The 227,870-nt window shown below is 62.8% G+C and carries 215 protein-coding genes, 2 tRNA genes, 3 rRNA genes and 1 riboswitch (2 of these 221 only partly in view); of the genes, 119 read left to right on the plus strand and 101 right to left on the minus strand.

All coding sequences use genetic code 11. The features are described from left to right. The 3 genes in view from AADV58_RS13060 to AADV58_RS13070 are tightly spaced (at most 50 nt apart) and all read right to left on the minus strand, a layout consistent with a single transcriptional unit that may run on beyond the window. Positions 1-481, minus strand: the 5' end (the start) of a protein-coding gene (locus tag AADV58_RS13060) for a propionate--CoA ligase (protein WP_341743397.1). Its footprint begins 1,412 nt before the window's first position; 481 of the gene's 1,893 nt are visible here — the first part of the coding sequence; its start codon is at positions 479-481; the stop codon falls past the left edge of the window. Positions 482-531: 50 nt separating this feature from the next. Beyond that, positions 532-1,647, minus strand: a complete 1,116-nt coding sequence (locus AADV58_RS13065) for a GGDEF domain-containing response regulator (protein WP_341743398.1) — start codon at positions 1,645-1,647, stop codon at positions 532-534. Position 1,648: 1 nt separating this feature from the next. Beyond that, positions 1,649-2,644, minus strand: a complete 996-nt coding sequence (locus AADV58_RS13070) for an oxidoreductase (protein WP_028995337.1) — start codon at positions 2,642-2,644, stop codon at positions 1,649-1,651. 138 nt (positions 2,645-2,782) lie between these two features. Here AADV58_RS13070 and AADV58_RS13075 point away from each other — a divergent pair, with 138 nt between their 5' ends. From AADV58_RS13075 to AADV58_RS13085, 3 genes are all read left to right on the plus strand, one after another. Continuing rightward, entirely contained in the window at positions 2,783-3,292 is a 510-nt protein-coding gene (locus tag AADV58_RS13075) for a C40 family peptidase (protein ID WP_341743399.1), read from the plus strand. Positions 3,293-3,420: 128 nt separating this feature from the next. After that, positions 3,421-4,437: a Fe(3+) ABC transporter substrate-binding protein gene (locus tag AADV58_RS13080; RefSeq protein WP_028995339.1), complete on the plus strand. Its 1,017-nt coding sequence runs from the start codon at positions 3,421-3,423 to the stop codon at positions 4,435-4,437. A 74-nt stretch (positions 4,438-4,511) separates the two neighbouring features. Next, complete coding sequence (locus tag AADV58_RS13085) at positions 4,512-5,141, plus strand: ankyrin repeat domain-containing protein (protein WP_341743400.1); 630 nt, start codon at positions 4,512-4,514, stop codon at positions 5,139-5,141. On the opposite strand, the gene AADV58_RS13090 is transcribed toward AADV58_RS13085, so the two are convergent. Beyond that, on the minus strand, positions 5,138-6,781 hold the full coding sequence (locus AADV58_RS13090; RefSeq protein WP_341743401.1) for an iron ABC transporter permease: 1,644 nt from the start codon (positions 6,779-6,781) through the stop codon (positions 5,138-5,140). The two genes, AADV58_RS13085 and AADV58_RS13090, sit on opposite strands and share 4 nt — an antisense overlap. Before the next feature lie 24 nt (positions 6,782-6,805). Here AADV58_RS13090 and AADV58_RS13095 point away from each other — a divergent pair, with 24 nt between their 5' ends. The 7 genes from AADV58_RS13095 to AADV58_RS13125 all read left to right on the plus strand — a co-directional run bounded on the left by AADV58_RS13095 (position 6,806) and on the right by AADV58_RS13125 (position 12,749). Then, positions 6,806-7,951 carry an ABC transporter ATP-binding protein gene (locus AADV58_RS13095; RefSeq protein WP_341743402.1) on the plus strand — a complete coding sequence of 382 codons (1,146 nt, stop codon included), beginning with the start codon at positions 6,806-6,808 and terminating at the stop codon, positions 7,949-7,951. A gap of 10 nt (positions 7,952-7,961) precedes the next feature. Continuing rightward, positions 7,962-8,660 (plus strand): leucyl/phenylalanyl-tRNA--protein transferase, encoded by a 699-nt coding sequence (aat, locus tag AADV58_RS13100; protein ID WP_341743403.1) that lies wholly within the window; start codon positions 7,962-7,964, stop codon positions 8,658-8,660. 5 nt (positions 8,661-8,665) lie between these two features. Further along, entirely contained in the window at positions 8,666-9,412 is a 747-nt protein-coding gene (locus AADV58_RS13105; protein ID WP_341743404.1) for an arginyltransferase, read from the plus strand. 50 nt (positions 9,413-9,462) lie between these two features. After that, positions 9,463-10,758: an EAL and HDOD domain-containing protein gene (locus AADV58_RS13110; protein ID WP_341743405.1), complete on the plus strand. Its 1,296-nt coding sequence runs from the start codon at positions 9,463-9,465 to the stop codon at positions 10,756-10,758. Between the two features lie 73 nt (positions 10,759-10,831). Beyond that, positions 10,832-11,425: a LemA family protein gene (locus AADV58_RS13115; protein ID WP_341743406.1), complete on the plus strand. Its 594-nt coding sequence runs from the start codon at positions 10,832-10,834 to the stop codon at positions 11,423-11,425. 3 nt (positions 11,426-11,428) lie between these two features. Then, entirely contained in the window at positions 11,429-12,247 is an 819-nt protein-coding gene (locus AADV58_RS13120; protein ID WP_341743407.1) for a YgcG family protein, read from the plus strand. A 1-nt stretch (position 12,248) separates the two neighbouring features. Continuing rightward, entirely contained in the window at positions 12,249-12,749 is a 501-nt protein-coding gene (locus tag AADV58_RS13125) for a TPM domain-containing protein (protein WP_028995346.1), read from the plus strand. Here the strand turns inward: AADV58_RS13125 and AADV58_RS13130 are convergent, their stop codons facing one another. From AADV58_RS13130 to AADV58_RS13145, 4 genes are read right to left on the minus strand one after another with little or no spacing between them, the layout of a single operon-like run. Next, on the minus strand, positions 12,750-13,970 hold the full coding sequence (locus AADV58_RS13130) for an ABC transporter permease (RefSeq protein ID WP_028995347.1): 1,221 nt from the start codon (positions 13,968-13,970) through the stop codon (positions 12,750-12,752). It lies immediately after the preceding gene. Beyond that, entirely contained in the window at positions 13,967-14,665 is a 699-nt protein-coding gene (locus AADV58_RS13135) for an ABC transporter ATP-binding protein (protein WP_341743408.1), read from the minus strand. The genes AADV58_RS13130 and AADV58_RS13135 overlap by 4 nt, the downstream gene beginning before the upstream one ends. Then, on the minus strand, positions 14,665-15,861 hold the full coding sequence (locus AADV58_RS13140; protein WP_341743409.1) for an efflux RND transporter periplasmic adaptor subunit: 1,197 nt from the start codon (positions 15,859-15,861) through the stop codon (positions 14,665-14,667). Before AADV58_RS13140 ends, AADV58_RS13135 begins: the two co-directional genes overlap by 1 nt. A gap of 2 nt (positions 15,862-15,863) precedes the next feature. Then, positions 15,864-17,252 carry a TolC family protein gene (locus AADV58_RS13145; RefSeq protein WP_341743410.1) on the minus strand — a complete coding sequence of 463 codons (1,389 nt, stop codon included), beginning with the start codon at positions 17,250-17,252 and terminating at the stop codon, positions 15,864-15,866. 80 nt (positions 17,253-17,332) lie between these two features. On the opposite strand from AADV58_RS13145, the gene AADV58_RS13150 reads away from it, so the two are divergent. From AADV58_RS13150 to AADV58_RS13160, 3 genes are all read left to right on the plus strand, one after another. Then, positions 17,333-18,049 carry an AzlC family ABC transporter permease gene (locus AADV58_RS13150; RefSeq protein WP_341743411.1) on the plus strand — a complete coding sequence of 239 codons (717 nt, stop codon included), beginning with the start codon at positions 17,333-17,335 and terminating at the stop codon, positions 18,047-18,049. After that, a complete protein-coding gene (locus tag AADV58_RS13155; RefSeq protein ID WP_341743412.1) occupies positions 18,046-18,366 on the plus strand; it encodes an AzlD domain-containing protein in 321 nt (106 codons plus the stop codon). Before AADV58_RS13150 ends, AADV58_RS13155 begins: the two co-directional genes overlap by 4 nt. Positions 18,367-18,443: 77 nt before the next feature. Further along, positions 18,444-20,654, plus strand: coding sequence for an OsmC domain/YcaO domain-containing protein (locus tag AADV58_RS13160; protein WP_341743413.1), 2,211 nt, complete (start codon positions 18,444-18,446; stop codon positions 20,652-20,654). Positions 20,655-20,758: 104 nt separating this feature from the next. On the opposite strand, the gene AADV58_RS13165 is transcribed toward AADV58_RS13160, so the two are convergent. Further along, a complete protein-coding gene (locus AADV58_RS13165; protein ID WP_028995354.1) occupies positions 20,759-21,175 on the minus strand; it encodes an ester cyclase in 417 nt (138 codons plus the stop codon). A 64-nt stretch (positions 21,176-21,239) separates the two neighbouring features. Continuing rightward, positions 21,240-22,769, minus strand: coding sequence for a cryptochrome/photolyase family protein (locus tag AADV58_RS13170; RefSeq protein ID WP_341743414.1), 1,530 nt, complete (start codon positions 22,767-22,769; stop codon positions 21,240-21,242). Between the two features lie 190 nt (positions 22,770-22,959). Between AADV58_RS13170 and AADV58_RS13175 the strand changes: the two genes are divergently transcribed. From AADV58_RS13175 to AADV58_RS13220, 10 genes are all read left to right on the plus strand, one after another. Continuing rightward, positions 22,960-23,412, plus strand: a complete 453-nt coding sequence (locus AADV58_RS13175; RefSeq protein WP_281984997.1) for a DUF3429 domain-containing protein — start codon at positions 22,960-22,962, stop codon at positions 23,410-23,412. Positions 23,413-23,446: 34 nt separating this feature from the next. Further along, the gene (locus AADV58_RS13180) at positions 23,447-23,794 is read left to right on the plus strand and encodes a hypothetical protein (protein ID WP_341743415.1); all 348 of its coding nucleotides are present in this window, start codon (positions 23,447-23,449) and stop codon (positions 23,792-23,794) included. Positions 23,795-23,894: 100 nt separating this feature from the next. Next, positions 23,895-24,941: a quinone-dependent dihydroorotate dehydrogenase gene (locus AADV58_RS13185; RefSeq protein WP_341743416.1), complete on the plus strand. Its 1,047-nt coding sequence runs from the start codon at positions 23,895-23,897 to the stop codon at positions 24,939-24,941. A gap of 72 nt (positions 24,942-25,013) precedes the next feature. Further along, entirely contained in the window at positions 25,014-25,598 is a 585-nt protein-coding gene (gene rsxA, locus AADV58_RS13190) for an electron transport complex subunit RsxA (protein WP_028995358.1), read from the plus strand. Further along, on the plus strand, positions 25,598-26,173 hold the full coding sequence (rsxB, locus tag AADV58_RS13195; protein ID WP_424243813.1) for an electron transport complex subunit RsxB: 576 nt from the start codon (positions 25,598-25,600) through the stop codon (positions 26,171-26,173). The genes rsxA and rsxB overlap by 1 nt, the downstream gene beginning before the upstream one ends. Then, positions 26,173-27,900, plus strand: a complete 1,728-nt coding sequence (gene rsxC, locus AADV58_RS13200; protein ID WP_424243852.1) for an electron transport complex subunit RsxC — start codon at positions 26,173-26,175, stop codon at positions 27,898-27,900. The genes rsxB and rsxC overlap by 1 nt, the downstream gene beginning before the upstream one ends. Next, a complete protein-coding gene (locus AADV58_RS13205) occupies positions 27,897-28,919 on the plus strand; it encodes an RnfABCDGE type electron transport complex subunit D (protein WP_281985005.1) in 1,023 nt (340 codons plus the stop codon). The genes rsxC and AADV58_RS13205 overlap by 4 nt, the downstream gene beginning before the upstream one ends. Next, positions 28,916-29,581, plus strand: a complete 666-nt coding sequence (gene rsxG / locus AADV58_RS13210; RefSeq protein ID WP_341743418.1) for an electron transport complex subunit RsxG — start codon at positions 28,916-28,918, stop codon at positions 29,579-29,581. Before AADV58_RS13205 ends, rsxG begins: the two co-directional genes overlap by 4 nt. After that, positions 29,578-30,276, plus strand: coding sequence for an electron transport complex subunit E (locus AADV58_RS13215; protein ID WP_281985009.1), 699 nt, complete (start codon positions 29,578-29,580; stop codon positions 30,274-30,276). Before rsxG ends, AADV58_RS13215 begins: the two co-directional genes overlap by 4 nt. A 9-nt stretch (positions 30,277-30,285) precedes the next feature. After that, a complete protein-coding gene (locus tag AADV58_RS13220) occupies positions 30,286-31,359 on the plus strand; it encodes an RNA methyltransferase (protein ID WP_341743419.1) in 1,074 nt (357 codons plus the stop codon). Here the strand turns inward: AADV58_RS13220 and AADV58_RS13225 are convergent. From AADV58_RS13225 to AADV58_RS13235, 3 genes are read right to left on the minus strand one after another with little or no spacing between them, the layout of a single operon-like run. Next, the gene (locus AADV58_RS13225) at positions 31,324-33,918 is read right to left on the minus strand and encodes an EAL domain-containing protein (RefSeq protein ID WP_341743420.1); all 2,595 of its coding nucleotides are present in this window, start codon (positions 33,916-33,918) and stop codon (positions 31,324-31,326) included. The two genes, AADV58_RS13220 and AADV58_RS13225, sit on opposite strands and share 36 nt — an antisense overlap. Beyond that, positions 33,915-34,928, minus strand: a complete 1,014-nt coding sequence (locus AADV58_RS13230; RefSeq protein ID WP_341743421.1) for a cytochrome-c peroxidase — start codon at positions 34,926-34,928, stop codon at positions 33,915-33,917. The genes AADV58_RS13225 and AADV58_RS13230 overlap by 4 nt, the downstream gene beginning before the upstream one ends. Before the next feature lie 4 nt (positions 34,929-34,932). Then, on the minus strand, positions 34,933-35,901 hold the full coding sequence (locus AADV58_RS13235) for a GGDEF domain-containing protein (protein WP_051295443.1): 969 nt from the start codon (positions 35,899-35,901) through the stop codon (positions 34,933-34,935). A gap of 92 nt (positions 35,902-35,993) precedes the next feature. On the opposite strand from AADV58_RS13235, the gene nth reads away from it, so the two are divergent. Genes nth through AADV58_RS13255 form a run of 4 tightly spaced genes read left to right on the plus strand, consistent with a single transcriptional unit; the run spans position 35,994 to position 38,750 of the window. Then, on the plus strand, positions 35,994-36,626 hold the full coding sequence (nth, locus tag AADV58_RS13240) for an endonuclease III (protein WP_341743422.1): 633 nt from the start codon (positions 35,994-35,996) through the stop codon (positions 36,624-36,626). Then, on the plus strand, positions 36,623-37,645 hold the full coding sequence (locus AADV58_RS13245) for an FIST C-terminal domain-containing protein (protein ID WP_341743423.1): 1,023 nt from the start codon (positions 36,623-36,625) through the stop codon (positions 37,643-37,645). Before nth ends, AADV58_RS13245 begins: the two co-directional genes overlap by 4 nt. Next, a complete protein-coding gene (locus AADV58_RS13250; protein ID WP_028995366.1) occupies positions 37,626-38,057 on the plus strand; it encodes a DUF1841 family protein in 432 nt (143 codons plus the stop codon). The genes AADV58_RS13245 and AADV58_RS13250 overlap by 20 nt, the downstream gene beginning before the upstream one ends. 36 nt (positions 38,058-38,093) lie before the next feature. Next, positions 38,094-38,750, plus strand: a complete 657-nt coding sequence (locus tag AADV58_RS13255) for a hypothetical protein (protein ID WP_341743424.1) — start codon at positions 38,094-38,096, stop codon at positions 38,748-38,750. Here AADV58_RS13255 and AADV58_RS13260 read toward each other — a convergent pair. From AADV58_RS13260 to AADV58_RS13305, 10 genes are all read right to left on the minus strand, one after another. Then, entirely contained in the window at positions 38,744-39,517 is a 774-nt protein-coding gene (locus tag AADV58_RS13260) for an MBL fold metallo-hydrolase (RefSeq protein ID WP_028995368.1), read from the minus strand. The two genes, AADV58_RS13255 and AADV58_RS13260, sit on opposite strands and share 7 nt — an antisense overlap. A gap of 69 nt (positions 39,518-39,586) precedes the next feature. Then, positions 39,587-41,383 (minus strand): GspE/PulE family protein, encoded by a 1,797-nt coding sequence (locus AADV58_RS13265; RefSeq protein WP_341743425.1) that lies wholly within the window; start codon positions 41,381-41,383, stop codon positions 39,587-39,589. Between the two features lie 102 nt (positions 41,384-41,485). Further along, positions 41,486-43,402: a molecular chaperone HtpG gene (gene htpG, locus AADV58_RS13270; protein ID WP_341743426.1), complete on the minus strand. Its 1,917-nt coding sequence runs from the start codon at positions 43,400-43,402 to the stop codon at positions 41,486-41,488. Positions 43,403-43,546: 144 nt separating this feature from the next. Next, a 5S ribosomal RNA gene (gene rrf, locus AADV58_RS13275) occupies positions 43,547-43,659 on the minus strand. Positions 43,660-43,763: 104 nt separating this feature from the next. Beyond that, positions 43,764-46,645, minus strand: a 23S ribosomal RNA gene (locus tag AADV58_RS13280). 208 nt (positions 46,646-46,853) lie between these two features. Continuing rightward, positions 46,854-46,929: transfer RNA gene (locus AADV58_RS13285), tRNA-Ala, on the minus strand. Between the two features lie 10 nt (positions 46,930-46,939). Further along, a tRNA-Ile gene (locus tag AADV58_RS13290) sits at positions 46,940-47,016 on the minus strand. A 59-nt stretch (positions 47,017-47,075) separates the two neighbouring features. Then, a 16S ribosomal RNA gene (locus tag AADV58_RS13295) occupies positions 47,076-48,613 on the minus strand. The 16S, 23S and 5S rRNA genes sit together here with 2 tRNA genes alongside, the layout of an rRNA operon. Before the next feature lie 352 nt (positions 48,614-48,965). Continuing rightward, entirely contained in the window at positions 48,966-49,523 is a 558-nt protein-coding gene (greB, locus tag AADV58_RS13300) for a transcription elongation factor GreB (RefSeq protein WP_341743427.1), read from the minus strand. Further along, positions 49,523-49,831, minus strand: a complete 309-nt coding sequence (locus tag AADV58_RS13305; protein WP_028994757.1) for a hypothetical protein — start codon at positions 49,829-49,831, stop codon at positions 49,523-49,525. The genes greB and AADV58_RS13305 overlap by 1 nt, the downstream gene beginning before the upstream one ends. Before the next feature lie 66 nt (positions 49,832-49,897). Between AADV58_RS13305 and AADV58_RS13310 the strand changes: the two genes are divergently transcribed. From AADV58_RS13310 to AADV58_RS13325, 4 genes are all read left to right on the plus strand, one after another. Next, the gene (locus tag AADV58_RS13310) at positions 49,898-50,119 is read left to right on the plus strand and encodes a YdcH family protein (RefSeq protein ID WP_081700142.1); all 222 of its coding nucleotides are present in this window, start codon (positions 49,898-49,900) and stop codon (positions 50,117-50,119) included. Positions 50,120-50,134: 15 nt separating this feature from the next. Further along, complete coding sequence (locus tag AADV58_RS13315; RefSeq protein ID WP_028994755.1) at positions 50,135-50,458, plus strand: hypothetical protein; 324 nt, start codon at positions 50,135-50,137, stop codon at positions 50,456-50,458. Positions 50,459-50,485: 27 nt separating this feature from the next. Further along, entirely contained in the window at positions 50,486-51,532 is a 1,047-nt protein-coding gene (locus AADV58_RS13320) for an aldo/keto reductase (RefSeq protein ID WP_341743428.1), read from the plus strand. 255 nt (positions 51,533-51,787) lie between these two features. Continuing rightward, positions 51,788-53,605, plus strand: coding sequence for a DEAD/DEAH box helicase (locus AADV58_RS13325; protein WP_341743429.1), 1,818 nt, complete (start codon positions 51,788-51,790; stop codon positions 53,603-53,605). Here the strand turns inward: AADV58_RS13325 and AADV58_RS13330 are convergent. Continuing rightward, the gene (locus AADV58_RS13330; protein ID WP_157272462.1) at positions 53,577-53,768 is read right to left on the minus strand and encodes a hypothetical protein; all 192 of its coding nucleotides are present in this window, start codon (positions 53,766-53,768) and stop codon (positions 53,577-53,579) included. The genes AADV58_RS13325 and AADV58_RS13330 overlap by 29 nt on opposite strands. A gap of 14 nt (positions 53,769-53,782) precedes the next feature. Here AADV58_RS13330 and AADV58_RS13335 point away from each other — a divergent pair, with 14 nt between their 5' ends. The 5 genes from AADV58_RS13335 to AADV58_RS13355 are packed head-to-tail and all read left to right on the plus strand — an operon-like array spanning position 53,783 to position 63,000. Beyond that, a complete protein-coding gene (locus AADV58_RS13335) occupies positions 53,783-56,023 on the plus strand; it encodes a TonB-dependent hemoglobin/transferrin/lactoferrin family receptor (protein WP_028994753.1) in 2,241 nt (746 codons plus the stop codon). Between the two features lie 57 nt (positions 56,024-56,080). Then, positions 56,081-60,007, plus strand: coding sequence for a cobaltochelatase subunit CobN (gene cobN / locus AADV58_RS13340; protein ID WP_341743430.1), 3,927 nt, complete (start codon positions 56,081-56,083; stop codon positions 60,005-60,007). Continuing rightward, positions 60,004-62,127 (plus strand): TonB-dependent receptor, encoded by a 2,124-nt coding sequence (locus AADV58_RS13345; RefSeq protein WP_341743431.1) that lies wholly within the window; start codon positions 60,004-60,006, stop codon positions 62,125-62,127. Before cobN (AADV58_RS13340) ends, AADV58_RS13345 begins: the two co-directional genes overlap by 4 nt. 34 nt (positions 62,128-62,161) lie before the next feature. Beyond that, entirely contained in the window at positions 62,162-62,644 is a 483-nt protein-coding gene (locus AADV58_RS13350) for a MotA/TolQ/ExbB proton channel family protein (protein ID WP_028994750.1), read from the plus strand. Then, the gene (locus tag AADV58_RS13355; protein ID WP_051295330.1) at positions 62,641-63,000 is read left to right on the plus strand and encodes a DUF2149 domain-containing protein; all 360 of its coding nucleotides are present in this window, start codon (positions 62,641-62,643) and stop codon (positions 62,998-63,000) included. Before AADV58_RS13350 ends, AADV58_RS13355 begins: the two co-directional genes overlap by 4 nt. Here AADV58_RS13355 and cobN (AADV58_RS13360) read toward each other — a convergent pair. The 4 genes from cobN (AADV58_RS13360) to AADV58_RS13375 are packed head-to-tail and all read right to left on the minus strand — an operon-like array spanning position 62,978 to position 68,251. After that, a complete protein-coding gene (gene cobN / locus AADV58_RS13360) occupies positions 62,978-66,973 on the minus strand; it encodes a cobaltochelatase subunit CobN (protein WP_341743432.1) in 3,996 nt (1,331 codons plus the stop codon). The two genes, AADV58_RS13355 and cobN (AADV58_RS13360), sit on opposite strands and share 23 nt — an antisense overlap. After that, complete coding sequence (locus AADV58_RS13365) at positions 66,970-67,272, minus strand: DUF2149 domain-containing protein (RefSeq protein WP_341743433.1); 303 nt, start codon at positions 67,270-67,272, stop codon at positions 66,970-66,972. Before AADV58_RS13365 ends, cobN (AADV58_RS13360) begins: the two co-directional genes overlap by 4 nt. Next, the gene (locus tag AADV58_RS13370; RefSeq protein WP_245580519.1) at positions 67,269-67,730 is read right to left on the minus strand and encodes a hypothetical protein; all 462 of its coding nucleotides are present in this window, start codon (positions 67,728-67,730) and stop codon (positions 67,269-67,271) included. The genes AADV58_RS13365 and AADV58_RS13370 overlap by 4 nt, the downstream gene beginning before the upstream one ends. Further along, positions 67,730-68,251: a ZrgA family zinc uptake protein gene (locus tag AADV58_RS13375; RefSeq protein ID WP_081700152.1), complete on the minus strand. Its 522-nt coding sequence runs from the start codon at positions 68,249-68,251 to the stop codon at positions 67,730-67,732. The genes AADV58_RS13370 and AADV58_RS13375 overlap by 1 nt, the downstream gene beginning before the upstream one ends. Positions 68,252-68,319: 68 nt before the next feature. Next, a riboswitch (cobalamin riboswitch) is annotated at positions 68,320-68,550 on the minus strand. 120 nt (positions 68,551-68,670) lie between these two features. On the opposite strand from AADV58_RS13375, the gene AADV58_RS13380 reads away from it, so the two are divergent. The 5 genes from AADV58_RS13380 (at position 68,671) to AADV58_RS13400 (ending at position 70,720) form a co-directional block, all read left to right on the plus strand. Beyond that, positions 68,671-68,937, plus strand: coding sequence for a hypothetical protein (locus AADV58_RS13380; protein WP_245580518.1), 267 nt, complete (start codon positions 68,671-68,673; stop codon positions 68,935-68,937). Positions 68,938-68,966: 29 nt separating this feature from the next. After that, complete coding sequence (gene rpsD, locus AADV58_RS13385) at positions 68,967-69,584, plus strand: 30S ribosomal protein S4 (protein WP_028994745.1); 618 nt, start codon at positions 68,967-68,969, stop codon at positions 69,582-69,584. 18 nt (positions 69,585-69,602) lie between these two features. Further along, entirely contained in the window at positions 69,603-69,833 is a 231-nt protein-coding gene (gene hemP, locus AADV58_RS13390; protein WP_043420982.1) for a hemin uptake protein HemP, read from the plus strand. A 265-nt stretch (positions 69,834-70,098) separates the two neighbouring features. Beyond that, entirely contained in the window at positions 70,099-70,305 is a 207-nt protein-coding gene (locus AADV58_RS13395) for a hypothetical protein (RefSeq protein WP_028994744.1), read from the plus strand. Continuing rightward, on the plus strand, positions 70,289-70,720 hold the full coding sequence (locus AADV58_RS13400; RefSeq protein ID WP_028994743.1) for a hypothetical protein: 432 nt from the start codon (positions 70,289-70,291) through the stop codon (positions 70,718-70,720). The genes AADV58_RS13395 and AADV58_RS13400 overlap by 17 nt, the downstream gene beginning before the upstream one ends. Before the next feature lie 117 nt (positions 70,721-70,837). Here the strand turns inward: AADV58_RS13400 and AADV58_RS13405 are convergent, their stop codons facing one another. The 5 genes from AADV58_RS13405 to AADV58_RS13425 are packed head-to-tail and all read right to left on the minus strand — an operon-like array spanning position 70,838 to position 77,255. Next, positions 70,838-72,178 (minus strand): dihydroorotase, encoded by a 1,341-nt coding sequence (locus tag AADV58_RS13405; protein WP_028994742.1) that lies wholly within the window; start codon positions 72,176-72,178, stop codon positions 70,838-70,840. Between the two features lie 2 nt (positions 72,179-72,180). Then, positions 72,181-72,741 carry a carbonate dehydratase gene (locus AADV58_RS13410; RefSeq protein WP_028994741.1) on the minus strand — a complete coding sequence of 187 codons (561 nt, stop codon included), beginning with the start codon at positions 72,739-72,741 and terminating at the stop codon, positions 72,181-72,183. Beyond that, a complete protein-coding gene (gene thrS / locus AADV58_RS13415; RefSeq protein WP_341743434.1) occupies positions 72,738-74,681 on the minus strand; it encodes a threonine--tRNA ligase in 1,944 nt (647 codons plus the stop codon). Before thrS ends, AADV58_RS13410 begins: the two co-directional genes overlap by 4 nt. Before the next feature lie 37 nt (positions 74,682-74,718). After that, positions 74,719-76,152, minus strand: coding sequence for a cysteine--tRNA ligase (gene cysS, locus AADV58_RS13420; RefSeq protein ID WP_341743435.1), 1,434 nt, complete (start codon positions 76,150-76,152; stop codon positions 74,719-74,721). Further along, positions 76,149-77,255 (minus strand): GTP-binding protein, encoded by a 1,107-nt coding sequence (locus tag AADV58_RS13425; protein WP_341743436.1) that lies wholly within the window; start codon positions 77,253-77,255, stop codon positions 76,149-76,151. The genes cysS and AADV58_RS13425 overlap by 4 nt, the downstream gene beginning before the upstream one ends. Before the next feature lie 252 nt (positions 77,256-77,507). Here AADV58_RS13425 and AADV58_RS13430 point away from each other — a divergent pair, with 252 nt between their 5' ends. The 17 genes from AADV58_RS13430 to AADV58_RS13510 all read left to right on the plus strand — a co-directional run bounded on the left by AADV58_RS13430 (position 77,508) and on the right by AADV58_RS13510 (position 95,760). Then, the gene (locus tag AADV58_RS13430; RefSeq protein WP_341743437.1) at positions 77,508-78,779 is read left to right on the plus strand and encodes a DUF2325 domain-containing protein; all 1,272 of its coding nucleotides are present in this window, start codon (positions 77,508-77,510) and stop codon (positions 78,777-78,779) included. Positions 78,780-78,854: 75 nt separating this feature from the next. Continuing rightward, positions 78,855-79,034 carry a hemin uptake protein HemP gene (gene hemP / locus AADV58_RS13435; protein WP_281984513.1) on the plus strand — a complete coding sequence of 60 codons (180 nt, stop codon included), beginning with the start codon at positions 78,855-78,857 and terminating at the stop codon, positions 79,032-79,034. Positions 79,035-79,137: 103 nt separating this feature from the next. After that, a complete protein-coding gene (locus tag AADV58_RS13440; RefSeq protein ID WP_341743438.1) occupies positions 79,138-79,785 on the plus strand; it encodes a TonB family protein in 648 nt (215 codons plus the stop codon). 2 nt (positions 79,786-79,787) lie between these two features. Continuing rightward, a complete protein-coding gene (locus AADV58_RS13445; RefSeq protein ID WP_028994736.1) occupies positions 79,788-80,534 on the plus strand; it encodes a MotA/TolQ/ExbB proton channel family protein in 747 nt (248 codons plus the stop codon). Position 80,535: 1 nt separating this feature from the next. Then, positions 80,536-80,958 carry an ExbD/TolR family protein gene (locus AADV58_RS13450; RefSeq protein ID WP_028994735.1) on the plus strand — a complete coding sequence of 141 codons (423 nt, stop codon included), beginning with the start codon at positions 80,536-80,538 and terminating at the stop codon, positions 80,956-80,958. 24 nt (positions 80,959-80,982) lie between these two features. After that, on the plus strand, positions 80,983-83,142 hold the full coding sequence (locus AADV58_RS13455) for a TonB-dependent receptor plug domain-containing protein (protein WP_051295328.1): 2,160 nt from the start codon (positions 80,983-80,985) through the stop codon (positions 83,140-83,142). Continuing rightward, positions 83,142-83,639, plus strand: coding sequence for a TlpA family protein disulfide reductase (locus AADV58_RS13460; protein ID WP_051295327.1), 498 nt, complete (start codon positions 83,142-83,144; stop codon positions 83,637-83,639). Before AADV58_RS13455 ends, AADV58_RS13460 begins: the two co-directional genes overlap by 1 nt. Positions 83,640-83,651: 12 nt before the next feature. Further along, positions 83,652-85,592 (plus strand): ferrous iron transport protein B, encoded by a 1,941-nt coding sequence (gene feoB, locus AADV58_RS13465; RefSeq protein ID WP_341743439.1) that lies wholly within the window; start codon positions 83,652-83,654, stop codon positions 85,590-85,592. Between the two features lie 7 nt (positions 85,593-85,599). Next, complete coding sequence (locus AADV58_RS13470) at positions 85,600-85,842, plus strand: ferrous iron transport protein A (protein ID WP_341743440.1); 243 nt, start codon at positions 85,600-85,602, stop codon at positions 85,840-85,842. A 19-nt stretch (positions 85,843-85,861) separates the two neighbouring features. Beyond that, entirely contained in the window at positions 85,862-86,374 is a 513-nt protein-coding gene (locus tag AADV58_RS13475; RefSeq protein ID WP_341743441.1) for a sigma-70 family RNA polymerase sigma factor, read from the plus strand. After that, the gene (locus tag AADV58_RS13480; RefSeq protein ID WP_341743442.1) at positions 86,371-87,366 is read left to right on the plus strand and encodes a FecR family protein; all 996 of its coding nucleotides are present in this window, start codon (positions 86,371-86,373) and stop codon (positions 87,364-87,366) included. Before AADV58_RS13475 ends, AADV58_RS13480 begins: the two co-directional genes overlap by 4 nt. A gap of 158 nt (positions 87,367-87,524) precedes the next feature. Further along, on the plus strand, positions 87,525-90,377 hold the full coding sequence (locus tag AADV58_RS13485; RefSeq protein WP_341743443.1) for a TonB-dependent receptor: 2,853 nt from the start codon (positions 87,525-87,527) through the stop codon (positions 90,375-90,377). Positions 90,378-90,435: 58 nt separating this feature from the next. Then, positions 90,436-91,524 carry a cytochrome-c peroxidase gene (locus tag AADV58_RS13490; protein ID WP_341743444.1) on the plus strand — a complete coding sequence of 363 codons (1,089 nt, stop codon included), beginning with the start codon at positions 90,436-90,438 and terminating at the stop codon, positions 91,522-91,524. Next, on the plus strand, positions 91,524-94,250 hold the full coding sequence (locus AADV58_RS13495) for a M16 family metallopeptidase (RefSeq protein WP_341743445.1): 2,727 nt from the start codon (positions 91,524-91,526) through the stop codon (positions 94,248-94,250). The genes AADV58_RS13490 and AADV58_RS13495 overlap by 1 nt, the downstream gene beginning before the upstream one ends. 129 nt (positions 94,251-94,379) lie before the next feature. Then, positions 94,380-94,865, plus strand: coding sequence for a bacterioferritin (bfr, locus tag AADV58_RS13500; protein WP_281982111.1), 486 nt, complete (start codon positions 94,380-94,382; stop codon positions 94,863-94,865). Positions 94,866-94,875: 10 nt separating this feature from the next. After that, entirely contained in the window at positions 94,876-95,358 is a 483-nt protein-coding gene (gene bfr / locus AADV58_RS13505) for a bacterioferritin (RefSeq protein ID WP_281982113.1), read from the plus strand. Positions 95,359-95,556: 198 nt separating this feature from the next. Next, on the plus strand, positions 95,557-95,760 hold the full coding sequence (locus tag AADV58_RS13510; RefSeq protein WP_028994725.1) for a (2Fe-2S)-binding protein: 204 nt from the start codon (positions 95,557-95,559) through the stop codon (positions 95,758-95,760). A gap of 51 nt (positions 95,761-95,811) precedes the next feature. Here AADV58_RS13510 and AADV58_RS13515 read toward each other — a convergent pair whose 3' ends face one another. The 10 genes from AADV58_RS13515 to hemN form a co-directional block, all read right to left on the minus strand. Next, complete coding sequence (locus AADV58_RS13515) at positions 95,812-96,825, minus strand: Fe(3+) ABC transporter substrate-binding protein (RefSeq protein WP_028994724.1); 1,014 nt, start codon at positions 96,823-96,825, stop codon at positions 95,812-95,814. 14 nt (positions 96,826-96,839) lie between these two features. Continuing rightward, a complete protein-coding gene (locus AADV58_RS13520) occupies positions 96,840-97,523 on the minus strand; it encodes a Fe2+-dependent dioxygenase (RefSeq protein WP_341743446.1) in 684 nt (227 codons plus the stop codon). 2 nt (positions 97,524-97,525) lie between these two features. Then, positions 97,526-98,632, minus strand: coding sequence for an alpha-hydroxy acid oxidase (locus AADV58_RS13525; protein ID WP_341743447.1), 1,107 nt, complete (start codon positions 98,630-98,632; stop codon positions 97,526-97,528). A gap of 76 nt (positions 98,633-98,708) precedes the next feature. Beyond that, positions 98,709-100,985 carry a TonB-dependent receptor gene (locus AADV58_RS13530; RefSeq protein WP_245580517.1) on the minus strand — a complete coding sequence of 759 codons (2,277 nt, stop codon included), beginning with the start codon at positions 100,983-100,985 and terminating at the stop codon, positions 98,709-98,711. Between the two features lie 210 nt (positions 100,986-101,195). Further along, positions 101,196-101,513, minus strand: coding sequence for a hypothetical protein (locus tag AADV58_RS13535; RefSeq protein ID WP_157272461.1), 318 nt, complete (start codon positions 101,511-101,513; stop codon positions 101,196-101,198). Next, the gene (locus AADV58_RS13540; RefSeq protein WP_028994719.1) at positions 101,503-101,709 is read right to left on the minus strand and encodes a heavy-metal-associated domain-containing protein; all 207 of its coding nucleotides are present in this window, start codon (positions 101,707-101,709) and stop codon (positions 101,503-101,505) included. Before AADV58_RS13540 ends, AADV58_RS13535 begins: the two co-directional genes overlap by 11 nt. Before the next feature lie 3 nt (positions 101,710-101,712). Beyond that, positions 101,713-103,374 (minus strand): putative bifunctional diguanylate cyclase/phosphodiesterase, encoded by a 1,662-nt coding sequence (locus AADV58_RS13545; protein WP_341743448.1) that lies wholly within the window; start codon positions 103,372-103,374, stop codon positions 101,713-101,715. 49 nt (positions 103,375-103,423) lie between these two features. Further along, a complete protein-coding gene (locus tag AADV58_RS13550) occupies positions 103,424-105,622 on the minus strand; it encodes a heavy metal translocating P-type ATPase (RefSeq protein ID WP_424243814.1) in 2,199 nt (732 codons plus the stop codon). A gap of 1 nt (position 105,623) precedes the next feature. Next, on the minus strand, positions 105,624-106,295 hold the full coding sequence (locus AADV58_RS13555) for a sulfite exporter TauE/SafE family protein (protein WP_341743449.1): 672 nt from the start codon (positions 106,293-106,295) through the stop codon (positions 105,624-105,626). 62 nt (positions 106,296-106,357) lie between these two features. After that, positions 106,358-107,761, minus strand: coding sequence for an oxygen-independent coproporphyrinogen III oxidase (gene hemN, locus AADV58_RS13560; RefSeq protein WP_028994716.1), 1,404 nt, complete (start codon positions 107,759-107,761; stop codon positions 106,358-106,360). Between the two features lie 85 nt (positions 107,762-107,846). Between hemN and fnr the strand changes: the two genes are divergently transcribed. Beyond that, a complete protein-coding gene (fnr, locus tag AADV58_RS13565; protein WP_028994715.1) occupies positions 107,847-108,590 on the plus strand; it encodes a fumarate/nitrate reduction transcriptional regulator Fnr in 744 nt (247 codons plus the stop codon). Positions 108,591-108,593: 3 nt separating this feature from the next. Here the strand turns inward: fnr and AADV58_RS13570 are convergent, their stop codons facing one another. Further along, the gene (locus tag AADV58_RS13570; RefSeq protein WP_341743450.1) at positions 108,594-109,724 is read right to left on the minus strand and encodes a PQQ-dependent sugar dehydrogenase; all 1,131 of its coding nucleotides are present in this window, start codon (positions 109,722-109,724) and stop codon (positions 108,594-108,596) included. Positions 109,725-109,737: 13 nt separating this feature from the next. Beyond that, the gene (locus tag AADV58_RS13575; RefSeq protein ID WP_281985700.1) at positions 109,738-110,673 is read right to left on the minus strand and encodes a LysR family transcriptional regulator; all 936 of its coding nucleotides are present in this window, start codon (positions 110,671-110,673) and stop codon (positions 109,738-109,740) included. A gap of 139 nt (positions 110,674-110,812) precedes the next feature. On the opposite strand from AADV58_RS13575, the gene rnk reads away from it, so the two are divergent. After that, on the plus strand, positions 110,813-111,187 hold the full coding sequence (rnk, locus tag AADV58_RS13580) for a nucleoside diphosphate kinase regulator (RefSeq protein ID WP_341743451.1): 375 nt from the start codon (positions 110,813-110,815) through the stop codon (positions 111,185-111,187). 22 nt (positions 111,188-111,209) lie between these two features. Beyond that, complete coding sequence (gdhA, locus tag AADV58_RS13585) at positions 111,210-112,553, plus strand: NADP-specific glutamate dehydrogenase (RefSeq protein ID WP_341743452.1); 1,344 nt, start codon at positions 111,210-111,212, stop codon at positions 112,551-112,553. Here the strand turns inward: gdhA and AADV58_RS13590 are convergent. The 8 genes from AADV58_RS13590 to AADV58_RS13625 all read right to left on the minus strand — a co-directional run bounded on the left by AADV58_RS13590 (position 112,550) and on the right by AADV58_RS13625 (position 119,503). After that, positions 112,550-112,930, minus strand: coding sequence for a SirB2 family protein (locus AADV58_RS13590; protein WP_341743453.1), 381 nt, complete (start codon positions 112,928-112,930; stop codon positions 112,550-112,552). The two genes, gdhA and AADV58_RS13590, sit on opposite strands and share 4 nt — an antisense overlap. Further along, positions 112,927-114,216 carry a hypothetical protein gene (locus AADV58_RS13595; protein ID WP_341743454.1) on the minus strand — a complete coding sequence of 430 codons (1,290 nt, stop codon included), beginning with the start codon at positions 114,214-114,216 and terminating at the stop codon, positions 112,927-112,929. The genes AADV58_RS13590 and AADV58_RS13595 overlap by 4 nt, the downstream gene beginning before the upstream one ends. Before the next feature lie 6 nt (positions 114,217-114,222). Beyond that, positions 114,223-114,444, minus strand: a complete 222-nt coding sequence (locus tag AADV58_RS13600) for a DUF2249 domain-containing protein (protein WP_341743455.1) — start codon at positions 114,442-114,444, stop codon at positions 114,223-114,225. Beyond that, a complete protein-coding gene (locus tag AADV58_RS13605) occupies positions 114,444-114,887 on the minus strand; it encodes a hemerythrin domain-containing protein (RefSeq protein WP_341743456.1) in 444 nt (147 codons plus the stop codon). Before AADV58_RS13605 ends, AADV58_RS13600 begins: the two co-directional genes overlap by 1 nt. 87 nt (positions 114,888-114,974) lie before the next feature. Then, positions 114,975-115,715 carry an MBL fold metallo-hydrolase gene (locus AADV58_RS13610; protein WP_298395520.1) on the minus strand — a complete coding sequence of 247 codons (741 nt, stop codon included), beginning with the start codon at positions 115,713-115,715 and terminating at the stop codon, positions 114,975-114,977. 19 nt (positions 115,716-115,734) lie between these two features. Next, entirely contained in the window at positions 115,735-116,310 is a 576-nt protein-coding gene (locus AADV58_RS13615) for a chemotaxis protein (RefSeq protein WP_298395523.1), read from the minus strand. Beyond that, the gene (locus tag AADV58_RS13620; protein ID WP_341743457.1) at positions 116,307-118,055 is read right to left on the minus strand and encodes a PHA/PHB synthase family protein; all 1,749 of its coding nucleotides are present in this window, start codon (positions 118,053-118,055) and stop codon (positions 116,307-116,309) included. Before AADV58_RS13620 ends, AADV58_RS13615 begins: the two co-directional genes overlap by 4 nt. 35 nt (positions 118,056-118,090) lie before the next feature. Further along, positions 118,091-119,503: an MBL fold metallo-hydrolase gene (locus AADV58_RS13625; RefSeq protein WP_028994704.1), complete on the minus strand. Its 1,413-nt coding sequence runs from the start codon at positions 119,501-119,503 to the stop codon at positions 118,091-118,093. Positions 119,504-119,586: 83 nt separating this feature from the next. Here AADV58_RS13625 and AADV58_RS13630 point away from each other — a divergent pair, with 83 nt between their 5' ends. Together AADV58_RS13630 and AADV58_RS13635 are read left to right on the plus strand one after the other, a co-directional pair. Continuing rightward, positions 119,587-120,030, plus strand: coding sequence for a universal stress protein (locus tag AADV58_RS13630; RefSeq protein ID WP_028994703.1), 444 nt, complete (start codon positions 119,587-119,589; stop codon positions 120,028-120,030). Between the two features lie 33 nt (positions 120,031-120,063). Then, positions 120,064-122,223: an ATP-binding protein gene (locus AADV58_RS13635; protein ID WP_157272460.1), complete on the plus strand. Its 2,160-nt coding sequence runs from the start codon at positions 120,064-120,066 to the stop codon at positions 122,221-122,223. On the opposite strand, the gene AADV58_RS13640 is transcribed toward AADV58_RS13635, so the two are convergent. The 5 genes from AADV58_RS13640 to AADV58_RS13660 are packed head-to-tail and all read right to left on the minus strand — an operon-like array spanning position 122,224 to position 127,298. After that, entirely contained in the window at positions 122,224-122,715 is a 492-nt protein-coding gene (locus AADV58_RS13640; RefSeq protein ID WP_028994702.1) for a hydrogenase maturation protease, read from the minus strand. Continuing rightward, positions 122,712-124,175: a Ni/Fe hydrogenase subunit alpha gene (locus tag AADV58_RS13645; protein WP_028994701.1), complete on the minus strand. Its 1,464-nt coding sequence runs from the start codon at positions 124,173-124,175 to the stop codon at positions 122,712-122,714. The genes AADV58_RS13640 and AADV58_RS13645 overlap by 4 nt, the downstream gene beginning before the upstream one ends. Positions 124,176-124,187: 12 nt before the next feature. Further along, on the minus strand, positions 124,188-124,742 hold the full coding sequence (locus AADV58_RS13650; protein WP_028994700.1) for an NADP oxidoreductase: 555 nt from the start codon (positions 124,740-124,742) through the stop codon (positions 124,188-124,190). Between the two features lies 1 nt (position 124,743). Beyond that, complete coding sequence (locus tag AADV58_RS13655) at positions 124,744-125,505, minus strand: 2Fe-2S iron-sulfur cluster-binding protein (RefSeq protein ID WP_051295324.1); 762 nt, start codon at positions 125,503-125,505, stop codon at positions 124,744-124,746. Continuing rightward, the gene (locus tag AADV58_RS13660) at positions 125,502-127,298 is read right to left on the minus strand and encodes an NAD(P)H-dependent oxidoreductase subunit E (RefSeq protein ID WP_051295323.1); all 1,797 of its coding nucleotides are present in this window, start codon (positions 127,296-127,298) and stop codon (positions 125,502-125,504) included. The genes AADV58_RS13655 and AADV58_RS13660 overlap by 4 nt, the downstream gene beginning before the upstream one ends. Before the next feature lie 144 nt (positions 127,299-127,442). Between AADV58_RS13660 and AADV58_RS13665 the strand changes: the two genes are divergently transcribed. From AADV58_RS13665 to AADV58_RS13700, 8 genes are all read left to right on the plus strand, one after another. After that, the gene (locus AADV58_RS13665; protein WP_157272459.1) at positions 127,443-127,694 is read left to right on the plus strand and encodes a hypothetical protein; all 252 of its coding nucleotides are present in this window, start codon (positions 127,443-127,445) and stop codon (positions 127,692-127,694) included. Then, positions 127,691-128,479, plus strand: a complete 789-nt coding sequence (gene fabI, locus AADV58_RS13670; RefSeq protein WP_028994698.1) for an enoyl-ACP reductase FabI — start codon at positions 127,691-127,693, stop codon at positions 128,477-128,479. Before AADV58_RS13665 ends, fabI begins: the two co-directional genes overlap by 4 nt. A 74-nt stretch (positions 128,480-128,553) precedes the next feature. Next, positions 128,554-129,132, plus strand: coding sequence for a hypothetical protein (locus AADV58_RS13675; RefSeq protein WP_028994697.1), 579 nt, complete (start codon positions 128,554-128,556; stop codon positions 129,130-129,132). 4 nt (positions 129,133-129,136) lie between these two features. Next, positions 129,137-129,619 carry a hypothetical protein gene (locus AADV58_RS13680; protein ID WP_028994696.1) on the plus strand — a complete coding sequence of 161 codons (483 nt, stop codon included), beginning with the start codon at positions 129,137-129,139 and terminating at the stop codon, positions 129,617-129,619. A 32-nt stretch (positions 129,620-129,651) separates the two neighbouring features. Continuing rightward, positions 129,652-131,070 carry a bifunctional enoyl-CoA hydratase/phosphate acetyltransferase gene (locus tag AADV58_RS13685; RefSeq protein ID WP_028994695.1) on the plus strand — a complete coding sequence of 473 codons (1,419 nt, stop codon included), beginning with the start codon at positions 129,652-129,654 and terminating at the stop codon, positions 131,068-131,070. Between the two features lie 2 nt (positions 131,071-131,072). Then, positions 131,073-132,254: an acetate/propionate family kinase gene (locus tag AADV58_RS13690; RefSeq protein ID WP_028994694.1), complete on the plus strand. Its 1,182-nt coding sequence runs from the start codon at positions 131,073-131,075 to the stop codon at positions 132,252-132,254. A gap of 200 nt (positions 132,255-132,454) precedes the next feature. Continuing rightward, positions 132,455-135,349: an adenosylcobalamin-dependent ribonucleoside-diphosphate reductase gene (locus AADV58_RS13695; protein ID WP_028994693.1), complete on the plus strand. Its 2,895-nt coding sequence runs from the start codon at positions 132,455-132,457 to the stop codon at positions 135,347-135,349. Between the two features lie 199 nt (positions 135,350-135,548). Continuing rightward, positions 135,549-135,851, plus strand: a complete 303-nt coding sequence (locus AADV58_RS13700; RefSeq protein ID WP_028994692.1) for a DUF3579 domain-containing protein — start codon at positions 135,549-135,551, stop codon at positions 135,849-135,851. A 63-nt stretch (positions 135,852-135,914) separates the two neighbouring features. On the opposite strand, the gene rpsT is transcribed toward AADV58_RS13700, so the two are convergent. Further along, positions 135,915-136,190 carry a 30S ribosomal protein S20 gene (rpsT, locus tag AADV58_RS13705; RefSeq protein ID WP_028994691.1) on the minus strand — a complete coding sequence of 92 codons (276 nt, stop codon included), beginning with the start codon at positions 136,188-136,190 and terminating at the stop codon, positions 135,915-135,917. A gap of 207 nt (positions 136,191-136,397) precedes the next feature. On the opposite strand from rpsT, the gene AADV58_RS13710 reads away from it, so the two are divergent. The 6 genes from AADV58_RS13710 to AADV58_RS13735 are packed head-to-tail and all read left to right on the plus strand — an operon-like array spanning position 136,398 to position 142,469. Next, positions 136,398-136,793 carry a GspH/FimT family pseudopilin gene (locus AADV58_RS13710; RefSeq protein ID WP_081700137.1) on the plus strand — a complete coding sequence of 132 codons (396 nt, stop codon included), beginning with the start codon at positions 136,398-136,400 and terminating at the stop codon, positions 136,791-136,793. A 13-nt stretch (positions 136,794-136,806) separates the two neighbouring features. Next, positions 136,807-137,241 carry a type IV pilus modification protein PilV gene (pilV, locus tag AADV58_RS13715; protein WP_028994690.1) on the plus strand — a complete coding sequence of 145 codons (435 nt, stop codon included), beginning with the start codon at positions 136,807-136,809 and terminating at the stop codon, positions 137,239-137,241. Positions 137,242-137,252: 11 nt separating this feature from the next. Continuing rightward, a complete protein-coding gene (locus AADV58_RS13720) occupies positions 137,253-138,083 on the plus strand; it encodes a PilW family protein (protein ID WP_028994689.1) in 831 nt (276 codons plus the stop codon). A gap of 1 nt (position 138,084) precedes the next feature. Further along, the gene (locus tag AADV58_RS13725) at positions 138,085-138,678 is read left to right on the plus strand and encodes a pilus assembly PilX family protein (RefSeq protein ID WP_281170385.1); all 594 of its coding nucleotides are present in this window, start codon (positions 138,085-138,087) and stop codon (positions 138,676-138,678) included. A 26-nt stretch (positions 138,679-138,704) separates the two neighbouring features. Further along, a complete protein-coding gene (locus AADV58_RS13730) occupies positions 138,705-142,076 on the plus strand; it encodes a pilus assembly protein (protein WP_081700135.1) in 3,372 nt (1,123 codons plus the stop codon). A 3-nt stretch (positions 142,077-142,079) separates the two neighbouring features. Continuing rightward, positions 142,080-142,469, plus strand: a complete 390-nt coding sequence (locus AADV58_RS13735; protein ID WP_028994687.1) for a type IV pilin protein — start codon at positions 142,080-142,082, stop codon at positions 142,467-142,469. Between the two features lie 49 nt (positions 142,470-142,518). Here AADV58_RS13735 and ispH read toward each other — a convergent pair whose 3' ends face one another. The 5 genes from ispH to AADV58_RS13760 are packed head-to-tail and all read right to left on the minus strand — an operon-like array spanning position 142,519 to position 148,081. Then, positions 142,519-143,439, minus strand: a complete 921-nt coding sequence (ispH, locus tag AADV58_RS13740; RefSeq protein ID WP_028994686.1) for a 4-hydroxy-3-methylbut-2-enyl diphosphate reductase — start codon at positions 143,437-143,439, stop codon at positions 142,519-142,521. Next, on the minus strand, positions 143,439-143,870 hold the full coding sequence (locus tag AADV58_RS13745) for an FKBP-type peptidyl-prolyl cis-trans isomerase (protein WP_028994685.1): 432 nt from the start codon (positions 143,868-143,870) through the stop codon (positions 143,439-143,441). The genes ispH and AADV58_RS13745 overlap by 1 nt, the downstream gene beginning before the upstream one ends. Further along, entirely contained in the window at positions 143,867-144,346 is a 480-nt protein-coding gene (lspA, locus tag AADV58_RS13750) for a signal peptidase II (RefSeq protein WP_043421100.1), read from the minus strand. The genes AADV58_RS13745 and lspA overlap by 4 nt, the downstream gene beginning before the upstream one ends. Further along, the gene (ileS, locus tag AADV58_RS13755) at positions 144,339-147,152 is read right to left on the minus strand and encodes an isoleucine--tRNA ligase (RefSeq protein WP_028994684.1); all 2,814 of its coding nucleotides are present in this window, start codon (positions 147,150-147,152) and stop codon (positions 144,339-144,341) included. The genes lspA and ileS overlap by 8 nt, the downstream gene beginning before the upstream one ends. An 8-nt stretch (positions 147,153-147,160) precedes the next feature. Further along, entirely contained in the window at positions 147,161-148,081 is a 921-nt protein-coding gene (locus tag AADV58_RS13760) for a bifunctional riboflavin kinase/FAD synthetase (RefSeq protein ID WP_028994683.1), read from the minus strand. 130 nt (positions 148,082-148,211) lie between these two features. Between AADV58_RS13760 and AADV58_RS13765 the strand changes: the two genes are divergently transcribed. Then, positions 148,212-149,255 (plus strand): GGDEF domain-containing protein, encoded by a 1,044-nt coding sequence (locus tag AADV58_RS13765; protein ID WP_281981801.1) that lies wholly within the window; start codon positions 148,212-148,214, stop codon positions 149,253-149,255. Positions 149,256-149,268: 13 nt separating this feature from the next. Here AADV58_RS13765 and AADV58_RS13770 read toward each other — a convergent pair whose 3' ends face one another. Then, positions 149,269-150,576 carry an N-acetylmuramoyl-L-alanine amidase gene (locus tag AADV58_RS13770; RefSeq protein WP_281981800.1) on the minus strand — a complete coding sequence of 436 codons (1,308 nt, stop codon included), beginning with the start codon at positions 150,574-150,576 and terminating at the stop codon, positions 149,269-149,271. Next, positions 150,510-151,025 (minus strand): tRNA (adenosine(37)-N6)-threonylcarbamoyltransferase complex ATPase subunit type 1 TsaE, encoded by a 516-nt coding sequence (gene tsaE, locus AADV58_RS13775; RefSeq protein WP_081700150.1) that lies wholly within the window; start codon positions 151,023-151,025, stop codon positions 150,510-150,512. Before tsaE ends, AADV58_RS13770 begins: the two co-directional genes overlap by 67 nt. Here tsaE and queG point away from each other — a divergent pair. Next, complete coding sequence (queG, locus tag AADV58_RS13780; RefSeq protein ID WP_028994681.1) at positions 151,020-152,072, plus strand: tRNA epoxyqueuosine(34) reductase QueG; 1,053 nt, start codon at positions 151,020-151,022, stop codon at positions 152,070-152,072. The two genes, tsaE and queG, sit on opposite strands and share 6 nt — an antisense overlap. Here queG and AADV58_RS13785 read toward each other — a convergent pair whose 3' ends face one another. The 4 genes from AADV58_RS13785 to AADV58_RS13800 all read right to left on the minus strand — a co-directional run bounded on the left by AADV58_RS13785 (position 152,073) and on the right by AADV58_RS13800 (position 155,354). Continuing rightward, on the minus strand, positions 152,073-152,912 hold the full coding sequence (locus AADV58_RS13785; protein ID WP_028994680.1) for a sulfurtransferase: 840 nt from the start codon (positions 152,910-152,912) through the stop codon (positions 152,073-152,075). Next, positions 152,909-153,259, minus strand: a complete 351-nt coding sequence (locus tag AADV58_RS13790; protein ID WP_028994679.1) for an STAS/SEC14 domain-containing protein — start codon at positions 153,257-153,259, stop codon at positions 152,909-152,911. Before AADV58_RS13790 ends, AADV58_RS13785 begins: the two co-directional genes overlap by 4 nt. A 31-nt stretch (positions 153,260-153,290) precedes the next feature. After that, the gene (locus AADV58_RS13795; RefSeq protein ID WP_028994678.1) at positions 153,291-154,142 is read right to left on the minus strand and encodes a DMT family transporter; all 852 of its coding nucleotides are present in this window, start codon (positions 154,140-154,142) and stop codon (positions 153,291-153,293) included. Positions 154,143-154,217: 75 nt separating this feature from the next. Further along, positions 154,218-155,354, minus strand: coding sequence for an aromatic ring-hydroxylating oxygenase subunit alpha (locus tag AADV58_RS13800; RefSeq protein WP_281984300.1), 1,137 nt, complete (start codon positions 155,352-155,354; stop codon positions 154,218-154,220). 103 nt (positions 155,355-155,457) lie between these two features. Here AADV58_RS13800 and xseB point away from each other — a divergent pair, with 103 nt between their 5' ends. From xseB to folE2, 4 genes are read left to right on the plus strand one after another with little or no spacing between them, the layout of a single operon-like run. Further along, entirely contained in the window at positions 155,458-155,697 is a 240-nt protein-coding gene (xseB, locus tag AADV58_RS13805; protein ID WP_028994676.1) for an exodeoxyribonuclease VII small subunit, read from the plus strand. Between the two features lie 20 nt (positions 155,698-155,717). Continuing rightward, a complete protein-coding gene (locus tag AADV58_RS13810) occupies positions 155,718-156,578 on the plus strand; it encodes a polyprenyl synthetase family protein (protein ID WP_051295318.1) in 861 nt (286 codons plus the stop codon). A 2-nt stretch (positions 156,579-156,580) separates the two neighbouring features. Next, the gene (dxs, locus tag AADV58_RS13815) at positions 156,581-158,455 is read left to right on the plus strand and encodes a 1-deoxy-D-xylulose-5-phosphate synthase (RefSeq protein ID WP_043420964.1); all 1,875 of its coding nucleotides are present in this window, start codon (positions 156,581-156,583) and stop codon (positions 158,453-158,455) included. After that, entirely contained in the window at positions 158,452-159,246 is a 795-nt protein-coding gene (folE2, locus tag AADV58_RS13820) for a GTP cyclohydrolase FolE2 (protein ID WP_028994674.1), read from the plus strand. The genes dxs and folE2 overlap by 4 nt, the downstream gene beginning before the upstream one ends. Positions 159,247-159,368: 122 nt before the next feature. Here the strand turns inward: folE2 and rplS are convergent, their stop codons facing one another. Genes rplS through rpsP form a run of 4 tightly spaced genes read right to left on the minus strand, consistent with a single transcriptional unit; the run spans position 159,369 to position 161,303 of the window. Continuing rightward, on the minus strand, positions 159,369-159,740 hold the full coding sequence (rplS, locus tag AADV58_RS13825) for a 50S ribosomal protein L19 (RefSeq protein ID WP_028994673.1): 372 nt from the start codon (positions 159,738-159,740) through the stop codon (positions 159,369-159,371). 22 nt (positions 159,741-159,762) lie between these two features. Further along, the gene (gene trmD / locus AADV58_RS13830; protein WP_211226394.1) at positions 159,763-160,527 is read right to left on the minus strand and encodes a tRNA (guanosine(37)-N1)-methyltransferase TrmD; all 765 of its coding nucleotides are present in this window, start codon (positions 160,525-160,527) and stop codon (positions 159,763-159,765) included. Further along, positions 160,524-161,036, minus strand: coding sequence for a ribosome maturation factor RimM (rimM, locus tag AADV58_RS13835; protein ID WP_245580515.1), 513 nt, complete (start codon positions 161,034-161,036; stop codon positions 160,524-160,526). Before rimM ends, trmD begins: the two co-directional genes overlap by 4 nt. Positions 161,037-161,048: 12 nt before the next feature. After that, positions 161,049-161,303: a 30S ribosomal protein S16 gene (gene rpsP / locus AADV58_RS13840; RefSeq protein ID WP_028994670.1), complete on the minus strand. Its 255-nt coding sequence runs from the start codon at positions 161,301-161,303 to the stop codon at positions 161,049-161,051. A 159-nt stretch (positions 161,304-161,462) separates the two neighbouring features. Between rpsP and AADV58_RS13845 the strand changes: the two genes are divergently transcribed. From AADV58_RS13845 to AADV58_RS13855, 3 genes are read left to right on the plus strand one after another with little or no spacing between them, the layout of a single operon-like run. Continuing rightward, positions 161,463-162,974 (plus strand): hypothetical protein, encoded by a 1,512-nt coding sequence (locus tag AADV58_RS13845; RefSeq protein ID WP_043420962.1) that lies wholly within the window; start codon positions 161,463-161,465, stop codon positions 162,972-162,974. 35 nt (positions 162,975-163,009) lie between these two features. After that, positions 163,010-163,606 carry an NAD(P)H:quinone oxidoreductase gene (gene wrbA / locus AADV58_RS13850; protein WP_341743458.1) on the plus strand — a complete coding sequence of 199 codons (597 nt, stop codon included), beginning with the start codon at positions 163,010-163,012 and terminating at the stop codon, positions 163,604-163,606. Then, positions 163,603-163,968, plus strand: coding sequence for a DUF2069 domain-containing protein (locus AADV58_RS13855; RefSeq protein ID WP_028994667.1), 366 nt, complete (start codon positions 163,603-163,605; stop codon positions 163,966-163,968). Before wrbA ends, AADV58_RS13855 begins: the two co-directional genes overlap by 4 nt. Positions 163,969-163,995: 27 nt before the next feature. Here the strand turns inward: AADV58_RS13855 and AADV58_RS13860 are convergent, their stop codons facing one another. The 5 genes from AADV58_RS13860 to ilvB all read right to left on the minus strand — a co-directional run bounded on the left by AADV58_RS13860 (position 163,996) and on the right by ilvB (position 169,747). Further along, complete coding sequence (locus AADV58_RS13860; protein ID WP_028994666.1) at positions 163,996-165,540, minus strand: 2-isopropylmalate synthase; 1,545 nt, start codon at positions 165,538-165,540, stop codon at positions 163,996-163,998. Between the two features lie 16 nt (positions 165,541-165,556). Beyond that, complete coding sequence (gene pssA / locus AADV58_RS13865; protein WP_028994665.1) at positions 165,557-166,309, minus strand: CDP-diacylglycerol--serine O-phosphatidyltransferase; 753 nt, start codon at positions 166,307-166,309, stop codon at positions 165,557-165,559. Positions 166,310-166,494: 185 nt separating this feature from the next. Then, positions 166,495-167,511 (minus strand): ketol-acid reductoisomerase, encoded by a 1,017-nt coding sequence (ilvC, locus tag AADV58_RS13870; RefSeq protein ID WP_153151542.1) that lies wholly within the window; start codon positions 167,509-167,511, stop codon positions 166,495-166,497. A gap of 25 nt (positions 167,512-167,536) precedes the next feature. Beyond that, on the minus strand, positions 167,537-168,028 hold the full coding sequence (ilvN, locus tag AADV58_RS13875; protein WP_028994663.1) for an acetolactate synthase small subunit: 492 nt from the start codon (positions 168,026-168,028) through the stop codon (positions 167,537-167,539). Positions 168,029-168,046: 18 nt separating this feature from the next. Further along, complete coding sequence (gene ilvB, locus AADV58_RS13880; protein ID WP_028994662.1) at positions 168,047-169,747, minus strand: biosynthetic-type acetolactate synthase large subunit; 1,701 nt, start codon at positions 169,745-169,747, stop codon at positions 168,047-168,049. Between the two features lie 59 nt (positions 169,748-169,806). Between ilvB and AADV58_RS13885 the strand changes: the two genes are divergently transcribed. Genes AADV58_RS13885 through AADV58_RS13900 form a run of 4 tightly spaced genes read left to right on the plus strand, consistent with a single transcriptional unit; the run spans position 169,807 to position 171,777 of the window. After that, positions 169,807-170,427 (plus strand): RNA polymerase sigma factor, encoded by a 621-nt coding sequence (locus AADV58_RS13885; RefSeq protein ID WP_245580514.1) that lies wholly within the window; start codon positions 169,807-169,809, stop codon positions 170,425-170,427. Then, complete coding sequence (locus AADV58_RS13890) at positions 170,424-170,822, plus strand: DUF3619 family protein (RefSeq protein ID WP_341743459.1); 399 nt, start codon at positions 170,424-170,426, stop codon at positions 170,820-170,822. Before AADV58_RS13885 ends, AADV58_RS13890 begins: the two co-directional genes overlap by 4 nt. Continuing rightward, positions 170,792-171,298, plus strand: coding sequence for a DUF3106 domain-containing protein (locus AADV58_RS13895; RefSeq protein WP_081700132.1), 507 nt, complete (start codon positions 170,792-170,794; stop codon positions 171,296-171,298). The genes AADV58_RS13890 and AADV58_RS13895 overlap by 31 nt, the downstream gene beginning before the upstream one ends. A gap of 14 nt (positions 171,299-171,312) precedes the next feature. Next, entirely contained in the window at positions 171,313-171,777 is a 465-nt protein-coding gene (locus AADV58_RS13900) for an RDD family protein (protein WP_081700131.1), read from the plus strand. Here AADV58_RS13900 and lptG read toward each other — a convergent pair. Then, positions 171,727-172,800 (minus strand): LPS export ABC transporter permease LptG, encoded by a 1,074-nt coding sequence (gene lptG, locus AADV58_RS13905; protein ID WP_028994660.1) that lies wholly within the window; start codon positions 172,798-172,800, stop codon positions 171,727-171,729. The genes AADV58_RS13900 and lptG overlap by 51 nt on opposite strands. After that, a complete protein-coding gene (lptF, locus tag AADV58_RS13910) occupies positions 172,797-173,891 on the minus strand; it encodes an LPS export ABC transporter permease LptF (protein WP_028994659.1) in 1,095 nt (364 codons plus the stop codon). Before lptF ends, lptG begins: the two co-directional genes overlap by 4 nt. Positions 173,892-173,964: 73 nt before the next feature. Here lptF and AADV58_RS13915 point away from each other — a divergent pair, with 73 nt between their 5' ends. From AADV58_RS13915 to AADV58_RS13935, 5 genes are read left to right on the plus strand one after another with little or no spacing between them, the layout of a single operon-like run. Continuing rightward, positions 173,965-175,461 (plus strand): leucyl aminopeptidase, encoded by a 1,497-nt coding sequence (locus AADV58_RS13915; protein ID WP_028994658.1) that lies wholly within the window; start codon positions 173,965-173,967, stop codon positions 175,459-175,461. Continuing rightward, positions 175,458-175,880 carry a DNA polymerase III subunit chi gene (locus tag AADV58_RS13920; protein WP_028994657.1) on the plus strand — a complete coding sequence of 141 codons (423 nt, stop codon included), beginning with the start codon at positions 175,458-175,460 and terminating at the stop codon, positions 175,878-175,880. Before AADV58_RS13915 ends, AADV58_RS13920 begins: the two co-directional genes overlap by 4 nt. An 8-nt stretch (positions 175,881-175,888) precedes the next feature. Then, positions 175,889-176,230 carry a hypothetical protein gene (locus AADV58_RS13925; protein WP_028994656.1) on the plus strand — a complete coding sequence of 114 codons (342 nt, stop codon included), beginning with the start codon at positions 175,889-175,891 and terminating at the stop codon, positions 176,228-176,230. A gap of 30 nt (positions 176,231-176,260) precedes the next feature. Next, positions 176,261-177,811 (plus strand): glycosyltransferase family 39 protein, encoded by a 1,551-nt coding sequence (locus AADV58_RS13930; RefSeq protein ID WP_081700130.1) that lies wholly within the window; start codon positions 176,261-176,263, stop codon positions 177,809-177,811. A 49-nt stretch (positions 177,812-177,860) separates the two neighbouring features. Continuing rightward, entirely contained in the window at positions 177,861-180,698 is a 2,838-nt protein-coding gene (locus AADV58_RS13935) for a valine--tRNA ligase (RefSeq protein WP_028994654.1), read from the plus strand. Positions 180,699-180,723: 25 nt separating this feature from the next. Here AADV58_RS13935 and pabB read toward each other — a convergent pair whose 3' ends face one another. The 3 genes from pabB to AADV58_RS13950 all read right to left on the minus strand — a co-directional run bounded on the left by pabB (position 180,724) and on the right by AADV58_RS13950 (position 184,173). Then, positions 180,724-182,337: an aminodeoxychorismate synthase component I gene (pabB, locus tag AADV58_RS13940; protein ID WP_051295316.1), complete on the minus strand. Its 1,614-nt coding sequence runs from the start codon at positions 182,335-182,337 to the stop codon at positions 180,724-180,726. A 122-nt stretch (positions 182,338-182,459) separates the two neighbouring features. After that, positions 182,460-182,687 (minus strand): sulfurtransferase TusA family protein, encoded by a 228-nt coding sequence (locus AADV58_RS13945; protein ID WP_028994652.1) that lies wholly within the window; start codon positions 182,685-182,687, stop codon positions 182,460-182,462. Between the two features lie 37 nt (positions 182,688-182,724). Then, entirely contained in the window at positions 182,725-184,173 is a 1,449-nt protein-coding gene (locus AADV58_RS13950; RefSeq protein WP_028994651.1) for a M48 family metalloprotease, read from the minus strand. A 64-nt stretch (positions 184,174-184,237) separates the two neighbouring features. Here AADV58_RS13950 and moaC point away from each other — a divergent pair, with 64 nt between their 5' ends. From moaC to soxZ, 3 genes are read left to right on the plus strand one after another with little or no spacing between them, the layout of a single operon-like run. Continuing rightward, a complete protein-coding gene (gene moaC / locus AADV58_RS13955) occupies positions 184,238-184,720 on the plus strand; it encodes a cyclic pyranopterin monophosphate synthase MoaC (protein ID WP_424243815.1) in 483 nt (160 codons plus the stop codon). Between the two features lie 10 nt (positions 184,721-184,730). Further along, on the plus strand, positions 184,731-185,201 hold the full coding sequence (gene soxY / locus AADV58_RS13960) for a thiosulfate oxidation carrier protein SoxY (protein WP_341743460.1): 471 nt from the start codon (positions 184,731-184,733) through the stop codon (positions 185,199-185,201). 1 nt (position 185,202) lies between these two features. Next, positions 185,203-185,514, plus strand: coding sequence for a thiosulfate oxidation carrier complex protein SoxZ (soxZ, locus tag AADV58_RS13965; RefSeq protein ID WP_028994648.1), 312 nt, complete (start codon positions 185,203-185,205; stop codon positions 185,512-185,514). 67 nt (positions 185,515-185,581) lie between these two features. On the opposite strand, the gene AADV58_RS13970 is transcribed toward soxZ, so the two are convergent. Next, complete coding sequence (locus tag AADV58_RS13970) at positions 185,582-185,785, minus strand: cold-shock protein (RefSeq protein WP_028994647.1); 204 nt, start codon at positions 185,783-185,785, stop codon at positions 185,582-185,584. 243 nt (positions 185,786-186,028) lie between these two features. Here AADV58_RS13970 and clpS point away from each other — a divergent pair, with 243 nt between their 5' ends. The 4 genes from clpS (at position 186,029) to AADV58_RS13990 (ending at position 189,719) form a co-directional block, all read left to right on the plus strand. Next, positions 186,029-186,337 carry an ATP-dependent Clp protease adapter ClpS gene (clpS, locus tag AADV58_RS13975; protein WP_028994646.1) on the plus strand — a complete coding sequence of 103 codons (309 nt, stop codon included), beginning with the start codon at positions 186,029-186,031 and terminating at the stop codon, positions 186,335-186,337. Further along, complete coding sequence (clpA, locus tag AADV58_RS13980) at positions 186,337-188,595, plus strand: ATP-dependent Clp protease ATP-binding subunit ClpA (protein ID WP_028994645.1); 2,259 nt, start codon at positions 186,337-186,339, stop codon at positions 188,593-188,595. The genes clpS and clpA overlap by 1 nt, the downstream gene beginning before the upstream one ends. 63 nt (positions 188,596-188,658) lie before the next feature. Then, positions 188,659-189,150 carry a ribonuclease E activity regulator RraA gene (gene rraA, locus AADV58_RS13985; protein ID WP_028994644.1) on the plus strand — a complete coding sequence of 164 codons (492 nt, stop codon included), beginning with the start codon at positions 188,659-188,661 and terminating at the stop codon, positions 189,148-189,150. Then, entirely contained in the window at positions 189,096-189,719 is a 624-nt protein-coding gene (locus AADV58_RS13990; protein ID WP_028994643.1) for a DUF922 domain-containing protein, read from the plus strand. Before rraA ends, AADV58_RS13990 begins: the two co-directional genes overlap by 55 nt. An 8-nt stretch (positions 189,720-189,727) precedes the next feature. On the opposite strand, the gene AADV58_RS13995 is transcribed toward AADV58_RS13990, so the two are convergent. Then, entirely contained in the window at positions 189,728-191,524 is a 1,797-nt protein-coding gene (locus AADV58_RS13995; protein WP_341743461.1) for a methyl-accepting chemotaxis protein, read from the minus strand. A gap of 301 nt (positions 191,525-191,825) precedes the next feature. Here AADV58_RS13995 and aceA point away from each other — a divergent pair, with 301 nt between their 5' ends. The 3 genes from aceA (at position 191,826) to AADV58_RS14010 (ending at position 194,839) form a co-directional block, all read left to right on the plus strand. Next, positions 191,826-193,136, plus strand: a complete 1,311-nt coding sequence (gene aceA, locus AADV58_RS14000) for an isocitrate lyase (RefSeq protein ID WP_341743462.1) — start codon at positions 191,826-191,828, stop codon at positions 193,134-193,136. A 133-nt stretch (positions 193,137-193,269) separates the two neighbouring features. Then, positions 193,270-193,485 (plus strand): YdcH family protein, encoded by a 216-nt coding sequence (locus AADV58_RS14005; protein WP_028994640.1) that lies wholly within the window; start codon positions 193,270-193,272, stop codon positions 193,483-193,485. A gap of 139 nt (positions 193,486-193,624) precedes the next feature. After that, positions 193,625-194,839 carry a GGDEF domain-containing protein gene (locus tag AADV58_RS14010; RefSeq protein ID WP_341743463.1) on the plus strand — a complete coding sequence of 405 codons (1,215 nt, stop codon included), beginning with the start codon at positions 193,625-193,627 and terminating at the stop codon, positions 194,837-194,839. On the opposite strand, the gene AADV58_RS14015 is transcribed toward AADV58_RS14010, so the two are convergent. After that, positions 194,802-195,125: a YbaN family protein gene (locus AADV58_RS14015; protein ID WP_341743464.1), complete on the minus strand. Its 324-nt coding sequence runs from the start codon at positions 195,123-195,125 to the stop codon at positions 194,802-194,804. The two genes, AADV58_RS14010 and AADV58_RS14015, sit on opposite strands and share 38 nt — an antisense overlap. Positions 195,126-195,151: 26 nt before the next feature. After that, positions 195,152-196,054: a LysR family transcriptional regulator gene (locus AADV58_RS14020; RefSeq protein WP_028994638.1), complete on the minus strand. Its 903-nt coding sequence runs from the start codon at positions 196,052-196,054 to the stop codon at positions 195,152-195,154. 114 nt (positions 196,055-196,168) lie between these two features. On the opposite strand from AADV58_RS14020, the gene aceB reads away from it, so the two are divergent. After that, on the plus strand, positions 196,169-197,767 hold the full coding sequence (gene aceB / locus AADV58_RS14025; protein WP_341743465.1) for a malate synthase A: 1,599 nt from the start codon (positions 196,169-196,171) through the stop codon (positions 197,765-197,767). A 72-nt stretch (positions 197,768-197,839) separates the two neighbouring features. Here aceB and AADV58_RS14030 read toward each other — a convergent pair whose 3' ends face one another. After that, positions 197,840-199,843, minus strand: a complete 2,004-nt coding sequence (locus AADV58_RS14030; RefSeq protein WP_341743466.1) for a TonB-dependent receptor plug domain-containing protein — start codon at positions 199,841-199,843, stop codon at positions 197,840-197,842. Positions 199,844-200,169: 326 nt separating this feature from the next. Between AADV58_RS14030 and AADV58_RS14035 the strand changes: the two genes are divergently transcribed. The 5 genes from AADV58_RS14035 to AADV58_RS14055 all read left to right on the plus strand — a co-directional run bounded on the left by AADV58_RS14035 (position 200,170) and on the right by AADV58_RS14055 (position 206,206). Further along, positions 200,170-202,032 carry a diguanylate cyclase gene (locus tag AADV58_RS14035; protein ID WP_341743467.1) on the plus strand — a complete coding sequence of 621 codons (1,863 nt, stop codon included), beginning with the start codon at positions 200,170-200,172 and terminating at the stop codon, positions 202,030-202,032. Positions 202,033-202,126: 94 nt separating this feature from the next. Continuing rightward, entirely contained in the window at positions 202,127-202,468 is a 342-nt protein-coding gene (locus tag AADV58_RS14040; RefSeq protein ID WP_341743468.1) for a CidA/LrgA family protein, read from the plus strand. Next, positions 202,465-203,187, plus strand: a complete 723-nt coding sequence (locus AADV58_RS14045; RefSeq protein ID WP_341743469.1) for an LrgB family protein — start codon at positions 202,465-202,467, stop codon at positions 203,185-203,187. The genes AADV58_RS14040 and AADV58_RS14045 overlap by 4 nt, the downstream gene beginning before the upstream one ends. Before the next feature lie 12 nt (positions 203,188-203,199). Next, positions 203,200-205,596, plus strand: coding sequence for a PAS domain S-box protein (locus tag AADV58_RS14050; protein WP_341743470.1), 2,397 nt, complete (start codon positions 203,200-203,202; stop codon positions 205,594-205,596). Next, positions 205,586-206,206, plus strand: coding sequence for a response regulator transcription factor (locus AADV58_RS14055; RefSeq protein ID WP_341743471.1), 621 nt, complete (start codon positions 205,586-205,588; stop codon positions 206,204-206,206). Before AADV58_RS14050 ends, AADV58_RS14055 begins: the two co-directional genes overlap by 11 nt. Here the strand turns inward: AADV58_RS14055 and AADV58_RS14060 are convergent. Together AADV58_RS14060 and AADV58_RS14065 are read right to left on the minus strand one after the other, a co-directional pair. Continuing rightward, positions 206,193-206,483 (minus strand): hypothetical protein, encoded by a 291-nt coding sequence (locus AADV58_RS14060; RefSeq protein WP_341743472.1) that lies wholly within the window; start codon positions 206,481-206,483, stop codon positions 206,193-206,195. The genes AADV58_RS14055 and AADV58_RS14060 overlap by 14 nt on opposite strands. Positions 206,484-206,608: 125 nt before the next feature. Then, entirely contained in the window at positions 206,609-207,622 is a 1,014-nt protein-coding gene (locus AADV58_RS14065; protein ID WP_341743473.1) for an ankyrin repeat domain-containing protein, read from the minus strand. 71 nt (positions 207,623-207,693) lie between these two features. Between AADV58_RS14065 and AADV58_RS14070 the strand changes: the two genes are divergently transcribed. Further along, on the plus strand, positions 207,694-208,221 hold the full coding sequence (locus tag AADV58_RS14070; RefSeq protein WP_341743474.1) for an energy transducer TonB: 528 nt from the start codon (positions 207,694-207,696) through the stop codon (positions 208,219-208,221). 99 nt (positions 208,222-208,320) lie between these two features. After that, the gene (locus AADV58_RS14075; protein ID WP_341743475.1) at positions 208,321-209,949 is read left to right on the plus strand and encodes a methyl-accepting chemotaxis protein; all 1,629 of its coding nucleotides are present in this window, start codon (positions 208,321-208,323) and stop codon (positions 209,947-209,949) included. Here AADV58_RS14075 and AADV58_RS14080 read toward each other — a convergent pair. The 5 genes from AADV58_RS14080 to AADV58_RS14100 form a co-directional block, all read right to left on the minus strand. Continuing rightward, positions 209,946-211,145, minus strand: a complete 1,200-nt coding sequence (locus tag AADV58_RS14080; RefSeq protein WP_341743476.1) for a CaiB/BaiF CoA-transferase family protein — start codon at positions 211,143-211,145, stop codon at positions 209,946-209,948. The two genes, AADV58_RS14075 and AADV58_RS14080, sit on opposite strands and share 4 nt — an antisense overlap. Beyond that, complete coding sequence (murI, locus tag AADV58_RS14085; protein WP_424243816.1) at positions 211,138-211,935, minus strand: glutamate racemase; 798 nt, start codon at positions 211,933-211,935, stop codon at positions 211,138-211,140. Before murI ends, AADV58_RS14080 begins: the two co-directional genes overlap by 8 nt. Before the next feature lie 19 nt (positions 211,936-211,954). After that, positions 211,955-212,215, minus strand: coding sequence for a hypothetical protein (locus AADV58_RS14090; RefSeq protein ID WP_341743478.1), 261 nt, complete (start codon positions 212,213-212,215; stop codon positions 211,955-211,957). 26 nt (positions 212,216-212,241) lie between these two features. Next, positions 212,242-213,483, minus strand: coding sequence for an NADP-dependent isocitrate dehydrogenase (gene icd, locus AADV58_RS14095; protein ID WP_341743479.1), 1,242 nt, complete (start codon positions 213,481-213,483; stop codon positions 212,242-212,244). 180 nt (positions 213,484-213,663) lie between these two features. After that, entirely contained in the window at positions 213,664-215,904 is a 2,241-nt protein-coding gene (locus tag AADV58_RS14100; protein WP_341743480.1) for an NADP-dependent isocitrate dehydrogenase, read from the minus strand. A gap of 197 nt (positions 215,905-216,101) precedes the next feature. On the opposite strand from AADV58_RS14100, the gene aceK reads away from it, so the two are divergent. The 6 genes from aceK (at position 216,102) to AADV58_RS14130 (ending at position 223,160) form a co-directional block, all read left to right on the plus strand. Next, positions 216,102-217,883: a bifunctional isocitrate dehydrogenase kinase/phosphatase gene (gene aceK, locus AADV58_RS14105; protein ID WP_341743481.1), complete on the plus strand. Its 1,782-nt coding sequence runs from the start codon at positions 216,102-216,104 to the stop codon at positions 217,881-217,883. A 133-nt stretch (positions 217,884-218,016) separates the two neighbouring features. Then, a complete protein-coding gene (locus AADV58_RS14110) occupies positions 218,017-219,144 on the plus strand; it encodes an NAD(P) transhydrogenase subunit alpha (RefSeq protein ID WP_341743482.1) in 1,128 nt (375 codons plus the stop codon). After that, positions 219,144-219,431: an NAD(P) transhydrogenase subunit alpha gene (locus AADV58_RS14115; RefSeq protein WP_028994620.1), complete on the plus strand. Its 288-nt coding sequence runs from the start codon at positions 219,144-219,146 to the stop codon at positions 219,429-219,431. Before AADV58_RS14110 ends, AADV58_RS14115 begins: the two co-directional genes overlap by 1 nt. After that, positions 219,428-220,798: an NAD(P)(+) transhydrogenase (Re/Si-specific) subunit beta gene (locus tag AADV58_RS14120; RefSeq protein ID WP_028994619.1), complete on the plus strand. Its 1,371-nt coding sequence runs from the start codon at positions 219,428-219,430 to the stop codon at positions 220,796-220,798. The genes AADV58_RS14115 and AADV58_RS14120 overlap by 4 nt, the downstream gene beginning before the upstream one ends. Positions 220,799-220,875: 77 nt before the next feature. Further along, complete coding sequence (locus tag AADV58_RS14125; RefSeq protein ID WP_341743483.1) at positions 220,876-222,099, plus strand: methyl-accepting chemotaxis protein; 1,224 nt, start codon at positions 220,876-220,878, stop codon at positions 222,097-222,099. Between the two features lie 8 nt (positions 222,100-222,107). Beyond that, positions 222,108-223,160: a YeeE/YedE family protein gene (locus tag AADV58_RS14130; protein ID WP_341743484.1), complete on the plus strand. Its 1,053-nt coding sequence runs from the start codon at positions 222,108-222,110 to the stop codon at positions 223,158-223,160. A gap of 4 nt (positions 223,161-223,164) precedes the next feature. On the opposite strand, the gene AADV58_RS14135 is transcribed toward AADV58_RS14130, so the two are convergent. The 5 genes from AADV58_RS14135 to soxX form a co-directional block, all read right to left on the minus strand. Continuing rightward, positions 223,165-223,512 (minus strand): DUF5368 domain-containing protein, encoded by a 348-nt coding sequence (locus tag AADV58_RS14135; RefSeq protein ID WP_341743485.1) that lies wholly within the window; start codon positions 223,510-223,512, stop codon positions 223,165-223,167. A 19-nt stretch (positions 223,513-223,531) separates the two neighbouring features. After that, positions 223,532-224,884 carry an FAD/NAD(P)-binding oxidoreductase gene (locus tag AADV58_RS14140; protein WP_341743486.1) on the minus strand — a complete coding sequence of 451 codons (1,353 nt, stop codon included), beginning with the start codon at positions 224,882-224,884 and terminating at the stop codon, positions 223,532-223,534. Positions 224,885-225,026: 142 nt separating this feature from the next. Beyond that, positions 225,027-225,638, minus strand: coding sequence for a rhodanese-like domain-containing protein (locus tag AADV58_RS14145; protein WP_028994615.1), 612 nt, complete (start codon positions 225,636-225,638; stop codon positions 225,027-225,029). Further along, a complete protein-coding gene (soxB, locus tag AADV58_RS14150) occupies positions 225,638-227,359 on the minus strand; it encodes a thiosulfohydrolase SoxB (RefSeq protein WP_028994614.1) in 1,722 nt (573 codons plus the stop codon). Before soxB ends, AADV58_RS14145 begins: the two co-directional genes overlap by 1 nt. 57 nt (positions 227,360-227,416) lie before the next feature. Next, positions 227,417-227,870, minus strand: partial view of a sulfur oxidation c-type cytochrome SoxX gene (gene soxX, locus AADV58_RS14155; RefSeq protein ID WP_028994613.1) — the 3' portion only. It continues 152 nt past the right edge of the window; 454 of the gene's 606 nt are visible here — the last part of the coding sequence; the start codon falls outside the window, past its right edge; its stop codon occupies positions 227,417-227,419.

Consider the following 227,870-nt stretch of genomic DNA (forward strand, 5'->3'; position numbering starts at 1 on the left):
CGATCAGCGCCGGCTTGGCATCGTCGATGCGGGTGGCCAACGAGCCGGAAGCAAAACCGCCGAACACCACCGAGTGGATGGCGCCGATGCGGGCTGCCGCGAACATTGCGAAGGCTGCCTGCGGAATCATCGGCATGTAGATCAGGACGCGGTCACCCTTCTTGACACCGAGACCCTTGTAGATCGCTGCCATGCGCTCGACTTCGGTCTGCAACTCGGCGAAGGAATAAATCTTCTCCTCGTCGGTTTCGGTCGACACGAAGATCAGCGCATTGTCGTTCGGACGCTTGGCCGCATGGCGGTCAATGGCGTTGTGGCATAGATTGGTCTTGCCACCAACGAACCATTTGGCAAACGGCGGACGCGAGAAATCGCAGACCTGGGTGAACGGTTCCTTCCAGTCGATGAGCTGGGCCTGCTCGGTCCAGAACGCATCCGGTTGCTCGATCGAATACTGGTGAAACTCCTTGTAAGTCGCCATATAACTCCCTCTAGCTAGTGGTTTCCTGCACATCAAAACAAAAGAACGGATTATTTTTTGGCCTTTGCCCGTTCGCTCAAATAACACTCGATCTGCTCGATTGGCAGATCCAGGCCCATTTCCTTTTCCATCAGCGCCAGCAAGGGCGTCAGTTGCCCAAGCAGGGCGTCCAGATGCGCCATGACCGGCCCCGGACGATTGGCACGCAACAGTTCGAGTGCGTGCTGCAGCGAAATCGGCCGCGTTGCCGGCAAGCTGCCACCGGCCTCGGTACGATTGCCGCCGGCCTGCATCGCCTGCAGCATGCGCTGTTCGGCCAGTTCGAGCAGCGCGCCGGCTGAACTGACCAGATCGGTCGGCACGCTGGCCAGACCGATGCTCACCGTCAACCCCAGCGACTGCCCCTGCACAGAGAGCCGCGACGCCTCGACCGCCTGACGGACGCGCTCGGCGAAACTGACACAGTAGTTCGCCGCCGTCCCCGGCGACACCACCGCAAAACGCCCGTCGGCAATATGGCCAAGGCTGTCTTCCTGGCGCATCTTGCTGCCCAGCATCTTGGCGAAACGGTTGCCGACTTCCTCAGCCAGCGCCGGCCCGAGCTTGTGCGTGAGCACCTCGTAACCGTCAAAACCGAGCACCATCAGGCTGACGTCAATGCCATGCCGCGCCGAATGCGACAGCGCCTGCGCCGCCTGCAGTTCCAGATACTTGCGGGTGAACAGCCCGGTCGCCGGGTTCTGCACCATCTGCTCGCGACCGGAATCGAGATTTTCCTGCGCCTGCTGCAAGGCCAGCAGGTTGCCAAGCCGGGTCAGGACCTCGATCGCGCCGCTACCCTTGGTGATGAAATCCGAAGCCCCCAGGCCGCGCGCCTTGCCGCGCTCCTCCTCGGTCTCCTCACCGGAAACCAGGATGAACGGCATTTGCTGCAGGCGACGCAGACGTGAGGTGCGCAGGCGTTCCAGCAACTCGTAGCCGTTCATTTTCGGCATCTGCAGGTCCGACACCACGGCCCGGATCGACTGATCGAGCACCAGCGTCTGCCAGGCGGCATCCCCGTCGGCCTCTTCGCGTACCTCGTACTGCGTCTTGATGTGCTGGGCCAGCGAGGCCCGGACGACCTTGGAGTCGTCAACGATCAAGACGCGGGGCAACTCGGCCATCTCAGCCACCGGCCACTTCAACCACGACCCGGCCCTTGGCCCGACCACTGATATATTCATCGAAGGTCGCCGGCAGATCGGCAAAGGGAATCGAGCGGGACATGCGGGCCAGATGCGGCGGCCGCAAATCGCTGGCCAGTCGCTGCCAGACGCCGCTGCGGTAAGGTTCGCGGATGTAACCGGAGTCAATGCCGAGCAATGAGACGCCGCGCAGGATGAACGGCGCGACCGTGGTATTCAGCGACATGCTGGCGGCCAGGCCGATGCTGGCAATGGTGCCGCCCTGCTCCATCGTGCTGGCGATCCAGGCCAGCACATCGCCGCCCAAGTTGTCGACGGCACCGGCCCAGCGGGCCCGGTCGAGCGGACGGATCCGGCTCAGGTCGAGATCCTGGCGCAACATGACTTCTGCCGCCCCCAGACCGCGCAGGTAATCGGCTTCGCTCTCCTTGCCGGTCAGCGCCACGACGCGGTAACCGCGCTGGGCAAGCATATCCACAGCCAGACTGCCGACGCCACCGGTGGCGCCGGTGACGATCACCGGTCCCTTGTCCGGGGTCAGGCCATTTTCTTCCATGCGCACGATGCCGAGTGCCGCAGTAAAACCGGCGGTTCCCAGGGCCATCGCATCGTACAGGCTCAGACCGGCCGGCAGCGGGACCACCCAGTCGGCCGGCACGCGTGCCAGTTCGGCGTAACCGCCGTGATGGGCCACACCGATATCGAAGCTGGTGGCAATCACCGGATCGCCCGGCTGGAAACGCGGATCGGCACTTTCAAGCACGGTACCGGACAGATCGATACCGCCAACACAGGGAAAACGCCGGATGATCTTGCCGGCACCGGTCGCTGCCAGCGCATCCTTGAAATTGATGCTCGAGTAGGCGACCCGGATGACGACTTCGCCTGCGTCGAGGTCAGCGCGCGTCATGTCGACGAAACGATGCCCGACTTTGCCTTCGTGTTCCTCAATCAGCAATGCCTTGAAGGAATCCATTGTGTTGTGCTCCTCACTTCTCAGGGTTCAAATTGTATTCATAATTACGGATTATGAACATAGTTCCACCGTCACCAGCCGAGGCTGATCGCGTTCGAGACTTTACAGGGCGGAAAATTTCAAATAGATTAAGCGCCCATGAAATCCGGCTTAGCCCCTCTCCTGCTCGCCGCCTGTCTGGCCTTGAACGTTCAGACGGCTGTTTACGCCAGCGAAACGACGCGCCAGCAGGAGGCGCCGATGTCCTTGTTCGAACGTTACACCAACGCTACGCAGGATGTCATCCTTGAAGGCCTGAAGCTGGTTGGCGTGCGTTACAAGATGGGCGGCAACAGCATTGAGGCCGGACTGGACTGCAGCAGTTTCGTGCAAACCGTGTTCAAGGAAAGCATCGGCGCCTACCTGCCGCGCACGGCCCGCGAACAAAGTCAGGTTGGCGAACAGGTGGATTTGAGCCAGTTGAAACCGGGCGATCTGGTGTTCTTCAACACCATGCGCCGTGCCTTCTCGCACGTTGGCATCTATCTTGGCGACAACCACTTCCTGCACGCACCACGCGCCGGTGCCGAAGTCCGTGTCGAGAACATGAACAACAGCTACTGGATGACCCGCTTCAACGGCGCTCGCCGGATCATCGAAGCCCAGTAAGCAGGCCTAGACAAACGACCTTCGGGTCGTTTTTTTTCGCCAAAACACAATAACAGTTCTCATTAACCAAAAAAACCAATACAATGAAAACGAACCATTCTCATATCGTTTAATCTCAGGAGCTGTACATGAAAACGAAAGCCACGCTCGCCGCGCTGACCCTTGTTGCCGCGTTCCAGCCAGCCATCGCTCAGGAAAAGGTGCTCAATCTGTATTCGGCACGCCACTACCAGACCGACGAAGCCCTCTATGCCGACTTCACCAAGCAGACCGGCATCAAGATCAATCGCATCGAAGGCAAGGAAGAGGAACTCCTCGAGCGTATCCGCAACGAAGGCGCCAACAGCCCGGCTGACGTGTTGCTGACGGTTGACGCGTCGCGCCTGGCCAAGGCCCGCGAACTGGGATTGTTCGCCCCGCTCAAGTCCAAAGTGCTGGAGAGCCGTATTCCGGCCCACCTGCGCACCGACGAATGGGCTTCGTTCTCGACCCGTGCCCGCGTCATTGTGTACAACAAGGCCCGCGTCCAGGCTGCTGACGTTCAAAACTACGCCGATCTGGCCAACCCGAAGCTGAAGGGCATGGTCTGCTCGCGCTCGGGCTCGCACCCCTACAATCTCTCGCTGCTGGCTTCGGTCATTGCCCATGAAGGCGAAGCCAAGGCCGAGCAACTGGCCCGCGGCATGGTGGCCAATTTTGCGCGCACCCCGAAGGGCGGCGACACCGACCAGATCAAGGCGGTTGCTGCCGGCGAATGCGGCGTTGCCATCTCCAACAGCTACTACGTGGCACGCCTGATGCGCTCGACCAAGCCCGAAGACCAGAAGGTCATCGACAACATTGGCGTCGTCTGGCCGAACCAGGCCACCACCGGCACCCACATCAACGTTTCCGGCGGCGGCATGCTCAAGCATGCACCGAACAAGGAAGCGGCAATCAAGTTCCTGGAATACCTGGCGTCGGATTCCGCGCAGCGCTACTTTGCCGACGGCAACAACGAATGGCCGGTCGTCGCTTCGGTCAAGGTTGCCAATCCGGCATTGACCAAGCTGGGTGCCTTCAAGGCCGACAATCTTCCGGTCAACAGCCTGGCCATGTACCAGGTCAAGGCCCAGATGATCTTCGATCGCGCCGGCTTCAAATAAGCGCCATTGTCGCAAGACCTCGCCAAAGCGGTTGGCTTCCCCTAAAATCTCCCCCACTTGCAGGGAAGGAAACCATGGGATCCAACAGCTTTGGCGCCAGCCCACTCATTGAAGCAATCCGGGCAAACAGTCTGCCCCGGGTTATCGCCGCCCTAGAGGATGGCGGAGATGTCGAAGAAAAAGACATCCACGGCTATGCCGGATTACCGCTGCGAACCGCCTGCTTTTCCGGCAATGTTCCGATCATCCGCGAACTGCTCAAGCACGGCGCCGACGTCAACGCCCCGACGGCCGACGGGCCGGGCGCCCCGCTCCGGGCCGCCATGCGCGCCAACAATACCGAGATCGTCGCCCTGCTGCTGTCCCACGACGCCCAGATTCCTTTCGGCCTGGAAATCCCGATGGCGGTATATGAGCGCGCCAAGGAACTGACGGCCGGCAACACCGAATCACTTGACGTTCCCATGCTGGAATTCGAGCGGCACGACGTACCTGACGCTGCTTCGACTCCAGCCAGCGAAAAAAATAGTGCCAAGGCATTTCACGACAACGTGATCGACTTCTCTCCCGCCGAACAAAATATCGAGGAAGTCGACTTACGCGGCGTCTACGGCGTGGATACCAGTGTCCTGACTCTTGATTTCGAGCGCGCCAGCGGCGCCTGGGAAAAGGTCGAAGGCGTCGGCAAGAAAGAGGCGACCTAGCCCCGGCGCGACGCCGTAATCTGCCGCGACAGCAGGATCAGCGGCAGCAAGCCGACGACCACGATGGCCAGCGAAGCGGTCGATGCTTCGGCCAGCCGCTCGTCGGACGCCAGCGTATAAGCCTGGGTGGCCAGGGTATCGAAATTGAAGGGGCGCATGACCAGCGTCGCCGGCAATTCCTTCATCACATCGACAAAAACCAGCAGGCCGGCGGTCAGCAGGCTCCCGCGCAGCAAGGGCGCATGCACGCGCCCCAGGGTGGCCGCCTGGCCCAGGCCCAGGCTGCGTGCGGCGTCGTCCATGCTCGGCGTGATCTTGGCCAGGCTGGATTCGACGGAGTGCAAGGCCACCGCCAGGAAACGCACCAGATATGCGTAAATCAGCGCGGCGATGCCGCCAGTCAGCAGCAGGCCGGGGTTGTTGCCGAACCACAACTCCCACTGTCCGGCCAGCCAGTGGTCGAGGCGGGTCACGGGAATCAGCACGCCGACGGCAATAACCGCACCTGGCACCGCGTAGCCGAGGCCAACGAGACGGTTCAGGCCCGCCGCCACGCTCGACTTCGAAAGGCGTGCGCCATAGGCGAGCAACAGGGCGATCAAGACGGCGATCAGCGCCGTCGTGCCGGCCAGCAGGAAGCTGTTGCGCGACAGCATAAGGAAGCGCTCGCCGAACTGCGCATCGCCGTCGGTCAAGGCCATTTTCAGCAACAGCAGCGCCGGCAGGACGAATCCAATCAACAGGGGTAAAGCGCAGGCCAGCACCGCCGCCAGCGCCGGCAGGCCGCGCAATGTCGCGCCAGCCATTGGCCGGTTGCGCCCGGTGGTGTTGTGGTAGCGCGCCCGCCCCCGGGAAATCCGCTCGGCCATCAGCAGGAAAAGCACGAAACCGAGCAGCATGGCCGCCAACTGGGCAGCGGCGACCCGGTCGCCGAGCGAGAACCAGGCGCGGTAGATGCCGGTGGTGAAGGTATTGACCGCAAAATAGGCAACGGTGCCGTAATCGGCCAGCGTTTCCATCAGCGCCAACGCGATGCCGGCGACGATGGCCGGTCGCGCCAACGGCAGCGACACCTTGAAGAAGGCGCTCCGCGAACCCATGCCCAGCGTCCGTGCCGCTTCCAGCATGCCGCTGGCGCGTTCGAGGAAAGCCGTGCGGGCCAGCAGATAGACGTAGGGATAAAGCACGAAAATGAACATCAGCATGGCACCGGGCAAGGTGCGGATGTCCGGGAACCAGTAGTCGCCGTATTGCCAGCCGAACAGCTCGCGCAGCGTGCTTTGCACCGGCCCGACGAACTGCAGGAAATCGGTGTACACGTAGGCCATCACATAGGCCGGCACGGCCAGCGGCAGGACCAGCGCCCATTCGAAGAAACGGCGGCCGGGAAACTCGTGCATTGCCGTCAGCCAGGCCGTCGACACGCCGATGAGGCCGACGCCGATGCCGACGCCCAGGCACAGCAGCAGCGAATTGGCGATGTATTCAGGCAATACGGTCTGCGACAGGTGACTCCAGGTGTCGCTGGTACCGCCGACGAACAGGTTCAGACCGACACTGGCGACCGGCAGGGCGGCCAGCAGGGCCACCGCGATACCGACGATCAGCAGGAAGGGAAATGAGCGCGTGTGCAGGTGCATGAATGCGAATTATAATCGAGCACCATGACACAGCTCGAATTGATTGGCGTAATTCAACGCTACGGCAAGCATACCGTCGTCGACGGGGTCGATTTTCGCCTGGCGCCCGGACAGATTGCCTGCCTGCTCGGCCCGTCCGGCTGCGGCAAGACAACCCTGCTGCGCTGCATTGCCGGTTTCGAGGACATTGCCGGCGGTGAAATCCGCCTGCACGGCCAGACGGTCAGCCGCCCGGACGCCCGGGTCGCCCCCGAGAAGCGCCGGATCGGCATGGTCTTCCAGGATTACGCACTGTTCCCGCATCTCACCGTCGAGGAAAACGTCGCCTTCGGCCTGCCCGACCGGCAAAGCGAAGCCGCTTCGCTGCGCGTGCGCCAGTTGCTCGCCACGGTCGGCCTCGGCGGCCAGGGCAACAAGTATCCGCACGAACTTTCCGGCGGCCAGCAGCAGCGGGTGGCCCTGGCCCGGGCACTGGCCCCGCGCCCCGAGCTGATCCTGCTCGACGAACCCTTCTCCAACCTCGACGTCGGCCTGCGCGAGCGGCTCTCGGTCGAGGTCCGCGAAATCCTCAAGCGCGAAGGCTCGACCGCGATCATGGTCACCCACGACCAGCACGAAGCCTTCGCCATGGCCGACGAGATCGGCATCATGCACAACGGCCGCATCCAGCAATGGGACTCGCCGTACAACCTTTACCACCGTCCAGCCAACCGCTTCGTCGCCGACTTCATCGGTCAGGGCGTGTTGCTCACCGGCACGGTCGGCGAAGGCAATTCGGTGTGCATGGAACTGGGCACGCTGATTTCCGACACGCCGGTCGAGTGCAACGAAAGCTGCTCGCATTGCGAAGACGGCTGCCGTGTGGACATCCTGCTGCGGCCGGACGACATCGTCCACGACGACGCCAGCCCGGTGCAGGCCGAAGTCCTGCACAAGGCCTTCCGTGGCGCCGACATCCTGTACACCCTGCGTCTGAGCAGCGGCAGCGAAGTACTGTCGCTGGTCCCCTCGCACCACAACCACGCATTGGGCGAGAAGATCGGCATCCGCCTCGACGCCGATCACGTGATCGCCTTCAAGAAACACGATGCCTGCGAGGATGATCCGGATTGCGAAATCCGCGTCGAACAAAAGGCCCTCGCCGAGCAGCCGGTAACCTGGCACCGCTGACCGCCGGCAGATGATTCCCTTTCTCGGCCCGCTCGACCCGTTTCCGCCGGTCACCGAGGCGCGCCAGGAAATGAACGGCCTGCTCGCCGTCGGCGGGCGGTTGCTGCCGGATCGCCTGCTCGACGCCTACCGGCGCGGCATTTTCCCCTGGGGCACGGTCGAGGGGCAGGCCCTGTGGTATAGCCCGGACCCGCGCATGGTCCTGTTTCCCGAAAACTTCCGCCTGTCGCGCAGCCTGCGCCGACTGTTGCGCAGCGCTACGCTGACGATCAGTGCCGACCGGGATTTCCCTGCGGTCATTGCGGCCTGCGCGGCAACCCGGCGACGCGGACAGGACGGCACCTGGATCAGTGACGAGATGATGGAAGCCTACATCCGGCTGCATGAACTCGGCTGGGCACATTCGGTCGAAGCCTGGGAAGAAGGCGAACTCGTCGGTGGCTTGTACGGAATGGCCATCGGCCGGATGTTCTACGGCGAGTCGATGTTCTCCCGGCGCGACAATGCCTCGAAGTTCGCCTTCGCCTACCTGATCCGACTGTTACGCGAGCGGGGGTTCGGCATGATCGACTGCCAGATGTACACCGACCACCTGGCCTCGCTCGGGGCGGCGGAAATTCCCCGCAGCGAATTCGTGCAGCGCATGCACACGCTGATCGGCCAGGGCGAACGCAGCGCCTGGCAACTCGCCGCCACCACCGACTGGTAAACGCCATGTCCCAAGCCAACGACGCCGACCTGCCCTTCTCGCTGCTGCAGTTTTACGCGACCTCGCCCTACCCGTGCAGTTATCTGGCGAATCACGAGGCCCGCTCGCAGGTCGCCACGCCGGCCCACCTGATCGACAGCGGCATCTACAGCACCCTGGTCCGCGCCGGTTTCCGGCGCAGCGGCATCTTCACCTACCGCCCGCACTGCGACCAGTGCCAGGCCTGCGTCCCGGTCCGACTACCGGTCGCCGAGTTCACGCCCACGCGCAGCCAGCGCCGCGCCTGGAAACGCCATGCCGACCTGCAGATCCGCGAAATGCCGCTGATTTCGGTGGCCGAGCATTTCGACCTCTACGTCCGCTACCAGGCCAGCCGCCACCCCGGTGGTGGCATGGACGAAGACAGCCACGAGCAATATGCGCAATTCCTGCTGCAAAGCAGCGTCGACACCCGGCTGATCGAATTTTCCGAAAACGACCAGGTACGCATGGTCAGCCTGATCGACGTCCTCGACGACGGCCTGTCGTCGGTCTATACCTTCTTCGACCCGGATGTGCCGGGCGCCAGTTACGGCGTTTTCAACATCCTGTGGCAGATCCAGCAATGTCACGCACTCGGCCTGCCCTGGCTGTACCTCGGCTACTGGATCGCCGACAGCCGGAAAATGTCCTACAAGATCAATTTCCAGCCGATCGAGGGACGCGTCGACGGTCACTGGCGGCGACTCGATCCGGCGCGGGAGATTCCCTAAAAGCTGACGCCAGCCTATGATGCTCTTTTCATCACCAACGGATTGAAAACTTGCAATTCCTCAGGAAACTGTTCGGCCTGCTGCGCCCCGAAACGCCGCCAGCACCGGTGGAGAAACCGCCTGCCCAACCTGCCGCCCCTGGTGCAGCGACGCCTGTCGCCGAACGCATTCTCTTCGTCTGGCAGGAAATGCTCGATGGTCAATCGCAGATTGCCGGCTACCGTCTGCAGGCACGTGCCCTGGACAAGCGCAATGTGATCTCCGGCACCGCAATCCGCGCTGCCTTGCTCGCTGAAAACGTACATCACGCTGGCGGCCAGCGTCCGCTGTTGATTTCCCTGACGGTCGAACAATGGCAGACGGCGGACTTCTCGGAAATCATCGCCCCCCAGACCTTCATCCTGCTCAGTGACCTCGAATCCGACCCGGCACCGCAACAGCGCCTGGCGGAAATCCGGGCCGCCGGTGCCAGGACAGCCATTCACGACGATGCCGCTGGCACAGACAGTGCCGACTGGCCGCTCGACCTGGTGCTGTTTGCCTTTCGCAAGACCGAACTGGCCACGCAGGAAAAACACCTGCAGTCGCTGCGTCAGCGCCCCGGCCTGCTACTGGTCGCCGACGGCGTCGAATCCTGGGCCGAACACCGGCTGTGTCAGCGTATCGGGTTCAAGCTGAGCATCGGCGGTTTCGCCGGCACCCGCGATCAGGAAGCGCCCCCTGGAAAAATCAGCGAGAGCCGCCTGGTCGTTCTCGACATGCTCAACCAGATACGCAGCGACGCCGAACTCGGCGCGCTGGCCGCCACCGCACTGCGCGACCCGGCCGTCGTGGTCAAGTTGCTGGACATGGCCAATTCGCCGCTTTACGGCTTGCCGCGCAAGGTTGCCAGTCTCGAGGAAGCCATCACCCTGCTCGGCCGTGATGCGCTTTACCGCTGGCTGTCGCTGGCCCTGTTCAACATCGAAGGCAACGACGGACGCGACCGCACGCTGCTGGTCCTGGCGCTCTGCCGGGCGGCCTTGCTCGAGGGCCTGGCCACCGGCCACGGCAAGCAGACTGCCGACGAAGCCTTTCTGGTCGGCCTGCTGTCAATTGCCGACAGCCTGCTCGATCGCCCGATGGCCGAAGTCCTCGCCCATATCCATCTGCCGGCAGCGGTCAAGGCCGCCTTGCTGCACAACGAGGGCCACCACGCGCGCTTCCTGCAACTGGCCATCATGCTCGAACGCTGCCGTCTCGATCAGGCCGTGGTGCTTGCCGGCGCCCTGCAACTGTCACCGGCCACCCTGATCGAGAGTTACCGCAAGGCGCTGGGCTGGGCCAGTGCGGTGCTCGACCAGTAAAAACCAAATTTTACGTACGCCCGCCCGACAACTACTACACTAAGCCCATAAAACACTCCGGAGAACCTCTGCCATGCGCCTGCGCCTGCTTACCCTGATCGCCCTACTCGTCACCCTGCTCTCGGGCTGCGGCTACAACCAGATCCAGATCAACGACGAGGGCGTCAACGCCGCCTGGTCGGAAGTGCTCAACCAGTACAAGCGACGCGCCGACCTGGTGCCCAATCTGGTGGCCACGGTCCAGGGCTACGCCGCCCACGAAAAGGAAGTGCTGACCCGGGTCACCGAGGCTCGCGCCAAGGTTGGCGGCATCAACGCCACGCCCGAGCTGGTCAATGACGAAGCCGCCTTCGCCAGGTTCCAGGCCGCGCAATCGGAAATGAGCAGCGCCCTGGCCCGTCTGCTGGTGGTCGCCGAGAACTATCCGCAACTCAAGGCCGACACCAACTTCCGCGACCTCCAGGCCCAGCTCGAAGGCACCGAAAACCGCGTCACCGTCGCCCGCAACCGCTATATCGAGACGGTGCGCGTCTACAACGTCTCGGTACGCACCTTCCCGAACAACCTGACGGCGATGGTCATGGGCTGGAAGCCCAAGGCCAACTTCAGTGTTGAAAACGAACAGGCCATTGCGGACGCTCCCGCCGTTAATTTCAACAACAAGTAAGCGATGTTGCGCTGGCTGCTGCTCTGCCTGTTCGCGCTCCTGCCGGTCACCGGCTGGAGCAGCGGCCCGCTGGCCTTACCGGCCCTGAGCGACCGCGTCGTCGACCTGACCGGCACGCTGTCGGCCGGCGACCGGGCCGGCCTGGTCGAGCGGCTGACCCGGCTGGAACAGGAAAAAGGCGCGCAGATCGCCGTCCTGCTGCTGCCGACCACCGCACCGGAAAGCATCGAGCAGTTCGGCATCCGCCTGGCGGAAAGCTGGAAAATCGGGCGTCAAGGCGTGGACGACGGCGTCATCGTCATCGTCGCCAAAGACGACCGGCGCATGCGTATCGAAGTCGGCTACGGGCTGGAAGGTGCGATTCCCGACGCGATTGCCAAGCGCATCGTCGACGAACAGATGGCGCCGCGTTTCCGTGACGGCGACTTTGCCGGCGGCCTCAGCGCAGCCGTCGACACGCTGGTCCGCGTCATCGACGGCGAAAACCTGCCGCCGCCGAAGGAAAAAAAACCGGAAAGCGCCGGCTTCGACACCGACAGCCTGCTGTTCATCGCCATCTTCGTCGCCAGTGTGGCCCGCGCCCTGTTCGGCCTGGTCGGCGCGCTCGGCATTTCACTGCTGGCCGGTGCGCTGGCCTGGTTCAGTTTCGGTTCGCTGGGCGCCGCCGTGATCGCCGCGCTGATCACCTTCTTTGCCTCCTTCATGCGCGCCGGCAAGGGCGGCTGGCATAGCGGAGGCGGCGGTGGCAGTCGTGGCGGTGGCGGCGGTTTTTCCGGCGGCGGTGGCGGTTTTGGTGGCGGCGGCGCCTCGGGGAGATGGTGAGATGGGACTGTTACGCAAACTCAGACACCTGACCGCGCCGGGCTGGCTGATCAACCGCCATTTCGGCAAGGATGATCTCGACGCCGTCGAAGCCGCCATCGATGCTTCCGAAAAGACCCATCGCGGCGAAATCTGCGTGGTCATCGAAGGCGCCTTGCCCTTTGCCGCGCTCTGGCACGAAGAAGACAGCCGCCAGCGGGCCGCTCGCCTGTTCCTGGAATACGGCGTGAACCAGACGCGCGAGGCGACCGGCATCCTGCTCTACATCCAGTTGCTCGACCACCAGCTGGAAATCCTCGCCGACAGCGGCATCGCCGGGCGCGTGCCGCAAGCCGTGTGGGACGACATCTGCCACGCCACCGAAGCCGATTTCGCCGCCGGTCGCTACCGCGACGGACTGGTCAGCGCCATCGGCCGCATCGGCGCCCTGCTCGCCGAACATTTCCCGGCAGCAGCCGACGACAACCCGAACGAACTCGGCAACCGCCCGCGGCTGCGCTGATCACTGGTAGCGCAGCGCCTCGATCGGATCGAGCCGCGACGCCTTCTGCGCCGGGTACCAGCCGAAGAAGATGCCGACCCCGGCGGCAACGGCAAAGGCCAGCAGCGCCGCCGTCCCGGAAATGACCACGACCATGCCGGTGATGGCGTTGATGCCCAGCGCAATCGCGATGCCCAGCGTCAGGCCAAGCAGGCAGCCGGCGAAGGAAATCATCACCGCTTCGAGCAGGAACTGCAGCAGGATGTCCTTCTGCCGCGCGCCGATGGCCATGCGGATGCCGATTTCGCGGGTGCGCTCGGTGACCGACACCAGCATGATGTTCATGATGCCGATGCCGCCGACGATCAGCGAGATCGAGGCGATGGCGCCGAGCAGGATGGACATGGTCCGCGTCGTTTCCGCTTCCGACTCGGCGGCAGCCGACAGGTTGCGCATGAAGAAGTCGTTGGGCGTGTCGTCGCGCAGGCGATGCCGCTGGCGCAGCAGCGACTCGACATTGCTCATCACCCTTTCCATGCCCTCGGCCGAATCGGCCTGGACCATGATCATCCGCACCGAGCCGACGAAGGGCGTACCAAACACCTTGCGCTGCGCGGTGGACAGCGGAATGATCACGGTATCGTCCTGATCGCGGCCATCGAGATTCTGTCCCTTGGCGGCGAGCACGCCGGTGACGACAAACGGGCTCTGCTGGATGCGCAGCGTCTTGCCGACCGGGTCTTCGTCGCCGAACAGGTTTTCGGCGACGGTCTTGCCGATCACCGCCACCCGCGTTGCCGAACGCACGTCGGAATCGCCGAAACTGCCGCCGCTGGTGAGGCTCCAGGCGCGGGCATCGAGATAGGCCGGCGTCGTGCCGATGACCTGGGTATTCCAGTTCTGCGCGCCATAGACCAGTTGCCGCGAGCCCTGGTGGGTCGGCGCGACGTTGGCAACACCGTCGAGTTCGGCAATCGCCTCGGCATCGGCAACGGTCAGTGTCGGCCCGCCACCGCTGCCGCTGCGCACGCCGGCGCTGGTCGAAAAACCGGAGAGGACGATGAACAGGTTCGAGCCCATGGTGCTGATCGTCTGCTGCACCGCGTACTGCGCCCCCTGGCCGATGGCCAGCATGATGACCACGGCGCCGACGCCGATCACCATGCCGAGCATGGTCAGCGCCGTGCGCAGGCGGTTGGCGCCCATCGCCAGCCAGGCTTCGCCGAGCATCGGGCGGATCATGGTTGTTCTCCGGTGAGGTGGTCGCTGACGATGTGACCGTCGAGGAAGCGCACCTGGCGGCTGGCGTGGGCGGCGATGTCGGGTTCGTGCGTGACCAGTACGATGGTGATGCCGTCCGCGTTCAATTCTCCGAACAGGCGCATGATTTCCTCGCTGGTGTGGCTGTCGAGATTGCCGGTCGGCTCGTCGGCAAGGATCAGGCGCGGCTCGTTAACCAGCGCCCGGGCAATCGCCACGCGCTGCTGCTGACCACCGGAAATGCGGTTGGGCAGCGATTCAGCGTACTGGCCGAGACCGACACGTTCAAGCAGCACACGCGCCCGCGCCCGCCGGGTTTCCTTGTCGACATTGGCGTAGACCAGCGGCAGCGCGACGTTGTCCTGCAGGCTCATGCGCGGCAGCAGGTTGAAGCCCTGGAAGACGAAACCGATGGTCCGGTTGCGCAGTTGGGCCAGGGCGTCCTTGCTCATTTGCGCAACATTCTCGCCGGCCAGGAAGTAGTCGCCGGCACTCGGCGTGTCGAGACAGCCGAGCAGATTCATGAAGGTCGATTTGCCGGAACCGGACGGACCCATGATCGCCACGTACTCGCCCGCCGCAATGTCGAGATCGACACCGCGCAGCGCGGGAAACTCGCCGGCCGCCGTCTGGTAGGACTTGCCCAGACTGGCGACCCGGATGACGGAAGCAGCCATCAGAACATCCGCATGCCGACCGACGACGGCGCCTTGGCCGGCCCGCCGTTTTCACCGACGACGATGCGCGCACCCTCGGCCAGTTCGCCGGAGACCAGCTCGGTATTGCGACTGTCGGTAATGCCCAACTGAACCGGCACGGCCTTCAACTGGCCGCTTTCCAGCACATGCACGGTCGCCCCCTGGCCAGCGCGCGCCCGGCCCTTGGCGCCACCGGCGCCGGCTGACGGCGGCCCGCCGGCGCCCGCTCCGGCCGGCGCCGCCGGAGCACTTTCGGCCGGCTTGAAGCGCAGCGCCGCGTTGGGCACCAGCAGCACATTCTCGCGCTGACGCACACCGATGGTCACGTAGGCGGTCATCCCCGGCAACAAAATCTGGTCGGGATTGGCCACCGAAATCCGCACGTTGTAGGTGACGACGTTCTGCTGCGTCACCGGGTTCAGGCGGATTTGCTGGACCACACCGTCAAACTGGCGATCCGGGAAGGCATCGACCGTGAATTTCGCCTTCTGCCCCTCGCGGATGGCGCCGATGTCGGCTTCGGCAAAGCTGGTATCGATGCGCATCTCCGACAGATCCTGGGCGATCTTGATCAAGGTCGGCGTCTGGAAGCTGGCGGCCACGGTCTGGCCGAGATCAACGACGCGGTCGATGACCACGCCGTCAACCGGCGAGCGGATCACCGTGTAGCCGAGATTGGCCTGGTCGCGCGCATGCTGCGCCTGCGCCTGCGCCAGTTGCGCCCGCGCCGAGCGCAGAACCTGCGCCGCCTGATCGTACTCCTGTTTGGAGACATACTCCTCGGCGAACAGGGCTTTCATCCGCGCTTCGTTGGCCACCGCCAGATCAAGGCTGGCCTGCGCCGAAGTGATGCTGGCGGCGCTTTGGCGAGCGGTGGCCGAGACCAGCGCATCGTCGAGTTCAAGCAGCGCCTGACCGGCCTTCACCTTGTCGTTGAAATCGACGTGCAGCTTGCGCACCGTGCCCGAGACCTGGGTACCGACGCTGACCAGCACCACCGGATTGAGCGTGCCGTTGGCCGACACCGCCTGGGTCACGTTGCCGCGCGCCAGTTCGGCGGTGCGGTAGCGCTTCTCCGGGTCCTGCGCCGCGCGCTGCTTGACGAACCAGTAGCCGCCGCCGGCCAGACTGGCAGCGAGAACAGTCAGGATCAATATTTTTCCGGTCTTCTTCATCTTCATTCCCCGGCTGCCTGCAGCAGCGTGTAGTCGAGCGCGCCCATGCTCTGGGCCAGGGCGGCACGATAGATATTCCAGTCAAGTTCGGCCTGGATGCGCTGGACGCGCGCCTGGGCCAGCGCCGTCTGGGCGCTCAGCAGATCGAGGACGGAACCGACGCCGGCCTTGTAGCGGCCGAGCGCCACACGTTCTGACTGCTCGGCGCTGGCGATCAGGTCGCGCGTCGTCTGCAGCGCTTCGGTAGCCGTGTTCAGGCTGTGATAAGCCTTCCACACATCAAGTGCGACCTGGTTGCGGATGCGGTCGCGCTGGGCCGCGCGGGCTTCCTGCTGGGCCTCGGCGGCACGCACGCGATAGGTGGTGTCGAAACCGGAAAACAAGGGCACGTTCAGGGTCAGCCCGATCGCACCGCTGCGGTTGGTCACGCCGTCGACGCGCTGCCAGTTCGGCCCAGCCGCCAGCGACAGCGTTGGCAAACCCTGCGCCCGTGCCGCCGTCACCGACGCCTCGGCGGCCAGCACCTGGGCTTCGGCGGCCTTCAGGTCCGGGCGACGTTCGATGGCAGCGGCGATCAGCGTATCGAGATCCTTACGGAAGCCGGCATCGCCGCTGACCGGGGACATTTCCGCCAATTGCAGCGGCGTCTGTGCTTGCAGGCCGAGCGCATTGGCCAGACTGCCCAAGGCACTGCGTGCCTCGCCTTCGGCCCGTTGCCGGTTGAGCCGCGCCTGAGAAGCCGCCGTCTGTGCCTGCAGACGCTCGGCCGGCGTACCGGCGCCGACCCGGTAGCGCAATTCGGCCGCGGCCAGGCTTTCCTGCGCCGAGCGTTCGGCCTCAAGCGCCGCCTGCACCGCCGCCCGCGCGGCCTGAGCGCCGTGATAGGTCTGCAAGGCCGACAGGAACAGCGTTTGCACCGTCGCATCGCGGGTCGCCAGCGCGGCGTCGAGCAGGCGCGTTGCGTTGTCGATGCCGGCCGCGCGCTGGCCGCCGTCGAGCAACAGCCACGACAGGCTGAGCGAGGCGCTCTGCTGTGTCAGGTTGCGTGTTTCATTGAAGTTGCGGGTGACACCAGCCCGACCATCCACCGACGGTAACCAGCCCGAGCGGGCAACACCGACCTGCGCCGCCTGGGCCCGCGCGCTCGCCCACTGCTCGCGCGTCTGCGGGTGATTGCACAGGGCCAGGTCGACCGCGTCGAGTGCGCTCAACGGCGCGGCTGGCAGTTGATCGGCACAGGGTAGCTCGCCAACACGGGCGGCCAGCGCATGCGCGCTGCGCAAGGGCAGCATGGCTTCGGTCCGTAGCGGGTCGGTCAGGGTCTGGGCTTGCCCGACACTGCCCGCCAGACCGACCAGGAGCACGCCGAGGTTTCTGAGAAGGATTCGCATGTCCGGCAGTTTAGCCGGCTCCGGGCCGATCAAGCTGTTACAAATTGTTTTCCGGGCGCGCTCTCGCTATCCTGCCGGGCATGTCAGTACCCGTCACCTCTTCCTTCATGCTCGGCGCCCGCGAGGGTTTCGCCGCTTTCCTGCCGGTTTCGGTCGGCCTCGTGCCGTGGGCGCTGGTCATGGGCATGGCGATGTCCAGCCACGGTTTCAGCCCGGTCGAAGCGATGGGCATGAACCTGATCGTCTTCGCCGGTACCGCCCAGCTCGGCACGCTGCCGCTGATCAGTTCCGATGCGCCGCTGTGGCTGATCGTCGTCACCGCGCTGGCGCTCAATCTGCGCTTCGTCATCTTCAGCGCCGCCATCGCCCCCGGTTTTCTCGGAGTTGGCGTCCCCCAGCGCTGGCTGTCCGGCCACCTGCTGACCGACGGCGTCTTCGCCACCTGCGCCGAGCGCATGCTGCAGGTCGACGACCCGCGCTGGCGCCTCGGTTTCTACCTCGCGCCCTCGCTGTGGTCGTGGCTGTTATGGCAGAGCTTCACGCTGATCGGCATCTTCGCCGCCGGCATCGTGCCGGCCAGCTGGTCGCTGGAGTTCATGGCGACCATCGCGCTGATCGTGCTGCTGGTGCCGATGGCACGCATTCCCCCGATGCTGGTCGCCGCACTGGCCGGCGGCGCAGCCGCAACGCTGCTGCGCGACATGCCGCTGCGCCTTGGGACGGTGGCGGCCATCATCATCGGCATTGCCGCCGGCTTCCTCGCCGAACATCTCGAACACAAGCGGCGGCAATCATGAACGACACCAGCCTGTGGGTGATTTTCGTGCTGATCGGCCTGGCCACGACCTTGCCGCGCGCCAGTTTCATCGTTCTCGGCAACCGCGTGCAATTGCCGCCGGTGCTCCAGCGCGCCCTGCGTTATGCGCCCGCCGCCGCCCTTGCCGCCATCGTCGCCCCCGACCTGCTGGTGGTCGATGGCAGCGTCGACGTCATCAACGCCAAGCTCGGTGGCGGCATCGCCGCCGTGGCCGCCGCCCTGCTCTCGCGCAATCCCTGGCTGCCGTTCATCGTCGGCATGGCAGTGCTGCTCGGCCTGCGCCAGCTCGGCGGCTGAGAATCCGTCCCGGCCGCCGGGAAACCCGGATAATGGCGACCGATTCGTTTTGCACGCCATTTTTTGAGACGCCCCGCATGGAAATCAAGGTCAATTTTCTCGACAAGCTTCGTCAGGAAGCCAAATTCGATGACTTCACGGTCATCGCCGATCAGTCGATCCGCTATAAAGGCGACGGCTCGGCGCCGGGGCCATTCGATTACTTCCTGGCCTCGTCGGCCTTGTGCGCGGCCTACTTCGTCAAGCTCTACTGCGACACGCGCAACATCCCGACCGAGCACATCCGCCTGTCGCAGAACAACATCGTCGATCCGGAAAACCGCTACAAGCAGACCTTCAAGATCCAGGTCGAGCTGCCGCCGGACATTTCGGCCAAGGACCGGCTGGGCATTTTGCGCTCGATCGACCGGTGTACCGTAAAAAAGGTGGTGCAGACCGGCCCCGAGTTCATCATCGAGGAAGTCGAGAATCTCGACGCCGACGCGCAGGCGCTGCTGACCCTCAACCCGGACGCCGGCACGCAAACCTTCATCGCCGGCAAGGACTTGCCGCTCGAACAGACCATCGCCAACATGTCCGGCCTGCTCGCCGGGCTGGGCATCAAGATCGAGATCGCCTCCTGGCGCAATCTGGTGCCCAATGTCTGGTCGCTGCACATCCGCGACGCGCATTCGCCGATGTGCTTCACCAACGGCAAGGGCGCGACCAAGGAAAGCGCGCTGGCTTCGGCGCTTGGCGAATACATCGAGCGCCTGAGCTGCAACCATTTCTACAACGACCAGTTCTGGGGCGAGGAATTCGCCAACGCGCCCTTCGTGCATTACCCGAACGAGCGCTGGTTCAAGCCGGGCAAGAAGGATGCCCTGCCCAAGGGCCTGCTCGACGACACCACGCTGGAAATCTACAACCCGGACGGTGAGTTGCGCGCCTCGCACCTGTTCGATACCAATTCCGGCAACACCGAGCGCGGCGTCTGCGCGTTGCCCTACGTGCGCCAGTCGGACGGCGAGACGGTGTATTTCCCGACCAACCTGATCGACAACCTGTTCCTCAGCAACGGCATGAGCGCCGGCAACACGCTGGCGGAAGCACAGGTGCAGTGCCTGTCGGAAATCTTCGAGCGGGCGGTCAAACGCGAAATCCTCGAAGGCGAAATCGCGCTGCCCGACGTGCCGGCCGAGGTGCTGGCCAAATACCCGGGCATCGTCGCCGGCATCGAGGAACTGGAAAAGCAAGGCTTCCCGGTGCTGGTCAAGGATGCCTCGCTCGGCGGCCAGTTCCCGGTGATGTGCGTGACCCTGATGAACCCGCGCACCGGCGGCGTCTTCGCCTCCTTCGGCGCGCATCCCAGCCTGGAAGTCGCGCTCGAACGCAGCCTCACCGAACTGCTTCAGGGGCGCAGCTTCGAAGGTCTCAACGACCTGCCGCGGCCGACCTTCGAGAGCAACGCCGTCACCGAGCCGAACAACTTCGTCGAGCACTTCATCGATTCCAGCGGCGTCGTCTCCTGGCGCTTCTTCAGCGCCCGGGCCGATTACGACTTCGTCGAATGGGATTTCTCCGGCCAGGGCGAAAATTCCAACGCCGACGAAGCCGCCACGCTGTTCGGCATCCTCGCCGAACAGGGCAAGGAGGTTTACGTCGCCGTCTATGACCAGTTGGGCGCCAACGCCTGCCGCATCCTCGTGCCCGGCTACTCGGAAATCTACCCGGTCGACGACCTGATCTGGGACAACACCAACAAGGCGCTGGCCTTCCGCGAGGACATCCTCAACCTGCACCGTCTCGACGACGCCGCTCTGGAGGCTTTGCTGGAACGGCTGGAAGAGAGCGAATTCGACGACTACACCGACATCATCACGCTGATCGGCGTCGAATTCGACGAGAACACCGACTGGGGCCAGCTGACCATCCTCGAACTCAAGCTCCTGATCAACCTCGCGCTGCAGGATTTCGAAGCGGCCAAGGAACAGGTCGAAGCCTACCTGCAGTACAACGAAAACACCGCCGAGCGCGGCCTGTTCTACCAGGCGGTCAATGTGGTGCTGGAAGTGCTGCTCGACGACGCGTTGGAACTGGAAGACTACGAGCCCAACTTCCGCCGCATGTTCGGCAACGAGCGCATGGATGCGGTCATCGGCTCAGTCGATGGCAGCGTGCGCTTCCACGGCCTGACGCCGACCAGCATGAAGCTGGAAGGCCTGGACCGCCACCAGCGACTGCTCGACAGCTACCGCAAGGCGCATGCGGCAAGGGCGAAGGCGGCAGAGCTATGCCTGGGAGGGTGATTCCCGAACGCGAGATGGTGGCGGTTCGGTTGTTGCTATCGTTCAACATCGACGTCGCACCGATTCGATGGATGACGACCGACCCGAAACCGAAATTCGCAGAATTACTGGCTGTTGCGTTCTAGCAGTTGTAACAATCCATGTACATCGCCGAGGACCCACAGGTCGGCGACCAGTCCGTCCCTAAACGAAAAGAGCGCTGCCCCGGCCCACTCGACCTTTTTGCCAGTTGGTTTGAAGCCAAAAAATTCGCCACGGTGGGTGCCTGAAAACCGCATTCGGGCAAAACACTGGTTGCCCTCCGCAACCAAGTCAAGAATGTCGCATTGGTATGCACCAAGGGCCTGATGTACGAAATCGACGTAATCAGCAAACTCGGAATGTCCTGTTTTACTTTGACCGAGAGAGCCTCTGAATGTGAAGTCTGACTGAAGCAGCGAGGGAATTGCCGATTTGTCGTGCTTGTTCCATACATCAGCATAGAACATTTGAACGACAGTCTTGAGTGCGGAATATTCCATGGTGAGTGTCGGAGAATTTCATGAGGGGCATCCATTTTGCCCCAGGCCCCGCCATAACGGGCATTCACAGGATCTCGATCCCCGCCCGGACTTCCCCCGCCCGATGCTGCAATGCATCGAGCGCTGCCGGCTCCATGCCGGCCAGCTGGCGGTACACCATCCCCAGCCTGGGGTTGGCGGCCAGCCGCTCGCCATTCCGCGCAAAGAAATCCCAGTACAGGGCGTTGAACGGGCAGGCACGCTCGCCGACACGGGCTTTCCTATCGTAATGGCAGCCCCGGCAGTAATCGCTCATGCGGTCGATGTAGGCGGCGGTCGATACGTAGGGTTTGGTCGCCAGTCGGCCGCCGTCGGCAAACTGGCTCATGCCGAGGGTGTTGGGCAGTTCGACCCATTCGAAGGCGTCGATATACACCCCGAGATACCAGCGGTGGACGGCCGCCGGATTGAGTCCGGCGAGTAGCGCGAAGTTGCCGATCACCATCAGGCGCTGGATGTGGTGGGCGTAGGCGTGCTCCAGCGACTGACCGATGGCGTGCGCGAGGCAGCGCATGCGGGTTTGTCCGTTCCAGAACCAGGCGGGGAGCGGCAGGCGATGGTCGAAATGGTTGTGCGCGTCGTAACCCGGCATGCTGGCCCAATACACGCCGTGCACGTATTCGCGCCAGCCGAGAATCTGCCGAATGTAGCCTTCGGCCGCTGCCAGCGGAACATGGCCGGCCTGCTGCGCGCTGACGACGGCAGCAACGACCTCGCGCGGGTTGAGCATCTTGATGTTGAGCGCGAACGAGATCAGGGAATGGAAAAGCCGCCCGTTGCCGGTGGCCATCGCGTCCTGGAAATCGCCGAAATTGGGCAGCGCCTGGTCGATGAAGTGGGCGAGCTGCTGCCGGGCCTCCTGCCGGTTCAGCGGCCAGCGGAATTGCCCCGCCGCCGGCTCGCCGAAGCTGATCACGCCGGCCTGGTGGATGCTGTGCCAGAGCGCCGCGTGATCGTGCTGACCGCGCCAGTCGGCCGGAGCGCGCGGCAAGCCTGGCCAGGATTTGCGGTTGTCGTGGTCGAAGTTCCAGCGGCCACCGAGCGGCTTGCCCGGGCCGGCCATCAGCACGCCGTGACGCATCCGCATCTGGCGGTAGAAGTGTTCCATCAACCATTGCCGGCGCCCGGCGAAAAGTCTGGCAGCTTCGTCGCGCTGGCTGTAGAAGTGCTCGCTGTCGACCATCTGCGCGGGGATGGCAAGTTTCGCGGTGTAGTCGGCCAGTTGCCGGTCGAGCCGCCATTCGTCGGGCGCCTGGTATTCAAAGGCGCTGGCTGCGTGGCACTCGATCAGCGCATCGAGGTTGGCCGGCAGCGACTGGCGGTTGGCCGGATCGTCGATGGCAAGATACTCCACGCGATGCCCCGCCTCCCGCAGCTGGCGGGCAAAGTCGCGCATGGCGGCAAAGATGGCGATGATTTTCTGGGCATGGTGGCGGACGTAATCGGTTTCCTGGCGGACCTCCATCATCACGTAGATGACGGCTGCGTCGGCTTGCGCAAACCAGCTGTGCTGCGGATTGAGTTGATCGCCCAGGATCAGGCGCAGGGTACTCACGCCGCCTCCCGGCGATGGCGCCGGCAGCTTCGGCGAGCGGACGGAAGGCAAGCGGCGGGTGAAAATTTTCTCGGAGACTGAATAGCCATTTTGTCCTGGACAAATAATGCAAACAATCGCAATATTAAGCCAAACAAAGACAAAACGATCTTTTTGTTCATGACGCAGCTGATCCCTTGCGAGGTCCGACATGATTCAAAGCCACTCCCCGACACTGCCACCCGTCGTTGCCTGGCTGGGCTACGGCGGCTTGCTGCCGTTTCTGGCGCTGGCCTCGGCCAGCTGGCTCGACCAGCATCATGGCCTGCTATGGAGCGATGCGCTGTTCGCTTACGGGGCGATCATTCTCAGCTTCGTTGGCGCGCTGCACTGGGGGCTGGCGATGAGTCTGACCGGGCTGACCGAGCGCCAGCGCTCGGCCTGCTTTGCCTGGAGCGTCGTCCCCGCCCTGCTGGCCTGGCCGGCGCTGATGCTCCCCGCACCGCTCGCCGCCTCCCTGCTGGTTGCGGGTTTCATCGCCCATTATCTGCAGGACAGCCGCCTGGCGCGCCGGACGGCCCTGCCAAGCTGGTACCTGCCGCTTCGCCAGCGCTTGAGCGGGATCGCCATCATTTGCCTGCTAGCGGGAATGCTCGCCGCTTGAAGCCGTTGCGGAACAAGCTCTCGGAGATCGCATCATGAAACTGTTCAATCGCTTGCCCGGGTTCCCGCGTACGCCAGCCGGAAAAGAACGACAGGTACTGCGCCGGCTACCAGCGGCCTTCCTTTTCGGCACCCTGCTGCTCACGCTACCTTCGCTGCTGGTCAGGGTTTTTGCCGAATCCGCCGACGCCATGGCCGTGACCACTACTGACATCTACGTCGCCAGCCTGATCATTCTGCACTGGACGGTCGTCCTCACGGTCGGCATTGCCGCCTTCATCGTCATGGTCATGAAAGGTCCGGCTTATGTCGCCGATGCCTATCCCCTGCAGGAAATGGAGACGCTGGAGCAATCCGGGAAAGCCCATCGACAGACACGCTGATGCAGCGTGTGCCATTGTCGCCACTTTGCCAAAATCACGCCTTATCGGGCGCCATTTCAGGCTTTGGCCGGCACTCAAATGCGGTAAAATGCCGGCCACCATGCTCTATCCGCTCATTCGAAAATTTTTCTTCTCCCTGGACGCCGAAAAGGCGCACGGCATTGGCCTGACCGGGATGTCCTTCCTCGAATCGGCCGGCTTGCTCGGCTTGCTGGCCAAGCCGGCGCCGGATTGTCCGGTTGAGGTCATGGGTTTGCGCTTCCCCAATCCGGTCGGCCTGGCAGCCGGGCTGGACAAGAATGGCGCGCATATCGATGCGCTGGCGCGGCTGGGTTTCGGCTTCATCGAAATCGGCACGATCACGCCCCGCCCCCAGGAAGGCAATCCCAAGCCGCGGCTGTTCCGCATTCCGGAGGCGCAGGGCATCGTCAACCGCATGGGCTTCAACAACGCTGGCGTCGATGAACTGCTGTTCAACGTGCGTGCGGCGAGTTTTTCGAAGCGCGGCGGCATCCTCGGCATCAACATCGGCAAGAACGCGACGACGCCGATCGAAAAGGCTGCCGACGATTACCTGATCTGCCTGGACAAGGTGTACAACGACGCCAGTTACGTCACCGTCAATATTTCCTCGCCGAACACCAAGAACCTGCGCGAACTGCAGAAGGATGAGGCGCTCGACGACCTGCTCGCGCAGCTCAAGGCGCGCCAGGAAACGCTGGCGCAGCAGCATGGCAAGTACGTACCGCTGGCGCTGAAGATTGCGCCGGACCTCGACGACCTGCAGATCACCGCAATTGCCGATGCTTTGCGCCGGCATCGTTTCGACGGCGTGATCGCGACCAATACGACGCTGTCGCGCGAGGGCGTGGAAAATCTGCCGAACGGCAACGAAACCGGCGGCCTGTCGGGCGCGCCGGTGTTTCAGCGGTCGACGGCGGTGCAGGAAAAACTGTCGGCGGCGCTGGCCGGCGAAGTTCCGATCATCGGGGTGGGTGGCATTCTCAAGGGGGAGGATGCACTTGCCAAGATTCGTGCCGGGGCCAGTCTGGTCCAGGTGTACAGCGGCTTCATCTATCGCGGGCCGGAACTGGTCGCCGAGGTCGGCCAGGCACTCGCCCGCGCACTCGGAGAAAAAAACCGATAAGCCCATAAACGGCGCGCAGTTGTTTGTCCCTGCGCCAGGCCGGATAATGCGGGTCTTCGCTCCCCCCTGATCATGAGCAACTATATTTTCATTCTCGTCGGCGCGGTGCTGGTCAACAACATCGTGCTGGTCAAGATGCTTGGCCTGTGCCCCTTCATGGGCGTTTCCAAGAAGCTGGAAACCGCCTACGGCATGGGTGCGGCCACGACCTTCGTGCTGACCACGGCGACCGGCGCCAGCTACATCATCGACCATTTCCTGCTCATGCCGTTCGGGCTGGAATACCTGCGCACGCTGTCCTTCATCGTCACCATCGCCGCCGTCGTGCAATTGACCGAAATGGTCATTGCCAAGACCTCGCCGACGCTGCAGCAGACACTGGGCATCTATCTGCCGCTGATCACCACCAACTGCGCCGTGCTCGGCGTGCCGCTGCTCAATGTCAGCAACGGGAACAACTTCGTCGAATCGCTGCTGTTCGGCGCCGGTAGCGCGGTCGGCTTTTCCGGCGTGCTGATCCTGTTCGCCGCGATCCGCGAACGCATCGAAGGCGCCGACGTACCCACCCATTTCCGCGGCTCGGCCATCGCCATGGTCACCGCCGGCCTGATGGCGCTGGCCTTCATGGGCTTCGCCGGACTGGACAAGTACCAGTAATGGATATCCTGCTCGCCATTGCCATCATGGCCCTCGGCGCCGTCGTGCTCGGCGCCGCGCTCGGCTTCGCCTCGATCAAGTTCAAGGTCGAGGGCGATCCGCTGGTCGAGAAGATCGACGCCATCCTGCCGCAAACCCAGTGCGGCCAGTGCGGCTTCCCGGGCTGCAAGCCCTACGCCGAAGCCATCGCCAAGGGCGAAGTCGACATCAACCTGTGCCCGCCGGGCGGCATGGAAGGCGTGCAGCGCCTGGCCGACCTGCTCGGTCGCGAGGTCAAGCCGCTGGAGGCTGAGGAAAAGCCCAAGCAGGTCGCCCGTATCGACGAAAACACCTGCATCGGCTGCACGCTGTGCATCCAGGCCTGCCCGGTCGATGCCATAGTCGGCGCGGCCAAGCAGATGCACACCATCATCGCCCAGCAATGCACCGGCTGCGAACTGTGCCTGCCACCCTGCCCGGTTGAATGCATCCACATGGAAGTCATTCCCGAGACGCTGGAAAACTGGAAATGGAAATACCCGGTCGTCGCCATCCAGCCGGTTGCGGCCAGACCGTCCGCCAAGGAAGCCGCGTGATGCTGGCCAAACTGTTCAAATTCTACGGTGGCGTCAAACCGCCCTCGAACAAGACGCTGTCCAACCAGCAGCCGATCCGCCCGGCACCGCTGCCGTCGCGCCTGGTCGTGCCGCTGCACCAGCACATCGGCGGCACGCCGCGACCGCTGGTTCGAGCCGGCGACCCGGTGCTCAAGGGCCAGAAGATCGGCGAGGCCGACGGCTGGATCTCCGCCGCCGTGCATGCGCCGACCTCGGGTACCGTGGTCGAGGTGGCGATGCATGTGCGCCCGCACGTTTCCGGGCTGGAATCGCTGTGCGTGGTCATCGAACCCGACGGCAAGGATGAATGGATCACCCACGGCCCGGCCGACCGGGCGGCCATGTCGCCGGCCGACATCTGCCAGTTCCTGCAGGAACACGGCATCGTCGGTCTCGGCGGCGCCGGCTTCCCCACCCACGGCAAGCTCAAGGCGACGCCGGGCGTGCCGATGGCCGAACTGATCATCAACGCCGCCGAGTGCGAGCCCTACATCACCTGCGACGACCTGCTCATGCGCGAGCGCGCCGACGATGTCGTGCGCGGCATCGCCGTCTTCCGCGACATGCTGCAACCGACCCAGGTCATCATCGGCGTCGAGGACAACAAGCCGGAAGCCATCGCCGCCATGAAGAAGGCGGTTGAGGCGCAGGGCGAAACCTTTGCCGTGGTGCCGGTGCCGACCCTCTACCCGGCCGGCGGCGCCAAGCAGTTGATCCGCGTGCTGACCGGCAAGGAAGTCCCGGGCGCCATGCGCTCGACCGCCGACATGGGCGTGCAGGTGTTCAACGTCGGCACCGCCTACGCCGCCTGGCGCGCCATCGGCCACGGCGAGCCGCTGATCTCGCGCATCGTCACGCTGACCGGCAATGTGCGCGGCGCCGGCAACGTCGAAGCGCTGATCGGTACGCCGATGGACGAACTGCTGAAGCTGGCGGAACCGAATCCGGACACCGACGGCATCATCATGGGCGGGCCGATGATGGGTTTCCTGGTTCCGAATGAACACGCGCCCATCGTCAAGACCAGCAACTGCCTGATCGCCCATTCCGAACGCCTGTTCCCGCCGAAGGCACCGGAGATGCCGTGCATCCGCTGCGGCGCCTGCGCCCGCGCCTGCCCGCACGAACTGCAGCCGTTCGAGCTGTACTGGCATGCGCGCGCCAAGGATTTCGGCAAGACCCAGCAGTACCACATCTTCGACTGCATCGAATGCGGCTGCTGCTCCTTTGTCTGTCCGTCGCGCATCCCGCTGGTCCAGTATTTCCGTTTCGCCAAGAGCGAGATATGGGCGCGCGAGAAGGAAAAGAAGGCGGCCGACGACGCCAAGCAGCGTTTCGAGTTCAAGCAGTTCCGCGAGGAACGCGAAAAGGCCGAGAAGGCCGAGAAGCTGGCCAAGGCCGCGGCTGCGCAGGCGGCCAAGAAGGCGGCTGAAACGGCCGCTGCCGCCAGCGAGGCACCGGCCACCGAGCCAGCCGCGCAGGCTGCTGCGGTCGACCCGGCCGAAGCGGCCAAAAAGGCAGCCATCGCCGCCGCCATGGCGCGGGCCAAGGCGCAGCGCGAAGCAGCACAGCCGAAGAATACCGATGAACTGACGCCGGAACAGGCCAAGGCCATGGCCGACATCGAAGCCCGTCGCCAGCAGGCCGGCATCGCGCCCGAGCCGGCCGATGCCCAGCCCGCGACCACCGAAGCGAAACCCGAATGATGTTCGCCCCCGCCCCCTACCTGCTCAAGGACGCCAGCGTCAGCCGGGTCATGACCATGGTCTGCCTCGCACTGATTCCCGGCATCACCGCCTATGCCTGGCTGGTCGGCCCGGCCATCCTGGTTCAACTGGTGATCGCCTCGGTCACCGCCATTGCCGCCGAAGCGGCCATGCTCAAACTGCGCGGCAAGCCGCTGGCGATGTTCCTGTCCGACGGCTCGGCCATCGTCACCGCCTGGCTGATCGCGCTGACCTTCCCGCCGCTGGCACCGTGGTGGCTGGTGGTTACCGGCACGCTGTTCGCCATCGTCATCGCCAAGCACCTGTACGGCGGTCTCGGCCAGAACCCGTTCAACCCGGCGATGGTCGCCTTCGCCGCCTGCATCGTTTCCTTCCCGGCACTGATGTCGCAATGGCCGAGCGTCGGCCTGCAGATGCCGCTGCTCGACCAGCTGAATGTAATACTCGGCCTGGCGCCGCGCGTCGACGCGCTGTCCGGTGCCACGCCGCTAGACGCCATGAAGACAGCGCTCAAGCTCGGTGAAGGCCAGGTCGATATCGCCCACCTGCTGGCCAACCAGGACATCTACGGCAACTTCGCCGGACGCGGCTGGGAATGGGTGGCCCTCGGCTACCTGCTCGGCGGCCTGTGGCTGTGGCAGCGCAAGCTGATCACCTGGCACGCGCCGCTCGCCTTCATCGGCGGCATGGTGCTGATTTCCGGCGCGCTCTGGCTGTACCAGCCGGCCAGCTTCGCCAACCCGCTGTTCCACCTGTTGTCGGGCGGCACCCTGCTCGGCGCCTTCTTCATCATCACCGATCCGGTGTCCGGCTGCACGACGCCGCGCGGCAAGCTGATCTTCGGCTTCTGCGCCGGCCTGCTCGCCTACATCATCCGCGTCTTCGGCGGCTTCCCCGACGGCGTGGCCTTTGCCGTGCTGCTGATGAACCTGTCGGCGCCGTTGATCGACCAGCTCACGCAACCGCGCATCTTCGGCATGAAGGGCAAGCAGTCATGACCAGCACCCCGCGCGAATACACCGCCCCCGGCATGGCGCTGCGCACGGCGGCCATCCTCTTCATCTTCGTCATCGCCTTCACCGCGCTGCTGTCGGCGGTCTATCAATGGACCCGCCCGACCATCGAAGCGTCGGCCCTGGCCGAGAAAATGAAGCTGCTCAACGAGGTGCTGCCGGCCAGCGACTACGACAACGCCTTGCTGACCGACACCCTGTCCCTGCCGCCGACGGCCGAACTCGGCCTGACGGAGGCGAGCACGCTGTACCGCGCACGCAAGGGCGGCCAGCCGGCCGCGCTGATCTTCGAAGCCGTCGCCCCCGACGGTTACGCCGGCCGCATCCGCCTGCTGATCGCCATCCGCGCCGACGGCAGCGTCGCCGGCGTGCGCGTCACCCAGCACAAGGAAACGCCGGGGCTGGGCGACTACATCGAGCCGAAGAAGGACAAGAACAAGGCCAATCCGTGGATCACGCAGTTCAACGGCCTGGCGCTGGCGACGACGCCGGCCAAGGAGTGGCGCGTGCGCAAGGACGGCGGGCGCATCGAATACCATGCCGGCGCCACGGTAACCCCCCGTGCCGTCGCCCGTGCCGTGCATCAGGCCGTGCTGTGGGCCGATATCCGGCGCGACCAGCTGTTCGCTGAAGGGAGCACGCAATGACCCGCGACGAATTCTCGACCATCGCCTACAACGGCCTGTGGAAGCAGAACACCGCGCTGGCCCAGTTGCTCGGGCTGTGCCCGCTGCTGGCAGTCAGCACCAACATCGTCAATGGCGTGATGCTGGCACTGGCGACGATCATCGTCATGGCGCTGGCCAACGTCGCCGTTGCCGCGCTGCGCAACTTCATTCCGCATGAAATCCGCATTCCGGTGTTCATCCTCATCGTCGCCGCGCTGGTCACCGTCGTCGACCTGCTGTTCAACGCCCAGTTGCACGAACTCTATGTGGTACTCGGCATCTTCATTCCGCTGATCGTCACCAACTGCATCGTGCTCGCCCGCGTCGAAGCTTTCGCCGCCAAGAACCCGCCGCTGAATTCGACCGTCGACGGCATCTTCATGGGCCTCGGCCTGTTGTGGACGCTGGCCGTGCTCGGTGCGATGCGCGAACTGCTGGGCAGCGGCATGCTGTTTACCGGCATCGACATGGTCTTCCCGAGCCTGTCGCCGATCCAGGTGCTGCCGGCCGACTACCCCGGCCTGCTGATCGGCCTGCTGCCGCCCGGCGCCTTCATCCTGCTCGGCTGCATGATCGCCTGGAAGAACTGGATGGACGCCCGCGCCGCCGAGCGCGCCAAGCGCCGCCCGCCGACCCCGGAAGTCGTCGCCGACACTGCCGAAGCCGGCGCCTGATCCATCGGCATGCAACTGGCCGAGTTTCGCGAGCGCCTGCGGGCGCTGGGTGCCAAGCCCGCCCATGAGGAACGCATGCTGCGCGCCTGGCTGCAGGCCAGACCGCTCGATAGCGGCACGCGGCGCCAGGCCGCCGAAAACTTCCTGCCGCTGGCCATCCGTGAAGCGCTGCCGGCGCTGACCGAGCAGCTTGCGGCGCTGGCCCGCGTGGTCTCCGAACATCCGGGCGACGACGGCACCCGTCTGCTGGTCGAACTGGCCGACGGCCAGACGGTCGAGAGCGTGCTACTGCCGCGCGACGGCGTCTGCATCTCGACCCAGATCGGTTGTGCGGTTGGCTGTACCTTCTGCATGACCGGCCGCGACGGCCTACTGCGTCAGGTCGGCAGCGCCGAAATGCTCGCCCAAGTGGTCCTCGCCCGCCAGCGCCAGCCCTTGCGCCGCGTGGTCTTCATGGGCATGGGCGAGCCCTCGCACAATCTCGACAACGTGCTGGAAGCCATCAATCTGCTCGGCACGGCCGGCGGCTTCGGCCACAAGAATCTGGTTTTCTCGACCGTCGGCGACCCGCGCGTGTTCGAGCGCCTGCCACAGCAACACGTCGTCCCGGCGCTGGCACTGTCGCTGCACACCACCGACGGCGAGCTGCGCGCCCGCCTGCTGCCCAAGGCGCCGCGCATGGCGCCGGAAGAACTGGTCGAGCAGGCCGAAATCTACGCCCGCCAGACCGGCTACCCGATCCAGTATCAATGGACGCTGCTCGCCGGCGTCAACGACAGCGTCGAGGAAATGGACGGCATCGTCCGCCTGCTCGCCGGCAAGTACGCAATCATGAACCTGATTCCGTACAACACCACGGCAGCGCTCGATTTCCAGCGCCCGGCCAACGACCGTGTCACGGAACTGGCGCACTACCTGCACGCCCGCGGCATCCGCGTGACCGTGCGCCGCTCGGCCGGCCAGGATGTCGATGGCGGATGCGGCCAGTTGCGGGCGCGCAGCCGCGACGGCAGCCCGGTCGCCCCACCGCGCCGTCGTTCCCGGCCGTCAGCAGACGCCGTCGAGATGACGGGCGGAAAGTAGGCTGACAAACTGATCGGCGGCCTGCGGCCTACCGTACAGGTAACCCTGGAACTGATCGCAGCCATGCTCGCGCAGATAGCGCGCCTGGACCTCGTTCTCGACGCCTTCGGCAATGACCTCAAGGTCGAGTTCGTGGGCCATGGCGATGATTGCCGACGCCAGGCGAATCGACTCCCCGTGCTCGCCGATCTGGGTGACGAAACTGCGGTCGATCTTGAGCGACTGGACCGGGAACTGGCGCAGGTAGCTGAGCGAGGAATAACCGGTGCCGAAATCGTCGATCGCCACCTGGATGTGCATCCGGCGCAGCACCTGCAGCATCGCCGTCGCCCTTGAGGAATTGCGCATCAGCAGGGATTCGGTCAGTTCCAGTTCGATCAGTTGCGGCGGCAGACCGTAATCGGCCAGCACCTGCGACAGCATTCGCGGCAGATCCTGCTGGATGAACTGGTGGGCGGAGATATTCACCGCCACCGGCACGACCATCAGGCCGGCGTCGAGCCAGGCGCGCTGTTGCGCGCAGACGTTGCGGATCGCCCATTCGCCGAAAGCGTTGATCAGGCCGTTTTCCTCGGCGATGGGAATGAACTGTTCGGGCGCGATCATTCCCTGTTCGCGGTGCTGCCAGCGCATCAGTGCTTCGGCCCCGATCAGTTCGCCGGTCTTGGCATCGACCTTGGGCTGGTAATGGAGAAGCAACTCCTCACGCTCCAGGGCGCCGAACAGGTCGTTCTCCAGCAGCAGTTCGCCCAGCGTCGCCGTGTTGATCTCGGTGGAGAAGAAACGGAAGGTGTTGCGGCCCTCCTCCTTGGCCCGATACATCGCCGCATCGGCCTTGCGCAGCAGTTCAGAGGCGCTGTCCCCGTCCTCGGGATAAAGCGCGATGCCGGCGCTGGCGCTGACCGTCAGTTCGTGGCCGGCCAGCAGGTAGGGCTGACACAGAGCCGTCAGGAGTTTCTGGCAAACGTGAGCGGCATCCTGGCGCAGCTCCAGCTCGGGCAGGACAACCACGAACTCGTCGCCGCCCTGGCGGCAGAGCGTGTCGGTATCGCGCAGCACATGCAGGCCGCGTTGCGCCGCCTGCACCAGCAGATTGTCACCGACCGCATGGCCAAGCGTGTCGTTGATGTTCTTGAACCGGTCAAGGTCGATGAAGATGACGCCCATGTGCCGGCTGCTGCGTTTGGACTTGAGCAGGCCCTGGCCGATCCGGTCCTCGAGCAGCAGGCGGTTGGGCAGACCGGTCAAGGCGTCGTGGTGCGCCAGATGATGGATGCGCGCCTCGCTCTGCTTGCGCTCCGAGATGTCGATGAAGACACCAATGTAATTGCCGGATTCGCCGGAGTCGTCGGGAACGGCGGTAATCGACAGCCATTCGGGGAAAATCGCGCCATCCTTGCGCCGATTCCAGATTTCCCCCTGCCACTGGCCGCTTTCCTTCAGGGTCTGCCACATGTCACGGTAGAAATCCTCGCTCTGGCGACCGGAATTGAGCACGGCCGGCGTCCGTCCAAGCACTTCCTCGGGGGTATAGCCGGTAATGGTGCAGAAGGCCGGGTTGACCGCGATGATCCGCGATTCGCTGTCGGTGATGGTCATGCCTTCGGCGGCATGCGTGAACACTGTGCCGTAGAGCTGCAACTGGGCTTCCACGCGGCGTTGTGCCTCGTAGCGGTCGGCCAGGTCGGCGTGCGCCGCGACCAGGGCCCGCCGGTCGCGCTCGATCCTGACCAGGGCATACATGGCGTAGGCGAGCAGGCACATGGCGATCGCGTACAGCAGGGTACGGTAGTAGGTAGCCAGCGCCAGCGCTGACTGGTGGGCATCGAGGTAGCTGCGGGTCAGTTCGTCGTGCAGCCCGCCGCTCGGCGCACGCACGATGCGGTCGACCAGCCCGGACACCTCCGGCGCGTGATCGATGATCAAGCGCGCATGCACCAGCAACTGTCTCATCTCGACCTGGCGCGGCGTCAGCGCGGGCGTATCGAGCAACTGCTGCAGGGCGCTGCGCAAGGCGGCGAGATCGGTCGCTTCCCGGTTGCCCGTCAGTTCGGCACCGATCAGTCGCCGGATGAAACTCTCGAACGCCTTGCGCTGCGGCCAGTCCTCTCCAGCCAGCAGGGATTCCGCCGCCGCCGGCAGATAGAGGGTGGAATTGCGCAATACGGAATTGGCGCGCTGAAAGCGGTCAATCGCCAGCGCCTTCTCCTGCTGGGCGGCAATCAAGGCCTGGATGCGCGCTTCGAGCTGCCGCTGCCCGGTGTCGTCGAGCCATTTCGGCACCACCTGCAAGGCGTTGCCGGTTTCCCGCAAACGCGTCTGGTAGTAGGCCATGCCGTCGTAGTTCTTGAGCAGGCCGGCATAGCTGGCCACCACCTTGGCATTGAGCTGCTCGTCGTAATGCTGATACTGCCGCAGCAGACGCGTATAGGTGTTGTGGGCCTCCGGCGACACCTCGCCGGCGCGGAAGAACAGCCAGGTCAGCAGCCCCGTCAGGATGGCGATCAGGATCATCCGCCAGGCCCGGTGCGCGCGTAGTGCGGCCAGCGTCTCCCTCATTCGTCGCGCCCTGTCGCCGGTATGCGGCCAGTCAGCGAGTTGAGGAAGGCTACGATGGCCTTCACATCCTCGGCCGCCAGGTCACGCCCCAGCTGATAGCGCCCCATGATGGCCACCGCCACCTCCAGCGTCGGTGCCGAACCGTCGTGGAAATAGGGCGCGGTCAGTGCCACGTTGCGCAGCCCCGGCACCTTGAAGACATGACGATCCTCTTCCCGCCCGGTCACGTTATAGCGGCCGAGATCAGCTGCGGTCAGGGGCCGGTCAGCAAAGTAATCGCCGAGCACGCCGAATTTCTGGAACATGTTGCCGCCGAGCAGCACGCCCTGGTGGCAACTGACGCAGCCAAAATCGCGGAAGCGCTGATAACCGGCCCGCGCCAGTTCGTCGAGCGCCTCCTCGTCACCACGCAGATAACGGTCGAACGGCGAATCCAGCGTCAGCAGCGACTGCTCGAAGCTGGCAATCGCGTCGGCGATATTCGCCGCCGTCAAGCCATCCGGGTAAGCCAGCCGAAACGCCTCGCGCATGGTCTCGTCGGCACCGAGACGTTCGATGACCAGCGACCAGGACGCGCCCATCTCCAGCGGGTTGTGAATCGGGCCGGCAGCCTGTTCCTGCAGGGTCAAGGCACGACCATCCCAGAACTGGACAAAACTCAGTCCGCTGTTGAAGACAGTGGGGGCATTGATGCCGCCTTCGCGGCCAAGGATGCCAACCGATACCGGCTGGCCGTCGGCGCCACCGAGATCGAAGCGGTGACAGGAAGCGCAGGCCAGCGAGTAATCGGCCGACAGGCGGGTATCGGCGAACAGGCGGGCGCCCAGCGCGACGCGCTCCGGCCGTAAAGGCGGCAGTTCGGGCAGCGGCCGCAAAGCCTGCATGCTATCGTCGAAGCTTCCGGGAAAAGCGCTCGGCAGGAATAGCGAATCATCGTGCGCAGGACGCAAGAACCAGGCAGCCAGCGCGACGCCAAGCAATACGGAAAGCCCTAGAAAAAAGCGCTTCATGAGCTCACTCGGCCAGCACCACGCAGTTCTTGCCGCGGTGCTTGGCAGCATAAACCGCTTCATCGGCCCGGCGGATCAGGGTCTGCTCGTCCTCGCCCGGACGCCACTCGGCGACGCCGATACTGATGGTCGCAGAAATCGCCTCGGCGTCGGCAAGCGGCAGGCGAATCCCGGCAAACCGGGCGCGTACCCGTTCCGCCAGTTGCATGGCCGACGTTGCCGCCGTTTCCGGCAGCAGGATGACGAACTCCTCGCCGCCGTAACGATAGGCGCTGTCGCTGCCGCGCTCGCAGGCGCGGATCAGTGCGGCCAGTTCGATCAAGACGCGATCTCCCTCGAGGTGCCCGAAGCGGTCGTTGATTGCCTTGAAATCGTCGCAGTCGAGCACCATCAGGGATAAAGGCCGACCATAGCGCTTCGCCCGGGCAATTTCATGCAGCAAATGCTCCCACAGCGTTCGGGTATTGAGCAGGCCGGTCAGTGCATCGGTCCGACTGAGTTCGCGATAACGCTCCTCGCTGGCACGCAGCGCCTCCTCGGCACGGTGTCGCTCGGTCACGTTCTGCAGCGTCTCGATGGCGCCGATGACGCGGCCTTGATCATCGCAAATCGGTGCGGCCGTGAAGAACAGCCAGCATCCATGGTCGCCGAAGGCGGGAAAGAAATCCTCGGCCTCGTAGGCGCCCTCGATCAATTCGGAACGGTGGAATTTGCCGTGGTAGAAAGTATCGACCTTGGACTCGACGGCACCATCGACGATCAGGTCGGCGAGGATGGGGCGCGGATCGGGGTAAAACGCCCGCCACTGATCGCGACTACCGATCATTTCGCTGGCCGGCACACCGGTCATCACCGCACAGGCACGGTTCCAGTGGATGACCCGGTGCTCGCTGTCGATCACGATCGTCGCCACCGGATTGCCATCGAATATCCGCGACAGTGAGATCTGCCCTCCGCTGTTCGTGAGGTACATAAACCCTGCGCTTTCTCCGTCGGTTAAAATCCTTGTGTCCCCAATATCGCGCATTCCGGGGCCCCTGACAATCCCTTCGAATCCTGGTTACCGTGAAAAAAGACGCCGTCGAACAGTTTTATCTGCGCTTGCGCGAAAACAACCCCGCCCCGACGACCGAACTCGAGTACGCCAGCCCCTTCCAGCTGCTGATCGCGGTCATCCTGTCGGCACAGGCGACCGATGTCGGCGTCAACAAGGCGACTGCACGACTGTTCCCGATTGCCCCGACCGCCGAGCGCATGCTGGCGCTCGGCGAGGAGGGACTGAGCGAATACATCAAGACCATTGGCCTCTATCGGACCAAGGCCAGAAACGTCATCGCCACCTGCCGCATCTTGGTCGAGCAGCATGGCGGCGAAGTGCCCCAGGAACGCGAAGCGCTCGAAGCCCTGCCGGGCGTCGGCCGCAAGACGGCGAATGTGGTGCTGAACACGGCCTTCGGGCAGCCGACCATCGCCGTCGACACCCATATCTTCCGCCTCGGCAACCGCACCGGACTGGCCCCGGGCAAGACCGTGCTCGATGTCGAGAAGAAGCTGCTGCGCGTCACGCCTGAGGAGTTCATGAAGGACGCCCATCACTGGCTGATCCTGCACGGACGCTACATCTGCAAGGCACGCAAGCCCGAGTGTGCGCGTTGCTGCGTGATCGATCTCTGCCAGTTCCGGGGCAAGACGGTATGAAAGTCGGCAGCGGCCAGGCGGTCGGCAGCAGCCCGACTCCGGCACTGGCCGAGCAGGCGGTCAGGGAGGCGCTGGCACGCGCCGGCCTGACCCGTGCCGAGCGCGTCCTGCTGTTCCTGAGCAAGGACTTCGCCCGCCAGTTGCCGGCCACCCTGCGTGCGGCCGCCGCTGCCGCCACCTGCCTGCAGATCGACGGCTGCAGCGCCAACGGCGTATTGAGCGACCAGGGCTGGCAGATCGACCGCCCGGCTGCGGTCGCACTGGTGTTTTCCGAGCTACCGAAAGCCGGCGCCGCATCGCCGCTACTGTCGTTTTCCGGCCAGGGGCGTCTGGCCTGGGACTGGCAAGACGATCCCGCCCGGATCGGGCTGGTCGACAGCGATACCCTGGCCTGGCAGCAGGCCCGCGAAAACGGCGACGCCCGTTGCCAGATCGCCCTGCCCGGCCTGCGCTGCACGCCTTTGCTGTCACGCGGGCTGCGCCGGATCGGCGAGCGGCAGACGGTGGGCGTCGCTGACGCCCATGAATTGCGCCAACTTGAGTCCGGCACAGCGACCGACAGCCTGCTCCGCGCCCTGCCCGGCGAACTGCGCGCGCGCCCGCCGATCCACCAGCTCTCCCTGCTGCGCGACGCGGCCGAGCCCGGCATTGGCGTCCTGTCGCTCAACAGCGACGGCTCGCTGACCCTGACGGCAGCGCTGCAGGCGGGCGAGCAGTTCGACTGGGCCATCCGTCAGCCGCTGGCCGCCGATCAGGAAATGCGCCAGTTGCTGGATGGTGCGCAGACGCAGACACGACCAGAATTTGCCCTGATGCTCTCGTGCATCGGGCGTGGCCCACTGTTCTACGGCGGCGACGATCGCGACCTGGCGTTGTTCCGCGAGACGTTTCCCGACCTGCCGATGATCGGCGCTTATGGCATCGGTCAGATTTTTCCCGGTGAGCACGGCAATCGCCTGTTCCATAATGCCGTCCTTACCCTGCTCTACGAAAGACACGATGTTCAATCCCTCCCGTGATCAGGTCCGCGATTTCTTCTGCAGCGCCTGGACCAAACACCTCGACCGAATGCCCCTGGTTGGCGCCGAAGTGACGGCGGCCGACATTGCCGCCCGCCATCCGGAATACCACACGCTGCTGAGCAACCCCGAGATGGCGCGCAATCAGGAGTGGACGCCGGACAGCGGACAGATGAACCCCTTCCTGCACCTGTCGCTGCATCTGGCCATCCACGAGCAGCTCAGCATCGACCAGCCGCCGGGGATCCGGGTGGCGTTCGAACGCCTGAGGACGAGAATGGACACGCACGATGCCGAACATGTGCTGCTCGAGTGCCTGGGCGAAACCATCTGGCGTGCCCAGCGCGAAGGCAGCCAGATGGATGCCCTGGCCTACGTCGATGCCATCCAGCGCAAGGCCGGCATGCGCTAATATCGCACCACGATCATCTTCCGCACGAGGTCTGCCATGCAACGACGCAAACTGCTCAAAGGTCTGCTGGCCGCCGGCTTGGCCGAACGCCTGGTTTTCCTGCGCCAGGCCTGGGCGGCGGGCAGCAAGCTGGCAAAGCCCGGCTTCTACCAGTTACAGGGGACGGTCACCGTCAACGGGCGACCGGCCCGCGAAGGCATGACGCTCAAACCCGGCGACCGGGTGGTCACCGGCGCCAACAGCCAGGCTATCTACGTCATCGGCCAGGACGCCTATCTGCAACGCGACAATTCCACCGTAGACATTGCCGGCGACATCCTCAGAAGCGGCCTGCGCATGCTGAACGGGAAACTGCTGTCGGTCTTCGGCAAGGGCGACAAGCGGATCGAGACCGGCGTCGCCACCATCGGCATCCGCGGCACCGGCTGTTATCTCGAAACCGATGCGAACCGCAGCTATTTCTGCCTCTGCTACGGCATCGCCGACGTTGCCCGGATCGGCGACGAGCAGCAGGTCAGACGCGTGCAGACCACGCATCACGAACAACCGCTCAACCTCTATGCCGATGCCGCCAAGGGCATTCAGGCGGCCGCGATGGTCAATCACAGCGACGCCGAACTGATCCTGCTCGAGCAACTGGTCGGCCGGATTCCGCCCTTTGTCGGAAAATCCGGCTACAGCTATAACTACTGAGGAATCTGGTAGCTGTTCTGAGTCATCAGATCGACCCCGCACTCGATCCCCTCGACCCAGGCAATGAAGTCCTCGACCGCCTGCTTGCCGACAAAACGCGCCCCGTGCTGGGGAACGACCTGCTCGATATCGAGCTGGCGAACCATGTTGGCCCAGTAGCGGCACACCTTGCGTGAGACGATGTAGCGCTTGTGGAAACCTTCCATGTAACGCACGTGCGAATGGAAATCGGTGACTGGAATCGCGGCCTGCTCATGCGGCACCAGCGAGGTGCCGAGGTCGCCGGAGAACAGAATTTTGGCGACCGGATCGTAGAACTGGAAATTGCCTTCGGCATGCATGAAATGCGCCGGCAGCGCCAGCAACTTGCACTGGCCCAGCGGGATCACGCTGCCCTGGTCGGGAATGCCGACGATGCGGTGCGAGACATCCTTGCCGGTGGTGAAATGCGGGACGAAACGCGTCCATAGCGACGAGATCATCACCTTGCAATGCGAAGCGACAAACCATTTGTTGACCGAGGCGATGATGTCCGGATCGGGGTGCGAGGCCAGGATGTAATCGAGATCCTTGGACGAGAAATACTTCTGCATGTCCATCAGCAGGCCGGTATAGGTCATGTTGCCGCCTGGATCGACCAGCGCACCGTGACCGTTGTCGACGATCAGGAACTGGTTGCATTGGACGGCACCGCCCGGGGAATCGTCCACCAGGTCGTAAAACGCATGAACGATGTGCTTCCCGTTGTTGAACAATTCAACTGCCATATAACCCCCTGGTGACAAGGCCTGAAATTATCCTCCCACTAGTCATTTGTGACTAGTCCGCAAGGAGGATTAATTGTCGTCGGCCGGCGGCAGCTGCTTGATCAGTTCCTCGATCGTCGTCATCCCCTGGGCCAGTTTGAGCGCCCCGGATACGCGCAGCGGATGCATGCCTTCGCGGAAGGCCTGTTCGCGGATTTTCGGAATCTCGGCGCCAGGGCGGATCAGGCGGCGGACCTCGGGCGAATTGACCAATATTTCGTAGACCCCGATACGGCCGCTATAGCCCGTCATCCGGCACTCCAGGCAACCGGTCGCGTGATGGATGTGGGTGGGCTCTGCGGCTTTCCAGGGATGCACCAGACTGCGCCAGGCCACCCGCTCCTCGTCGCTGATCGGCACACTTTTCTTGCAGTGCGGGCACAAGGTGCGCACCAGGCGCTGGGCCATGATGCCGAGCAGGGTCGAGTTGATCAGATAGGCCGGCACGCCGAGGTCGAGCAGACGCGTGATCGCCGACGGCGCGTCGTTGGTGTGCAGGGTGGCCAGCACAAGGTGTCCGGTCAGCGCCGCCTGAATGGCCATTTCGGCGGTTTCCAGGTCACGGATCTCGCCGATCATGATGATGTCCGGATCCTGCCGCATCAGCGCCCGGACGCCGTCGGCAAAGTTCAGGTCGATGGCGTGATGCACCTGCATCTGGTTGAACGCCGGCTCGACCATTTCGATCGGGTCTTCGATGGTGCACACATTGACTTCCGGCGTCGCCAGATGCTTCAGCGTGGTGTACAGCGTCGTCGTCTTGCCGGAACCGGTCGGTCCGGTGACCAGGATGATGCCGTTGGGCGCGGCAGTCATCTGCTGCCAGCGCGTTCCGTCTTCCTGGGAAAAACCCAGCGAGCGGAAATCGCGGACCAGGACTTCCGGGTCGAAGATACGCATCACCAGCTTCTCGCCGAACGCCGTCGGCAACGTGGACAAGCGCAGCTCGACTTCCTGGCCGCCCGGCGTCCGCGTCTTGATGCGACCATCCTGGGGACGCCGCTTCTCGATCACATCCATGCGCCCGAGCAGCTTGATGCGACTGGTCATCGCCGTCATCACCGCCATCGGAATCTGGTACACCTGATGCAGGACGCCGTCGATGCGGAAGCGGACAATGCCGACATCGCGGCGCGGCTCAATGTGGATGTCGGAAGCGCGCTGGTCGAAGGCGTACTGCCAGAGCCAGTCGACAATATGGACGATGTGCTGGTCGTTGGCATCGAACTGCCGATTGGCTTTGCCGAGTTCGACCAGTTGCTCGAAACTCGACAGCGCCGATGCCGTTTCACCCTTGGCTGCCGCCTTCTTGATCGACTTGGCGAGGTTGAAGAATTCGACCAGATAACGGCTGATATCGTCGGGATTGGCCATGACCCGGCGGATGCCGGTGCGCAGGATCTGACGCAACTCGCCCTCCCACTCGCGCACAAAGGGCTCGGCCGTGGCAATCACGATCTCACGGCTCGTTACCTGAACCGGGAGGATGGCAAAACGCGCCGCATAGGCACTGGACATCACCTCGGCGATGCCGGTGAAGTCGATCTTGAGCGGATCGATGTGCATGTAGTCGAGCCCGCAACGGGCCGCCAGCCACTCCGTGAGGGCGTCGAGATTCAGCAACTTCTGCGGCGGCTGCAGGCTGCGCCAGCGCTGATCGGCAATCACCGCCAGCGGGTGCTGCTTGGTGTCGCCGTGCAGGCGTCTCTCGGCCTTGAGGGCCGCGGCCTGTGCGGCATCGATCAGACCATCGGCGACCGCCATCTCGAGAACCTCGTTCAGTGTGAGACGGTGTTCTTCAGGCGGATTGGCTGACGTGGAAAGCATCTTGACGGGGACCCCGGGCGCGAAACGACGAATGAATATAGCCGAAAAAGTCGCTGCCCGTGCAAGCCCCAAACAAAAAACGGGGCCGCAGCCCCGTTTCGATTACTTGGCCGACAAGGCCATCATCAGGTCGTTGATGCGTTTGACGAAACCGGCCGGATCGTCGAGCTGGCCACCTTCGGCCAGGGTCGCCTGTTCGAACAGCAGGACCGCCCAGTCGTCGAAGCGGGGTTCCTCGTACTTCAGCCGCATCACCGCCGGATGCTGCGGGTTGATTTCGAGGATGGGCTTGACGTCGGGCGCCTTCTGGCCGGCGGCCTTGAGCAGGCGGGCCAGATTGCCGGACGGATCGTGTTCGTCGGACACCAGGCAGGACGGCGAATCGGTCAGACGATAGGTGACGCGAACATCCTTGACCTTGTCGCCGAGCGCGGCCTTGACCTTCTCCAGCAGTTCCTTGTACTCGTCGGCCGCCTTCTCGGCTTCCTTCTTCTCGGCTTCGTCTTCCAGCTTACCCAGATCGAGACCGCCCTTGGCCACGGATTGCAGGGACTTGCCTTCAAACTCGGTCAGGTGACCGACCACCCATTCGTCGACGCGATCGGACAGCAACAGGACTTCGATGCCCTTCTTCTTGAAGATTTCCAGATGCGGGCTGTTCTTCGCGGCATTGAATGTATCCGCCGTGACGTAGTAGATCTTCTCCTGGCCTTCCTTCATCCGGGCGATGTAATCGGCCAGCGACACCACCTGCTGGTCGCCGTCGCCATGGGTCGACGCAAAACGCAGCAGGCCGGCGATCCGTTCCTTGTTGGCGAAGTCCTCGCCGACACCTTCCTTGAGGACGGCGCCGAAGGCTTCCCAGAACTTGGTGTACTTCTCCTTGTCGGCCGCGTCCTCGCTGTTGGCCAGGCCTTCGAGCATGGACAGCACCTTGCGCGTGCAACCGGAGCGGATGTTGTCGATATCCTTCGATTCCTGCAGGATTTCGCGCGAGACGTTGAGCGGCAGGTCGGCCGAATCGACGACACCGCGCACGAAACGCAGGTAGAGCGGCATCAGCTTCTCGGCATCGTCCATGATGAAGACGCGGCGCACGTACAGCTTGATGCCGTGGCGGGCGTTGCGGTCCCACAGGTCGAAAGGCGCGCGCGCCGGGATGTACAACAGTTGCGTGTACTCCTGCTTGCCTTCGACCTTGGCGTGGGTCCAGCACAGCGGATCCTCGAAATCGTGGGCGACGTGCTTGTAGAACTCCTTGTACTGCTCGTCGTCGATCTCCGACTTGGCACGCGCCCACAGCGCGTTGGCCTGGTTGACCGTCTCGTCTTCATCGGTCGTCACCTGCTCGCCATCCTTCCACTCTTCCTTCTTCATCAGGATCGGCAGGGTGATGTGGTCGGAGTACTTGCGGATGATCGATTTCAGCTTCCAGCCGGAGAGGAACTCATCCTCGCCATCGCGCAGATGCAGGATGACGTCGGTACCGCGGGTGGCCTTGTCGACCATCTCGACGGTGTAATCGCCTTCGCCTGCCGATTCCCAGCAAACCGCCTGATCGGCAGGCAGACCGGCGCGGCGGGAAATCACCGTGACCTTGTCGGCGATGATGAACGAGGAGTAGAAACCGACGCCAAACTGACCAATCAGATTGGCATCCTTGGCCTGGTCGCCGGTCAGCGCCGAGAAGAATTCGCGGGTCCCGGATTTGGCAATGGTCCCCAGATGCTGCACGGCTTCCTCGCGCGACAAACCGATGCCGTTATCGGAAATGGTGATCGTGCGAGCCGCCTTGTCAAAAGCGATGCGGATCTTCAGTTCGCTGTCGTCGCCGTACAGGGCGCCGTTGTTCAGCGCCTCGAAGCGCAGCTTGTCGCAGGCATCCGAGGCATTGGAAACCAGTTCGCGCAGGAAAATTTCCTTGTTGCTGTACAAGGAATGGATCATCAACTGCAGCAGTTGTTTGACTTCGGCCTGAAAGCCCAGCGTTTCACGACTGGCGGTTGCGGATTCGGACATAGATGAAACTCCAGTGAAATCAGTAAGGTTTCCCGGAGATGGGGGCTGGGCCCCGGATTTCAAGTCCGCCGAGCGAACACTTTGCGTCGTCCGCAAACGCAAAAACCCCCGCTGCTTTTAGCAGCGGGGGTTTTGGAATGGGTAGCCTGGCGGTGACCTACTTTCGCGAGCGGAAGCTCACTATCATTGGCGCTCATCTGTTTCACGGTCCTGTTCGGGAAGGGAAGGGGTGGGTCCAGAAGGCTATTGCCGCCAAGCGTAACTTGTATGTTCGTCGCGGGTTGAGTCGCGCCGAACGCAAAATGGTAGAAGGTTGATGTTGTGACTGCGGTATGAGTTTGCTGCAGTGTTACAAGGTTATAGGATCAAGCCGCACGGGCAATTAGTATCAGTTAGCTTAACGCATTACTGCGCTTCCACACCTGACCTATCAACGTCGTGGTCTTCGACGACCCTTTAGGGAGTTCAAGACTCCGGGAAATCTTATCTTAAGGCGAGTTTCACGCTTAGATGCTTTCAGCGTTTATCTCTTCCGAACATAGCTACCCGGCGATACGACTGGCGTCATAACCGGTACACCAGAGGTTCGTCCACTCCGGTCCTCTCGTACTAGGAGCAGCCCCCTTCAAATTTCCAGCGCCCACGGCAGATAGGGACCAAACTGTCTCACGACGTTTTAAACCCAGCTCACGTACCTCTTTAAATGGCGAACAGCCATACCCTTGGGACCGGCTACAGCCCCAGGATGAGATGAGCCGACATCGAGGTGCCAAACACCGCCGTCGATATGAACTCTTGGGCGGTATCAGCCTGTTATCCCCAGAGTACCTTTTATCCGTTGAGCGATGGCCCTTCCATACAGAACCACCGGATCACTATGACCTGCTTTCGCACCTGCTCGACTTGTGGGTCTCGCAGTCAAGCACGCTTTTGCCATTGCACTTTATGGGCGATGTCCGACCGCCCTAAGCGTACCTTCGTACTCCTCCGTTACCTTTTGGGAGGAGACCGCCCCAGTCAAACTGCCTACCATGCACGGTCCCCGATCAGGATTCACTGATCAAGGTTAGAACCTCAAACAAATCAGGGTGGTATTTCAAGGACGACTCCACCGAAACTAGCGTTCCGGTTTCACAGTCTCCCACCTATCCTACACAAACCGGTTCAAAGTCCAATGCAAAGCTGCAGTAAAGGTTCATGGGGTCTTTCCGTCTTGCCGCGGGGAGATTGCATCTTCACAAACATTTCAACTTCGCTGAGTCTCAGGAGGAGACAGTGTGGCCATCGTTACGCCATTCGTGCAGGTCGGAACTTACCCGACAAGGAATTTCGCTACCTTAGGACCGTTATAGTTACGGCCGCCGTTTACTGGGACTTCGATCAAGGGCTTGCACCCCATCAATTAATCTTCCAGCACCGGGCAGGCGTCACACCCTATACGTCCACTTTCGTGTTTGCAGAGTGCTGTGTTTTTATTAAACAGTCGCAGCCACCATTTCACTGCAACCCCATCGGCCTTCGAGAGTAAATCTCTACAACCTACCGGGGCACACCTTCTCCCGAAGTTACGGTGTCAATTTGCCGAGTTCCTTCTCCTGAGTTCTCTCAAGCGCCTTAGAATTTTCATCCTGCCCACCTGTGTCGGTTTGCGGTACGGTCGAATCTAGACTGAAGCTTAGTGGCTTTTCCTGGAAGCATGGTATCAATCACTTCAGCACCGTAGTGCCTCGTCGTCACGCCTCAGCTTAGCCCCCCGGATTTGCCTAAGGGGCACGCCTACACGCTTAAACCAACTATTCCAACAGTTGGCTGACCTAACCTTCTCCGTCCCCACATCGCATCTAGAATCGGTACAGGAATATTGACCTGTTTCCCATCGACTACGCTTTTCAGCCTCGCCTTAGGGGCCGACTCACCCTACGCCGATGAACGTTGCGTAGGAAACCTTGGGCTTTCGGCGAGGGAGCTTTTCACTCCCTTTATCGCTACTCATGTCAGCATTCGCACTTCTGATATCTCCAGCATCCTTTACAAGACACCTTCACAGACCTACAGAACGCTCCCCTACCATATCCTTACGGATATCCGCAGCTTCGGTGCATGGTTTGAGCCCCGTTACATCTTCCGCGCAGGACGACTCGACTAGTGAGCTATTACGCTTTCTTTAAAGGGTGGCTGCTTCTAAGCCAACCTCCTAGCTGTCTATGCCTTCCCACTTCGTTTCCCACTTAACCATGTCTTGGGGACCTTAGCTGGCGGTCTGGGTTGTTTCCCTCTTGACAATGGACGTTAGCACCCACTGTCTGTCTGCCTTGCTCGCACTTGACGGTATTCAGAGTTTGCCATGGTTTGGTAAGTCGCGATGACCCCCTAGCCATAACAGTGCTTTACCCCCGTCAGTGATACAAGACGCACTACCTAAATAGTTTTCGGGGAGAACCAGCTATTTCCAAGTTTGTTTAGCCTTTCACCCCTATCCACAGCTCATCCCCTAACTTTTCAACGTTAGTGGGTTCGGACCTCCAGTACCTGTTACGGCACCTTCATCCTGGCCATGGATAGATCACTTGGTTTCGGGTCTACGCCGTGCTACTCAACGCCCTTATCAGACTCGCTTTCGCTACGCCTTCCCTATTCGGTTAAGCTCGCAACACAACGTAAGTCGCTGACCCATTATACAAAAGGTACGCAGTCACCCCACAAGGAGGCTCCCACTGTTTGTATGCATGCGGTTTCAGGTTCTATTTCACTCCCCTCCCGGGGTTCTTTTCGCCTTTCCCTCACGGTACTGGTTCACTATCGGTCGATCACGAGTATTTAGCCTTGGAGGATGGTCCCCCCATGTTCAGACAAGGTTTCACGTGCCCCGCCCTACTTTTCGCTAACTTAGTACCACGGATCTGTTTTCGAGTACGGGGCTATCACCCACTACGGCCGGACTTTCCATTCCGTTCTTCTAACAGTTCCGCTATCACTAGCAGGCTCTTCCCCATTCGCTCGCCACTACTAGGGGAATCTCGGTTGATTTCTTTTCCTCCGGCTACTTAGATGTTTCAGTTCGCCGGGTTCGCCTCGCTTACCTATGTATTCAGTAAGCGATACCTCAAAGAGGTGGGTTTCCCCATTCGGATATCGGGGGATCAAAGCTTCATTGCCAGCTCCCCCCCGCTTTTCGCAGGCTTGCACGTCCTTCATCGCCTGTGATCGCCAAGGCATCCACCACATGCACTTAGTCGCTTGATCCTATAACCTTGTGTTCTCTTTCGAGAACGGCTACAGGCAAACTCATATTTGTGCTGTCTCATTTCGGCTAGAAATGAGAACAGATGCAATCACAACGTGTATCAGCAGCTCATCACTGCGATACACAACCTTCTTCCATTTTGTTAAAGAACGTAGCAATTGGTTGCCCAAAAGCCAAAGATAAACATCGCTGCTTATCTTTAGGTTTTGGTGGAGGATGACGGGATCGAACCGACGACCCCCTGCTTGCAAAGCAGGTGCTCTCCCAGCTGAGCTAATCCCCCGTGGTGACGTTGGTGGGTCTGGTTGGAATCGAACCAACGACCCCCGCCTTATCAAGACGGTGCTCTAACCGACTGAGCTACAGACCCTCGTCTGTTTGCTACTTCTGAACAACCGATAGGTTGTGGGTGCCAGGATGCTTCTCTAGAAAGGAGGTGATCCAGCCGCAGGTTCCCCTACGGCTACCTTGTTACGACTTCACCCCAGTCACGAACCCCGCCGTGGTAAGCGCCCTCCTTGCGGTTAGGCTACCCACTTCTGGCGGAACCCGCTCCCATGGTGTGACGGGCGGTGTGTACAAGACCCGGGAACGTATTCACCGCGACATGCTGATCCGCGATTACTAGCGATTCCGACTTCATGCAGGCGAGTTGCAGCCTACAATCCGGACTACGATCGGCTTTCTGGGATTGGCTCCACCTCGCGGCTTGGCAACCCTCTGTACCGACCATTGTATGACGTGTGAAGCCCTACCCATAAGGGCCATGAGGACTTGACGTCATCCCCACCTTCCTCCGGTTTGTCACCGGCAGTCTCGTTAAAGTGCCCAACCAAATGATGGCAATTAACGACAAGGGTTGCGCTCGTTGCGGGACTTAACCCAACATCTCACGACACGAGCTGACGACAGCCATGCAGCACCTGTGTCCAGGCTCCCTTTCGGGCACCAAGCCATCTCTGGCAAGTTCCTGGCATGTCAAGGGTAGGTAAGGTTTTTCGCGTTGCATCGAATTAATCCACATCATCCACCGCTTGTGCGGGTCCCCGTCAATTCCTTTGAGTTTTAACCTTGCGGCCGTACTCCCCAGGCGGTCAACTTCACGCGTTAGCTCCGTTACTAAAAGGTTTTACCCTCCCAACAACTAGTTGACATCGTTTAGGGCGTGGACTACCAGGGTATCTAATCCTGTTTGCTCCCCACGCTTTCGTGCATGAGCGTCAGTATTGGCCCAGGGGGCTGCCTTCGCCATCGGTGTTCCTCCACATCTCTACGCATTTCACTGCTACACGTGGAATTCCACCCCCCTCTGCCATACTCTAGTCTTCCAGTCATAAGCGCAGTTCCCAGGTTGAGCCCGGGGATTTCACGCCTATCTTAAAAAACCGCCTGCGCACGCTTTACGCCCAGTAATTCCGATTAACGCTCGCACCCTACGTATTACCGCGGCTGCTGGCACGTAGTTAGCCGGTGCTTCTTATTCCGGTACCGTCATCCACGCTGGGTATTAGCCAACGCGATTTCTTCCCGGCCGAAAGAGCTTTACAACCCGAAGGCCTTCTTCACTCACGCGGCATGGCTGGATCAGGGTTGCCCCCATTGTCCAAAATTCCCCACTGCTGCCTCCCGTAGGAGTCTGGACCGTGTCTCAGTTCCAGTGTGGCGGATCATCCTCTCAGACCCGCTACAGATCGTCGCCTTGGTAGGCCTTTACCCCACCAACTAGCTAATCTGACATCGGCCGCTCCGGGAGCACAAGGTCCGAAGATCCCCTGCTTTCCTGCGCACAGAATATGCGGTATTAGCTATCCTTTCGGATAGTTATCCCCCACTCCCGGGTACGTTCCGATGCATTACTCACCCGTTCGCCACTCGCCACCAGACCGAAGCCCGTGCTGCCGTTCGACTTGCATGTGTAAGGCATGCCGCCAGCGTTCAATCTGAGCCAGGATCAAACTCTTCAGTTCAATCCAACAAACTCGCAAATTCACTGACGGTAGATTTCTCTACCTCGATGGATCTCTCCATCTTATTTAGTGCGTTTGCCTTAATACATTTCGTGGCCGAAACCACTGCATCAAGACACCCACACCTATCGGTTGTCCAAACTTTTAAAGAGCATCGCCGCGCCAAATCAACACATCAATTCGTCTGCAGCAGAGAAGCGAGATTATGTAACACTTCCTCACCTCCGTCAAGCACTTCAGCAAAATTTCTTTCACCTCACCGCCTGCCTCACACCGCCGGAAACCCCGGCACCGCAAGGAAGGTGCGCATTCTACACACACCAAAAAATGCGTCAACACCTTTTTGAAAATTTCAGCGGATTGTTTCGTAGCGCACTTCTAGGATGTCGATTTCGCGCACGCCAACCGGGCTCTGGAAACGGATGCTGTCGCCTTCGCGGGACTTGATCAGCGCACGGGCCAGCGGCGATATCCAGCTGATGCGTCCGGATGAGGCGTCGGCCTCGTCGATCCCGACAATCTGATAGGTGTTTTCACTACCGTCGGCATCACCGATGGTTACGGTGGCCCCGAAGAAGACCTGATCGTTGTCGCCCTGACGCAACGGATCGACCACTTCGGCAATATCCAGGCGTTTGCTCAGGAAACGGATGCGCCGGTCGATTTCGCGGAGCCGACGCTTGCCATATATATAGTCACCGTTTTCCGAGCGGTCGCCATTGGATGCCGCCCAGGCGACAATTTCGACGACATGCGGACGCTCGCGCTTGACCAGATGCTCAAGCTCGTCCTTCAGCCGGGCATGCCCGGCCGGGGTAATGTAATTGCGGGAACCGGGCGGGATGCGCAAGGCTGGTTGCAGATCCTCGTCATCCTCGCCGTCGCTTTCCCGGACAAACGCCTTGTTCATCAATAACCGATGCTGTATTGCTCGACATCGACGCGGATGAGCTCCCGGCCAAGAATGGCTGCGGTGTTGCGGGCAAATTGTTCGGCCCAGGACGGCTGGTCGCGGAAGCGGTTTTCGCCGGCATACTTGGCGACACTGAGAATCCGGTCGACGGCCAGGACCTTGCCCGTCGGGGTCGCCACATCGCATTCCAGGGCGACGAATTCACGGTCAAACCATTGACGTGCTTCGTCAGCAGCGCCACCGCCGGCGAGCTTGTATTCGAACTCGGTGTCCTTGCCGAACGAAACGATTACGTGGTGCATCATGTTCTCCTCCTTTATATTGGTTCGGTTATTCTAAGCAAAACCATAAATGCTGTCAGGAGCAATGCCATGGCCCTTCGTCCGTTGACCGAGACGGAAATCAGCGACATCCGCATGCAGTTGAATGAACTGCAACTGGAACATCGCGATCTCGATCAGGTCATCCTGCACCTCATCGAGAACCCGCCGCCGGACGAATTGCTGATCCGCCGCCTGAAAAAACGGAAGCTGGCCTTGAAGGACCGTATCCTGCTCCTCGAACAGATGCTCATTCCCGACATTCCCGCCTGACACTGCTTGTTTACTGTGGATTTTCCCGACGACGCCTTTGGCGACCCCTACGATGTGCACGCTTTACCCTTGCGCCGCCCGGCACAGGGTTATGCAGTCCAGATGCTGGACACCGACACCCTGCTCGACCGGCATTGCGGCAAGTTCCTGCCGGTGCGCGCCAACGCGCTGGACGCCCTGTTCCCCGATTTCGCATCGGCGCACGCCGCTGCCGCCGCGTGGACCCGGGCCCATTGTCAGCGAGCTGACGAGCACCGACTGGCCATCGTTCCCGCCAGCTTTGATCCGGTACTCGAACGCCACGTGCTGATCTACGGCGTCCTCTGCCAACAACCCTGAGCTTTCCCCCATTTCCGGAGACCAATTATGAGCCTGTTCAAAAACAAGCGCCTGGGCCGCAGCGAACTGAGCATTCCCGAAGTCTGCCTCGGCACGATGACCTTCGGCGAGCAGACCGAAGAAGGCGATGCCCACGGCCAACTCGATTACGCGCTGGAACACGGCATCAATTTCATCGACACGGCTGAAATGTATGCCGTGCCAACCCGCGCCGAAACCGCCGGCGCGTCGGAAGCCATCGTCGGCCGCTGGCTGAAGCGGCAAGCGCGCGACAAGATCATCCTGGCCACCAAGGTGGCCGGCCCGGCACGCAGCCTGGAATGGATACGCGGCGGCCCGCTGAGCATGGACCGCGCCAACCTCCGCGCCGCCATCGAAGGTTCGTTGCAGCGCCTGCAGACCGACTACATCGATATCTATCAGCTGCACTGGCCGGAGCGTAACCAGCCGATGTTCGGCCAGTGGCAGTACGACCCGGCCAAGGAACGCGAATGCACGAGCATCCGCGAACAACTGGAAACCCTGGGCGAACTGGTCCGCGAGGGCAAGGTCCGCCATGTCGCGGTATCGAACGAACACCCCTGGGGCATCTGCCAGTTCACCCGCCTGGCCGACGAGCTTGGCCTGCCGCGCATCGTCTCGACCCAGAACAGCTACAACCTGCTCAACCGGGTATACGAATATGGCATGGCCGAAACCTGCCACCGCGAGGAGGTCGGACTCCTCGCCTACTCGCCGCTGGCCTTCGGTCATCTCAGCGGCAAATACCTGGCCGATCCGGCGGCCCCCGGTCGCCTGACGCAATGGCCCTTCTTCGGCCAACGCTACGCCAAGCCCAACGTCAGCGCCGCCGTCCAGGCCTACGTCGACCTGGCGCGCAGCCATGCCCTGACGCCAACCCAACTGGCGCTGGGCTTCGTCCGCTCGCGCTGGTTCGTCGCCAGCACCATCATTGGCGCCTCCTCGCTGAACCAGCTCAAGGAAACCCTGCCGTCCACCCTGACGCCGATGCATGCCGAGTTGCTTGAAGCCATCGACGCGATTCATCTGCGCTACACCAACCCCGCCCCGTAAAACCCTGAGCCGGATGCCGTCTCCGGCCGCGCGGGCTGGCGTAAACGAACGAAAAAATGTAGAATAATCAGTTCAATGCGTTGATGCATCGCCCGCAGTAACTCCGAGCAGCCCCCGGTTTTTCAGGTTCTTGTGCAGGATTCACCCCATTGATTTATTCCCCGGCATGGCTGCGTCGGGGTCACCCAGGCCGCCCGCGATACGGGCGAATACCGCTGCCCGTCGCGAACCGGCAGCGCGGAAAGGAACAGCATCATGACGTCTACCGTCGACAGCTTTGCCGAACTCGGCTTGAGCGAATCCCTGCTCAAGACCCTGAGCGAGATCGGTTACGAAACCCCCTCCCCCATCCAGGCCCAGTGCATTCCCGTCCTGCTCGACGGCCGCGACATGATCGGCATGGCGCAGACCGGCACCGGCAAGACCGCCGCTTTCGCGCTGCCGCTGATGGAAACCATCGACATCAAGGTCGCCAAGCCGCAGGCACTGATCCTGACGCCGACGCGCGAACTGGCGATCCAGGTCGCCGAGGCGCTGCAAAGTTACGCCAAGAACCTGCCCGGCTTCCACGTGCTGCCGATCTACGGCGGCCAGAGCTACACCATCCAGCTCAAGCAACTCGCGCGCGGCGCCCACGTCATTGTCGGCACGCCGGGCCGGGTCATGGACCACCTGGAGCGCAAGACGCTCAACCTCGACAATCTGAAGACCCTGGTCCTCGACGAAGCCGACGAAATGCTGCGCATGGGCTTCATCGACGACGTCGAGTGGATTCTCGAACACACGCCCGAGCAGCACCAGACCGCGCTGTTTTCGGCAACGATGCCGGAACAGATCCGTCGCGTCGCCCAGAAGTACCTGGTCGATCCCAAGGAAATCAAGATCAAGTCGGCCACCGCCACGGTCGCTGCCATCCGCCAGGTGTACTGGCAGGTTTCCGGCCTGCACAAGCTCGATGCGCTGACCCGCATCCTCGAAGTCGAAGAAGATTTCGACGCCGCCATCATCTTCGTGCGCACCAAGACCGCCACCGTCGAACTCGCCGACAAGCTCAACGCCCGCGGCTACGCCGCCGCCGCGCTGAACGGCGACCTCAACCAGCAGATGCGCGAACGCGTCATCGACCAGTTGAAGTCGGGCGCCCTGGACATCGTCATTGCCACCGACGTCGCCGCCCGCGGCATCGACGTGCCGCGCATCAGCCACGTGGTGAACTACGACATTCCCTACGACACCGAAGCCTATGTGCACCGCATCGGCCGTACCGGCCGCGCCGGGCGTACCGGTAACGCCATCCTCTTCGTCGCCCCACGCGAAATCCGCATGCTGCGCACCATCGAGCGCGCCACCCGGCAGCCGATCGCACCGCTGACCCTGCCCAGCCGCGCCGACGTGACCAACAAGCGGGTCGCCGATTTCAAGGCCAGGGTCGCTGAAGTCCTCGACGCCGAAGGCCTCGATTTCTTCGCCAACATCGTCTCGCAACTGTGCGAGGAAAAGGAAGTCAGTGCTGAGGAAGTCGCCGCCGCACTGGCCATGATGGCCCAGGAAGGCAAGCCGCTCGAGGTCGCCGGCGAAGATCCGCAGCCGCGTCCGTTCCGCGAAGAGCGTAGCGAACATCGCCCGGCCAGCTTCGGTGACCGCGAGCGCAAGCCGCGCTTCGAGGATCGTGGCGAACGCAGCGAGCGTCCGCGTTTCGAGGACCGTCCGGAACGCCCGCGCCGCGAAGACCGCCCGGCGCGTCCGGCACCGGCCGGCGACATGGTGCGCTACCGCATCGACGTGGGCCGTGAGCACGGCGTCGAAGTCCGCGATATCGTCGGCGCCATCGCCAACGAAGCCGGCATCGAAAGCCGCTTCATCGGCCGCATCGGCCTCTACGAGGAATCAAGCACGGTCGAACTGCCGGCCGGCATGCCCGCCGAAGCCGCCAACGCGCTGAAGCGCACCCGCATCCGCGGCGTGCCGATCAACCTGCGCCAGGACGAAGGCCGTCCGAGCGGCAGCTTCGGCGGCGAACGCAAGTTCGACGGCGAGCGGAAGTTCAAGAAAAAGCCGTTCGCGGATCGCTGATCCTCACCAACAACCGATCAGGCCAGGGCAAAACCCTGGCCTTTTTCTTTACCGCTTCGAGAATCCATGAAACAATAACGATTCTTATTTGTAGCAGCCAGCCACCCAGCCAGCCCACTTCGGGCGCATCGCCCGGTAGCCAGCCAGACGTGTAATCAATCATGTTTGGAGGTTTCCATGCACCGCATCCAGTGGCTCGGCTTACGCGCCATTCCTTGTGCACTTCTGTGCGCCTTCTCGGCAACGACTGCCTTTGCCGAAACCGCTCTCGACGAAACCATCGTCTCCGCCAACCGGCGCGAGGCCAGCGTTGATGAGGCCACCGTCACGGTAAGCAAAGTCAGCCGGGAGCAGATGGATCGTCGTCTGCCGGCCGATGACGCAGACCTCTTCCGCGACGAACCCGATGTCGCGATGGCGCGCGATCTCCGCCGTTTCGGGGCAACCCGCGTCAACATCCGCGGCATCGAGGACAATCGCGTCATTCAGCTGGTTGACGGCTATCGCCAGCCCGATTACTACAACGGCGGCGGCGCCACCAACTTCACGATGAACGCCACGCCCGGAGTCATGCCCGACTTCCTGCGTCAGGCCGAAGTCGTTCGCGGCCCAGCCTCCAGTCTCTATGGTTCGGATGCGCTGGGCGGGGTGGTCGGCTTCGTCACCCTGGACCCCAGCGATATCGCACCGGGCGACAAGAAAACCGGCCTGCGTCTGCGCGGCACCTGGTCAAGCGCCAGCGATACCCTGAATGGCACCATCCTCGGCGCTCTCAGAGGAGAAACCGCTGAACTGCTGCTCGGAATCAGCCAGGGTAAAGGCGAGGAAACGGAAAACTTCGGCAAGCTCGACATCACCGGCCCGGCTCGCAGCAAGGCAAACCCGACCACGACAAATGACCAAGGCGGCATCGCCAAACTGATCTGGCGCCCCCTCGCCGGACACAAGCTCACGGCAACCGTGGAAAGCCGTGAACAGGACAGCAAGACCGACATCCTGAGAATTCCCTCATCACTCTCACGCGTCAGTCAGATGAGAGGTGATGACAGCTCTGAACGCTTGCGCGCCAGCATCGAGTACGAACATCGCCCGAGCAATCTCTTCTACGATCGTATGATCCTGCGTACCTATCATCAGGAATCAAACACTCACAACAACAACAAACAGGTTCGTAGCAATACCACCGCAGGATGCTCCGGCGTAACAGCCGGCACCAACACTTGCGACATTGAGCAGGATTTCCATTTTTCCCAGACCAGCTTGGGGCTGAGCGCCCAGTTCGAGTCTGCGCTTCGCCTTGGAATGCATGACCACCTGTTGACCTACGGCCTCGATCTGAGCCGCCAGGAGGTCTCGACCAAGCGCGACGCAACCATTCGCAATCTAACCGCCGGCACGGTCACCAAGACGCTGGCCGGAGAAACCTACCCACTGCGCGACTTCGCTGACGGGCGTACCGATACGATCGGTGTCTTCATCCAGGATGAAATTTCGCTAGCCAACAGTGGCTGGACACTCGTTCCTGGTCTGCGTTACGACCGAACAGAGATCAAACCCGAAGTCGATGCATTGGCTCAACATGCCCTGACAGCGATCGGACGACAAGCAGTGCAACAATCACACGAAGCCATTTCACCAAAATTTGGCGCACGCTGGGCAATCAACGAAATAACCACGCTGTTCGGACAAATCGCTTCCGGTTTCCGCGCACCCAACTATAGCGAGTTGAATGGTGCCTTCCGTAATACAACTCAAGGATACGGTTCGACCCCGAACCCGGACTTGAAACCGGAAACCAGTATCGGCGTGGAATTCGGTGCACGCTTCAAGCATGAAAACATGCGAGGCCAAGTTACGGTTTACGACAACCGCTACAAGAATTTCATCGAAAGTATCCGCCTGAACTGTCCAGCCGACCCACTGTGCATTCCCGGCATCTCCACCTACAGTTCAGTCAACCTGAACAAAGTCCGGATTTACGGTGCGGAGTTCAAGGGGAGCTGGGACTTCGCACCGGGCTGGCGAGTCGATGCCGGCCTGGCCTACGCACACGGCACCAACGAACAAACCGGGCAGCCGCTGAACAGTGTCGAACCGATGCGCCTGTCTTCCGGCATCAGCTACGACACCGGCAACTGGGGCAGCGAAACCCGATTGCGCGCCGCCCAGCGCAAGAAGCGCACCGATGACACCGACGGCGCCTGGTTCCAACCTGCCGGTTACAGCGTAACCGATATCTCTGTCTGGTACCGGCCAACCAAGGACACGCGCATCGTGGCCACGGTCAACAACCTGTTCGACAAGAAATACTGGTTGTGGAGCGACATCCGTCAGGCCGACGCCAGAAACCCGCTCGGCGTCGACTTCTACTCGCAACCAGGTCGCAACTTCCGCCTCTCGCTGCAGGCCGATTTCTAACCCTGCCCGCCGGCGCCCGTCCAGGCGCCGGCCCAACGTTTCATCGCCAGGCCAGACATGACCCAGCTCCGCACAATCCTGCTCGCCGCCCTGCTGCTATTCTCAGGCGCCGCCTTCGCCCAATCCATCCTGTTCATCGCCACTTCCCCGGTGCCGCCGGGCAAATTCAAGGCCATCGCCGAGTTGGCAGACAAGCACGGTCTGAAGATCGAAGCACATTTCGCCGAACGAATTCCCACTGAGCGCCAGGCCGACATCTTCGCCGGCCACGATTTCGTGATCTTCGACGCCGCGCGTGCCCACATGCAGGAAGCGGTCAAGCGCCGGCTGGAAAAACCGCTGGCGCAACTGAAAACCCCGCACATCTGGATGCAGGACAACGGCCCGCAAGCCAGCGGCCTGGGCAAGGCCCTGGCCGAGAAACTGCACGCCTACTACACCAACGGCGGCATGGCCAATTTTGACGGCTTCCTCGCCACGCTCGCCGCCCATCTGCGCGGCACCACGGTCAAGAACGTCGCCCCGCCCTTCGTTTTCCCCAAGTCGGCCATTTACCATCCGGACGCCCCCGGGCAGATCTTCGCCACGCCGGCCGACTACTTCCGCTGGAAGGGCGTCGATCCGGCCAGACGGCCGCCGACGGTGGCCATCAACTTCTTTCAGATTCACATTGGCGCCCGCCAGACCGGCTTCATCGACGACATGATCCGCCGCGTCGAGGCCGCCGGCGCACTGCCGCTGGCCTATTACGGGCCGGTCATGGAAACGCACGATGACATGCTGCGCCTGAACGGCAAACCGGTTGCCGACGTGCTGATCAACAGCCATATCACGCTCAATCCCGAGGGCAAGCGCAAGGAATTCGAGGCACTGGGCATTCCCGTGATCCAGGCCCTTTCCTACCGTAAAGGCGAGGAGGCCGAATGGCGCGCCGACCCGCAGGGCATTCCGCTGATGGACGTCCCCTTCTACCTGGCCCAGGCCGAATACGCCGGGATGTTTGACGCCGTGGTTGCCTTCACGACCCGCAAGGCCGATGGCGAGATCATGGTGATCCCCGAACAAAGCGCCGCGCTGGCGGCCAAGGCGATCAAGCTGACCCGCCTGCAGCGCCTGCCCAACGCCGAGAAAAAGGTCGCCGTGCTGTTCTGGAACTACCCCCCCGGCGAAAAGAACTTCTCCGCCTCCTACCTCAACGTCCCGCGCAGCCTGGAAGCCATGCTCAAGGTCATGAAACGCGCCGGCTACGACGTCCAGGAGAACGAGGAAATCCAGTTGATCAACACCCTGCAGCGTCTGCTCAGCCCCTTCTACCGCGACGGCCAGCTGGATGCGCTGCTTCGCGACGGGCTGGCCGAACGCCTGCCGGTCAAGGCTTACCGCGCCTGGTTCGAACGCCAGCCGGCGCAAGCTCGCGCCGACATGGAAGCGCGCTGGGGCAAGCCGGAGAAATCGTCGATGGTAGTGTATGACCGTGGCGAGGCCTACTTCGTGATGCCGCGCTACCAGATCGGCAAGCTCCTGCTCAGCCCCCAGGCACCGCGCGGCGAACGCTGGGAAGACAAGGAAAAGGCACTCTACCACTCGTCGGTGGCGGCACCGTCTCACTATTACATGGCGCATTACCTATGGGTGCGCGAAGCGTTCAAGGCCGACGCCATCGTGCACTACGGCACGCACGGCTCGCAGGAATGGCTGCCAGGCAAGGAACGCGGGCTGTCGATGAGCGATTATCCGATGGCCGCCATCGGCGACGTGCCGGTGATCTACCCCTACATCGTCGACAACATCGGCGAGGCCCTGCAGACCAAGCGCCGCGGCCGCGCCGTCAACGTCACCCACCAGACACCGCCGTTCGCGCCAGCCGGGCTGCACGCCTCGCTCAACGAAATCCACGACCTGCTGCATGCCTGGCAGCAGCAGGACGAAGGTTCGGTGAAGGAAAAAATCGCCGCTGACCTGATGAAAAAGGTCAAAAAAGAACGCATGGACAAAGACATGGGCTGGGACGACAAGCGGATTGCCGCCGATTTCCGCAGCTTCGTCAACGAACTGCACGACCACCTGCACGAACTGGCCCAGACTGCGCAGCCGCTCGGCCTGCACACGCTGGGCACGGCACCGGCGGAGAAATTCCGCCTGGGCACGGTGCTGCTGATGCTTGGCAAAGCTTACTGGGAAGCTGCTGCCAAGGCAGCCGGCGTGCCCGACGAAGACCTCGACGAAGCCTTCGTCGGCGATTACGAGAAAATGGCCGAAACGCCGCCCTTCCGCCTGCTGCGCGATTTCCTCGACAGCCGGCCGGTGGTCGCCGACGCCAAATTGAAAGCCCAGCTCGAACAGGGCCGCAAGTGGTACGCCGACCTCGGCGCCGCAGCCGAAATGGAGGGTCTGCTGTCGGCGCTGGCCGGGCAATATCGCCCGACCTCCTACGGCGGCGACCCGATGAAGAACCCGGACGCACTGCCAACCGGGCGCAATCTCTACGGCTTCGACCCGTCCCGGGTGCCGACCCAACAGGCCTGGGCCGCCGGCAAGGAAGCCGCCGAAGCGCTGATTAGCGCGCATCGCGCCAAGACCGGGCAAGCCCCGAAGAAGCTGACATTCACGCTATGGTCGGTCGAAACCATGCGCCACCAGGGCTTGCTCGAGGCGCAGGCGCTGGCGGCGATGGGCGTCGAGCCGGTATGGGACGCCGGTGGCCGGGTCATCGACGTCAAGCTGATCCCGCGCGAACAGCTCGGGCGCGCCCGCGTCGACATCGTGCTCTCGGCCACCGGACTCTACCGCGACCACTTCCCGAATGTGATGAAACAACTGGCCAAGGCAGCCGAACTCGCCGCCCGCGCCAACGAAGCCGACAACCCGGTGTACGCCAACAGCCAGCGCATCGCCGCCAGCCTCAGGCAGCGTGGCGTGCCGGAAGCGGCCGCACAACGAGCGGCGGAAACACGCATTTTCTCCAACGCCTCCGGCCGCTACGGCACCGGGCTCGACGATGCGGCGCTGGCCACCGACACCTGGAAGAGCAAGGCCGAAGGCGACCGCAAGCTGGCCCAGCTCTACCTGCGCAACATGCAGTACGCCTTTGGCAGCGACGAATCGACCTGGGGCAGCAAGGGCACCACCGGCGGCGAAGACATCAACCTCTACGCCGAGCACCTCAAGGGTACCGAGGGCGCCGTACTGTCGCGCACCTCCAACCTCTACGGCATGCTCACCACCGACGACCCCTTCCAGTACCTCGGCGGCATCGGCAGCGCCGTCCGTTATCTCGACGGCAAGGCGCCGGAACTGTACATCGCCAACCTGCGCGGCAGCGGTGCTGGCAAGGTCGAAGGCGCCGATAAATTCCTGGCCAAGGAACTCGCCACCCGCAATTTTCACCCCGGCTACATCAAGGGGCTGATGGCCGAAGGCTATTCCGGCACCCTGCAGGTGCTCGACTCGATGAACAACTTCACCGGCTGGACCACGGTCGCCCGCGAAATCGTCCGCGACGACCAGTGGCAGGAATTCGTCGACGTCTATGTCCGCGACAAGCACCAGCTCGGCCTCAAGGACTGGTTCGAGAAGAACAACCCGCACGCGCTGGCGCAGACCATGGAGAAGATGCTGGAGATGGCCCGCCACGGCTACTGGCAGGCCGACGCGAAAACGGTTGCCGAACTCAAGGAGCGCTACAACGATCTGGCCCGCCGCTTTGACGTCAAGAGCGACAACGCCGCCTTCGAGAAATTCGTCGCCACCGGTTTCGGCCTGGCCGCCATGCTGCCCGCCGCGCCCAGCCCGACCCGCCCGCAAAGCGCCGCCGACCTGATACCGCCGCCCGAACCGGTGGCCCCGCCGCCGATTCAGGGCATGCTGCTGAAAAAGGTCGAGATCAAGGAACCGCCGGCACCGCCGCTCGCCCTGTTCGGCGCCGGCCTGTTGCTTCTGACCAGTCTCGGCGGCGGCCTCTCGGCTTGGCGGAGGGCACCATGAAAACCCGCCTCAGCCTGATCGCCCTGGCCCTGGCCGCACTGCCGGCCAGCGCCGAAGAACCCCGCAGCCTGCCGGAAGTCACCGTCACCGCAACGCAGGACGCGCTCGACGAACAGCAGGCGGCGGTGACCCAGAAAACCATCATCAGCCGCAGCGAAATCGAAGCCCTCGGCGGCCTGACCGTCAACGAAGTCATCCGCAAGCTGCCCGGCATCGACGCCGGTGGCCACAGTGGCGACGGCGGCCCGTCGGCCAACGCCCGCGGCATGGGCCGCGACGCAGTGCAGTTCCTGGTCGACGGCGAGCGCCCGAGCGCCAACGCCCGTTACGCGCTGACCACGGTCGGCCGGATGCCGGCCGGCGAACTGGAGCGCATCGAGATCCTGCGCGGCGCCTCGGCCGAGCACGGCGGTGCCGCCGCGATCACCGTCAACCTGATCATGAAGAAGGCGCGCCCGAGTCAGGCCTCGACCTCGTTGCGGCTGGCCGGCGGCATGCGCGGCGACGAGGCCAACGGCCAGTTCAGCGCCAGCCTGGGCGGTGGCGACAAGGCGTTCTCCTGGGTCATGCCGATCTCGATCAACCACCACGGCCTGCCGACCGAACGTAAAAGCATCCGCCAGGCCGCCACCGCCGGCACGCGCACAAACTGGGAGATCGAACAGGAGCGCGGCGCCTACACGCTCAATGAATTCGTCCTCTCGCCGCGCCTGACCTGGCGCGCCGACAACGGCAGCCTGACCCTGTGGCCCAGCGTTTATCACAACCGCGGCGAGCGCAGCACCCACGTCGACCGCCAGGCCTACGCCGACCCGGTCGCCGGCGCAGGCCTGGCCGACGACGGCGGAAGGCGCGACCACGAGGATAGCGAGATGACCCTGCTCCGCCTGCGTGCCGAAGGCGAACGCAAACTGGCCGACGGCAAGCTGTCCGGCCGCGCCGCAATCATGGATGGCCTGCGACAGGCCGACACCCGGCGCCTGTGGCGCAGCGCCGCCGGCGTCGTCACGCAGGCCGACGAATCGATCCGCCGCGACGAGAACGAGTTCTCCTCGGCCGTCCGCCTCGACCGGAGCGTCGGCAAAGGACTGCTGTCCACCGGCCTCGAACAGAGCTGGCACCGACGCGAGGAGCGGCAACGCATCAGCGGTGTCGGCGCCCTGCGCAGCGACCACGAAGCGAGCGCACGACAATGGACAGCCTGGCTGCAGCATGAAGCACCACTCAGCGACAAGCTGACCCTGACCGGCGGTCTGCGCGGCGAACACATCGCGCTCAAGGCCGACGGTCACTCGCAAAGCGCTGGACAGATCGCGCCGTCGCTGGCCGGACGCTACGAAATCGCGCCGGACCTGATCTTTCGCTCGTCAATCGGCGCCGGCATCAAGGCACCCAAGCTCGACGAGATTTCCGGCCTGACCGTGCGCGCCACCGGCACCAACAGCCCGCTTGAAGCCGACCGGGCCGGCAACGGCGCGCTCAAAGCCGAGCGCAACATCAACTGGGAAGCCTCGCTGGAGAAACGCCTGCCCGGCGACCTCGGCATCGTCGGCGCCAACGTCTACCTGCGACAGACCCGGGATTTCATCGAGCGCCGCATCCAGCGCGAAGGCACACGCTGGGTCGAGCGTCCGTACAACGAGGGCAAGGCCCGTCACTGGGGCCTGGAGCTCGACGCCAAGCTGAAGACCGACGCACTGGGCTGGAAAGGTGCTGCCGTCCGCAGCCACCTGAGCCTGCCGAAAGCCCGCGTGGAAGACGAACGCCTCGGTCTGACCCGCGATGCCCGCGACCTGCCGCGCTACCAGTTCACACTCGGCGTCGACCAGGCCCTGCCCGCCTGGCAGATGAGCGCCGGCTTCCATCTGACGCGGCATGGCGAAACACGCACCGACATTCCCGGTGAAAGCGACGCCAAACAGCGGCCGAAAACCCTGCTCGATCTCTACCTGAGCCGCCGCCTGACGCCGCAACTGAACCTGCGCCTCGACGCCCAGAACCTGCTGCGCGCCGACACCCGCCGCCTCGCCGGCTACAGCGCCGGCGCGAACGACTGGCGGCTGGAGAGCAGCGAACGCGGCCAGCGCACGCTGCTGCTGTCGCTCGAAGGCAAGTGGTAACCAGACAACCTCAACACAACCCCAAGGAGTATCCATGTCCCAACTCGTCGAACTGACCATGTACCAGATCTCGCAGCTCTTCCTGCTGCCGACGCTGGCCCTGATCACCGCCCTCTTCCTCTACGCCTTCTGGGTACTCGGTGAATTCGCCGTGCTCGCCTGGCGGCGCCGTAGCGGGAATGGCCGCTTTCTTCTCAACCACTTCCGCAGCCAGCCGACGCTTTCCGACGACCAGCTCGACCTGCTCGCGCACAAGGCGCTGGAGAACCCACGCATCGCCAGCCGGGTCACGCCCATGCTCGGCCTCGTTGCCACCATGATCCCCATGGGACCGGCGCTCAAATCGCTGTCCGACGGCAACCTGGCCGAGGTTTCGCACAACCTGACGATTGCCTTCGCCGCCGTCATCCTGGCCCTGATCGCCGCCTCGATCACCTATTGGGTGGTCAACGTCCGCCGCCGCTGGCTGGCCGAAGAAATCCTGGAAATCCAGGCGCTGCGCGGAGCCCACGCATGAGCCTCAAGCTGCTGCACGAACCGGAAACCGAAGACCCGATCCTGTCGGTGGTCAACCTGATCGACATCTTTCTGGTCATCATCGCCGCGCTGCTCATCACCGTCGCCCAGAACCCGCTGATCAATCCGTTCAACAAGCAGGACGTGACGGTGATCACCGACGCCGGCAAACCGACCATGGAAGTGCTGGTCAAGAAGGGCGAGAAGATCGAGAAATACAAGGCCAGCGGCGAAATCGGCGGCGGCGACGGCGAGAAGGCCGGCGTTGCCTACAAGATGAAGGACGGCTCGATGGTCTATGTTCCCGAAGGTAGCGAAGCTGCAGCCAGTGCCGTCACTGGCGAGCCTGTCGATTGAATCTGGCACGCTGAACCACGGCACCACCAATCAGCGGCACAAGTAACAACGCCAACAACCATGACGGCGACGGCACATCCGGTACGGGCCGTGCCACCAGGCGCTCACCGCGGACGGGTTGGTAGCCGTCGGCGACCTCGGCCGTCGCCGTTGCGGCAGTCAGTTCGCTGACTGCAACAGGCGTCACGCCAGCCGGCAGGCGGCTGACGCCGCGCAAGGCGGTGACCGGGTTTTCAGGAAGTGCGGTCCTCACCCACGCTTCGACCGCCTGCGACGGCTTGCTCAGCGGGGCTTCGGCGGTCAGTTCGCGGTACAGCGTCGCCAGTTCCTGACGGGTGGCGGCATCCGCTTTCCAGTGTTGGTGGCGGACGGCCTGAATCAGGCGCTCCAGGGTTTGCGCGTAGGCCTGGGGATGGCTGCGCAGCCATTCGCGAACGCCGAGCCCGTGCTTGTCTCGCACGAAAACGTCGTGCATTCCTTGCCAGTGATCGTCGCGGACCGCGCCGTCCACGACGCTGGCCCAGCCCCAGGCGAACTGGGCTGCCTTGAGGACCTGCAAGGTGCCGGCGTAGCCTTCCTTCTGCATGGCTTCAACCCAACCAGGGTGTAGATAACGCGCCTGCATTTCCAGGGCGATGCTCTGCCCGGCCGTCTGCGCGTAGGGTTCGTCGGCCTGCTGCAACTGGCTGACGTGCAGTTCCAGCGGCTTGTCGCGGCCGGCGGCGCGGGCCGCGGCGGCCAAGCCGCCGAGGTACTGGAAGGGGTCGTCCGAGGTCATCATCCCGAACAGATTGGAGGTTCGCGACAGCAACGCCGCGTCGGTACGCCGCAGTTGCGCAGCGAGTGCCTGCGCGGCCACGCCGGCCGCCAGCCCGGCGACCGGCTGGCCGTCGACATAGGGCTGACTCATGCGCTGCAGAAACATCTGACCGAGGCGGGCGTCCTTTTCCTGTAGCCGATCGTCGAGCACCGCTTCGGCGATACCGGTGCCGTAGTCGCCGACGGCGTTACCGAACACCCGCGCCTGGCCGAGGCGGTCGGCAAGCGCACGCGGCGTGCCACGCTGGCGCAGTTCATCGGCCACCGCCCGACTGTGGCGAGCGACGCTGCCGCCGGGTTCGGCCGTGGCGACGGCAGCGACCGCCGTATCGACCAGCGCCATCAAGGCCGGAAACTGGTCGCGGTAGGAACCGGTCACACTGAGCAGGACATCGACGCGCGGTCGGCCGAGTTCGTCGGCGGGGATCACTTCGACGCCGCGCGGCCGACCGGCATCGTCCCAAACAGGCCTTACGCCCAGGGCGACCAGCGCCTGCGCCTCCATCACTCCCTGGTGGCGCAGGGTTTCGCCGGCCCACAGCGACAGGGCCAGACGTTGCGGATGGACGCCGGCGTGACGGTCCAGCCAGCCGGCCAGCCACTGATCGAAAAGCAGTTGCGCCACGGTGTAGGCCTGACGGGTTGGCAGGCGGCTGGGATCGAGGCCGATCAGGTTGCGCCCGGTCGGCAGGCTGTCCGGATTGCGGATCGGATCGCCGCCGTAAGCGGCCGGGATGAAACGCCCGGCCAGCGCGTCGAGCAGGGCCGGCATCTCGTTCTCGACGCTGAGCAAACGGTCGAGCGCCTGCGCCCGCCCGGCCAGTTCGCGTAAGGCCTCGGGGTCGATGGCCCGTTCGCCGGCCCGGTTGGGCACAGCGGTATCGTCGCCGGCACGGCGTAGATCGAGGCGACTGGCGGCCTCGGCATCGTTCAGCGCAACCGCGAGCCAGCGCATCGGCCGCGAGCTCTCGATGTGCCGGTAATCCATCAGGAAGGTTTCGTCGACGTCCTCGCCCAACGCATCGAGCAAGGGACGCTGAAGCGCCTGTAGAATCTGCAGGCGGAGCAAGGCCGGTTCGGGCACGCTGCCAAACACCGCCAGCCCGCGCGGCTGGCTGCCGTGGGCAAGCTGGTCGAGCCAGGGATGCAGGGCATCGAGGAAGGCATCGAGTTCGCGCTGCACCCGTTCGATCGGCCAGCCGAGATCGTGGTGCAGGCGGTTTTCGGCGATCAGCGCGGTCAAGCGCTGACCGACCGCAATTTTGGTCGGCCCTTCGTCGGCAATCGCCCACTCGTGCATCAGTTCGTGCAGTTGCGCCATGCCGGGCCCCAGGCCGCTGGTCGCCAGCACCGGCGTATGGTGACTGAGCAACACGGCGCGCCCGCGCCGCTTGGCGGTCAGCGCCTCGCCGAGGTTGTCGACGATGTAGGGATAGATCACCGGCAAGTCGCCCAGCGGCAGCAAAGCGTCGTCGAGGACGTCGAGCCCGCGCGGCTTGCCGCCGGCCCATTCCTGGGTACCGTGGGTACCGAAGTGGATCAGCGCATCGCCCTGGCGCGCCCACAGGTAAACCGCCAGATAATGGTGCGACAACGGCGTACCACTCTTGTGCGAAAACGGATTCTGGCCGCGATGCAGGGTTTCCTCGCGCGGCGGCTGCGGCAGCACCGAGACGTTGCCGAGTCGCAAGCGGGGAATGACGAAAACCTTCTCACCCTGCCAGTCGACCAGATAACGGCTTTTCTCCGGCTCGCCCCAGTGGCCGGCAATGCGCTGTCGCGTGTTGGCCGGCAGGCTGTTCCACCAGGCACGGTAGGTAGCCAGTGGCAGGGCCTCGGCCTGGTCGGCGGCGAGCAGGGCGCGCAGGTCGGCGTCGGGATAGTAGGCACTCAGCAAGGGTTGCAGGTTCGCCACCCAGGCCGCTTCGGGCAAGGATTGCGTGCGGTAGCCGGCGTGCACCAGCGCGGCGGTGACGTTTTCCAGGCTGCGCGGCACATTGAGGAAGGAGGCGCCGAAATTGCTGCCGCCGGCCGGATAGTTGTACACCATCAGCGCCAGCTTTTTCTCCGCCGGCGGCTTGCGCTGCAGCGCGACCTGCCGCGCGGCGCGGGCGATCAGCGCATCGGCCTGGCGCTCGATCAGTTCGACCGGCCGTTGATCGTCGGGATGGGCGGCAACGATCAGCGGATCAATGGCGCCTGCCGCCTCCGGCTGGAACAGGTAAAAGGGCGTGTCGGCCAGACGCAGGCCGGTCGCATCGTTCTGCCAGGCGGCGGTATCGCCATGGCGATAGGGCAAGGCCGACAGCAGCGGCACTTGCCAGCGCGCCAGCAGGGTCTGCAGGTCGGCGCCTTTCGACACCAGCTGGTGCAGCACCAGTAAGGCCGGGTGCGCCGTTTCCGGGCCGCTGTCGCGGCGGTCCGCACGCGCCACCAGCAACTGGCGCAGGCCACCGGCATCGAGTTGCTGACCGAAGACCGCATAGGCTGCCAGCCCGTGCGCGTCGAAGCGGCGCAACCAGGCGTCGAGCCAGGCTGTTTCGCCATTGACGAAATGATGGCGATGGACGAGCACCGCCACTGCCGGTCGCGGATCGCGACGCCAGGCTTGCAGGGCGTCGACGTCGGCCAGGAAGTCCGGTGCGTCCGGATGGTAGAGCCCCTGGCGCGGCCAGGGGCGCGGCGCCGGCAGGTCAGCCGCAGCTTGCGCTTCGCTCATGCCGGCGAGACGGCGGGTGGCCAGGGTCAGCGCGGCGCGGATGTTGCCTTCGCCGCCATGGCGCAGGTAATCGGCCAGCCGATCAGACGCGGCAACCGACTCGGGGCCAATCCAGACCACCGGCACCTTGACCGCCCCAGGCGGCAGCAAGTCGGCCAGCAGTGCCTGCGGCATCGCATGCGGCGCATCGACCCACAGCATGTCGGCACTGCCGGCCGCCGCCAGCAGGCGCTGGCGCTGCGCCGGGCGTTCGCTCTCCGGCAGGGTCAGCGGCGTATCGAAATGCCGGAACCGCCAGCCATTCGCCTGCGCCAGGCGTTCGACCAGGGCGGTGCGGGCCTTGGGCGTGATGTCGGCAGTCACCCACAACAGTTCGCGCGCCTGCGCGGCACCCGCCAGGCAGACGAGCAGCAGCCATCCCAGCCAGCGCATCATGGCTTGGCGGCCGGGCCGTCTTCCGGAACGTAGATGATGCTGCCGTCGCGCAAGCGGTAGGCAACGCCGGCCCGCACGCCCTCACCTTCGCCGCTGTCGCCGGTGCCCTGGTAGCGGATTTCCTGGCCGTTTTCCGGAATCGCCAGTTCCACCGGCGCCCCCGGATCACCAGCCGACGACAGATTGACCGCCGCCAGCAGGGCGACGACCAGAACGAGAAAGACATCGACCAGGTTGATCGACGACAGCATCGGGTCGTCGTCATCCTCTTCCAGGATGTTGAAATGCTTGAGGCTCACGCCAGGCCCTCCCGGCGCTTGCGAATGGCCAGCAGTTCGCCGAGCAGCCAGCGACGGCGCAGGGAATACAGGACCAGGCCGATGGCCGCCGCCGTCAGCGCCAGCACGACGCCGGCAAAGGCGTCGCTGAACACCGCCAGCGCAGCGCTGCCGTTGCCGCTGGCAACGCCGTGCAGGGCCGGGCCGAGCGGGATCATGGTGGCGATCAGGCCGAGCATCGGCGTCACCCGGCTGAGCAGGCGGAGCGGCTCAAGCCGGCGCAGGACGATCAGCTCGATCTCGTCGAACGCCAGTTCCGGTGCGTCAGGCAGACTGCGGAAGGCCGGCGAACGCCGCTGCCAGGCTTCGACCAGCACGGCACCGCTCATCCACAGGGCGTAGACCAGCGCCGCCGCCAGCAGCCAGAGAATCGGCGTCAGCAGCAACTGGGTGAGTTGGGTAAAGCCGGCCTCCAGCATCAGAACACCAGCGCCGGGAAACGCGGACGGATGGTCTGGGTCTTTTTCGCGCCAGCGCTCTCCAGGCGGACCCGCAACTGCTTGAGCCCCGGGTGGTCGCGGAAAGCACTGAAGCTTAGCGACTTGAGCGCTTCGGGCTGGGCGCATTCGAAGCGGATTTCGTGCACCAGGTTGGCAATATCGACCTTGGGATCGACTTCGCCCAGCGCCGGTTCGGTGCGACTGCCACTCAGCTTGCACTGGGCTTCGGCCGGCGGCTCGACAAAGCGCAGCGGGTCGGCGACACGTTCGACGAAGGCCTGCCAGACCTGCTGCTGTTTTTCGTTGCGGGGCGGATAGTCGTAGCCGAGATAGGCTTCCAGCGGCACATCGAGGCGCACTGTCAGCGCCGTGCCGTCAACACTGACCTGGACATTGCCGTGACCGTGGGTGTGGTTGCCGTGAGCCAGAGCAAGCGGGGAAAAACAGGCAGCCGCCGTGAACAGGGCGCACGCCGCCACACGCGTAGGGATTTTTGACATGGGAAGAAGTTCCGGAATGACGCCCTGCCGACCTCCCCGTCGACATCAGGCATTACGGCCCGGCGCATGCGCGGACCACCCTGTTGGCCGGTATCCGGGCTGGTGGATCTTGCCTTCACCGCCTTCCCGGGATGCGTTGCATCGCCAGTGGCTGCAAGGTGAAAGCTGGACGCGGACGTCCATCCACTTACCGTTGCGGGGGCAGCGCTGGTTGGATCTGCCTGACGGCCAATCTCCCAGCTTCCCGTTTAACCGCGCCTGCCGAGGCATGCGCGAGCACCAACGGGCGGATGTTAGCACAGCCTGCCAAAAGACACTTGACGCCAAATGAATTATTAACAATAATTCTCATTCAGTAGCCAGCAAGCCGCGTTTCCGGCCAGCCAGCCAGTTTCCCCGAACCGACTGGAGCGCCCCTCATGGAACACGCCGACATGCCCCTCGAACTCAGGCTGGCTGCCGTCATCCACCTGTTGTCCTCGTCAGCCCTGCGCGGCGCCACCTTCCACAAGACCGAAGCCTTGCGCACTCATCTGCGCAGCGTGGCCGACAGCGCCGACCTCAATCCCTACCTGAAGAGCACGCTGCAGGAAGTCCTCGGCGGCTGGGAGGCGGTGCACTGCCACCCCGCTTCGGTTCCGGTCGACTGCTACCCGCTGGCCCACCCCGGCTGCCAGACCCACTGACATCAATCACAGTACGAGAGAGAGTAATCATGTCCCGTTATACCGGCCCCCGCCTCAAAGTCCTGCGCGCCCTCGGCGTCGATCTGCCGGGGCTGTCACGCAAATCGATGCAGGAACGCAACCAGCCGCCCGGCCAGCACGGCGCCCGCAAAGTCACCTCGCGCAAGTCCGAATTCGGCCTGCAACTGATGGAAAAACAAAAGCTGCGCTACAACTACGGCCTGAGCGAACGCCAGCTGCGCCGCGCCGTTGCCGATGCCAAGAAGGATCGTGGTGCTACCGGCAACAAGCTGGTCGAACTGCTCGAACGTCGGCTCGACAACATGGTCTTCCGCGCGGGTTTCGCGCCGACCATTCCGGCCGCGCGCCAACTGGTCAGCCACGGTCATTTCCAGCTCAACGGCAAGCGCGTGACCATTCCTTCGATCCGCCTGCGCATCGGCGACGCCTTCGGCCCGACCGAGGCCGGACGTAAGATCGATCTGGTAAGGGCTACGCTGGAAGAGCCGGCGCTGGAGCGCCCACAATGGATCACCTTCGATGACGCGACGACCTGCGCCCGCCTGACCCACCTGCCCGACGGCGACGCGGCGCCCTTCCCACTCGACCTGCAGCGTGTGGTCGAGTACTACGCCACCCGGATGTAATCCCTCGAGGAGCCCATCATGGAACCGAGCAAACAGACTCTGCGCATTCCTTTCCTGCATGCCAACGGTCCGCGCCCGACCTTGCGTCTCAAGCCCGAACAAGCCGCCGCCCGGGCCGCAAGCTGCGCAGTCCAGTGCATCGCCAGCAAAGCCCTGTTTGGCGAATGCAACGAAATCTGCATCCGCCACAGCGGCAGCGAGTACCGCCTGCGCATCACCCGCCAGGGCAAGCTGATCCTGACCAAGTAAGCCCCACCGAGCAAGCCGGAGCAGGTCGCTGACCCCGCCTGCTCCTCCGGAGGGCGCCGATCACACGCCGGCGCCCTCCACCCGAAAATATAGCATTGTCACAAAACGAAACAATTCTTGTTTGACTAAATTCGCTATTCACGTATATTAAGAACCATTCTCACTCACGCGAGGCGCCACATGAACAGCCTGTTGATCCATACCGGTATCGCCGCCACCCTGCTCTGGCTGATGCTGGCCGGCGCCAGTTTCTGAGGAGAAAACCATGCCGAAAAGCGACATCTGGGCCGCCACCCTCAGCCTGGTCCTGATCCACGAAGAGACCGGGTGTCGTCAATCCGCGCTGCACGCGGCACGACTGCTTGAGCATCTGTGCGATCAGGACATTGATCATGAAACCCGTGAATTGTGCGAACGCGCCAGCCAACGCCTGGGTCAGCGTCAGGAGTTACACCATGCTTGCCCCGCTTGAAAACCGCGCCATCCTCGAAAAGGAACCTGCCGAGCCGCAGAGCGCCCTGGAAAGGGAAAACGCCGCCCTGCGCCGCGCCTTGCAGAAAGCCCGCAGCAGCCAGAAGCGGATGATCACGCTCAATGCTGCCCGCAGCATCGAACAAGCCAATCGCATCGCGGTGCTCGAAACACAATCCAGCAATCTACGCGCGCGCATCGCCCAGCTCGAATCCGGCCAGGCCATCATCGAACTGGGCCGGCAACTGATGGAACTGCGGGAAGCCAACGAACAATTGATCGTCGCCGCCCAGCGCGTCTGGCACTTGGACAAGACCATCTGCGCCGCGCACCGCGAGTGCGAGCGCCTGGCCCGCGAGCGCGACGACCTCGCCTTCCGCTTGTGCCAGCACGCCAGCCATCACATCGAACACTAAGTTTCTCACCCTCGCTTCCAGCAAGCCAGCCAGACGCCAGCCAGCTGTTTTTTTAAGCACAGCCAGGTGAAACTTCAGGATGGAACGCATCCTTCTTGACGCGGCTTGATGCTACGGTCAACCGGAAGAATCGCGCAAAAATGAAAGTGCTTGCCCACGGCAGTTCGGCCGTAATTGACCTTCATGCCAGGCAAGCTGACCCGAAACAACCGTAGTGGAAACCCGGCTGCGAAAGCGTCGGCCAACAAAGGGTGACCAGCCGCAACGGCTGAGGATGGGATCGTCCGGTGCATCGATATCGCGGCCGCCAATCAACACCAGATCGGCCCAGTAGCCTTCGCGCAGATAGCCGCGTTCGGCAATCGCAAACAGGTCGGCGACGCGGTGGCTGGTCTTGGCAACCAGCGTCGGCAGGTCGATGACGCCGTCGTGCACCAGCCCCATCAGGCCTGGCAGCGCGTGCTGGACGAGCGGCAGGCCGGACGGTGCCTGGAAGTAGTTGCCGGCCTTTTCTGCCAGCGTGTGCGGCGCGTGATCGGTACCGATCACATCCAGCCGGTTAGTGTTGAGCGCGGCGCGCAGGGCATCGCGGTCAGCCTCGGTTTTGACCGCCGGGTTGCACTTCAGATGACTGCCGAGGATGGCATAGTCCCGCTCGTCAAAGAGCAGGTGATGAACGCAGACTTCGGCGGTGATACGCTTGTCGGCCAGCGGCTTGTCTTCAAAGAGAGCCAGTTCGCGGGCGGTGGAAATGTGCAGCACATGTAGTTGTGTGCCGTGTTTCCTGGCCAGCTCGACCGCCAGCGAGGAGGATTTGTAGCAGGCGTCGGCGTCGCGAATCAGCGGATGGGCCGAGAACGGCACGGCGTCGCCATATTTTTTGCGCCATTTCTCCTCGTTGACCGTAATCGACGGTGTGTCCTCGCAATGGGTGATCAGGATGGTTGGCGCGCAGGCGAACAGGCGCTCCAGCACGGCCGGGTCATCGACCAGCATGTTGCCGGTGGAGGCGCCCATGAAGACCTTGATGCCGGCCACTTGGCGCGGATCAAGCGCGGCCACGGCATCGATGTTGTCGTTGGAGACGCCAAAGTGGAAGGCGTAGTTGGCCAGCGAATCCCGCGCCCCGATGGCTTTCTTTTCCGCCAGCGCCGCCATCGACAGGGTCGGCGGCTTGGTATTCGGCATGTCCATGAAGCTGGTGATGCCGCCAGCCACCGCCGCCGCCGATTCGGTCGCGATACAGCCCTTGTGCGTCAGCCCCGGCTCACGGAAATGCACCTGATCATCGATCATCCCGGGCAGCAGCCATTGCCCGGCGGCGTCGATTTCCTCATCGGCGCTGGCCGCGATGCTAGTCGCAATCTTGTCGATACGGCCATCGCGCACCAGCAGGTCGGATTCAAAAATTTGCCCTTCGTTGACCAGACGGGCGTTGCGGATCAGGAGGGTGGTCATGGTCAGAACTCGTTCTGCAGCTTCTTGTAGCCTTGCACCAACTCATGGTTGGTACGCACGACATCTTCCGAGAATTCGGTTGCTTCTTGCGGCACACGGGGCACAGTTGAAAGATCGGTTTTCGGGCCGATGCGTAGCGTGGAGGAGACGTAGAAACCCGGCGGCAGGTCGGTGCCATCGACCACAGCGTTGTGGCGGATGACGCAGCCATCACCGATGCTGCAATTGAAGACGACGCTGTTGAAGCCGAGAAAGACGTTGTTGCCGACCACACAGGGGCCGTGCACGATGGAGCGGTGGGCAATCGAGGTGTGCTCGCCAATATCGACCAGGGCGCCGGACTTGGAATGGATGACGACGCCATCCTGGATATTGGAGTGGGCACGGATGCGGATCGGCGCCAAGTCGCCGTCGGCATTCACCTCGTCGGCGCGGATCACGGCGTAGGGGCCGACGAAGACGTTTTCTTCGATGATGACCTTGCCGCAGATGATGGCGGTCTGGTCGACGTAGGCGGATTCGTGGATTTGCGGCAGATCGCCGCGCGGGTTCTTGCGGATCATGTTCTAGACTCGAAGGTGGTGGATAGGTCGTTAACCGGGGGCCAAGCTTCCTGCTGCAAGCGCGCGATGACCTCGTCCAGCGCCAGGCTGCCGAGATCCTCACCCGCTCGCGAGCGAAGTGCGACACGGCCTTCGGCTTTTTCCCTGTCGCCGACGACGAGCAGATAAGGCACTTTCTGCAGCGTGTATTCGCGGATCTTGTAGCCGATCTTTTCGTTGCGCAGATCGACCGAGGCGCGCAGCCCGGCCTTTTTCAAGGCTTGCAACACGCGTTGCGCATAGTCGGCCTGAGCTTCGCTGATGTTGAGCACGACCGCCTGTTGCGGGGCTAGCCAGAGCGGAAAGAGGCCGCTGTAGTGTTCGATCAGGATGCCGGTGAAGCGCTCGAGCGAGCCGAACAGTGCCCGGTGCAGCATGACCGGCCGTTCGCGTTCGCCCTGTTCGTTGATGTAGCTGATGTCGAAGCGCTCGGGCAGGTTGAGGTCGACCTGCAGCGTGCCGCATTGCCAGTCGCGACCGATGGCGTCGCGCAGCACGAATTCCAGCTTCGGGCCGTAGAAGGCCCCTTCGCCGGGATTGATGCGGTAGGCGATGCCCATCCGGTCGAGCGCGCCGGACAGCGCGCCTTCGAGCTGATCCCAGGTGTCGTCGCTGCCGATGCGGTTGGCCGGCCGCGTCGACAGTTTCACGGCAACATCGTCGAAGCCGAAATCCCGGTAGATGGCGAAAACCAGCGCGATGGTGCGGGCGCATTCGTCCTGCATTTGAGCCGGCGTGCAGAAGATGTGCGCGTCGTCCTGGGTGAAATGGCGCACGCGCAACAGGCCGTGCAATGCACCGGACGGTTCGTAGCGATGCACCTTGCCGAACTCGGCCATGCGCAGCGGCAGGTCGCGGTAGCTTTTCAGCCCCTGGGCAAAGAGGGAAACGGCGCCCGGGCAGTTCATCGGTTTCAGCGCGAAGATGCGCTCGTCCTCGGTCGTCGTCGTAAACATCGCCTCGCGGTAGTTGAACCAGTGGCCGGAGGTTTCCCACAGGCCACGATCCATCACGTCCGGGGTATTGACCTCGACATAATCAGCCCGCTCCTGCTGGGTGCGCATGTAGCCGATCAGTTGCTGGAACAGGGCCCAGCCTTTCGGGTGCCAGAACACCGAACCCGGTGCGCAGTCGTCGAAATGGAACAGGTCGAGCTGGGCGCCGAGCTTGCGGTGATCGCGCTTGCCGGCTTCTTCGAGGCGGGTCAGGTAGGCCTTGAGTGCCTTGGCATCCGGCCAGCAGGTGCCGTAGATGCGCTGCAGCATGGCGTTCTTGGCATCGCCGCGCCAATAGGCGCCGGCCACCTTGGTCAGCTTGAAAGCCTGTAGCTTGCCGGTACTTGGCAAGTGCGGGCCGCGGCAGAGGTCTTCAAAATCCCCTTGGCGGTAGAGCGACAAGGTTTCGCCCTCGGGAATGGCGCGGATCAATTCGGCCTTGTAGGACTCGCCCAGTTGCTCGAAATAAGCGATGGCCTCGTCTCGGGGCAGTTCGCGACGGCTGACCGGCAGATCGGCGGTGGCGAGTTCCTGCATGCGGGCTTCGATCTGCGCCAGATCGTCGGGTGTGAAGGGGCGCTCGAAGGCGAAGTCGTAGAAAAAGCCATCCTCGATGACCGGACCAATGGTGACTTGGGCACTGGGGTAGAGCTGTTTGACGGCCATGGCCAGCAAGTGGGCGCAGGAATGGCGGAGGATCTCCAGCCCTTCCGGGTCGCGGGCGGTGATCAGGCTGACGTTGGCATCCCGGTCGACGATGAAGGCGCCATCAACCAGCCGACCATCGACCCGGCCGGCCAGGGCGGCCTTGGCCAAACCGGGGCCGATGTTGGCAGCCAGTTCGGCGATGCTGACCGCTTGCGAAAAATGTCGTTGGCTGCCATCGGGCAGGGTGATGCTGGGCATGTTTTAGGGTCTCTTGATGTTGTCAGTGGGGGCAGCCTTACTGGCCGGCGGGACCGGATTGAGCCCGCCGGGATGCCACGGGCTCCGCGTGCAGGCGATGCCAGGTGGTGCCGCTGGCGCTGTCTTCGATTCCGATGCCCAGGGCGGCGAGTTCCTGGCGCAGGGCATCGGCGCGGGCGAAATCACGCGCTGCACGGGCGGCTTGCCGCGCGGCAATCAGGGCTTCGATCTGTTCTGGGCTCGGGCCGCTGGCCTGCCCGGTCGCCGCCATGCCGCCTTGCTGCCGCCACTGGGTCGGGTCGGCTTGCAATAGCCCGAGCAAATCGGCGCCATCACGCAGCACGGCGAGTAGCCTGGATTGCTCGTCCGGGTCCGAACATTTGCGCAGGGCGCTGGCGGTTTCGTGCAGACAGGCCAGTGCCAGCGGGGTGTTCAGGTCATCGGCCAGCGCCGCTTCGACGGCTTCGGCACGCACTTTGGGTGGCGGGCTGCCGGTAGCTGGCAGGCTGGCGTACAGGCGGTCGAGCGCTGCCCGGGCCTGATCGAGTGCGCTCAGCGAAAAGTCGAGCGGCTTGCGGTAGTGACCGGCGAGCAAGGCGTAGCGGATGACTTCGCCCGGGTAATGCTGCAGCAGGTCGCGCACGGTGCGGAAGTTGCCCAGCGATTTCGACATCTTTTCGCCGTCGACCGTGACATAGCCGTTGTGCAGCCAGTAGCGGCAGTACTGGCCACCATGGGCTCCTTCGCCCTGGGCGATCTCGTTTTCATGGTGCGGAAAGATCAGGTCCTGGCCGCCGCCGTGAATGTCGATCGACGGCCCGAGGTGGGTGTTGATCATCGCCGTGCATTCGATGTGCCAGCCCGGACGACCGACGCCCCAGGGGCTCTCCCAACCCGGCTGGGCTGCGGTCGACGGTTTCCACAACACGAAATCGGCTGGATCGCGCTTGTAGGGCGCGACTTCGACCCGCGCACCGGCAATCATGTCCTCGCGGTGGCGGCCGGAGAGCTTGCCGTAATCCGGCAGCGACGGCACGTGGAAGAGCACGTGGCCTTCGGCGGCGTAGGCATGGCCGCGTTCGATCAGGCACTCGATCAAGGCGATCATCTGCGGCACATGTTCGGTGGCCCAAGGTTCGACGCCGGGCGGCAAGGCATTCAACTGGGCCATGTCCTCACGGTAAGCCGCGGCAAAGCGCTCGGCCAGCACGCGGATAGCCTCGCCGTTGGCGGCTGCAGCCGCGTTGATCTTGTCGTCCACGTCGGTGATGTTGCGGGCGTAAATCACCTGCGGGAAGTGGCGCGCCAGCAGTCGGTAGAGCACATCGAAAACGACCACCGGGCGGGCATTGCCGATATGCACGTAGTTGTAGACGGTGGGCCCGCAGACGTACATCGTGACGCGCTGCAGATCGGCCGGTACGAAGACTTCCTTCTGCCGGCTCAAGGTATTGTGCAGGCGAATGGTCATGGCATGCGTCCTTCGGCAACCAGCGCTTCCCGGCGCTCGCCATCAAGCACGCCGCAGAACATGGCGAAGGCTTTTTCGATCAGGAGTTGATCAAGGCCACGCACGATGAACACCAGGCGGCTCTTGCGGTCGTTGTAGGGCGCTTCGGCCGGCCAATCGTCGAGGCGGGTGTAGGGGTAATTGGTGTGCTGAACGCATTGCACGACACGCGGCTGGTCGTCGCCAATGACGTTGAGCAGTCCCTTGATGCGCAGGATGCGGTCGCCCATACCCTGCAGCAACATGCTCACGGCGTCGACGAAACTGACCCACTGCAGCGGCTGGTCGAAAGTCAGGGCGAAGCTGTAAACCTCGGCGTCGTGCCGGTCGACATCGTGGTGATGGTGGTGATGGCCGTGGGCCTTGCGTCGTTCCTCGCGCACCTTTTCCTCGGCCAGCCAGCCGGCGACATCCGGCGTCTTGCTGCCCGGGTCGTAGAGGCCGCAGCCGGTCAGCGAAGCCAGCGCGACTTCGCCACGGCGCACGAAAATCTGCGGCGCGCCCGGGTTGATCCGGCGCAAGGTCTGACTGATCGCTTCGATGGCCGGACCATCGGCCAGATCGCACTTGCTGAGCAGCAAGCGGTCGGCCATCGCCACCTGCTTGACCGCCTCGGGATGCTGCGCCAGTTGTCCGGCCGCATGCGTCGCATCGACCACGGTCACCACCCCATCGATACGGAAGCGCTCGGCAATGAAAAAGTCTTCCATCAGCGTGAAGATGACCGGTGCTGGATCGGCCAGCCCGGTGGTTTCAATGACTACGCGGTTGATCGGCACGATCTTGCGCTGCAGGCTCTTCATGAACAACTCGGTCAGGCTGCGCGTCAGATCGCCGCGCACCGTGCAGCAGATGCAACCGGAGTCGAGCAGGATCAGGTCTTCGTCGATCTTGGTCACCAGATGGTGGTCGACCGCAACACTACCGAATTCGTTGATCAAAACGGCGGCGTTGGCCATGTCCGGCTGACTGAGCAGGTGATTGAGCAGCGTTGTCTTGCCGGCACCCAAAAAGCCTGTCAGCAGGGTGACAGGTATGCGCCGGTCGCTGGAAAGAACACTCATCGGATTAAGCCTTTTGCTGACGAAGTGAAGGTTATAAAAACAAAATGCAATGTTATAACATTGCATTTTTAACACCAAGACTCCGCGATGGATGAATCAATTCCCGAAACCCACAATTGGACTGGAAGTCGTTGTAACGCCCTCCTTCGAACAAAAGCCATCCCTTGTTTGCATACAGCATCGAGCCAGGTTGACTGAATGCAATCGATAAACGATAATTGTTCTCGTTCGCAACCAAAAGAGAACTGAACCATGGCCGATTATCCCTATCATGTCGCCGGTGGCAGTTTTACACCCAGCCGCCGCCCGCTGGCGTTGTTCGAGTCGATGACCAACGCTGCACCGCAGTTGCCGCAAGACGCCCCGACCAGCTCCCGACGCCGCAAGCTCTGGGAAATCGCCCACAAATTTCACTGCCCGGTGATCGGCACCTGCTTCGATGTCACTGAATTGCGCAGCCTGATGAAAAAGGTGATGCATTTCCCCGCAGACACCACCGATTTCGTCCTGCACACCACGGCCGTTGGCAATTGCGAGGTCCGCAGCAAACTCGCCGAAGTGCTGCACAAGCAACTGGAAAAGCGCTATCACGCCACCATTCGTCGCTTTGCCAGCGCCAAGGACAGCGACGCGCTGCGCAAGCTGTGGCGCGAAGCCACCGCCATCGGCAGCGAAATTCCGGCCGCCCTGTGGGCCACCTGGACTCACCCGGCCTGCGACTCGACGCTGGAGCACGAGGTCTATGGCGACATCCACATGATCCAGCATCAGGTCGGCACCGGCACCCGAGCCGATCTGAAGACGTTGAAGTCGCTACAGGCCGAAAACCGGCAACTCAAACAGCAACTGGAAAAAGCCCGCCAGGAAAACGAATCCCTGCGCCAGGAAAAATCCTCCGAGACCCAGGCACTGGGACAACGCGTCATCGACTTGCGCGCCGAACTGGCCGGGCGTGACGCCCTGATCGCCAACCAGGCCGGACAGCTTGATCTGTTGCGCGGCAGCCTGCCCGACCTCAAGGACCGGCAGAGCCTGCTGCGCCGCGCCAGCGATGCGGAAGCCCGATGCACCGCCCTGACCGCCGAGGCCGAGGGGCGCGAAACCGAGGTCTGGCACCTGCGCCAACGGCTGCGTCATGCCGAGGAAACGATCAACCAGTTGCTCAGCGAAGACGACGAGGCTTTGAAGCTTGCTGACACCACCGCCCCGGAAAATCTTTCCGGCAAATGCGTGTTGTGCGTTGGTGGCCGCACCGGCGCCGTCGATGCCTACCGGCAGGTCGTCGAACAGTCCGGCGGGCGTTTCATGCACCACGACGGCGGCCTCGAAGAGAGCCTGCATCGCATCGACAGCGCGCTGTCCGCTGCCGATCTGGTGATCTGCCAGGCCGGCTGCATCAGCCACAACGCTTACTGGCGGGTGAAGGAGCAGTGCCGGCGCACCGGCAAGCCCTGCCTGTTCGTTCGTAATGCCGGGGTTTCCAGTTTTGGCCGAGTGATCAGCCAGGCCTGCACCACCGAGTAAACTTCAATACGAATATTATTGACAATCGTTCTCGTTTAGTTACAATTGGAGACATCTGAGTTACATAAGAAACACATGAACACCCCGCCGAAACCCGCCCCGGATGCCAGCCCCCTGCCAGCAAGCAACGCCGCCCTGCCGCGCGTGGATAGCGGGCAGATTCTGCAAGGTGCCAACACCGTCGAAATCGAACACGCAGGCCAGCGTTATCTGTTGCGCGTGACCCGCGAAAACAAGCTGATCCTGACCAAATAGTTTTTCTCTCCGTTGTAAGACCTTTCCCGTAGCCAGCGCGCCTCCCGGCCAGCAAGCCAAGGGTTTTTTTCCTGGCGGGCGCGGAACCAACCGAACAAACGCCATGAGTTACGCTTTATCTCCCCCATCATCCAGCCGCCGCAGCGGCCTGCTGACCATCGTCATCGGCCTCCACGCCGGCGCCCTTTTACTGGCCCTGGCCGCCAAGACCGTGGCGCCGCAGATCATGGAAATGCCACTGATCGTCGACCTGCTGCCAGCACCGCAAATCGAAGCACCACCCGAAGCCAAGCCGCTCCCGATGGCCAAGCCCGAACCCGTGGTGCGCAAGCCGCTGCCTCAACCCAAAGCACCAACACCGGTCCTCGAAACCACCGCCAGCACGGCGCCGGCCGACAACGCCCCGGTCGCCCCGCCGCAGATCGCCGAACCCACGCCGCCAGCCCCGGCGCCAACGGCCCCGGCAATCAGTCAAGCCCGCTTCGACGCCGACTACCTGCGCAACCCGCCCCCCCCGTATCCGCCGCTATCGCGACGCATGGGCGAGGAAGGCAAGGTCATGCTGCGCGTTTCGGTCAATCCACAAGGCACGGCCGACAGCGTCGAGGTACGCACCTCTTCTGGCAGTAGTCGCCTGGACGAGTCGGCATTGAAGACCGTACGCAACTGGCGATTCATTCCGGCCAAGCGCGGCGATGTCGCCGTTCAGAGTTTCGTCCTGGTCCCCATCATTTTCAAACTGGAGCAATAGCAATGCAGGAAAGCGCACAAGAAAACGTCTTCGGGCTCGCCCATCTATGGGCCCAAGGCGATACCGTTTCCCACTCGGTCGCCATCGTGATTGTCGCCATGTCGATCGCCAGCTGGTACCTGATCCTGGCCAAGGCCTGGGACTGGTGGCGTCTGCGCAAGGCAGCCCGTGCCGTACCCGCATTCTGGGCCGCCAGCAGCGTCGCCGAAGGCATCGAAAAACTGCGCGAGGCCGGTGAAGACAGCCCCTACGCGCAACTGGCCAGCCAGGCCAACTGCTGCAATCACGACTGCGAAGCCGTTACCGGTCGCCTGGTTTCCCAGTTTGATCCGTCCGAGCAGATGGAACGTGCCCTGCGGCAGCAACTGTCGACCACTCAGGCCGGCATGGAAAACGGCCTGACCTTCCTCGCCACGACCGGCGCCACCGCCCCCTTCGTCGGCCTGTTCGGCACCGTCTGGGGCATCTACCACGCGCTGGTCGCCATCGGCATGACCGGCCAGGCCGCGCTGGAAAAAATCGCCGGCCCGGTCGGCGAAGCGCTGATCATGACCGCCGCCGGCCTGGCCGTCGCACTGCCGGCCGTGTTTGCCTACAACACTTTCACCCGCGCCAACCGCGTCATCTTCGCTGACCTCGACGCCTTTGCCCACGACCTGCATGCCTTCTTCACCATCGGCAAGCCGCTGGTCGCCAACAGCGCCCAGATCCACCCGATGCGTGCCCGCGCTGCTGCCGGAGCTGTCTGAGATGGGCATCGGCACCTTCAGCAACGGCGGCAACCAGATGCCGACCGCCGAAATCAACATGGTCCCGCTGATCGACGTGATGCTGGTGCTGCTGATCATCTTCATGATCACCGCACCGCTGATGACGCACTCGGTCAAGGTCGACCTGCCGCGCGCTTCAAGCACGCCCACCCCGGAAAAACCGATGACCCTGCAGGTGGCGATCACCGCCGACAACAAGGTGTTCATCGGTAGCGAACCGGTCGATGCGGCAACGCTGGAAACCCGTTTCCGCGACGCGGTCAGCCAGGACGCCAACGTCGAACTGCACCTCAAGGCTGACCGCGACAGCCGTTACGAAGCCGTCGCCGAAACCATGAGTGCAGCACGCCGGGCGGGACTGAGCAAGATCGGCTTCGTCACCCAACCCGGCAACAACGAATAAACAAAAAAACTCAGGGAGTTCATCATGCAGCACGTCGACCCGAAGCCACTCAGCCTCGCGATCATGCTCGCCTTCGCCGGCCCGGCGCTCGCCGACAAGCAGTTGAGCGAAATCACCGTTTCATCCGGCAAGACCGTGGGTGCCAAGCCGGTGCTGCGTGATGAAATCATCGCCACCGAATCACTCGGCGCACGCGAACTGGAAAAGACCGGCGCCACGATGCTGACCGAAGCACTCGACAAACGTCCAGGTATCTCGGTGCAGACCGAATGCTCGATCTGCAACGTGCGCAACGTCGTGCTCAACAACCTGCCGGGTCGCTACACCACGCTGCTGATCGACAGCATCCCGATCTTCTCGTCGGTGTCCACCGCCTACGGTCTGGACAGCGTCAGCCTCGGCGGTGTCGAGCGCATCGATATTTCCCGCGGCGCCGGTACCAGCCTGATTGCGCCGGAAGCGCTGGCCGGTTCGGTCAACATGGTCACCCGCCGCCCGACCAAGGACGAGTTCATCGGCGTCCAGCAATTCGGCTCCTACGGCCACATCAATACCGACCTGTTCGGCGCCAAGGTCTTCCAGGGGGGCGCCCTGACCGCCAATTTCAATCACAACGGCCACGACTCAGTCGACGCCGATGGCAACAAGGTTTCCGAATACACCGGCTTCAAGCGCAACCTTGGTGGCATCGGCTTCTTCCTCGATGATGTGGGCGGATTCAGCATCAAGGGGCGCCTGGACATCGTCGACGAAAAACGCATGGGCGGCGCCATGGGCGATGACTACGCGAAGGTCAAGGCCGACCAAAGCGGCAACCCCTTCCTGTGGAGCAAAGGCAAGAATGGCTCGCCAAGCAATGCCGGCTGGGTGACGGTGGATGGTTTCGACAGTGATGGCAGCGGTTTCATTGGCGACCATCCGGACGATGTGGCAGCCGGTGGCATTCGCAATTACGACGACGGTCTGGGCGGCATGTCGGAAATCATTTTCACCGACCGCCAGCAGTTCATCTCCAGCGCCACGCACAAGCTCGGCGACGGCAGCTTGCGTTTCGCCGTCGGCCTGGCCAAGCACAAGCAGGACTCCTACTACGAACATGCAATCTACAAGGCCGAGCAGACCCAGTACTACCTGGAAGCCAGCACCCAGCAGCCGATCGGCGCCACGCTGGTGACCGGCGGCGTCACCTACCGCTACGAAGACCTGAAGAGCAAGGGCGCAATGGCCGACGGCACGCCCAACGACGGTATCGACGACTACAAGTACAAAACCCCGGGCTTGTTCCTGCAGGCCTACCACGCCTTCCTCGACGGTGTCGTCGAGGTGAACGGTTCGGTTCGCTACGACGACCACAACATTTTCGGCGGCATCACCAGCCCGCGCTTCAACGTGCTGTGGAACCACAGCCACGAACTGAACAGCCGCTTCGCGGTAGGCCGTGGCTTCCGGGCACCGACCTCGTTCTTCGAACAGGATCACGGCATTCTCGATACCTCGCGCATCGTCCGCGACATCGACAAGGCCGAGATTTCCGACAATGCGTCCTACGCCCTCTCGTACGCCGGGGATCGTCTGGCCTGGGTCAGTTCGCTGAATTACAACAAGATCAAGAACATGGCGATGATCGACTCCGGGGCCACCGACCCGGTTTCGGGGGCCCCCATCACCTTGTTTACCTCGGCCAAGAAGCCAGTCACGGTCATCGGCGGCGACATCACGCTGACCTACAAGCTGACGCCGACACTGGAAACCACCGTCGCTGCCGAACGCTTCAGCTATCGTTTCTCGGAGCCCGGCACGCTCGCCTTCGCCCGTCCGGAAACCCGCGCCTACCTGCGCCTCGACTACGAGAGCGGCCCCTGGACCGGGATGATCCGCGGTACCTGGACCGGCCCGATGGACCTGAAGAAGTTCTACGACTACGCCAACACGCCGCGCTACAACTTCGACGGCACGCGCAAGATGGACAAGAGTCCGGACTATTGGACCATCGATTTGCGCGGTGAATACCGGCTCGACAAGCGCTGGTCGCTGTTCCTCGGCGTCGACAACCTGACCGACTTCAAGCAGTCGGACAAGGAAAGCATGCTCTGGGTCGATGGGGCCGGCAATTACGATGTCACCCAGATCTGGGGCCCGAATCGTGGCCGCTTCGTCTACGGCGGCGTAAAACTGGCCCTGTGATGCGGCGACTTGCCCTCATTCTCAGCCTGCTTGCCCAGACCAGCACAGCCTTGGCGACCGATCCCCCGTCGGTCGCCAAGGCAGCGCTCGACTTCGAACTTTCCGACGGCCACCGCTTCGTCACCCTGGCGTCGCTGCCGGCACAGCCGACGGTCATCAACTTCTGGCGCGCTGACTGCCCACCCTGCGTCCGCGAAATGCCCGAGCTTGCCGCCCTCGCCCGCGCCGGCCGGGTGCGCGTGATCACCGTCGCCCTGCAGCGCCCGGCCGAAACCGCCGCCGCACCAGCCGCCATCCAGGCGGCGCTGCAACCGCCGCTGCTCTCCTTGCACGGTCCGGGCGAACCGCGCGGGCTGCTCGCCCGCTTCGGTAACCGCGCCGGCGCCCTGCCCCACACCGTCATCCTCGACACCGATCGCCGCGCCTGCGCGCAGCACACTGGTGAAATCAACCGCCGCTGGCTGGCCGAAGCGCTGGCCACCTGCGGCAAAACCTGAACCGGGAAGTCCATGAACGCCACCACCGCCAACGCCATCCTTCTGGTCGGCCACCCCAACGTCGGCAAGTCCGTCCTCTTCCACCGCCTGACCGGCGCCTACGTCAACGTCTCGAACTATCCCGGGACCACCGTCGAAGTGACCCGCGCCAGCGCCCGCTTCGATCCTCAGGCGGCGCTGCTCGACACGCCGGGCGTGCTCGCGCTGCCGTCGCGCAGCGACGACGAGCGGGCGACCATGCGCGCGCTGCTCAACGAGTCGAGCCGCTGCCTGGTCCAGGTCGGCGACGCCAAGAACCTGCGCCGGACGCTGACCCTGACCGCGCTGCTCGCCGAACTCGGCGTCCCCATGGTGCTGGCCCTGAACATGCACGACGAGGCGACCGCGCGCGGCGTCACCGTCGACATCCCGGCGCTCGCCGAACAACTGGCGATTCCGGTGCTGGCCACCGTCGCCACCGGCGGCGAAGGCATCGGCGAGCTGACCGGCAGCGTCGCCCGCGCCGGCGTCGCCGACCGCATGCTGCGCTACGACCCGGCCCGCGAAGCCGACATCGAGGCGCTCGCCGCCGCCATCACCGAACACGCACCGCACCCGCGCCTGGCGGCACGCGGCCTGGCCATCCTCTTCCTCGGCAACGACAGCGAAGTCGAAGGCTGGCTGCGCGAACACGCCGGCGACGCTTACGGTCAACTCGACAATCTGCGCAAAAATGCCGTCGACCGTGCACCGGGCGATCTGCCCGGCCTGCTCGCCCGCGAGCGCACCGAAGCCGCCGACGCACTGGCCGCCACCGTCACCCGCCGCGCCGTCAACAGCAGCCCGCTGCTCTCGCAGCGCATCGGCCAGGCCGTCGTCCATCCGCTGTGGGGCATTCCCATCCTGCTCGCCGTGCTCTACGCGGTGTACCAGTTCGTCGGCGTCTTCGGCGCGACGACGCTGGTCGGCCTGCTTGAGGAAGACCTTTTCGAAGGCATCCTCAACCCCGGCTTCACCGGGCTGGTCCAGGGCTGGTTCGGCGAAGGCCTGATCAGCGAGCTACTGGTCGGCGACTACGGCCTGTGGACAATGGGCATGACCTACGCGCTGGCGCTGATCCTGCCGATCGTCACCACCTTCTTCATCGCCTTCGGCGTGCTCGAGGATTCGGGCTACCTGCCGCGCCTGTCGGTGATCGCCAACCGCCTGTTCGCGGCAATCGGCCTCAACGGCCGCGCCGTGCTGCCGATGGTCCTCGGCCTCGGCTGCGTGACGATGGCGACGCTGACCACACGCATCCTGCATTCGCCGCGCGAACGCCTGATCACCGTCTTCCTGCTGGCGCTGGCGATTCCCTGCTCGGCCCAGCTCGGCGTCGTCCTCGGCATGCTCGGCGGCGTGTCGTTTTCTGCCGTACTCATCTGGACCCTGGCCATGGTCGGCGTCCTGCTGCTCGCCGGCTTCCTCGCCGCCAAGCTGATCCCCGGCCGGCGCATCCCGCTGGTCACCGAACTGCCGCCGATGCGCCTGCCGATCGCCGGCAACGTCGTCAAGAAGACCGCCGGCCGCCTCAAGTGGTACCTGATCGAAGTCATCCCGCTGTTCCTGATCGGCACCTTCCTGATGTTCGCACTCGACAAGATCGGCGTCCTGCCGGCCATCATCGAAGCCGGCGAACCGCTGGTCAGCGGCTGGCTCGGCCTGCCCAAGGAAGCCTCGGCCGCCTTCGTCATGGGCTTCCTGCGCCGCGACTTCGGCGCTACCGGCCTGTTCGTCATGGCCGACGCGCTCGACCCGATCCAGGCCGTGGTCGGCATGATCACGATCACGCTGTTCATTCCCTGCTTCGCCAGCCTGCTGATGATGGTCAAGGAACGCGGCATGAAGACGGCCCTGGCGATGGTCGCGGTCATCGTTCCCTTCGCCTTCTTCATCGGCGGCCTGTTCAACCTCGCCCTGCGCGCCCTCTGGTAAGACGACCATGAGCCAACACAACGAAGCCCGCCTTCCCCTCGCCTTCATCGCCCCCGGCAGCGAAGTCCGCCTCGCCGGCCTGGGCGACGAGATCGACCCGCTCCAGCGCGAACAGCTGACCGCCTACGGCCTGGCCGAAACGCAGCCGGTCAGGGTGCTCCAGCAAAAGCCGATGACGGTGATCCTCGCCGACGAAGTCGAGCTCGCGCTCGAACACGCGGTCGCCCGCCACATCTGGGTCGTCAGCTGAGCCCCGGGCGCCGTCCGCGATGTCCGCCGCCACCAGCCCGGATCCGCTGCACCAGCTGTACGCCAGCCACCACGGCTGGCTGCACGGCTGGCTGCGGCGCAAGCTCGGCTGCCCGGAGCACGCCGCCGACGTCGCCCAGGACACCTTCCTCCGCCTGATCGGCTCGCGCGACGCGCTGCTCGCGCTGTGCGAACCGCGCGCCTGGCTGACCACCACGGCCAACCGCCTGATCATCGACCGGGCCCGCCGCCACGCCGTCGAGCAGGCCTGGCTCAACGAACTGGCGGCGCTGGCCGACCCGCTCGCCGGCTTCGCCTCGCCGGAAGAACAACTGCTTGCCGCCGAGGCGCTGGCGCAGATCGCCGCCGCCCTCGAGGCGGTCCCGGCGAAGGCCGGCGAAGCCTTCCTGCTGCATTACCTGGACGGACTGACGCACGCCGAGATCGGCGAACGCCTCGGCGTCGGTCCGCGCATGGTGCGCAAGTACCTGGTTCAGTGCCTGGTCGCCTGCGCCCCGGCCGAACCGACATGAACCGGCGCCTCGAAGAGACCCCGGAAACGCTGGCCGAACAGGCCGCCGACTGGATCGTCCGGCTTTCCGCCGACGAAGCCGGCGAACGGCGCGCCGCCGAATCCGGCTTCGCCGCCTGGAAACAGGCCGATCCACGCCACGCCGCCGCCGCCGCCCGCCTCGAGGCGCTGCTCGGCCGCCTCGACCATATCCGCGACAACGGCAGCCAGGCCCCGGCCCGGCAGGCGCTGCGCGCCGCCCGGCCGCGGCGGACGCCGCGCCGCATCGGCGCCGCCCTCGCCCTGGGCGCCGCCCTGCTGCTGCCGGCCTGGCTGGCGCTGCATTCGGCGCCGGCACCGGTGCTGCTCGCCGACCTGCGCACCGGCAGCGGCGAATGGGCCGAACGCACGCTGGCCGACGGCAGCCGGCTGTCGCTCAACGGCAATTCCGCGGTCGACCTCGAATTCGACGCAAAAACCCGGACCATCGCGCTGCTGCGCGGCGAAATCCTGGTCGATGTCGCCCCCGACCGCGACCGCCCCTTCGTGGTCAGCACCGCGCACGGCAGCATCCGCGCGCTGGGCACGCGCTTCCTGGTCAGCCGCGAGGCCGACGCGACCGTGCTCAGCATGATCGAGTCGCGCGTCGAGGTCAGCATCGACGGCCAGCCCCGGCCGCTCGTCGTCGGCGCCGGCCAGCGCCTGCGCTTCACCAGCGGCGACGCCGGCGAACTGGCCGCGGTCGACGGCGAACTGCTCGAAACCGCCTGGCAGCGGCACCAACTGGTGGTCCGCAACGAGCCGCTGGGCAACGTCCTCGACCAGCTCGCCCGGCACCGCCCGGGCCTGCTCCGCTACGACGCGGCGGCGCTCGCCGGCCTGCACGTTTCCGCGGTGCTGCCGCTCGACGACACCGACCGCGCCCTGCAACTGCTGATCAACAACTTCCCCGGCCTGCGCATCCGCACGCTGACGCCCTACCTGGTCGTCGTCGATCACCCGAAAACCCGCTGAAGATTTTTTTTGCCCGGACAGTTCCGCTTTCGCGATCTCGTCCGTCAATACCCATGAAAGACGAGATTGGGTAGCCACGCAGCATCCACAGTCGCGCCAGCCAGTTCCGGTACTCGTCCCTGCCCGCCCGGGCTTGCCAACCCCAATGGACGCCGACGATGACTAAACCGACCACTCCCCCGACCCGCCACGGCCGCCTGCGTACCCGCCTGAAGCCGCTGGTTTTCCTCACCCACCTGGCCTTGACCGCGACCCTCGCTGCCACCACAGCACCAATCGCTTATGCCCAGGCCAACCGCCACTACGACATTCCGGCCGGCCCGCTCGACGCCACCCTCAACCGCTTCGCGGTGCAATCCGGCGTTTCGCTGGCGATCGACGCCGAAAAGCTCAAGGGCCTGAACAGCGAAGGACTCAAGGGCAACTACGCAATCGACGCCGGTTTCACCGCACTGCTGCGCAACACCGGCTACGGCGTCGCCCGCACGCCCTCCGGCTACATCCTGGTCGCGCTGCCGAAGAGCGTCGAAGCGTCTGCCGGCAACACCCGCGAGGCACAACTGGCACCAGTCATCGTTGTCGATCAACGTGAGCCTTTGGGTACGACGGTAATCAGCCGCAGAACCATTGAAGCAATGCCTGCCGGCAACGGAGACATCACCAGCCTGCTCAAAACTGTCCCGAACATCCAGTTCGACAACAAACAGCAGAGCAGCAAGACTCCCGGGGAAATCGCGCCCGCTGACATCAGCATCAATGGCGCCAAGTACTACCAAAACGCATTCATTGTTGACGGCACAAATTTCAATAACGACATCGACCCCGGCGAACGAACCGAATCCAGGATCAATTCCCTTGCTGATGTTCCCGGACAAAGCCAGGGCTTGGCCCTGGACACCGACTTGCTCGACAGCATCACTGTGTACGACAGCAACGTACCCGCGTCCTACGGCCAATTCAATGGGGGCGTTGTCGAAGCCAAAACGCGCAAACCCAGCAAGGAACTGCGCGGCAAGATTTCCTACCAGATGTCGCGGTCCTCGTGGACCCGCTATCACATTGACGACAGAGAACAGCAGGATTTTGAGAATTCCTCGTCGCACTTCGATCAACCCGAGTTCGAAAAAACCATCCTGCGTGCCACGCTGGAGGGCCATCTGACAGAAAACTTCGGGCTGATGGCCAACATCTCGCAGAAGCGTTCGACCGTTCCGACGAGTTTCTACTCGTCTACCAACGTAGCAACCATGGGGGTCCAGAAGCGAGACCAGGAACGCTCGATCGACAACTATTTTCTCAAAGCATTCTGGAAACCAGTCAGCCGGCTTGACCTGGAAGGCAGCATCACGCATGCACCGGAACAAAACACCTACTGGCGAGGCAATGCTGCCAATTCCTCTTTCGAGACCCGTAACGGAGGGAAACTGTTAACGCTGGCTGCCAAATGGGATGGCGACGCGGTCAAATTCAATCAGAGCCTTTCCTATAGCGAATTCGATCAATCCCGAGACTCGGATTTCGATGACTGGTACACCTGGCGAAAATCCTCGAGCAAATTCTGGGGTATCGGCAACACCGCAAGCACCAGCAGTCTTGAAGGAGGCTACGGAGATATCGAGCAACAGCAAAAGACATGGCGCTACAAGGCCAGCGGCGACTGGAACACATTCAATCTTCTCGGCATGCAGCACAGCATCCAGAGCGGCTTCGAATTTTCTCACCAACAGGTCAACTATAAACGCCTGACCGAAAACAGCACCTACACGACACCAGTTTCGACAGCTACCTGCACCAACAGTAGCGGTGTCGTGGTCGATGCCTGTTCGCTGGGCACCACAGTCAACGGATGGCCTGGTCAACTCCTGACGCGGCGCACCCGTTTCGCCAAGGGGGAATTTGATTTCACCGTCACCCAATGGGGCGCCTGGCTACAGGATGATTTGGAAATCGGGCGCCTATCCTTGCGTCCTGGCGTTCGAGTGGACGGCGACGACTACACCAACAAAACGACTGTCGCCCCGCGACTGGCCATCAAGTATGACCTGTTCGCCGACAGCACCACCATCCTGAATGCCGGCGTCAATCGTTACTATGGCCGCAACATCACCGGCCTGCGTCTGCGCGAGGGGCGCAACCGTCTGCGCTACAACAGCGAGCAGCGAAACACCGTTGATTCCACCTGGACGGTGGGCACTAGGGCCGCCGACAACATGAAGTTCAATCAGCTCGATATTCCTTACGACGACGAGCTGATGGCCGGCATCGAACAACAATGGCGAGGGTTCAACTACCGCCTGAAATATGTCCATCGTCAGGGCCGAGACCAAATCATCCAGGTCAAGGGCAGCAGCATCGGCGAACCGTCTACCGACCCGACCAATCTCTCCAGTAGCTATACGACATACACCAACGGTGGCAAGAGCGAAACCGACGTTGTGTCATTCACAGTGACTCCGCTTGAAGAGTTTAGCTGGCTCGGCACCCGAACCAAAGGCCAATTGGCCCTTGACTGGTGGCAGAGCAAGAGTAACGCCCCGGACTACATTGACACCGACACCGACATTTACCTTGCCAACCCGTACATTCAGTACAAGGGCAGCGTAATGCGCTATACCGATCGTCCGGCAGAAAACTTCAACCGCCCATGGACTCTGCGTCTCAGCACCGAAACCAGGATCCCGCAATGGAATCTCACCTGGTCGAACTTCCTTCGCTATCGCGCGGCTTACAAAGCCGTCGGTCAAGTTGCCTCAGCCAACACCTCGGGGGTATTCCATGAAGGAATACAAATCGCGGTCTGGGAAGAGCGCAGCTACAAGCCCGCCCTTACCTGGGATCTGCGCCTCGGCTGGGAATACCCGACAACTCGTGATCAAGCCTTCTTCGTCAATTTCGATGTCTTCAACGTACTCGATAAGGCTTCGGTTGCCCAAAGCAGTGTCAGTTCCAGCACCATCCCCACCTACGAAATCGGCCGCCAGTTCTGGGTAGAGCTTGGCTACCGTTTCTGACTTCTTCACTGTCGACGTGCGCCGGCCGAAAACGCCGGCGCCTTCACTCCCGAATGCCATGAAAAAAATTCTCCCTTTGATCATCCTTGGCCTGCCGTTCCTCGCCTCCGCAGCCAGCGATTGTCGCCAACCGCTAGATGGCCGCGACCCGGGCTGCCTGCGCCAGGCCTACGCCCGGCCGCTGGCCGAGTGGCCGGCGCCGCAGGTCGAAGGTCAGGTCGCCTGGCAGGAGATGGCGTCGGCAAAAACGCCCGACCTGCCATCCATGATTTCCTACCCGATGCTCAAGCTCGGCATCCGTCTGTTCTTCGATCCGGCACTGTCGGCGTCCGGCAAGATCGCCTGCGCTTCCTGCCATCGCCCCGAGCATGCCTACGCCGATACGCTGGCGGTCACGCCCGGCCACGAAGGGCGTCAAGGCCGGCGCAATGCGCCGGCGCTGGTCGGCGTCGCCGGCGCCAGCAGCCTGTTCTGGGACGGCCGCGCGCCGACGCTGGAACACCAGGCGCTCGGCCCGATCGCCGACCCGGCCGAGATGGCAATGGAGCTCAAGGAACTGCCGGCCAAGCTGACGGCGATCCCCGGTTACGCCGAGGAGTTCGCCGCCGCCTGGGGCGACAGCGCGGTGACGCTGGAACGCATCCAGGGCGCGCTTGCCGCCTACCAGCGCACGCTGGTTGCCGAGCATACCGCCTTCGACGCCTTCATCGACGGCGATCACAAGGCACTCGACGACCGCCAACTGCTCGGCCTCCACCTGTTCCGCACCAAGGCACGCTGCATGACCTGCCACAGCGGTCCGGCACTCAACGACAACGAATTCCACAACCTCGGCCTGACCTACTTCGGGCGTAAATACGAAGACCTCGGCCGCTACAACGTCACTGGCAAGAATGAGGACGTCGGCAAGTTCAAAACGCCGACGCTGCGCAACGTCTCGCGTAGCGGCCCGTGGATGCACAACGGACTGTTCCGCTCGCTGCGCGGCATCGTCAACATGTACAACGCCGGCATGTTCCACCCCAAACCCGCCAACGAGGCACAGGCCAAGGATCCGCGCTTCCCGGTGACATCAACACTGGTCAAGCCGCTTGAGCTCGACGAGCGCGAAATGCAGGCGCTTGAAGCTTTCCTGAAGACACTTTGATGCGCCGACTCGCCATTCTCGCCCTCGCCGCGCTACCAGCACTGGTCGCTGCCTCGCCCTGGCAGCCCGAAGCCCGTGCCGGCGGCTTTTCTTCGTATCGGCTGAACAACGGCTTTCGCCTGATCCTGGCGCCCTTTCCCGATGCGCCGACAACGCGCGTCGAGCTGCTGGTCAAGACCGGCAGCAAGCACGAAGGCTATGGCGAAACCGGCATGGCCCACCTGCTCGAACACATGCTGTTCAAGGGTGCCGGCCGCCACCACGACCTCAAGCAGGCACTGACGGCCCTGGGCGCGACCTGGAACGGGACCACCAACACCGACCGCACCAATTATTTCGCCACCGTGCGCGCCGAGCCGGAAAAAATCGATGAATTGATCCGCATCGAGGCCGACCGCTTCCTGCGCCCGACTTTCAGCGCCGCCGACCTGGCCAGCGAGATGACCGTCGTGCGCAACGAACTCGAACGTAACGACAACAACCCGGGCAGCCTGGTCGCCCGCGCCCTGCAACGTCAGAGTTTCTTCTGGCACGGCTACGGGCGGCCGACCATCGGCGCCCGCAGCGATATCGAGAACGCCCCCTTTGCCGCGCTGCAGGCTTTCCACCACCGCCACTACCGGCCGGACAACGCAGTCCTGATCGTTACCGGCAAGTTCGACGCGGCGCGCGTGCTCGACCTTGTCGGTCAACTGTTCGCGCCGGCCCAAAACCCGCCCGGCCCGCCGCCAGCCACATGGACCCGCGAAGAGGCCGAACGCCTGCGCCAGCGCGCCGAAATTTACCGCGAAAGTGGCAGCACCGTTGCCGCTGTGGCCTGGCTGCTGCCCGGCGCCAGCGACCGCCAGACGCTAGCCGTCGACCTGGCGCTGCCGGCGCTGTGCGCCGACAGCTGGGGCAGCCTGCGGCGGACGCTGGTCGATGAAAAACGTCTGGCCCTCGGCGCCGCCTGCGTCGTGCAGGACCACCCCGAATACTCACTACTGATCGCCAACGTCAGCCACGATAAAGACGCCGACGCGGCGACGCTGGCCGCCGCCTTGCGCGAGGCGGTCGACCATTTCGCCCGCCACGGCATCGATGCTGCCCAGCTCAAGCGCGTGCGCACCAGCCGCCTGCGCCAGTTCGACCGCGCCCGGCTTTCACCCGAGACGACCGCCAGCGCCCTCTCGGGGGCCGAAGTTGCCGGCGACTGGCGGCTGTTCTTCGTTGAACGCGACATCGTCGCCACGCTGACGCTGGACGAGATCAACGCCGCGCTGCGCCACTGGATCGCCGGCGTCGCCCCGGCCGAAGTCCTGCTCCACCACGGGCCGCCGCCGCGCACGCCTGAACCGCCGGCGGCGGTTCCCGGGCGGATGCTGGTCGAGGCCCACGGTAAACGCGACTGGCCGGTACCGACGCTGGCCATCGACCCGTTACCGAAATCGCCGGCCGAGCTCGGTACCGCCACCGTCGCTATCCCGCTGGCCGACCCGTCGGCCAAAGCCGCGCTGATCTCGCGGCGGACCCAGGACGGCCGGGCGCGGCTGGTGATTGCCAACGATTTCGGCGACAGCGAATCGCTGCGCGGGCGCCAGACTGCCTGCCGGGTTGCCGGCAGCCTGCTCGCCGAGGGCGGCGCCGGCATCGAACGCAGCGAACTCGGGCGCAAACTCGCCACGCTGCAGGCGCAGGCCAGCCAGAGCCTCGGCCGGATCAGCCTGACCGCACCACCGGCCGAGCTCGGCCCTGCACTCGAACTACTGCTCGCCGTGCGCCGCCAGCCAGCGCTGCCGGAAGCCGCCTTCGAGCGCATCCGGGCGATGGAGATCGCCAGCCTTGAGGCCAGCCAGAAGCACCCGGGTGAACTGGCAAACCGGCAGGCCATGCTGCGCTTCAACAACTATCCGCCCGAACACCCCAACCGCCAACGCACGGTGGCCGAGCAACTGGCTGAACTGCGCGCCCTGAGCCTCGACGACGTGCGTCGCTGCATCGCCGATTTCGGCGGCCGTTCGCAATTGCGCATTGCCGCTGTCGGTGACCTCGACGAGGCAGCAGTCCAGGGCTTCTGGCAGAGCTTGCAAAGCTTGCCGCAAGCCACGCTACCCTACGCCAGAATCGCCCAGCCGACAGCGCCGGAGCAGGTGGACACCGACGCCATCGTGGTCGCACAGGGGCTTTTCCCGAACGCCGATGTCGTCGGCCTGAGCCAGCTACCGCTGCGCGACGACGACGAAGATTACCTGCCCCTGGCGCTCGCCGTCCGCCTGCTCGGCGGCGACGCCAGCAGTCGCCTACGTGTGCGTGTGCGCGAGCAGGAAGGCCTGGCCTACAGCGTCAATGCCGCGCTCGCGGCCAACCCCTTCGACGCCCGCGCCCGCCTGACGATCGCCGCCAGCGTCGCCAGCGACCAGGCCGAGCGTGCCCGCGACATCCTCCGCGAAGAACTGGCGCGGGCGCTCGCCGAAGGCTTCAGCGAGCAGGAAGTCACTGCCGGTATCGCCCGCTGGCAGGAAAGCCGGCGCCGCGCCGTGCAGGCAGAAACCACCTATGCCGACCGCCTGGCGGCGATGCTGCAGACCGGCCGCGACGCTACCTGGGACGCCACGCACGACGCGCGTATCGCCGAACTCACGGCAGCCGGGGTCAATGCTGCGCTGCGCCGTCATCTCGGCCAGGCGCCTATCGTCTGGGCGATCGGTAAAGGGCAAGCTGACAACACAAATGAGAACGGTTCGTAGTTCATTGTAAATAAAGCACTTTTTCGGGAACATTGCTTCAATTCGATCGTCTTAGCTCTTACAATCCGGCCCACGGCAAGCCAGCCGCGTCACGCCAGCCAGCCACCCCTCATTCTCAGGAGAAATGCCATGAAGGGCGACAAGAAGATCATCGACATCCTCAATGAATTGCTGACCGGCGAACTGACTGCCGTTGACCAGTACCTGATCCACGGCGAGATGTACGCCGACATGGGTCTCAACGAACTGGCCCAGAAGTCGATCCACGAATCCGACCACGAACGCCAGCACGCCCGCGCGCTGATCCAGCGCATCCTCTTTCTCGAGGGCAAACCGGACCTGTCCAAGCGTAACCCGATGAAGGTCGGCAAAGCCGTTCCGGAAATGCTCAAGGCCGACCTCGCACTCGAATACCAGGTCGACGGCGACCTCAAGAAGGCCATCGCTGCCTGCGAGAAGGCCCAGGACTACGTCTCCCGCGACATGCTGGCGGTGCAACTGGAAGACACCGAAGTCGACCACGCCTACTTCCTGGAAAAACAATTGCGCCTGATCGAACTGGTCGGACTGCAAAACTACCTGCAGAGCCAGATGGGCTCGGGCAGCCCGGCCTGAGGAGCGCGACATGAAAGGCGACAAGAAGGTCATCGACATCCTCAACAAGGTCCTCAAGAACGAGCTGACCTCGATCAACCAGTATTTCCTGCACGCCCGCATGTTCCGTAACTGGGGCCTGGAAAAGCTCAACGACTACCAGTACAAGCAGTCGATCCGGGTGATGAAGGAAGCCGACGAGCTGATCGAGCGCATCCTCTTCCTCGAAGGCCTGCCCAACCTGCAGAACCTCGGCAAGCTGATGATTGGCGAGAACGTCGTCGAATGCCTGCAGGGCGACCTGAAGTACGAGCAGACCATCCAGCGCCCGCTGCTGATCGAAGCCGTTGCCCTGTGCGAGGAACTCCAGGACTACGTCAGCCGCGAGCTGCTCGAAGACCTGCTCGAACACTGCGAGGAAGCCATCGACTGGCTGGAAACCCAGCAATCGCTGATCAAGGACGTCACCCTGCCGAACTACCTGCAGGCGCACATGGAGCCGGGCGAAGGCTGAACCCGCCTTTCACCCAGGTAAAACCGCGGCTAGTCCGCGGTTTTTTATTGCCCGCCTTCCGGGCATTCTTTTTGCGACAACGAGGCCACGGGGCGGGAATTGTCGTCAAGACAACAAATCGCTCAAAGTTTATTGACATTCATTCGCATCTGTATAGAATGCAAATTATTCCTATTTGAATCTCCACGGAGACGTGTCATGTACGTTTGCGTTTGCCAGGCAGTCACAGATCGCCAAATCCGCGAAGCCGCGGAAAGCGGCGCGCGCACGCTCAAGGACCTGCGCCGTGACCTCGGTGTCACCCGCGACTGCGGCCGCTGTGCTTCGTGCGCGCATGAATGTCTCAAGGAAGTACATGGCCAGCAGGGCAAACCGAGCAAGCTCATGCGAATGGCGGCCTGATCACCCAGGTCAATGAAAAACGGGAACCTTGAGGTTCCCGTTTTTCATTGTTCAGCGATACCCTACCCTGTCCAGCAGTTTCTGTGCTGCCGGCAACTGGTTGGCAATCGTCACCAGCGCCGTTGTATCCGGCTTGAATTGACCAAGTTCGGCCAGTTCTTCGTTATGCACTTTGACCGTCGGCACCGCCGGCCACTCGTTGTTGCCGTTGGCGAAATAACGTTGAGCCTCGTCACTGGCCAGGTACTCGAGGAAACGCAGCGCCGCTTCGCGGTTGCGGCTGGTCTTGACCATACCGCCACCAGAGACGTTGATGTGGGTGCCGTAGTCATTCTGGTTCGGCCAGACAATACCGAGCCGCTTGACCAGGTTGCGGTCCTCGACCCGCTCCGAAGCCATCATCCGGGCCAGGTAGTAGCTGTTCGAGACAGCCACGCCGCATTCGCCGCTGGCCACCGACTTGATCTGGTCGGTATCCCCACCTCTGGGATTGCGTGCCAGATTGGCAACGAGACCACGCGCCCAATCCTCCGCCCTGGCTTCGCCATGATGAACCACTTGTGCGGCAACCCAGGTCAGGTTGTAGATATGCCCACCGGGAATGCTGCAGTACATGCCCTTCAGCTTGGGATCGGCAAGCGACTCATAGGTCGGTACATCCTCGGCCTTGAGCTTGCGCTTGTTGTAGATGATCATCCGCGCCCGGGTCGAGAAGGCAAACCAGGTATCCGAGCGCAGGTGCGCGGGAATCCGGCTCTCCAGCACGGCCGACTTGACCGGAGCGAAGATGCCCCAGGCGTTGGCCACGGCCAGACTGGCAGCGTCCACGGTGATGAAGACGTCGGCCGGACTGTTCACCCCTTCGTTGCGTATGCGCTCGAGCAATTCGTGCGCCTTGCCTTCGATACGGTTGATGCGGATGCCGGTCTGCTTGGTGAAATCGTTGTACAAGGCCTCATCGGCTTGGTAATGGCGGGCTGAATAGAGATTCAGCACTTTCTCCTGGGCCTGTGCTGCGTTCAGCGATAGCAAGGCAACCAGCAAGGGAAAAAGTTGTTTCATCATTGCTTTGCTTCCCTTTACGGCTGCGCCCACTGACGCAGCAGGTTGTGATAAACGGCGGTCAGCTTGAGCAAGCGCTCATCGTCGGGCGACACCACGCCGGTCATGCCCTGGATGGCCTGATCAAGGTCGAAGAGCAAGGTGCGCGAACTGTCGTTCTGGACCATGCTCTGGATCCACATGAAGGAGGCGACACGCGCCCCGCGCGTCACCGGCGTCACCCGGTGCAGGCTGCTCGACGGGTAGAGCACCATGTCGCCAGCCTCCAGCTTGGCCGCCTGGATGCCGAACGGACCTTCGATCTCCAATTCGCCACCATCGTATTCTTCCGGCTCGGCCAGGAACAAGGTTGCCGACAGGTCGCTGCGCACCGAAACCGACGTTCCCGGCACCTGCATCACCGCGCTATCGACATGCGCACCATAGGTCCCGCCATCGGCGTAGCGGTTGAACTTGGGCGGGTAGATACGTGCCGGCAAGGCCGCTGAAATGAACAGCGGGGTACTGCCGAGCTTCCTCAGGATGCGGTTGCCAAGCTCGACCGCCAACGGCGAACCATCCTCCAGTTGCAGGTTGCGCTTGACCGCCCGAGCCAGGGTGCCGGCCGTCTTCAGTCCATCCTGCCAGTCCGCTGCGTCGAGCAAATCGCGAAACTGTTTCACTTCGTCCTTGCTGAGGACGCCTTCGATCGGAATCAACATGCTTAAGCCTCGTCCTTGTTTCGATAAATCATTTGCGGGCCAATGTCGGCCAATGTGGCGCAGCCCGCCTGGGCCATGCATGCCTCGAGCTCCTCGCGCAACAGGCGCAGCATGTGAGCCACGCCCAATGCGCCCGCGACCGCCAAGGCATAGACCTGCAGGCGGCCAACCAGTACCGCGTTGGCTCCCGCAGCCAGCCCCCGGAAAATATCGGTACCCGAACGGACACCGCTATCGAGCAACAGGGGATAGCCGGGCCCCACCGCCGCGCGTATCGCTGGCAGCACCTCCAGGCTCGCCGGTGCGCCATCGAGCGAACGGCCACCATGATTGGAAACGACCAGCCCGGCGATCCCCATCGCTTTCAGCATCAACGCATCCTCCGGATGCAGTACGCCCTTGACGACAATCGGCAGCCGGGTCTGCCCGAGCAGCCAGCGCAGGTCATCGAGATTGGGAGCACCGGCCATGGCCCCCTGGAAAATGCGGCTCTGCCCTCGCGCCAGCGCAAGCTGTGCGGGCGCTCGATAATTCGTCAGATTGGCGGCAACAACTCGCGCCGGCATCGAAAAGCCACTACGCAACGCCCCAAGACTGGGCAGTTTTATCGCCGTATCCAGAGTCACCACCAGCACCTGGCAAGCTGCAGACTCCGCACGTCTGACAAGGTCCAGTGTTGCCGCCTGATCAGCTTGGAAATAAAGCTGGAACCAGCGTGCCTCACCCGCATGCGGCATGGTTTCCTCGATGCTGCGCCCCGACAGGGTACTCAGGATCAGGCAGCTATCGGTCGCCGCCGCCGCCCGGGCAACGTCGATTTCTCCTTGCGGATGCGCAAGTGTCTGATACGCCAGCGGTGCCAGCATGATTGGATGCGGCAGCGCATGACCCAACAGCGTGCTCGCCAGGTGCCCATGCCGGACGTCACGCAAAAGACGCGGCCAGAGGCGGACCGAGTCAAAGGCCTCACGGTTGGCCCGCAAAGTCGAATCCCGACCGCAGCCCCCGGCGATATAAGCGTAATCGGCTTCACTCAGGAAGTGTCGGGCCAGGATTTCGTAATCCTGAGCACAATGGACTTCACCAGGGATGGAATTGAGGGCAGCCATGGAATGAAAGGATGAATTTTTTCAAAAGCGATACGGGCGAACCCACTGGGGTCGCCCGTACTGTTACCACGTCGCGTCAGAAGTCGTAGTTCAGGGTCAAACGGGCATTACGCGCGTCGCCCTTGTAGACGAAACTACCGGATCGATAGCCAGCCAGGTAATAATCCTTGTCGAGGACATTGCCGATATTCAGGCGCAGCTTGGCAGCCTTGTTCAGGCGGTAATCAGCAAACAAATCCCAGACTGTGTAGGCTGGAATCGGTTGATTGTAGACACCATTGGCGTCATATGACGCTGCAGTATCAGGCTCGCCGGCATACTTCTCACTTTCGTATTTGACCGCAGTACCGAAGGCAAAGGCCGGTGTGGCCTGATAGCGCAACTGCGCCGATGCCGACGTATCGGCAAAATTGCTCAAAGTTTTCCCAATTTTCGATGCCGTTGCCGACTTGGTAACCTTGGCATTCATGAAAGTGACGCCGGCGAAGGCACTGAGCTTGTCGGTAAGATTGCCAGCCAGACCAAACTCGACCCCCCTCACTAGGTTCGCTGCACTGTTGAAGGTGCCTGTCGAGGAATAGCCATTAGCCTCCATCACATCACTTTTTTTGATGTGAAATAGTGCTGCAGTGGCCAGCAACTTACCCCCCATCAGGTCCCACTTGGTACCCAACTCGAGGTTTTGCGTCGTCTCCGGCTTGGCACCGGCTGCGCTGCCATTGAAGGTAATCAAGCCGCCATAACCGCCGCTGGTTCCAACATCGGATTCGCCACCATTAATATCCTTGGCCGAGGCATAGGTCAGATAGACATTTGCATATGGAAGGAATTTGTAGGTCACGCCGACATGACCGTTCCACATACTGTCACTGTATGAATAATCGCCGGTTATTACACTGGTCGCCGGCGTCTGGGTTTTCAACGAGAGCTTGGTATGGTCGTAACGTACCCCGGCGAATGCGGTCCATTTGTCACTCAGATCGACAGTATCCATGACCGAGAGCGAAACTGTCTTGGCACGCCAGTCCTGATCCCAATTGAACTTGCTGATATTGCTGTGATCGATTGCTCCCTGAACGCCAGAAAAAGGAACATTGGGAGCGGTAGGCTGATTTGTTGCAGTAACGCCATTGATCGAGTAGATACCATTCAAGACCGCATGGTCGGTGTACTCCAGGCCAAAATTCCACTCGTGTTTCATGCCGGCAATTTGGGCATCCACGAACAGATTGGTCTGATTGGCGAAGTAATCTACCTCCTGCCAACCTTGATGGGTCGTCAGTCGCAATGCGCTATCACTGACGTAGCCAGCGCCGGTAACCACGTATCCGTTTTCTGATTTACCCCAACGAGTGGCATTGGTCAGCCGGACATTATCGTTGAAACGGTAATTCAGACGAGCAGTCAGGGTATCGACATGGGACTTCAGGAAATCCCCATCCTGAGCGTAAACCGGCGGATTTTCGAAGGGCTTGCGGTTGGGAACCGTACCATACAGATAGGTACCCATATCCGGACGGTCGTTGCCTCGAAAACCATAGTAATCGAGCAGGACACTCAAGTTCTCACTCGGTTTGAACAGTCCCGACAGCGCGACACCCTTGCGTTCCCGATCAGCTGGATTACGGTCCGGGACCTCTTCATAGCTGTAAAGCAAGTTGGCACGCAATGCCACCGTATCGCTCAATGCATAATTGGTATCAAGGGTAAAACGCTGATGATCATCAGTACCCAGGCCTACCGAAAGTTTGGTGAAGTCATAGTCGGTCGTTGCCTGCTTGGTGATTGAATTGATCGCACCACCGGCCGTTCCACGGCCGGCGAAACTCGAACTCGGCCCCTTGGAAACTTCGACTTGTTCGACGGCAAAACTTTCTCGGATGCTCATCCCGGGATCGCGCAAGCCATCAACGAAGACATCGCTACGAGCTTCCTGACCACGGATGATGTAGCGGTCGCCGAAAGCATTGCCGTTTTCGCCGGTACCCAGCGTAATCCCCGGTTGCGTATCGAGAATGTCGCGCAGGTCGGTGTAACCCGAATCCTCGATCTGCGTTTTTGTCAGCACGTTGATTGTGGCCGGCGTTTCGGCTAACGGGCGCTTGCGTCGCTCGTCGCCGGAAATTCGGGCCTTGTACGGCGCATCCGGTTCGGCGTAGGGATTGTGATCGATCACACGCTCAACCACGGTCACCGTAGCCATTTCCGTTTCCTTGGCCGCTTCGTCGGCGATAGTGGAAACCGGTGCCAGCATGGCGGTGGAGATGCCGATGGCGATGCTGGTCTTGGTATAGGAAGGGGAATTGGTCCGGAAGCTTGCCGGAACCATCACATGACGGGCTTTTCGTTTCACAGTCGTATCCTTGGAAACACGCTGCGCGGGACAATCCGAAAAGCTGGAGACAAACCCTATGCCCAACCGCCTGACGGGTGCCCCAACAGCGATACGGTTGGGGAAAAGCTGGCTGGCTGGCGGCTGGCTTGCTTCTAATTGCGGTTGATAATATATATCATTTACAAATTTGTGACAAAAAACACAACATATGCGGGCATATCAGCGCCCCTAATGTTGTATTTTTACAATCCTCTGGCACCCCATTTGCAGCATGCTTGACAGGACACCGACCAGCGCATCCCGTGACATCAGGACCTGCAGGACGAACGGGTAGCCATCGAATCGTGAAGTATCCGGCAGCACAAAAGCCTGCATCTCACCCGCCGAAAACGCCTTGCCGTTCCAGGTTTCGGCAAGATGCACACCAGCCAGGGATCTGAGCAGCCGAAGTTGCTGTTCCACATCGGCCATCGTCAGCCCTTCTGCCACGCCCGCCATCAGGACACAGGATTCCTCAGGCGAGGAATCACGGGCGTCACTCGGCATCGAACCCCGCATCCTCGATCGCCGCCAGCAATTCAGCCCGGGAAATCGCCTGCGGGTCGAAAGCCACTGTCGCCGCGGCCTTTTCCAGCGACACTTCGGCCGTCGCGACGCCGGACAGCGCGCTCAGGACGCCGGTAATGTTCTTAACGCACCCCTGGCAGCTCATGCCGCCGATGCTGATCTCGGTATTTTCCATGGCTCATTTCTCGTAACGAAAGGGTTGATCGCGCAGCAGTTCGGTCATCCGGGCTGCCGTCACGGGACGACTGAAATGATACCCCTGAACCATGCTGCACCCCATCTGGCGCAGCAGGGCGAGCTGCTCGGCAGTCTCCACGCCTTCAGCGAGGACGGTCAGGCGCAGGCTGCTGCCCATGTTGACGATGGTCGACGCAATCGCCCGGTCATCTGCATCAGTCTCCAGGTCCATGATGAAGGAACGGTCGATCTTCAGCTTGCCGACCGGAAAACGCTTCAGGTAGGCCAGCGAAGAGTAACCGGTGCCGAAATCGTCGAGCGACAGGCAAACGCCCATGCGATTGAGTGCCGACAGGGTGCCGAGGGTAAATTCCGCGTCGTGCATCACCGTCCGTTCGGTCAATTCGAGTTCCAGGCGCTCAGCGGCCAGCCCCGTGGTACCCAGGGCACCGGCGACCATTTCGACGAATCCGGCCTGGCGGAACTGCACCGGCGCCACGTTGACGGCCATGGTCCGCAAGGACAGACCGGCATCGATCCAGGCCTGCGCCTGGCGACAGGCTTCGAACAGGACCCAGTCGCCGATCGGGTTGATCATGCCGGTTTCCTCGGCCACCGGAATGAAGCGATCCGGCATGATCACCCCGAGATCGCGGTGGCACCAGCGGATCAGCGCCTCGACGCCGACGATCTCGCCGCTGCGCAGGCAGACCAGCGGCTGGTAGTGCAGCTCGAATTCGTCACCGGTCAGCGCATGACGCAGGCTGCTCTCCATCATCAGCCGTTCCAGCGTCGCCGTGTTCATCTCCCGGGAATAGAACTGGAAGGTGTTGCGCCCGAGCTCCTTGGCCTTGTACATCGCCGTATCGGCGTTCTTGAGCAGGGTGTCGATATCCCTGCCGTCCTGCGGATACAGGCTGATGCCGATCGACGAAGTCACCGTCAGTTCGTGCCCGCCGACCGAGAACGACGAGCCGGCGATTTCCAGCACCCGGCGGGCGACATCCGCCGCGCTGGCAGCACTGACATCGGGCAGCAGGATGATGAACTCGTCGCCCCCCAGGCGCGCCAGCGTATCGACCCGGCGCACGACGCCGGTATAGCGCTGCGCCAGCGCGCACAGCAGATCATCGCCGACGCTGTGGCCCAGTGAATCGTTGACCCGCTTGAAGTGGTCGATGTCGAGGAACATCAGGGCAGCAGTGCCGCCATCGCGTTCGGCCGAAGCAATCATCTGCGCCATGCGATCATGCAGCAGGCGCCGGTTGGGCAAGCCGGTCAGGGCGTCGAAATCGGCCAGCTCGCGGATGCGCCGTTCGGCGTTCTTGCGCTCGGTGACGTCGAGCACCGTGCCCACCGACACCGGCAGATCGCCGAAAGTTGCCGGCATACCGAGGACCGACATGGTAAACAAGGAGCCATCCTGGCGCCGGGCAGTCAGTTCGTACGCCTTCCCCGGCACCCCGGCGGCACGCAGGGCCATCTGTTCGCGGACCAGGTCATGCTGTTCGGGAACAACCAGGTCGAGCGGACCGATACGGCTTTGAAAATCCTCGGCGCTGTAACCGAACAGCTCGCATATGAAAGGATTGACGTAAATGAAGCGCCCGCCGCCGAGAACGAAGATGCCGACCTGCGCCGCCTCCATGGTGGCCTGAAACAAGTTGGTTCCTTCACTGGCCACCCCGGTCATCGCTACGCCACTTTCCCTTCTATCGTTTCAGGCCATGCGGCCGCCAGCGCTTGAGCAGCAAGGAGTTGGTCACCACCGAGACCGAACTCATTGCCATCGCAGCGCCGGCAATAACCGGATTCAACAAGCCCATTGCCGCAAGCGGCAAACCCGAAACATTGTAAACGAAAGCAAAGAACAGATTCTGCCGGATCTTGCCCAAAGTCGCCCTGGACAAGGCGATGGCGTCAGCCACACCACGCAGGTCGTTGCGGATCAGGGTCAGGTCGGCGGCCTCGATGGCCGTATCCGAACCGGCACCGATGGCGAAGCTGACATCGGCCGCAGCCAGCGCCGGCGCGTCGTTGACCCCGTCGCCAACCATGGCCACCAGAGCATCTGCGGACTTCAGGGCATTGATCGCCGCCGCCTTGTCGCCGGGCAGGATGCCGGCGCGGAATTCGTCGATGCCGGCCTGCGCGGCAATCGCCGCGGCGGTCGCCACATTGTCACCGGTCAGCATCACCACGCGGATGCCTTGCGCTCGCAACTGCGCCACGGCCTGCCGCGACGTCGGCCGCAGCGCGTCGGCGATGGCGATCAGCGCCAGCACCGAGGCCGGCGTCTCGCCATTCATTTCCGCCAGCACCACGACCGTCTTGCCGGCCGACTGCAGTTCGGCAATCGCTGCATCGTCGTCCAGCCCGAACCAGGCCGGCGAACCGAGTCGCAAGACGCGGGAATCGACTTCGCCGCTCACACCGTGTCCGGCCAGCGCCCGGAAATCAGTCACCGGCGGCAGTTCTCCGTCGCCATGCGCCGCCACCACGGCACGCGCCAGCGGATGCTCGGACTGGTGTTCGAGCGCCGCCGCCAGGCGCAAGGCTTCCTCGCGCTTGCAAGCCATGGGCACCACGTCGGTGACCTGCGGCTGACCGCAGGTCAGCGTCCCGGTCTTGTCGAGCGCCAGGACACCGATCTTCTGGGCGCGTTCGAGCGCCTCGGCGTTGCGCACCAGGATGCCGGCGCGGGCGCCCTGGCCGGTGCCGACCATGATCGCCGTCGGCGTCGCCAGGCCGAGCGCGCACGGGCAGGCAATGACCAGCACGGCAACCGCATTGACCAGCGCCTCGGCAAATTCACCGGCTATCCACCACCAGGCGACAAAGGTCGCCAGCGCGATCAAACAGACCACCGGCACGAATATCCCGGAAATGCGGTCGGCCAGGCGCTGCACCGGCGCCTTCGAGCCCTGTGCCTCGCCGACCAGGCGGATGATGCCAGCCAGCAGGGTCTGTTCGCCGACGCCGGTTGCCCGGCAGCGCAAGGCCCCCTGGCCGTTGGCCGTCGCCGCAAACACGCGGTCGCCGGCCCCTTTGCCCACCGGCATGCTCTCGCCGGTCAGCATCGCTTCATCGACGCTGGAGTCGCCGTCGATGACCTGGCCATCCACCGGCACGCTCTCGCCCGGACGCACCAGGAAGATGTCGCCCGGCATCAGCGCATCGACCGGCAGCTCCAGCCACTGCCCGTCGCGCTCGACGCGGGCGGTTTTCGGGCGCAGGCGGATCAGCGACTCGATCGCCTCCGAGGTGCGCGCCTTGGCCCTGGCCTCAAGCAATTTGCCGAGCAGGACCAGGGTGATCACCGCCGCCCCGGCCTCGAAATACACATGCTGATCGTGCAGGCCGAACACCGTGACCACGGCCGAGAAGCCCCAGGCCATGCTGGTACCGAGCGCGACCAGCACATCCATGTTGGCACCGCCGCCGCGCAAGGCCTTGGCCGCGCCGTCGTAGAAACGCCAGCCGATCCAGAACTGGACCGGGGTCGCCAGCAGCAATTGCAGCCAGCGCGGCAACTCGTTCTCGTGCCCGCCCTCGCCGAACATGAAAATCATCTGACCAACCAGCGGCAAGGTCAGCACGACGGCGATCCAGAAACGGCGGACCTCCTGCCGATAGACTCGTTCCTTCTCCTGCTTTTCCCGCTCGCGCGTTCCCGCATCGACCAGGGTCGCCGAAAAACCGGCCTTGGCCACCGCCGCGATCACCGCCTCCGGCCCGACCCCGCTCAGGCGCACACGCGCCCGCTCGGCCGCCAGATTGACGTTGGCCTGCATGCCGGCCTGGCGGTTGAGCACTTTTTCCAGGCGCGTGGAACAGGCGGCACAGGTCATGCCGCCAATGGCGAATTCAATCACCTGTTCCGCACTGTCAGGCAGGGTCTTGTCGGTCACCTCAGACGTTCTCCATCAGATAGGGCAAAGCGTACAGGCCGTAAATCCCGAAACCGAGAATCAGCAGGCCGGACAAGGTACGGACCACGGGCCGGCGGACAAATTCGTTGAGCCGCGAAAAAAGGATGCCGGCGAGCAACAGGTTGGGCAGGGTCCCCAGCCCGAAGGCCAGCATCAAGGCGGCCCCACGCCCGGCCGAACCGGCCGACAAGGCACTGGCGAGCGCGCTGTATACCAGCCCGCAAGGCAGCCAGCCCCACAGCAAGCCGAGCGGAAAGGCCTGACGGACGGTGGTGGCCGGCAGGAAGCGCCGGGTCAGCGGCTGGATGCGGCGCCATAGCGCCTGGCCGGCGCGCTCGGTAAACGCCAGCGCCCGGGTCGCGCCGAGCAGGTAAAAGCCCAGGGCGATCAGCATCAGGTTGGCAAACAGGTAGAGGATCAGCCGCGCCGGCACCTGCCCTTCCAGCCCCAGGCTGGCCGCACCGAGGGCACCGGCGAGGGCGCCGGCGGCGGCGTAGGAAAGGATGCGACCACCGTTGTAGGCCAGGTGCATCGACCAGCGCGACGCGCCGCCCATGGCCAGGGCGCCGACGATACCGCCGCACATGCCGACGCAATGTGCACCGCCGAGCAGGCCGACGAGAAACAGGGCAAGAAAACCGGTATCGGGCATGAAACAGGGCTGGACAGGAAACAGGCGGGAAGTTTAACCCGCCCACCCCTCCGCCGGCACCGTCAGATCACTTTCGAGTAACGCGTCCGCTGCCGGTCGGCGCGCAGGTAACGGTCGAAGGCCATGGCGATGACGCGCACCAGCATGCGTCCCGGCGGCAGCACGGTAATCCATTCGCGCTCGATCTTGAGCAGGCCACCGCGCTCCAGTTCGCGCAAATCCTCGATCTCGGCAGCGAAATACTTGTGGAAATCGATCAGGTGCGCGCTCTCGATGCTCTCGATCGACAGTTCGAAATGACACATCAGCGCCTGGATGATGGAACGGCGCAGGATGTCGTCGGCGGTCAGCTCGATACCGCGAATCACCGGCAACATCGGCGCATCGAGCCGATCGTAGTATTCGTCCAGGGTCTTGACGTTCTGGTAGTAGGTCGGCCCGACCTTGCTGATCGACGAGATGCCGAAGGACAGCATGTCGCAGTCGGCATAGGTCGAGTAGCCCTGGAAATTGCGATGCAGGCGTCCCTGACGCTGGGCCACGGCGAGCTCGTCGTCGGGCTTGGCGAAATGGTCCATGCCGATGAACACATAACCGGCGTCGGTCAGTTTCTTGATCGCCAGCGCCAGGATCTGCAGGCGCGCATCCGGCGTCGGCAGGTCGGCGTCGGCAATCCGCCGCTGCGGCTTGAACAGGCCCGGCAGGTGCGCGTAGTTGTAGATCGACAGACGATCCGGGTCCATCGCCAGCACCCGCTCCAGGGTCCGGTTGAAGCCCATCACGCTCTGGTGCGGCAGGCCGTAGATCAGGTCGACCGACACCGACTTGAAGCCGCTGGCGCGTGCCGCCTTGATCACGTTGAAGGTTTCCTCTTCGCTCTGCACGCGATTGATGGCAACCTGGACCTTCTCGTCGAAATCCTGGACGCCGACGCTCATCCGGTTGAAACCGAGTTCGCCGAGCAGGGCCACGGTGGCCGCATCGACCTTGCGCGGATCGACTTCGATCGAGTACTCACCGCCATCGAGCAACTTGAAGTGCTTTCGCGTCTCTGCCATCAGCTGGCGCATCTCGTCGTGCGACAGGAAGGTCGGCGTACCGCCGCCCCAATGCAGCTGGATGACCTCGTGCTCACCGTCGCGGCCTTCGAGCGAAGCGCTCTGCAGGGCCAGTTCCTTACCCAGGTACTTCAGGTACTTGGCACTGCGCCCATGATCCTTGGTGATGATCTTGTTACAGGCACAGTAATAACAGATGGTGTTGCAGAAGGGGATGTGGAAGTATAATGACAGCGGCCGGCTGATACCGCCGATGTTGCGCTTGCCGAGCCAGAGCGCTGCAGCCTCCGAGTCGAATGCTTCGACAAAGCGGTCTGCGGTGGGATACGACGTATAACGCGGGCCGTTTACGTCATAACGGCGAATGATCTGTGGATCGAAGACGAGGTTTTCAGTTGCGAAATTCATTTAACATAGCGCCAAGTTTAGGCTTGATTATGTGGGGATGGATCGCAGTTCCGGTTGACATGGATCAAGCCAACGCAGGTTGCCAATGCCCAGCACAATCCCGTTGAATCAGGAAATTACGCTGACCGTCATCAAGACGGCCTGCTCCAACTGCAACCTGCGCGAACTGTGTCTACCCTTCGGTCTCAGCCTTGAGGAACTCGAGCGTCTCGACGACCTCATTTCGACCCGGCGCCGGATCAAACGCGGCGATCACCTGTACCGTGCCGGCGAGGCTTTCGACTCGATCTACGCGATCCGCAGCGGCTTCTTCAAGACCGACGTGCTGCTCGAAGACGGCCGCGACCAGGTGACCGGCTTCCAGATGGCCGGCGAACTGCTCGGCCTCGACGGCATCAGCACCGAACACCATACCTGCAACGCCATCGCCCTCGAGGACAGCGAGATCTGCGCGATCCCGTTCAACCGGCTGGAAAGCCTGTCGCGCGAGATCCACAACCTGCAGCACCACTTCCACAAGGTGATGAGCCGCGAGATCGTCCGCGATCACGGCGTGATGATGCTGCTCGGCACGATGCGCGCCGAAGAGCGCCTGGCCGCCTTCCTGCTCAACCTGTCACAACGGTTCACCGCCCGTGGCTTCTCGCACGCCGAGTTCTACCTGCGCATGACGCGCGAGGAAATCGGCAGCTACCTCGGCCTCAAGCTGGAAACCGTGTCGCGCGCCTTCTCGAAGTTCCAGGAAGAAGGCTACATCGCGGTGCAGCAGAAGCACATCCGCATCCTCAACGTGAACGGTCTCAAGGCCCTGATGAACCACCGCGCCTGAGTTTCAGCGCGTCGGTTCAAGACGCAGCAGCTTGCCGTCGGGCGCGTCGGTGAGCAGATAGATCAGCCCGTCCGGCCCCTGACGGACATCGCGAATCCGGCCTTCGCGCCCGCTCAGCAGGCGCTCCTCATGCACCACCCGCTCGCCGTCGAGTTCCAGGCGGACCAGCATCTGGTATTTCAGCGCGCCGACGAACAGGTTGCCGCGCCACGCAGGAAAACGCTCGCCGACATAGAAGGCCATGCCCGACGGGGCAATCGACGGCGTCCATTGGTACAGGGGTTGCTCCAGCCCCTCGCGATGCGTGCCGACGCCGATTTTCGTGCCGATCACGTAATTCACCCCGTAGGTGATCACCGGCCAGCCGTAGTTGCGTCCTTTGCGCACGATATTGATCTCGTCGCCACCCTGGGGGCCGTGCTCATGGGTCCACAAAGCGCCGCTGACCGGGTGCAGCGCCGCCCCCTGGATGTTGCGATGGCCGACGCTGAAAATTTCCGGATGCGCACCGGCCACTCCCCGCCAGGGATTGTCCGCCGGCACCCGACCATCGTCGTGCAGCCGGACCTGCTTGCCGGCCAGATCGTCGAGCTGCTGCGCCCGCGCCATCGTGCCGCGATCGCGCTGGCTGATGTGCAGGAAGCCGTCCCGGTCGAACACCAGGCGCGAGCCGAAATGCTGCCCACCGGACGATTTCGGCCTTTGCCGGTAGATCACCCGCAGGTCTTCCAGCCGGTGACCGGCGGCATCGGACACCCAGCGTCCGCGCACCACCTCGGTACCGACCCCGCCCTCGCCGGCCGCGGCGTAGCTCAGGTAGATCCAGCCGTTGGCGGCAAAGTCCGGATGCAGCACGACGTCGAGCAAACCGCCCTGTCCGCTCGCTGCAACCGCCGGCACGCCCGCCACCGGGCGCGGATCGAGTCGACCGTCGGCCGCCAGCAAGCGCAGGCGCCCCGGCCGCTCGCTGACCAGCATGCGACCGTCGGGCAAAAAAGCCAGCGCCCAAGGATGCACCAGCCCCTCGCTGAGCACGCGCACCCGGAAATCCTCGCGTTCGCTGCGCAGCACCTCGGCCTGCGCCGGCAATCCCAGACAAGCCACCAGACCGGCAACCATCAACAGACGTTTCATCGGCATTTCCTCGTTATCGACTCAGGCCCAGCCACAGGCGTTCGCCGGGCTGATCCCAGTAAGGCTGTTCGCCGAAGCGCTGCTGCAGGAAATCGATGAAGGCGCGCACCTTCAGCGGCAGATGGCGATTCGGCAGATGCACGGCGTAGATGAAGCGCTCGATTGGCACATAGCCCGGCAACACTTCGACCAGCCTTCCGGCCTGCAGTTCGCTGCCGATGATGAAGGTCGGCAACAGCGCCAGGCCGAGACCGCCGAGGACGGCCTGCGACAGCGCCTCGTCGTCGTTGATGCGCAGCGAACCTGACACCGGCACCGAAATGTCGCCGTCCGGCCCCTGCAGGTGCCAGAAACCCTGCGTCGTCAGATAGGTGTAGTCGAGACAGTTGTGCCGGGCCAGATCGGCAGGCAGCTGCGGTACGCCCCAGCGCGACAGATAGGCCGGGCTGGCGCAGATCTTCCGCCGGATCGGCGCCAGGCGCCGGGCGACCAGGTTGCCGCCGGGCTCCGGGGCGATACGCAAGGCCAGGTCGTAGCCTTCGTCGACCAGATTGACCAGGCGGTCGCTGATCGTCATGTCCACCGACAGCTCCGGGTATTGCAGCATGAAATCGGCCAGCGCCGGCGCCACGTGCAGCGTGCTGAAAGCCACCGGCGCACTGAAGCGCAGCTTGCCGCGCGGCGTCTGGTGCAGGCTGCCGATGGTGCTGTCGGCGCGCGCCAGTTCGTCGAGGATACGGTCGCAATGCTCGAAATAGGCCTCGCCCACTTCGGTCAGGCTCAGCCGCCGCGTACTGCGCTGCAGCAGGCGGACGCCAAGCGCTGCTTCCAGGCGGGCCACCGACTTGCTCACCCGGGATTTGGAAATTCCCAGGCGCAAGGCCGCCCCGGAAAAACTGCGGGCCTTCACCACCTGGGCGAACAGCAGCATGTCGTTGATGTCGTGCACGGCGCATCCATTGTTTCCTTAATGAAAACAGTCTTATTCAAACTTGCCGACTTATCAAGACCAGCCAGTGCAACTAACATCCTTGGTCCATTAATTTGCTTGGCTGAGCCAAACACACGAAACAGAAAAAACACATTAAATGCAACAGACTAACCTGATCATCAGCGAGATGGATTTCGTCCGCCTGATGGCTATCCAGCCGCCCCCGGATCTGCGCGCAGAGCTTGAGCGCGCCATTGTTATCCCTGACGATTCAATGAAAACCGACATCGTCACCATGGGCTCGCGCGTGCGCTACACCGAACACGAGACCGGCAACAGCCGCGAAATCGAGATTGTCTTCCCGGAAGAGGCCGAAGCCGCCGCCGGCAAGGTCTCGGTTTTTGCGCCGGTCGGCGCCGCCTTGATCGGCCTCGGCGTTGGCCAGGAGATCGAGTGGGACTTTCCGGGCGGCAGCACCCGCCGGCTGACCGTGGTTGAGGTCATCCAGCCAGAAAAACAAGCAGGACACTAATCACATCAAGGGAGACCCGATCGTGCGCTACACCTCATTCCATGACTTCACCCAACATGTTGCCGCACGAAACCCCGGGCAACCCGAGTTCCACCAGGCGGTCGATGAAGTCATCGAAAGCCTCTGGCCCTTCATCCAGCAGCATCCGAAATACGCCGAACAGGGCCTGCTCGACCGCCTGGTCGAGCCGGAGCGGGTACTCATGTTCCGCGTCTCCTGGGTCGACGACCATGGCGACGTCCAGGTCAATCGCGGCTACCGTATCCAGCACTCGTCGGCCATCGGTCCGTACAAGGGCGGCATCCGCTTCCACCCGTCGGTCAACCTGTCGATCCTCAAGTTCCTGGCTTTCGAGCAGACCTTCAAGAACGCCCTGACCACGCTGCCGATGGGCGGCGGCAAGGGCGGATCGGACTTCGATCCGAAGGGCCGCAGCCCGGGTGAGGTGATGCGCTTCTGTCAGGCCTTCGTCAGCGAACTGTTCCGTCACATCGGCAGCGACACCGACGTGCCGGCCGGCGACATCGGCGTCGGCGGCCGCGAGGTCGGCTTCATGGCCGGCATGATGAAGAAGCTGTCGAACCGCGCCGATTGCGTATTCACCGGCAAAGGCCTGAGTTTCGGCGGTTCGCTGATCCGCCCGGAAGCGACCGGCTACGGTACCGTCTATTTCGCCGAGGAAATGCTCAAGCAGCAAGGCCGCAGCTTCGAGGGTCTGCGCGTCAGCGTCTCCGGCGCCGGCAACGTCGCCCAATACGCCGTTGAAAAGGCCATGGCGCTGGGCGCCAAGGTGGTCACCGTGTCCGACTCCAGCGGCACCATCCTCGACGAGGAAGGCTTTACTGCCGAAAAGCTGGCCGAACTGATGGAGGTCAAGAACCACCTTTACGGCCGCGTCAGCGATTACGCCGGCCGCGTCGGCGCCACCTTCCTGCCCGGCGTCCGTCCCTGGCACATCCCGGTCGATGTCGCCCTGCCCTGCGCGACGCAGAACGAACTCGACGCCGGCGACGCGCGCACGCTGATCGACAACGGCGTGATCTGCGTTGCCGAAGGCGCCAACATGCCGTCGACCGCTGACGCGGTCCGGCTGTTCGAAGCCAGCCAGGTGCTCTACGCCCCGGGCAAGGCCAGCAACGCCGGCGGCGTCGCCACTTCAGGCCTGGAAATGAGCCAGAACGCGATGCGCCTGTCGTGGCCGCGCGAGGAAGTCGATGCCCGCCTGCACCAGATCATGGTCGACATCCACGAAACCTGCCTGCGCTACGGCCGTGCCGCCGACGGCAAGGTCAGCTATGTCGATGGCGCCAACATCGCCGGCTTCGTCAAGGTCGCCGACGCAATGCTGGCGCAGGGCGTGGTCTAAACGAAGGGCAGCGTCTGGCGGGTCAGCGCCACGGCGACGATGTAGCCGTAGGCAAGCACCGCCAGCCCGCCGAAACGCAGGCGGATGGCCATCGTCCGGCCGCGTTTCAGCGCCATCATGCCGCAGCCGATGTAGAGCAGCAGGCCGATCAACTTGGCGGTCAGCCAGTCCATAGCAAACGGATACTGGCCGCTGATCCAGGCCAGGCTCAGCGCGCTCAGCAACAACAGGCTGTCCACAACGTGCGGCAGCACCCGGCTGATCCGCCACTGCAGACAGGGCGACTGCCGCCACATCCAGAACAAGCGCAACAGGAATCCCGCGCCACTGAGCACGACGCAGGTGACATGCAGGTGCTTGAGCAGAACGTAACTCATGCGCCGCTGACCGCCGCCAACCGGGCCCGACGATAGTTGCGCGCGCCGACCGCCAGGTTCCACCACAGCCAGCCGGCCGTAGCCATCAGGCACAGTCCGGCCGGCACGGCCAGCCAGTCCGGCCGGATCGCCGCAGCGACGGCCAGCAGCAGCGCGGCCAGATAGAGGCGCCATTGCCCCAGTCCATCCTTGTCGGCCAGCAGCTTGTTCATCGGCGGCACCGGCTTGCCCGGCCGGGCCAAGGGCTGCAGGTGCAGCCACAGCAGGAAGGGAACGATCTTGTAGAGCATGCCGATGATGAAGGCGGACAGGCCGGCAAGCAGGATCAGGACGCCGAACACGCCCATCCACGCCGGCACCCCGGCCAGCGGCGGATGCACGGCCGAAGCCAGCAGCATGAGCAAGGCCAGTAGCGACGCGTACAAGGCTCCCTGCCAGTAGCGAAAAGTCGAATCCGGGCGGGCCCGGCGGCGCGCCGCCTGCAGTTTCATCGTCTGCCCGACGAAGAGCAGGCCGCCAATCGCCAGCGCCGCCTGTGCCAGACGCTGCAGCGCTTCGGCGGAGACGGCCCAGGCCAGGCTCCACAACAGCAGCGCCGCCATCAGCAGCAGCGGGAAACGCCACGCGGGTTTCGCCGGGCAACCCGGCGTCAGCTGGAACATCGGCACCACGACATAAGCCACCGCCGCCAGCAGGATGCCGGCCCAGCCGCCCAGCCCCCAGGCAGCGTGCAGGTCAGCCAGCGGCATCAGCGCCACGGCCCAGCCACCGGCCAGGGCCAGCAGCATGAACAGGCCGCTCGCCACGGTCACCGCCAGAGCGATCACCGACAGCTTGAGTCCGCGGATGCTCGGACTGGTCGACGGTACGCGGAAGATGGCCAGCCCCGCCGCCCCGATGAAAACCGTCAGGCTGCCGCCGAGCATCACCCCGGCGGCGTGAAGCCAGCCCGGCGCCGATTGCAGGAAACCCAATGCCAGTGCCAGCGCGCCGAGCGCCAACCCCGGATGTACGATGCCGGCGATCAGACGCGGCCGGGCCAGGTTGGCGCCGGCCAGCACCGGCAGGATCTGGATCAGCGCCCCGACCATGATCTGCAGCATGAAACCGGCGGTGACCAGGTGGGTTGCCGCCAGCGCCGCCGGCGTCCACCGCGAGGCAAACAACGCCTCGCCTTCAAGCACGGCCAGGGCGCCAGCCAGGACCAGGAATAGCGGTGCAGTCAGGAAGAAACGCAGCGGCGCCGACAGCGGCGGACTTTGATCGTAGGACAGCAGGGCTTGCATGGAAGCTCAGCAGCGGATGGTGACCACGAAGGTGCCATCGTCCTGCAATTCGGTCCGCCAGCCATGTCCGTTCTGCTGCAGGACGCGATACAGCGGGTGCGGCTCGCGGTAGAGCAGCAACTGCATTTCCTCGCCGGGCTGCAGGGTGTCAAGCATTTCCATGGTCGCCACGAAGGGCTGGGGCGGTTCCATGAACCGCCCGTCGACGCGTTCGGCCTGGCGCGTCATCAGGCGGTCTGCAGATCGCCCTGCAGGCGTTCGATCAAACTGTCCTGCTCGGCGGCCAACTGTTGGTCGCACATCGGGTAGAGCACGTTCTCTTCCTTCATGTTGTGCTGCTGCATCATGATCAGCAGGGTTTCCAACTGACCGAGGAAGGATTCGGCGTCGTCCTGCGCCAGCGCATCGACGGCAGCCACCATCAGTTCGCGCATCTGTTCGTGCTCCATGCGCATCACCTGGGTCGGCCCCATGCGCATGCCGGTACGTTCCTCGAAGGCCGGGAACAGGGTCTGCTCCTCGCCGAGAAAATGGCGCAGCATGGCCATCTGGAAATCGCCGAAGGCACTGCGCGCGCGGGTCAGGCTGCCATCGGCGGCGGCCTGCTCGGCCAGGGCAAAAAGATCATCGCAGTGGCGGTGATCGTCGCTCATGAATTCGCGGATCGTCATGATGTTTTCCTTGGGGGTTGGGTCAGGACGATTGTCCGCCCCGCCCGCCCCCGACGGCCTTGATCCGCATCAAAACCGGGAAATGCCTCAACCGTGCAGGACGCCGACGGTCAGCCCGTCGAACCAGTCGATGAAACGTCTGACATCGGCACCGCGGTAAATGGCCCCGTGTTGCGGGCAGAGCATGTCGATATCCATTGCCGCCACCCGCTCGCACCAGCGGCGCTTGGCTTCGTTCGACCCCATCCAGCGTTTGTGGAAGGCTTCGGCATGGCGGATGTGGCTATCGAAATTCTCGACGAACAGCCCATCCTGGCCGGCCGGCAACAGGGCGGCGCCAACGTCGCCGGAGAACAGTATCTTGGCCTGCCGGTCGTAGAGGTGGAAATTGCCCGAGGAGTGCAGGTAATGCGCCGGCACCGCCTGCAGGGTCAGCCCGTCGAGCGCAATGTCCATGCCCTCGTCGGGAATCGAGACGAAAGTATCGGCCGTGCCGCCGAAATGCGGGATGAAGCTGGACCACAGCCAGCTGACGTAGCATTTCATGCCTGGATTGAATTCCAGCCACAGGGCCAGCGAGGAGCAGATGTCCGGGTCCTGATGCGAGGCGAAGATGCCGCTCAGGGCGGACGGATCGAATTCCCCGGCCAGGGCCGAGAACACGGCCGGAAAGACCTCGGCACCGCCCGGGTCGAGCAGGATGGCCTTGCCGCCGTGCATGACCAGGTATTCGTTGGTATCGATCAGGTGTCCGGGGCGTTCGTTGTCCCTGACGATGGCGACCCACTTGTGATCGCCGTCCTGGTAAATCGTGCTGGTTTTCTTCACCCTGCCCCCGCCATCCGTTTTATTTGAAAAATTCCGAACGCTGCAAGGCCTGCAGCGAGTTGCGGATTTCCTCGACGATCCCGTCGAATTCCCCCGACACCTGAGCCAGCGCCCCGGCGAAGCCCTGTCCGTAAGCCGCTTCGATCTTCGCCGACTTGGCCAGCACACCGCCCAGTTCGACCAGCTGGAAGGCATCGTCGAGCGCCCGCTGCAACTGCCGGCGCAGGCTGGCCAGGCGGGCCTGGTGCTCGCCGTTGGCCAGTTCGCGCCGTTTCAGCGCCAGTCCCAGTTCGGGCCGCGACGTTCCGGCCACCGCCTCACGCAGCAAGCGAATATGGCGAACGTCCTGGAGGACGACCGAGACCTCGTTGACGCAGCGATGGATCAGTCCGCTCAAGCCGCCCATGCAGGTGCGCAAATCCTGGGAGAAAACCCGCAACTCGTTGGACAGCACACCGAAACCCAGTGCCGCCGTACCGGCGCGTTTGGCGAGGAAGATGGCGTTGAGCGCCATGATGTTGATCTTGAAGGCGACCCCGACGACCGCCTTGATCTCCTCGTTGATGCGCACGATGCGCAGCAGGTCGGTGCTCATTTTTCCAGCACGTAGGTACCCGGGGCATCGGCCAGCCCGGGGAACTTGCGGTTGGTCGCCGGGTAGGCCTCGACCAGCTCGCCGGTGCGTTGGCCCAGCCAGGCCGTCCAGTCTTCCCACCAGGTGCCGGGCTTCTTCTCGGCACGTTCCTGCCACTGCTCCCAGTGCTCGTTGCGTTCGGGTTCGGCGATCCAGTAAGCCCGCTTGGGCGGATTGACCGGCGGGTTGACGATGCCCAGGATGTGCCCGGAAGTCGACAGCACGAAGCGCACCGGCGCCTTGACGTTGACGTACTTGCGAATGCGGTAGCACTGCTTCCACGGCGCGATGTGATCGTCCTCGGCAGTCACCGCGTAAAGCGGCTGGACGATGCGGTCGAGGTCGATCGGTTCGCCGGCAACGGTCAGCGAGTCGCGCTTGATCAGCTTGTTGTTCAGGTAGAGCTCGCGCAGGTACCAGGCGTGCATGGCTTGCGGCATGCGCGTCGAATCGACGTTCCAGAACAGTACGTCGAACGGCGGCAAGGGTTCGCCGAGCAGGTAGCTGTTGACCCAGTAGCTCCACACCAGGCTGTTCGAGCGCAGCAGGCGGAACGAGGTCGCCATCTCGTTGCCGTCGAGATAGCCTTTCTTGGCCATCGACTCTTCGAGCGCACTGATGCAGGCATCGTCGATGAAGACGTCGATGTCGCCGGGGTTCGAGAAATCGGTCAGGGTGGTGAACAGCGTCCAGTGCGCGACCGGCACCTGGTCTTCGCCAAAGCGCTTGTTGGCCCAGGCCATGTAGGTCGACACCAGCGTGCCACCGATGCAGTAACCGACCAGATGCACCTTGGGTTGCTTGCAGAATTCACCGGCAACGCGGACGACTTCGTTGACGCCTTCGAGCAGGTAGTCGTCGAAACGGACGTCGCGCATGTCCGCATCCGGGTTCTTCCAGCTGGTGATGAAGACCGAGAAACCCTGGTCGGTCAGGTATTTGACCAGGCTCTTCTTGGCGGTCAGGTCAAGGATGTAGAACTTGTTGATCCACGGCGTGACGATGACGATGGGCATGGCCCGCACCTTGTCGGTGGTCGGCGTGTAATGGATCAGTTCGACCAGGCGGTTGCGGAACACCACCTTGCCCGGCGTCGTCGCCAGATCCTTGCCGACGGTGAAGGCGTCGGGCTCGACCATCTGAATGTTCTTCGCCTTCACGTCGCGCTGGAAATTCTCCCAGCCGCGGCGCAGGCTTTCACCCTGGGTGGCGACGGCACGTTCGAGGGCGACCGGATTGGTCCAGAAAAAATTGGTCGGTGCCACCATGTTCAGCCACTTGCGTAGCCAGAAGGCCGCCCGCCGGCGTTCCTTGTCCGACAGGCCGGGGGTTTCGAAATACATGTCCTGCAGGCGGTGGGTAAAGGCCAGGTACCACTCCTTGGCAATGTCCCAGGACGCCGAATCGGTCCAGATCGGATTGGCGAAACGCGCATCGTCGGCATTGGGCTGGATCACGTCATCGGACGGAATGCCGAGCGCCCGTCGGGTCACGTGGGCCTGCAGGGCGAGCAGGTCGCCGGACAGCGCATTGACGGCGCGGACCAGTTCCTGCGGGTGCATCAGCCAGGCCATTTGCGCGCTGAGCAACGAGGTCGTCACACCGAAGGGGTCGATGGCCTTGCTGACCGACTTTCCCAGGGATTCGAACGGACTCAGTCCGTCGAGTTCGAGGGTGTCATGCTGGGCTGCGGATTTTGCGGACATTGCTTTGTTCTCCCTGAGGCGAATTCATCACCATCTTACAGCGTGACCATGCTCCCCGGGAGGGGCAAATGCACTTCCTCCCAGCCAAAACGCGCCTGTACGGCAGCACGGAAATCGGCCGAGGCACCTGCCTCGCCGTGGACCACGAAAAGTTTGCCCGGCGGCTTGTGAAAGCCCGCCAGCCAGTCGAGCAAGGCCGCCTGGTCGGCATGCGCCGACAGACCGCCGACGGTGCAGATTTTCGCGCGCACCGGCACCGTCTCGCCGAAGATGCGCACCAGCCGGGCACCGTCGACCAGGCGCCGGCCGAGCGTCCCGGCCGCCTGAAAACCGGCGATCATCACCGTGCATTCGCTGCGCCGCAGGTTCTCGCGCAGGTGGTACTTGATCCGTCCGGCGTCGCACATGCCGCTGGCCGAAATGATCACCGCGCCGTGACGGATGTCGTTCAACTGCCGCGAGCGTTCGACATCGGCGACGAATTCGATATTCACCTTGTCGGGATGGGCCTGCTGCCAGTCGATCAATTCACAGGTAGGGTCGTCGAGCAGATCGCGATGTTCGAGCGTGATCCGGGTGGCGGCGTTGGCCATCGGCGAATCGACATAGATTTTCAGCGGGTCAAGCCGCTGGCGCCGGACCAGGTCGGTCAGCAGGTAGAGGATTTCCTGGGTGCGGCCGACGGCGAATGCCGGGATCACGATATTGCCGCCGGCTGCCCGGGTGCGTTTGAAGGCGGCGACGATTTCCTCTTCGGTCTCGGCAAACGGCCGGTGCAGGCGGTTGCCGTAGGTCGATTCGATGAGCACGGCATCGGCACTCGCCGGCGGTGCCGACGGGTCGTTGAGCACCGGCCGGCCGGGCATGCCCAGGTCGCCGGAAAAGACCAGCCGCCGGGCCCGCCCACCGACATGGACGAGCACTTCCAGCGACGCCGAACCGAGGATGTGGCCGGCGTTGTGGAAACAGACTTCGATCCCCTCGCTCGGCCGGACGCGCTGGCCGTAGTCGACCGGGCGCACCTGTTTGAGCACGGTCTGGGCTTGCAGGACCGAATACAGCGGCGGCTGGATGCCGCGCTCGCTGCGCCCGCGCCGCCGCCGGTTGCGGATCTGCCACTCGGCTTCCTTTTCCTGGATATGGGCACTGTCCGGCAGCAAGACTTCGAGCAGGGCAGCGGTGGCCCGGGTCGCATAAACCGGCCCGCGATAGCCGAGCATGGCCAGGCGTGGCAACAAACCGGAGTGGTCGATGTGGGCATGCGTCAGCAGCACGAAATCGAGACGACGCACGTCGAAACCGAAGTCGAGCGCCTTTTCGTTCTTGGAACGCGCTTCCGCGCCCCCCTGGAACATGCCGCAATCGACCAGAAAGCGGCACTCGCCGGTATCCACCAGCGTGCACGAACCGGTCACTTCGCCGGCTGCACCGTAAAAGCCAAGTCGCATGTTTGCAATCCTCCGGACTTGGCGTAGCATGAACCTCAATAAGGCGGAAAGCAACGCCAGCACTTCATTTCAGGAGGTAAAGCATGTTCAAGCACATTCTCGTTCCGACCGATGGATCCGAACTGTCACGCGCTGCGGCCAAGCGTGCCATATCCTTCGCCAGCGAGGCAGGTGCCCGGGTCACGGCGTTCTATGCCAAGCCGGAATACCCGATCGCCTATTTCGGCGAAGGTGCCCTGATCGACCCGACCACGCCGGAAAAATTCACCGAAATGGCCGAACAGCAAGCCAGCCAGTATCTCGCCGAAGTCACCGCCTGGTGCCAGGAAGCCGGCGTCGAATGCAGCACGCTGTCGACCACCAGCGACATTCCCTACGAAGCCATCATCAACGCCGCCGAGCAATCCGGTTGCGACCTGATCTTCATGGCCTCGCACGGCCGTAAAGGCATCAGCGGCTTCCTGCTGGGCAGCGAAACGAACAAGGTTCTGACCCATTCCAAGGTTCCCGTTCTCGTCTATCGCTGACCCCCGCGCTCAGCCCCGGAGCGCAGCAGATTGATGCCCTTTCCGTCACAGACACTGCGTTTCCAGCGACAGATTCTGTTGCCCGTCGGCTGCGTGCTGCTGGCGCTGGTCGTCGCCTTCGCAGCGGTTTTCCAGTGGCACCAGGAGAAGCAGGAGCGGGAACGCACACTAAACGCTGCTGGTCAGGCCAAAGCCGCCTGGCAACGCCTGCATGACGAAAGCTTGCAGCACCTGAGCTGGTTCGCCCGCGAAGCCGCCAGCGACGCGCAGTTGCGCCAGGCCATGCAGCAAGGCAACCATGCGGCCCTGCTTGAGGCCAGCCGCCAACGCTTCGCCGAATTGCGCAAGCAATTCGGCATCAGCCACTGGTATTTCATCCGCCCGGACGGCCACATCCTGCTGCGCGTGCATGCACCACAACGCAGCGGCGACCTGATCACCCGGAAAACCCTGACTCAAGCCATGCGTAGCGGCCAGCCAGGCAGCGGACTGGAACTGGGCCCGCTCGGCACCTACGCGCTGCGCCACGTGCTGCCCTGGCATGACGGCGACACCCTGATCGGCTACATCGAACTGGCGCAGGAAGTCGAATATTTCGCCAGTGCCATCGGCGAGATGCTGGAAGTCGAGGTGATCACTGCCGTCGACAAACAGGCGACCAGCGAAGCGGCGTTTGCCGCCGGCAAGCTTGAACTGGGATTCAGCGGTTTCTGGAACGAACACCCGCGCATTGCCATCCAGCAGCAAGGCGGCCGGCGCCTGCCGGAAAAACTGGCCGAGTACTGGAATACTCACCCTGGCGGACAGGCCGCTCAGGTACTGGCGTCGCACGGCGAACTCAGTGACTGGTCGGCCAGCCTTTTACCCTTGCCCGATGTCGATGGAGAAGCCGTCGCTTCCATGGCCATCGTCCGCGACGTCGGTAGCGAACGCACCGAAGCCCGGCGCAAGCTGCTCTCCGGCTTGCTGCTGGCCGCCGGACTGGCGACACTGCTGTTGCTGGCTTTGGCCACGCGCACCCGCCGGATTGAACAACGATTGCTGTCGGCCCATCAGTCCCTGGCCGCCAACGAACAGCGTTTCCAGGACATTTTCTCGACCAGTTCCGACTGGTGGTTCTGGGAAACCGACGCCGATCACCGCTTCACTTTCATGACCGACAATCTGCACACCCTGCTCGGCATCGAGGTGCGTGATTTAATGGGCAAATCGCGCCGGGACATCATGGTCGCCGACGACCCGGAAATGCAGGCCAGAATCGAGGCGCATTTTGCCGACCTGGCCGCCCATCGCCCCTTCCACCGCTTCGAGTACGAAGCCAGGCTGGCCGACGACAAACGGGTCTGGCTGTCGGTCAGCGGCGTCCCGGTATTCGGCGACAAGGGGCAATTCCAGGGTTACCGCGGCGCCGCCTCGAATGTCAGCCTGCTGCACGAGCAGACCATGGCCCGGGAGCGCGCCCTGGCCGCCGAACACCTGGCTCTGGAAGAAGCCGCGGCAGCCAACCGGGCGAAGAGCGAATTCCTGGCCAACATGAGCCACGAACTGCGCACCCCGATGAACGGCGTCATCGGCATGTGCGATTTGCTGCTCGACACGCCCTTGTCCGATGAACAGCGGGACTATGCCGAAACCGTCAGGGACAGTGCCAACGGCCTGCTCGGCGTGATCAACGACATCCTTGATTTCTCGAAAATCGAATCCGGGAAGCAGGCGGTCGAAGCGATAGACTTCATGCTTGGCGATGTCCTCAACGCCACCTGCAGGCTGCTCGGCACGCTCGCCGAGGGCAAGCAACTGGCCTTCCGCTGCACGCTGTCGCCCGAGCTGCCGGAAATCCTGTGCGGCGATCCCTGCCGGTTGCGCCAGGTGCTCAACAATCTGATCGGCAATGCGATCAAGTTCACCGAAAACGGCAGTGTCGAACTCGAAGTCGTTCCCGACGGCGAGGCGTGGCTGCGTTTCACCGTCCGCGATACCGGCATCGGCATGACGCCAGCGCAGATGGAACGCCTGTTCCAGCCCTTCTCCCAGGCCGACGGTTCGATGACCCGGCGCTTCGGCGGCACCGGTCTCGGCCTGTCGATTGCCAAACGGCTGGTTGAACTGATGGGTGGGGAAATCGGCGTCAGCAGCGCACCCGGCCAGGGTTCCACCTTCTGGTTCACTCTGCCACGCAGGCAGCCGGACTGATCAGGGCGTCGCCTGCCCCTCCCAGCTTTCCCGGTCCGGGTGCCGGAACAACTGCTGCAGACAGGCCCAGGCCCCTTCGACATTCTCCTGGGCCGCCTGGCTCAGCGGCTCGCCCAGCTCGAAAGCCTCACCGCGCACGCACAGCACGAAGGCTGCCGGCGGCTCCTGATGCAGGGTGCGGCGAAACACCTCGAGCACCGCCTCCGGTGGCAGCTCGTGGCTGCTGTGGGCGATACCCGGCGCTGGTTCGATCCGGGTAAAACTAAAGGGTGCCGGCGTGCCCTCGCCAGCGTCGATAAACAACACCAGTTCGCGCCCCAGCAGGTCGAGCGCGTGTTCGATATTGAGCTGGAAATCCTCGATCAACTCGAACTGCCCGGCCATCGGCGTATCCCTGAGCCAGGCCACCAGCCGCTCGTGGAGGATGGGCCCGATCGCGTCGTCGCCGCGGCTGGGATTACCGACGGCGAGGATGACGATCGGTGCGCTCATGCCTTGCTCAGCGACGAAGCGAGTTGACCGTCGGCGTCGACCACCTCGACGGTCAGCGGCATCTTGCCCAGCGCATGCGTCGCGCAGGACAAGCAGGGATCGTAGGCGCGGATCGCGCATTCGATGTGGTTGAGCAGACCCTCGGTGACCTCGCGGCCGTCGAGATACTGCCGGGCGACGGTGCGGATCGCTTCGTTCATTGCCTGGTTGTTGTTGGTCGTCGACACGATCAGGTTGCAGTAGGTGACCTGGTCGTCCTCGTTGACGCGGTAGTGGTGGAATAAGGTACCGCGCGGCGCCTCGATCACGCCGACCGCCTCGTAGCGACGCTCGCCACGATCGGCCATGAGGTCGGTGCCGAGGATGTCGGGATCGTTGAGCAGGTCGCGGATCATCTCGGCGGCGTGCAGGATTTCGACCAGGCGGGCCCAGTGGTAGAACAAGGTGCCATGCACCGGCTTGCCGTTGCCGAGTGCCATCATCTTCTGCCGCTCGATCTCGGCCAGCGGTGTCGCCAGGTAGGTCGCGGCCTGGACGCGGGCGAGCGGGCCGACCTTGTACCAGCCCTTGTCGGCGCCGAGGCTCTTGATGTGCGGGAACTTCATGTAGCTCCACGGCTTGATCTCTTCCTGCAGCACCTGCTGGTAATCGGCGTAATCGACCTGGTCGAAGATCGTCTGACCCAGCGGATCGACCGCGCGCAGGGCACCGTGGTAGAAGTCGAGGGCGCCGTCGGGGCGCATCAGGCCCATCATGTTGCCGGCCGATTCGCCGAAGACGTTGTAGAAGCCGGGATTGGTCTCGTGCAGGCGGCGCACCATGTCGATGGCGCCCTGCGTCCAGCCTATCATTTGCTCGATGTCGCGCGCCATTTCGTCACGCTCGACGACGGTCAGGGCCTTGTTCACGCCGCCAGGAATGGCGCCGGTGCCATGCACGCGCTTGCCGGCGACGTGGCGGATCACTTCCTGGCCGTACTTGCGCAGCAGTACGCCCTGCTTGGCGATTTCCGGAAAATCAAGGGCGACGCCGACGATGTTGCGGCGGGTGAAATCGCTGTCGAAGCCGAGCAGCAGGTCGGGCGAGGCCAGGTGATAGAAGTGCACGGCGTGCGACTGCACCATCTGGCCGTAGTGCATCAGCCGGCGCAGCTTCTCGGCGGTCGGCGTGAGCGGACCGTAGCCGGCGATCTGGTCCATCGCCTTGACTGCGGCGAGCTGGTGGCTGACCGGGCAGATCCCGCACAGGCGCTGCACGGTGACCGGCACTTCCCAGTACGGGCGGCCTTCGATGAAGACTTCAAAGCCACGGAACTCGACGATGTGCAGGCGGACCTGGTGAATCTTGTTGTCCTGGTCGAGCAGCAGGGTGACCTTGCCGTGGCCTTCGACCCGGGTGACGGGGTCGATCGCAACCCGGCGCAGGGTTTCGGGGTGGGCGGCGGTTTCCAATTGGGACATTTGGTGCTCCGTTCAGTCGAATTTGAGCAGCGGGTGCTCGATGCGCGGCGTGCGGCCGGTCAGCAGGTCGGTGAGGAATTTCCAGATGGTGTCGGCGGACGGCGGACAACCGGGCAGGAAGTAGTCGACGCGGACCACTTCGTTGACCGGATAGACCTTGTCGAGCAGCAACGGCAGTTCCGGATCGTCGGGAATCGCCGTGGCGCTGCCGTCCGGCGTGCGGTAAACCTGGCTCAGGCACTGGCCGACGTCGAGGTGGTTGCGTTGCGCCGGCAGGCCGCCATTGACCGCGCAGGCGCCGAAGGCGACCAGGATCTTGGCATTGGCGCGCAGCTCGCGCAGGACATGGACGTTCTCGGCGTTGCAGACGCCGCCCTCGACCAGGGCCAGATCGCAGTGCTGGCTGCAGTGCTTGATGTCGGTGATCGGCGAACGGTCGAATTCGACCAGGGCAGCAAGTTCGAGCAGGCGCTCGTCGATGTCGAGGAAGGACATGTGGCAGCCGAAGCAGCCGGACAGCGAGGTAGTGGTGATGCGCAGCTTGCGCGGGTTCATCGGTGCATTCATTTCAGCGCTCCTCGGTGGCCGCAACGGGCACGATCGGGATGTGGCGGGCGGCCAGGTAATCGACCTGGCGGCTGATCGGCTGCTCGTCGAACTGACGTTCGCCGATCGGCACCGCGTAGCCGACGCGCTTGACCATGATCGCGCCAACCGGACAGACATGGACGGCGGCATCGTCGATGCTGAGCGCACTGTCGCCGAGCCGGCCGCTCGGCGAATTGACGACGATGTGCGAATCGACGCCGCGTCCGGCGAGGGCGAACACGTTCTTGCCGTCGATGTCGCGGCTGGCGCGCACGCACAGCTCGCACATGATGCAGCGGTTGAGGTCGAGCCAGACGTCGGGATGGGTGGTATCAATCGGCCGCACCGGATAGGCATGGCGGAAGTGCGGGGCCAGCATTTCCAGGTCGTAGGCGAGCGCCTGCAACTGGCAGTTGCCGCTCTTCTCGCAGCCCGGGCAAAAGTGGTTGCCCTCGACGAACAGCATCTGCAGCAGCACGCGACGGCGGTCGTTCAGGGTCGGCGAATTGTTCTCGACCTCGATGCCGGGCATCGCCATCTGTGTACAGGCCGAGCCGTTGCGTCCGTTGACGATCACCGTGCACAGCTTGCAGCTGCCATGCGGCTTGAGATCCGGGTGATGGCACAGGTGCGGGATATAAACGCCGGCGGCGAGCGCCGCCTGCAGGATGGTCTGGCCAGGCGTGAAGGGTATGCGCTGGCCGTCGATGGAAAAGCTGTTGGCGTTGCTGGTTTCGCTCATGCTTCTTCTCCGAGGTGGGCGGCGGCATCGTCGCGGCCGGCCAGTTCGCGGGCGCGGGACAGGGCGGCATCGAGGTCGAAGGCCGGCACGAAGTCGGTTTCGGCCAGCCGCCGTTCGTAGGCGGGACGGAATTTCTGCACGGTGTCGGCAACCGCGTTGCCGGCGGTCTGGCCGAGGCCACAGTGGCTGCCCGGTTTCAATACCTGCTGCAGGCGCAGCAGCTCGTTCATTTCATACTGCGTGCCGCGCCCCTCGGCGATCTTGTCCATGATCTCCTTCATCAGCACCGTGCCGACCCGGCACGGCGTGCAGAAGCCGCAGGATTCGTGGGCGAAGAAGTGGGCGAAGTTGCGCGCCACCTCGAACAGGTCGCGCTGCTTGCCGAAGATCATGAAGGAACCGGCGGTCGGCACGTCCTCGAAGGCGATGCGCCGGCCGAACTCGCGTTCCGACAGGCAGACGCCGGAGGCGCCACTGACCTGAACGGCAATCGCCTCCTGGGCACCGCAGTCTTCCAGCACCTGGGCGATGCGCACGCCGAAGGCGTATTCGTAGAGCCCGGGCCGGGCGCAGTCACCCGCGACGGAAAGAATCTTGGTGCCGGTCGATTGCTTGGTACCGATCGCCTCGTACCAGGCGCCGCCGTTGATGGCGATCTCGGTGACCTTGCACAGGGTCTCGACGTTGTTGACCACGGTCGGCTTGCCCATGTAGCCCGAAGTCACCGGGAAAGGCGGGCGCACGCGCGGGCGGCCGGCCTTGCCTTCGAGCGATTCGATCAGCGCTGTTTCCTCGCCGCAGATGTAGGCACCGGCACCGAGATGGATCTCGATGTCGAAGTCGAAACCGGCGACGCCACCGATGTCGCGGCCGAGCAGGCCGGCGGCACGCATGCCGGCGAGGTAGGCTTCGAGCGGCTGCAGCAGGTAGAGGTATTCGCCGCGCAGGTAGAGGAAGCCGTGGCTGGCGCCGACCGTCCAGGCGGCAATGACCATGCCCTCGAACACGCGGCCGGCGTAAGACTGCAGCAGGACGCGGTCCTTGAAGGTGCCGGGCTCGCCCTCGTCGGCGTTGCAGACGATGTAGCGCGGCGTGGCCGGGGCGTTGCGGCAGGCCTCCCACTTGACCGCGGTGGTGAAGCCGGCGCCGCCGCGACCGCGCAGGTTGGACAGTTTCATTTCAGCCAGCATGCCGTCGCGACCGCGGGCGATTGCCGCGCGGACAGCCTTGCCCGGCTCGTGCGGCGTGCCGAGCAACATGTCGGCACGGCGGATGTTGTCGTCGACGCGGAAGAACTCGGCCGGCCACTTGTCGAGCGGCACCTGGCCGCGGATCAGATCGCAGATTTCGTCGACCCGGCGCAGCGTCATCCGGGTGATCGCCCGGTTGTTGACCAGGATTGCCGGCCCCTGGTCGCACATGCCGGTACAGGAGCAGTAGTCGATGCTCACCAGCCCGTCGTCCGAGACCTTGCCCCGTTCGAGCTTGAGGCGCTTCGCCATGTGCTCGAACAAGGCCTGGTTGCCGGCCATGCGGTCGGTGATGTTGTCCGAGAACAGGACCCGGTAACGGCCCCGGTTCTCGCGGTAGAAGAAGGCGTAGAAGTCCCGCGTGCTGTGCACCTGCGCGTAAGGAATCTTCAAGGCCTCGGCCAGATGGGCCGCAGTTTCGTCGGAAATGAAGTCCACGGCTTCCTGGACCTCGCGCAGAATCTGGACCAGACGATCCGGTCGCCAGGCATGGCGCTGCAGGATCGGCTCGATCAGGCTGGAAATCTCGGCTGAGACAGACACGGTAGGCACCCCCTGGAAAACAGACCACGACACTCTAGTGTTTTGCCCCCGACCGGTTTTGCGCTGGATCAATAAAACGCGACTTCATTATCTTAAAATTTCCGTCATAAATTTCGTAAAACACTGATATGGCTGAATTTTTCCATGTTGCAACAAAAGAACAATGACATTTTTTGTGGCGGCGCAGCATGCCGAAAATCCGCCTGCAGAGCACACCCCGGCAAGCCAGCGCGCGCCCTCTTGCCGCATAGCAAAAAGATAATTCGCCTGCCGCAACAAAGTGACAAATGGACGTCACAATCCCCTACTGAAAAACGTGGTAATCTGCACCGCATGATGCAGCGCAACATGCGCGCCAAGGTTTTCACAACAACACTCCGCGAGGAAACAGCATGAGTTCCAGCACCCCCAGCACCGCCCTCCCCCTGGCTGGCAAAAAAGGCCTGGTCACCGGCATCGCCAACGACAAGTCGATCGCCTACGCTGTGGCCAAGGCCATCGTCGAACTGGGTGGCGAGATCGCCATCACCTACCAGAACGACAAGACTGCCCGTTACACCCAGCCGCTGGCCGAGGCCCTCGGCGCCAAGCGCTTCCTCAAGCTCGACGTGGCCGAGGAAGGCTGTCTGGAAAACGTGATTGCCGAGTGCGGCGCAGCCTTCGGCGAAATCGACTTCGCCATCCACTCGATGGCCTTCTGTAATGCCGACGACCTGCACGGCCGCGTCATCGACGCCACCGAAGCCGGTTTCGACGCCGCCATGAACGTTTCCTGCCACAGCTTCCTGCGCATGGCCAAAGCCCTGGAGCCGCTGATGGCCCACGGCGGCTCGCTGATCACCATGTCTTACCTCGGTGCCGAGCGCGTGGTGCGTAACTATGGCGTCATGGGCATCATCAAGGCGGCACTCGAATCGGCCGTCCGCTACATGGCCTACGACCTCGGCCCCAAGGGCATCCGCGTCTTCGCCGTGTCGCCCGGCCCGATCATGACCCGCGCAGCTTCCGGCATCGCCAACTTCAACAACCTGCTCGAATCCGACGCGCAGAAGGCGCCGCTCGGCCGTACCGTGACCATCGAGGAAGTCGGCGCCCTGACTGCCTTCCTGTGCACCTCCGGTTCGTCCGGAATGACCGGCCAGACCATCTACGTCGACGGCGGCGCCCACATCGTCGCCTGATGTCGCTTGCTACCGCAGGGCGCTCAGCCCTGCGGTATGCTTGAAGCTGACATAACGCACGGACGACCGAGGCCATGACCGATACGCCTGCTCCCATCATTCCCGATCCCGTCCCCGATCACCCGCTACTCAAGGGCCGCAAGGAAATCGGCCGGGGCGAGAGCACCATCGTCGTCGAGGCCGACACGGTTGACGGCCAGGAACGGGTCTACAAGATCCTTTCCTCGCCGACCGACTACGCCTACTACACGGCCGATGACCGACCGACCGGCCGCCATTTCCCCATCGTCTTCGCCGACCATGGCCCGGCCGGCCGCTCCAGCCGGGGCTATCCCTTCTACATCGTCGAAGTCGAACGCCTCTACCCGCTGCCCGGAACGGGTGATGCGGCCGAAGTGGCGACCAAGATTTCGACCTCGTATTTCGACGCCTGCATGATGTGGCGCAACCTGGCTCAGGACATGGGCCGCATCGCCCTGCACCACCTGGCGGTGACGCCGATGGGCTGGGCCGACACGGTGCAGGAATCGCTCAAGGCGCTGGAAACCTTTTCCAGCGAATACGGCGCCCTGCCCGACCTGATCAAGGCCGACAACCTGATGATGCGCAAGGACGGCACCCTGGTCTTTTCCGACCCGGTGTTCATGGAATGAAGCAATGACCATCAACCACGTCCGTTACACCTCGCGCAAACTGGCCGAATCGCTGGCCGGCAACCCCTACATGGCGGTCATCTCGATCACCGATCCGACCACGCCGGAAGCCCGGCTCGATCCGCTGTTCCGCCACGTGCTGCGGCTGTCGTTTTTCGATGCCGTGCCGGCCGACGAATTCCAGCCGCCGCTGCCCGGCTTGTTCAACCGGCAGATGGCGCGGCAGATCGACGATTTCGTCCGCGAAATCCAGGCGGCGCCGTTCGCGATGTCGGTCATGGTCCATTGCGAATACGGCGTCAGCCGCTCGGCGGCCGTGGCGCTGTTCGTCGAGGCCTTTAGCGGTGCGCCGCTGGACGCGCGCGAATTCACCTATGAAGCCAATCCCTGGGTGGTCGACACCCTGCTCAGCCTGCATCCGCAACTGAGTATCGAAATCCCCCGTCCCGACGCGGCGCGCGACCGGCGTACCGCGATGCGGGCCTGAATTTTTCCCGTTTCCGTTCACGGAGCCGCACCATGTCCGAAGCCAGCGAAAGCCGCTACCTGACCAACAAGACCTACGACGAAGTTGCCGTCGGCGACAGCGCCAGCCTGACCCGCACGCTGATGCCGGAAGACGTGAAACTGTTCGCCATCCTGACCGGCGACATCAACCCGGCGACCATCGATCCGAAATACTCGGAGAGCGGCATGTTCCGTGAGGCCATCGCTCACGGCATGTGGAGCGGCTCGCTGATCTCGACCGTGCTGGCGACCCAGTTTCCCGGCCCGGGCACGATCCTGATCGACCAGGCCCTGCACTTCGCCCGCCCGGTCACCATCGGCGACCGCATCGCGATCACCGTCACGGTCAAGCAGAAATACGACCACAACCGGCACATCGTCTTCGACTGCGTATGCACCAACCAGGAAGGCCTGGAAGTGGTGCGCGGCACCGCCGAAGTGCTGGCGCCGACGGAAAAGGTCTCGCACCTGCAGGATAACCACGCGCCGTCGATCCACATCGACGACAAGCACGCCCGCTACACCCAGTTGCTGTCACGGGTGAAGGGGCTGGAACCGATCCCGACCGCGGTCGCCCACCCCTGCGACGAGGAATCGCTCAAGGGCCCGGTGCAGGCTTACCAGGCCGGCATCATCGAACCCATCCTGGTCGGCCCGGAAGGCAAGATCCGTGCGCTGGCCGAGGAATTCGGCATCGACCTGTCCGGCATCCGCATCGTCAATGCCGCACACAGCCACGACTCGGCCGCGCTGGCCGTTTCACTGGTCAAGACCGGCGACGCCGAGGCGCTGATGAAGGGCAGCCTGCACACCGACGAACTGATGGCCGAAGTCGTTGCCCGCGCCAACGGCCTGCGCACCAACCGCCGCATCAGCCACGTTTTCCTGATGGACGTGCCGACCTATCACCGGCCGCTGCTGATCACCGACGCGGCGATCAACATCGCGCCGACGCTCGAGGAAAAGGCCGACATCATCCGCAACGCCATCGAGCTTGCTCACGTGATCGGCATCCCGGAGCCCAAGGTCGCCATCCTGTCGGCGGTCGAGACCATCAACCCGAAGATCCAGTCCACCCTCGACGCCGCCGCCCTGTGCAAGATGGCTGACCGCGGCCAGATCAAGGGCGGCATCCTCGACGGCCCGCTGGCCTTCGACAACGCCGTCTCCATCGTCGCCGCCAAGACCAAGGGGATCAAGTCGGCGGTCGCCGGCCACGCCGAAATCCTGGTCGTTCCCGACCTCGAATCCGGCAACATGGTGGCCAAGCAGCTCGAATACCTGGCCAACGCGCTGACCGCCGGTATCGTGCTCGGCACCAAGGTCCCCATCGTCCTGACCAGCCGCGCCGACACCGCCGAAACGCGTACCGCCTCCTGCGTGATCGCCGCCCTGGTCGCCCACGCCAACCGTAACAAGGGAAATTCCTGACAATGAAACAAGGCATTCTGACGATCAACGCCGGTTCGTCCTCGATCAAGTTCGCCCTCTTTTCGCTCGATCACCCGATCTCGCCTGACGCCGAAGTCTCCGGCCAGATCGACGGCATCGGCACCAACGCCACCAAGCTCATCGCCAAGAACCGCGCCGGCGAGCGCATCGCCGACCAGCTCATCGCTGGCGACGCGGTCAGCCACACGCAGGCGCTCGACGCCATGCTCAAGTGGTTCCTCGCCACCTACACCGGCTGGCAGATCGTCAGCGTCGGCCATCGCGTCGTCCATGGCGGCGACCTGTACTCGCAACCGACCGTGGTCGACGCCCAGGTACTCGAACACCTGACCGGCTTCATCCCGCTGGCACCGCTGCACGAACCGCACAACGTCGCCGGCATCAAGGCGCTGCAGGCGCTGCTGCCCGACGTGCCGCAGGTCGCCTGCTTCGATACCGCCTTCCACCGCAGCCAGCCGGAAGTCGCCCAGTTGTTCGCCCTGCCGCGCGCGCTGACTGCCGAAGGCATCAAGCGCTACGGCTTCCACGGCCTGTCCTACGAATTCATCGCCCGGGCGCTGCCGCAGCACTCGCACCGCGCCGACGGCCGCGTCGTCGTCGCCCACCTGGGCAACGGCGCCAGCATGGCGGCCATGGTCAACCGCAAGTGCGTCGCCACCACGCTCGGCTTCTCGACCATCGACGGCCTGATGATGGGCACCCGCTGCGGCAACCTCGACCCCGGCCTGGTCCTCCACCTGATGGAAACCAAGGGCCTCTCGGTCAAGGACATGAGCCGCATCCTGTACAAGGAATCCGGCCTACTCGGCGTCTCCGGCATCAGTCAGGACATGCGCACGCTGCTGTCGAGCGACAAGCCGGAAGCGCGTGAGGCGGTCGACCTGTTCTGCTACCGCATCGTCCGCGAACTCGGCTCGCTGGTCGCCGCCGCCGGCGGCATCGACGCGCTGGTATTCACCGGCGGCATCGGCGAACACGCCGCCGAAGTCCGCCGCCGCGTCTGCCTGCAGGCCGAATGGCTGGGCATCCGCGTCAATCCGGAAGCCAACGCCCGCCACGATCTGGTGATCAGCGCCGGCAACAGCAGCGTCGACGTGCTGGTCATTCCGACCAACGAAGAATGGATGATGGCGCACCACGCACAAACGCTATTGGCGCTTTAACAAATCTTTTTTTCGCTGCCGGGCTCCGTCGCCGAAAGGTGCCGGAGCCTTGTTTTTTCGGGCTTTTCCGGCACATGACAGAAGCACGACCCGACCGAAGCAAACATACTGCATCTAGTCAAGGTATTGCCTCGATACACTACATCTAGTAGATTCCTTCCTCATCGCACCTATACAAAACCAGACGAGAGGAGTCTTCAATGAGCAAGATCGCCGAGCAGTTGTCGCTGACCGACATTCCTGCACCGCCGCAATTCGCCCCGCTGCCGGAGCAGGAAATTTCCGGCGAAGTCCTCATTGAAAAGTACGCCAAGGGCAAGGAAACCAACGTACACGACGTGCGCAAGCGCGTCGCCTGGGCACTCGCCCAGGTCGAGCAGGAAGCCGACCGCGCGCACTGGGAAGGCCGCTTCCTGTGGGCCCAGGAAAACGGCTTCATCCCGGCCGGCCGCATCAACTCCGCCGCCGGCACCGACCTGCAGGCGACGCTGATCAACTGCTTCGTGCAGCCGGTCGGCGACTCCATCGTCGAGAACACCGACGGTCGCCCCGGCATCTACAAGGCCCTGATGGATGCCGCCGAAACCATGCGCCGCGGGGGCGGCGTCGGTTACGACTTCTCCTCGATCCGCCCGCAGGGTGCCCGCGTCAAGGGCACGCAATCGCGCGCTTCCGGCCCGGTCTCCTACATGCGCGTTTTCGACCGCTCCTGCGAAACCGTCGAATCCGCCGGCGCCCGCCGCGGCGCCCAGATGGGCGTGCTGCGCTGCGACCATCCGGACATCGAGGAATTCATCCACGCCAAGGACAAGGGCGACCTGACCAACTTCAACATTTCGATCGGCGTCACCGACGCCTTCATGGAAGTGGTCGATGCCGACGGCGATTTCGAACTGACCCACCGCGCCGAGCCGAATGCCGAGATGCGCGAAGCCGGCGCCTACCAGCGCGACGACGGCACCTGGGTCTATCGCAAGGTGCGCGCCCGCGACCTGTGGGACCAGGTGATGAAATCCACCTACGACCACGCCGAGCCGGGCATCCTGTTCCTCGACCGGATGAACAAGGACAACAACCTCAATTACTGCGAAGTCATCGAGGCCACCAACCCCTGCGCCGAACAGCCGCTGCCGCCGTACGGCTGCTGCTGCCTGGGTTCGATCAACCTGACCCTGTTCGTGCGTGACGCCTTCTCCGACAAGGCCAGTTTCGATTTCGACGCCTTCGCCGAAGTCTGCCGCGTCTCCACCCGCATGCTCGACAACGTGCTCGACGCCACCCACTGGCCGCTTGAGCGTCAGCAGCAGGAAGCCGCCAACAAGCGCCGCGTCGGCCTCGGCTTCACCGGCCTCGGCGACACCCTGGCCATGCTCCGCCTGCGCTACGACAAGCCAGAAGCCCGCGCCATGGCCGCCCGCATCAGCGAATTCATGCGCGATTCCTCCTACCTGTACTCGGTCGAGCTGGCCAAGGAACGCGGCGCCTTCCCGCTGTTCAACGCCGAGCTCTATCTGTCCGGCGGCAACTTCGCCTCGCGCCTGCCGGCCGACATCAAGGCCGAAATCCGCAAGCACGGCCTGCGCAACTCGCACCTGCTGTCGATCGCGCCGACCGGCACCATCTCGCTGGCCTTCGCCGACAACGCCTCGAACGGCATCGAACCGCCGTTCTCCTGGACCTACAACCGTAAAAAACGGATGCAGGATGGCACGATCAAGGAATACTCGGTCGAGGATTACGCCTGGCGCCTGTACAAGCACCAGGGTGGCGACGTCAGCAAGCTGCCGGATTACTTCGTGACCGCCTTGGAAATTTCGGCCAAGGCCCACGCCGACATGGTCGCCGCCGTCGCGCCGTACATCGACACCTCGATCTCGAAGACGGTCAACGTCCCCGCCGACTATCCGTACGAAGACTTCCAGGATCTCTACATGCAGGCCTGGAAGGCCGGCCTCAAGGGCCTGGCCACCTACCGTCCGAACAGCGTGCTCGGCTCGGTGCTGTCGGTCAGCAGCGAACCGGCCAAGGAAGCCGCCGACGACGCCAAGTCGCCGCAGGATTTCGTGTCGGATGCCAACCGCCGCCTGTCGATCAAGAACCTGCCGGCGCCGGTGCTCTCCAGCCTGCGCTGGCCGGGCCGCCCGAACCTGCCGGAAGGCAACCTGTGCTGGACCTACATGGTCGACTCGCCGATCGGCAAGTTCGCCCTGTTCGTCGGCCACGTCGAGCAGGAAGGCCACGCCTGGCCGTTCGAAGTCTGGGCCAACGGCCCGGCCGAACCGCGCGGCCTCGGCGCCGTTGCCAAGACCCTGTCGATGGACATGCGCGCCAATGACCACGGCTGGCTGGAAATGAAGCTCGAAGCCCTGGCCAAGACCCCGGGCGACTCCTTCGAGATGCACATGCCGCCGCATGGCGAGAAGAAGCGCATGCCGTCCGTCGTCTCGGCGATGGCCCAGGTCATCCGCTGGCGCGTCGAACAGCTCGGCGCCCTCACTCATGACGGCGCGACCCCGGTCAAGGACGCCCTGTTCAGCACCAAGGAGCCGAAGACCGGCACCGACGGCACGCTGTCCTGGACGGTGGACATCAACAACGCCTCGACCGGCGAAGACTTCGTCCTCGGCCTCAAGGAAATCACGCTGCCCGACGGCGTCACCCGCCCCTACTCGATGTGGCTGGCCGGCAACTACCCGCGCGCCCTCGACGGCCTGTGCAAGCTGCTGTCGCTCGACATGCGCGTCGTCGATCCGGCCTGGATCGGCATGAAGCTGCGCAAGCTGCTCGACTACTCCGAACCCTTCGGCGACTTCATGGCCTTCGTCCCGGGTTCGCGCAAGCAGCAGACCTACCCGTCGACGGTCGCCTACATCGCCCAGCTGATCATCCACCGCTACGCCATGCTCGGCATCCTCGACGAGGAAGGCTTCCCGCTGCAGCAGATGGGCATCCTCGAAGCCCCGGAAGACACCACCAGCAACAAGGTGCTGCCAACCCAGGGCAAGCTGTGCGGCGAATGCGGCAACCACACGATGATCCGCAAGGACGGCTGCGACTTCTGCACGGCCTGCGGCGCCGTAGGAACCTGCGGCTAATACCGCTGCTCACCAGCAAAAAACAAGGCCCGTCAGCCAAGCGCTTGACGGGCCTTTTTGCACTCACGGAAGCTGAAAAACGCCACCCCGGCCGCATTTTCACAATGCGCAAGGTGATTGTCGATTATGGTAAGACCAAGCGCTTCTGCTAGAATGCAGCGAAAAGCAAGGTCGCATACCCATAAGCGCAGAGTACATAATGACAACACAAGAATCGACCACATTCATCATTGTCGGCGTCACCAAGGAAGGAAAGAAATTCCGCCCCAGCGACTGGGCCGAACGCCTCTGTGGCGTGATGTCCGCTTTTGGCGCGGAACGCAAGATGAAGTACTCCCCCTATGTCGGCCCCGGCGATTTCAACGGCGACAAGGCGGTCTTCGTCGATGGCAGGCTGGGCGAGGTCGAACCGATGGCCTACCGTTTCATGCTCAACTTCGCCCAGGACAACGACCTGCAGATCATTGACGGCGTCTGCTCACTGGAAGACAAGAAAAAGTAATTTCCCGCCAGTACGGACAAAAAAAAGGCGCCTTGCGGCGCCATTTTTTGGTGTGCAGTGCGCTCAGGCAGCAGCAACACCCAGCGCCTTGATCTGCGAAGACAGGCGGCTCTTGGTACGGGAAGCGGCGTTCTTGTGAACGATCTTCTTGTCGGCGATGCGGTCGATCACTGCGACGGACTGCTGGAAAACCAGCTGTGCGGCGGCTTTGTCGCCGGCGACGATCGCCTTGCGCACACGCTTGATCGCGGTGCGCAGGGTCGAACGCAGGCTTGCGTTGTGGGCGCGCTGCTTGTCAGCTTGACGTGCGCGCTTGCGGGCTTGTGCGCTGTTGGCCATGAATGAATCCAGGTGGGTGAAGAATTAAAAGCGGGATTATAACCGCTCATGAATCAATTGCAATCAAAATCGAAGCTCAATCTTCATTTTGGGCAATTCCGTTGCGTAAGCCGCCAGTCTTTCGCAAACGACCGCTCGTCCCCTCCCTCCCCCAAACCAAATCGAGTTGCCATAGACTGAAAGCGCCAAAAAGTCCCGGAAACGACCATGTGCCTTCCATACTTGAAAACTCGTTTGCAACAAGGCTTCTCGCTGGTCGAGATGATGGTTGCTGTGGCTATTATGGCCATCCTGGCTGCCGTTGCAGCCCCACAAATGCAAAATCAGATAACAGGGAATCGTGTCACTGCGGCGACCAACGAGCTTCTCGCCGCGCTCGCCCAGACCCGATCCGATGCCATCAGAAGCAGTCAGGCACGCACCGTCGACCCAGCAGTGGTTCTTGCTGCAAGGCTGGGCAATGTAAACATGAACGCCGACATGGCGAATATCACCTTCAACGCGAACGGCACGACCAACAACACCGGACAAATCACGCTTTCGAATACGGCACGCACAAGAACGATCACTGTTCTCGGTAGCGGTAAAGCCTTTCTGAATTGACCAGCGAGTTCCCATGAACACCTTCACGACATCTCCCAGCAACCGGCAAGCAGGCATGACCCTGATTGAGGTCGTCGTCGCTATCGTTGTACTGGCCATTGGCGCCTTGGGGGTCGCCGGACTGCAGGCACGCGCCCTCAAGGGAAACGAAAGCAGCCTGCAACGCACCCAGGCGGTAATTGCAGCCAATTCCCTGATCGATGCCATGCACGCCAGTGTGGTTCCCCGAAACAGCACAGCCATGATTTGCAATGGCGGCGCCGGGTTCTTCATCACCTGGCTGGGTGACCTGCAAGCCAATCTGGGTGCAGGCAGTTGCGGACAGATCACCTGCGCTGCCAACGCCAACCCGCCCGGAAGCACGCGTTGCGTCGTCACGGTGCAATGGAATGACCGGCGCGCTGGCGGCGCCATGGCGCAACAGCTACAACTGACCGCACTGTTCTGAGAGCCGTCACCATGAAAGACATCCAATCACAACACGGCCTGACACTCGTCGAACTGATGGTCGCCATGACCATCGGCCTGATCCTGATGCTGGGCGCGACCGGCGTACTGATCACCAATCAGCGCGCCTTCACGGCCACGGAAGGCCTATCCCAGATTCAGGAGAACAGCCGTATCGCCGTGGACATGATCGCACGCGATATTCGCGAGGCCGGCGGTCATCCTTGCATGGCGATGACCCTGAACGACCATACTGGCGGCGATGCCACCGCAGTTGCCATTGCCAACATTCTCAGGAATTCCAGTGGCGTCGTGGTCAATCCGGCGACCAATCCGGGTAACCGCAATACTGGGCAGGGCGCCTTGCAACTTCTGACCTCGACAAACACACTATCGATCACCACCCATACCACCGGCGAAAATGTCTTCACGGTCAATAACAATCTGCGCGCAAACGACATCATCATCGTCTGCACCGGAAAATCGGCACACATCCTCAGGGTAAGCGCCGCAACCCCTGCCAACGTCACCGTCACCCAGGCACCCGGCGTCAATCTTCAAGGCGCGACGATCGCTGCGGGTCTGAACATTCGCACCTGGTATGTCGGCACCGACAACTTCCTTTACCGCAGCGAAGGCAATGGCGCTGGCGTCCGGATGATCGACAATGTTGTCGGCCTCAATGTAACTGACGTCCTACCCAATAACAATGGCGCCATCCAGGTCGGCTTCACTCTCTGTAGCCGCAATCAGAATACAGAGATCGCCGCAGCGAACAACCTCTGTGCGGCCACGCAGATCGAACGCCGAGTCACCACCGTCGTACAACGCAGGACTGCCTGACATGTGCCAGACATATACCCTCTCCAGCCGGAAATCCCAGCACGGCGTCATTCTGATCGTGGCGATGGTCATGCTGGTCGTCATGAGCATCCTTGGCGTTTCCAGTGTCCGCAGCGTAGCTTTAGAAGAACGGATGAGCGGCGCCTCGCATGACCGAAGCATCGCCCTGCAAGCTGCCGAAGCTGCCTTGCTGGCGGGGGAAACCGATGCCAGAAATCGCGTCGGACTCAACGGCTTCGACCCCGACGCAGCTACCGTTGCCGGCGTTCCGGCAATCAACAACGGGTTCGTGGCTACGCCAACCACTCAGCCCCCCGACTGGGTGCTGGGCATCAATTGGCAAAACAGCGCACGCGAACTTGCCAATGTGGACCTGGGCAACCTCGCCGGCACACGACCACGCTACCTGATCGAATACCGTGGACAGGCCGTCTGCAAGTCGCTGAACCCAAATGAAGCAGCTGCTGATTGCAGCACCCCGGAAGGAAAACTTTCGCCGACCTGCAATTGCTACCTGTTCAGAATCACCGCCCGCAGCAATCCTGGACAAGGCCGGGCAGAAGTCATTCTGCAAAGCCTGTTCACCACCTTCTGAAAGCCCATTGAGCCAGGAGACCGGAAATGAGACAACAATCTGCAAACCACACCGCCAGCCAACGCCGGCTGGCCAGGCTGATGGCCTTCTCTTTCGTGCTGACCACTGTCGTTCCGGCGCAAGCCGCACTGAACATTCCGGACACACCGCTGCAGACCAGCGTCTCCGCCGAACCGAATATCATGTTCATACTTGACGACTCGGGTTCTATGCACTGGGAAATCACCCCGGACTCATATTCATACTTCGTTTTTCCGCGGCCTAGCAACGTCTATGGGAGTAGCAACTACGATTCCTACGTATCGACCACCGTGGATACCTCTCCGTACAACGCCTATACCCGCTCCCCGCAGACCAATCCCAGCTATTACGACCCGGGAACAACCTACCTTCCCTGGTCTAATGCTGACGGCACACTCTGGCCTAATGCAACACCTAGCGCCGCTTACCACAACCCAGCCAAGACAGCGGTCGGTACGAGAAACCTGACCACAGACAATACACAGACAGCAACATGGGAAACCTGCACCTCTGAATCAACTTCCAGTTGCAGCGGCACAAGTACCAGTCGGACTTTCTGGCCAGCCACTTATTTCTGGCATAACGGGGGTGATAAGTGGAACCGTAGCAATTACACCAAGGTTGAAATCAGGAGCACAACGGCCAATTACAGTGGACATGGCCGCGCAAACCGCACGGACTGCACCAGCGGCACATGTACCTACACCCAGGAAATCCAGAACTTTGCCAACTGGTACACCTACTATCGCTCACGTATTCTCACCGCGCGCGCTGGTATTGGCCGCGCCTTTGCCTCTCAGAACGACGGGCTGCGCGTGGGATTTGGCACGATCAACAAGGCCAGCACTTCTGTTGACAATGTCAGCACGCAAACCATCGTTAGCGGTGTCCGAGTGTTCAAGGACAGTGATCGGACGAATTTCTTCAACACCCTGTACACCCGAGATATCCCAACATCCTCAACTCCGCTGCGCCGCGCATTGCGTGACGCCGGGGAATATTTCAGCCGTAACGATGACCGGGGCCCTTGGAGCACAACCCCTGGACAGTCTGGTGGCAGCGACCTGGCATGCCGCCTGAGCTATACAATATTGATGACCGATGGCTACTGGAACGATAGCTATACCAATTCAAGCATTGCAAATTCCGACAATACCGCCGGCGCCACAATTACCGGCCCCAACGGTCAGTCCTACACCTACCAGCCGGTTTCGCCTTTCCGGGACAGCCACTCTGATACCCTAGCCGACGTTGCCATGCACTACTGGAAACGCGACCTCCGGACCGACATGACAAACGTTGTTCCCAGCGGCCCCAAGAACCCTGCTTTCTGGCAACACATGGTCACCTTCGGTGTTGGCCTGGGAGTCAACGGCTCTATCAAACCGGAAGACGCTTACGCAGCCATTGGCGATCCAAACAAGACCATCACGTGGCCCAACCCGACCTCCAGTAACGCTGCAAAACTCGACGATCTCCTGCACGCTGCCATCAATGGCCGGGGTGAGTTTTTCAGTGCGCAGAACCCAACCGAATTCGCCAATGCCATGACCGGCATGCTCAAGGAAATCATCGAACGCAAGAGCTCCTCATCATCGGTATCCCTGACCGGCACACGCCTGAGCACGGGCAGCAAGGTCTTCAGCCCCAGTTTCAACACATCGGGCTGGATTGGCGAACTCGCGGCCTATAACCTGAGCAGCAACGGCGTTTCCAGCACACCTGTGTGGAAAGCCTCGGAAAAAATCCCTGAACACGCCAGCCGCAAGATATTCGTCACAACCAGTTCCGGTGAAAAACGCGAATTTCTGTGGGGCAACCTGAGCACCACGGACCGCACCACCATCGGGAGCGAAGCCATTCTCAACTTCCTGCGCGGAGACCGCAGCCAGGAAACGGCACGAGGCGGCACACTGAGAACACGGAATTCGCTGCTCGGCGATATCGTCCACTCTTCGCCCGTGTATCACCAAGGGACGCAGACAGTCTATGTCGGTGCCAATGACGGCATGCTCCATGCCTTTAATTCGGAAACCGGCGTCGAGCGTTTTGCCTATATCCCCAGTGCCGTGCTTGGCAACTTGCGACAGCTGAGTGCAACCTCCTATCAACACAAGTATTTCGTCGACGGTGAATTAACCATTGCCGAAAAGAGTGACACCGGGCTAAGTAGTACCTATCTGGTTGGCACCATGGGCGCTGGCGCCAAGGGTCTGTTCGCGCTGGACATTACCGCCCCTGCCTCGTTCGCCGCCAGCAATATTGCCTGGGAATACGTCAACAGCGGCGATACCGAGTTGGGTTACATGATGGGCAAGCCAATTTATGCCCGACTTAACGACGGAAGTCGTGCCCTGATCGTTGGCAATGGTTACAACAGCAGCAGCGGCAAAGCAGCGCTTTACATCATCAACCTGCAGACTGGTGCGCTGATCCGCAAATTCGTGGTGGACAACGTCAGCGACAGCGGCATGGCCACCCCGGGCATCGTGGACACCAATGGCGACGGTCTGGTTGATCTTGTCTACGCGGGCGATCTAAAGGGCAATGTATGGAAATTCGACCTCAACTCGAAAATTCCGTCGGCTTGGTCGCAATCGAAGTTCTTCACCGCTATCGGCCCCGACAACAATGTCCAACCGATCACGGCCCAGATCACTTCGGCGGTCAATTACCTGAACGACGACCCCAACAGCGGCAAGCGCTATATCTTCTTCGGTACCGGCTCCTACTTCCAGGCCGGGGACATCAACGACAAGTCGGTGCAGAGTTGGTATGGGTTGATTGACACAGGAAGTACAATCAGTGGCAGGAATAACCTCACCAAGCGGAGCATCAGTAGCACTCTTACCACAGCTGATGGCAAACCCGCGCGGACCTTCAGCAAGGCAGCTACAGACGCAACCACCGGCAAAGTAACAGACATGACCAACAAGCAAGGCTGGTATTTAGACTGGGTCAATCCAGTCAACATCAAGCTTGGCGAACGCGTCATCTCACCGTCCGTCATGTATCGCCTGACCGAACCAACACTGCTCGGCAGTTCGATTACGCCTGAAGCCAATGACCCGTGTCAGCCCGGTGGCACCGGGTATGTCAATGCAATCAACGCCTTCACTGGTGGCAGCCTGACCAAGGCATTCTTCACCAGCGAGGTCAGCGGAGATGCGGTCGTTGGCTCACTCGATCTCGGTATCGGCATGCCCAGTCAACCTGCACTGGTAATCAGCGATGACGGTGCCGGACAACTGATCGTTGGCGGTTCGGGGGATACAGGTGCCAGCGGTACGGGCGGCAGCAATGTCGGATCAACCGGCTTCAACCCGGGCAACTATGGTGGCAGAATCTACTGGCGTGAAATCATCAGGGGGAACTAATTAATGAAACAACGACAAGCCGGCTTTACCTTGATTGAATTGATGATCGTGGTAACCATCATCGGTATTTTGGCGGCAGTAGTGTTTCCGGCTTATCAGGAGCATGTGCGTAGCGCCCGTCGCACTGCAGCGATGGGCTGCCTGATGGAACGGACACATTTCATGGAGCGTTTCTATTCCGCCAACATGACATATGTCGGTGCAGCACCCCCGGCATGCCCCGGAGAGGTTACACAGTTCTACAACATCGCGGACCCCGCCAATCTGACCGCGACCACCTATACCTTGGCCGCGAACCCTATTGGCGCACAGGCGGGTGACCGCTGCGGCAATCTTTCAGTCAATGAAACCGGCAACCGGCAGGCTGCCGGTGGGGCAAACTGCTGGCAATAAGTCAGTGACCACGATGAACCGCTTGTTCCAGTTCATCGTGGTCAATTTTTCAAGCAAGCTCCCGTGGCAAGGCGAACGACACACCCTCTTCAACCCCTGCCAGTTGCGCCACTTCCGCACCTGAGAGATGACGGATGCGGGCAACGACTTCCTGCACCAGTACCTCGGGTGCGGATGCACCGGCGGTGACGCCGATGCGTTGTTTGCCGGCCAGCCAGGATTCGTCGATTTCGGCAGCACCGTCGATCAGGTAGGACTCGATCCCTCGACCCGCGGCAACTTCCTTCAGGCGGCGTGAGTTGGAACTGTTGGGACTACCGACGACGAGCACCAGATCACATTGCCCGGCCAGTTCCTTGACCGCATCCTGGCGGTTCTGGGTGGCGTAGCAGATGTCGTCTTTCTTTGGCCCCTGGATCAGGGGGAAGCGCTGTTTCAGGGCGTTGATGACGATCTGGGCATCGTCCATCGACAGCGTGGTCTGGGTGACATAGGAAAGCTGCTCGGGTAACTTGACCGTCAGTTTTTCCACATCATCGACGGTCTCGACCAGATACATGCCGGCTTCGCTCTGACCCATTGTGCCTTCGACCTCTGGGTGGCCTTTATGGCCGACCATGACCACTTCGCGCGTCTGACCGCGCATCTTGCCGACTTCGACGTGGACCTTGGTGACCAGCGGACAGGTGGCGTCGAACACTTTCAGGCCGCGCGCCTCGGCTTCGGCGCGAACCGCTTTCGAGACGCCGTGGGCGCTGAAAATCACCGTGCTGCCGGCCGGCGCCTCGTCGAGTTCCTCGATGAAGACCGCTCCCTTGGCACGCAGGTCGTCGCAGACAAACTTGTTGTGCACGACCTCGTGGCGGACGTAGATCGGCGCGCCGAATTTTTCCAGCGCCCGTTCGACGATGGTGATGGCGCGTTCGACACCGGCGCAGAAGCCGCGGGGATTGGCAAGGATGACCTGCATTACATGATTCCGATGATTTTCACCTCGAAACGGATCGTCTTGCCCGCCATCGGGTGATTGAAGTCGAACAGGGCGCTGGTTTCATCGAGCTCGCGCAGGAAACCGGCGAAGGTCGCGCCATTGGGCGCGGTGAATTCGACGACGGAATTCTCCTTGAGTTCCATGCCGGCAGGCAGACCGCTACGGGCGATACGCTCGACCAGGCGTTCGTTATGCACGCCGAAGGCCTGTTCCGGTTCCAGTTCGAACACGTAATGCTCGCCGGCATTCAGGCCAAGCAGCACGCTTTCGAGGTTTTCGGCAAGCTGACCGCTACCCATCTGCAACGTCGCCGGGCTCATGTCAAAGGTCGACAGGAATTCCTCACCATCGAGGGCGGTGACGCGGTAATGCAGGGTCAGGTAGCTGTCGGGGCGGACGGTGGTGCTCATGCGTTTTCTTTCTGTTCTTTATGGGTCAACGAGGCGATGATCAACAACACCGCGCCGACACTGATCGCCGAATCGGCAACGTTGAACGCCGGCCAGTAGAAACCGGCGGCGTGCCACTGGATGAAATCGACGACAGCGCCGAAACGCACGCGGTCGATGACGTTGCCGAGTGCGCCGCCCATGACCAGGGTCAGCGCCAGGGCCATCAGCTTTTGCTCCGGATGCTTTTTCAGCTCGAACGCGATCCAGCCGGAAACACCGAGCGCCAGCACGGTGAAGAACCAGCGCTGCCAGCCCGGCTGGTCGGCGAGGAAGCTGAATGCCGCCCCAGGGTTGAAAGTCAGCACCCAGTTCCAGAACGGCGCGACGTAGATCACCTCGCCCGGCGCGATGCTGCCGAGCACGACCCACTTGCTGATCTGGTCGAGGACGACGATCAAGCCGGCCAGCGCATACCAGTGCTGCGCCTTAGGCATGCGTGCGCGCCTCGCCGTCGCCATGCAGGTTGCTGACGCAGCGCCCGCACAGGCCCGGATGCGCCGGATCGGCGCCGACATCCTCGCGCACGTGCCAGCAGCGTTCACACTTGGCGTGGGCCAGCGGCGTGGCAGTCACCGACTCCTCGGCGGATTCGATCACGGCGGTCGCCGAGCAGATGAAGACGAACTTCAAGTCGTCGCCGAGCGCCGAGAGCGCGGCGAACTTGTCGCCGGCGCAGCGGATTTCGACGGCGGCCTGCAGTGCGGCGCCGATCTCGCCGGCCTCGCGGCGAGCTTCCAGCGCCTTGGTGACGTCGTTGCGCACTTCGCGGACAATCGCCCATTTCGCCAGCAGCTCGCTCTCGCCGTTCTGTTCCGGCAGTTGATGCCATTGCTGGAACATCACCGAGTCGTCGGCGTCGCCGGTCAGCACCGCCCACACTTCCTCGGCGGTGAAGGCGGTGATCGGCGCCAGCAGGCGGACGAAGGCCTGGGTGATGTGCCACAGTGCCGACTGCGCCGAGCGGCGGGCAAGCGACTTGGGCGCCGTCGTGTACAGGCGGTCCTTGAGGATGTCGAGGTAGAAGCCGCCGAGGTCTTCCGAGCAGAAGCCCTGCAGCGCCTGGACCACGCGGTGGAACTCGAAGCGCTCGTAATCGCCCTGGCAGGACTGCTGCAACTGGCGGGTCAGCGCCAGCGCATAGCGGTCGATTTCCAGCCACTGGTCGGCCGGCAGCATGTCGGCGGCGGCGTCGAAATCGGAGACGTTGGCGAGCAGGAAGCGCAGCGTGTTGCGGATGCGGCGGTAGCCTTCGACGACGCGCTTCAAGATTTCGTCGGAAATGGTCAGCTCGCCCGAGTAATCGGTGGAAGCCACCCACAGGCGTAGGATGTCGGCGCCCATCTTGTCGGAAACCTGCTGCGGCGCGATGACGTTGCCCTTCGACTTCGACATCTTGTGGCCCTTGCCGTCGACGACGAAGCCGTGCGTCAAGAGCGCCTTGTACGGGGCGCGACCGTCGATCGCGGCGCCGGTCAGCAGCGAGGAATGGAACCAGCCGCGATGCTGGTCGGAGCCTTCCAGGTAGAGGTCGGCCGGCCAGCCCAGTTCGCCGTGCGAGCCGCGCATCACGCTCATATGCGTGGTGCCGGAATCGAACCAGACGTCGAGGATGTCGGTGGTCTTGACGTAGTCGGCGGCATCATTGCCGAGCAGTTCGGCGGCGTCCAACTGTGTCCACGCTTCGATGCCGCCCTGCTCCACACGCTTGGCCACGGCTTCCATGAGTTCAAGCGTGTTCGGATGCAGTTCGCCGGTCGCCTTGTGGGTGAAGAAGGGCAGCGGCACGCCCCAGTTGCGCTGGCGCGAGATGCACCAGTCGGGGCGGTTGGCGATCATCGCGTGCAGGCGGTTCTTGCCCCAGGCGGGATAGAAGGCGGTGTCCTCGACGCCCTGCAGCGCCGCTTCGCGCAGCGTGTGGCCGGCCGGCTCGGTGGCGGCGACGCCCTGGCTATCGACATCCGGCGCATCCATGCGCACGAACCACTGGCTGGTGGCGCGGTAGATCAGCGGCGTCTTGTGGCGCCAGCAGTGCATGTAGCTGTGCTCGATGGTGGCGTGCTTGAGCAGCGCGCCGACTTCGGCCAGTTTCTCGACGATGACCGGGTTGGCCTTCCACACGTTCATGCCGCCGAAGAACGGCAGGTCGGCGGCAAACGTGCCGTCGCCCTGCACCGGCGTCAGGATCTGCTCGTTGTGCATGCCGTAGTTCTTGCACGACTGGAAGTCTTCCAGACCATAGGCCGGTGCCGAATGGACGATGCCGGTACCGGCATCGAGCGTCACGTAATCGCCAAGGAAGACCGGCGACAGACGATCGTAGAACGGATGGCGGAAGGCAATGCGCTCCAGCGCCGCGCCTTTACAGGCGGCAACGGTGGTGCCGGTCAGACCGTAGCGGGCGAGGCAGGCTTCCTGCAGGTCGGCGGCGAGGATCAGGCAGCCCTTTTCGGTCTGCACCAGGTGGTAGGTGAATTCCGGGTGGGCGTTGAGCGCCTGGTTGCCGGGGATGGTCCACGGCGTCGTCGTCCAGATCACCGCGTAGGCTTCACCGGCCGGCAGAGCCGCCAGGCCGAAGGCAGCGGCCAGCTTGTCGCGCTCGGCGGCGGCAAAGGCGACGTCGATCGCCGGCGACTTCTTGTCCTGGTATTCGACTTCCGCTTCGGCCAGCGCCGAACCGCAGTCAAAGCACCAGTTCACCGGCTTCAGGCCGCGATAAACGAAGCCGCGCTTGACCATCTGGGCGAGTGCCCGGATCTCGTCGGCCTCGGTCTTGAAGTTCATCGTCTTGTACGGGTTGTCCCATTCGCCGAGCACGCCGAGGCGGATGAAGTCCTTCTTCTGGCGCTCGATCTGCTCGCCGGCGTAGGCGCGCGCCAGCTGCTGCACCTGCTCGCGCGGGATGTTCTTGCCGTGCGTCTTCTCGATCTGGATCTCGATCGGCATGCCGTGGCAGTCCCAGCCCGGCACATAGGGCGCATCGAAACCAGCCAGCGTCTTCGAGCGGACGATGATGTCCTTCAAGACCTTGTTGACCGCGTGGCCGATGTGGATGTCGCCGTTGGCGTACGGCGGGCCGTCGTGCAGGATGAATTTCGGCCGGCCGGCGCAGATTTCGCGGATCTTCCGGTAGAGCTGCTTCTCCTGCCACTGGGCGACCCATTGCGGCTCACGCTTGGGCAGGTCGCCGCGCATCGGGAACGGGGTGTCGGGAAGGTTCAGCGTATCTTTGTAATCAGCCATTTGCTTGCTCACCGCTTGAAGAAGGCCCGCGCCGCCGCGGCATCAGCCGCGATCTGCGCCTTGAGGGCGTCGAAATTGGGAAAACGTTGCTCGTCGCGCAGCTTGTGCACGAAACGCACCGAAATGTGGGCGCCGTAGATGTCGCGGTCGAAATCGAACAGATGCACTTCCAGCAGCGGCCGCGTACCGCCGACGGTCGGCCGAACGCCAAGGTTGGCGACACCGGGCAAGGCTTGCTCGCCAAGGCCGGCAACCTCGACGGCGAAGACGCCGGTCATCGGCAGCGGGTTGTGCTTGATGCGCAAGTTAGCCGTGGCAAAACCGAGCTGGCGGCCGAGCTTCTGGCCGTGCACGACCTGGCCGTCCATCATGTAAGGGCGCCCGAGCAGCTTCGCCGCATGCGTCATGTCACCATCGGCCAGCGCCCGGCGCACGCCGGAACTGGAGACGCGCTCACCATCGACAACAACGCTGCCCATCGCCTCGACGGTGAAACCGTGGCGTTCACCAGCCGCCTGCAGCAAGGCAAAATCACCAAGCCGCCCCTTGCCGAAGCGGAAATCGTCACCGATCACCACATGCCTGACCTGGAGCCCGCGAACCAGCACCGCTTCGATGAACTGTTCGGCGCTCAGCGCAGCAAAAGCCCGGTTGAACGGACAGATCATCGCCTGGGCAACGCCGCTGTCGGCCAGTAGTTCAAGCTTTTCGCGGAAGGTGCTGAGCCGGGCCGGCGCCGAGTCGGGCGCGAAGAATTCGCGCGGATGCGGCTCGAAGCTGAGCACCGTCGGCACCACCCCGCGCTGGCCGGCGATGTCGACCAGCCGGCCGATCAGCGCGGCGTGCCCAAGATGCACGCCATCGAAATTGCCGATGGCCAGTGCAACGGGAGCCGGAACAGGACGGGAATAACCGCGAAAAACGCGCATCGGATGCTGCTGCAAAAAAGCGCGATTATACCGGGCCAGGCCGGTTTTCCGGGTAAATCCACGAAAAAACAGCCCCTTGGCAAGCCGGCAGTGGCTATAATCGGGCGACCATTTTTGCGCGTTGTTAAACATGCTGGGATTGATCAACCATGTCGTAAGGATTTCTGCGCGGCGCGACCGCACCGAAATCAATTCCGCCATGGTCGATGCCTTGATGGATCTGTTCGCGCCCGAACGCCTGACCATCTATCGCTGCTACACCGGCAAACGCAAGACCATCGTCTTCGCCTGTGCCGGCTACGGTCCACAAGGCCAGTTCCTGCGCAACGCCTACCTGCCCGATCATCATTTCTGCCAGCCGATTGATCGCGATCCGCTGCTCCGCCAATGCCGCAAGGAATTGTCGGCCGTGCTCGACTACCAGGAAGACGGTTCGCACCGCATCATTTTCCCGGTACTGCGCCTGGACGAACCAATCTATTTCATCGATCTGGTCCTCTCGGACGAGTTCTCGGCTGACCGCCGCGTCACGCTGATGGGCCTGATCGAGTACTTCGGCAACCATATCGCCCTGCTCGATTACGGCGAGGCCGATACGCTGACCGGACTGGCCAGTCGCAAGACTTTCGACAAGCATCTGTTCGAGCTGCTCGGCCAGGCCGCTTCCGACGAACTGCTCGGCAATGAACACCAATTCGCCCGCCGCACGCTGGCGCCGGACAGCAACCACTGGCTGGCCGTCTGCGACATCGACCATTTCAAGCACATCAACGACAACTTTGGCCACCTGATCGGCGACGAAGTGCTGATCATGCTGTCACAGGTGATGCGTCAAAGTTTCCGTTTCGACGACCAGTTGTTCCGCTTTGGCGGCGAGGAATTCATCGCGCTGCTGCAGCCGACCGACCGTGCTTCGGCGCAGGCAACACTGGACCGCTTCCGCAGCGACGTGGAAAAAACCGTTTTCAGCCGGGTCGGGCACGTCACCGTCAGCATCGGCTTCAGCCAGTTGCTCAGTTGCGACACGCCGACCGACGTCATCGAACGCGCCGACGAAGCGCTCTACTACGCCAAGCGCAACGGTCGCAATCAGGTGGCCTGCTACGAACAGCTGATTACCGACGGCCGGCTAGCCGCCCGCGAAATCGCCAAGGGCGAAGTCGAACTGTTCTGACGCGGGCTGGCGATCAGCTGGCGCGGCCGCTGCCGGCCTTTGGTCCCGGCGGATGCTTGATGAAATACTGACGGATGCCGCGCATCAGGGCATCGGCCATCTGCTCCTGATAAGCCTCGTCCTTGAGCCGCAATTCCTCTTCCGGATTGGAGATGAACGCCGTCTCGATCAGCGCCGACGGAATATCCGGCGCCTTGAGCACGGCAAAGCCGGCCTGCTCGACATTGGCCTTGTGCAGGCGATTGATCGAGCCCAGTTCGCCGAGCAGGTATTTGCCCAGCTTCAGACTGTCGTTGATCGTTGCCGTCTGCGACAGGTCAAGCAGCGTGCGGGCCAGGAAAACATCCTTGGTCTTGGCCAGATTGACCCCGCCGATCAGGTCGGCGTTGTTTTCCTTCTGCGCCAGCAAGCGGGCCTGCGTACTCGTTGCCCCCTGCTCGGACAGCACATAAACCGACGACCCGCGGGCATCCGGCTTGATCCAGGCATCGGCGTGAATCGACAGGAAGAGGTCGGCCTGGATGCGCCGCGCCTTCTGCACACGAACATGCAGCGGGACGAAGAAATCGCCGTCGCGGGTCAGCACCGCGCGCATGTTCGGCTCGGCATCGATGCGTTTTTTCAGGCGCTGCGCAATCGCCAGCGTCACGTTCTTTTCATAGGTCCCGCGCTTGCCGACCGCGCCGGGATCTTCGCCGCCGTGACCGGGATCGAGCATGATGGTGACCAACCGGTTGACCGCCGGCTTGCCGGAACGCGCCGCCGACTGCGGCTTCGCCGGTTCCGGCTGGCGACTGGCCAGCTCTTCGTCCAGGCGCAGCGGCTCGACCGCATCCTGCCGGCCCTGCAACAGCGCCATCAAGGGATCGGCCGGATTTTCCGGATAGACATCGAGCACCAGACGGTGACCGTATTCGGCAACCGGCGCCAGCGAAAAGACCTGCGGCTTGACCTTGGTCTTCAACTCCATGACCAGACGGACGACGCCGGGCTTGAAGCGCCCTGCACGCAGCAGCTTGATGTAGGGATCGTGCTCGGCGACCTTGCCGGCCAGGCTTTCCAGGACGCTGTTGAATTCCACACCTTCGATGTCGACCACCAGGCGATCCGGATTTTCAACGGCGAAATGGGTGAACTTGAGCGGCGCGTCGTGTTCCAGCGTGACCCGCGTGTAATCCTCGGCCGGCCAGATGCGCACGGCGATGATGCTGGGACGGTTGGCGGCAATCCCCGCCAGCGGCGTAACCGAGAGAACTAGGGCAGATCCGGCGTAGCGCAGGAGTTGCCGGCGGCGCGGATCGAGGCGAGTGTCCTTATGCATGACGCCCCCCTTTCGGACGAAGCTGCGAGTTCTGCAACACGCGCGGACCCGGCGTGCCGCAAGTGTATGCGCAGGTCCGGCGATGGCACGCAGCCCACTGCCTTGTCAGGCCATTCGACCAGACAGACGGAAGCTTCGTTGAAGTATTCGCCAAACCCCGCATCGAGGAACTCCTCTGGTGACTCGAAGCGATAAAAATCAAAGTGATACAAGTATAAACTCGAAACTACGTAAACTTCAACCAAAGCGTAGGTCGGACTCTTCACCGGGCCGGTGTGCCCCAGGGCGCGGATCATGGCGCGCGCCAGCGTGGTTTTGCCGGCGCCGAGGTCGCCTTCGAGAAAGATCACCTGGCCGGGCAGCAGCGTCTGCGCGAGATTTTTGCCGAGTTCCTGCGTCGCCGCTTCGTCGGGCAAATCGAAAAGGGCGGTAACATCCGTGCCATGCATGATCAGGACTCCAAACTGGACCACGCGGCCATCAAGGCGCGCATCCGCGAACTCGGCCGGGAACTGGGTTTTGCCGACATCGGCGTGGCCCGCGCCGAACCGGGCGCGGCCGTCGACCGGCTGCGTGCATGGCTGGCCGCCGGCATGCACGGGGAGATGGATTATATGGCGCGCCACCTCGAACTGCGCGCCCAGCCACAGCAACTGCAGGCCGGCACGATCACGGTGATTTCCGCCGCCATCGACTACCTGCCGCACGACCGGACGGCCGACGCCCCCGGCCAGGCGGCCATTTCCCGCTACGCCCAAGGCCGCGATTACCACAAGGTGGTGCGCAGCCGGCTGCAGAAACTGGCCGACGCCATCGCCGGACTGGCCGGCCCCTTCGGCTACCGCGTGTTCTCCGACTCGGCGCCGGTGATGGAGGTCGAATACGCCAGCCAGGCCGGCCTCGGCTGGCGCGGCAAGCACACGCTGCTGTTGTCGAAACGGGGCTCGTGGCGCTTTCTCGGCGAAATCTACTGCGACCTGCCGCTAGCGCCCGATGCGCCGGTCGACGAGCACTGCGGCACCTGTCGCGCCTGCCTCGACGCCTGCCCGACCGGCGCCATCGTCCAGCCCTACGTCGTCGATGCCCGGCGCTGCATTTCCTACCTGACCATCGAACTGGCCGGCGCCATTCCGCTGGAATTCCGGCCGCTGATCGGCAACCGGATATACGGCTGCGACGACTGCCAGACCTGCTGCCCGTGGAACCGCTTCGCCCAGCTCGGCGACCCGGAATTTTCCCCGCGCCACGGCCTCGACTCGGCCACGCTGATCGAATTGTTTGCCTGGAGCGAAACGCAGTTCAACGACCGCCTGGCCGGCAACCCGATCCGCCGCATCGGCCACGAACGCTGGCTGCGCAACATTGCCGTGGCGCTGGGCAACGGCCCGGCCAGCCCGGCGGCAATCGCCGCCCTGCAGGAAAGATCGACGCACGCCTCGGCACTGGTGCGCGAGCACGTGGACTGGGCACTCGCCCGCCTCAGCAGCGGAAATTGATCAGCGCGCGACCGGTCGTTCCGGATCGGCGCACCATTCGCTCCACGAACCGCCATAGAGCCGAGAGCCGGACAGACCGGCAATTTCCATGGCCAGCAGGTTGTGGCAGGCGGAAACGCCAGAGCCGCAATAGTGCACCATCTGCTCGGGCGCAAGCCCGCCCAGCAGGGACTGCCACTCGGCGGCCAGTTCGCCGGCCGGCTTGAAGTGACCGTCGGCAGCAAGGTTGTCGCGGAAGAAACGATTGACCGCACCGGGAATATGACCGCCAACCGGGTCGATGGTCTCGTTTTCGCCACGGAAGCGGTCATTGGCCCGGCCATCGACCAAGCGCATCGACGGCGAATCCAGCATGCCGCGGACGAACTGCGCGTCGACGGCAAAATTGCGCGTCACCGGGGTGAATTCCCGGGGCTTAGCCACGGGCGGCTGAGCATCGACTGCCGCGCCGGCCGCCAGCCAGTCCTGCCAGCCGCCGTCGAGCACAGCCACGGCGTCGTGGCCGAGCCAGCGCAGCAACCACCACAGCCGGCCGGCGATCATGCCCTGGGCGTCGTCATACACCACCACCTGGGTCTGCCGGCCGATGCCGATGCTGCCCAGACGGGCGGCCAGCACCTGCGGATCGGGCAGCGGGTGACGACCATTGCGGCCGCTCATCGGCCCGGACAGATCGCGGTCGCAATGCAGGAAGTGGGCGCCCGGAATGTGGGCTTCGGCGTAAACCCGTTCGCCATAGGCGACGTCGGCCAGTTGATGGCGGACGTCGACGACGCACCAGTCGGGATTGCCCAGTTGCGCCTGCAACTGGGCGACGGAAACCAGCGTGCCGAAACTCAAGCCTCGTTCTCCAGCCACTCGTCGGCGGCTGCCGCATCGTCGAAGACCTGCACGTCGGCATTGACGAAGGTCTGCGAAATCCAGGCGCTCCAGGTCACCCATTCGCTGTCGGTGACAACCGCCACGCGGTTGAAGTCGTTGGCGTGGGCGCGCGAGAACTTGACCTCTTCCCAGGCCACGTCAAGCGTCAGCGTGCCCATCTTGGTCAGATCGAAGAACAGGTCGACCGGCCCCTCGAACTTGATCTTGTAATTGACGACTTCCTCGAACTCCCGGTAATCCGCCAGCGTGAACTCGCCGAAGACGGAAACATTGACGCGGTGGCCTTTATGGTCGATGACGATCATGGTCTTGCTCCTTTGTTGTTCTGGGTCCAGTTTAATCCTGCTCCACCGGGCTGGCACGCGAAAAATGCGTGGCCGCAATGCCCGACAGGATGATCAGGCCGATCGCCGCCCACGCCGACGCCGGCAGGACTTCGCCCCAGAACAGCATGCCTGCAAGGCTGGAGAAGATCACCGTGGAGTAGGCCAGCGCCGCCGACATCAGCGTCTTGCCGCGCGAATAGGCCCGGGTCATGGCCAGTTGGGCGAGCGTGGCAAAAGCGGCGACGCCGAACAGGATCAGGCCGCTGTCGGCATCGACCGGGTTGATTTCGCCGAAAGCCAGCCAGACGGCGGAACAGACGGTGGCCACCAGCGAGAAGTAGAAGACGGTGCGCGTTTCCGGTTCGCCACGTGCGCCGAGTTCGCGCACACTGAAGTAGGCCATGCCGGCGAGCACGCCGGAACCGAGGCCGATCAAGCCGCCGACCAGTTGATCTTCGTGCAAGGTCGGCTTGAGCAACAGGACGACGCCGGCCAGGCCGATCGCCAGCGCGCCGAGCATGCCAGTACGCATGCGCCAGCCGGCCAGCACCAGGTAGAGCGCCAGGAAGATGGCCGAGGTGTAGTTGAGGGTCACCGCCGTCGCCAGCGGCAGCAGCGTGATCGCATAGAAATAGGAAAACAGCGCCGAGAAGCCGACCACCCCGCGCGTGATCTGCCAGCGCCAGTGCGGCGTGCGCAGCGAAACGCCGCGCAGGCGGACCAGGCCGTACATCAGCAACAGGGCGATGGCACTGCGCCAGAAGGTGATTTCCACCGCGTTGTGGGTTTCGGCGGCGAGCTTGACGCAGACGCCCATGCAGGCGAACAGGAAGCTGGCGGCGATCATCCACAGGGATTGCATGCGGGAACTCGAAAATACGAAGGGCGCCGGATTTTACCCCGGCGCCCTCATCGGCAGCGTGAATTCAACGGGAACTCAGCGGGCCTCGATGTCCTTCTGCATGATCCGCCGGTAGAACTCGTGGAAGTGCTGCATGCCGTCTTCCATCGGGCTCTGGTACGGGCCGACCTCGTTCTTACCTTGAGCCAGCAGCGCCTTGCGGCCACGGTCCATGCGCTCGCCGATGTCGTCGTCCTCGATCGCCGTCTCCATGTAGGCAGCGCGTTCGGCCTCGATGAACTCGCGTTCGAAATCGACGATTTCCTCGGGGTAGTAGAACTCGACGACGTTCATCGTCTTGTCCACGCCCATCGGGATCAGCGTCGAAACGACCAGCACGTGCGGATACCACTCGACCATGATGTTCGGGTAATAGGTCAGCCAGATCGCGCCTTGCGGCGGCGTCTGCCCGCGATCGCCGTAGTACTCGCGGACGACCTTCTGCCAGCGGTTGTACACAGCCGAGGTGGATTCCTTGAGCAGCGAGGTGATGCCGACCTTCTGCACCGAATACCAGTCGCCGAACTGCCAGCTCAGGTCGTCGCAGGTGACGAAATTGCCCAGACCCGGATGATAGGGCACGACGTGGTAGTCCTCCAGATAGACCTCGATGAAGGTCTTCCAGTTGTAATTGCACTCGTGCATCTCGACGTGGTCGAGCTTGTAACCGGAGAAGTCGAGGTCGCGCGCGGTGGTCATGCCGGCCAGATCGACGTTGGCCGAACGCGGGCCCTTGAACAGCAGGCCGTTCCAGTTTTCCAGCTTGACCTTGTCGAGGTTCAGGCAGGGGTTCTGCGGGAAGTGCGGCGCCCCGATCAATTCGCCGGATTGCTCGTAGGTCCACCGGTGGATCGGACAGACCACCGGCCCTTCGAGCTTGCCCGAGCCTTGCAGCATGATCGCCTGGCGATGGCGGCAGACGTTGGACATCTGCCAGATGCCGGCATTCGGCCCGACCGCGCCGCCGTTGAGCAGCATCTGGCCGTGGTCTTTCCATTCCTGCGTCCGGTAATCGCCCGCTTCCGGCACCATCAGCTGGTGACCGACATAGCCCGGACCGGCATCGAAGATGAGTTTCTTCTCCAGCGCGTGAATCCGTTCATCGAAGTACCAGTCCACCGGCAGTTGGGAAACTGCGGGGGCCAACCGGGACGAAGTCGCCATGTCGGACATTCCAAGCCTCCAGCGGGTTAAAAAGGATATTGATTTTATCCTGAAATTTGACCGAAATACCCCGGATGGAGTATTTTCACGCGTTTCCCCAAGACTGTGTGACATGGATCCGACGTCGATCGCCGACCTGAAATTCGAGACCGCACTGGCTGAACTTGAGGCCATCGTCTCCGGCATGGAAGGCGGCCAACTCGAACTCGAAGCCTCGATCGCCGCCCACCAGCGCGGCATGGCGCTGATCCGTCACTGCCAGGCGCAACTCGAACGCGCCGAAGAACAGATCCGCATCATCGAGAACGGTGAAGCGCGGGAAATCGACCGCAAAACCCTGGAGGCGCAGTGAGCGTTCCCTTTGCTGACTGGATGGCCGCCACCCAGGCGCGCACCGAATCTGCCCTGAGCCGCTTCCTGCCGGCCGGCGAGATGATCCCGCAACGCCTGCATGAGGCGATGCGCTACGCCACCCTTGGCGGCGGCAAGCGCGTGCGTCCACTGCTCGCCTTCGCCGCCGGCGAGCTGACCGGCGCCAGCGCGGACAAACTCGATGTCGTCGCCTGCGCGGTCGAATTGATCCACGCCTATTCGCTGGTGCACGACGATCTGCCGTGCATGGACGACGATGTGCTGCGCCGTGGCCGGCCGACCTGCCACGTCGAATACGACGAACCGACCGCCCTGCTGGTTGGCGACAGCCTGCAGACGCTGGCCTTCGAACTGCTGGCCAGCCAGCCGCTCGGCGAGCGCCAGCTCGAAATGATCGCCCTGCTCGCCCACGCCAGCGGCTCGCGCGGCATGGCCGGCGGTCAGGCCATCGACCTGGCCTCGGTCGGCAAACCGCTCGAACAGGCCGAACTCGAACTGATGCACGCGCTCAAGACCGGCGCCCTGATCCGTGCCGCCGTACTGCTTGGCGCCCTGACCGGCCAGCCGCTGTCGGCCGACGAACGCGCCGGCCTCGACCGATTCGCCAAGCGCGCCGGCCTGCTTTTCCAGGTCGTCGACGACATCCTCGACTGCACCGCCAGCACCGCCACCCTCGGCAAGACTGCCGGCAAGGACGAAGCCGCCGACAAGCCAACCTACGTCGCCCTGCTCGGCCTCGAACGCGCCCGCGCTTACGCCGGGGAATTGCGAACCGAAGCCCTGTCGGCGCTGTCCATCTTCGGCGAGCGTGCCAGCCGCCTGACCCAACTGGCCGATTTCATCTGCCACCGCCAATTCTGATCATGAGCCATCCGCTGCTGGAAACCATCGACAGCCCGGCCGACCTGCGTCGGCTGGAGCGCAAGCAACTGCCCCAGCTTGCCGGCGAACTGCGCGAATTCCTGATCGAATCGGTGTCGCAGACCGGCGGCCACCTGTCGTCCAACCTTGGCACCGTCGAACTGACCATCGCGCTGCACGCCGTCTTCGATACGCCGGCCGACCGCCTGGTATGGGACGTCGGCCACCAGTGCTACCCGCACAAGATCCTGACCGGTCGCCGCCAGGGCATGGACAAACTGCGCATGCGCCACGGCATCGCCGGTTTCCCCAAGCGCTGCGAGAGCGAATACGACACCTTCGGCGTCGGCCACTCGTCAACCTCGATCTCGGCCGCCCTGGGCATGGCCCACGCCGCCCGCCTCAAGGGTGAGGCGCGCAAGGTCGTGGCCATCATCGGCGACGGCGCGATGTCGGCCGGCATGGCCTTCGAGGCCATGAACAATGCCGGCGTCGGCGAGACCGACATGCTGGTCATCCTCAACGACAATGAAATGTCGATCTCGCCGCCGGTCGGCGCGCTGAACAACATCCTGACCCGGCTGACCTCGAGCAAGACCTACAACGCCGCCCGCGAGGCCGGCCGGCACATGCTCGGCTTCGCCCCACCGCTGCTCGAACTGGCGCGCCGCGCCGAAGAACACGTCAAGGGCATGATCGCCCCGGGCACGCTGTTCGAGGAATTCGGTTTCCATTACTACGGCCCGATCGACGGCCACGACCTCGACGCGCTGATCCCGACGCTGGAGAACCTCAAGCAGCTCAAGGGCCCGAAGTTCCTGCACGTGATCACCAAGAAGGGCCAGGGCTACAAGCTGGCCGAGAGCGACCCCATCCTCTACCACGGCGTCGGCAAGTTCTCCGCCGACCAGGGCATCGCCAGCGGCAAGGGCGGCGGCAAGCTGACCTACACTCAGGTTTTCGGTGACTGGCTGTGCGACATGGCGCGCGCCGATTCGCGCCTGGTGGCGATCACCCCGGCGATGCGCGAAGGCTCCGGCATGGTCCGCTTCGCCAGCGAATTCGCCGACCGCTACCACGATGTCGGCATCGCCGAGCAGCACGCCGTGACCTTCGCCGCCGGGCTGGCCTGCGAAGGACTGAAGCCGGTCGTCGCCATCTACTCGACCTTCCTGCAGCGCGCCTACGACCAGTTGATCCACGACGTCGCCCTGCAGAACCTGCCGGTCGTCTTCGCCGTCGACCGGGGCGGCCTGGTTGGCGCCGACGGCCCGACCCATCACGGCACTTTCGACCTGTCGTTCGCCGCCTGCATCCCGAACCTGGTGGTGATGACCCCGGCCGACGAGGCCGAATGCCGGCGCCTGCTATCCACCGCCTTCGCCCATGACGGCCCCAGCCTGGTCCGTTACCCACGCGGCAGCGGTACCGGCACGCTGCCGTCGAGCGAGCTCGACACACTGCCGCTGGGCAAGGGCGAAATCCGCCGTCGTGGCCAGGGCGTCGCCCTGCTCGCCTTCGGCAGCCTGGTCGCCGCCGCCGAAGCTGCCGGCGAGGTGCTCGACGCCACGGTCGCCAACATGCGCTTCGTCAAGCCGCTCGACATCGAACTGATTGTCGAGCTGGCGGGGAACCATTCGCTGCTCGTCAGCATCGAAGAGAATGCCGTGATTGGCGGCGCCGGCTCGGAAATCGAGCGGGTGCTGGCCGAACGCGGGTTGAACGTGGCCGTGCTGCGTCTCGGCCTGCCGGATCGTTTCATCGATCATGGCGAACAGGGTCAGCTCCTCGCCGAGCTCGGCCTCGACAAGGACGGCATCGTGCGCAGCGTGCGCGAACGCCTGGCCAATCAATCACCCGACAGAACAGCACAATGACCACTACCAGCATCCCTGACGTCCAGAACTCCGCCGACACCCGCCAGATCGCCATCAACAAGGTCGGCATCAAGTCGATCCGCCACCCGGTCAAGGTCGGCGACAAAGCCGCCGGCGTCCAGCACACCATCGCCGTTTTCAACATGTACGTCGGCCTGCCGCACAACTTCAAGGGCACGCACATGTCGCGCTTCGTGGAAATCCTCAACAGCCACGAACGCGAGATCTCGGTCGAGAACTTCCCGGCCATGCTCCAGGACATGATCGTCAAGCTCGAGGCCGAAACCGGCCACATCGAGATGAACTTCCCCTACTTCATCAACAAGACGGCGCCGATCTCCGGCGTGCAGAGCCTGATGGACTATGACGTCACCTTCATCGGCGACATCAGGAACGGTGAAATCGTCACCTCGACCAAGGTCGTCGTCCCGGTCACCAGCCTGTGCCCGTGCTCGAAGAAGATTTCCGAACGCGGCGCCCACAACCAGCGCTCGCACGTCACCGTCACCGCCCGCACCAACGATTTCGTCTGGATCGAGGAGCTGGTGCAACTGGTCGAGGCCGAGGCTTCCTGCGAGCTCTACGGCCTGCTCAAGCGCCCGGATGAGAAGTACGTCACCGAACGCGCCTACGACAACCCCAAGTTCGTCGAAGACATGGTCCGCGACGTCGCCGCCCGCCTCAACGCCGAGCCGCGCATCGACGCCTACGTCGTCGAGTCGGAGAATTTCGAATCGATCCACAACCACTCGGCGTATGCGTTGATCGAGCGGGACAAGAAAAACGGCTGATTGCCCCGATCAGCCCCGGATTCCCCCAAAGAGGCTACGGCCTCTTTTTTGTTGCCCGGCATTTTCCGTAGACGAAAAAAAGGGGCCGAAGCCCCTTTTCGTGTCCTGCAGCAAACCGTCGATCAGGCAGAAGCCTTCTTCGCCGGCAGCTTTTCCTTGATGCGTGCGGACTTGCCCGAACGCTCGCGGAGGTAGTACAGCTTGGCGCGACGGACGTCACCGCGGCGCTTGAGTTCGATCGACGCGACCAGCGGCGAATAGGTCTGGAAGGTACGCTCGACGCCTTCGCCCGAAGAAATCTTGCGGACGATGAAGTTCGAGTTCAGGCCACGGTTACGCTTGGCGATGACGACGCCTTCGTAAGCCTGCAGACGCTCGCGGTTGCCTTCCTTGACCTTCACTTGAACGACAACGGTGTCGCCCGGTGCGAAATCAGGAATGGTCTTGCCCAGGCGGGCGATTTCTTCTTGTTCCAGCTGTTGAATCAGGTTCATGTGAGATCCTTTTTATAAAACATTACTCACCGCATTGCTCCTCTCCGGATATTTCCGTGAGGAGTTGCGTTTCCTCCGCAGTCAGACTGCGGTGCGCCAGCAAATCCGGGCGACGCTTCCGGGTCCGCGCCAGCGACTGCTTGAGTCGCCAGCGACGAATTTTCTTGTGATCGCCGGAGATCAGCACTTCAGGCACCGCCATTCCCTCGTAAACCTCGGGACGGGTGTAGTGCGGACAATCCAGCAGACCACCGACAAACGAATCTTCCACCGCCGAAGCGGCATCGCCGAGCACACCGGGCAACTGGCGGACAATGGCATCGATCAGCACCATCGCCGGCAATTCGCCCCCGGAGAGCACGAAATCCCCGATCGAAATTTCCTCATCGACACAGCGCTCGATCAGACGCTCGTCGATTCCTTCATAGCGGCCGCACAGCAGGATCAGCCCCGCCTCGCCGCTGGCCAGCTGCATGACCCGTTCGTGGGTCAGCGGCGCCCCCTGCGGCGACAGGTAGATGACCCGGCTGCTCGCCAGGCCCGCTGCCTGCTGCTGCGCCTTTGCTGCAGCAATCGCCTTCTCCAGCGGCCCCGGCTGCATCAGCATGCCCGGTCCGCCGCCGAAGGGACGATCATCGACGCGACGCCAGGCGTTTTCGGCGAAATCCCTGGGATTCCAGCCTTGCCAGGCCCAGCGCCCTTCTTCCAGCGCCCGTCGGGTAATACCGCTTTGCGTCACGGCGGCGAACATCTCCGGAAAGATGGTCACGCAGTCGAACCGGATCACCAGTCGCTGCCCCACGCAACGCGAATGCGCCCTGCTTCCTTCTCCACCGTCAGCACCACCGCCTCGACAAAAGGCAGCAGCCGTTCGGTGCCATCCTCGGCGACCACGCGCAACACATCGTTGGCGCCGGTTTCGATCAGCCCGGCAACCGTGCCGAGCGTTTCGTCTGCTTCATTGACGACCACCAGACCGACCAGGTCACCCCAGTAGAACTCGTCATCGGCAGGCGGCGGCAACATCTCGCGCGGCGCGCCCACCAGCGTTCCCTTCAGCGCCTCGGCGGCCGTCCGGTCGGGGACTTCGTCCAGCAGGACGACAATCCCGTCACCATGCGCTTTCAGACCCTTGAGCCCGACTTCGCGCCACGGTCCGCCTTCGCGACCGATCCACCAGACCGGCATCTCTGCCCAGGCCAGCGGATCATCCCCGAAAGGATGCAGTCTCAGCCAGCCGCGAATCCCGTAAGGATCGGCCAGCCGACCCAGGACGACGATTTCGCTGCCGGACAAGGGCAAAGCCGCTTAGGCAGCCTGCTGGGCAGCGTGCTGCTTGACCAGACGGGCAACCGTCGGCGACAGCTGGGCGCCGTTGTTCTGCCAGTAGGCCAGACGATCGGCGGAAATACGCAGGGCTTCGGCATTGCCGGAGGCAACCGGGTTGTAGAAGCCGATGCGCTCAACGAAACGGCCGTCACGACGGTTACGGGAATCGGTAACAACCATGTTGTAGAACGGGCGCTTCTTGGCGCCGCCACGGGCAAGACGGATAACAACCATTGGAATACTTTCGTTAGCTGGGAAAAAGACGCAAGATTATATCTGCAAATCGATAAAAAACAAGCCACTTAAGACCCGCTCAATTACCGAGCCCCCTAGCTTGGACCACAGGGAGCAAGATAGGGAGAAATGCCCTTTTTTGCTATCCTTGCAGAAATCATGGCAAAAACACCACAAAACGACACACCGGTGGCCGGCGAAGGCGGCATCAAGGGCATCCTTGAATGGCTGGCGTTGGCTCACGGCCGTTCGAATGCGGAAGATACCGAGGAACTGCTGCGCCAGGTGCTCTATCTCCGCGAAGCACCGATTGCCACACCACAACGCATCAAATTGCTTGATCTCCTCTACGCCCACACCGAGGAAGTCGTACGCAGCGAACTACCACGCCTGAACGAGTTGTCGCTACCGATCTCGCGCAAGATCCGCCAGCGCGTCCGCCTGATCCTTGAACTGCTGGAAACGCTGACCCAGGATTATTTCAACACCCTGGCCGCCCTGTTCGACCCGCAGGGCAACACCCTGGGCAATGGTGCCCAGACCTCACTGCGCCGCGCCATGCTGTCGATTGCCTGGCAAATCCGCATCCACCACCTGGTTGCTGCCCCACCCCGCCCCGGGCTCTGGCAGCAACTGCATGCTGCCTTCCGCACCGCCCGCCGCCTTGGCGTCGAACACCACCCCGGCCCACGCGAATCGGCCAGCATCCAACGTCTGTACACCAACATCCTGCTGACCGCGATTGCCCAGCCGGCTTCGTTTTCTTCGGACGAACTCGAGTTCATCAACGCGCTCGTCGAACAAAGCGGGCAAGCACCGGTACTCAGCGAAAATATCAGCGGACCACTCGACAGCTGCTTCTGGATCGATCTCGACCGAGACTTCCCGGCCCACGCCTTGAGCCGGCGCACACCGGGCAGCGACATCCAGCCCCTGTATTTCTCCTGCGCCGAACTCGCCCGGGAAATTGGCGACATCCGCCAACGACTGAACACCGGCACCCCGCCCCGGCAAATCGAACTCCCCGACTTCGCCGGCACCCACAGCGGCCAGGGTGTTCTCCGGCGCCTGGAAAAGCTATGGGGACTGCCCGCCAAACGGAAGTTCCCGCGCCGTCGGCAGTCCTACCGCGCCCGACTCTGCGCCGGCCTGGAAAGTCTTCACCAGCTACTGGAGAATCCGGACCAGGACGTGGAACTCAGCGAATGGATGGTGACCAACGAAAGCCCCGATGGCTTTGCCCTGATGCACATGATGGGCAGTACCACCCAGTTGCGGGTCGGTGACATCGTTGCCATCCAGACCCAGAAGGAAGCCGGCAACGGCGACGCCTGGCACGTCTGCATCATTCGCTGGGCCATCTCGGAAAATCCGGAACACGTCGAGGTCGGCCTGCAATTGCTGGCCCCCAGAGCCATCGCCGCGCGCATTGCCCAACCGTGGAACCTCGAAGCCCCCCAGGTCAACGCACTGATCCTTCCCGAGACACCACCGCTGCGCAAGAATCAGTCGCTGGTTGTCAGCCCCGGACTACTCAACGAGGACAGCCGCCAGATTGTGTTGCTGATCGAACAGGACAATTTCGCCGTCCGCGAAGTCCGTACCACGGGCATCGACGAGCAGACCAGTTCGGTCGAAATTTTCCCGATCAGCCCCGAAGACATGGAGTGATGGCCGCTGGCCGCCTGGACGTATAATCCGGGCCCATGCAAGACATACTCGTCCTTTACTACAGCCATCGCGGCTCGGTCCGCGCCCTGGCCGAACGGCTGGCCCGCGGCATCGATTCCGTTCCCGGCGCCCAGGCTCGCCTGCGTACCGTTCCCCGAGTTTCCACCGTCTGCGAAGCCAGCGCCCCGGGCATTCCCGACGCAGGCGCGCCTTACGTCGAAATCAGCGACCTTGAGGAATGCGCCGGCCTGGCCCTGGGCAGCCCGGTCCGTTTCGGCAACATGGCAGCGCCGATTAAGTATTTCTGGGACGGCACCATCGCCACCTGGCAGAACGGCAGCCTGGCCGGCAAACCGGCCTGCGTGTTCACCTCCAGCGCCAGCCAGCACGGCGGCAACGAAGCCACGCTGCTGAGCATGATGCTGCCGCTGCTGCACCACGGCATGCTGCTGATGGGGCTACCCTATACCGAAGCCGAATTATCGACCACGCGCAGCGGCGGCACGCCCTACGGGGCCAGCCATGTCGCCGGTGGCAACGGTGATCCGACACTGACCGAAGCGGAAAGCCAGCTGGCTTTCGCCCAAGGGCAACGCCTGGCCCGACTGGTCGTCCAACTGGGGAAATCATGAACGCCCGCCTTTACCAGAACCTGACCAGCGCCGCGCTGATCGCCCTGATCTTCCTCTGCCTGGCCTGGGAAGGCTGGCTGGCGCCCTTGCGCCCAGGCGGTTCGTGGCTGACGCTCAAGGCCATCGTCCTGCTGGCGCCGCTGTTCGGCATCCTGCGCGGCAAGCGCTACACCTACAAGTGGCTGTCGCTGCTGATCCAACTCTACCTGCTCGAAGGCCTGACCCGGGCGACCAGCGAGCACGGCCTGTCACAATGGCTGGCTGTCGGCGAAACCGTGCTCGCCGTGCTCATCTTCTACTCAGCGGTGATGTTCATCCGGGCGACACGAAATACCGAGATAAAAAAAACCGCGTCGTCGTGACGCGGTTTTTTGCCAGGGCGCGCTGACTCAGATGTCGTCGCCCTGGGCGCGCACCTTGTCGAGCGTCGATTCGAGCTTGTTCAGCGCATTCAGGTAGGAGCGCGCCGACGCGATGACGATGTCGGTATCGGCGCCGTTGCCGTTGACGATGCGACCGCCCTTGGCGAGGCGCGTGGTCACTTCGCCCTGGGCGTCGGTACCGGTGGTGATCGCATTGACCGAGTAAAGCAGCAACTCGGCACCGCTACCAGCGATGCTTTCGATGGCCTTGAACGTGGCATCGACCGGGCCGCCACCACCGGCTTCGGCCTTGTGCTCGACGCCGCCGACATTGAGGATGACGGTCGCCTGCGGCATCTCGCCGGTTTCCGAGGTGACCCGCGAATAAACCAGCTTGTAGTGTTCCTGCTCCGGCGTCACGACTTCGTCGGAAACCAGCGCATGCAGGTCCTCGTCGAAAATTTCGTGCTTGCGGTCGGCCAGTTCCTTGAAGCGGGCGAAAGCGGCGTTCAGGGTCTCGTCGCTGTCCAGCTCGATGCCGAGTTCCTGTAAGCGGGACTTGAAGGCATTGCGCCCGGAGTGCTTGCCGAGCACCAGCTTGTTCTGCGTCCAGCCGACATCCTGGGCACGCATGATCTCGTAGGTCTCGCGGTGCTTGAGCACGCCGTCCTGGTGGATGCCAGATTCGTGCGCGAAGGCGTTGGCACCGACGACGGCCTTGTTCGGCTGCACCGGGTAGCCGGTGATCTGCGAGACAAGCTTGGAAGCGGCGACGATCTGCGTCGTGTCGATCCGCGTCTCGACCGGGAAGACGTCGGCGCGGGTGCGCACGGCCATGACGATTTCTTCCAGCGCAGCGTTGCCGGCGCGCTCACCGAGACCATTGATCGTGCATTCGACCTGGCGGGCGCCGGCCAGCACGGCGGCCAGCGAGTTGGACACGGCCAGGCCGAGGTCGTTGTGACAGTGCACCGACCACACCACCTTGTCGGAATTCGGCACGCGCTCGATCAACTGGCGCATGGTTTCGGCGTACTGCGAGGGAATGTTGTAGCCGACCGTATCGGGCACGTTGATCGTCTTCGCGCCAGCCTTGATCACTGCCTCGAAGATGCGGCACAGGAAGTCGATTTCCGAACGCCCGGCGTCCTCCGCCGAGAACTCGACGTCGTCGGTATATTGCCGCGCCCAGCCAATCGCCTTGACCGCCTGCTCGACCACCTGATCGGGGCTCATGCGCAGCTTCTTCTCCATGTGGATCGGACTGGTCGCGATGAAGGTGTGGATGCGGCCCGACTTGGCCGGGCGAATCGCCTCGCCGGAGCGGGCGATGTCGTTCTCGCTGGCGCGCGCCAGCGAGCAGACCGTCGAATCCTTGATCGCCTGGGCGATCGCCTGGATCGATTCGAAATCGCCGGGCGAGGCGGCGGCAAAGCCGGCCTCGATGACGTCGACGCGCATCTTTTCCAGTTGGCGGGCAACGCGGATCTTCTCCTCGCGCGTCATCGACGCGCCGGGGCTCTGCTCGCCGTCGCGCAAGGTGGTATCGAAAATAACCAGATGTTGTTTCATGATGACTCCGTCAAACTCAGGCCGGCTTGCGCTTGAGCAGGCCGATCAGGGCCAGGACATAACCGGACAGGCAATAGACCACGAAGAAACCGAACAGTGCGATTTCCGGGCTGTAGGCGATCAGCGCGAAGACCAGCGCGATCGCGGCAATGGCAAAGAAGGGCACGCTCTTCTTCAGGTTGATGTCCTTGAAGCTGTAATAGCGGATGTTGGACACCATGGTCACGCCGGCCAGCACGGTGACACCGCAGGCCAGCCAGCGGATGTCGTGGCCGGAAACCTCGGCGACGATGCTGACCCACACCAGCCCGGCGACCAGCGCCGCCGCTGCCGGCGACGGCAAGCCCTGGAAGAAACGCTTGTCCATGACTTCCAGCGTGGTGTTGAAGCGCGCCAGCCGCAATGCCGCACCGGCGCAGTAGATAAAGGCGGCGATCCAGCCGATACGGCCCAGGTCGTTGAGCGCCCACATGTAGATGACCAGCGCCGGCGCCGCGCCGAAGCTGACCATGTCGGACAGCGAATCGTATTCCGCACCGAAAGCCGACTGCGTATTGGTCAGCCGTGCCACGCGGCCGTCGAGACCGTCGAGGACCATGGCGATGAAGATGGCCATCGCCGCCTTCTCGAAATCGCCCTGCATGGCCTGGACGATGGCAAAGAAGCCGGCAAACAGCGCCGCCGTCGTGAACATGTTCGGCAACAAGTAGATGCCGCGACGTTTGACTTCCGGATTGAACAGGGCTTTGCGGGGTTTGAGTTCGGTCATGGGCAGCAAGGGAAAGCTGGAACGGCTGAAGAATACACCCGGAAGGTGTCAGCCCAGAAACAACTTGGGCGGTGCAGGTTACCTACACCGCCCAAAGCGAAGGTAGCGCTAGGCGCGCCCGCGCAGACAGTACGTCAGTACGGCAAGCGGAAGCAACGCCGCGCTACCGAGCCAGCGCCAGAACTTTAGTTCTTGGATTGATCGACCAGCTTGTTCTTCTTGATCCACGGCATCATGTCGCGCAGCTGGCCGCCGACCGTTTCGATCGGATGCACGGCGTTCAGGCGACGACGAGCCGTCATGCTCGGGTAGTTGGTACGACCTTCGAGGATGAACATCTTGGCGTACTCGCCGGTCTGGATGCGCTTCAGGGCATTGCGCATGGCTTCGCGCGACTGCTCGTTGATGACTTCCGGACCGGTCACGTACTCGCCGTACTCGGCGTTGTTCGAGATCGAGTAGTTCATGTTGGCGATGCCGCCTTCGTACATCAGGTCGACGATCAGCTTCAGCTCGTGCAGGCACTCGAAGTAGGCCATTTCCGGGGCGTAGCCGGCTTCGGTCAGGGTTTCGAAGCCCATCTTGACGAGTTCGACGGCGCCGCCACACAGAACAGCCTGCTCACCGAACAGGTCGGTTTCGGTTTCTTCGCGGAAGTTGGTCTCGATCACACCACCCTTGGTGCCGCCGTTGGCAGCTGCGTAGGACAGGGCGATGTCCTTGGCCTTGCCGGACTTGTCCTGGTAGATGGCGATCAGCGACGGCACGCCGCCGCCCTTGAGGTATTCGGAACGCACGGTATGGCCCGGGCCCTTCGGCGCGACCATGATCACGTCGAGGTCGGCGCGCGGCACGACCTGGTTGTAATGCACGTTGAAGCCGTGGGCGAAAGCCAGGGTAGCGCCCTGCTTGATGTTCGGCTCGACGTCGTTCTTGTAGACTTCCGGAATGTTCTCGTCCGGCAGCAGGATCATGACCAGGTCGGCAGCAGCGACGGCGTCCTTGACTTCGGCAACCTTCAGACCGGCGCCTTCGGCCTTGGCCCAGGAAGCACCGCTCTTGCGCAGGCCGACCGTGACGTTGACGCCGGAGTCGCGCAGGTTCTGGGCGTGGGCGTGGCCTTGCGAGCCGTAGCCAACGATGGTGACGTTCTTGCCCTTGATCAGGGAGAGGTCGGCGTCCTTGTCGTAATAAACTTTCATGAATCCCTCTTGAGAAAAACAGTAATCAGACTTTGAGAATACGATCGCCACGACCGATGCCACAGACACCGGTACGGACGGTTTCGAGAATCAGGCCGGCATCGAGCCCGGCGATGAAGGAGTCAAGCTTGGTGCTGGCTCCGGTGAGTTCGATGACATAGGTCGATTCCGTGACATCGATGATGCGGCCGCGGAAGATGTCGGCCATGCGCTTCATCTCCTCGCGATCCTTGCCGGTGGCGCGAACCTTGATCAGCATCAGTTCGCGCTCGACATGGGCAGCTTCGGAGAGGTCGACCACCTTGACCACGTCAACCAGCTTGTTGAGCTGTTTGGTGATCTGTTCGAGCACGTCGTCCGAGCCCGAGGTCAGGATGGTCATCCGCGACAACGAGGGATCTTCCGTCGGTGCCACGGTCAGCGATTCGATATTGTAGCCGCGGGCCGAGAACAGGCCGGCGACGCGGGACAGGGCGCCCGCTTCGTTTTCGATCAGGATGGAAATGATGTGTCGCATGTTGTTTTCCTTACCCGCTTACAGTTCTTCGGCCAGGATCATTTCGGTCAGGCCCTTGCCGGCGGCGACCATCGGGAAGACGTTGGCACCCGGATCGATGATGAAGTCCATGAAGACCAGGTCATCCTTGTGCTCGGTGAAGGCCTTGCGCAGTGCCGGCTCGACGTCTTCCGGCTTCTCGATGCGCATGCCGACGTGGCCGTAGGCCTCGGCCAGCTTGACGAAGTCGGGCAGCGAGGTGACGTAGGACTGCGAGTAACGCTTGGAGTAGAACATCTCCTGCCACTGGCGGACCATGCCGAGCATGCCGTTGTTCAGGTTGATGATCTTGACCGGCAGGCCGTACTGCTTGCAGGTCGACATTTCCTGGATACACATCTGGATCGAGCCCTCGCCGGTGACGCAGGCGACCTGCGCATCCGGATTGGCCATCAGCACGCCCATGCCGTAAGGCAGGCCGACGCCCATGGTGCCCAGACCGCCGGAATTGATCCAGCGCCGCGGCTTGTCGAACTTGTAGTACTGCGCGGCGAACATCTGGTGCTGGCCGACGTCGGACGTAATGAAGGCATCGCCGCCGGTCACTTCGTAGAGCTTCTCGACCACGTACTGCGGCATGATGTGATTCGACTGACGATAGGCCAGCGACTTGCGGCCGCGCCATTCGTCGATCTGCTTCCACCAGTCAGCGACTTCCGGATCGGTCTTGCAACCGCCGTCGAGCAGCTTGAGCATTTCGTCGAGCACGTCGGCAACATTGCCGACAATGGGCACATCGACCTTGACGCGCTTGGAGATCGACGACGGATCGATATCGATGTGGATGACGCGGCGCTTCTCGCTGCTGAAGTGTTCCGGGTTACCGATCACGCGGTCGTCGAAACGGGCACCAACGGCCAGGATCACGTCGGCGTAGTGCATCGCGTTGTTGGCTTCGAAGGTGCCGTGCATGCCGAGCATGCCGACGAACTGACGGTCGGTGGCGGGGTAGCCGCCCAGCCCCATCAGCGTGTTGGTGACCGGGAAATCGAGTTTCTTCGCCAGTTGCGTCAGCTTGTCGGCGGCGTCGGACAGGATCACGCCGCCGCCGGTGTAGATGATCGGCCGCTTGGCTTCCTGCAGCATCTGCACGGCCTTCTTGATCTGGCCGAGGTGACCCTTGACCACCGGGTTGTACGAACGCATCTGGATCGTCTTCGGGTAGTCGAACTCGCACATCTGCGCGGTGACATCCTTGGGGATGTCGACAACGACCGGGCCGGGACGGCCGGTGGCAGCGATATGGAAGGCCTTCTTGATGGTGATCGCCAGATCCTTGACGTCCTTGACCAGGAAGTTGTGCTTGACGCAGGGGCGGGTGATGCCGACCGTGTCACATTCCTGGAAGGCATCCTGGCCGATGTACTGGGTTGGCACCTGGCCGCACAGCACGACCATCGGAATCGAATCCATGTAGGCGGTGGCAATGCCGGTCACGGTATTGGTCACGCCGGGACCGGAAGTCACCAGCGCAACACCGACGCGTTGCGAAGAACGGGAATAAGCGTCGGCAGCGTGTACGGCAGCCTGCTCATGGCGAACCAGAACATGCTTGACGTCGTCCTGCTTGAACAACGCATCGTAGATGTGCAGCACGGAACCGCCAGGGTATCCGAACACGCAATCGACCTTTTCTTCCTGCAGGCACCTGATTACAATTTCCGCACCGCTGATCATCATATGCAAGCCCAAAAAGCTGTTGACTGAAAAGGGCGTAACCATAATCGACACGCCCCCCGGTGGTCAAGGTACCCCCTGAAAAACAACAGCATCCGTGCCTTTTTGCCGAAAGAACAATCCTGGCCTCGCCGCACCAGCTCGCCACCTTCCTCGAATCCTCGGAACGCCGCGCCTTCAAGCAGGCGCTCTATGCGGTACGCGAAGAAGAAGCCGCCCTCGACATCGTCCAGGATGCGATGATGAAGCTCGCCGAGAAATACGGCGACCGGCCGGCCGAGGAATTTCCGATGCTGTTCCAGCGCATCCTGCAGAACACCATCCGCGACCATTTCCGGCGCAGCAAGGTGCGTAACCTGTGGACCACCGCGCTGTCGGTTTTCAGCCAGGACGACGACGAACAGGATCCGCTCGACACACTGCAATCCGGCCAGGATCAGGGCAACGCCAAAACGCCGGAAAGCGAGCTGCTGCAAAGCAGGACACTGGCGGTGATCGAAAACGAAATAAAAAAACTTCCGCCACGTCAACGCGAAGCCTTTGTCATGCGTTACTGGGAGGAAATGGATGTCGCCGAGACGGCAAATGCAATGGGATGTTCCGAAGGAAGCGTCAAGACCCATTGCTCGCGTGCAACGCACACGCTGGCGGCAGCGCTGGCGGCAATGGGGATCAGTTTATGAATGAAGAAAGACAGGCATATCGCATCAGGCAGGTGCTGAATCATGGCTTGCGGGACGTCTCCCCGGCGGCTTCCCGTCGCCTGGAAGCCGCTCGCCACATGGCACTGAACCGGCAAAAACAGCCCGAACACCAGATGGTGGCGGAGCTGGCCGGCTATCCGGCCGGCAGCCCGACCATCGGGGGGAAACAGGAAGTTTCCGCCATCGGACGTTCGCTGCTGGCAATCCTCGCACTGCTGTTCGGCATGTGGCTGGCTTTCCATTGGCACAGCGAACGCTACGTCGCCGAGATCGAGGCCATCGACAGCGCACTGCTGACCGACGACCTGCCTCCGGACGTACTGCTCGACAGGGATTTCCTTGAATGGCTCAAAGACAACTCATCCGAGGACTGATCCTGGCGCTGGCCTGCCAGTTTCCAGCCCATGCTGCACCGCCGACGACAGCAATCATCGGCACCGCGCCGCAACCGGAATGGCAGGCACTGCCGGCCAGTCAGCGCAAGATACTGGCGCCGCTGGCTGATGAATGGAGTGCGATGGAACACGTCAGGCGCAAGCAGTGGCTGGCGTCGGCCGCCCGCTATCCATCAATGTCGGAAACCGAAAAACAGCGTTTCCAGGCCCGGATGAACGACTGGGCAAAAATGACGCCCGAGCAGCGAGCCAAGGTGCGCGAGAACTACCTGGAGATCAATCGACTGCCCACGGACGAGAAGGAAGTGATCAAGAAAAAGTGGTCGGCCTACAAGCAACTGCCCGAGGAAAAACGACAAGGAGTCCGCGAGAACCACAAATCGGCTATCCTTCTCGCCCCGCCACCTGAACCGGAAACCGGAACGGAGGAAGCGACAGCCGCCTCCGTCGAGTAAGCCGGCTGTACCGCATGATTCACGATCCATCCAGTCTGGGCCGCCGCCTCGGCGCCATGCTCTACGAAGGCCTCGTCGTCTTCGCCATCCTGCTCGCCACCTTCCTGTTCCCGCAGGTCATCCTGTCCGGCTTCGGCTTCAACCCGGGCGGAAAACTGCTCTGGCTGCATGTCTTCCTGGTGCTTGGCGCCTATTTCATCTGGTGCTGGCTGCATGGCGGCCAGACGCTGCCCATGAAAACCTGGAAACTGCGCGTGGTCGACCAGAGCGGCATGCCGCTCCGCCCCCTGCAGGCCATCCTTCGCTACATGGCCGCCTGGCCCAGCATTGTGCTGTTCGGCATCGGCATTTTCTGGGCTTTGTTCGACCGCGAGGGACTGTTCCTGCATGACCGGATCGCCGGCACGCGCATCGACCGGGAAGCGACCTCAGCGCCGCTCGACCCACCAGATCAGCGAAACCGCCGCCAGGAAAAATAGTGCCGCCGGCGCTGCCGCACTGGCCATCGGCGGCCAGGCGTTGATCACGCCGAGATTCGAGAACAGGCCATTGAGGGCGTAAAAGGCAATCCCCAGCATCACCCCCGCGAAGATCTTCAGGCTGACACCACCAACCCGGTCGTGTACGTAACCGAAAGGCAGCGCCAGGGTCACCATGACCAGCGAGGCCAAGGGGTAGAACAGCTTCTTCCAGATGGCGATTTCGTAGCGTTCGGTGTTCTGGCGGTTTGCCGACAGATGTCGCGTATAGCGAAACAGGTCGTACAGGGACATTCGCTCCGGGAGCACCATCAGCGACGACAACAAGCGCGGTGTGATCGACGACTGCCAGACATCTGTCTCCTGATGCTCGACCCGGGCGACGTCATCATTGATCGTCGTCTTGACCAGACCATCCAGCACCCACTTTCCGTCATCGGCGAATGTCGCCGTACGGGCATCGAGAACCGACTGCAAGGCTCCGCTGCTATCGAACCGGTAGATACGTACCCGCTCAAGGAAACTGTCACTGGCAGCCTGCCGGAAATTGATGAATTCCATCCCGTCCTTGATCCAGACCCCACTCAGGAATCCTTGCTGGGCAAATGGCTTGTTCATCGCCTGTGACTTCAATTCCTGCCCCATCCGTCCGCTGAACGGAACCACCAGCTCCCCCAGAACGAAGGTCAGGATGGCCAGGATCGCGGCAACGCGGTAGAACACCCCTAGCAACTGCGCCATCGACATGCCCGAAGCGCGCAGCACGACAATTTCGGAATGCCTGGCAAATGTTGCCAGGGCATACAAAGTCCCGATCAGACAGGCAACAGGAATGAACTCATAAGCCAGGCCGGGGATGGAGAAAAACACATACCCCAACGCAACCCCGATGCCATAACGCCCCTGGCCGACGCTGCGGGCTTCTTCGATGAAATCGAAAAAGGCAAACAGAACGACGAAGGCCAGCAACACCAGGAAAACGGCCTTCAACGCCTCGCGCATCAAATAACGACGATGGATCATCGCATTACCCCAGCAGCATTCACCCGCTTGAGCCTGAAACCTGACATCCGTCCGTAATACAAAGCCACCATCGGCAACAACATCAGGACATGCGGCAACAATACGGCAACCAGAAACGGCAGCTTTCCGCCAATGAACCAAGCCTGACAGGTCAGGATCAGGTTACTGTAGATCGCATAAACCAGAATCGCGATCAACAGATTGGCGGAACGCCCCGAGCGAGGATTGACGTAAGCCAGAGGCAGCGCCATTACAGCCAGCAGCAAGGCCGACACCGGCATAGCCAGGCGCCAGATCAACTCCCCCAGATTCTCGGCGGATGGCTGCTCAAGCAATTCTGCAAGAGACATCCTGCTTGGCGACATGCTCGTCTTGCGCACCTCACCTCCCGAGTTGCGCACCGCATAACGCTCAAAATCCATGATCTTGAAGGCCGCGCTACCCGGCTCCACTTCATAGCGCCGGCCATTTTCCAGAACCAGAAAGCGATCACCGTTTTCACGGGTTTCCTGCCGCCCCCCCACCGACATCACGACGCCGAGTTTCCCCTCCTGAATGGAGGCCATGAAAACATTGCCGATCTTGTCGACCTCGCCATCAAGCCGCTCGACAAAATAGACCAGCCGTCCATTGCGCACCTCGGTAAAGGCTCCTGGCGATATCGTCGTCAGCTCGGAGCGCGCTGACAACTCTGCAAGATAATCCCCCTGAACTCGGTTTGCCCATGGCGACAAAGAAAGCGAAAGCACTGCAATCACCACCACCAGCGGCAAGGCAAAACGCAAGACCGGACGGAGCCAGTCGGTCAAGGGCATGCCGCTGGCAAACCAGACAACCATTTCCGAATCCCGGTACATTCTGGTCAAAGGCAGCAGGACTGAAACGAAAAGCGTCAGGGTCAGCAGCATCGGCAAAAACTTGACCAGCGCAAAACCCAGCAATGCCACCACCCCTTCGGGTGCGACATGACCGCCGGCGGCATCCTTGAGGAGCCGGATCAACTGGATGGAGGTGACAATGGCCAGCAGGACAATGCTGATGCCAGCTGCTGCCTGAGCGAATTCACGCCTTGCGGTGCGCTCGAATATCATGCTTTGACGAAACCGAAAAAATACGTGGATAATCCACGGGATGCCGATATTTCCTTGGTACTAGGAGCAGCGCGTGGAATTTAGCATAAAAAGTGGTAGCCCGGAGAAACAGCGCAGCGCTTGCGTCGTCGTCGGCGTGTTCGAGAACCGGCGCCTGACGCTTTCCGCCGAACTGCTCGACAACGCATCCGGCGGTTTCATCGGTGAAATCGTCCGGCGCGGCGACATGAACGGCAAGTCTGGCTCCACCCTGCTGCTGCACAACGTTCCCGGCACGCTCAGCGACCGCATCCTGCTGGTCGGCCTGGGCAAAGAAAAGGACTTCCGGGAAAAGGACTACTGTTCCGCCATCCGCACGGCGGTCAAGGCCCTCGACGGAACCGGCGCCCAGGATGCCAGCGTGTTCCTCAGCGAAGTCGCCGTCCGCAAACGCGGCATTGCCTGGCGCATCCGCCAGGCAGTGGTCAGCGCGCTGACCGCCACCTACCGCTTCGAGCAATTCAAGAGCAAGGCCGACGAGCCCCGTCGACCGCTGCGCAAGCTGACCCTGATCGTCGAACGGCGCAACGAACTCGGCCTGGCTGAAAACGCCCTGCAGCAAGGCCTGGCCATCGGCGAAGCCTGCGCCTTGACGCGCGATCTCGGCAACCTGCCGCCGAATGTCTGCCACCCGACCTATCTCGCCGAACAAGCCCGGGCGCTGGCCGCAGAATTCGGACTGGACTGCGAGGTCCTCGAACGCAGCGACATGGAAGCCCTCGGCATGCATTCGCTGCTGGCGGTTGCCCATGGCGCCGAACAGCCACCCAAACTGATCGTCCTGCATTACAAGGGCGCAGCCAAGTCCGAAAAACCCGTGATCCTGGTCGGCAAGGGCGTCACTTTCGACACCGGTGGCATTTCGCTGAAGCCTGGTGCCGACATGGACGAGATGAAGTACGACATGTGCGGCGCCGCCAGCGTGCTCGGCGCGATCAAGGCGGTGGCGAAGATGGCCCTGCCGATCAACCTGACGGTAATCGTGCCGGCGACCGAGAACATGCCCGACGGCAAGGCCACCCGCCCGGGCGACATCGTCACCTCGATGTCCGGCCAGACCATCGAAATCCTCAACACCGACGCTGAAGGCCGCCTGATCCTCTGCGACGCGCTGACCTACGCCGAGCGCTTCAACCCCGAGATCGTCATCGACGTCGCCACCCTCACCGGCGCCTGCGTCGTCGCCCTCGGCAACGTTGCCACCGGCCTGTTCGCCAACAAGGACAGCCTGGCCCGCGACCTGCTCGAAGCCGGCGAGGAAACCGGCGACCGCGCCTGGCACCTGCCGCTGTGGGACGAATACCAGGATTTGCTGAAAAGTCCGTTTGCCGACATGGCCAACATCGGTGGCCGCTGGGGCGGTGCGATCAGCGCCGCCTGCTTCCTGTCGCGGTTCACCAAGAAATACGACTGGGCGCACCTCGACATCGCCGGCACGGCCTGGACCTCGGGCAAGGACAAGGGCGCCACCGGGCGGCCGGTTCCGCTGCTGACCCAGTACCTGATGCAACGCGCCGGACAAGTCGATTGACCCAGGTCTTCTTCTACCACGGGGCATCGGACAAGATCGCCGCCGCCTGCGCACTGATCGGCGGCGCCTGGGCCAAACGCAAGCCGATGCTGGTCTATGCGCCGGACCAAGCGGTCGCCGACAGTGTCGACCGCCTGCTATGGACGCGCGACCAGTTGAGTTTCGTCCCGCACTGCCGGGCCGACGCGCCGCATGCCGACGAAACGACTATCCTGATCGCCGTCAAGCTGGACAAGATCGCGCAAACCGAAAGACTGATGAATCTTTCGCGCGACATCCCGGCCGCCTACCAGCGCTTCCAGAGCCTGATCGAAGTCGTCGGCCAGGACGAGGATGAACGACTGGCCGCCCGGGAACGGGTTCGTCTTTACAAGGAACAGGGCTGTGAAGTCCGTTACTTTGACCTGAACGACCGCTAGGAGGACGCATGCCCAGCCCCATCCTTGCCCGCGCCGACGCCCTGATGCAACGCCGTCACCTGAACACCACCGACAGCGAGGATGTCCCGGTGCTCACCGACGCATTGCCCGCCGACGACATCCCGACACTCTTCGATGTCGAAAATCCGCCGCCAGCGAAGACCATGCCGTGTTCGCCAGCAATTCAAGCGGAGACCCGGACCGAGCCGGCAGACATCAGCGCAGCAGAAACCCAGGAAGCCATCATTCGCGAACTGAGCCAGCAGATCATCCAGCGGCTGAATCAAGCGCTCCCCACCATCATTGAAGCGACTATTCGCGATTATCTGGCCGAACAAGAGATGCGATGACCCGCATGCGGGTCATCGCAAACCAGCACCATGATCACTGGCAGCCCCTGCAGACGTTTTCCGGCGCGGAAGGAATTCTTCCTGTCGCTACCTGGCGTGATGATCGCAGTTGCGATCTATACATTCGTGCATGGTACGACCCGCCTCATTGCCTCGAACAACCTGGGCGAAGACGACCCGCTCGACAATCTGCTTGTGCAGACCCTGGCCAATGGCTACACCACTGAGCATGGCCCGCTCTACAACTGGCTGCTGTGGTTGTTGCAGCAAGTCATGGGCCACGGTCCGGCCAGTTTTCTCGTCCTCAAATATTCGCTGCTGACCGGCGTTGCTGCTTTCATTTTCCTGATTACCCGGCGCCTTACCGGTAGCCCCTGGTGGGCATTCATTGCGGTCGAATCACTGGCCGCGGTTTACCAGACCTTCTGGCGATTGCACGAAGGCTTCACCCATCGGGTCGGGACCATGTTCCTGATCATGGCCACCCTGTGGGCAGCCATCCAGCTTGCCGAACACGGACGCTGGCGCGACACGTTACTTTTTTCCTTGCTCATCGGCCTCGGCCTGCTCAGCGAACATTGGTTCATTGCTTTCTTCATCGCGCTATTGCTGGCCGGCAGCTTGCAGCCGCAGATCAGGGAGCGCCTGTTCTCGGCGCGACTCCTTGCCTGCCTGCCGCTGACCTTGCTGATCGCCGCCCCCTACCTGCTTTGGCTGAGTGGCGAGCCACAGCGCCTGAACGAACTGGTCGCCACCTATCGCCCTGATCTTGCATCTCACTCACCTGCCGGCATGCTCGCCGGGGCACGCGATGCGCTGCTTCTCCCGATTCTTGTTCTCGCACCATGGATATTCATTGTTCCGGCAACTTTTCCTGGCATCTGGCGCGGCCTGTGGCAGGCCCCCTCGCCTGCCGACGGCGGTGTAAACCTGTTGCGCTGGCTGCGCGACATGTTGTTGCTCCAGTTGTTTGGCCTCGTCTTGATCAAGGGACTACTGTTCGCCCATTCGAATTACGCCGTGCATGGCTTGCTGCCCATGTTCCTGCCGACCGTCATCTGGCTGACCGCAAAGATCAGCGAATCACAACCGTCCCCCGGGCGCATCAAGGCGTTCATGATCATTCTGCTGGCCTTTACTGCCACCGCCTACGGCATGCGGGCCGGCAACCTGTTCGTCCAGGAACCCTTCTGTTCTCGTTGCCGCTGGGGAATTCCCTACGCCGAACTGGCGAACGACATCCGCGCCCGGGGATTCAGCGACGGCCTGCTGATCACCAACAGCGTCCAGACTGGCGGCAATCTTCGGCCTTATTTCCCACAAGCACGCATTGAAATCGCCGGCCAGTCGACTGGCAGTATCCCGACCGGGCAAAGCCTCGCCATCGTCTGGACAACGAACAATGGCAAACTGGATGGCGAAAAGGAACTGCAACAACTACTGACCGAATACCGGATCACCAAGCAGCCCGACATCAAACACTTTCCATGGCAGCATCACTGGCGGGAACCGGGATACCGGGACGCGGCCTGGGGCATCGTGCTAGCCCCTCCCGCAGCTACGGAATTCGATACTCACTGATTCCCCGGCTGGGTATAATCGTCGGTTTTCCCCACTCGTCGCCAAGCCCATGGAACTCGCCAAAGCCTTTGAACCCGCCGACATCGAACGCCACTGGTATCCCGAGTGGGAGGCCAAAAATTACTTCGCGGCCGGCGTAGACAGCAAGCAGCAAGACAATTTCTGCATCCTGCTGCCGCCGCCCAATGTGACCGGCACGCTGCACATGGGTCACGGCTTCAACCAGACGATCATGGACGCGCTGACCCGCTACTACCGGATGCGCGGCCACAACACGCTGTGGCAGCCGGGCACCGACCACGCCGGCATCGCCACCCAGATTGTCGTCGAGCGCCAGCTCGATGCGCAGGGCATCAGCCGCCACGACCTCGGCCGCGAGAAGTTCCTGGAAAAGGTCTGGGAATGGAAGGAATACTCGGGCAACACCATCACCAAGCAGATGCGCCGCATGGGCACCAGCCCGGACTGGACGCGCGAGCGCTTCACCATGGATGCCGGCCTCAACAAGGTCGTCACCGAAACCTTCGTCCGCCTGTTCAACGAAGGCCTGATCTACCGCGGCAAGCGCCTGGTGAACTGGGACCCGAAGCTGCACACCGCCGTCTCCGATCTGGAAGTTGTGCAGGAAGAGGAAGACGGCTTCATGTGGCAGATCCGCTACCCGCTGGCCGACGGCTCGGATAGCCTGGTGGTCGCCACGACGCGTCCGGAAACCATGCTCGGCGACACCGCCGTGATGGTCCATCCGGAAGACGAGCGCTACAAGCACATGATCGGCAAGATGGTGAAACTGCCGCTGACCGGCCGCGAAATCCCGGTGATCGCTGACAGCTACGTCGATCTCGAATTCGGTACCGGCTGCGTCAAGGTCACGCCGGCCCACGACTTCAACGACTACGCCGTCGGCCAGCGCCACAACCTGCCGATGATCTCGATCCTGACGCTGGACGCGAAGATCAACGATCACGCGCCGGAAAAATATCGCGGCCTGGACCGCTTCGACGCCCGCAAGGCCGTCGTCGCCGACCTCGAAGAACAAGGCATCCTGGTCAAGGTCGACAAGCACAAGCTGAAGGTGCCGCGCGGCGACCGGACCAATGTCGTGATCGAGCCGATGCTGACCGACCAGTGGTTCGTCGCCATGAGCAAGCCTGGCGAGGACGGCAAGTCGATCACGGAAAAGGCGCTGGAAGTCGTCCATTCCGGCGAGATCAAGTTCTACCCGGAAAACTGGGTCAACACCTACAACCAGTGGCTGAACAACATCCAGGACTGGTGCATCTCCCGCCAGCTGTGGTGGGGCCACCAGATTCCGGCGTGGTACGGCGTCAATGGCGAGGTCTTCGTCGCCCACAGCGAGGAGGAAGCCCGCGCCCAGGCCGACAAGGCCGGTTACGCCGGCCAGTTGAGCCGCGACGAGGACGTCCTCGACACCTGGTTCTCGTCCGCCCTGTGGCCGTTCTCGACGCTGGACTGGACCGGCGACGAAGCCGTCGACGCGGCCAACCCGCTGCTCAAGCAATACCTGCCGTCATCGGTGCTGGTCACCGGCTTCGACATCATCTTCTTCTGGGTCGCGCGCATGGTCATGATGACCAAGCAGATCACCGGCCAGATCCCGTTCAAGCACGTCTATGTGCACGGCCTGATCCGCGACGGCGAAGGCCAGAAGATGTCGAAATCCAAGGGCAACGTGCTCGACCCGATCGACCTGATCGACGGCATCGGCATCGACGCGCTGGTCGAGAAACGCACCTTCGGCCTGATGAACCCGAAGCAGGCCGAAAGCATCGCCAAGAAGACGCGCAAGGAATTCCCGGAGGGCATCCCAGCCTTCGGTACCGATGCGCTGCGCTTCACCTTCGCCTCGCTCGCCTCGCCCGGCCGTGACATCAAGTTCGACCTGAATCGCTGCGACGGCTACCGCAATTTCTGCAACAAGCTGTGGAACGCCACGCGCTTCGTGCTGATGAACGTCGAAGGCCACGACCTGGCGCTCGACCACCAGCAGTTGCAGGGCGGTGCCTGCGCCGTGCCGGAAGGTGAATCGCGCCTGAAATTCAGCTTCGCCGACCGCTGGATCGTCAGCCAGCTGCAACGCGTCGAAGCCGAGGTCGAGCAGCACTTCATCGACTACCGCTTCGATCTGCTCGCCCAGGCCATCTACAAGTTCGTCTGGGACGAGTTCTGCGACTGGTATCTGGAAATCGCCAAAGTCGAAATCCAGACCGGCGACGAAGCCCAGCAGCGCGGCGCCCGCCGGACCCTGATCCGCACGCTGGAAGCCATCCTGCGCCTGGCCCACCCACTGATTCCCTTCGTCACCGAGGAACTGTGGCAGACCGTCGCCCCGATTGCCGGGCGCAAGACGCACGACTCGATCATGCTCGCCGCCTACCCGCGTGCCGACCTGTCGCGCCTCGACGCAGCCAGCGAAGCCAAGGTCGAGCGACTGAAAGCGCTGACCCACGCCTGCCGCAACCTGCGTGGCGAAATGAATCTTTCGCCGGCCCAGCGCATGCCGCTGCTGGTTGCCGGCGGCGGTGAAGAAATCGCCGAGTTCGCGCCCATCCTGCAATCGCTGGCCAAGCTGTCGGAAGTCCAGATCGTCGCCGACATTCCGCAGGACGCCATGGCGCCGGTCGCCGTCGTCGGCGAAACCCGGCTGATGCTCAAGGTCGAGATCGACGTTGCCGCCGAGAAGATCCGTCTGGGTAAAGAAATCGAGAAGCTGGAAAAGCAGATCGCGATTGCCCAGGGCAAGCTCGCCAACGAGGGCTTCGTCGCCCGCGCGCCGGCTGCCGTGATCGATCAGGAAAAGCAGCGGGTCGCCGATTTCAGCGCCACGCTGGAAAAACTCAAGCCGCAACTGGCCAAGCTCGGCTGAAAACCGGGCCGGCTGAAACGCGTTTTCAGCCGGCCTGCTGCCAGCGCGCCGGCATCAGGCCGCGCAGGGCATTGCCCAGCCAGAAACCTGCGGCCAGATCGGCCGGGTACAGCACCGCCTCGCGGGCGCGCCCGCTGGCCAGCAAGCTGGCCCGCAACACGCCGGGCAAGGCGCCGCTGCTCAAGGGCGGCGTCAGCAGCACACCGTCGCGCTCGACGAAGACGTTGCTGCGTGCGCCTTCGGCCACTTCGCCCCGTTGATTGAGAAAAATCGCGTCGAAACAGCCGGCCGGCAAATCCTCGAGCGCCCGGTCGTAAACCGCCCGCGCCGTCGTCTTGTGGCGGCGCAGCGGATCGTCGGCATCGATCGGCGTCGCCGCCAGGACCGCCTCCTGAACCTCAGACGGCGTCGTCGCCAATGGAAAGGAGTGCACGGTGATCGTACCCGCCTTGTCGAGCGTCAGCCGCACCCGCCAGGTACCGGCGGTCGGCTGCCCGGCGAGCTCCCGGCACAGCAACTGCTCGTCGAGCGGAAAACCCAGCCAGGCGGCAGAACGTTTCAGGCGCGCCAGGTGCCCGGCCCACATGGGATAGACGCCGCCGTCGCGGCGCAGGGTTTCGATCAATTGCAAGCCGGGATCGCAATCGCGCAGGAAAGCAGCCTTCAGCCGGCACTCGGCCCATTCGGCCGCCCCCTCGGAATCGGCAACGATGCCGCTGCCAACGCCCATCCGCCCGCATCCACCGGCAGCCAGTGCCAGCGTACGGATGGCGACGTTGAGCCGGAAGTCGCCATCCGGCGCCAGCCAGCCGAAAGCGCCGGTGTAGATGCCGCGCGGTGCCGCTTCCAGTTCGCCGATGATCTGCATGGCACGGATCTTGGGCGCGCCGGTGATCGAACCGCAGGGAAACAGCGCCGGCAGGATTTCGGCAAAACGCCGACCACCGACCGACGCGGAAATTTCCGAAACCATCTGGCGCACCGTCGGGTAATCCTCGATCTCGAACAGGCGGTCAACACGCACGCTGCCGTTGTCGGCGATACGGCCAAGGTCGTTGCGCAGCAGATCGACGATCATCAGGTTTTCGGCGCGATCCTTGAGCGAATCGCGCAGCACTTCCGGCGGCATATCCAGCGGCGCCGTTCCCTTCATCGGCCGGGTCAGCAAGCGCTCACCGCGCCGTTCGACGAACAGCTCCGGCGACAGCGAGACGATCCCCTGCCGATCATCGCCGACAAAACCACCGTAGCGGACCGGCTGGCGCTGACGCAGCCGGGCGTACAGGTCGAGCGGCGAGCCGAACCAGTCGAATTCGAGCGGAAAGGTGAAATTGACCTGATAGCAATCGCCGGCGGCAATCCACGCCTTGATCCGGTCAATCGCGTCGACATAGGCAGGCTCATCGAGCGTTTCATGCCAGCCGCCAATGCCGGCCGGCCGGCCCGGCGCGTGATCGGCCAGCCAGCCCGCAGCCTGCGCTGCGTCCAGTGCGATGCGTTCGCGGAAACGCCAGAAGCGCGCCAAGGGCCGACCGTCCGGTTGCCAGCCCGGCGGCGCCGAGCGCGGCTCGAGCAGGTAACCCAGTTCGTAGTCGAGCGCGACGACCGTCCACGCCGGTGTTTCGTCGATCTGCCGCAATGCATCGGCCAGCGTCTGCCGGTCGAAAGCCTCGATCAGCGAGACGAAACCGGCGAAACGAAAAGCGGCGGGTTCGCCCGCCGGCGCCCGCCTGTCTTCGAAAAACGCGGTGAATCCGGAGCTTATTTGCGCTTCAGGTAGTACTCGAAAACCCGATCCTCTTCCCGCTGGGCGACCAGCTCGTTGCCGGTCTGCTTGGCAAATGCGGGGAAGTCCTTCAGGGAACCGGGATCGGTCGCCTGCACACGCAGCACCTGACCGGAATCCATTTCGGCCAGGGTCTTCTTGGTGCGCAGGATGGGCAGCGGGCAATTCAGGCCCTTTACGTCGAGGTCGCGATCAAATTCCATGGTCGTTTTATCTGGGAACAATGTCGGGATTTTACCCTTAATTGCGGCTTTCCTTGAGTTCTTCAAGACGTCGCAGTTTGAGTTCCCGCAAACGTGCATCGATGGCCGACATTTCGTAGAAATTACCGTCGCCGGCCTTGGCGGCCAATTCCAGCTGTTCGATGGCCCCGGCCGTCTGTCCCTGCAAGGCAAAGACTTCGGCCAGCGCCCGATGCTGCATGGCGTTCTGGCCGAGACCGGCATGGGAGGCGGCACGCAGGCGATGCAGCCGGATGTCGTCGGCAGCCACCCGCAACTGCCCTTCGGCAAAACGCAGGGCGTCGTTGAAACGCCGCGCCTCGAGCAAGGCGGCGCCATAGCCGTAGAGCAGCGCCCGGTTCAGCGGATAACGCGCCATCGCATCGCGGTAGATACGCAAACCCTCGTCCGTCTTGCCCTGGGCAACCCGGACATCGGCGGCCAGCCGCTCGAGCATCGCCGACGACTGCTTGAGTGCCCGCGCCGCATCGATCTCGCGCTGTGCCGCCGGCCAGTCGCGGGCCCGGAAATGGGCAGTCGCCAGACCGTAGCGAGTAGCCACCTCGGAAGTGAACTTGCGTTCGGCCAGTTGCGCCGACAAATCCCGGATCACGTCGGCCGGACGCCCCTGCATGGCCCGCAAGCGGGCCCGCACCAGATGGAATTCCAGGCTGTCCGGCACCTGGCGGTAGGCCAGACCCTGCTCGCGGTTCTGCATGTCGGCCAGACGCTCGCCGGTCAGCGGGTGGGTACGCAGGTAAGCGATGGCGTTGTTTTCGTACAGCCGAACCGATTGCTGCAGGCGCTCGAAGAATGCCGCCATGCCCCGCTCGTCGAAGCCGGCCTTGCCGAGCATCTCGAAACCGAGGCGGTCCGACTCGCGCTCGAAATCGCGCGAATACGCCAATTGCGCCGAGATCGCACCGGCCTGCGAAGCCGCAATGGCGGCGCTGGCCGCCTGCGGATTGGAACTGGCAGCGAGCAGGCCCAGGCCCATCGCCACCATCGACGCGATGCTGATGCGCTTGGACTGGAACAACTGGCGGGCAATATGGCGCTGGGTGACGTGCGAAACCTCGTGCGCCAGCACGCCGGCCAGTTCGGACTCGCTCTGCGCCGACAGGATGAGCCCGGTATGCACACCGATGTAGCCGCCGGGCATGGCGAAGGCGTTGATGCTCGGATCGTTGATGGCGAAGAACTCGAAACCGAAGCCCGGATCGTGGCTGAAACCGGCCAGTCGTCCGCCCAGATGATTCAGGTAGGCCTCGACGTCGTGGTCCTCAAGATAGGCAGCCTCACGCTGCCGGATCTGTTGCATGATCTGCTGCCCGATACGCTTCTCGGTAGCAATCGACAGCGCCTCGCTCGACACTTCGCCGAGTTCGGGCAGATTCTGCGCGGCAACGGGCGAAACCGCCATGACGGCGGCCAGGACAAGCGCAATGAGGCGTCTGATTCGAGGCATGGTGCTATGATAGCGCAGTCATTCCGGCCTCCGCCGGGCACTTCGTAACCAAAAGTAAGCTACCGTGACCGACTCCCCCCTGACGCATTTCGACAGCGCCGGCCAGGCGCACATGGTCGATGTCGGCGCCAAGCAGGAAACTGCGCGCGTCGCCCGTGCCGCCGGCACCATCACCATGCAGCCGGCAACCCTGGCACTGATCCGTGAAGGCACCGCCAAGAAAGGCGACGTCCTCGGCATCGCCCGCCTTGCCGCCATTCAGGCGAGCAAGCGTACCGGCGACCTGATCCCGCTGTGCCACCCGATCGCCCTGACCCGCGTTGCCGCCGACTTTGTCATCGACGAAACGCAGCACGCCGTGCATTGCGAAGTCACGGCGGAATGTTTCGGCCGCACCGGTGTCGAAATGGAAGCCCTGACCGCGGCGTCGGTCGGGTTGCTGACTATCTACGACATGTGCAAAGCCGTCGATCGCGGCATGCGCATCGACAACATCCGCCTGCTCGAGAAAAAGGGCGGCAAATCCGGACATTGGCAAGCTGACTGAAAAACGACTCATGGAACTACGCAGAAAACTACTCAAGGGCGGCGTCTCGGCGACGCTGCTCGCCCCCTTGCTGGGCGCTGGCCTGCTGACGCCGGGACGCGTCCTGGCCAGCGAATGGAAACGCAGTGCCTTCACCGCACAGAACGCCGCCGACGCGCTGACCAGGCTGGGCGTCGCTGCCTCGGCCGAATCGCGGGAAATCGAATTCAAGGCACCGGAAATCGCCGAAAACGGCGGCAAGGTCGAGATCGAAGTCCTGTGCAAGCTGCCCAACACGCGCAGCCTGCTGATCATCGCCGAGAAGAATCCGATGCCCCTGTGCGCCGAACTCAACTTCAGCGGCAAAGCCCTGCCCTACGCCAGGGTGCAATTGAAACTCGCCGAGACCATGCGCATCCGGGCCGTTGCCCGCACGGCGGACGGTCGCAATCATGTGGCCTTCCGCGAAATCAAGGTCACCCTTGGCGGCTGTGGAGGCTGAAATGAGCGAACCGATCCGTATCCGCGCACAACTTCAGGGCGAAATTGCCGACATTCGCGTGCTCATGCACCATCCGATGGAAACCGGCCAGCGCCGCGACGAATCCGGCAAACCGGTGCCCGTGCATTTCATCCAGACCTTTTCCGTGAAACTGAACGGTCAGGCACTGATCGACGGGCAACTGAACACCTCGATTTCGCGCAACCCGCTGTTCGCCTTCAAGGCCGGCGGCATCAAGGCCGGCGACAAGTTGTCGGTCCAATGGACCGACAATACCGGCGCCCAGCGCCAGGACGAAATCACCGTCGGCTAAGGGACTGCCAGACGAAAAAAAGCCCGTCGAATCGACGGGCTTTTTGCTTTCCGTTTATCCGCGAGTATCAGGCGCGCTGGATATTGGATGCTTGCTTGCCTTTCGGCCCCTGAACCACTTCGAAGGAGACCTTCTCGCCTTCCTTCAGGGTCTTGAAGCCATTCATGTTGATGGCGGAGAAATGTGCGAAGAGGTCTTCGCTGCCATCGTCGGGCGTAATGAAACCGAAGCCCTTGGAATCATTGAACCACTTGACAGTACCGATTGCCATATCTGCTACTTTCCTACAAAAAAGCGTACGAATTTCCGGGTCTCCCCGACTCCCTGTTTGAGCTCAACGACCCGGAACACGTAGTACCCGCGATACAGCCTGAATCCAAACACAGCCATTTTTTACGCCAGTTGAATTTTTCCGTCAACAATTTTCAATGCCGCAGCGCAGCATGGTTTCAGGCAAGGGAATTGCTTGTTCGTTAGTGTTGCAGATTGGGACGGACTGTATAGAATCGAACGCATGGCTACCAAGATTCAGGAAGGCGGACAACTTGAGGCATTGCGCAGCAAGCTGCGGCCGCCACGCATGTACAAGGTGATGTTGCTGAACGACGATTTCACACCCATGGATTTCGTCATCAACGTTTTGCAACGTTTTTTTTCGTTGGATACTGAACAAGCGACACGAATCATGCTCAAAGTTCACAACGAGGGTCGCGGTACCTGCGGGATTTTCCCCCGGGACATCGCGGCGACCAAAGTCGAACAAGTCACGGCGTACGCCCGCCAGCACCAGCACCCGCTAGCGTGCATCATGGAGGAAAACTGATGATTGCCCAGGAACTCGAAGTCAGCCTGCACATGGCCTTCGTTGAGGCGCGCCAGAAGCGCCACGAATTCATCACCGTCGAGCACCTCCTGCTAGCCCTGATCGACAATCCGTCGGCCGCCGACGCCCTGCGTGCTTGTGGTGCGAAACCCGACACGCTGCGCAAGGATCTGAGCAATTTCATCGACGAGCACACGCCGACCGTCTCCGGCGAGGACGACATCGATACCCAGCCGACCCTGGGTTTCCAGCGCGTCATCCAGCGCGCCATCCTGCATGTCCAATCTTCGGGCAAGAAGGAAGTGAACGGCGCCAACGTGCTGGTCGCCATCTACGGCGAAAAGGATTCGCACGCCGTGTATTTCCTGCAGAAGCAGGGCGTCACCCGGCTCGACGTGGTCAATTACATCTCGCACGGCATCAGCAAGGTGCCGCAACAGAAGGCCACGCCGGAAGGCGAGGTCGAGACCGAGGGCGAAAAGGCCGAAGCCGGCCCGCTCGAGCAATACACGATCAACCTCAACGCACTCGCGCTGCAGGGCAAGATCGACCCGTTGATCGGCCGCGACAAGGAACTCGAACGCGTCATCCAGACGCTGTGCCGGCGGCGCAAGAACAATCCGCTGCTGGTCGGCGAAGCCGGCGTCGGCAAGACGGCGATCGCCGAAGGCCTGGCGCGCAAGGTGGTCGAGGGCGACGTGCCGGAAATCCTGGCCAAGGCCAACGTTTATTCGCTGGACATGGGTTCGCTGCTGGCCGGCACCAAGTATCGCGGCGACTTCGAGCAGCGTCTGAAGGGCGTCCTGAAAGCGCTGCAGGACAACCCGCACGCGATCCTGTTCATCGACGAGATCCACACCCTGATCGGCGCCGGCTCGGCCTCGGGCGGCACGCTCGATGCCTCCAACCTGCTCAAGCCGGCGCTGTCGTCAGGCCAACTGAAGTGCATCGGCGCCACCACCTACACCGAGTTCCGTGGCATTTTCGAGAAGGACAGCGCGCTGTCGCGGCGCTTCCAGAAGATCGACGTCAATGAGCCGTCGGTCGCCGAGACCATCGAAATCCTCAAGGGCCTGAAGGCACGCTTCGAGGCGCACCACGGGATCAAGTACTCGACCACGGCGATCGCGTCGGCAGTCGAGCTGGCCTCACGCTACATCACCGACCGTCACCTGCCGGACAAGGCCATCGACGTCATCGACGAGGCCGGCGCAGCCCAGCGCATCCTGCCGAAGTCCAAGCAGAAGAAGACGATCAACAAGACCGACATCGAGGAAATCGTCGCCAAGATTGCCCGCATTCCGTCGCAGCACGTGTCGATGGACGACCGCAGCGTACTCAAGAACCTCGACCGCGACCTGAAGGCGACCGTCTTCGGGCAGGACAAGTCGATCGATGCGCTGACCAAGGCGATCAAGATGGCCCGGTCCGGCCTCGGCAACCCGGGCAAGCCGATCGGCTCCTTCCTGTTCTCCGGCCCGACCGGCGTCGGCAAGACCGAAGTCGCCAAGCAACTGGCCTACTTCCTCGGCATCGAACTGCAACGTTTCGACATGTCCGAGTACATGGAACGTCACGCCGTCTCCCGCCTGATCGGCGCGCCGCCGGGCTACGTCGGCTTCGACCAGGGTGGCCTGCTGACCGAAGCGATCACCAAGAAGCCCTACTGCGTGCTGCTCCTCGACGAAATCGAGAAAGCGCATCCGGACATCTTCAACATCCTGCTCCAGGTCATGGACCACGGCACACTGACCGACAACAACGGACGCAAGGCCGACTTCCGCAACGTGGTCATCATCATGACCACCAATGCCGGCGCCGCCGACCTGCAGAAGTCGTCGATGGGCTTCACGTCGAGCAAGGAAACCGGCGACGAAATGGCCGAAATCAAGCGCCTGTTCACGCCCGAGTTCCGCAACCGGCTGGACGCCACGATTTCCTTCCGGCCGCTCGACCACGACATCATCCTGCGCGTCGTCGACAAGTTCCTGATGCAGCTGGAAGAACAGCTGCACGAGAAGAAGGTCGAGGCCCACTTCACCGATGCGGTCAAGGAAATGCTCGCCGAAAAGGGCTTCGACCCGCTCATGGGCGCGCGGCCGATGGCCCGTCTGATCCAGGACACGATCCGCTCGGCACTGGCCGACGAATTGCTGTTCGGCAAGCTGGCCAGCGGCGGCAAGGTCACGGTCGACCTCGACGCGGACGGCAAGATCAAACTCGATTTCGAGGAAGAAAACCTCGAAGCCACCGTCTGACAATTGCCTTTCCCCCCAAAAGCCGTGCAAGATTGCACGGCTTTTTCATTTCCGGAGACCCGAATGAGCTTCAAGACCCCCGACCTGTGCGACCAGTACGAGACCGAACTCGGCAAGACGGTGCGCGTTGTCGCCCCGATGTTCCAGCGCTACGGCGGCCGCACGGCTTTTTCCGGCGAGATCGTCACGCTGAAGATTTTCGAGGACAACACCCTGGTCCGCGAAATCTTCAATGAGCCCGGTCAGGGCAAGGTGCTGGTCATCGATGGCGGCGGCTCGCTGCGCTGCGCCCTGGTCGGCGACCAGTTGGCCATCCTGGCCCACAAGAACGGCTGGGAAGGCGTGGTCGTCTATGGCTGCATCCGCGACTCCGGTGACATCAACGGTATCGACATCGGCGTGCGCGCCCTCAACACGCACCCGCAGAAAACCGTCAAGAAAGGCATCGGCGACCGCAATCTGCCGCTGACTTTCGGCGGCGTCACCTTCCATCCTGGCGAATGGCTCTACGCCGACGAGGATGGCGTGCTCGTGTCGGCCAAACCACTGCTCTGAATCGCCATCTCGTCGCGGCATTCTGGCTGCTGACCCAGGCCGCTCCACCGGCCTGGGCCGAACTTCAGGAAAGCATCCGCACCCGCCATTACACCGCTGACCACCGCCCCGGGACGACGCTGCTGTCCAGTCTGAACCGGCACTCACCGATCCGGCAGGATGGCCAGGTGTTTCATGCCTACACGGCGTGGAACATTCAGTGGAATTTCCGTTGGTGGGAAGAACGCGACGGTCGTTGTCGGGTTACCAGCAACCGCACCAGCCTGCAGGCCGAACTCACGCTACCGCAACTCAACACGGGCGATCCAGCGGTTCGCCGTCGTTTCGACCTCTACCTGCTGGCGCTCCGCGCGCACGAAATGGAACACGTGAAGATTGCCCGGGACTACGGACGACGCATCGATGAAGGCATCCTGCGCCTGCCGCAAATGCCCTCCTGCGCCGAGCTCACCCGCGCCGCCAACGGTCTGGGCGAAAGAATGATGCGGGAGGCCGCCGCGGCCGAACGCGAGATGGACCGGCAGACCAACTATGGCGCCCGCCAGGGCGCCACCCTGCTGGGCGACTGAGACGGGGCTCAGCCCTCCAGCAGCACGGCGCTTTCGCAGCCGACCCGCACTGTTCCCCAGTGACGGCCACCGACCATGATCGGCATGTTGATTTCGGACAGGATTTCCCCGGTATCGCGGGCGTAGGTCTGGACCAGCAGCGGCTGGGTATTTTTCGCCCCACGCTGCCCGGTCACGTCGTCCCAGATGCGCCGGGTACGGTTTCCGACCAGATCGTTCTGGTAGTTGCCGGTCAGGGGCCGGGAGAATTTCTGGTTGTGGATGGCACCATAACCCCGGTTATCGATGATCAGCGCATAGACGCCGCCGCGCAGGCTGGATAGCGCCTGCTCGAACAAGGGCTGGATCTGCTGTTCGAAGCTGCTGCAATAGCTGACCTCGTACTTCTGCGGATTGGTGTTGGGCATCGGGCGATAGTTCTGATCCCAGATATCGACCCCGCGCGATGCCAGTTCGGCCAGTTTGTCCTGGATGGCATCACGGAACTGGCGTGCCTTGTCGACGTTGAAGTCGAATGCACCGCGCCCGATCTTGAAGCGCGAGACCAGCTCCTGGACGCTCTCGGTCGCCTGGCTGAGCGCCTGCGTTGTCTGCTCGGAAGACTTCATGCTGCCGGCAACTTCGATCGACAAATCGTGCACCTGATGCACCGACTCATGCACCTGGGAATTGGTCGCCGTCAGTTGCTCCATGGCAGCGGCAATTTGGTTCAACTGGTCGCCGGTACGTTCAAAATTGCCGACCATCTGCTGGAACTCGCCGGACGAACGTTCAACCACTTCCCGCGTCAAGCGGATGTCGCCGTTGATGACTTCGTTCTCACGCTGGGTTTCGCGGACCAGGTCGATCATGCCGCCGATGTTCACGGTGATTTCCTGGGTCGCCACGTTGACCCGCTCGGCCAGCTTGCGCACCTCGTCGGCAACCACGGCGAAACCGCGTCCCATCTCGCCGGCCCGCGCCGCCTCGATCGCCGCGTTGAGCGCCAGCAGGTTGGTCTGGTCGGCAATATCCTTGATCAGCCCGGCAATCTGGCGAATGCTGTCGGAACGCTCGGCCAGATGGCCAACGGTTTCGTTGAACTGATGCAGCTTGTTGCTGACGCCCTGGACCTTGCCGACGATGTCCTGCATCTCGTCGAGCGAGTTTCGCGCTGTGGCAAGGTTGGTGTCGGTTGAATGCGAAATCAGTTCGGCCGAACTGGAGACCTCCTGGATCGCCTGCACGGCCTCGGAACTGGCGCCGAACACCGAGTTGGCAATCTGCCCCTGCTGGTCGGCTCGTGTCGCCGTCGAAGAAACGGTGCGTTTGACTACCACCGCTTCACGCGCGATGTTCACACTCATCTTGCGGACTTCGCTGATGATCTCGCGCATCTTGTCGGCGAAGCGGTTGTAGGCCTCGGCCAGGGTGCGCAACTCGTCGTGGGTGATGGTCGGCAGATTGCGCGAGAAATCGCCTTCCCCGCGCCCGATCTCGTCAAAAATGGTAGCGATCATGCGCACCGGGCGCAGGATCAGGTAACGAATGTAGAGAATCTGCAGGAGATTCCAGCACAGGGCAATGACAGTCAGCCCTATCATCAGCATCAACCCCTGATCCAGACTCTCGGAAAGGCGCTGCAGGACTTCCACCGGCGCCCCGGATTTCGCCATTTCCTCAGCCACCACGCCCTTCTGATGGACATAAATGCCGAGATAGAAAAGGTCGATGAAGAAGAGCAGCAGGAAGCTCATCAACTTCTTGGTCAACGAGTTCCAGAAAGTGCGCTCGATCCAGTCGTAAAGACCTCTGAAGAATTCCATGGAATCACCAAATATATCTAAATTCATTGAATTCAACCTCGCCAGCCCGGTGCGGTCAAGGGAAAAAACGGGGTAGGCGTGGTGCAAAAAATGCTGCACCGCGTTTCACTGGCGCGAACATCTTTTCACATTGCAAAATTTACCATCTAGCACATTGTTTTAAAATGATAATTTTTTGTCTTATGTCTTATATAAGACCATTGCTGCCGTGCACGATTTTATCTATACTGTCGGACATCGCAGAGCGTAAAAATGTTTCTGCGCAATACCGATTTCCCAACCCAACTTCTGAGGAATACACATGAGCACTCGCGAACAGCAAATCGCCGCCCTGGAAAAAGACTGGGCCGAAAACCCCCGTTGGAAGCTCGTCAAGCGCGGCTACTCCGCTGCTGACGTGGTTCGCCTGCGTGGCTCCCTGCAGCCGGAATACACCCTGGCCCAGCGCGGCGCCAAGGTCCTCTGGGAAAAGGTCAACGGTGGTGCCAAGAAGGGTTATGTGAACGCCTTCGGCGCCATCACCGCTGGTCAAGCCATGCAACAGGCCAAGGCTGGCCTGGAAGCCGTGTATCTCTCCGGCTGGCAGGTTGCTGCCGACGGCAACACCTCGGAAACCATGTACCCGGACCAGTCGCTGTACGCCTACGACTCCGTCCCGACGATGGTTCGCCGCATCAACAACACCTTCAAGCGCGCTGACGAAATCCAGTGGTCGCGTGGCATCAATCCGGGCGACGAAGGCTTCATCGACTACTTCCTGCCGATCGTTGCCGACGCGGAAGCCGGTTTCGGCGGCGTGCTGAACGCCTTCGAACTGATGAAGAACATGATCGCCGCCGGCGCCGCCGGTGTGCACTTCGAAGACCAGCTGGCTGCCGCCAAGAAGTGCGGCCACATGGGTGGCAAGGTGCTCGTCCCGACCCGCGAAGCCGTCGAGAAGCTGATCTCCGCTCGTTTCGCTGCTGACGTCATGGGCGTTCCGACGTTGATCCTGGCCCGTACCGATGCCGAAGCCGCCAACCTGATCACCTCCGACTACGACGAGAACGACAAGCCGTTCCTCACCGGCGAGCGCACCCAGGAAGGTTTCTACCGCGTCAAGAACGGTCTGGAGCAGTCGATCTCTCGCGGCGTTGCCTACGCCCCGTACGCCGACCTCGTCTGGTGCGAAACCGGCGTGCCCGATATCGGCTTCGCCCGCGAATTCGCCCAAGCCGTTCAGGCCGCCTGCCCGGGCAAGCTGCTGTCGTACAACTGCTCGCCGTCATTCAACTGGAAGAAGAACCTCAACGACTCGCAGATCGCTTCCTTCCAGGAAGAACTGTCGGCGCTGGGCTACAAGTACCAGTTCATCACCCTGGCCGGTATCCACGTCAATTGGTACAACACCTTCAAGTTCGCCCACGCTTACGCTCGCGGCGAAGGCATGAAGCACTACGTGAACATGGTTCAGGAACCGGAATTCGCTGCCCGCGAAGACGGCTACACCTTCGTTTCGCACCAGCAGGAAGTCGGTACCGGTTACTTCGACGAAGTCACCACCGTCATCCAGGGTGGTTCCTCCTCCGTCAAGGCCCTCACCGGCTCGACCGAAGAAGAACAATTCCACTAAGCGACCGCTTACGATTGCCGCGACATCCTGCGGCATCCAGAAGGCCGATCCTCAAAAGGGATCGGCCTTTTTCATCGTCGGCGCCAGACAGGCGTAGAATCGAACTGAACATACAACCACAAAGGAGCATGCGATGTTTCCCGAATACCGAGACCTGATCACCCGGCTGAAAACCACGGATCGCCACTTCCAGAATCTGTTCGACAAGCACAATGAACTTGACCAGAAAATCAAGAACATGGAAAACCACGTCGAACCGGGTACCCCACTGGAAATTGAAGTGCTGAAGAAGGAAAAGCTGGCACTCAAGGACGAGCTTTACGAAGTCCTGCGCAAGGCGGAAGCCTGACAGGAAACGCTTCAAGCGTCCAAAATGCAATAAAGACCGCCTCATGCGAGCGCGGTCTTTTTCATTGTGGAAAACATCTGGCAAAGAAACTATCCAAAAGGTCATAATGTTGACAACCTTATGACCAATCGAGCCTACCGTGAGCAGTCTGTGGCAAAAAATCAGTAAGAACATCCTGGCCCCTTCACAACTGAATGGCAACCAGATTCTCGACATGCTGACCCCGGCTGGACGCACTTCCGAACTGCGCCGCCATGCAGCCTCTGTAATCATGGCTCGCGTCCAGTTGATTGCCGGCCTGTTTGCCATCCTGGTGCCACTCGGGTCCATCGTTGATCTTCTGGTCTTCGACCTGAAAACCGCGGCCAATCTGGTCGGCCTGCGCATCCTTGCGGCTCTGGTCTTCGGCGTCCTCGCCTGGCCCCGGGAAGTTTCACTGACCCGCCCCTACGCCCAGGCGCTGGCCGCGTTGCTGGTCCTGCTGCTGGTACCCTCGCTGTTCCATCTGTTCTCGGCGGACATGCTCGCCGCCGCCAGCCAGACCAGGACCCAGCAACTGGTCACCCAGTTGTACGCCTACCTGCCGACCATCGTCCTCGGCGGACTGGCCATTTTCCCGCTGACCGCTATTGAAGCCGCCTTGCTGGCTCTGCCGGTCATTACCCTGAGCCTTTACGGTGTCATCCTGTCCGGACAGATGACGGAACTGGCCCAATATGGCGGCATGCTGTGGTTCATGCTGATGATGCTGGGCGTCGCCATGTTCTCGGGCATGAGCCAGTGTCACTACATGGCAACGCTGGTGGTCAAGGCCATGCACGATCAACTGACCGGTGCCTACACACGGCGCTCGGGCGAAGATGCGCTGGCACTGCTGTTCCGCCTCAACAACATGTCCGGCAAGCCGCTGACCCTGGCCTTCATCGACCTCGACCGTTTCAAGAGCGTCAATGACAGCTACGGCCACGAAGCCGGCGATCGCTGCTTGCGCACGCTATCCGACAATATCCGTCACGCGCTGCGCCGCAGCGATCTGCTGATTCGCTGGGGCGGTGAGGAATTCGTCGCCGTTCTGCCGGATACCCCGCCGGAGTATGTCGGCTCGCTGTTGCAGCGCATGCGCGACATGGGCCTCGGCCTGCGTCCGGACGGCCAGCCGATGACTGCATCAATCGGCATTGCATCGAGCATGGAAGCCAATACCGCGAACTGGGAAAGCATGGTTCAGCGCGCCGACCAACGCATGTACGAAGCCAAGCAACGCGGCCGCGACGGCGTCGTCTGGCCGGATGGTCGCTGGCAAAAACTGACGCCGGTCAGTCAGACGGACGCGACCACATCCACAGCAGGATGACCACACCGATGCTTGATGGCAGGTAGCGCCAGTCACCGGGCAAGGAAAACCAGCCGACCACGGCGCTGATCGCCAGCATCAGCGTCGCCAGGCGTTTGGCGAGCAAGGGAATGGCGCCACGCTCGCGCCAAGCGATGATCGCCGGTCCGGTCCGCGGATGATTCAGCAGCCGCGCCTCCCATTCCGGATGCGAGCGGGCAAAGCAGTAAGCGGCAAGAATCAGGAAAGGTGTGGTCGGCAGCAGCGGCAGGACGACACCGATCCCGCCCAGAGCGAGTGAACACACCCCCAGCACCCGAAAAACCGGCTTTCTCACCGCAATTCCCAATAGCTGGGCCGGCTGTAGTTTTCCTTGAGCAGGTCAATGAACAAGCGCACCCGCAAAGGCAGATGCCGGCGCTGGGGAAACACCGCGTAGATGCCCATGGGTGGCGCCTGCCAGGCATCGAGCACAGAGGTCAGCCGGCCTTCCTTGAGATCGCCCCCCACTTCCCACAACGAGCGCCAGGCCAGCCCGCGCCCGGCCAGGGCCCATTCGTGCAGCACCGCCCCGTCGTTACACTCGAAACTGCCGCCCACCTTGAGCGTCCGGGTTTCGCCACTGTCCGGATGGCGGAACAGCCAGCCACGCTGCTGCCCGAGCGAGAGGCAATTGTGCCCGGCCAGGTCATCCGGCGTCCGCGGCACGCCGTGCGCGACCAGGTAGGCCGGACTGGCCACCACCATCCGGCGCATTTCGCCGAGACGCACGCTGACCAGGCTGGAATCGGTCATTTCGCCGATCCGGATGGCGCAGTCGATGTTCTCGTTGATCAGGTCGACCAGGCGGTCGCTGAGGTTGAGATTGACCCGGACCTCCGGATTGGCCTGCATGAAGTCGCCGACCAGCGGCGCCACATGCTGACGACCGAAACCCGCCGGCGCCGATATCTTGAGATAACCGCTGGCCTGCACCCCACCCAGGGAAACGGCGGCTTCGGCGTTGGCCAGGTCGTTGAGCAGCTTTTGACAGTCTTCGAGGAAGGCCTGCCCCTCGAAGGTCAAGGTCAGCCGGCGCGTGGTACGCAACAGCAGACGCACGCCCAGGCGCGCTTCGAGCGCGTCGATACGGCGCCCGATGATGGCCGGCGTCACGCCCTCCAGCCGGGCCGCCGCCGACAAACTGCCGCGGGTTGCGACACTGACGAAGGCTTCGATCTGCTTTAAGCGGCTCATTTGATACCCACAGTAAAAGATGAAGTGATTCTAGCGGTATTTCAAGTCTTATAGAAGACTCATACAATGCATCGCATTGCAGCATTTCAATCACTCACTACCGGAGGTCCTCTCATGGCCATCAACCTGCCCGCTGGCGTGCAAATCAACGCCCCGATCAAGCCCGAATGGGAATCCATCCTGACCACCGAGGCACTCGAGTTCGTCGCCAAGCTGCACCGCGCCTTCGAAGCCCGTCGCCAGGAACTGCTGAAGGCCCGCCTCGAGCGCCAGGCGCGTATCGACGCCGGCGAAATGCCGGACTTCTTGCCGGAAACTGCGCACATCCGTAACGGCGACTGGAAGGTCGCCCCGGTGCCGGCCGCCCTGCAGTGCCGTCGCGTCGAAATCACCGGCCCGGTCGAAGCCAAGATGATCATCAACGCCTTCAACTCGGGCGCTGACTCCTACATGACCGACTTCGAGGATTCCAACAGCCCGAACTGGGAAAACCAGATCCAGGGCCAGGTGAACCTGTACAAGGCAATCCGCCGCGAACTGTCGTTCAAGAACGAAAACGGCAAGGAATACAAGCTCAACGACAAGATCGCCACCTTGCAGATCCGTCCGCGCGGCTGGCACCTCGACGAAAAGCACGTCCTCGTTGATGGTCAACGCGTCTCCGGCGGCCTGTTCGATTTCGGCCTGGTCTTCTTCCACAACGCCAAGGAACAGATCGCCCGCGGCGCCGGCCCCTTCTACTACCTGCCGAAGATGGAAAGCCATCTCGAAGCCCGTCTGTGGAACGACGCCTTCGTCATGGCCCAGGACCACGTCGGCCTGCCGCAAGGCACGATCAAGGCCACCGTGCTGGTCGAAACCATCCTCGCCACCTTCGAGATGGAAGAAATCCTGTATGAGCTGCGCAACCACTCCGCCGGTCTGAACGCCGGTCGCTGGGACTACATCTTCTCGTGCATCAAGAAGTTCAAGAAGAACCAGGACTTCTGCCTGGCCCAGCGCAGCGCCATCACCATGGAAGTCCCGTTCATGCGCGGCTACGCCCTGGCCCTGGTGCAGGCCTGCCACAAACGCGGCGCCCCGGCGATGGGCGGCATGTCGGCCCTGATCCCGATCAAGAACGACCCGGTTGCCAACGAAAAGGCCCTGGCCGGCATCCGCCACGACAAGACCCGCGACGCCAACGACGGCTTTGACGGCGGCTGGGTGGCCCACCCGGGCCTGGTGCCGATCGCCATGGAAGAGTTCGTCAAGGTCCTCGGCGACCGCCCGAACCAGTTCGAGAAGCAGGTTGAAGGCAAGTTCGGGCCCGAACAGTGGCTCGACTTCCGCCCGACCACCCCGATCACCGAAGCCGGCCTGCGCAACAACATCAACGTCGGCATCCACTACCTCGGCTCCTGGCTGGCCGGCAACGGCTGCGTGCCCATCCACAACCTGATGGAAGACGCCGCCACCGCCGAAATCTCGCGCTCGCAGGTTTGGCAATGGGTGGTTTCGCCGAAGGGCGTCCTCGACGACGGCCGCAAGGTCACCGTTGAAATGGTCCGCCCGATGATCGCCGAGGAACTGGCCAAGGTGAAGGCCACCGTCACGGCGCAAGGCGAAGACACCGCGACCTACGACCAGGCCGCCGAGATCTTCGACCGCATGTCGCTGACCCCGGACTACCCGGAGTTCCTGACCCTGCCGCTGTACGAAGCGATGGCGTAACAGAGAGGGCGCAGCAAACGCTCCGATCCCGCAGAGGCCAAAGCGCCGGGTGCAAACCCGGCGCTTTTTTACTTACATTTCCAGGCGCAGCGTCAGCCAGTGCCTCGGCTCAAAACGCCAGGAGTAGGTGTGGGCCAGATGCCCGCCATCGACCGCTTGCCCGACATAGGCCACTTCTGCACGATTGCCCCCCAGGCGAAAGGCACGGGCAAGCCTGACGTCGGTACGGACATAACTGGGCAAGGTGTTCTTATCGCCAGGATAATTGCGATTCCAGCGCATCCTGCCGACATGATGGCTGCTGATACTCAGGTCCAGTCCGTACGGCAGTTTCTGCATCAGCATCAGGCTGCTTGACAGCCGCGGGGCGGAAACCCTGGTCTGATCGAGGATACGATCCTTGTCACTCTGAGAATAGCTGCTCTCCACATCCAACAGATGCGAACGCAACTTGACCCATGACTGGTTCAGGATCAGTCGCGTACCCTCGAGCGGCTGCCAGCGCGCCTGATATTCCAGGCCGTTGATACGCAGGCTCTCTGCATTGGCCGCATAGTCAGCGCCTGTTCCACAAGTCCCGCTTAAGCTCGGCACCACGATCACATATTCGCAAGTCGCCAAAGGAGCAAAATTTTTCCCCAATCTAGCAACGCGATTCGGAATGCGTTCGTCGAACAAGCGCACATCCAGGGAAGCACTCAAGCGCTTGAATTCACCGTAGTAGCCCAATTCCAAACTGGTCAACTGCTCTGGATCGACCGCTCCGGATGCCAGGAAGAGCCGGCGGGTCAATGTGGCATTGCCGTTCGTCCCGGAGTAGGACAACAAGCCCTGATGGTGATACATGGAGGGAATGCGATAGGCACGGGCAAGGCCGAAGCGCAGGGTGTGCTCGGGGGTCAAATGGTAACTGGTACTGAACCGGGACGAAAAATCGCTACCGGTCAGGCTGTCCTTGTCAAGGCTACCACCAAGATTGACCAGCCATTGCCGTGCCGGGCGCCACTCAAGGTGGGCAAAGAACCGTTGCACCTCTCTCCTGGCGACGGCTTGAAAATAAAGCGGCGCTCGCGTCTCGTCGCTGCGTGTCCCCAGGCCCCAAACGAGGCGAGTACTGGCTATTGGGGAAAAAGCATGCTGGATTTCCAATTCGTCACGAGTTGCCTCGCCGCCCATTTCCTGATCGAGCAGCAAGTCCACCGTAACAGGCGAAGTCACTCTCACCGTACTGTTGACATGATCATCAAGCCTTTCGCGGGTGCGCGAGTAGCGCAATCTCAGTTCGGAGCGTTCCGATAGCTGACGACGCCAATTGAACTGCACATATTGCGTGGCATGTGTCGCCGTGCGAGGTGGGCTATCCCCCTGATCACTACGCCCCTGACTGATGTCTCCGCCAACATGCCCCAAGGAAAAATCCAGTTCATCGCTATGGCCGAGCGGAAGCGTGGCCCGCAAATTGAATAGCTGATTGCGGATATCGTTAGCCACATGACCCGGTTCACCGGAATTCAGTGGAACAAATCTCACCCCATCGTCCCCCTGCATCTGATAGGTCATCCGCACATCGGCATTCCCCAGTTTTCCGCCCCAGCGCAGTAGACGATCACGGATACCGTCGTTTCCCTGGGAGATGGAAATGGACGTTCCCCGGGCCAGCGAAGGGTCGAGAGTGACGATATTGATCACGCCCATGAAGGCGTTGGTCCCATAGGCAGCCACGTTGGTACCGCGCATGACCTCGATACGCTCGATATCCTCGAGAGCAACCGGCATCAGATCCCAATTCACCCCCCCCATGAACAGGGCGGAATAAAGTGAACGGCCATCGACGAGGACTTGCGCGCGTGAGGCGAAACTATCATCGGGAATGCCGTGATAACTGGTGCGTGCAGGTTCGTTCGTTCGTGGCGAAAACTGAAAGCCGGGCACCAGACGCAGCAGCTCCGCGACGCTGCGAGCACCGGAGGCGCGGATGATCTCCCGATCCAGAACAGTGACTGCTCCCGGTGCCTCGGAAATCGGTTGCGGCATGCGACTGACGGTGAATACCACCGGCAGCTGGCTGAAGAACATCTCTTCGTGCTCCTCCTGCGCCAGCACAGCCGTGGATAACAGTGTAGCGAAACAGCAAATTGACAGACGTCGACTCAAAGGCATGCTGGACAAGCCGAAATGGGGAACATGAACGGAATTATAGCGACGAAGGGCAAGGGCACCCTCTGGGCATCCTACTAGTAAATCATCGACTATGTCTGCCACGACATATCCCCCCCAAAAGATTGACCTCAATCAAAGGAGATCGCAATTGCAGCACAACGGCGCCTGTCAGGGCTTGGCCCGCAATGTCAGCTCGGACATAATCGGTGCCTTCCTGCCACCTTGTTGCCGAAAGCTCTCCCGTGAATCTCAACACCAAGGTCACCCTGTTCTTCATCGCCATCGCCGTGACGCTGATGGCAGTACTGGTTGCCATCAGTCTCTACGCCTTCCGCAGCTTTTCCATTGCTTCAGCCACCGAACACATCCGGACCGCCGGCGAGGTCGTACGCGTCCATCTGACCGAGTCGATGATCAACGGCGTCATCGATCGCCGCGAGAGCTTCCTCAAGCGCATGCTCGAAGTTCAGGGACTGCGTTCGGCACGGGTCGTCCGCTCGCCCGAGCTTGAACGTCAGTTCGGCCTGGGCCTGAACATGGAAAGTCGCCCGGATGCCATCGAACGCCAGGTGATGGCCGGCGGGCGCGCCACCTTCGAAATCTTCCGGGAAGAAGGCGAAACAATGTTCCGCGGCACCATTCCCTACATTGCCACTTCGCATGGAACGCCGAACTGCCTGCAATGCCACGATGTCACCGAAGGAACGGTACTCGGCGCGGTGACCATGACCATGTCGATCGATGGCTTGCGCCACAAGGCGCTGTGGACGGTGGCCGGCATCACCGGGGCGGTGGCACTGTTTGCCCTGCTGCTGATACTGCTGCTGCGCCGCCTGCTGCGGCCGATTTCGGAAACCGCGACCGCCGTCGAGCATGCCGTCCAACGCGCCCTTGATGGCGACTTCAAGGCCCATGTCGAGCAACGGACCAACGACGAGATCGGGCAGATCGCCAACGACATGAACCGGCTGCTACGCTTCCTGGAAACCGGCCTGAACCGGATCGGAACGAGCGTCGCCAAGCTGACCGAACGCTCGGCGACTCCGGGTGAAAACCTGTTGACAGCAACCATCGACATGGTGGACGGGCTGTCCAAGGCCTCGCATTTCAAGCAGGCGATCGAGGAAGACGAAACCAAGTCGGAAATCTATCAGCGGCTGTCGACCACGCTGCAACAGGAGTTCGGCCGCCAGGAATTCTCGTTGTACGAAATCACCAGCAACAAGAAGCAGATGAAGAGCATCATCGTCGACGGCGAAGCCGCCGACGGTTGCCGCTGGTGCGATCCGGAGATACTGGTTCGCCCCGAGGCCTGCCGCGTCCGCCGTACCGGCCATATCGTCGACAGTATCGACAATCCCGGCATCTGCTATGCCTTCCAGCCGCCGTCCGAAGCCGGCGACCGGCGCCATGTCTGCTTCCCGATCATCCAGTCGGGCTCGGTCGGCAGCATCGTCCAGATCATCTGCAAGCCTGAAGAGGAAAGCAAGCTGCACGAATGCGCCCCGCTGCTCCAGGTCTACCTGCGCGAAACCGCGCCGGTGCTGGAAACCAAGCGCCTCATGGAAAGCCTGCGCGACTCGACCCTGCGCGACCCGATGACCGGACTGAACAACCGCCGCTTCCTCGAGGAGTACGTCGAGACGCTGGTCGCCGGCGTCCAGCGCAAACGCGGCCACGCGGCGGTAATGATGCTCGACCTCGACTATTTCAAGATGGTCAACGACACCCACGGCCACGATGCCGGCGACACCGTGATCAAGGCCATGGCCAACGTGCTCAAGCAGGCCGTACGCGCTTCCGACCTAGTCATCCGCTATGGTGGGGAGGAGTTCCTGATCATCCTGCTCGACAGCAGCGCGGAACAGGCATTCGCGATCGCCGAGAAGATCCGCCTGGAGGTCGAGGCACTGAAGATACAGATCGGTAGCATCGTGCTGAAGAAGACCATCTCCATCGGCATCGCAGACTTCCCCGGCGACAGTGCGACTTTCTGGCAGGCCGTGAAGTTTGCCGATATTGCCCTGTACCAGGCGAAGGAAACCGGCCGTAACCGGGTCATCCGCTTCACCCCCGAAATGTGGTCGAGCGACGAAGACTATTGATTACCTGAAGTAAAATATCATTCGCCTTTTTCGGGCATTAACAAAAGAAAAAGACAGAAATACACTGGGCGGCACGTCCCTGCCGGAGCCCACCATGCTCGCCGCCCTTTCTCTCTTGCTCGTCTGCCAGTTATGCGGCGAAATCCTCGTCCGCTGGCTGGCACTGCCCGTTCCCGGCCCGGTTGCCGGGATGTTGCTGCTGTTCCTGTTGCTGGCGCTGCGCCGCGGCCCTGACGAAGAACTGCGCTCGACCAGCCAGAACCTGCTCAAGCACCTGTCGCTGCTGTTCGTGCCAGCCGGCACCGGCATCGTCCTGCATCTCGGCCGGGTCGGCGAGCAGTGGCTGGCGCTGCTGCTGTCGTTGCTGGTCAGCACCGTCCTGACCCTGCTGGTCACCGCCTGGGTGATGCGCCTGAGCACCCGGAGCAAGCCATGATCCAGCCCATTGGAGAGATCTGGGTCTACCTGTCGGCCTCGCCGCTGCTCGGGCTGACCGTCACCCTGCTCGCCTACCAGCTGGCCCACGGTCTATACCTGCGCAGCGGCCAGCATCCGCTGGCCAATCCGGTATTGATCGCCGTCGCCATCCTGGCCAGCCTCTTGTGGCTGACCGGCACCAGTTACGAAACCTATTTCGCCGGCGCCCAATTCGTGCACTTCCTGCTCGGTCCGGCCACCGTTGCCCTGGCTGTGCCGCTGTACACGCAGTTCCGCCGCGTGCGCAGCATGCTGCTGCCGATTTCGGCCGGGCTGCTGGCCGGCAGCGCCACGGCGATCGTTTCCGCCGTGCTGATCGCCCGCCTGTTCGATGCTGATCTGGCAACCCAGGCTTCGCTCGCGCCCAAGTCGGTGACCACCCCGATTGCCATGGGCATCGCCGAGAAGATCGGCGGCCTGCCGTCGCTGACCGCCGTCCTGGTGATCTTCACCGGCGTGCTTGGCGCCATCGTCGCCGGCAAGGTGTTTGCCATCGCCCGCATCAACGATCCGGCAATTCGCGGCTTCTCGCTGGGCGTCGCCTCGCACGGCATCGGTACCGCCCGCGCCTTCCAGGTCGACGAGCAAACCGGCGCCTTCGCAGCGCTGGCCATGGGTCTGAACGGACTGCTGACGGCTCTGCTGCTGCCGGTCATCGCCGGCTGGCTTTTCCAGTAAGGGTAAGTACCAATGGCCGAACCGTCATCCGGGGCCAAGAATCCCGTCATGTTCCCCAAGCCGCCTGCCCCCTCGCCGCACCAGACCTGGTTATGGAACGCCCCTTACCTGGCGGTGGGCATCTTCGCCCTGGCCATGCTGATCATCACCGGCCTGTTGCAATGGCGTGAGCACGACACCGCCCGCTCGGCGCTCGAAGCCGACATGCACTGGGCCGAGCGGACGCTGGAAAACCGCCTGTTCAACCACCTCGAATTCCTGCGCGAACTGGGCCGTGAACAGGAGTTCATGCAGCTCAATTACGAGTCCTTCCAGGTCAAGGCCAGCCGCTACGTCCGGGAGAATCCGGAAATCCTCGCCGTCGCCTGGGTCGACACCGACGGCTACGTCGAATGGGTGGCACCCAATGAATCGACGGCGACCTTCGTCGGCGAACGCCTCAGCGGTATCCGGCTGACCGCACTGCAGGAGGCGCTGCGCATTCGCCGGGAAGTGGTTTCGCCCGACTACCCGGATATCGACCGCCGCCCGCTGCACGACCTGATCCTGCCGGTGCAGCGCGGCAGCGCCGACCTGGGTGCCTTCATTGCCCTGCAGTCGCTGGAAACCCTGCTCCGTGCCTCGATGCCCACCGCCTTCACCACGCGCTACAGCCTGAGCGTCATCGATGCCGAAGAGCGCGAGGTGTTCAGCAATACCTCGGTCAAACCGAGCGACCGCCAGATATCGGGCCGTATCAATCTGAACCTGCCGAACAATCGGCTGGGACTGGAGATCGTCGCCTACCGGGCCGGCGGCGTCTGGCTGACGCTGCTGCCCACCCTGCTGATCGTCCTGCTGACCGCGATCACTTCGGTGACCATGCTGCAACTGCGCCGCCATGCCAAACGTCGGGCCGAAACCGAAGAGCAGTTGCGCGCCGCCTATGCCTTCCCCCAGGCCATGTCGCAATCGCTGATCACCGGCCTGCGGGCGATCGACCTCGAGGGCCGGATCACCTTCGTCAATGCCGCCTTCTGCCGGATGACCGGCTTCGACGAGAGCGAACTGGTCGGCATCAAGCCGCCCTACCCCTACTGGCCGCCCGAGGAATTCGCTGCCCTGCAGAACACCATCGACTCGGCCCTGGGCGGCCGGGCGCCGGCCGGCGGCTACGAGATGCGCATCATGCGCAAGAGCGGCGAACGTTTCTATGTCCGCCTCTATTTCTCGCCGCTGATCGATACCCAGGGCAGGCAGATCGGCTGGATGGCGTCGATGAACGACATCACCGAACCGCGCCGCGCCCGCCTTGAACTCGAACGGGCGCATGAGCGTTTCGAAACGGTGATCGACGGACTCGACTCGGCGGTACACGTCGCCGATCTCGGCAGCGGCGAAATCCTGTTTGCCAACCGCTCCTTCCAGCACATCTTCGGTTTTGATGCAGTCGGACGCAACAGCGCCCAGATCACCGAAGCCTGTCGTCCCGAAGCCGACGAACTGGCGCGCGACCCGCAAACGCTGACCCACGACGACCTGCCCTGCGAACTGTTCGACGGCGAAATCCGCCATCGCCTGTCCGGCCATTGGTATCACCTGCACGAACGCGCCATCCGCTGGGTAGACGGACGTATCGTCAAGGTCCAGATTGCCGCCGACATCACCGACCGCAAGCGCATCGACGAGGTCAACCTGCAGCAGCAGAAGCGGCTGGACCAGACCTCACGACTGATCACCATGGGTGAAATGGCCTCGTCGCTGGCCCACGAACTGAACCAACCGCTGTCGGCGATCGCCAATTACTGTGCCGGCTGCGTCAAGCGCATGCAGGCCGGCAATTACCAGATCGACGATCTGCTGGCGGCGATGCAGAAGGCTTCCGACCAGGCCGAACGCGCCGGCAAGATCATCCGCCGCATGCGCGACATGGTCAAGAAGGGCGAGCCGCATCGCCAGCCGGTGGCCCTCTCCGAACTGATCGACGACACCCGGGCCTTTGCCGACATCGAGGCCCAGCGCAGCAGCACGCTGTTGCTGGTCGATATCCCGGACACCCTGCCCCGGGTGGTGGTCGACCGCATCATGATCGAACAGGTGCTACTCAACCTGATCAAGAACGGCATCGAGGCGATGAGCAGCCTGCCGCCCGAAGAGCGGCAGTTGCAGATCCGGGCGCGCAGCCGTGATGCACGAACGGTCGAAGTCATCGTCGCCGACCGCGGACACGGCCTCAGCGAAGCGGACATCGAAAAGATCTTTACCCCTTTTTACACCACCAAGCCGGACGGGATGGGAATCGGTCTGCCGATCTGCCGTTCCATCATAGAATTCCATCAGGGACGCCTGTGGGTGGAGCGTCGCCATGCGGGCGGCACAGCCTTCCATTTCACCGTTCCCCAGGAAGACAAGGACGAACATGATGCGTGACACCGAACAAGTGATCTACGTCGTCGATGACGACGAAGCCATGCGCGACTCGATGAACTGGCTGCTCGAAGGCGAAGGCTATGCCGTCGCCTGCTTCGAATCCGGGGAACACTTCCTGGCCGCCTACCGCGACGACATGCGCGGCTGCCTGGTGCTCGACGTGCGCATGCCGGAAATGAGCGGACTCGAACTGCACGAACACCTGGCCGACCGTGGCTCGGCACTGCCGGTGATCTTCGTCACCGGTCACGGCGACGTGCCGATGGCAGTCGCTGCCCTGCAACGCGGTGCCTGCGACTTCATCGAGAAGCCCTTCCACAACGAGGATCTGCTCGCCCGCATCCGGCGGGCGCTAACGCTGGAATGTGAAAACGCAACGCGGCGCAAGCGCAGCGACGCCATTGCCCAGCGCCTGGAAACCCTGACCCAGCGCGAACGCGAAGTCATGGACCTGGTGGTGGCCGGCAAGCTGAACAAGCAGATCGCCGACAGCCTGGACATCAGCATGAAGACCGTCGAGGCGCACCGCGCCCGGGTCATGGACAAGATGGGCGCGCGCACCCTGGCCGAACTGGTGCGCGCGGTGATGGAAACGACTAAAGCGGAATGATGTCGTCGCCGCCGTCTCCCAGACGGCTTTCGAAGCCCGTGCGCTGACGGATTTCCTTGCGCCGCAGGAGTTTTTCCTGAACCTTGGGTGGCAGGTCGGTGAACAGGATCAGGCGCTTGGAAATCAGCAGTTCGATCGTGTCCTCGATGACCCGAACGAAATCGCGGTCGAGTTCGCTCAGTTCGTTACTGCGCCAGCGCTCGTGGATGAATTGCAACACTTCCGGATTATCGGCCGGCAAGGCCTCCGCCGCACCGGCCACCGGTGTCGGATGCATTTCGATGATATTTCCCTGCGCGTCCCTTGCCACATACAACATGCTGTCACTCCAGATTCGATGATTTTCGGCGAGTCTGCATCAGGTGGGCGCACTTGGCAATCCGACCACCGGGCAAAGCGCGCTCAGTAATTGCGCAGCGGCGCCTTGGGCGGCATTTTCGGCGTACCGAAATAAGTCGCTGGCGGTGCCTTGAACTGCTTTTCCTGCGACGTATCGGCAACGCTTTTCCGGATCACGCGCACCGACTGTTGCTCGGGCGCATTGCGGCTTGCCGTGACTTCCAGCGTCGCCGCCCGTTGCGGCCCGGGACGATCGAAGCGCTCGCGTACCAAGCGAACCCTTTCGGCAGCAATACGCCGGTCGATGGCCTCGGTAGACATGTTGCGCTCGGCCAGTGTCTTGCGCATGTCCAGCAACGCCGCCAGTTCCTTGCTCATGGTCAACGATCCCTGCGGCGTGCCCCAGCTCTCACGCGGTTTGCTGACGGCGATATTGAACTCCTCCGGGCTGGCGATCATCCGTGCGAGGCCGAGATTGTTGTTGCGCATCGCCCATTCCAGGGCGCCATCACCCCAGTCGTTGCTGACATCGCGACGGGCGCCCTTCTCGATCAACTTGCGCACCAGCGGCTGATGCCCTTCGTACACTGCCATCATCAAGACACTGGAGCCGTTGGTTGTGCGCGCTTCGATATCGGCGCCCTGCTCCAGCAGGTAATCGACCATCGATTCGTGCCCGCCAAAAACGGCGTAATGCAGGGGAGACCAGTGCTTGTCCGGCGCGTTGATGCGCGCACCGCGCTCGATCAACCATTGTGCTGCCGCCTTTTGCCCCCGCCAGGCAGCCAGCGCCAGCGCCGACTCGCCACTCGCGTTGCGCAGATTGATGTCGGCACCGCGGGAAATGAACAGGCGCATCAATTCGATGTTGCCCTCCCAGGCACCGATCATCAGGCCAGAACCGATCCGGCTGCCCATGAAGTCAGGGGGGAGACCTGCATCCAGCCAGGCCGCCGCGGTTTTGACTTCGCCCAATTCCATCTGGTTGGCAAAAGTCACCGGGTCAGGCAATTTGACCTCACCGCTCGGCCACCACTGGGCGTGAACGGGGCAAACCAGCGCCATCCCGATTATCATTGCCGCAACGATTTTCCTGTGCATCCTGCTCATCGAAGATCCTGCCTCAATCAGACAGCCGCCATTCTCTCATGTCACGAACGCTTCGCCCGCTCCTTGGCGCCCTAGTTGCATCCCTGCTGCTGCACCTGCTGCCGTTCGTCGATTTCTGGTCGGCCACGCCAGTCGCCACACCACCGGCAGCCCAGCCCTTGCAAGCCCGCCTGGAGCCCTTGCCTCCCCTAGCGGCGACACCGGAATTGCTGCTCCCCGAACCGCCCCCCCCCCCGGCAACGCTGGCCAGAAGCGAACCGCCCCCCAGGAAATCCTCCCGGACAATCCAAAAAACCTGGACCCAGGCCATCTCCGAACAGTTTTCCGCCCAGCAGCGGGAAGGGTTGTTCTACCCCGAAGAAGCCATCCGGCACGGCCTGGAGGGTGAAGCCCTGGTTCTTCTGATGCTCGATGAAGACGGCCAGGTCGTCGCCGCCCGGATCGAGGAAAGCAGCGGCCACCCGCTGCTCGATGATGCCGCGCTACGTGCGGTACGTCGCCTGCATTCTCTACCAGCCAACGCACCGATGGAGTCCTTGCTCCCCGTCCGTTTCCGACTAAAATAAAAATAACAGCAAAAACATAAAATACAACATACATCACCATGAAAACATTTACTGATATTCTCGAAAGATAATCAAACATCGACATCGGGGAACTTAAACATGAGCGCATTAGCCAACCTTCGGGTAGCCACACGCATGCAACTCCTGGTCGGACTGACCCTGGTCGGACTGATCGTTCTCTGCCTGGTCTCGCTCCTCCAACTCAAGGACAGCATGCTTGAGGACCGCAAGCAGAAAACCCGGGATATCGTTGAAGTTGCCCTCGGTATCGTAAAACACCACCATCAACTGGCCGCCAGCGGCAAAATTTCCGAAGAAGACGCCAAGAATGCAGCACGCGACAGCTTGCGTGACCTGCGCTACGGGGAAGACGACTACTACTTCGGCTTCGATACTGGAGGCGTCTATTTCCTGCACGGCGGCAACCCGAAGCTGGAAGGCCAGCAAAAGCTAGACATGCAGGACACGCATGGCAAATACATCATCCGCGAGCTGATCGCCGCAGCCAAGGCCGGCGGCGGTTTCGTCGATTACTGGTTCCCGCGTGCCGGACAGCAGAACCCCGAACCGAAACTCGGCTACACGACTTTGTTCACTCCGTGGAACTGGGTGGTCGGCACCGGCATCTACATCGACGATGTGGACAAGGAATTTCGCCAGGTGGCCTGGCTGCTCGGCGGCATTTCCACCGTACTGCTCGCCACCCTGGTGCTGTTCGGTTACCTGGTCAGCCGCAGCATCCTGAATCAGCTTGGCGGCGAACCCAAGGCCGCCAGCGAAATCATGGAACGCATCGCCAACGGCGACCTGACTGCCAGCATCGACCAGGCACCGCCGGGCAGCATGCTGAACACGCTCGGCGGCATGACCCTGGCCCTGCGCAAGATGGTCAGCGAAATCAACAGCGACGCCAACCGTCTGGTCGACAATGCCGAACATATCGCCAGCGCGTCCGAGGAGGTGGCTCGCGCGGCCGAGCAGCAATCGGATGCCACGTCGGCAATGGCGGCGGCCATCGAGGAACTGACCGTCAGCTCCAACCACATTTCCGACAGCGCCCGCGACACCTCGCAGGACTCGGTCGCCGCCGTCGAACTCTCGGGCCAGGGCTCGGCCCGCGTCGATCAAGCCTCACAGGCGATCCAGCAGATTTCGGAAACGGTGTCCGACGCCTCCACCCGGATCCATGCCCTCGAAGAAAGAGCCAAGCAGATTTCCAGCATCGCCAACGTGATCAAGGACATCGCCGGCCAGACCAACCTGCTGGCACTCAATGCCGCCATTGAAGCGGCACGCGCCGGCGAGCAGGGGCGCGGCTTCGCCGTCGTCGCCGACGAGGTACGCAAGCTGGCCGAACGGACCTCGCTGGCGACGACCGAAATCGAACAGATGATCGTTGGCATCCAGGGCGACACTGTCGGCGCCGTCGAAGCCATGAACGCAGCCCTGCCGGAAGTCCACCAGGGCGTCGCCCTGGCTTCGTCAGCGTCTGACTCGCTGCGCGCCATCGAGGACGGCGCCCGGCGTACGCTCGAACGCATCGGCGAGGTGGCCGACGCGACCAAGGAACAGAGCACCGCCAGCACCTCGATCGCCCAGCGGGTCGAGCAGATTGCCAACATGGTCGAGGAAACCACCCAGACCATACGCGGCACCGCCAGCACTGCGCATCAACTGCAGGAAATCGCTGTCAATCTCAAGCAGCTGATCAGCCGCTTCAAGGTCTAGACCGCACCGTCGGCGCGCATCCTGGCAATGTGCGCCGCGTCGTAGCCCAGCCCGGTGAGTACCGCATCGGTATGCTCGCCGAGCGTCGGCCCGATCCATTCGGTGCCGCCCGGCGTATCCGACAGGGTGGGAACGATGCCCGGCATGCGGAAAGGCTTGCCATCGGGCAAGGTCGCCGTCTGGAACATCTGCCGGGCGATGAATTGCGGGTCGGCAAACATGTCGACCGCCGAATAGACACGTGAAGCGGGCACACCGGCCTGTTCGAGCAAGGCCAGCACCTCGGCTTCATCATGGCCGGCACACCAGGCATCGATCAGCGCGTAGATTTCGTCGCGCCGGGCATCGCGACCGGCGTTGTCGGCCAGCCCGGGATCGTCGGCCAGATCGTGACGACCGATGGCCTGCATGAAACGGCGGAAGATCGCGTCGCCATTGGCGCCGATGGTGACATGCTTGCCGTCGCGCGTCGTGTGCGTGTTCGACGGCGTAATGCCGGGCATGATGTTGCCGGTCCGTTCGCGCACGAAACCGAACACATCGTATTCCGGCACCAGCGACTCCATCATCGCGAAAACCGCCTCGTACAGCGCCACATCGACGACCTGGCCGGCACCGCCATTGACCTCCCGGTGACGCAACGCCATCAAGGCGCCGATCGCCCCCCACAGGGCGGCAATCGAATCGCCGATGGAAATTCCGGTCCGTACCGGCGGCCGGTCGGGGAAACCGGTGATGTAGCGCAAGCCGCCCATCGATTCGCCAACCGCGCCGAAACCCGGCTGATCCTTGTACGGCCCGGTCTGGCCGAAGCCGGACAGGCGGACCATGACCAGGCCGGGGTTATCTGCCTTGAGTTGCTCCCAGCCCAGGCCGAGCTTTTCCAGCACGCCAGGGCGGAAATTCTCGACCAGGAGGTCGGCCCCGGCAATCAGCCGGCGGACAAATTCGCGCCCACCCGGATGCTTGAGATTGGCCGTCACCGATTTCTTGTTGCGCGCCTGGACGTACCACCACAGCGATGTGCCCTCATAGAGCTTGCGCCATTTGCGCAGCGGATCGCCGCCGTCAGGCGCTTCGACCTTGATCACCTCGGCGCCGAACTCGGCCATGATCCGTGTGCAGAACGGCCCGGCAATCAGGGTGCCGAGTTCAACCACCTTGAGTCCGGCCAGCGGCTTCTGGTGTTCAGGCATGTTCCGGCTCCCAGTGCGTGACCGACAGATGCTCGCCCCACAAACGGTCGACCGTGGCGTGCACACTGGTCGGCGAACCGCTGGTAGTCACCGTCAATTGCCCCTGACCGCCGCCCTGCAAGCCACCAGCCAGCAGCAGGCGTTCGAGTTGGCGGGCGACCGCTTCACCAGTATCGAGTAGTTGCGTGCCCGCCGGCAGACGTTGGCGGATGGCTTCGGCGACCCAGGGATAATGCGTGCAGCCGAGCACCACCACATCCACCGAAGCCGCAGCCAGCGGCGCGACAAAGCTGTCGAGCAAGGCCGTCACACCGGCCCCTTCCGGGCCCTCGGCTTCGATGGCCTCGGCCAGCCCCGGGCAGGGCTGGGCGATCACCCGGGCACCGGCGGCATGCGTCCCGACCAGACGCTGGAAACGTTCGCTGGCCAGCGTCCGCGTGGTCGCCAGGACGCCGATGCACTTGTTGCCGCTGAGTGCCACCGCCGGTTTGACCCCCGGTTCGAGCGCCACGACCGGGCCCGTGACGGCCGCCCGGATGGCTTCTGCGGCAGCGGCCGTGGCCGTATTGCAGGCAACCACCAGGGCTTTGGCACCCCGGCGACGCAAGGCCTCGGCAATGCTTACCCCGCGTTCGCGCAGGAAGGCCTCGGGCCTGTCCCCGTAAGGCAGGAAGCGGGTATCGGCAAAGTAGAAAAAATCCTCGCGCGGCAACCGTGCGCGCAAGGCGCGCAACACGGTCAAACCGCCGAGGCCGGAATCAAATACGGCAATAGGTTGAGACTGCGACACAAAAACGAGGGCGGCAGACTCAGTTCCCGGCTTCGCACTTCTTGATGAAGGCGGTCTTGGCGGCACCGGCCAGCGGCTTGCCGTTCTTGTCGATGGCACGGGCCTCGCACGCGGCGCCCTTGTTCTCACGTTCGCACTTCTTGATCGATGCAGTCTTGGCTGCACCGGCCAGCGGCTTGCCGTCCTTGCTCACGGCCTGCGCTTCGCAATCCACCGGCGCAGCAACCGCCAGCGTGCTGGCGAAAAGGCAGGACAAACCCAGGGTGATGATCTTGTTCATGGCTATTCCTCGAAAGATTATTGAATTTACATCCGGGCGATCATCGCGTCGCCGAACTCCGAGCACGACAGTTCGTCGGCCCCATCCATCAGGCGGGCGAAATCGTAGGTGACCTTCTTGTCGCCGATGGCGGCCTCCATGGCCTTGATGACCAGGTCTGCGGCTTCCTTCCAGCCGAGGTGACGCAACATCATCTCGGCCGACAGGATCAGCGAGCCCGGATTGACCTTGTCGAGGCCGGCATACTTCGGCGCCGTACCATGGGTCGCTTCGAAACAAGCGTACTTGTCCGAGATGTTGGCCCCCGGCGCAATGCCGATGCCACCAACCTGGGCAGCCAGCGCATCGGAAATATAGTCGCCATTGAGGTTGGTGGTGGCGATCACGTCGTACTCCGCCGGACGCAGCAGGATCTGCTGCAGGAAAGCGTCGGCGATCGAGTCCTTGATCACGATCTCGCGACCGGAATTCGGGTTCTTCACCTTGCACCACGGACCGCCGTCGATCGGCTCGGCGCCGAATTCCTCCTGCGCCAGCTTGTAGGCGACATCGCGGAACAGGCCTTCGGTGAATTTCATGATGTTGCCCTTGTGCACGATGGTCACCGACTTGCGGTCGTTGGCAATCGCGTACTGGATGGCCGCGCGCACCAGGCGCTGGGTGCCATCGACCGACACCGGCTTGATGCCGATACCCGAGCTTTCCGGAAAACGGATCTTGCGGACGCCCATTTCCTTGACCAGGAAATCGATCACCTTCTTCACACCCTCGGAGCCGGCAGCCCATTCGACACCAGCGTAGATGTCCTCGGTGTTCTCACGGAAAATGACCATGTTGGTCAGTTCCGGATGCTTCAACGGGCTGGGCACGCCCTTGAAGTAGCGGACCGGCCGCACGCACTGGTAGAGGTCGAGCTCCTGGCGCAAGGCCACGTTCAGCGAACGGATGCCGCCGCCGACCGGGGTCGTCATCGGCCCCTTGATCGACACTGAGAATTCCTTCAGGGCGTCGAAGGTTTCCTTGGGCAGCCACTCGTCCGGCCCGTACAGCCGCGTCGATTTCTCGCCGGCGTACACCTCCATCCAGTGGATTTTCTTCTTGCCACCGTAGGCCTTGTCGACCGCCGCATCGATGACCTTGATCATCACCGGCGTAATGTCGATGCCGATACCGTCGCCTTCGATGAACGGGATGATGGGATTGTCCGGCGTCGGTTGCCCGGGAACGATTTTCGCTCCCCCTTGCGGAACCTTGAGGTGAGAAGTCATGGGCATCTCCTTGCGTTGTTGTGGGAACGGCCGTGCTGGCTGCTTGCCGGCCCGGAGGTCTCCGCGAACCGACAGTGCGGGCCATTATGGAACAAAGCAGGAAAGGTGTCAGCCAGCACGACGGGCAAAAAAAAGCGAAGGCCGCAGCCTTCGCTTTCCGTTTCAATCGCCTGCCGGTGTTCAGGCAGCGCGCATGCTCTTCAGGGCGGCATTCAGCGTTGGGCTCGGGCGCATGATGGCCTTGCACTTTTCCGAATCAGCCTTGTAGTAACCGCCGATATCGGCCGGCTTGCCCTGGACCATCTTCAGTTCGGCAACGATCTGTGCCTCGTTGTCGGTCAGGGTCTTGGCCAGCTTGGCGAAGTGGGCTGCCAGTTCGGCATCGTCCTTCTGTGCTGCCAGTTCCTGCGCCCAGTACATGGCCAGGTAAAACTGCGAGCCGCGGTTATCGAGCTCGCCAGTCTTCGGCGACGGCGACTTGTTGTTGTCCAGTAGCTTGCCGGTGGCGGCGTCGAGCGTCTTGGCCAGCAGTTTGGCGCGGGCGTTGCCTTCCTTGATGCCGAGTTCTTCCAGCGATACCGCCAGGGCCAGGAATTCGCCCAGCGAATCCCAGCGCAGGTGGTTTTCCTGCGTCAGTTGCTGGACATGCTTCGGGGCGGAGCCGCCGGCACCGGTTTCGTACATGCCGCCGCCGTTCATCAGCGGGACGATCGACAGCATCTTGGCCGAGGTGCCCAGTTCCATGATCGGGAACAGGTCGGTCAGGTAGTCGCGCAGGATGTTGCCGGTCACCGAAATCGTGTCCAGACCGCGGGCCACACGTTCCAGCGTGAAGCGCATGGCACGGACCTGGCTCATGATCTTGATCTCGAGGCCGGTGGTGTCATGATCCTTGAGGTAGGTCTCGACCTTCTTGATCAGTTCGGCTTCGTGCGGACGATACGGGTCCAGCCAGAACACGGCCGGCATGCCGGAGTTGCGGGCACGGGTGACGGCCAGCTTGACCCAGTCGCGGATCGGCGCGTCCTTGACCTGGCACATGCGCCAGATATCGCCCTGTTCGACGTTCTGCGACAGCAGGACTTCGCCGGTGGCGTTATCGACGATGTTGGCGATGCCGTCTTCGGCGATTTCAAAGGTCTTGTCGTGCGAGCCGTATTCCTCGGCCTGCTGAGCCATCAGGCCGACGTTCGGGACCGTACCCATGGTGCGCGGATCGAAATTGCCGTGCCACTTCATGAAGTTGATCATTTCCTGGTAGATGCGGGCGAAGGTCGATTCCGGCATCACGCACTTGCTGTCGTACTGCTTGCCGTCGGCGCCCCACATCTTGCCGCCCTGACGCATCATTGCCGGCATCGAGGCGTCGACGATGATGTCGTTCGGAGAATGGAAGTTGGTGATGCCCTTGGCCGAGTCGACCATCGCCAGCTCCGGGCGGTGTTCGTGGCAGGCATGCAGGTCGCGGATGATCTCGTCGTGCTTCGATTCCGGCAGGGTCTTGATCTTCTCGTACAGATCGACCATGCCGTTATTGACGTTGATGCCCAGTTCCTCAAAGGTTTTGGCGTGCTTCTCGAAGGCGTCCTTGTAGTAGATCTTGACACAGTGGCCGAAGACGATCGGGTGCGAGACCTTCATCATCGTTGCCTTGACGTGCAGCGAGAACAGGATGCCGGCCTGACGGCAGTCTTCCAGTTCCTTTTCGTAGAAGTCGCACAGCGCCTTCTTGCTCATGAACATCGAATCGATGATCTCGCCGGCCAGCAGGGAAACCTTGGGCTTGAGCACGGTCACCTTGCCGCCCTTGGCGATCAACTCCATGCGCACTTCGCGCGGCTTGTCCAGGGTCATCGACTTTTCGCCGTGGTAGAAGTCACCGCCGTGCATGTGCGAAACATGGGTCTGCGACCACTGCTTCCACTCGCCCATCGAATGCGGATGCTTCTTGGCGTAGTTCTTGACGGCCATCGGTGCGCGACGGTCGGAGTTGCCTTCGCGCAGCACCGGATTGACGGCCGAACCGAGGCACTTGCCGAAGCGGGCCTTGAGTGCCTTGGCTTCTTCGGTGTCGGCGGTTTCCGGGTAATCGGGGATGGCATAGCCCTTTTCCTGCAATTCCTTGATGCAGGCCTTGAGCTGAGCCACCGAAGCCGAAATGTTCGGCAGCTTGATGATGTTGGTCTCGGGTTCCAGGCACTTCTTGCCGAGTTCGGCCAGGGTGTTGGGCAGACGCTGTTCTTCGCTGAGGAATTCGGAGAATTCGGCGATCACGCGGGCGGAAACCGAGATGTCGGCCTTCTCGATCTCGATACCGGCCGGCCCGGTGAAAGTGCGGATGATCGGCAAAAAGGCACAAGTCGCCAGCAGCGGCGCCTCGTCGGTGAGCGTGTAGATGATCTTGGACTTGCCTGCGGACATGCTAACCCCTTGGTGGATGGTTTTGATATGTAAGTCGACAATACGCCGACACCCTTGCGCGGTGCTTACAAAGCCTTAGGAGTATCCGCAACGGCGCCGCTCAGGTCAACCGATGAAACGCTGTTTCACAGTGCGGAGCACCCCGAAAGACCCCGGGTGCGATGCTAGAATCCCCGCCAGCAGCGGGAGACAGAATAATGAAGATTTCGGTCGGACTGTACGGCACCAATGCCCACCACATCGCACTGGCGCTGATCCAGGGCTTCAATCGCCATTACACGCTGTTTCGCCAGACCTGCCGCGAGGCCAAGACCCGCTTCGAAAAGGGCGACTGGCAAGGTGTGCACCGTGCAGTCAAGGAGCGCATCCGCTTCTACGACGACCGGGTGGACGAATGCGTCGAACGCCTGCGCACCGAATTCGACGCCGAGCACCTGGACGACGCCACCTGGCAGCAGGTCAAGCTGCTCTACATCGGCCTGCTGCTCAACCACAAGCAGCCGGAACTGGCCGAAACCTTCTTCAATTCGGTGACGACCAAGATCCTGCACCGGACCTATTTCCACAACGATTTCCTGTTCGTCCGCCCGAGCATCTCGACCGAGAACCTGGAAGCCGACGAAGCGCCGACCTACCGCAGCTATTACGCCGAAGCCGACGGCCTGCGCGGTGCCATCCGCCAGATCGTCCGCGACTTCCACTGGCAGCGCCCGTTCGCCGACCTGGAGCGCGACGTCAATTACGTCTACCACGCCATCCGCCGCGCCCTGAAACACATGCCGGGGCGCGAGGTCAATTTCCAGATCCAGGTGCTCGGTTCGGCCTTCTACCGTAACAAGGCCGCCTACATCATCGGCAAGGCAATCAACGGCGCGGTCGAGTACCCTTTCGCCATTCCTGTCCTGCACGACAACGACGGCAAGCTCTACCTCGACACCATCCTGCTCGACGGCTGGCGCATCGGCCTGCTGTTCTCGCTGTCGCGCGCCTACTTCATGGTGGACATGGAAGTCCCGTCCGGCTACGTCCAGTTTCTGCGCGCCATCATGCCAAACAAGCCGCGCTCCGAGATTTACATCATGCTCGGCCTGGGCAAGCAGGGGAAGACGATGTTCTTCCGCGACTTCATCTATCACCTGCACCATTCGCAGGACAAGTTCGTCATGGCCCCCGGCATCCGCGGCCTGGTCATGCTGGTGTTCACGCTGCCCTCCTACCCCTACGTGTTCAAGATCATCAAGGACGTGTTCGGCAGTTCCAAGGAAATGGACCGCGCCACGGTCAAGCGGAAGTTCATGATGGTCAAGCAGGTCGACCGCGTCGGGCGCATGGCCGACACGCTGGAGTTCTCCAACGTGCTCTTCCCGCTGGCCCGCTTCAACGACGAAATCCTCGACGAACTCGAACGCCTTGCCCCCAGTTGCTACGAGATCGACGGCGAACAGCTGATCATCAAGCACCTGTACATCGAGCGCCGGATGGAGCCCTTGAACATCCACCTCGACCGCATGGACAAGGCCAACGACCTCGACGGCCTGGAGCACGCGATCAAGGAGTACGGCAGCGCCATCCGCGAACTGGCGCAGGCCAACATCTTCCCCGGCGACATGCTGTGGAAGAATTTCGGCGTCACCCGCTACGGCCGCGTCGTCTTCTACGATTACGACGAAATCGAGTACATGACCGACATCAACTTCCGCAAGATTCCGCTGGCCCCGGATTTCGAGACGGAAATGTCGGGCGAGGTCTGGTACCCGGTGGCGCGCAACGACGTTTTCCCCGAGGAATTCGCCACCTTCCTGCTCGGCTCGCCACAGGTGCGCAAGCTGTTCATGAAGCACCACAAGGATCTGCTCACCCCGGCCTTCTGGCAGAAAACCCAGGAAAACATCCGGGCCGGGCAGGTCGAGGATTTCTTCCCTTATCCGGAGGAACTGCGCTTCATCCACTGCCGGCCGACCGTCAACAACGAAGCTTGAGCCGGGCAGCGCTCATTCATAAGCAATCGCTGATCCGTGGCTTCAGCAATCCTGACTATTTCAGGAGTAACAAAGCCCTTATCTTTGTCGGGAAAAATTAACCCAGCAATGACTCATGATAAGGAGAGCGAGCATGCCGCTGACCCTGGCGCTGGCTCGGGAACGTGCTGAAGGCGAATGCCGGACGGCACTGGTTCCTGAAACGGCCAAGAAGTTTTCCGCGCTCGGCGCGCGATTGCGGATGGAGCAGAGCGCCGGTGCGCAAAGCCATTTCCTTGACACCGACTACGCCGAGGTCGATTTCGCCCCCGGCCTGCCCGAAGCCTACGCCAGCGCCGACCTGATCCTGCGGGTGACGCCGCCGAGCCTGGACGAAGTCGCCGCCATGCCGGAAGGCGCGGTGCTGATCGGCCTGCTCAAGCCCTTCGAGAGCCGGGAACGGCTGGCCGCGCTGAACGCCCGCAAGATCACCGCCTTCGCCCTCGAACTGCTGCCACGCATCTCGCGTGCCCAGAGCATGGACGCGCTGTCCAGCCAGGGCGCCTGCTCGGGTTACCAGTGCGGCCTGATTGCCGCCGCCCGGTGCACCAAGTTCTTCCCGATGTTGACCACCGCCGCCGGCACCATCCGTCCGGCGCGCGTGCTCGTCATCGGCGCCGGCGTCGCCGGCCTGCAGGCAATCGCCACCTGCAAGCGCCTGGGTGCCATGGTCGAAGCCTACGATGTCCGCGCCGCCGCCAAGGAGCAGATCGAATCGCTCGGCGCCAAGTTTGTCGATACCGGTGTCTCCGCTGACGGCAGCGGCGGCTATGCGCGCGAACTGACGGCCGAGGAAAAGGCCGCCCAGGCTGAACGGCTGACCAAGGCCATTGCCGCCGCCGACGTCGTCATCAGTACCGCCGCCATTCCGGGCAAGCGGGCGCCGGTGATCATCACCCGCGACATGGTCGGGCGCATGAAGTACGGCGCCATCATCGTCGACATGGCCGCTGAATCGGGCGGCAACTGCGAGTTGACGCAACCGGGCGAACACGTCATCGCCAACGACGTGAACATCCACGGCCCGCTCAACCTGCCGTCGCGCATGCCGACGCACGCCTCGGAGCTATACGCCAAGAATCTCTACAACTTCCTCTCGCCGTGGATCAAGGACGGCGAACTGCGCATCGACTGGGACGACGAAGTGGTCGCCGGCACCGTGCTGTGCCGCGACGGCGCCACCGTCCATACCGCAGTCAGACAAATCCTGGGAGACGCCTGATGGACGGTTTGCTCGCACTCTACATCTTCATGCTCGCCGCCTTCACCGGCTACGAGATCATCGCCAAGGTCCCGGTGATCCTGCACACACCGCTGATGTCTGGCTCCAACTTCATCCACGGCGTGGTCGTCGTCGGTGCCATGCTCGTCCTCGGCATGGCCGAGACACCGCTGCAGCAGGCCATCGGTTTCTTCGCCGTCGCCCTGGGTGCCGCCAACGCGGCCGGCGGCTACGTCGTCACCGAACGCATGCTGGCCATGTTCAAGAAGAAGGAGAACGGCCAATGACCGCCCCGATCTACGTCCAGGGCGCCTGGTTCGCCGGCGCCCTGCTGTTCATTTTCGGCCTCAAGGGCATGGGTTCGCCGACCTCGGCCCGACGCGGCATCGTCATCGCCGGCTACGGCATGCTGCTGGCGATCGCCGCCACCTTCCTCATCCCCGGCCTGCAGAACCTCGGCCTGATGGCCCTGGCACTGCTCATCGGCGGCGGCGCTGCCTGGATTTCAGCACAGAAGGTCAAGATGACCGACATGCCGCAGATGGTCGCCATCTACAACGGGATGGGCGGCGGCGCGGCAGCAGCGATTGCTGCCGTCGAGTTCGCCAAGGGCGAAATGCACGGCCTGGTGGCGACGACGTTGGCGGTGCTCGGCGCGCTGATCGGCGCGGTGTCGTTTACCGGCTCCTGCGTCGCCTGGGCCAAGTTGCAGGGCATCCTCAAAAAAGCCTACCGCCTGCCGGCGCAGAACGCGGTCAACGTGCTGCTGGCACTGGTTGCCGTCGGTCTCGGCCTGGCCGTCATCACCCTGGCCCCGCAACAGCCGGAACTGGTGATCGCCTTCTTCTTCGTCGCGTTGGTGCTCGGGCTGATCGTCACCCTGCCGATCGGCGGCGCCGACATGCCGGTGGTGATCTCGCTGTTCAACGCCTTCACCGGCCTGGCCGTGGGTTTCGAGGGCTACGTCCTCGGCAACCCGGCGCTGATCATTGCCGGCATCGTCGTCGGTGCCGCCGGCACACTGCTCACGCAACTGATGGCCAAGGCAATGAACCGGCCGCTGTCGAACATCCTGTTCACCCCGCTGGCGGCGAGCGGTGGCGGCGAAGCCATCGAAGGCACGATGAAGGAATTGTCGGCGCTCGATGCGGCGGCGATGATGCGCTACGCGAGCAAGGTGATCATCGTCCCCGGCTACGGCATGGCGGTTGCGCATGCCCAGCACAAGATCTGGGAAATGACCGAGATTCTCGAAGAAGCGGGCGTCGAGGTGAAGTTCGCCATCCATCCGGTCGCCGGGCGCATGCCAGGCCACATGAACGTGCTGCTGGCCGAGGCTGGCGTGCCCTACGACAAGATTTTCGACCTCGAGGAAATCAACGGCGAGTTCGGCCAGGCCGACGTGGCGCTGGTCATTGGGGCCAACGACGTGGTCAATCCGAGCGCACGCAGCGACAAGTCCAGCCCGATCTACGGCATGCCCATTCTCAACGCCGACCAGGCGCAGAACGTCATTGTCGTCAAACGCGGCAAGGGCACCGGCTATTCCGGCATCGAAAACGCGCTGTTCTACACCGATAATTGCCGCATGCTGTACGGCGATGCGCAACCGGCGGCCGGCGAAATCATCCAGCACCTGAAAACCCTGGCCTGATTTGATCCAGGCCATATCCGGACAAGCGGCATCCTCGTACAATGCCGGGATTGCCGCTTCATCCGGGATTTACAACAATGAAAAGAATAGACGATCTCCTGATCCGGGGCAGCGCACTGGTGGCGCTGATTCTCTGGGCGTGGTCACTGGCTGCCGGTCCGCTGCCGGGTTACTGGTTCCTGCTGCTTGCCGTCATGCTGCTCGGCGGTGGACTGCTGTCGATCCGCGAGCGCGAGCGCTGGAAGGAAAGACAGAAGGGTTACGTCAACGAACTGACCACAGTCATGTCGGAATACCACGTGCTGTCCAACGAAGCCATGGCCCACGCCGAGTTGCAGTTCTCGTCTCTGGAACAGGAAATGCACGAAGCCCAGGCACTGATCCGCAGTTCGGTCGACCGCCTGTCGGGCAGCCTGACCGGTCTCGAATCGCAATCGAACAACCAGCGCGAAATTCTCGGTTCGCTGATCAACGAAATGCTCAGCATGACCGGGTCGGACGACAGCCACGCCGCTGAACAGGCCGGACTCAAGCGCTTCTTTGACGAAACCAATACGCTGATCGCCGAATTCGTCGGCAAGATGGATCAATTGCGCAGCACCAGCCAGGGCGTCGCCGAGAGTTTCAACCAGATGCAGGACAAGGTTGGACGCATCACCAATACACTCAACGACATTACCGGCATCACCAAGCAGACCGATCTGCTCGCCCTCAACGCCGCCATCGAAGCCGCCCGTGCCGGCGAGGCCGGGCGCGGCTTCGCCGTGGTTGCCGACGAGGTTCGCACCCTGGCCGCACGTACCGGCGAATTCAACATCGACATCCGCAACGCCCTGAACGACATTCTTGTTTCCCTGCGCGACGTCGGCCAGCGGGTCGAAGCCGCCAGCCACATCGACCTGAGCATTGCCGACCGCTCACGGGCCACGCTCAGCGAACTCGGTGCCGAACTGATGGATCTGACCGAAAAGGCGCGCCAGCATTCAAGCAACATCGCCAGCGTCACCGAACAGATGCGCGACCTGACGCAGGAAGGGGTCATGGCCATGCAGTTCGAGGACATCGTCACCCAGATGATCAACCGCATCGGCCAGCGCACCGACAACGTCGGCGAATACATGCACGCCTTCCTCAGCCTGCACAACGACCAGGACGAAAGCGACGGCATCCAGCGCTTCCGCAAGCGCAGCCAGCGACTGGTCGAACTGCTGGTCGATTCGCATGTGAAGAGCGACGCCTTGCGCAGTCGCACCCTCAGCACCGGCAACAAGCAGGGCGACGGGGATATCGAACTGTTCTGAGTTTTCCGATGAACCTGACCGATCTGCTCGAGAGCCTGGGTGAAAAAACCGTCATCACACTGGCCGGCCTGCTGATCGGCATCTTCTTCGGCATTTTTGCCCAACGCTCGCGGTTCTGCCTGCGTTCGGCCGTGGTCGAGTTCTGGCACCGCGAACCGGGCGGCAAACTGGTCATCTGGCTGCTCGCCTTCTCTGCGGCCGTGATCGTCACCCAGGGGTTCATCGTCAGCGGCTGGCTCGACGTCTCGCAAGCCCGCCAGCTGTCGGCCCGTGGCAGCATCTCCGGCGCCCTGGTCGGCGGCCTGCTGTTCGGCATCGGCATGATCCTCGCGCGCGGCTGCTCGTCGCGCATGCTGGTGCTGGCCGCCAACGGCAACCTGCGCGCGCTGCTCACCGGGCTGATCTTCGCCGTCACTGCCCAGGCTTCGCTCAGCGGCATGTTGTCACCACTGCGCCTGTGGATTTCCGGCTGGCTCACCATCGACGGCAGTGCCCGCGACCTGCTGGCTTTTGCCCATCTGGGTCATATCGGCGGCATCCTGTTCGGACTGTTGTGGCTGGCCGCAGCCGTCCATTTCGCCCGCAAAACACGCCTCAGCCTGCGCGAATGGGGTGGCGGCATCGGCGTCGGCGTGATGGTGGCCATCGCCTGGCTGCTGACTTACCAGGTCGCCAGCCAATCCTTCGACGAGATCATGCCGGTGCAGAGCCTGAGTTTCACCGGCCCGTCGGCCGACGTGCTGATGCTGGTGCTGTCGGCACCGGGGCAGCCCTGGGATTTCGACATCGGCCTGGTGCCCGGCGTGGTCCTGGGCTCCTTCCTGGCAGCACTGTGGGGACGCGAACTGAAGCTTGAAGGCTTCAAGGACGGACACAGCATGCGTCGCTACATCGCTGGTGCGCTGTGCATGGGTTTCGGCGGCATGCTGGCCGGTGGCTGCGCCGTCGGCGCCGGGGTCTCCGGTGCGGCGGTATTCGCGCTGACCGCCTGGATTTCGCTGATCGGAATGTGGGCAGGCGCTGGCCTGGCCGACGCCCTGGTCGACCGGCCAGCGCGCTGAGCGCTTACTGCGCGGCCGGCTTGCGCCAACCGAGAACGGTATAAACCAGGATCGCCGTACCGGCCAGACCCAGACCAAAAACCAGTGCGATCAGGAACCAGTCGGCCGGACCACCGGCATCGGTAAAGCCCGACGACGAGACCTTGGCCATCAGCACCAGCGCGAGCGCGCCACCGACCAGGCCGGCCAGTTCGGCCCGCACCAGGCGGCGCGAGTTGATGGTCCTCTCCTTGAGCAACAAGGCGATGAAGGCGGCCGTACCAACGACGATGACCAGCAGCATCACCCACAGCAAGGGACCGAGCATTTCCTGGAAAACGGCCAGGAAGACCAGCGGATCGAGTTCTTTCATCTTTGCATTCCTCCAGAAATCAGGCGCGGCCGCGCAGCATGCTGATATAGGTCGGCTTCAGCGCCATGGTCTTCATCACCCAGCTGATCCACAACTCTTCCAGCGGCGCGATCACGCCCGGGAAGGATGGCGTCAGGTTGTCCTTGTAGTCGAACTCGATCAACATCGCCTGACCGAGGCGGGTGATCAGCGGGCACGAGGTGTAGCCGTTGTAGTGGGCTTCCGATTCCTTGCCGGCGATGCTCGCCACCAGATGATCGACCGCCACCGGCACCTGCCACTTGACGCTGGCTGCCGTCTTGCCCTTGGGCACCCCGGCCACGTCGCCGACAGCGAACACGTTGTCGTAACGGGCATGCCGCAGATTGTGCTTGTCCACCTCAATCCAGCCATCCTTGGCCCAGCCGCCTTCCTGCCACGGCAGCGGACTGTTGCGCACCGAATCCGGCGCCCGCATCGGCGGAATGACGTTGATGAAGTCGTATTGCTGCTCGACCGGCCCGACCGGCGTCTTGAACACCGCCAGCTTCTTGCCGATATCGATCGACTCCAGCACGCGCTCGTAATTGACCTTGACCCCGCGCTCACCGAACAGCATGCGGACCTTTTCGTGCACGATGGGCACGCTGAACAAGGCCTTGTTGTGGGCGTTGTAGATCAGCTCGGCCTTGCCGCGATTGCCGCGGCGACGCAGATGATCGTCGGTGATGAAGGTATATTTCAACGGTGCGCCGGCGCACTTCATTTCGGTTCCCGGACGCAGGAAAACACCAACGCCGCCAGTATCGGCAAAATTCGACATGGCTCGCCAGGTGGCCTCGGCCTTGGCCGGACTGTGATAAATACTGCCCAGGCCGTTGTTGCCGATCTGCTCGACCTCCATGCCGGGAATCGCTTCGTAGTCGAGCTTCAAACCGGTAGCCACGATCAAGAAATCGTAGGCATGGGCAGCACCGCTTTCGGTGACCACCTTGTTGCCTTCCGGATCGAACTCGGCCACCCGCTCCTCAATCAGCTCAACTCCGCCCGGCACATATTCCTTGGTGGTCGACACCACGTACGGCGACGCCTTGATACCGGCGGCAACCAGCGTGAATCCCGGCTGATAGAAATGCTCCTTGCGGGCGTCGATCAGAGTGATCTTGGCCCCGTCCAGCCGGGCGGCGAGGTAAGAAGCCGCCGCCAGACCTGCAGCACCGGCGCCGGCAATGACGATGCGCGCCGAGGACTTGACCTTCGGTGCCGCGCTGGCACTAGCCGGTGCCAGCAGCAGCGAACCGGCGCCTGCAGCACCGAGCATCAGGAAAGAACGTCGATCCAGCGTTTTCTGGCTGACATCCTCAATCACTTTCGCGAGTGCGTCCTTATACATACCCTCTCCTTCCCTGATTGGGCTGAACATCGCCCGTTAGCAAATCACAAGATTAGAATTTTCTAACTTTATTCTCCAAGAAAAGCGGCATGGCGACAAATTCAGTTTCCGGTCGCCTGCCGCTTTATCTTACGCCCGCAATTCAGCGGGGGAAATACATCCGGGCCTTCTCCAGACGATAGCTCCATGGCAGGTCGGCATTCTTCCAGCCATTGACCACACGCTGCCCCTTTTTCGGACCATCGCCGGCGCGGTCGCCTTCGAAGCCCTCGGGAACGCTGTACACCTTGGTAAAACCCGCCGCCTTCAGGCGATCGGCCGCCCGCGAACTGCGGTCGCCGGAACGGCACAGCAGGATCACCGGCGCATCCTTGGCCAGACCGAGTTCGCCCATGCGGCGCTCGATTTCAGGCACGAAGTCCTGGTTCGGTTCGAGCCTGTACATCGTCCGCTTCTCGTCCCAGTCGCTCATGATTTCCTGATGTTCGACAAACGGCACCAGCGCGTCGACCGTGCTCGCCATCCCGACATACATCGCCTCGGCGCGGGTGCGCACGTCGAACAGGGCAACGCCCTTGGGTTCGGCCGACTTCATGTCGTACGCCTGCTTCGGTGTCAGGTAGAGGGAAAGCTTGGTCACCTTGATTTCCGGCAGGGTCGACCAGTTCGTGCTGCCTGGCGCCCAGTCGGCAGCGAAAGTGCTCGCAGAAAAAGCCAGCGCCAGGCCAGCCAGGGCAAATTTCATCGATTTCATCAGGCAATCCCCGGATTGTTTTCGGCGCCGACCAGCTTCGGCATGTTCAGTTCGACCGGCTTCAGCGTCTTGACGTCGCGCAGGTAGCGGGCGACCAGTTCCCAGATCGGTTCGCCGGCATCCTTGGCCTCTTCCGAAACCGGCGCCCAACCGGCGACCTTGTAGATCTTGACCGGATCAATCAACTGGCCGCGCAGCATCATGTTGCTGATGCGCTGGCCGGCCTTGGCGGTCGGGTTGCAGGTGTACTGCAGGCCGCCGACGCGGACCATGTCGCCACCCTGCTGATAGTAGGGATCGGGGTTGAACAGGTTGTCGCAGACGTCCTCGAGCACGGTCTTGATCATCTCGCCGCTCATGTTGGTCACCGTCGTCCACGGGTAGGTGATCGCCGTCTGGTCGAGCACATGCTCCATCAGGATCGGCTGCCCCGGGAGCAGCGAGGTACCCCAGCGGAAACCGGGCGAGAAGGCGATTTCGGCATCCTTTTCCTTGATCAGCGCATCGACGATGACCTGGTCGAAAGTGCCGTTGAAGTTGCCGCGGCGGTACAGGGTACCTTCGGTCACCGCCAGTTGCTCGTTGAGCTTGCCCAGGTAAGGGGCGCGCACCTTGTCGATCAGCGCCTGCATCGCCTTGTCAGCCGGCAACAGGTTGGCGAAGACCGGCAGCAGCTTGTAGCGGTAGCCGGCGATCTTGCCATTCTTGACGTCGAAGTCGAGCACGCCGAGGTACTTGCCGTTGGAACCGGCGTTGGTGACCAGGGTCTGGCCGCCGGCGTTCTTGACCACCACCGGCGCTGGCATGCCGTCATGGGTGTGACCGCCCAGGATGGCGTCGATGCCGCGCACGCGCGAGGCCATCTTGAGGTCGACGTCCATGCCGTTGTGCGACAGCACGACGACGACCTGGGCGCCCTTCGCGCGGGCTTCGTCGACGACTGCCTGCATGTTCTCTTCCTGGATGCCGTAGCTCCAGTTCGGCACTTGCCAGCGCGGGTTGGCGATCGGCGTGTAGGGGAAGGCCTGGCCGACGATGGCGACCGGCACGCCGTTCATGTTCTTGATCACGTAAGGCTTGAACACCGGATCACCGAAATCGGTGGTCTTGACGTTCTGGGCGACGATGTCGACGACGCCGGCAAAGTCCTTTTCCTCGATTTCCTTGACCCGTTCCTCGCCATAGGTGGCTTCCCAGTGCAGGGTCATGACATTGACGCCGAGCGCCTTGCAGGCGTCGACCATGTCCTGGGCGTTGGTCCACAGCGCGGTGCCGGAACCCTGCCAGGTATCGCCGCCGTCGAGCAGCAGCGCCCCCGGGTTGCGCGCCTTCATGCGCTTGACCAGGGTCGCCAGGTGCGCGAAGCCGCCGACCTTGCCGTAAGTCTCGGCGGCTTTCTCGAAATTCAGATAGCTGTAGGCATGCGCCTCGATGCTGTTCGGCTTGAAGCCGAAGTGCTTGAGCAGATGATCGCCGACCAGGTGCGGAACCTTGCCGAACTGCTCGCCGAAGCCGAGGTTGACGCTCGGTTCGCGGAAATAGATGGGGTTCAGCTGGGCATGGCAGTCGGTGATGTGCAGCAGGCTGACGTTGCCGAACTTCGGCAGATCGTACAACTTGGCAGCCCCCTTCTCGGCCATTGCAAACTCGCTGTGCAGCGACATGCCACCGGCAGCCGCAACCGCCAGCACCTGAAGAAATTCACGACGATTCATGCTCATGTGTGTTTCCCAAAAAAACCCGGCACGGGCAAACCCGGCCGGGAAAGTCACGCAAGGTTATTTTTTGTTGACCGGCGAGTTCGGATCGAACAGGAAGGCCATCAAATGCTTGATTTGCTGCTCGGTGAGGATTTCCGCATCGCCGTTGCGCGGCATGTTGCTGCAGGCGTTGTAAGCCTTGGCGTTGTAGATCTTGCCCCAGGTGTACTTGACGATGTCGTCGGAATTGCCGCGCACCTTGCCGTACTCCAGCAGGCTGGGACCGATGGTGCCGTAGGAGACTTCGTGATGGCTCATCTGGTGACAGTTGTAGCAACCGCCGCCGTTGTTGTACGGGGTCTTGTCGGTCCAAGTCAGGCCGCGACCGCTGACGGCGATCTTCTCGCCCTCCTTCCAGTCGCCGAAGTACTTGCCGTCGGCCGGATAGCGGATGGTCTTCATCTGCTCGGCTTCGATCCGGTCCATCACCGCCTTGGGCGGCTGCTTTTCCTGCGAGCATTCCTTCTGGAAA

The sequence above is a fragment of the Azonexus hydrophilus genome, from assembly GCF_038368255.1.
GTDB classification, from domain to species: Bacteria; Pseudomonadota; Gammaproteobacteria; order Burkholderiales; family Rhodocyclaceae; genus Azonexus; species Azonexus hydrophilus.

Excerpts from the sequence above, each read along its gene's own strand:
- AADV58_RS13065 (WP_341743398.1), bottom strand. The coding sequence starts at position 1,647 with ATGGCCGAGTTGCCCCGCGTCTTGATCGTTGACGACTCCAAGGTCGTC.
- AADV58_RS13070 (WP_028995337.1), bottom strand. The coding sequence starts at position 2,644 with ATGGATTCCTTCAAGGCATTGCTGATTGAGGAACACGAAGGCAAAGTC.
- AADV58_RS13075 (WP_341743399.1), top strand. The coding sequence starts at position 2,783 with ATGAAATCCGGCTTAGCCCCTCTCCTGCTCGCCGCCTGTCTGGCCTTG.
- AADV58_RS13080 (WP_028995339.1), top strand. The coding sequence starts at position 3,421 with ATGAAAACGAAAGCCACGCTCGCCGCGCTGACCCTTGTTGCCGCGTTC.
- AADV58_RS13085 (WP_341743400.1), top strand. The coding sequence starts at position 4,512 with ATGGGATCCAACAGCTTTGGCGCCAGCCCACTCATTGAAGCAATCCGG.
- AADV58_RS13090 (WP_341743401.1), bottom strand. The coding sequence starts at position 6,781 with ATGCACCTGCACACGCGCTCATTTCCCTTCCTGCTGATCGTCGGTATC.
- AADV58_RS13095 (WP_341743402.1), top strand. The coding sequence starts at position 6,806 with ATGACACAGCTCGAATTGATTGGCGTAATTCAACGCTACGGCAAGCAT.
- aat (WP_341743403.1), top strand. The coding sequence starts at position 7,962 with ATGATTCCCTTTCTCGGCCCGCTCGACCCGTTTCCGCCGGTCACCGAG.
- AADV58_RS13105 (WP_341743404.1), top strand. The coding sequence starts at position 8,666 with ATGTCCCAAGCCAACGACGCCGACCTGCCCTTCTCGCTGCTGCAGTTT.
- AADV58_RS13115 (WP_341743406.1), top strand. The coding sequence starts at position 10,832 with ATGCGCCTGCGCCTGCTTACCCTGATCGCCCTACTCGTCACCCTGCTC.
- AADV58_RS13120 (WP_341743407.1), top strand. The coding sequence starts at position 11,429 with ATGTTGCGCTGGCTGCTGCTCTGCCTGTTCGCGCTCCTGCCGGTCACC.
- AADV58_RS13125 (WP_028995346.1), top strand. The coding sequence starts at position 12,249 with ATGGGACTGTTACGCAAACTCAGACACCTGACCGCGCCGGGCTGGCTG.
- AADV58_RS13130 (WP_028995347.1), bottom strand. The coding sequence starts at position 13,970 with ATGATCCGCCCGATGCTCGGCGAAGCCTGGCTGGCGATGGGCGCCAAC.
- AADV58_RS13135 (WP_341743408.1), bottom strand. The coding sequence starts at position 14,665 with ATGGCTGCTTCCGTCATCCGGGTCGCCAGTCTGGGCAAGTCCTACCAG.
- AADV58_RS13140 (WP_341743409.1), bottom strand. The coding sequence starts at position 15,861 with ATGAAGAAGACCGGAAAAATATTGATCCTGACTGTTCTCGCTGCCAGT.
- AADV58_RS13145 (WP_341743410.1), bottom strand. The coding sequence starts at position 17,252 with ATGCGAATCCTTCTCAGAAACCTCGGCGTGCTCCTGGTCGGTCTGGCG.
- AADV58_RS13150 (WP_341743411.1), top strand. The coding sequence starts at position 17,333 with ATGTCAGTACCCGTCACCTCTTCCTTCATGCTCGGCGCCCGCGAGGGT.
- AADV58_RS13155 (WP_341743412.1), top strand. The coding sequence starts at position 18,046 with ATGAACGACACCAGCCTGTGGGTGATTTTCGTGCTGATCGGCCTGGCC.
- AADV58_RS13160 (WP_341743413.1), top strand. The coding sequence starts at position 18,444 with ATGGAAATCAAGGTCAATTTTCTCGACAAGCTTCGTCAGGAAGCCAAA.
- AADV58_RS13165 (WP_028995354.1), bottom strand. The coding sequence starts at position 21,175 with ATGGAATATTCCGCACTCAAGACTGTCGTTCAAATGTTCTATGCTGAT.
- AADV58_RS13175 (WP_281984997.1), top strand. The coding sequence starts at position 22,960 with ATGATTCAAAGCCACTCCCCGACACTGCCACCCGTCGTTGCCTGGCTG.
- AADV58_RS13180 (WP_341743415.1), top strand. The coding sequence starts at position 23,447 with ATGAAACTGTTCAATCGCTTGCCCGGGTTCCCGCGTACGCCAGCCGGA.
- AADV58_RS13185 (WP_341743416.1), top strand. The coding sequence starts at position 23,895 with ATGCTCTATCCGCTCATTCGAAAATTTTTCTTCTCCCTGGACGCCGAA.
- rsxA (WP_028995358.1), top strand. The coding sequence starts at position 25,014 with ATGAGCAACTATATTTTCATTCTCGTCGGCGCGGTGCTGGTCAACAAC.
- rsxB (WP_424243813.1), top strand. The coding sequence starts at position 25,598 with ATGGATATCCTGCTCGCCATTGCCATCATGGCCCTCGGCGCCGTCGTG.
- rsxC (WP_424243852.1), top strand. The coding sequence starts at position 26,173 with ATGCTGGCCAAACTGTTCAAATTCTACGGTGGCGTCAAACCGCCCTCG.
- AADV58_RS13205 (WP_281985005.1), top strand. The coding sequence starts at position 27,897 with ATGATGTTCGCCCCCGCCCCCTACCTGCTCAAGGACGCCAGCGTCAGC.
- rsxG (WP_341743418.1), top strand. The coding sequence starts at position 28,916 with ATGACCAGCACCCCGCGCGAATACACCGCCCCCGGCATGGCGCTGCGC.
- AADV58_RS13215 (WP_281985009.1), top strand. The coding sequence starts at position 29,578 with ATGACCCGCGACGAATTCTCGACCATCGCCTACAACGGCCTGTGGAAG.
- AADV58_RS13220 (WP_341743419.1), top strand. The coding sequence starts at position 30,286 with ATGCAACTGGCCGAGTTTCGCGAGCGCCTGCGGGCGCTGGGTGCCAAG.
- AADV58_RS13225 (WP_341743420.1), bottom strand. The coding sequence starts at position 33,918 with ATGAGGGAGACGCTGGCCGCACTACGCGCGCACCGGGCCTGGCGGATG.
- AADV58_RS13230 (WP_341743421.1), bottom strand. The coding sequence starts at position 34,928 with ATGAAGCGCTTTTTTCTAGGGCTTTCCGTATTGCTTGGCGTCGCGCTG.
- AADV58_RS13235 (WP_051295443.1), bottom strand. The coding sequence starts at position 35,901 with ATGTACCTCACGAACAGCGGAGGGCAGATCTCACTGTCGCGGATATTC.
- AADV58_RS13245 (WP_341743423.1), top strand. The coding sequence starts at position 36,623 with ATGAAAGTCGGCAGCGGCCAGGCGGTCGGCAGCAGCCCGACTCCGGCA.
- AADV58_RS13250 (WP_028995366.1), top strand. The coding sequence starts at position 37,626 with ATGTTCAATCCCTCCCGTGATCAGGTCCGCGATTTCTTCTGCAGCGCC.
- AADV58_RS13255 (WP_341743424.1), top strand. The coding sequence starts at position 38,094 with ATGCAACGACGCAAACTGCTCAAAGGTCTGCTGGCCGCCGGCTTGGCC.
- AADV58_RS13260 (WP_028995368.1), bottom strand. The coding sequence starts at position 39,517 with ATGGCAGTTGAATTGTTCAACAACGGGAAGCACATCGTTCATGCGTTT.
- AADV58_RS13265 (WP_341743425.1), bottom strand. The coding sequence starts at position 41,383 with ATGCTTTCCACGTCAGCCAATCCGCCTGAAGAACACCGTCTCACACTG.
- htpG (WP_341743426.1), bottom strand. The coding sequence starts at position 43,402 with ATGTCCGAATCCGCAACCGCCAGTCGTGAAACGCTGGGCTTTCAGGCC.
- greB (WP_341743427.1), bottom strand. The coding sequence starts at position 49,523 with ATGAACAAGGCGTTTGTCCGGGAAAGCGACGGCGAGGATGACGAGGAT.
- AADV58_RS13305 (WP_028994757.1), bottom strand. The coding sequence starts at position 49,831 with ATGATGCACCACGTAATCGTTTCGTTCGGCAAGGACACCGAGTTCGAA.
- AADV58_RS13310 (WP_081700142.1), top strand. The coding sequence starts at position 49,898 with ATGGCCCTTCGTCCGTTGACCGAGACGGAAATCAGCGACATCCGCATG.
- AADV58_RS13320 (WP_341743428.1), top strand. The coding sequence starts at position 50,486 with ATGAGCCTGTTCAAAAACAAGCGCCTGGGCCGCAGCGAACTGAGCATT.
- AADV58_RS13325 (WP_341743429.1), top strand. The coding sequence starts at position 51,788 with ATGACGTCTACCGTCGACAGCTTTGCCGAACTCGGCTTGAGCGAATCC.
- AADV58_RS13330 (WP_157272462.1), bottom strand. The coding sequence starts at position 53,768 with ATGATTGATTACACGTCTGGCTGGCTACCGGGCGATGCGCCCGAAGTG.
- AADV58_RS13335 (WP_028994753.1), top strand. The coding sequence starts at position 53,783 with ATGCACCGCATCCAGTGGCTCGGCTTACGCGCCATTCCTTGTGCACTT.
- cobN (WP_341743430.1), top strand. The coding sequence starts at position 56,081 with ATGACCCAGCTCCGCACAATCCTGCTCGCCGCCCTGCTGCTATTCTCA.
- AADV58_RS13345 (WP_341743431.1), top strand. The coding sequence starts at position 60,004 with ATGAAAACCCGCCTCAGCCTGATCGCCCTGGCCCTGGCCGCACTGCCG.
- AADV58_RS13350 (WP_028994750.1), top strand. The coding sequence starts at position 62,162 with ATGTCCCAACTCGTCGAACTGACCATGTACCAGATCTCGCAGCTCTTC.
- AADV58_RS13355 (WP_051295330.1), top strand. The coding sequence starts at position 62,641 with ATGAGCCTCAAGCTGCTGCACGAACCGGAAACCGAAGACCCGATCCTG.
- cobN (WP_341743432.1), bottom strand. The coding sequence starts at position 66,973 with ATGATGCGCTGGCTGGGATGGCTGCTGCTCGTCTGCCTGGCGGGTGCC.
- AADV58_RS13370 (WP_245580519.1), bottom strand. The coding sequence starts at position 67,730 with ATGCTGGAGGCCGGCTTTACCCAACTCACCCAGTTGCTGCTGACGCCG.
- AADV58_RS13375 (WP_081700152.1), bottom strand. The coding sequence starts at position 68,251 with ATGTCAAAAATCCCTACGCGTGTGGCGGCGTGCGCCCTGTTCACGGCG.
- AADV58_RS13380 (WP_245580518.1), top strand. The coding sequence starts at position 68,671 with ATGGAACACGCCGACATGCCCCTCGAACTCAGGCTGGCTGCCGTCATC.
- rpsD (WP_028994745.1), top strand. The coding sequence starts at position 68,967 with ATGTCCCGTTATACCGGCCCCCGCCTCAAAGTCCTGCGCGCCCTCGGC.
- hemP (WP_043420982.1), top strand. The coding sequence starts at position 69,603 with ATGGAACCGAGCAAACAGACTCTGCGCATTCCTTTCCTGCATGCCAAC.
- AADV58_RS13395 (WP_028994744.1), top strand. The coding sequence starts at position 70,099 with ATGCCGAAAAGCGACATCTGGGCCGCCACCCTCAGCCTGGTCCTGATC.
- AADV58_RS13400 (WP_028994743.1), top strand. The coding sequence starts at position 70,289 with ATGCTTGCCCCGCTTGAAAACCGCGCCATCCTCGAAAAGGAACCTGCC.
- AADV58_RS13405 (WP_028994742.1), bottom strand. The coding sequence starts at position 72,178 with ATGACCACCCTCCTGATCCGCAACGCCCGTCTGGTCAACGAAGGGCAA.
- AADV58_RS13410 (WP_028994741.1), bottom strand. The coding sequence starts at position 72,741 with ATGATCCGCAAGAACCCGCGCGGCGATCTGCCGCAAATCCACGAATCC.
- thrS (WP_341743434.1), bottom strand. The coding sequence starts at position 74,681 with ATGCCCAGCATCACCCTGCCCGATGGCAGCCAACGACATTTTTCGCAA.
- cysS (WP_341743435.1), bottom strand. The coding sequence starts at position 76,152 with ATGACCATTCGCCTGCACAATACCTTGAGCCGGCAGAAGGAAGTCTTC.
- AADV58_RS13425 (WP_341743436.1), bottom strand. The coding sequence starts at position 77,255 with ATGAGTGTTCTTTCCAGCGACCGGCGCATACCTGTCACCCTGCTGACA.
- AADV58_RS13430 (WP_341743437.1), top strand. The coding sequence starts at position 77,508 with ATGGCCGATTATCCCTATCATGTCGCCGGTGGCAGTTTTACACCCAGC.
- hemP (WP_281984513.1), top strand. The coding sequence starts at position 78,855 with ATGAACACCCCGCCGAAACCCGCCCCGGATGCCAGCCCCCTGCCAGCA.
- AADV58_RS13440 (WP_341743438.1), top strand. The coding sequence starts at position 79,138 with ATGAGTTACGCTTTATCTCCCCCATCATCCAGCCGCCGCAGCGGCCTG.
- AADV58_RS13445 (WP_028994736.1), top strand. The coding sequence starts at position 79,788 with ATGCAGGAAAGCGCACAAGAAAACGTCTTCGGGCTCGCCCATCTATGG.
- AADV58_RS13450 (WP_028994735.1), top strand. The coding sequence starts at position 80,536 with ATGGGCATCGGCACCTTCAGCAACGGCGGCAACCAGATGCCGACCGCC.
- AADV58_RS13455 (WP_051295328.1), top strand. The coding sequence starts at position 80,983 with ATGCAGCACGTCGACCCGAAGCCACTCAGCCTCGCGATCATGCTCGCC.
- AADV58_RS13460 (WP_051295327.1), top strand. The coding sequence starts at position 83,142 with ATGCGGCGACTTGCCCTCATTCTCAGCCTGCTTGCCCAGACCAGCACA.
- feoB (WP_341743439.1), top strand. The coding sequence starts at position 83,652 with ATGAACGCCACCACCGCCAACGCCATCCTTCTGGTCGGCCACCCCAAC.
- AADV58_RS13470 (WP_341743440.1), top strand. The coding sequence starts at position 85,600 with ATGAGCCAACACAACGAAGCCCGCCTTCCCCTCGCCTTCATCGCCCCC.
- AADV58_RS13475 (WP_341743441.1), top strand. The coding sequence starts at position 85,862 with ATGTCCGCCGCCACCAGCCCGGATCCGCTGCACCAGCTGTACGCCAGC.
- AADV58_RS13480 (WP_341743442.1), top strand. The coding sequence starts at position 86,371 with ATGAACCGGCGCCTCGAAGAGACCCCGGAAACGCTGGCCGAACAGGCC.
- AADV58_RS13485 (WP_341743443.1), top strand. The coding sequence starts at position 87,525 with ATGACTAAACCGACCACTCCCCCGACCCGCCACGGCCGCCTGCGTACC.
- AADV58_RS13490 (WP_341743444.1), top strand. The coding sequence starts at position 90,436 with ATGAAAAAAATTCTCCCTTTGATCATCCTTGGCCTGCCGTTCCTCGCC.
- AADV58_RS13495 (WP_341743445.1), top strand. The coding sequence starts at position 91,524 with ATGCGCCGACTCGCCATTCTCGCCCTCGCCGCGCTACCAGCACTGGTC.
- bfr (WP_281982111.1), top strand. The coding sequence starts at position 94,380 with ATGAAGGGCGACAAGAAGATCATCGACATCCTCAATGAATTGCTGACC.
- bfr (WP_281982113.1), top strand. The coding sequence starts at position 94,876 with ATGAAAGGCGACAAGAAGGTCATCGACATCCTCAACAAGGTCCTCAAG.
- AADV58_RS13510 (WP_028994725.1), top strand. The coding sequence starts at position 95,557 with ATGTACGTTTGCGTTTGCCAGGCAGTCACAGATCGCCAAATCCGCGAA.
- AADV58_RS13515 (WP_028994724.1), bottom strand. The coding sequence starts at position 96,825 with ATGATGAAACAACTTTTTCCCTTGCTGGTTGCCTTGCTATCGCTGAAC.
- AADV58_RS13520 (WP_341743446.1), bottom strand. The coding sequence starts at position 97,523 with ATGTTGATTCCGATCGAAGGCGTCCTCAGCAAGGACGAAGTGAAACAG.
- AADV58_RS13525 (WP_341743447.1), bottom strand. The coding sequence starts at position 98,632 with ATGGCTGCCCTCAATTCCATCCCTGGTGAAGTCCATTGTGCTCAGGAT.
- AADV58_RS13535 (WP_157272461.1), bottom strand. The coding sequence starts at position 101,513 with ATGCCGAGTGACGCCCGTGATTCCTCGCCTGAGGAATCCTGTGTCCTG.
- AADV58_RS13540 (WP_028994719.1), bottom strand. The coding sequence starts at position 101,709 with ATGGAAAATACCGAGATCAGCATCGGCGGCATGAGCTGCCAGGGGTGC.
- AADV58_RS13555 (WP_341743449.1), bottom strand. The coding sequence starts at position 106,295 with ATGCCCGATACCGGTTTTCTTGCCCTGTTTCTCGTCGGCCTGCTCGGC.
- hemN (WP_028994716.1), bottom strand. The coding sequence starts at position 107,761 with ATGAATTTCGCAACTGAAAACCTCGTCTTCGATCCACAGATCATTCGC.
- fnr (WP_028994715.1), top strand. The coding sequence starts at position 107,847 with ATGCCCAGCACAATCCCGTTGAATCAGGAAATTACGCTGACCGTCATC.
- AADV58_RS13570 (WP_341743450.1), bottom strand. The coding sequence starts at position 109,724 with ATGAAACGTCTGTTGATGGTTGCCGGTCTGGTGGCTTGTCTGGGATTG.
- rnk (WP_341743451.1), top strand. The coding sequence starts at position 110,813 with ATGCAACAGACTAACCTGATCATCAGCGAGATGGATTTCGTCCGCCTG.
- AADV58_RS13590 (WP_341743453.1), bottom strand. The coding sequence starts at position 112,930 with ATGAGTTACGTTCTGCTCAAGCACCTGCATGTCACCTGCGTCGTGCTC.
- AADV58_RS13595 (WP_341743454.1), bottom strand. The coding sequence starts at position 114,216 with ATGCAAGCCCTGCTGTCCTACGATCAAAGTCCGCCGCTGTCGGCGCCG.
- AADV58_RS13600 (WP_341743455.1), bottom strand. The coding sequence starts at position 114,444 with ATGACGCGCCAGGCCGAACGCGTCGACGGGCGGTTCATGGAACCGCCC.
- AADV58_RS13605 (WP_341743456.1), bottom strand. The coding sequence starts at position 114,887 with ATGACGATCCGCGAATTCATGAGCGACGATCACCGCCACTGCGATGAT.
- AADV58_RS13615 (WP_298395523.1), bottom strand. The coding sequence starts at position 116,310 with ATGAGCACCGACCTGCTGCGCATCGTGCGCATCAACGAGGAGATCAAG.
- AADV58_RS13620 (WP_341743457.1), bottom strand. The coding sequence starts at position 118,055 with ATGTCCGCAAAATCCGCAGCCCAGCATGACACCCTCGAACTCGACGGA.
- AADV58_RS13625 (WP_028994704.1), bottom strand. The coding sequence starts at position 119,503 with ATGCGACTTGGCTTTTACGGTGCAGCCGGCGAAGTGACCGGTTCGTGC.
- AADV58_RS13630 (WP_028994703.1), top strand. The coding sequence starts at position 119,587 with ATGTTCAAGCACATTCTCGTTCCGACCGATGGATCCGAACTGTCACGC.
- AADV58_RS13635 (WP_157272460.1), top strand. The coding sequence starts at position 120,064 with ATGCCCTTTCCGTCACAGACACTGCGTTTCCAGCGACAGATTCTGTTG.
- AADV58_RS13640 (WP_028994702.1), bottom strand. The coding sequence starts at position 122,715 with ATGAGCGCACCGATCGTCATCCTCGCCGTCGGTAATCCCAGCCGCGGC.
- AADV58_RS13645 (WP_028994701.1), bottom strand. The coding sequence starts at position 124,175 with ATGTCCCAATTGGAAACCGCCGCCCACCCCGAAACCCTGCGCCGGGTT.
- AADV58_RS13650 (WP_028994700.1), bottom strand. The coding sequence starts at position 124,742 with ATGAATGCACCGATGAACCCGCGCAAGCTGCGCATCACCACTACCTCG.
- AADV58_RS13655 (WP_051295324.1), bottom strand. The coding sequence starts at position 125,505 with ATGAGCGAAACCAGCAACGCCAACAGCTTTTCCATCGACGGCCAGCGC.
- AADV58_RS13665 (WP_157272459.1), top strand. The coding sequence starts at position 127,443 with ATGTTGCAACAAAAGAACAATGACATTTTTTGTGGCGGCGCAGCATGC.
- fabI (WP_028994698.1), top strand. The coding sequence starts at position 127,691 with ATGAGTTCCAGCACCCCCAGCACCGCCCTCCCCCTGGCTGGCAAAAAA.
- AADV58_RS13675 (WP_028994697.1), top strand. The coding sequence starts at position 128,554 with ATGACCGATACGCCTGCTCCCATCATTCCCGATCCCGTCCCCGATCAC.
- AADV58_RS13680 (WP_028994696.1), top strand. The coding sequence starts at position 129,137 with ATGACCATCAACCACGTCCGTTACACCTCGCGCAAACTGGCCGAATCG.
- AADV58_RS13685 (WP_028994695.1), top strand. The coding sequence starts at position 129,652 with ATGTCCGAAGCCAGCGAAAGCCGCTACCTGACCAACAAGACCTACGAC.
- AADV58_RS13690 (WP_028994694.1), top strand. The coding sequence starts at position 131,073 with ATGAAACAAGGCATTCTGACGATCAACGCCGGTTCGTCCTCGATCAAG.
- AADV58_RS13695 (WP_028994693.1), top strand. The coding sequence starts at position 132,455 with ATGAGCAAGATCGCCGAGCAGTTGTCGCTGACCGACATTCCTGCACCG.
- AADV58_RS13700 (WP_028994692.1), top strand. The coding sequence starts at position 135,549 with ATGACAACACAAGAATCGACCACATTCATCATTGTCGGCGTCACCAAG.
- rpsT (WP_028994691.1), bottom strand. The coding sequence starts at position 136,190 with ATGGCCAACAGCGCACAAGCCCGCAAGCGCGCACGTCAAGCTGACAAG.
- AADV58_RS13710 (WP_081700137.1), top strand. The coding sequence starts at position 136,398 with ATGTGCCTTCCATACTTGAAAACTCGTTTGCAACAAGGCTTCTCGCTG.
- pilV (WP_028994690.1), top strand. The coding sequence starts at position 136,807 with ATGAACACCTTCACGACATCTCCCAGCAACCGGCAAGCAGGCATGACC.
- AADV58_RS13720 (WP_028994689.1), top strand. The coding sequence starts at position 137,253 with ATGAAAGACATCCAATCACAACACGGCCTGACACTCGTCGAACTGATG.
- AADV58_RS13725 (WP_281170385.1), top strand. The coding sequence starts at position 138,085 with ATGTGCCAGACATATACCCTCTCCAGCCGGAAATCCCAGCACGGCGTC.
- AADV58_RS13730 (WP_081700135.1), top strand. The coding sequence starts at position 138,705 with ATGAGACAACAATCTGCAAACCACACCGCCAGCCAACGCCGGCTGGCC.
- AADV58_RS13735 (WP_028994687.1), top strand. The coding sequence starts at position 142,080 with ATGAAACAACGACAAGCCGGCTTTACCTTGATTGAATTGATGATCGTG.
- ispH (WP_028994686.1), bottom strand. The coding sequence starts at position 143,439 with ATGCAGGTCATCCTTGCCAATCCCCGCGGCTTCTGCGCCGGTGTCGAA.
- AADV58_RS13745 (WP_028994685.1), bottom strand. The coding sequence starts at position 143,870 with ATGAGCACCACCGTCCGCCCCGACAGCTACCTGACCCTGCATTACCGC.
- lspA (WP_043421100.1), bottom strand. The coding sequence starts at position 144,346 with ATGCCTAAGGCGCAGCACTGGTATGCGCTGGCCGGCTTGATCGTCGTC.
- ileS (WP_028994684.1), bottom strand. The coding sequence starts at position 147,152 with ATGGCTGATTACAAAGATACGCTGAACCTTCCCGACACCCCGTTCCCG.
- AADV58_RS13760 (WP_028994683.1), bottom strand. The coding sequence starts at position 148,081 with ATGCGCGTTTTTCGCGGTTATTCCCGTCCTGTTCCGGCTCCCGTTGCA.
- AADV58_RS13765 (WP_281981801.1), top strand. The coding sequence starts at position 148,212 with ATGCTGGGATTGATCAACCATGTCGTAAGGATTTCTGCGCGGCGCGAC.
- AADV58_RS13770 (WP_281981800.1), bottom strand. The coding sequence starts at position 150,576 with ATGCATAAGGACACTCGCCTCGATCCGCGCCGCCGGCAACTCCTGCGC.
- queG (WP_028994681.1), top strand. The coding sequence starts at position 151,020 with ATGCATGATCAGGACTCCAAACTGGACCACGCGGCCATCAAGGCGCGC.
- tsaE (WP_081700150.1), bottom strand. The coding sequence starts at position 151,025 with ATGCATGGCACGGATGTTACCGCCCTTTTCGATTTGCCCGACGAAGCG.
- AADV58_RS13790 (WP_028994679.1), bottom strand. The coding sequence starts at position 153,259 with ATGATCGTCATCGACCATAAAGGCCACCGCGTCAATGTTTCCGTCTTC.
- AADV58_RS13795 (WP_028994678.1), bottom strand. The coding sequence starts at position 154,142 with ATGCAATCCCTGTGGATGATCGCCGCCAGCTTCCTGTTCGCCTGCATG.
- AADV58_RS13800 (WP_281984300.1), bottom strand. The coding sequence starts at position 155,354 with ATGTCCGACATGGCGACTTCGTCCCGGTTGGCCCCCGCAGTTTCCCAA.
- xseB (WP_028994676.1), top strand. The coding sequence starts at position 155,458 with ATGGATCCGACGTCGATCGCCGACCTGAAATTCGAGACCGCACTGGCT.
- AADV58_RS13810 (WP_051295318.1), top strand. The coding sequence starts at position 155,718 with ATGGCCGCCACCCAGGCGCGCACCGAATCTGCCCTGAGCCGCTTCCTG.
- dxs (WP_043420964.1), top strand. The coding sequence starts at position 156,581 with ATGAGCCATCCGCTGCTGGAAACCATCGACAGCCCGGCCGACCTGCGT.
- folE2 (WP_028994674.1), top strand. The coding sequence starts at position 158,452 with ATGACCACTACCAGCATCCCTGACGTCCAGAACTCCGCCGACACCCGC.
- rplS (WP_028994673.1), bottom strand. The coding sequence starts at position 159,740 with ATGAACCTGATTCAACAGCTGGAACAAGAAGAAATCGCCCGCCTGGGC.
- rpsP (WP_028994670.1), bottom strand. The coding sequence starts at position 161,303 with ATGGTTGTTATCCGTCTTGCCCGTGGCGGCGCCAAGAAGCGCCCGTTC.
- AADV58_RS13845 (WP_043420962.1), top strand. The coding sequence starts at position 161,463 with ATGGCAAAAACACCACAAAACGACACACCGGTGGCCGGCGAAGGCGGC.
- wrbA (WP_341743458.1), top strand. The coding sequence starts at position 163,010 with ATGCAAGACATACTCGTCCTTTACTACAGCCATCGCGGCTCGGTCCGC.
- AADV58_RS13855 (WP_028994667.1), top strand. The coding sequence starts at position 163,603 with ATGAACGCCCGCCTTTACCAGAACCTGACCAGCGCCGCGCTGATCGCC.
- AADV58_RS13860 (WP_028994666.1), bottom strand. The coding sequence starts at position 165,540 with ATGAAACAACATCTGGTTATTTTCGATACCACCTTGCGCGACGGCGAG.
- pssA (WP_028994665.1), bottom strand. The coding sequence starts at position 166,309 with ATGACCGAACTCAAACCCCGCAAAGCCCTGTTCAATCCGGAAGTCAAA.
- ilvC (WP_153151542.1), bottom strand. The coding sequence starts at position 167,511 with ATGAAAGTTTATTACGACAAGGACGCCGACCTCTCCCTGATCAAGGGC.
- ilvN (WP_028994663.1), bottom strand. The coding sequence starts at position 168,028 with ATGCGACACATCATTTCCATCCTGATCGAAAACGAAGCGGGCGCCCTG.
- ilvB (WP_028994662.1), bottom strand. The coding sequence starts at position 169,747 with ATGATGATCAGCGGTGCGGAAATTGTAATCAGGTGCCTGCAGGAAGAA.
- AADV58_RS13890 (WP_341743459.1), top strand. The coding sequence starts at position 170,424 with ATGAATGAAGAAAGACAGGCATATCGCATCAGGCAGGTGCTGAATCAT.
- AADV58_RS13895 (WP_081700132.1), top strand. The coding sequence starts at position 170,792 with ATGGCTCAAAGACAACTCATCCGAGGACTGATCCTGGCGCTGGCCTGC.
- AADV58_RS13900 (WP_081700131.1), top strand. The coding sequence starts at position 171,313 with ATGATTCACGATCCATCCAGTCTGGGCCGCCGCCTCGGCGCCATGCTC.
- lptG (WP_028994660.1), bottom strand. The coding sequence starts at position 172,800 with ATGATCCATCGTCGTTATTTGATGCGCGAGGCGTTGAAGGCCGTTTTC.
- lptF (WP_028994659.1), bottom strand. The coding sequence starts at position 173,891 with ATGATATTCGAGCGCACCGCAAGGCGTGAATTCGCTCAGGCAGCAGCT.
- AADV58_RS13925 (WP_028994656.1), top strand. The coding sequence starts at position 175,889 with ATGCCCAGCCCCATCCTTGCCCGCGCCGACGCCCTGATGCAACGCCGT.
- AADV58_RS13930 (WP_081700130.1), top strand. The coding sequence starts at position 176,261 with ATGATCACTGGCAGCCCCTGCAGACGTTTTCCGGCGCGGAAGGAATTC.
- AADV58_RS13935 (WP_028994654.1), top strand. The coding sequence starts at position 177,861 with ATGGAACTCGCCAAAGCCTTTGAACCCGCCGACATCGAACGCCACTGG.
- AADV58_RS13945 (WP_028994652.1), bottom strand. The coding sequence starts at position 182,687 with ATGGAATTTGATCGCGACCTCGACGTAAAGGGCCTGAATTGCCCGCTG.
- AADV58_RS13950 (WP_028994651.1), bottom strand. The coding sequence starts at position 184,173 with ATGCCTCGAATCAGACGCCTCATTGCGCTTGTCCTGGCCGCCGTCATG.
- soxY (WP_341743460.1), top strand. The coding sequence starts at position 184,731 with ATGGAACTACGCAGAAAACTACTCAAGGGCGGCGTCTCGGCGACGCTG.
- soxZ (WP_028994648.1), top strand. The coding sequence starts at position 185,203 with ATGAGCGAACCGATCCGTATCCGCGCACAACTTCAGGGCGAAATTGCC.
- AADV58_RS13970 (WP_028994647.1), bottom strand. The coding sequence starts at position 185,785 with ATGGCAATCGGTACTGTCAAGTGGTTCAATGATTCCAAGGGCTTCGGT.
- clpS (WP_028994646.1), top strand. The coding sequence starts at position 186,029 with ATGGCTACCAAGATTCAGGAAGGCGGACAACTTGAGGCATTGCGCAGC.
- clpA (WP_028994645.1), top strand. The coding sequence starts at position 186,337 with ATGATTGCCCAGGAACTCGAAGTCAGCCTGCACATGGCCTTCGTTGAG.
- rraA (WP_028994644.1), top strand. The coding sequence starts at position 188,659 with ATGAGCTTCAAGACCCCCGACCTGTGCGACCAGTACGAGACCGAACTC.
- AADV58_RS13990 (WP_028994643.1), top strand. The coding sequence starts at position 189,096 with ATGGCTCTACGCCGACGAGGATGGCGTGCTCGTGTCGGCCAAACCACT.
- AADV58_RS13995 (WP_341743461.1), bottom strand. The coding sequence starts at position 191,524 with ATGGAATTCTTCAGAGGTCTTTACGACTGGATCGAGCGCACTTTCTGG.
- aceA (WP_341743462.1), top strand. The coding sequence starts at position 191,826 with ATGAGCACTCGCGAACAGCAAATCGCCGCCCTGGAAAAAGACTGGGCC.
- AADV58_RS14005 (WP_028994640.1), top strand. The coding sequence starts at position 193,270 with ATGTTTCCCGAATACCGAGACCTGATCACCCGGCTGAAAACCACGGAT.
- AADV58_RS14020 (WP_028994638.1), bottom strand. The coding sequence starts at position 196,054 with ATGAGCCGCTTAAAGCAGATCGAAGCCTTCGTCAGTGTCGCAACCCGC.
- aceB (WP_341743465.1), top strand. The coding sequence starts at position 196,169 with ATGGCCATCAACCTGCCCGCTGGCGTGCAAATCAACGCCCCGATCAAG.
- AADV58_RS14030 (WP_341743466.1), bottom strand. The coding sequence starts at position 199,843 with ATGTTCTTCAGCCAGCTGCCGGTGGTATTCACCGTCAGTCGCATGCCG.
- AADV58_RS14040 (WP_341743468.1), top strand. The coding sequence starts at position 202,127 with ATGCTCGCCGCCCTTTCTCTCTTGCTCGTCTGCCAGTTATGCGGCGAA.
- AADV58_RS14045 (WP_341743469.1), top strand. The coding sequence starts at position 202,465 with ATGATCCAGCCCATTGGAGAGATCTGGGTCTACCTGTCGGCCTCGCCG.
- AADV58_RS14050 (WP_341743470.1), top strand. The coding sequence starts at position 203,200 with ATGGCCGAACCGTCATCCGGGGCCAAGAATCCCGTCATGTTCCCCAAG.
- AADV58_RS14055 (WP_341743471.1), top strand. The coding sequence starts at position 205,586 with ATGATGCGTGACACCGAACAAGTGATCTACGTCGTCGATGACGACGAA.
- AADV58_RS14060 (WP_341743472.1), bottom strand. The coding sequence starts at position 206,483 with ATGCATCCGACACCGGTGGCCGGTGCGGCGGAGGCCTTGCCGGCCGAT.
- AADV58_RS14065 (WP_341743473.1), bottom strand. The coding sequence starts at position 207,622 with ATGATAATCGGGATGGCGCTGGTTTGCCCCGTTCACGCCCAGTGGTGG.
- AADV58_RS14070 (WP_341743474.1), top strand. The coding sequence starts at position 207,694 with ATGTCACGAACGCTTCGCCCGCTCCTTGGCGCCCTAGTTGCATCCCTG.
- AADV58_RS14075 (WP_341743475.1), top strand. The coding sequence starts at position 208,321 with ATGAGCGCATTAGCCAACCTTCGGGTAGCCACACGCATGCAACTCCTG.
- AADV58_RS14080 (WP_341743476.1), bottom strand. The coding sequence starts at position 211,145 with ATGCCTGAACACCAGAAGCCGCTGGCCGGACTCAAGGTGGTTGAACTC.
- AADV58_RS14090 (WP_341743478.1), bottom strand. The coding sequence starts at position 212,215 with ATGAACAAGATCATCACCCTGGGTTTGTCCTGCCTTTTCGCCAGCACG.
- icd (WP_341743479.1), bottom strand. The coding sequence starts at position 213,483 with ATGACTTCTCACCTCAAGGTTCCGCAAGGGGGAGCGAAAATCGTTCCC.
- AADV58_RS14100 (WP_341743480.1), bottom strand. The coding sequence starts at position 215,904 with ATGTCCGCAGGCAAGTCCAAGATCATCTACACGCTCACCGACGAGGCG.
- aceK (WP_341743481.1), top strand. The coding sequence starts at position 216,102 with ATGAAGATTTCGGTCGGACTGTACGGCACCAATGCCCACCACATCGCA.
- AADV58_RS14110 (WP_341743482.1), top strand. The coding sequence starts at position 218,017 with ATGCCGCTGACCCTGGCGCTGGCTCGGGAACGTGCTGAAGGCGAATGC.
- AADV58_RS14115 (WP_028994620.1), top strand. The coding sequence starts at position 219,144 with ATGGACGGTTTGCTCGCACTCTACATCTTCATGCTCGCCGCCTTCACC.
- AADV58_RS14120 (WP_028994619.1), top strand. The coding sequence starts at position 219,428 with ATGACCGCCCCGATCTACGTCCAGGGCGCCTGGTTCGCCGGCGCCCTG.
- AADV58_RS14125 (WP_341743483.1), top strand. The coding sequence starts at position 220,876 with ATGAAAAGAATAGACGATCTCCTGATCCGGGGCAGCGCACTGGTGGCG.
- AADV58_RS14130 (WP_341743484.1), top strand. The coding sequence starts at position 222,108 with ATGAACCTGACCGATCTGCTCGAGAGCCTGGGTGAAAAAACCGTCATC.
- AADV58_RS14135 (WP_341743485.1), bottom strand. The coding sequence starts at position 223,512 with ATGAAAGAACTCGATCCGCTGGTCTTCCTGGCCGTTTTCCAGGAAATG.
- AADV58_RS14140 (WP_341743486.1), bottom strand. The coding sequence starts at position 224,884 with ATGTATAAGGACGCACTCGCGAAAGTGATTGAGGATGTCAGCCAGAAA.
- AADV58_RS14145 (WP_028994615.1), bottom strand. The coding sequence starts at position 225,638 with ATGAAATCGATGAAATTTGCCCTGGCTGGCCTGGCGCTGGCTTTTTCT.
- soxB (WP_028994614.1), bottom strand. The coding sequence starts at position 227,359 with ATGAGCATGAATCGTCGTGAATTTCTTCAGGTGCTGGCGGTTGCGGCT.